209 protein-coding genes and 9 pseudogenes (1 of these 218 cut by a window edge) are annotated in these 230,686 nt (G+C 42.0%); 108 read left to right on the forward strand and 110 right to left on the reverse strand.

Annotated features, from left to right (window positions below; all coding sequences use genetic code 11):
- Positions 1-91: 91 nt before the first annotated feature.
- The 4 genes from C6H66_RS08925 (at position 92) to C6H66_RS08940 (ending at position 4,421) form a co-directional block, all read left to right on the forward strand.
- A complete protein-coding gene (locus C6H66_RS08925) occupies positions 92-823 on the forward strand; it encodes a hypothetical protein (RefSeq protein WP_105395389.1) in 732 nt (243 codons plus the stop codon).
- A 97-nt stretch (positions 824-920) separates the two neighbouring features.
- Positions 921-2,900 (forward strand): type VI secretion system Vgr family protein, encoded by a 1,980-nt coding sequence (locus C6H66_RS08930; RefSeq protein WP_105395390.1) that lies wholly within the window; start codon positions 921-923, stop codon positions 2,898-2,900.
- Positions 2,897-3,676, forward strand: coding sequence for a DUF4123 domain-containing protein (locus C6H66_RS08935; protein ID WP_105395391.1), 780 nt, complete (start codon positions 2,897-2,899; stop codon positions 3,674-3,676). The genes C6H66_RS08930 and C6H66_RS08935 overlap by 4 nt, the downstream gene beginning before the upstream one ends.
- A 181-nt stretch (positions 3,677-3,857) precedes the next feature.
- A complete protein-coding gene (locus C6H66_RS08940; RefSeq protein WP_105395392.1) occupies positions 3,858-4,421 on the forward strand; it encodes a VOC family protein in 564 nt (187 codons plus the stop codon).
- A 15-nt stretch (positions 4,422-4,436) separates the two neighbouring features.
- Here C6H66_RS08940 and C6H66_RS08945 read toward each other — a convergent pair whose 3' ends face one another.
- Positions 4,437-4,751, reverse strand: a complete 315-nt coding sequence (locus C6H66_RS08945) for a helix-turn-helix domain-containing protein (protein WP_105395393.1) — start codon at positions 4,749-4,751, stop codon at positions 4,437-4,439.
- Positions 4,752-5,087: a toxin gene (locus C6H66_RS08950; RefSeq protein ID WP_105395394.1), complete on the reverse strand. Its 336-nt coding sequence runs from the start codon at positions 5,085-5,087 to the stop codon at positions 4,752-4,754. It abuts the gene before it with no gap.
- A gap of 76 nt (positions 5,088-5,163) precedes the next feature.
- Here C6H66_RS08950 and C6H66_RS08955 point away from each other — a divergent pair.
- Both C6H66_RS08955 and cutC read left to right on the forward strand, forming a co-directional pair.
- Positions 5,164-5,268, forward strand: a pseudogene (locus C6H66_RS08955) (VOC family protein); the annotation flags it as partial.
- A 167-nt stretch (positions 5,269-5,435) separates the two neighbouring features.
- Complete coding sequence (gene cutC / locus C6H66_RS08960; RefSeq protein WP_046395062.1) at positions 5,436-6,182, forward strand: copper homeostasis protein CutC; 747 nt, start codon at positions 5,436-5,438, stop codon at positions 6,180-6,182.
- A 40-nt stretch (positions 6,183-6,222) separates the two neighbouring features.
- Here cutC and cmoB read toward each other — a convergent pair whose 3' ends face one another.
- A complete protein-coding gene (cmoB, locus tag C6H66_RS08965; protein WP_105395395.1) occupies positions 6,223-7,194 on the reverse strand; it encodes a tRNA 5-methoxyuridine(34)/uridine 5-oxyacetic acid(34) synthase CmoB in 972 nt (323 codons plus the stop codon).
- Positions 7,191-7,949, reverse strand: a complete 759-nt coding sequence (cmoA, locus tag C6H66_RS08970) for a carboxy-S-adenosyl-L-methionine synthase CmoA (protein WP_036775710.1) — start codon at positions 7,947-7,949, stop codon at positions 7,191-7,193. Before cmoA ends, cmoB begins: the two co-directional genes overlap by 4 nt.
- Before the next feature lie 278 nt (positions 7,950-8,227).
- Here cmoA and C6H66_RS08975 point away from each other — a divergent pair.
- A pseudogene (locus C6H66_RS08975) lies at positions 8,228-8,352 on the forward strand (plasmid stabilization protein); the annotation flags it as partial.
- A 78-nt stretch (positions 8,353-8,430) separates the two neighbouring features.
- Here C6H66_RS08975 and C6H66_RS08980 read toward each other — a convergent pair.
- The gene (locus C6H66_RS08980; RefSeq protein WP_036775538.1) at positions 8,431-8,826 is read right to left on the reverse strand and encodes an MAPEG family protein; all 396 of its coding nucleotides are present in this window, start codon (positions 8,824-8,826) and stop codon (positions 8,431-8,433) included.
- 231 nt (positions 8,827-9,057) lie between these two features.
- Here C6H66_RS08980 and aspS point away from each other — a divergent pair, with 231 nt between their 5' ends.
- From aspS to ruvB, 6 genes are all read left to right on the forward strand, one after another.
- Positions 9,058-10,830: an aspartate--tRNA ligase gene (aspS, locus tag C6H66_RS08985; protein WP_105395396.1), complete on the forward strand. Its 1,773-nt coding sequence runs from the start codon at positions 9,058-9,060 to the stop codon at positions 10,828-10,830.
- A complete protein-coding gene (nudB, locus tag C6H66_RS08990) occupies positions 10,830-11,267 on the forward strand; it encodes a dihydroneopterin triphosphate diphosphatase (protein ID WP_036806429.1) in 438 nt (145 codons plus the stop codon). The genes aspS and nudB overlap by 1 nt, the downstream gene beginning before the upstream one ends.
- Before the next feature lie 29 nt (positions 11,268-11,296).
- Positions 11,297-12,040, forward strand: coding sequence for a YebC/PmpR family DNA-binding transcriptional regulator (locus C6H66_RS08995; RefSeq protein WP_036806426.1), 744 nt, complete (start codon positions 11,297-11,299; stop codon positions 12,038-12,040).
- A 111-nt stretch (positions 12,041-12,151) separates the two neighbouring features.
- On the forward strand, positions 12,152-12,673 hold the full coding sequence (gene ruvC, locus C6H66_RS09000; protein WP_036806423.1) for a crossover junction endodeoxyribonuclease RuvC: 522 nt from the start codon (positions 12,152-12,154) through the stop codon (positions 12,671-12,673).
- Between the two features lie 79 nt (positions 12,674-12,752).
- Entirely contained in the window at positions 12,753-13,370 is a 618-nt protein-coding gene (gene ruvA / locus C6H66_RS09005; protein ID WP_036806420.1) for a Holliday junction branch migration protein RuvA, read from the forward strand.
- 16 nt (positions 13,371-13,386) lie between these two features.
- Entirely contained in the window at positions 13,387-14,394 is a 1,008-nt protein-coding gene (gene ruvB, locus C6H66_RS09010) for a Holliday junction branch migration DNA helicase RuvB (protein ID WP_036806417.1), read from the forward strand.
- Positions 14,395-14,484: 90 nt separating this feature from the next.
- On the opposite strand, the gene znuB is transcribed toward ruvB, so the two are convergent.
- Entirely contained in the window at positions 14,485-15,270 is a 786-nt protein-coding gene (gene znuB / locus C6H66_RS09015) for a zinc ABC transporter permease subunit ZnuB (protein WP_046396356.1), read from the reverse strand.
- Positions 15,267-16,025 (reverse strand): zinc ABC transporter ATP-binding protein ZnuC, encoded by a 759-nt coding sequence (gene znuC / locus C6H66_RS09020; RefSeq protein ID WP_046396357.1) that lies wholly within the window; start codon positions 16,023-16,025, stop codon positions 15,267-15,269. Before znuC ends, znuB begins: the two co-directional genes overlap by 4 nt.
- A 76-nt stretch (positions 16,026-16,101) precedes the next feature.
- Between znuC and znuA the strand changes: the two genes are divergently transcribed.
- The 3 genes from znuA to lpxM all read left to right on the forward strand — a co-directional run bounded on the left by znuA (position 16,102) and on the right by lpxM (position 19,509).
- Positions 16,102-17,049: a zinc ABC transporter substrate-binding protein ZnuA gene (gene znuA, locus C6H66_RS09025; protein WP_046396358.1), complete on the forward strand. Its 948-nt coding sequence runs from the start codon at positions 16,102-16,104 to the stop codon at positions 17,047-17,049.
- Positions 17,050-17,069: 20 nt separating this feature from the next.
- Positions 17,070-18,383: a murein DD-endopeptidase MepM gene (mepM, locus tag C6H66_RS09030; RefSeq protein WP_046396359.1), complete on the forward strand. Its 1,314-nt coding sequence runs from the start codon at positions 17,070-17,072 to the stop codon at positions 18,381-18,383.
- A gap of 157 nt (positions 18,384-18,540) precedes the next feature.
- A complete protein-coding gene (gene lpxM / locus C6H66_RS09035) occupies positions 18,541-19,509 on the forward strand; it encodes a lauroyl-Kdo(2)-lipid IV(A) myristoyltransferase (protein WP_046396360.1) in 969 nt (322 codons plus the stop codon).
- A 261-nt stretch (positions 19,510-19,770) separates the two neighbouring features.
- Here the strand turns inward: lpxM and pyk are convergent, their stop codons facing one another.
- From pyk to C6H66_RS09055, 4 genes and pseudogenes are all read right to left on the reverse strand, one after another.
- Positions 19,771-21,213 carry a pyruvate kinase gene (pyk, locus tag C6H66_RS09040; RefSeq protein WP_040150507.1) on the reverse strand — a complete coding sequence of 481 codons (1,443 nt, stop codon included), beginning with the start codon at positions 21,211-21,213 and terminating at the stop codon, positions 19,771-19,773.
- Positions 21,214-21,764: 551 nt separating this feature from the next.
- Positions 21,765-22,781, reverse strand: a complete 1,017-nt coding sequence (locus tag C6H66_RS09045; protein WP_046396362.1) for a tail fiber protein — start codon at positions 22,779-22,781, stop codon at positions 21,765-21,767.
- A 268-nt stretch (positions 22,782-23,049) separates the two neighbouring features.
- Positions 23,050-23,952 (reverse strand): tail fiber protein, encoded by a 903-nt coding sequence (locus tag C6H66_RS09050; RefSeq protein ID WP_105395397.1) that lies wholly within the window; start codon positions 23,950-23,952, stop codon positions 23,050-23,052.
- 600 nt (positions 23,953-24,552) lie between these two features.
- Positions 24,553-25,414: pseudogene (locus C6H66_RS09055) on the reverse strand (MurR/RpiR family transcriptional regulator).
- Positions 25,415-25,757: 343 nt separating this feature from the next.
- Here C6H66_RS09055 and zwf point away from each other — a divergent pair.
- The 3 genes and pseudogenes from zwf to mdtI all read left to right on the forward strand — a co-directional run bounded on the left by zwf (position 25,758) and on the right by mdtI (position 28,455).
- Positions 25,758-27,231 (forward strand): annotated as a pseudogene (gene zwf / locus C6H66_RS09060) (glucose-6-phosphate dehydrogenase).
- Positions 27,232-27,704: 473 nt separating this feature from the next.
- Entirely contained in the window at positions 27,705-28,121 is a 417-nt protein-coding gene (gene mdtJ, locus C6H66_RS09065; protein ID WP_105395398.1) for a multidrug/spermidine efflux SMR transporter subunit MdtJ, read from the forward strand.
- Position 28,122: 1 nt separating this feature from the next.
- On the forward strand, positions 28,123-28,455 hold the full coding sequence (gene mdtI, locus C6H66_RS09070) for a multidrug/spermidine efflux SMR transporter subunit MdtI (protein WP_036775564.1): 333 nt from the start codon (positions 28,123-28,125) through the stop codon (positions 28,453-28,455).
- Between the two features lie 227 nt (positions 28,456-28,682).
- Here mdtI and C6H66_RS09075 read toward each other — a convergent pair whose 3' ends face one another.
- The 4 genes from C6H66_RS09075 to C6H66_RS09090 form a co-directional block, all read right to left on the reverse strand.
- A complete protein-coding gene (locus C6H66_RS09075) occupies positions 28,683-28,919 on the reverse strand; it encodes a hypothetical protein (RefSeq protein ID WP_046394562.1) in 237 nt (78 codons plus the stop codon).
- A 357-nt stretch (positions 28,920-29,276) separates the two neighbouring features.
- On the reverse strand, positions 29,277-29,645 hold the full coding sequence (locus C6H66_RS09080; RefSeq protein WP_046394563.1) for a HipA domain-containing protein: 369 nt from the start codon (positions 29,643-29,645) through the stop codon (positions 29,277-29,279).
- A gap of 31 nt (positions 29,646-29,676) precedes the next feature.
- Positions 29,677-30,009: a helix-turn-helix transcriptional regulator gene (locus C6H66_RS09085; RefSeq protein ID WP_105395399.1), complete on the reverse strand. Its 333-nt coding sequence runs from the start codon at positions 30,007-30,009 to the stop codon at positions 29,677-29,679.
- A 363-nt stretch (positions 30,010-30,372) separates the two neighbouring features.
- Complete coding sequence (locus C6H66_RS09090; RefSeq protein WP_040150513.1) at positions 30,373-30,717, reverse strand: RidA family protein; 345 nt, start codon at positions 30,715-30,717, stop codon at positions 30,373-30,375.
- A gap of 100 nt (positions 30,718-30,817) precedes the next feature.
- Between C6H66_RS09090 and yoaA the strand changes: the two genes are divergently transcribed.
- The 4 genes from yoaA (at position 30,818) to C6H66_RS09110 (ending at position 34,681) form a co-directional block, all read left to right on the forward strand.
- The gene (yoaA, locus tag C6H66_RS09095) at positions 30,818-32,731 is read left to right on the forward strand and encodes a DNA repair helicase YoaA (protein WP_105395400.1); all 1,914 of its coding nucleotides are present in this window, start codon (positions 30,818-30,820) and stop codon (positions 32,729-32,731) included.
- 29 nt (positions 32,732-32,760) lie between these two features.
- A complete protein-coding gene (locus C6H66_RS09100) occupies positions 32,761-33,078 on the forward strand; it encodes a helix-turn-helix domain-containing protein (RefSeq protein ID WP_105395401.1) in 318 nt (105 codons plus the stop codon).
- A 230-nt stretch (positions 33,079-33,308) separates the two neighbouring features.
- The gene (gene tsaB, locus C6H66_RS09105) at positions 33,309-34,004 is read left to right on the forward strand and encodes a tRNA (adenosine(37)-N6)-threonylcarbamoyltransferase complex dimerization subunit type 1 TsaB (RefSeq protein WP_046394567.1); all 696 of its coding nucleotides are present in this window, start codon (positions 33,309-33,311) and stop codon (positions 34,002-34,004) included.
- Between the two features lie 95 nt (positions 34,005-34,099).
- Entirely contained in the window at positions 34,100-34,681 is a 582-nt protein-coding gene (locus tag C6H66_RS09110) for a Slp family lipoprotein (RefSeq protein WP_105395402.1), read from the forward strand.
- Between the two features lie 97 nt (positions 34,682-34,778).
- Here C6H66_RS09110 and C6H66_RS09115 read toward each other — a convergent pair whose 3' ends face one another.
- A complete protein-coding gene (locus C6H66_RS09115; protein ID WP_046394569.1) occupies positions 34,779-35,312 on the reverse strand; it encodes a GNAT family N-acetyltransferase in 534 nt (177 codons plus the stop codon).
- Positions 35,313-35,665: 353 nt separating this feature from the next.
- Between C6H66_RS09115 and fadD the strand changes: the two genes are divergently transcribed.
- On the forward strand, positions 35,666-37,354 hold the full coding sequence (fadD, locus tag C6H66_RS09120; RefSeq protein ID WP_036775576.1) for a long-chain-fatty-acid--CoA ligase FadD: 1,689 nt from the start codon (positions 35,666-35,668) through the stop codon (positions 37,352-37,354).
- A gap of 90 nt (positions 37,355-37,444) precedes the next feature.
- Positions 37,445-38,572, forward strand: coding sequence for a ribonuclease D (gene rnd / locus C6H66_RS09125; RefSeq protein ID WP_046394570.1), 1,128 nt, complete (start codon positions 37,445-37,447; stop codon positions 38,570-38,572).
- A 143-nt stretch (positions 38,573-38,715) separates the two neighbouring features.
- On the opposite strand, the gene minE is transcribed toward rnd, so the two are convergent.
- The 3 genes from minE to minC are packed head-to-tail and all read right to left on the reverse strand — an operon-like array spanning position 38,716 to position 40,508.
- Positions 38,716-38,985, reverse strand: a complete 270-nt coding sequence (gene minE / locus C6H66_RS09130; protein ID WP_036775580.1) for a cell division topological specificity factor MinE — start codon at positions 38,983-38,985, stop codon at positions 38,716-38,718.
- A gap of 3 nt (positions 38,986-38,988) precedes the next feature.
- Positions 38,989-39,801 carry a septum site-determining protein MinD gene (minD, locus tag C6H66_RS09135; RefSeq protein WP_036806371.1) on the reverse strand — a complete coding sequence of 271 codons (813 nt, stop codon included), beginning with the start codon at positions 39,799-39,801 and terminating at the stop codon, positions 38,989-38,991.
- 23 nt (positions 39,802-39,824) lie between these two features.
- On the reverse strand, positions 39,825-40,508 hold the full coding sequence (minC, locus tag C6H66_RS09140) for a septum site-determining protein MinC (RefSeq protein WP_105395403.1): 684 nt from the start codon (positions 40,506-40,508) through the stop codon (positions 39,825-39,827).
- Between the two features lie 140 nt (positions 40,509-40,648).
- Between minC and C6H66_RS09145 the strand changes: the two genes are divergently transcribed.
- From C6H66_RS09145 to C6H66_RS09160, 4 genes are all read left to right on the forward strand, one after another.
- Positions 40,649-40,921, forward strand: coding sequence for a YcgL domain-containing protein (locus C6H66_RS09145; protein ID WP_036775587.1), 273 nt, complete (start codon positions 40,649-40,651; stop codon positions 40,919-40,921).
- A 264-nt stretch (positions 40,922-41,185) separates the two neighbouring features.
- Entirely contained in the window at positions 41,186-41,842 is a 657-nt protein-coding gene (locus C6H66_RS09150; RefSeq protein ID WP_046394571.1) for a fumarylacetoacetate hydrolase family protein, read from the forward strand.
- A 24-nt stretch (positions 41,843-41,866) separates the two neighbouring features.
- Positions 41,867-42,298 carry a YcgN family cysteine cluster protein gene (locus tag C6H66_RS09155; RefSeq protein WP_046394572.1) on the forward strand — a complete coding sequence of 144 codons (432 nt, stop codon included), beginning with the start codon at positions 41,867-41,869 and terminating at the stop codon, positions 42,296-42,298.
- 188 nt (positions 42,299-42,486) lie between these two features.
- On the forward strand, positions 42,487-43,128 hold the full coding sequence (locus C6H66_RS09160) for a hypothetical protein (RefSeq protein WP_046394573.1): 642 nt from the start codon (positions 42,487-42,489) through the stop codon (positions 43,126-43,128).
- A gap of 68 nt (positions 43,129-43,196) precedes the next feature.
- Here the strand turns inward: C6H66_RS09160 and C6H66_RS09165 are convergent, their stop codons facing one another.
- The 3 genes from C6H66_RS09165 to C6H66_RS09175 all read right to left on the reverse strand — a co-directional run bounded on the left by C6H66_RS09165 (position 43,197) and on the right by C6H66_RS09175 (position 45,586).
- On the reverse strand, positions 43,197-43,817 hold the full coding sequence (locus C6H66_RS09165) for a hypothetical protein (RefSeq protein WP_046394574.1): 621 nt from the start codon (positions 43,815-43,817) through the stop codon (positions 43,197-43,199).
- Positions 43,818-44,143: 326 nt separating this feature from the next.
- Positions 44,144-44,560 carry a heat shock protein HslJ gene (hslJ, locus tag C6H66_RS09170; RefSeq protein ID WP_036775598.1) on the reverse strand — a complete coding sequence of 139 codons (417 nt, stop codon included), beginning with the start codon at positions 44,558-44,560 and terminating at the stop codon, positions 44,144-44,146.
- Between the two features lie 21 nt (positions 44,561-44,581).
- The gene (locus C6H66_RS09175) at positions 44,582-45,586 is read right to left on the reverse strand and encodes a 2-hydroxyacid dehydrogenase (protein WP_036806359.1); all 1,005 of its coding nucleotides are present in this window, start codon (positions 45,584-45,586) and stop codon (positions 44,582-44,584) included.
- 241 nt (positions 45,587-45,827) lie between these two features.
- Here C6H66_RS09175 and C6H66_RS09180 point away from each other — a divergent pair, with 241 nt between their 5' ends.
- The 4 genes from C6H66_RS09180 to C6H66_RS09190 are packed head-to-tail and all read left to right on the forward strand — an operon-like array spanning position 45,828 to position 48,990.
- Positions 45,828-47,720: an intermembrane phospholipid transport protein YdbH family protein gene (locus tag C6H66_RS09180; RefSeq protein WP_248000638.1), complete on the forward strand. Its 1,893-nt coding sequence runs from the start codon at positions 45,828-45,830 to the stop codon at positions 47,718-47,720.
- Entirely contained in the window at positions 47,710-48,456 is a 747-nt protein-coding gene (locus tag C6H66_RS26720) for an intermembrane phospholipid transport protein YdbH family protein (RefSeq protein WP_248000639.1), read from the forward strand. The genes C6H66_RS09180 and C6H66_RS26720 overlap by 11 nt, the downstream gene beginning before the upstream one ends.
- A complete protein-coding gene (locus tag C6H66_RS09185) occupies positions 48,453-48,650 on the forward strand; it encodes a YnbE family lipoprotein (protein ID WP_036775603.1) in 198 nt (65 codons plus the stop codon). Before C6H66_RS26720 ends, C6H66_RS09185 begins: the two co-directional genes overlap by 4 nt.
- Before the next feature lie 13 nt (positions 48,651-48,663).
- A complete protein-coding gene (locus C6H66_RS09190; protein WP_036806356.1) occupies positions 48,664-48,990 on the forward strand; it encodes a YdbL family probable chaperone protein in 327 nt (108 codons plus the stop codon).
- A 76-nt stretch (positions 48,991-49,066) separates the two neighbouring features.
- Here the strand turns inward: C6H66_RS09190 and C6H66_RS09195 are convergent, their stop codons facing one another.
- A complete protein-coding gene (locus C6H66_RS09195) occupies positions 49,067-49,669 on the reverse strand; it encodes an FMN-dependent NADH-azoreductase (RefSeq protein WP_105395404.1) in 603 nt (200 codons plus the stop codon).
- A 285-nt stretch (positions 49,670-49,954) separates the two neighbouring features.
- Between C6H66_RS09195 and hrpA the strand changes: the two are divergent.
- Positions 49,955-53,701, forward strand: a pseudogene (gene hrpA / locus C6H66_RS09200) (ATP-dependent RNA helicase HrpA); the annotation flags it as partial.
- 140 nt (positions 53,702-53,841) lie between these two features.
- On the opposite strand, the gene C6H66_RS25885 reads toward hrpA, so the two are convergent.
- Genes C6H66_RS25885 through C6H66_RS25890 form a run of 3 tightly spaced genes read right to left on the reverse strand, consistent with a single transcriptional unit; the run spans position 53,842 to position 54,462 of the window.
- Entirely contained in the window at positions 53,842-53,979 is a 138-nt protein-coding gene (locus C6H66_RS25885) for a hypothetical protein (protein WP_181150170.1), read from the reverse strand.
- Positions 53,980-54,006: 27 nt separating this feature from the next.
- Positions 54,007-54,300, reverse strand: coding sequence for a hypothetical protein (locus C6H66_RS09205; RefSeq protein WP_046394578.1), 294 nt, complete (start codon positions 54,298-54,300; stop codon positions 54,007-54,009).
- A 12-nt stretch (positions 54,301-54,312) separates the two neighbouring features.
- Entirely contained in the window at positions 54,313-54,462 is a 150-nt protein-coding gene (locus C6H66_RS25890) for a hypothetical protein (protein WP_181150171.1), read from the reverse strand.
- A 625-nt stretch (positions 54,463-55,087) separates the two neighbouring features.
- Between C6H66_RS25890 and C6H66_RS09210 the strand changes: the two genes are divergently transcribed.
- Both C6H66_RS09210 and C6H66_RS09215 read left to right on the forward strand, forming a co-directional pair.
- The gene (locus tag C6H66_RS09210) at positions 55,088-55,438 is read left to right on the forward strand and encodes a hypothetical protein (protein ID WP_036775611.1); all 351 of its coding nucleotides are present in this window, start codon (positions 55,088-55,090) and stop codon (positions 55,436-55,438) included.
- An 11-nt stretch (positions 55,439-55,449) separates the two neighbouring features.
- Positions 55,450-56,172: a hypothetical protein gene (locus C6H66_RS09215; protein WP_036775613.1), complete on the forward strand. Its 723-nt coding sequence runs from the start codon at positions 55,450-55,452 to the stop codon at positions 56,170-56,172.
- 237 nt (positions 56,173-56,409) lie between these two features.
- On the opposite strand, the gene tssD is transcribed toward C6H66_RS09215, so the two are convergent.
- The 7 genes from tssD to C6H66_RS09250 all read right to left on the reverse strand — a co-directional run bounded on the left by tssD (position 56,410) and on the right by C6H66_RS09250 (position 63,061).
- The gene (tssD, locus tag C6H66_RS09220) at positions 56,410-56,895 is read right to left on the reverse strand and encodes a type VI secretion system tube protein TssD (protein ID WP_105395406.1); all 486 of its coding nucleotides are present in this window, start codon (positions 56,893-56,895) and stop codon (positions 56,410-56,412) included.
- Positions 56,896-56,897: 2 nt separating this feature from the next.
- Entirely contained in the window at positions 56,898-57,425 is a 528-nt protein-coding gene (locus C6H66_RS09225) for a hypothetical protein (RefSeq protein WP_046394580.1), read from the reverse strand.
- The gene (locus tag C6H66_RS09230) at positions 57,422-57,784 is read right to left on the reverse strand and encodes a tlde1 domain-containing protein (RefSeq protein WP_046394581.1); all 363 of its coding nucleotides are present in this window, start codon (positions 57,782-57,784) and stop codon (positions 57,422-57,424) included. The genes C6H66_RS09225 and C6H66_RS09230 overlap by 4 nt, the downstream gene beginning before the upstream one ends.
- A gap of 367 nt (positions 57,785-58,151) precedes the next feature.
- Positions 58,152-59,144: a fimbrial protein gene (locus C6H66_RS09235; protein WP_105395407.1), complete on the reverse strand. Its 993-nt coding sequence runs from the start codon at positions 59,142-59,144 to the stop codon at positions 58,152-58,154.
- A 19-nt stretch (positions 59,145-59,163) separates the two neighbouring features.
- A complete protein-coding gene (locus C6H66_RS09240) occupies positions 59,164-61,704 on the reverse strand; it encodes a fimbria/pilus outer membrane usher protein (protein ID WP_105395521.1) in 2,541 nt (846 codons plus the stop codon).
- Positions 61,705-61,738: 34 nt separating this feature from the next.
- Positions 61,739-62,416 carry a fimbrial biogenesis chaperone gene (locus tag C6H66_RS09245; protein ID WP_046394583.1) on the reverse strand — a complete coding sequence of 226 codons (678 nt, stop codon included), beginning with the start codon at positions 62,414-62,416 and terminating at the stop codon, positions 61,739-61,741.
- Positions 62,417-62,530: 114 nt separating this feature from the next.
- Positions 62,531-63,061: a fimbrial protein gene (locus C6H66_RS09250; protein WP_046394584.1), complete on the reverse strand. Its 531-nt coding sequence runs from the start codon at positions 63,059-63,061 to the stop codon at positions 62,531-62,533.
- Positions 63,062-63,654: 593 nt separating this feature from the next.
- On the opposite strand from C6H66_RS09250, the gene C6H66_RS09255 reads away from it, so the two are divergent.
- Entirely contained in the window at positions 63,655-64,497 is an 843-nt protein-coding gene (locus C6H66_RS09255; protein ID WP_105395408.1) for an alpha/beta fold hydrolase, read from the forward strand.
- Between the two features lie 376 nt (positions 64,498-64,873).
- Here the strand turns inward: C6H66_RS09255 and C6H66_RS09260 are convergent, their stop codons facing one another.
- A complete protein-coding gene (locus C6H66_RS09260; protein ID WP_105395409.1) occupies positions 64,874-66,265 on the reverse strand; it encodes an amino acid permease in 1,392 nt (463 codons plus the stop codon).
- A gap of 121 nt (positions 66,266-66,386) precedes the next feature.
- Between C6H66_RS09260 and C6H66_RS27255 the strand changes: the two genes are divergently transcribed.
- From C6H66_RS27255 to stlE, 4 genes are all read left to right on the forward strand, one after another.
- Entirely contained in the window at positions 66,387-66,509 is a 123-nt protein-coding gene (locus C6H66_RS27255; protein WP_258151878.1) for a hypothetical protein, read from the forward strand.
- Positions 66,510-67,187: 678 nt separating this feature from the next.
- On the forward strand, positions 67,188-68,135 hold the full coding sequence (gene stlC, locus C6H66_RS09265) for a stilbene biosynthesis aromatase StlC (RefSeq protein WP_046394587.1): 948 nt from the start codon (positions 67,188-67,190) through the stop codon (positions 68,133-68,135).
- Positions 68,136-69,284, forward strand: coding sequence for a beta-ketosynthase StlD (gene stlD, locus C6H66_RS09270; protein WP_046394588.1), 1,149 nt, complete (start codon positions 68,136-68,138; stop codon positions 69,282-69,284).
- 79 nt (positions 69,285-69,363) lie between these two features.
- Positions 69,364-69,606 carry a stilbene biosynthesis acyl carrier protein StlE gene (gene stlE / locus C6H66_RS09275; RefSeq protein ID WP_036775642.1) on the forward strand — a complete coding sequence of 81 codons (243 nt, stop codon included), beginning with the start codon at positions 69,364-69,366 and terminating at the stop codon, positions 69,604-69,606.
- Between the two features lie 84 nt (positions 69,607-69,690).
- Here stlE and ydgH read toward each other — a convergent pair whose 3' ends face one another.
- On the reverse strand, positions 69,691-70,644 hold the full coding sequence (gene ydgH, locus C6H66_RS09280) for a DUF1471 family protein YdgH (RefSeq protein WP_036775644.1): 954 nt from the start codon (positions 70,642-70,644) through the stop codon (positions 69,691-69,693).
- Positions 70,645-71,061: 417 nt separating this feature from the next.
- On the opposite strand from ydgH, the gene pntA reads away from it, so the two are divergent.
- Both pntA and pntB read left to right on the forward strand, forming a co-directional pair.
- On the forward strand, positions 71,062-72,591 hold the full coding sequence (gene pntA, locus C6H66_RS09285; protein WP_105395410.1) for a Re/Si-specific NAD(P)(+) transhydrogenase subunit alpha: 1,530 nt from the start codon (positions 71,062-71,064) through the stop codon (positions 72,589-72,591).
- Positions 72,592-72,601: 10 nt separating this feature from the next.
- Positions 72,602-73,990 carry a Re/Si-specific NAD(P)(+) transhydrogenase subunit beta gene (gene pntB / locus C6H66_RS09290; RefSeq protein ID WP_105395411.1) on the forward strand — a complete coding sequence of 463 codons (1,389 nt, stop codon included), beginning with the start codon at positions 72,602-72,604 and terminating at the stop codon, positions 73,988-73,990.
- 127 nt (positions 73,991-74,117) lie between these two features.
- Here the strand turns inward: pntB and C6H66_RS09295 are convergent, their stop codons facing one another.
- The 3 genes from C6H66_RS09295 to C6H66_RS09305 form a co-directional block, all read right to left on the reverse strand.
- Positions 74,118-74,414: a type II toxin-antitoxin system RelE/ParE family toxin gene (locus C6H66_RS09295; RefSeq protein WP_011146423.1), complete on the reverse strand. Its 297-nt coding sequence runs from the start codon at positions 74,412-74,414 to the stop codon at positions 74,118-74,120.
- On the reverse strand, positions 74,402-74,692 hold the full coding sequence (locus tag C6H66_RS09300) for a CopG family ribbon-helix-helix protein (protein ID WP_036806311.1): 291 nt from the start codon (positions 74,690-74,692) through the stop codon (positions 74,402-74,404). The genes C6H66_RS09295 and C6H66_RS09300 overlap by 13 nt, the downstream gene beginning before the upstream one ends.
- Positions 74,693-74,805: 113 nt before the next feature.
- Complete coding sequence (locus tag C6H66_RS09305; RefSeq protein ID WP_105395412.1) at positions 74,806-75,831, reverse strand: HoxN/HupN/NixA family nickel/cobalt transporter; 1,026 nt, start codon at positions 75,829-75,831, stop codon at positions 74,806-74,808.
- Positions 75,832-76,222: 391 nt separating this feature from the next.
- On the opposite strand from C6H66_RS09305, the gene C6H66_RS09310 reads away from it, so the two are divergent.
- The 7 genes from C6H66_RS09310 (at position 76,223) to C6H66_RS09340 (ending at position 81,793) form a co-directional block, all read left to right on the forward strand.
- The gene (locus C6H66_RS09310; RefSeq protein ID WP_011146425.1) at positions 76,223-76,525 is read left to right on the forward strand and encodes an urease subunit gamma; all 303 of its coding nucleotides are present in this window, start codon (positions 76,223-76,225) and stop codon (positions 76,523-76,525) included.
- A 91-nt stretch (positions 76,526-76,616) separates the two neighbouring features.
- Positions 76,617-77,006 (forward strand): urease subunit beta, encoded by a 390-nt coding sequence (locus C6H66_RS09315; protein ID WP_036775652.1) that lies wholly within the window; start codon positions 76,617-76,619, stop codon positions 77,004-77,006.
- Between the two features lie 67 nt (positions 77,007-77,073).
- Positions 77,074-78,789 (forward strand): urease subunit alpha, encoded by a 1,716-nt coding sequence (locus C6H66_RS09320; RefSeq protein ID WP_105395413.1) that lies wholly within the window; start codon positions 77,074-77,076, stop codon positions 78,787-78,789.
- 74 nt (positions 78,790-78,863) lie between these two features.
- On the forward strand, positions 78,864-79,460 hold the full coding sequence (locus tag C6H66_RS09325; protein WP_046394593.1) for an urease accessory protein UreE: 597 nt from the start codon (positions 78,864-78,866) through the stop codon (positions 79,458-79,460).
- Positions 79,457-80,143: an urease accessory protein UreF gene (locus C6H66_RS09330; protein WP_105395414.1), complete on the forward strand. Its 687-nt coding sequence runs from the start codon at positions 79,457-79,459 to the stop codon at positions 80,141-80,143. Before C6H66_RS09325 ends, C6H66_RS09330 begins: the two co-directional genes overlap by 4 nt.
- Positions 80,144-80,195: 52 nt before the next feature.
- Complete coding sequence (ureG, locus tag C6H66_RS09335; RefSeq protein WP_011146430.1) at positions 80,196-80,831, forward strand: urease accessory protein UreG; 636 nt, start codon at positions 80,196-80,198, stop codon at positions 80,829-80,831.
- Positions 80,828-81,793 carry an urease accessory protein UreD gene (locus C6H66_RS09340; RefSeq protein ID WP_046394595.1) on the forward strand — a complete coding sequence of 322 codons (966 nt, stop codon included), beginning with the start codon at positions 80,828-80,830 and terminating at the stop codon, positions 81,791-81,793. Before ureG ends, C6H66_RS09340 begins: the two co-directional genes overlap by 4 nt.
- A 63-nt stretch (positions 81,794-81,856) precedes the next feature.
- Here the strand turns inward: C6H66_RS09340 and uspE are convergent, their stop codons facing one another.
- Both uspE and fnr read right to left on the reverse strand, forming a co-directional pair.
- Positions 81,857-82,801 carry a universal stress protein UspE gene (gene uspE / locus C6H66_RS09345; RefSeq protein ID WP_105395415.1) on the reverse strand — a complete coding sequence of 315 codons (945 nt, stop codon included), beginning with the start codon at positions 82,799-82,801 and terminating at the stop codon, positions 81,857-81,859.
- A gap of 135 nt (positions 82,802-82,936) precedes the next feature.
- Positions 82,937-83,692, reverse strand: a complete 756-nt coding sequence (gene fnr, locus C6H66_RS09350; protein WP_036775662.1) for a fumarate/nitrate reduction transcriptional regulator Fnr — start codon at positions 83,690-83,692, stop codon at positions 82,937-82,939.
- A gap of 600 nt (positions 83,693-84,292) precedes the next feature.
- Here fnr and upp point away from each other — a divergent pair.
- Together upp and C6H66_RS09360 are read left to right on the forward strand one after the other, a co-directional pair.
- On the forward strand, positions 84,293-84,949 hold the full coding sequence (gene upp / locus C6H66_RS09355) for a uracil phosphoribosyltransferase (RefSeq protein ID WP_046394597.1): 657 nt from the start codon (positions 84,293-84,295) through the stop codon (positions 84,947-84,949).
- Between the two features lie 51 nt (positions 84,950-85,000).
- Positions 85,001-85,219, forward strand: a pseudogene (locus tag C6H66_RS09360) (transposase); the annotation flags it as partial.
- 316 nt (positions 85,220-85,535) lie between these two features.
- On the opposite strand, the gene C6H66_RS09365 reads toward C6H66_RS09360, so the two are convergent.
- From C6H66_RS09365 to C6H66_RS26725, 4 genes are all read right to left on the reverse strand, one after another.
- Positions 85,536-86,318: a fumarylacetoacetate hydrolase family protein gene (locus C6H66_RS09365; RefSeq protein ID WP_105395416.1), complete on the reverse strand. Its 783-nt coding sequence runs from the start codon at positions 86,316-86,318 to the stop codon at positions 85,536-85,538.
- Positions 86,319-86,387: 69 nt separating this feature from the next.
- Positions 86,388-87,290, reverse strand: a complete 903-nt coding sequence (locus C6H66_RS09370) for an alpha/beta fold hydrolase (RefSeq protein ID WP_236548170.1) — start codon at positions 87,288-87,290, stop codon at positions 86,388-86,390.
- Between the two features lie 119 nt (positions 87,291-87,409).
- Complete coding sequence (locus tag C6H66_RS09375) at positions 87,410-88,048, reverse strand: LysR substrate-binding domain-containing protein (RefSeq protein ID WP_248000640.1); 639 nt, start codon at positions 88,046-88,048, stop codon at positions 87,410-87,412.
- Positions 87,981-88,289, reverse strand: coding sequence for a LysR family transcriptional regulator (locus tag C6H66_RS26725; protein WP_248000641.1), 309 nt, complete (start codon positions 88,287-88,289; stop codon positions 87,981-87,983). Before C6H66_RS26725 ends, C6H66_RS09375 begins: the two co-directional genes overlap by 68 nt.
- A 136-nt stretch (positions 88,290-88,425) precedes the next feature.
- Between C6H66_RS26725 and hcaE the strand changes: the two genes are divergently transcribed.
- The 9 genes from hcaE to C6H66_RS09420 all read left to right on the forward strand — a co-directional run bounded on the left by hcaE (position 88,426) and on the right by C6H66_RS09420 (position 96,232).
- A complete protein-coding gene (gene hcaE, locus C6H66_RS09380; protein WP_105395417.1) occupies positions 88,426-89,787 on the forward strand; it encodes a 3-phenylpropionate/cinnamic acid dioxygenase subunit alpha in 1,362 nt (453 codons plus the stop codon).
- Complete coding sequence (hcaF, locus tag C6H66_RS09385) at positions 89,784-90,326, forward strand: 3-phenylpropionate/cinnamic acid dioxygenase subunit beta (RefSeq protein ID WP_046394601.1); 543 nt, start codon at positions 89,784-89,786, stop codon at positions 90,324-90,326. Before hcaE ends, hcaF begins: the two co-directional genes overlap by 4 nt.
- Positions 90,326-90,643 (forward strand): 3-phenylpropionate/cinnamic acid dioxygenase ferredoxin subunit, encoded by a 318-nt coding sequence (hcaC, locus tag C6H66_RS09390; RefSeq protein WP_046394602.1) that lies wholly within the window; start codon positions 90,326-90,328, stop codon positions 90,641-90,643. The genes hcaF and hcaC overlap by 1 nt, the downstream gene beginning before the upstream one ends.
- The gene (gene hcaB, locus C6H66_RS09395) at positions 90,643-91,485 is read left to right on the forward strand and encodes a 3-phenylpropionate-dihydrodiol/cinnamic acid-dihydrodiol dehydrogenase (protein ID WP_105395418.1); all 843 of its coding nucleotides are present in this window, start codon (positions 90,643-90,645) and stop codon (positions 91,483-91,485) included. Before hcaC ends, hcaB begins: the two co-directional genes overlap by 1 nt.
- Positions 91,475-91,654, forward strand: a complete 180-nt coding sequence (locus tag C6H66_RS27260; RefSeq protein WP_282183117.1) for a DODA-type extradiol aromatic ring-opening family dioxygenase — start codon at positions 91,475-91,477, stop codon at positions 91,652-91,654. The genes hcaB and C6H66_RS27260 overlap by 11 nt, the downstream gene beginning before the upstream one ends.
- A 4-nt stretch (positions 91,655-91,658) precedes the next feature.
- Positions 91,659-92,429, forward strand: a complete 771-nt coding sequence (locus C6H66_RS09400) for a 3-carboxyethylcatechol 2,3-dioxygenase (RefSeq protein WP_282183118.1) — start codon at positions 91,659-91,661, stop codon at positions 92,427-92,429.
- 1 nt (position 92,430) lies between these two features.
- Positions 92,431-93,600: a phenylpropionate dioxygenase ferredoxin reductase subunit gene (hcaD, locus tag C6H66_RS09405; RefSeq protein WP_046394604.1), complete on the forward strand. Its 1,170-nt coding sequence runs from the start codon at positions 92,431-92,433 to the stop codon at positions 93,598-93,600.
- Positions 93,601-94,503: 903 nt separating this feature from the next.
- Positions 94,504-95,379, forward strand: a complete 876-nt coding sequence (locus C6H66_RS09410; RefSeq protein ID WP_105395419.1) for a hypothetical protein — start codon at positions 94,504-94,506, stop codon at positions 95,377-95,379.
- A gap of 523 nt (positions 95,380-95,902) precedes the next feature.
- Positions 95,903-96,232, forward strand: coding sequence for a hypothetical protein (locus C6H66_RS09420; protein ID WP_040150573.1), 330 nt, complete (start codon positions 95,903-95,905; stop codon positions 96,230-96,232).
- 103 nt (positions 96,233-96,335) lie between these two features.
- Here the strand turns inward: C6H66_RS09420 and C6H66_RS09425 are convergent, their stop codons facing one another.
- Positions 96,336-97,946, reverse strand: coding sequence for an ABC transporter substrate-binding protein (locus C6H66_RS09425; RefSeq protein ID WP_105395421.1), 1,611 nt, complete (start codon positions 97,944-97,946; stop codon positions 96,336-96,338).
- 481 nt (positions 97,947-98,427) lie between these two features.
- On the opposite strand from C6H66_RS09425, the gene C6H66_RS09430 reads away from it, so the two are divergent.
- Positions 98,428-98,586 carry a ribbon-helix-helix domain-containing protein gene (locus tag C6H66_RS09430; protein WP_072165116.1) on the forward strand — a complete coding sequence of 53 codons (159 nt, stop codon included), beginning with the start codon at positions 98,428-98,430 and terminating at the stop codon, positions 98,584-98,586.
- Between the two features lie 108 nt (positions 98,587-98,694).
- A complete protein-coding gene (locus C6H66_RS09435; RefSeq protein WP_248000642.1) occupies positions 98,695-99,384 on the forward strand; it encodes a hypothetical protein in 690 nt (229 codons plus the stop codon).
- 57 nt (positions 99,385-99,441) lie between these two features.
- Here the strand turns inward: C6H66_RS09435 and C6H66_RS09440 are convergent, their stop codons facing one another.
- Positions 99,442-100,068 (reverse strand): RES family NAD+ phosphorylase, encoded by a 627-nt coding sequence (locus C6H66_RS09440; protein WP_105395423.1) that lies wholly within the window; start codon positions 100,066-100,068, stop codon positions 99,442-99,444.
- A gap of 684 nt (positions 100,069-100,752) precedes the next feature.
- Here C6H66_RS09440 and C6H66_RS09445 point away from each other — a divergent pair.
- From C6H66_RS09445 to C6H66_RS09470, 6 genes are all read left to right on the forward strand, one after another.
- The gene (locus C6H66_RS09445) at positions 100,753-102,006 is read left to right on the forward strand and encodes a beta-ketoacyl-[acyl-carrier-protein] synthase family protein (protein ID WP_248000643.1); all 1,254 of its coding nucleotides are present in this window, start codon (positions 100,753-100,755) and stop codon (positions 102,004-102,006) included.
- A gap of 5 nt (positions 102,007-102,011) precedes the next feature.
- A complete protein-coding gene (locus C6H66_RS09450) occupies positions 102,012-102,788 on the forward strand; it encodes a hypothetical protein (RefSeq protein WP_105395425.1) in 777 nt (258 codons plus the stop codon).
- Between the two features lie 12 nt (positions 102,789-102,800).
- Positions 102,801-103,046: an acyl carrier protein gene (locus C6H66_RS09455; RefSeq protein WP_046394610.1), complete on the forward strand. Its 246-nt coding sequence runs from the start codon at positions 102,801-102,803 to the stop codon at positions 103,044-103,046.
- A gap of 92 nt (positions 103,047-103,138) precedes the next feature.
- Positions 103,139-103,699: a hypothetical protein gene (locus C6H66_RS09460; RefSeq protein ID WP_105395426.1), complete on the forward strand. Its 561-nt coding sequence runs from the start codon at positions 103,139-103,141 to the stop codon at positions 103,697-103,699.
- A 21-nt stretch (positions 103,700-103,720) separates the two neighbouring features.
- Complete coding sequence (locus C6H66_RS09465) at positions 103,721-104,728, forward strand: hypothetical protein (RefSeq protein ID WP_105395427.1); 1,008 nt, start codon at positions 103,721-103,723, stop codon at positions 104,726-104,728.
- A gap of 142 nt (positions 104,729-104,870) precedes the next feature.
- Positions 104,871-109,748: an RHS repeat domain-containing protein gene (locus C6H66_RS09470; protein ID WP_105395428.1), complete on the forward strand. Its 4,878-nt coding sequence runs from the start codon at positions 104,871-104,873 to the stop codon at positions 109,746-109,748.
- Between the two features lie 117 nt (positions 109,749-109,865).
- Here the strand turns inward: C6H66_RS09470 and C6H66_RS09475 are convergent, their stop codons facing one another.
- Positions 109,866-110,192, reverse strand: a complete 327-nt coding sequence (locus C6H66_RS09475; RefSeq protein WP_046394614.1) for a type II toxin-antitoxin system PemK/MazF family toxin — start codon at positions 110,190-110,192, stop codon at positions 109,866-109,868.
- Complete coding sequence (locus C6H66_RS09480) at positions 110,189-110,407, reverse strand: antitoxin MazE family protein (RefSeq protein WP_105395429.1); 219 nt, start codon at positions 110,405-110,407, stop codon at positions 110,189-110,191. The genes C6H66_RS09475 and C6H66_RS09480 overlap by 4 nt, the downstream gene beginning before the upstream one ends.
- Positions 110,408-110,869: 462 nt before the next feature.
- On the opposite strand from C6H66_RS09480, the gene C6H66_RS09485 reads away from it, so the two are divergent.
- Positions 110,870-111,406, forward strand: coding sequence for a hypothetical protein (locus tag C6H66_RS09485; protein ID WP_105395430.1), 537 nt, complete (start codon positions 110,870-110,872; stop codon positions 111,404-111,406).
- A gap of 122 nt (positions 111,407-111,528) precedes the next feature.
- On the opposite strand, the gene C6H66_RS09490 is transcribed toward C6H66_RS09485, so the two are convergent.
- Positions 111,529-112,770 (reverse strand): MFS transporter, encoded by a 1,242-nt coding sequence (locus C6H66_RS09490; RefSeq protein ID WP_248000653.1) that lies wholly within the window; start codon positions 112,768-112,770, stop codon positions 111,529-111,531.
- 144 nt (positions 112,771-112,914) lie between these two features.
- Between C6H66_RS09490 and C6H66_RS09495 the strand changes: the two genes are divergently transcribed.
- The 3 genes from C6H66_RS09495 (at position 112,915) to bioD (ending at position 116,053) form a co-directional block, all read left to right on the forward strand.
- Positions 112,915-113,829, forward strand: a complete 915-nt coding sequence (locus C6H66_RS09495; RefSeq protein ID WP_105395432.1) for a LysR family transcriptional regulator — start codon at positions 112,915-112,917, stop codon at positions 113,827-113,829.
- Positions 113,830-113,959: 130 nt separating this feature from the next.
- Positions 113,960-115,171, forward strand: coding sequence for a sugar metabolism global transcriptional regulator Mlc (gene mlc, locus C6H66_RS09500; protein ID WP_105395433.1), 1,212 nt, complete (start codon positions 113,960-113,962; stop codon positions 115,169-115,171).
- 174 nt (positions 115,172-115,345) lie between these two features.
- Positions 115,346-116,053 carry a dethiobiotin synthase gene (bioD, locus tag C6H66_RS09505; protein ID WP_105395434.1) on the forward strand — a complete coding sequence of 236 codons (708 nt, stop codon included), beginning with the start codon at positions 115,346-115,348 and terminating at the stop codon, positions 116,051-116,053.
- Between the two features lie 496 nt (positions 116,054-116,549).
- Here the strand turns inward: bioD and C6H66_RS09510 are convergent, their stop codons facing one another.
- Positions 116,550-116,942: a hypothetical protein gene (locus C6H66_RS09510; RefSeq protein WP_040150683.1), complete on the reverse strand. Its 393-nt coding sequence runs from the start codon at positions 116,940-116,942 to the stop codon at positions 116,550-116,552.
- A 372-nt stretch (positions 116,943-117,314) separates the two neighbouring features.
- Here C6H66_RS09510 and C6H66_RS09515 point away from each other — a divergent pair.
- Positions 117,315-117,611, forward strand: a pseudogene (locus C6H66_RS09515) (transposase); the annotation flags it as partial.
- A gap of 106 nt (positions 117,612-117,717) precedes the next feature.
- Here the strand turns inward: C6H66_RS09515 and C6H66_RS09520 are convergent.
- The 5 genes from C6H66_RS09520 to stlA all read right to left on the reverse strand — a co-directional run bounded on the left by C6H66_RS09520 (position 117,718) and on the right by stlA (position 122,686).
- Complete coding sequence (locus C6H66_RS09520; protein ID WP_105395435.1) at positions 117,718-119,115, reverse strand: metallophosphoesterase; 1,398 nt, start codon at positions 119,113-119,115, stop codon at positions 117,718-117,720.
- 342 nt (positions 119,116-119,457) lie between these two features.
- On the reverse strand, positions 119,458-119,730 hold the full coding sequence (locus tag C6H66_RS09525) for a DUF1161 domain-containing protein (protein ID WP_036775719.1): 273 nt from the start codon (positions 119,728-119,730) through the stop codon (positions 119,458-119,460).
- 22 nt (positions 119,731-119,752) lie between these two features.
- Positions 119,753-120,115, reverse strand: a complete 363-nt coding sequence (locus C6H66_RS09530) for a DUF1283 family protein (protein ID WP_036775704.1) — start codon at positions 120,113-120,115, stop codon at positions 119,753-119,755.
- A gap of 124 nt (positions 120,116-120,239) precedes the next feature.
- Positions 120,240-120,989, reverse strand: a complete 750-nt coding sequence (ydfG, locus tag C6H66_RS09535) for a bifunctional NADP-dependent 3-hydroxy acid dehydrogenase/3-hydroxypropionate dehydrogenase YdfG (RefSeq protein ID WP_105395436.1) — start codon at positions 120,987-120,989, stop codon at positions 120,240-120,242.
- A 98-nt stretch (positions 120,990-121,087) separates the two neighbouring features.
- Positions 121,088-122,686, reverse strand: a complete 1,599-nt coding sequence (stlA, locus tag C6H66_RS09540) for a phenylalanine ammonia-lyase StlA (RefSeq protein WP_046394406.1) — start codon at positions 122,684-122,686, stop codon at positions 121,088-121,090.
- 402 nt (positions 122,687-123,088) lie between these two features.
- Between stlA and C6H66_RS09545 the strand changes: the two genes are divergently transcribed.
- Positions 123,089-124,783 carry a glycoside hydrolase family 18 protein gene (locus C6H66_RS09545; RefSeq protein ID WP_105395437.1) on the forward strand — a complete coding sequence of 565 codons (1,695 nt, stop codon included), beginning with the start codon at positions 123,089-123,091 and terminating at the stop codon, positions 124,781-124,783.
- A 137-nt stretch (positions 124,784-124,920) separates the two neighbouring features.
- Here C6H66_RS09545 and C6H66_RS09550 read toward each other — a convergent pair whose 3' ends face one another.
- On the reverse strand, positions 124,921-126,159 hold the full coding sequence (locus tag C6H66_RS09550) for a stiblene epoxidase (RefSeq protein ID WP_105395438.1): 1,239 nt from the start codon (positions 126,157-126,159) through the stop codon (positions 124,921-124,923).
- 630 nt (positions 126,160-126,789) lie between these two features.
- On the opposite strand from C6H66_RS09550, the gene C6H66_RS09555 reads away from it, so the two are divergent.
- Positions 126,790-127,761, forward strand: coding sequence for a class I SAM-dependent methyltransferase (locus tag C6H66_RS09555; RefSeq protein WP_248000644.1), 972 nt, complete (start codon positions 126,790-126,792; stop codon positions 127,759-127,761).
- A 114-nt stretch (positions 127,762-127,875) separates the two neighbouring features.
- Here the strand turns inward: C6H66_RS09555 and attM are convergent, their stop codons facing one another.
- The 7 genes from attM to C6H66_RS09590 all read right to left on the reverse strand — a co-directional run bounded on the left by attM (position 127,876) and on the right by C6H66_RS09590 (position 134,596).
- On the reverse strand, positions 127,876-128,667 hold the full coding sequence (gene attM / locus C6H66_RS09560) for an AttM family quorum-quenching N-acyl homoserine lactonase (protein ID WP_181150172.1): 792 nt from the start codon (positions 128,665-128,667) through the stop codon (positions 127,876-127,878).
- Positions 128,668-128,925: 258 nt separating this feature from the next.
- Positions 128,926-129,327, reverse strand: a complete 402-nt coding sequence (locus C6H66_RS09565) for a hypothetical protein (protein WP_105395439.1) — start codon at positions 129,325-129,327, stop codon at positions 128,926-128,928.
- Positions 129,328-129,868: 541 nt separating this feature from the next.
- Positions 129,869-130,840, reverse strand: a complete 972-nt coding sequence (locus tag C6H66_RS09570) for a P1 family peptidase (protein ID WP_105395440.1) — start codon at positions 130,838-130,840, stop codon at positions 129,869-129,871.
- A gap of 96 nt (positions 130,841-130,936) precedes the next feature.
- Entirely contained in the window at positions 130,937-132,268 is a 1,332-nt protein-coding gene (locus C6H66_RS09575; protein ID WP_105395441.1) for an FAD-dependent oxidoreductase, read from the reverse strand.
- 2 nt (positions 132,269-132,270) lie between these two features.
- Entirely contained in the window at positions 132,271-132,525 is a 255-nt protein-coding gene (locus tag C6H66_RS09580) for a (2Fe-2S)-binding protein (protein WP_105395442.1), read from the reverse strand.
- The gene (locus C6H66_RS09585; RefSeq protein WP_105395443.1) at positions 132,522-133,649 is read right to left on the reverse strand and encodes an NAD(P)/FAD-dependent oxidoreductase; all 1,128 of its coding nucleotides are present in this window, start codon (positions 133,647-133,649) and stop codon (positions 132,522-132,524) included. Before C6H66_RS09585 ends, C6H66_RS09580 begins: the two co-directional genes overlap by 4 nt.
- A complete protein-coding gene (locus tag C6H66_RS09590) occupies positions 133,646-134,596 on the reverse strand; it encodes a 4-hydroxyproline epimerase (protein WP_105395444.1) in 951 nt (316 codons plus the stop codon). The genes C6H66_RS09585 and C6H66_RS09590 overlap by 4 nt, the downstream gene beginning before the upstream one ends.
- A gap of 404 nt (positions 134,597-135,000) precedes the next feature.
- Here C6H66_RS09590 and C6H66_RS09595 point away from each other — a divergent pair, with 404 nt between their 5' ends.
- The 4 genes from C6H66_RS09595 to C6H66_RS09610 all read left to right on the forward strand — a co-directional run bounded on the left by C6H66_RS09595 (position 135,001) and on the right by C6H66_RS09610 (position 140,294).
- Positions 135,001-135,837, forward strand: a complete 837-nt coding sequence (locus C6H66_RS09595; RefSeq protein WP_082300784.1) for an AraC family transcriptional regulator — start codon at positions 135,001-135,003, stop codon at positions 135,835-135,837.
- 249 nt (positions 135,838-136,086) lie between these two features.
- Positions 136,087-137,007: a dihydrodipicolinate synthase family protein gene (locus C6H66_RS09600; protein WP_046394415.1), complete on the forward strand. Its 921-nt coding sequence runs from the start codon at positions 136,087-136,089 to the stop codon at positions 137,005-137,007.
- Positions 137,008-137,048: 41 nt separating this feature from the next.
- Entirely contained in the window at positions 137,049-138,632 is a 1,584-nt protein-coding gene (locus tag C6H66_RS09605) for an aldehyde dehydrogenase (NADP(+)) (protein ID WP_046394416.1), read from the forward strand.
- A gap of 60 nt (positions 138,633-138,692) precedes the next feature.
- On the forward strand, positions 138,693-140,294 hold the full coding sequence (locus tag C6H66_RS09610; protein ID WP_105395445.1) for an APC family permease: 1,602 nt from the start codon (positions 138,693-138,695) through the stop codon (positions 140,292-140,294).
- A gap of 125 nt (positions 140,295-140,419) precedes the next feature.
- On the opposite strand, the gene C6H66_RS09615 is transcribed toward C6H66_RS09610, so the two are convergent.
- The 3 genes from C6H66_RS09615 to C6H66_RS09625 all read right to left on the reverse strand — a co-directional run bounded on the left by C6H66_RS09615 (position 140,420) and on the right by C6H66_RS09625 (position 143,495).
- Positions 140,420-141,493, reverse strand: coding sequence for a nitrilase-related carbon-nitrogen hydrolase (locus C6H66_RS09615; RefSeq protein ID WP_105395446.1), 1,074 nt, complete (start codon positions 141,491-141,493; stop codon positions 140,420-140,422).
- Positions 141,494-141,581: 88 nt separating this feature from the next.
- Positions 141,582-142,784, reverse strand: coding sequence for an IS256 family transposase (locus C6H66_RS09620; RefSeq protein ID WP_105395447.1), 1,203 nt, complete (start codon positions 142,782-142,784; stop codon positions 141,582-141,584).
- 129 nt (positions 142,785-142,913) lie between these two features.
- A complete protein-coding gene (locus C6H66_RS09625) occupies positions 142,914-143,495 on the reverse strand; it encodes a beta-class carbonic anhydrase (protein WP_046394418.1) in 582 nt (193 codons plus the stop codon).
- 339 nt (positions 143,496-143,834) lie between these two features.
- Here C6H66_RS09625 and C6H66_RS09630 point away from each other — a divergent pair, with 339 nt between their 5' ends.
- The 6 genes from C6H66_RS09630 (at position 143,835) to C6H66_RS09655 (ending at position 146,789) form a co-directional block, all read left to right on the forward strand.
- Entirely contained in the window at positions 143,835-144,266 is a 432-nt protein-coding gene (locus C6H66_RS09630; RefSeq protein WP_105395448.1) for a cupin domain-containing protein, read from the forward strand.
- A gap of 293 nt (positions 144,267-144,559) precedes the next feature.
- A complete protein-coding gene (locus C6H66_RS09635) occupies positions 144,560-144,802 on the forward strand; it encodes a type II toxin-antitoxin system ParD family antitoxin (protein ID WP_011146500.1) in 243 nt (80 codons plus the stop codon).
- On the forward strand, positions 144,795-145,088 hold the full coding sequence (locus C6H66_RS09640) for a type II toxin-antitoxin system RelE/ParE family toxin (RefSeq protein ID WP_105395449.1): 294 nt from the start codon (positions 144,795-144,797) through the stop codon (positions 145,086-145,088). Before C6H66_RS09635 ends, C6H66_RS09640 begins: the two co-directional genes overlap by 8 nt.
- A 564-nt stretch (positions 145,089-145,652) precedes the next feature.
- A complete protein-coding gene (locus C6H66_RS09645; RefSeq protein WP_065391865.1) occupies positions 145,653-145,835 on the forward strand; it encodes a type II toxin-antitoxin system HicA family toxin in 183 nt (60 codons plus the stop codon).
- Positions 145,836-145,886: 51 nt separating this feature from the next.
- Positions 145,887-146,294: a type II toxin-antitoxin system HicB family antitoxin gene (locus tag C6H66_RS09650; protein WP_046394422.1), complete on the forward strand. Its 408-nt coding sequence runs from the start codon at positions 145,887-145,889 to the stop codon at positions 146,292-146,294.
- Between the two features lie 273 nt (positions 146,295-146,567).
- Positions 146,568-146,789, forward strand: a complete 222-nt coding sequence (locus C6H66_RS09655) for a type II toxin-antitoxin system Phd/YefM family antitoxin (protein ID WP_036780625.1) — start codon at positions 146,568-146,570, stop codon at positions 146,787-146,789.
- A 226-nt stretch (positions 146,790-147,015) separates the two neighbouring features.
- On the opposite strand, the gene C6H66_RS09660 is transcribed toward C6H66_RS09655, so the two are convergent.
- Positions 147,016-147,438, reverse strand: a complete 423-nt coding sequence (locus tag C6H66_RS09660) for a MarR family winged helix-turn-helix transcriptional regulator (RefSeq protein WP_036806164.1) — start codon at positions 147,436-147,438, stop codon at positions 147,016-147,018.
- A gap of 160 nt (positions 147,439-147,598) precedes the next feature.
- Between C6H66_RS09660 and C6H66_RS09665 the strand changes: the two genes are divergently transcribed.
- From C6H66_RS09665 to C6H66_RS09680, 4 genes and pseudogenes are all read left to right on the forward strand, one after another.
- Complete coding sequence (locus C6H66_RS09665; RefSeq protein WP_046394423.1) at positions 147,599-148,618, forward strand: alpha/beta hydrolase; 1,020 nt, start codon at positions 147,599-147,601, stop codon at positions 148,616-148,618.
- 507 nt (positions 148,619-149,125) lie between these two features.
- A pseudogene (locus C6H66_RS09670) lies at positions 149,126-149,938 on the forward strand (PTS transporter subunit EIIC); the annotation flags it as partial.
- 267 nt (positions 149,939-150,205) lie between these two features.
- A complete protein-coding gene (locus C6H66_RS09675) occupies positions 150,206-150,748 on the forward strand; it encodes an MltR family transcriptional regulator (protein WP_046394426.1) in 543 nt (180 codons plus the stop codon).
- 850 nt (positions 150,749-151,598) lie between these two features.
- Positions 151,599-151,868: an LCI fold-containing protein gene (locus C6H66_RS09680; RefSeq protein WP_105395450.1), complete on the forward strand. Its 270-nt coding sequence runs from the start codon at positions 151,599-151,601 to the stop codon at positions 151,866-151,868.
- A 47-nt stretch (positions 151,869-151,915) separates the two neighbouring features.
- Here the strand turns inward: C6H66_RS09680 and C6H66_RS09685 are convergent, their stop codons facing one another.
- The 8 genes from C6H66_RS09685 to C6H66_RS25895 form a co-directional block, all read right to left on the reverse strand.
- Positions 151,916-152,695 (reverse strand): DUF4184 family protein, encoded by a 780-nt coding sequence (locus C6H66_RS09685; protein WP_105395451.1) that lies wholly within the window; start codon positions 152,693-152,695, stop codon positions 151,916-151,918.
- Positions 152,696-152,881: 186 nt separating this feature from the next.
- Entirely contained in the window at positions 152,882-154,075 is a 1,194-nt protein-coding gene (locus tag C6H66_RS09690) for a DmpA family aminopeptidase (protein WP_046394429.1), read from the reverse strand.
- Positions 154,076-154,196: 121 nt separating this feature from the next.
- Positions 154,197-154,649, reverse strand: coding sequence for a cytidine deaminase (locus C6H66_RS09695; RefSeq protein WP_105395452.1), 453 nt, complete (start codon positions 154,647-154,649; stop codon positions 154,197-154,199).
- Between the two features lie 189 nt (positions 154,650-154,838).
- Positions 154,839-156,170 (reverse strand): omega-aminotransferase AptA, encoded by a 1,332-nt coding sequence (gene aptA / locus C6H66_RS09700; protein WP_105395453.1) that lies wholly within the window; start codon positions 156,168-156,170, stop codon positions 154,839-154,841.
- Between the two features lie 233 nt (positions 156,171-156,403).
- Positions 156,404-157,516 (reverse strand): hypothetical protein, encoded by a 1,113-nt coding sequence (locus tag C6H66_RS09705; RefSeq protein WP_046394432.1) that lies wholly within the window; start codon positions 157,514-157,516, stop codon positions 156,404-156,406.
- A gap of 649 nt (positions 157,517-158,165) precedes the next feature.
- Entirely contained in the window at positions 158,166-161,612 is a 3,447-nt protein-coding gene (locus C6H66_RS09710) for a molybdopterin-dependent oxidoreductase (RefSeq protein ID WP_105395454.1), read from the reverse strand.
- A 191-nt stretch (positions 161,613-161,803) separates the two neighbouring features.
- On the reverse strand, positions 161,804-162,715 hold the full coding sequence (locus tag C6H66_RS09715) for a glycoside hydrolase family 18 protein (protein ID WP_181150173.1): 912 nt from the start codon (positions 162,713-162,715) through the stop codon (positions 161,804-161,806).
- 234 nt (positions 162,716-162,949) lie between these two features.
- Positions 162,950-163,123 carry a hypothetical protein gene (locus C6H66_RS25895; RefSeq protein WP_181150174.1) on the reverse strand — a complete coding sequence of 58 codons (174 nt, stop codon included), beginning with the start codon at positions 163,121-163,123 and terminating at the stop codon, positions 162,950-162,952.
- Positions 163,124-163,289: 166 nt separating this feature from the next.
- Between C6H66_RS25895 and C6H66_RS09720 the strand changes: the two genes are divergently transcribed.
- Both C6H66_RS09720 and nemA read left to right on the forward strand, forming a co-directional pair.
- Entirely contained in the window at positions 163,290-164,138 is an 849-nt protein-coding gene (locus C6H66_RS09720; RefSeq protein ID WP_248000645.1) for an alpha/beta hydrolase, read from the forward strand.
- A gap of 540 nt (positions 164,139-164,678) precedes the next feature.
- The gene (nemA, locus tag C6H66_RS09725; protein ID WP_105395524.1) at positions 164,679-165,791 is read left to right on the forward strand and encodes an alkene reductase; all 1,113 of its coding nucleotides are present in this window, start codon (positions 164,679-164,681) and stop codon (positions 165,789-165,791) included.
- Between the two features lie 57 nt (positions 165,792-165,848).
- Here the strand turns inward: nemA and C6H66_RS09730 are convergent, their stop codons facing one another.
- From C6H66_RS09730 to C6H66_RS09745, 4 genes are all read right to left on the reverse strand, one after another.
- Positions 165,849-166,757 carry a LysR family transcriptional regulator gene (locus C6H66_RS09730; protein ID WP_046394435.1) on the reverse strand — a complete coding sequence of 303 codons (909 nt, stop codon included), beginning with the start codon at positions 166,755-166,757 and terminating at the stop codon, positions 165,849-165,851.
- 234 nt (positions 166,758-166,991) lie between these two features.
- Positions 166,992-167,204 carry a type II toxin-antitoxin system RelE/ParE family toxin gene (locus tag C6H66_RS27415; protein ID WP_422615602.1) on the reverse strand — a complete coding sequence of 71 codons (213 nt, stop codon included), beginning with the start codon at positions 167,202-167,204 and terminating at the stop codon, positions 166,992-166,994.
- Complete coding sequence (locus C6H66_RS09740; protein ID WP_105395457.1) at positions 167,201-167,479, reverse strand: antitoxin of toxin-antitoxin stability system; 279 nt, start codon at positions 167,477-167,479, stop codon at positions 167,201-167,203. The genes C6H66_RS27415 and C6H66_RS09740 overlap by 4 nt, the downstream gene beginning before the upstream one ends.
- 186 nt (positions 167,480-167,665) lie before the next feature.
- Positions 167,666-168,589 (reverse strand): PhzF family phenazine biosynthesis protein, encoded by a 924-nt coding sequence (locus C6H66_RS09745; RefSeq protein ID WP_105395458.1) that lies wholly within the window; start codon positions 168,587-168,589, stop codon positions 167,666-167,668.
- Between the two features lie 288 nt (positions 168,590-168,877).
- On the opposite strand from C6H66_RS09745, the gene C6H66_RS09750 reads away from it, so the two are divergent.
- Both C6H66_RS09750 and C6H66_RS09755 read left to right on the forward strand, forming a co-directional pair.
- Positions 168,878-170,191, forward strand: a complete 1,314-nt coding sequence (locus C6H66_RS09750) for a glycoside hydrolase family 30 protein (RefSeq protein WP_105395459.1) — start codon at positions 168,878-168,880, stop codon at positions 170,189-170,191.
- Between the two features lie 26 nt (positions 170,192-170,217).
- Positions 170,218-171,660 carry a 6-phospho-beta-glucosidase gene (locus tag C6H66_RS09755; RefSeq protein WP_105395460.1) on the forward strand — a complete coding sequence of 481 codons (1,443 nt, stop codon included), beginning with the start codon at positions 170,218-170,220 and terminating at the stop codon, positions 171,658-171,660.
- 54 nt (positions 171,661-171,714) lie between these two features.
- Here the strand turns inward: C6H66_RS09755 and C6H66_RS09760 are convergent, their stop codons facing one another.
- Positions 171,715-172,899, reverse strand: coding sequence for a XylR family transcriptional regulator (locus tag C6H66_RS09760; protein WP_105395461.1), 1,185 nt, complete (start codon positions 172,897-172,899; stop codon positions 171,715-171,717).
- A gap of 321 nt (positions 172,900-173,220) precedes the next feature.
- Between C6H66_RS09760 and xylA the strand changes: the two genes are divergently transcribed.
- The 3 genes from xylA to C6H66_RS09775 all read left to right on the forward strand — a co-directional run bounded on the left by xylA (position 173,221) and on the right by C6H66_RS09775 (position 176,040).
- Positions 173,221-174,540: a xylose isomerase gene (gene xylA, locus C6H66_RS09765; protein ID WP_105395462.1), complete on the forward strand. Its 1,320-nt coding sequence runs from the start codon at positions 173,221-173,223 to the stop codon at positions 174,538-174,540.
- Positions 174,541-174,763: 223 nt separating this feature from the next.
- Positions 174,764-175,333 (forward strand): hypothetical protein, encoded by a 570-nt coding sequence (locus C6H66_RS09770; RefSeq protein ID WP_046395415.1) that lies wholly within the window; start codon positions 174,764-174,766, stop codon positions 175,331-175,333.
- A gap of 335 nt (positions 175,334-175,668) precedes the next feature.
- Positions 175,669-176,040 carry a VOC family protein gene (locus C6H66_RS09775; RefSeq protein ID WP_046395414.1) on the forward strand — a complete coding sequence of 124 codons (372 nt, stop codon included), beginning with the start codon at positions 175,669-175,671 and terminating at the stop codon, positions 176,038-176,040.
- A 168-nt stretch (positions 176,041-176,208) separates the two neighbouring features.
- Here C6H66_RS09775 and C6H66_RS09780 read toward each other — a convergent pair whose 3' ends face one another.
- From C6H66_RS09780 to C6H66_RS09800, 5 genes are all read right to left on the reverse strand, one after another.
- The gene (locus C6H66_RS09780; protein ID WP_105395463.1) at positions 176,209-176,586 is read right to left on the reverse strand and encodes a type II toxin-antitoxin system VapC family toxin; all 378 of its coding nucleotides are present in this window, start codon (positions 176,584-176,586) and stop codon (positions 176,209-176,211) included.
- Positions 176,586-176,789, reverse strand: coding sequence for a type II toxin-antitoxin system VapB family antitoxin (locus tag C6H66_RS09785; RefSeq protein ID WP_046395412.1), 204 nt, complete (start codon positions 176,787-176,789; stop codon positions 176,586-176,588). Before C6H66_RS09785 ends, C6H66_RS09780 begins: the two co-directional genes overlap by 1 nt.
- 70 nt (positions 176,790-176,859) lie before the next feature.
- On the reverse strand, positions 176,860-177,069 hold the full coding sequence (locus tag C6H66_RS09790) for a hypothetical protein (protein ID WP_105395464.1): 210 nt from the start codon (positions 177,067-177,069) through the stop codon (positions 176,860-176,862).
- A 159-nt stretch (positions 177,070-177,228) separates the two neighbouring features.
- Positions 177,229-177,486 carry a type II toxin-antitoxin system Phd/YefM family antitoxin gene (locus tag C6H66_RS27420; protein ID WP_046395410.1) on the reverse strand — a complete coding sequence of 86 codons (258 nt, stop codon included), beginning with the start codon at positions 177,484-177,486 and terminating at the stop codon, positions 177,229-177,231.
- Complete coding sequence (locus C6H66_RS09800) at positions 177,443-177,856, reverse strand: Exc2 family lipoprotein (RefSeq protein WP_052105690.1); 414 nt, start codon at positions 177,854-177,856, stop codon at positions 177,443-177,445. The genes C6H66_RS27420 and C6H66_RS09800 overlap by 44 nt, the downstream gene beginning before the upstream one ends.
- A 247-nt stretch (positions 177,857-178,103) precedes the next feature.
- Here C6H66_RS09800 and C6H66_RS09805 point away from each other — a divergent pair, with 247 nt between their 5' ends.
- Complete coding sequence (locus C6H66_RS09805; protein WP_040150771.1) at positions 178,104-178,343, forward strand: type II toxin-antitoxin system CcdA family antitoxin; 240 nt, start codon at positions 178,104-178,106, stop codon at positions 178,341-178,343.
- Position 178,344: 1 nt separating this feature from the next.
- A complete protein-coding gene (locus tag C6H66_RS09810; protein WP_046395409.1) occupies positions 178,345-178,650 on the forward strand; it encodes a CcdB family protein in 306 nt (101 codons plus the stop codon).
- A gap of 152 nt (positions 178,651-178,802) precedes the next feature.
- Here C6H66_RS09810 and C6H66_RS09815 read toward each other — a convergent pair whose 3' ends face one another.
- From C6H66_RS09815 to C6H66_RS09930, 23 genes and pseudogenes are all read right to left on the reverse strand, one after another.
- Entirely contained in the window at positions 178,803-182,414 is a 3,612-nt protein-coding gene (locus C6H66_RS09815; protein WP_105395465.1) for a transporter substrate-binding domain-containing protein, read from the reverse strand.
- 3 nt (positions 182,415-182,417) lie between these two features.
- A complete protein-coding gene (locus tag C6H66_RS09820; protein WP_046395407.1) occupies positions 182,418-183,044 on the reverse strand; it encodes a response regulator in 627 nt (208 codons plus the stop codon).
- Positions 183,045-183,060: 16 nt separating this feature from the next.
- Entirely contained in the window at positions 183,061-184,308 is a 1,248-nt protein-coding gene (locus C6H66_RS09825; protein ID WP_248000647.1) for a diguanylate cyclase family protein, read from the reverse strand.
- Between the two features lie 71 nt (positions 184,309-184,379).
- Positions 184,380-186,962, reverse strand: a complete 2,583-nt coding sequence (tssH, locus tag C6H66_RS09830) for a type VI secretion system ATPase TssH (protein WP_105395467.1) — start codon at positions 186,960-186,962, stop codon at positions 184,380-184,382.
- Entirely contained in the window at positions 186,955-190,464 is a 3,510-nt protein-coding gene (locus C6H66_RS09835; RefSeq protein WP_105395468.1) for a type VI secretion protein IcmF/TssM N-terminal domain-containing protein, read from the reverse strand. Before C6H66_RS09835 ends, tssH begins: the two co-directional genes overlap by 8 nt.
- Positions 190,465-190,479: 15 nt before the next feature.
- Positions 190,480-191,103, reverse strand: a complete 624-nt coding sequence (locus C6H66_RS09840) for a DotU family type IV/VI secretion system protein (RefSeq protein ID WP_052739416.1) — start codon at positions 191,101-191,103, stop codon at positions 190,480-190,482.
- Complete coding sequence (tssK, locus tag C6H66_RS09845) at positions 191,100-192,497, reverse strand: type VI secretion system baseplate subunit TssK (protein ID WP_105395469.1); 1,398 nt, start codon at positions 192,495-192,497, stop codon at positions 191,100-191,102. The genes C6H66_RS09840 and tssK overlap by 4 nt, the downstream gene beginning before the upstream one ends.
- Before the next feature lie 3 nt (positions 192,498-192,500).
- Complete coding sequence (locus tag C6H66_RS09850) at positions 192,501-193,178, reverse strand: type VI secretion lipoprotein TssJ (protein ID WP_105395470.1); 678 nt, start codon at positions 193,176-193,178, stop codon at positions 192,501-192,503.
- Positions 193,179-193,194: 16 nt separating this feature from the next.
- Positions 193,195-194,274: a type VI secretion system protein TssA gene (gene tssA / locus C6H66_RS09855; RefSeq protein WP_105395525.1), complete on the reverse strand. Its 1,080-nt coding sequence runs from the start codon at positions 194,272-194,274 to the stop codon at positions 193,195-193,197.
- A gap of 16 nt (positions 194,275-194,290) precedes the next feature.
- Entirely contained in the window at positions 194,291-194,590 is a 300-nt protein-coding gene (locus C6H66_RS09860; protein ID WP_173362525.1) for a PAAR domain-containing protein, read from the reverse strand.
- Positions 194,590-195,186: a DUF6931 family protein gene (locus C6H66_RS09865; protein ID WP_105395471.1), complete on the reverse strand. Its 597-nt coding sequence runs from the start codon at positions 195,184-195,186 to the stop codon at positions 194,590-194,592. Before C6H66_RS09865 ends, C6H66_RS09860 begins: the two co-directional genes overlap by 1 nt.
- A gap of 34 nt (positions 195,187-195,220) precedes the next feature.
- Entirely contained in the window at positions 195,221-197,227 is a 2,007-nt protein-coding gene (locus tag C6H66_RS09870; protein WP_105395472.1) for a type VI secretion system Vgr family protein, read from the reverse strand.
- Between the two features lie 24 nt (positions 197,228-197,251).
- A complete protein-coding gene (gene tssG / locus C6H66_RS09875; RefSeq protein ID WP_105395473.1) occupies positions 197,252-198,226 on the reverse strand; it encodes a type VI secretion system baseplate subunit TssG in 975 nt (324 codons plus the stop codon).
- Positions 198,217-200,028 carry a type VI secretion system baseplate subunit TssF gene (gene tssF, locus C6H66_RS09880; RefSeq protein WP_105395474.1) on the reverse strand — a complete coding sequence of 604 codons (1,812 nt, stop codon included), beginning with the start codon at positions 200,026-200,028 and terminating at the stop codon, positions 198,217-198,219. Before tssF ends, tssG begins: the two co-directional genes overlap by 10 nt.
- Positions 200,029-200,036: 8 nt before the next feature.
- Positions 200,037-200,477, reverse strand: coding sequence for a type VI secretion system baseplate subunit TssE (gene tssE / locus C6H66_RS09885; protein WP_248000648.1), 441 nt, complete (start codon positions 200,475-200,477; stop codon positions 200,037-200,039).
- Positions 200,478-200,528: 51 nt separating this feature from the next.
- Positions 200,529-201,023, reverse strand: coding sequence for an Hcp family type VI secretion system effector (locus C6H66_RS09890; RefSeq protein ID WP_046395395.1), 495 nt, complete (start codon positions 201,021-201,023; stop codon positions 200,529-200,531).
- A gap of 56 nt (positions 201,024-201,079) precedes the next feature.
- A complete protein-coding gene (gene tssC, locus C6H66_RS09895) occupies positions 201,080-202,561 on the reverse strand; it encodes a type VI secretion system contractile sheath large subunit (protein ID WP_046395417.1) in 1,482 nt (493 codons plus the stop codon).
- A gap of 7 nt (positions 202,562-202,568) precedes the next feature.
- The gene (tssB, locus tag C6H66_RS09900) at positions 202,569-203,093 is read right to left on the reverse strand and encodes a type VI secretion system contractile sheath small subunit (RefSeq protein ID WP_046395394.1); all 525 of its coding nucleotides are present in this window, start codon (positions 203,091-203,093) and stop codon (positions 202,569-202,571) included.
- A gap of 578 nt (positions 203,094-203,671) precedes the next feature.
- Positions 203,672-204,661 carry a tail fiber protein gene (locus tag C6H66_RS09905; protein WP_105395475.1) on the reverse strand — a complete coding sequence of 330 codons (990 nt, stop codon included), beginning with the start codon at positions 204,659-204,661 and terminating at the stop codon, positions 203,672-203,674.
- A 431-nt stretch (positions 204,662-205,092) separates the two neighbouring features.
- Positions 205,093-207,378, reverse strand: coding sequence for an amidase (locus C6H66_RS09910; RefSeq protein ID WP_219847612.1), 2,286 nt, complete (start codon positions 207,376-207,378; stop codon positions 205,093-205,095).
- 169 nt (positions 207,379-207,547) lie between these two features.
- Positions 207,548-208,613, reverse strand: a pseudogene (locus C6H66_RS26735) (tail fiber protein).
- Positions 208,614-208,937: 324 nt separating this feature from the next.
- Complete coding sequence (locus C6H66_RS09925; protein WP_105395527.1) at positions 208,938-209,354, reverse strand: type II toxin-antitoxin system VapC family toxin; 417 nt, start codon at positions 209,352-209,354, stop codon at positions 208,938-208,940.
- Positions 209,354-209,608: a type II toxin-antitoxin system prevent-host-death family antitoxin gene (locus C6H66_RS09930; protein WP_105395478.1), complete on the reverse strand. Its 255-nt coding sequence runs from the start codon at positions 209,606-209,608 to the stop codon at positions 209,354-209,356. The genes C6H66_RS09925 and C6H66_RS09930 overlap by 1 nt, the downstream gene beginning before the upstream one ends.
- Positions 209,609-209,892: 284 nt before the next feature.
- Between C6H66_RS09930 and C6H66_RS09935 the strand changes: the two genes are divergently transcribed.
- Positions 209,893-210,165: a CopG family ribbon-helix-helix protein gene (locus C6H66_RS09935; RefSeq protein ID WP_046396417.1), complete on the forward strand. Its 273-nt coding sequence runs from the start codon at positions 209,893-209,895 to the stop codon at positions 210,163-210,165.
- Positions 210,153-210,443 (forward strand): type II toxin-antitoxin system RelE/ParE family toxin, encoded by a 291-nt coding sequence (locus C6H66_RS09940; RefSeq protein ID WP_046396418.1) that lies wholly within the window; start codon positions 210,153-210,155, stop codon positions 210,441-210,443. Before C6H66_RS09935 ends, C6H66_RS09940 begins: the two co-directional genes overlap by 13 nt.
- Positions 210,444-210,592: 149 nt before the next feature.
- On the opposite strand, the gene bla is transcribed toward C6H66_RS09940, so the two are convergent.
- Positions 210,593-211,477 carry a class A beta-lactamase gene (gene bla / locus C6H66_RS09945; RefSeq protein ID WP_105395479.1) on the reverse strand — a complete coding sequence of 295 codons (885 nt, stop codon included), beginning with the start codon at positions 211,475-211,477 and terminating at the stop codon, positions 210,593-210,595.
- 1,012 nt (positions 211,478-212,489) lie between these two features.
- Here bla and C6H66_RS09950 point away from each other — a divergent pair.
- Complete coding sequence (locus tag C6H66_RS09950) at positions 212,490-214,343, forward strand: polyurethane esterase (RefSeq protein WP_105395480.1); 1,854 nt, start codon at positions 212,490-212,492, stop codon at positions 214,341-214,343.
- 71 nt (positions 214,344-214,414) lie between these two features.
- Here the strand turns inward: C6H66_RS09950 and C6H66_RS09955 are convergent, their stop codons facing one another.
- A complete protein-coding gene (locus tag C6H66_RS09955; RefSeq protein WP_046396421.1) occupies positions 214,415-215,392 on the reverse strand; it encodes a helix-turn-helix transcriptional regulator in 978 nt (325 codons plus the stop codon).
- Positions 215,393-215,689: 297 nt separating this feature from the next.
- Between C6H66_RS09955 and C6H66_RS09960 the strand changes: the two genes are divergently transcribed.
- The 6 genes in view from C6H66_RS09960 to C6H66_RS09985 are tightly spaced (at most 42 nt apart) and all read left to right on the forward strand, a layout consistent with a single transcriptional unit that may run on beyond the window.
- Complete coding sequence (locus C6H66_RS09960) at positions 215,690-217,696, forward strand: TonB-dependent receptor (RefSeq protein WP_105395481.1); 2,007 nt, start codon at positions 215,690-215,692, stop codon at positions 217,694-217,696.
- Entirely contained in the window at positions 217,693-218,940 is a 1,248-nt protein-coding gene (locus C6H66_RS09965; protein ID WP_046396422.1) for an MFS transporter, read from the forward strand. Before C6H66_RS09960 ends, C6H66_RS09965 begins: the two co-directional genes overlap by 4 nt.
- The gene (locus C6H66_RS09970; RefSeq protein WP_248000649.1) at positions 218,933-220,732 is read left to right on the forward strand and encodes an ABC transporter ATP-binding protein; all 1,800 of its coding nucleotides are present in this window, start codon (positions 218,933-218,935) and stop codon (positions 220,730-220,732) included. Before C6H66_RS09965 ends, C6H66_RS09970 begins: the two co-directional genes overlap by 8 nt.
- A complete protein-coding gene (locus tag C6H66_RS09975; protein WP_248000650.1) occupies positions 220,632-222,479 on the forward strand; it encodes an ABC transporter ATP-binding protein in 1,848 nt (615 codons plus the stop codon). The genes C6H66_RS09970 and C6H66_RS09975 overlap by 101 nt, the downstream gene beginning before the upstream one ends.
- A 42-nt stretch (positions 222,480-222,521) precedes the next feature.
- Positions 222,522-228,635: a non-ribosomal peptide synthetase gene (locus C6H66_RS09980; protein ID WP_105395483.1), complete on the forward strand. Its 6,114-nt coding sequence runs from the start codon at positions 222,522-222,524 to the stop codon at positions 228,633-228,635.
- A protein-coding gene (locus C6H66_RS09985) for a hybrid non-ribosomal peptide synthetase/type I polyketide synthase (RefSeq protein ID WP_105395484.1) crosses the window boundary here: on the forward strand, positions 228,635-230,686 show its beginning. 9,663 nt of this gene lie beyond the right edge of the window; 2,052 of the gene's 11,715 nt are visible here — the first part of the coding sequence; its start codon is at positions 228,635-228,637; its stop codon lies off the right edge, out of view. The genes C6H66_RS09980 and C6H66_RS09985 overlap by 1 nt, the downstream gene beginning before the upstream one ends.

A 230,686-nucleotide genomic window follows, 5' to 3' on the forward strand; every position in this document is an offset into this window, starting at 1 on the left:
GCGAAGCAAATCGCCATTTTGGCATTCATAAAGTGCAGTTASYGGAAGATAAAATAATATCTACCTTTGTAGGAATTGAGGAACAATTACCATGATAAATATCAAGCAATACTTATCGATCTTATCAGTGATTTTAATATCAGGCTGTGCTGATCCAAATGAGCCGCTTTCTCCTCCTAAAGAGAATCAATGGCTCACCGTAGAAGGGGTAGCGCCAAAATATACCAAACCTCATGTGTCCGCGGAATATATTTCGAAAAATTGCCTTAAATATCGTCTGGATTCCAATATGTCGCCTTTTAAAGTACCGACTTATAACGGATTACGTTTGGAGGATATAAAGGCTGATCCGCAAACTGGTTACTTTCAGGCGAAATTACCTTTTAATGGTGGAGGCCGATGTAAGTGGAAGATTGATCGAGCCTTTGTGTCGGTCAGTTATACCGATGTCCACCATCTGGTGAAAGATGCGGTGCCCTATGGGGGAACAGGTTTGATCGCATTTATCAATGATGCAGTTCAGACGAATATTAGCGAAATTCCCGCATCGGATACGATTAATTTTAGCCCGGTTATTTACCCCGTTTTAGAAATGGCTGAAGGATTTCCGAAAAGCGTATCCTTGCAAGGTGAAGTTAGTATGTATCCCTTTAGGTTGAAGTTAACACCGGACGCTAAATGGAAAATCACCTATAAACCTAAACTAGATGAAACCAAAATGCCAAAAATTACGGTAACTAATGGGAGAGGCGAATGGGTTGAATATCCCAATGGAAGAATTGACCTCCATCGCCAAACGATAGACTACTGGAAGATAAAATAATATCTACCTCTGTAGGAATTGAGGAAAATTTACCATGATAAATATCAAGCAATTTACTAACTTACTTAAACACCAAAATCAAAAATAAGGAGTCCATATGAACGATGGATTACACTTTCTTTGTCATATTACCGATTTGCCGGAGAAAACTTTTGCGGTAGCTGAATTTTCTTTACAGGAGGAGTTATCTGAATTATTTACCCTATCCTTAACGCTGGTCAGTAAACGGGCCGATATTGATCTGGAATCACTGTTATTACAGTCTGTGAAATTCCGGGTGGTTTTCAACGATATTGAGCAACGTCAGGTTAGCGGCATTATCTCACAGGCTATACGGGGGGATACGCATGCGCATCGTACCATTTATCACCTCACCGTCCAGCCCGCGCTCTGGCGGATGAATTTGAATCAGGACAGCCGGGTTTATCATCGGCAAAGCGTGCCGGAGATCCTCAAGAGTTTGCTGAAAAAACATGGCATCCTGTTCGATTGCCAACTGGATGAATTTCATTACACACGGGAATATGTGACGCAGAAACGGGAGTCCGATTACGCCTTTTTTGCCCGGTTAGTTGCCGAAGAGGGGCTGAATTTCTGGTTTGAAGACGACAAGCTGTTTTTCAGCGACAGCCATTTAGGGATGACGGCCAATTTACCGCTGGTCTACAACCCGCAGATAGAGACGGCCACGGAAATGAATGTGGTTAATCAGGTGCGTCTGGGGGTCTCCATGACCCCGAATCGGGTCATTTATAAGGACTATAATCCCCAGAATCCCGCTTACCGCCTGACGCATCGGGCCAATATCGATCCCCGTGTCGAGGGGCAGAAAACCTTGTTTGAGCTTTTTGAAAGCTACGGCCGCTTTCAGAAAGACGCGCAGGCGAAACCGTTTGTCCAGCGCCGTCAGCAGGCTGTCGAAAATCAACGTCAGGCCGGCTGCGGGCAAAGCAACTGTTTTAAACTGATGCCCGGTAAAATCTTTGAGCTTAACGAACACCCGGTTGACGCCATGAACACCCGTTGGCAAATCGTCACTATCCATCATCACGGCAAATGTCCGCAGGCATTGCAAGAACAGAGCGGAGAATCAGGCACTTATTTGCACAACGAATTCAGTTTTATTTCGGGTTATCGAGACTGGCGAGCGCTATACCGTTACAAACCGCTGGCGGACGGTGATGAAGTGGCCACCGTGGTCGGCCCGGAAGGCGAAGAGATTTATGTCAATGAAGAGGGGTGTATCCGCATCCATTTTCACTGGGATCGTTATGATAAAGCCGATGAAAACGCCACCTGCTGGGTACGATTCGCGCAAGGCTGGAATGGCAGCGGTTACGGTTTTATGGCGGTTCCCCGTATCGGTCAGGAGGTGATTGTTTCTTATCTGAACGGCGATATTGATCGCCCGATTGTCACCGGTTGCACCTACAACGGTTCAAACCGGCCGCCGTTAAATTTACCCGCGGAAAAGACCCGCACGACATTTAAAACCCAAACCCACAAAGGGGAAGGTTTTAATGAATTGCGCTTTGAAGATGAGAAAGACCGGGAGGAGATTTACCTGCGCGGGCAGAAAGATCTGACCGCCCATATTCAGCACGACGCTTACTGGCATATTAAACATGACCATAAACAGCGCATCGATAATAACCGCTATAGCGAAATTTCAGTGGATGATCATCAGCATGTCAAAGGCTCGGGGAAGTACAGCACCGATGGCGATGTTTCACACCGTATCTCAGGCAGTCAGCATTTACAGACCGGGGAGGCGTTGGTGGCGGAAAGTGGTCAGGAAACGCACCTAAAAAGCGGCGGTAAGATGGTGTTGGAGGCGGCGTCAGAGATTACCTTAAAAGTCGGCGGCCATTTTATCCGGTTAACTCCCGGCGGTATTCTGACTTCCCCCAATTTGTTGGTCGGGCAAGGTTCAGCCGGTACCGGGCGTGGTTTATCTTTACAACTGCCAGAGAGTGTAGAACCTCTGCCTGATGTGAAATCTCCAGTTAAACGGATTTGTGCTTTGCAAGCTCAGAGAGAAGTTAATCTAACTATTAATAACCAGGAGGATGAATGAACATTTCCATAAACTGGCAACAATGGCTGACTACGCCTAATAAGCCGCCTGTTTTCTTTATGCTGAATTCACTGGCGGAACCTAACCCGGTGGCGCTCTTTTATCGCAACGACTGGGTAGAGCAGGCTTTTCCTTTGTATAGCGGTACACCGATGGACCACATATTGGCGCAAGGTCCCTGGCTGGTTCAGCCCAAGTCAGGTTGCCTGTCAGTAATCGGTCATCTGCTTGATAGCCAAACTCTGAGCGATAACAGTTGGGGATGGGCTTATCGCAGTGAGGATTTATGGACGCAACAGCTTAATCATTGGCGTTCACGCCAGCAAGTGATATTGCGGGAGAGGCAAGTGATTTTGCGCAGTATGGACCCGCGTATTCTCGGTCAGTTATTACCCGCAATGATCGTCAGCGATTGGTCGGCATTTTTGACACCGGTGAGTGAGTTGATGATCGATATACCCGAACCACAGATTTATTATCGGCCTGAAAATTGTGGTCAAGGTGGCAGTGAATTACCCTTTATTTTGGGCGATCATTTATCGCATGCCTGGCATCATTCCGACTACGCCTTGAAAGGGAAAGCATTTGTGATCAGTAGTGATATGTGGGAAAACCACGGTGAATTAGCTGAAAAACTAAATGAGCCAGAAGGGAAATTACAGGAACGGATTATTGATTGGCTGAAATCGCGTTTAGAAAGTGGAGATGATATTAGTCACCTGACCAGTGCAGATTATTTACAGACGCTCGATGAACAATATACGGCCGCTGGATAGTGTATGATGGATAATAACATCTTGCGAATTTATGGAGATTATTGAAAGAGTGGTTGTGTTGGCGCCATCAAATTTCATTTTGTTACAAATCGAGGGTATTATTTGAGGCTTGGAACGGTGGCAAGCCTTTAAAACTCTTGGGCTGTTTGGCGCCAATTTATAGCATCTTAACTGGGATAATATGACACATTTTTCTTCTATTGTTGCATTACAGGATTTAGTGGCTGATCTGGCAATATTTGAGCAAAAATTGGCACGGTTCAAACAGCGGCTTAATTTGAATGTTGAGCAATATCAAGCAGATCATATCTCCTTACGTTGCCACGATATCTCTGTAGCCGAGCGTTGGCGTAAAGGTTTTTTGCAATGTGGTAGTTTGATGTCAGAAAGTATCATTAATGGACGTCCAATCTGCTTGTTTGATTTAGAACACCCCATCGCGGTGCTTAATTGGCAAATCGATTGTGTTGAATTGCCCTATCCTGGCAAGAAAACTTACTTGCATCAGGGATGGGAGCATGTGGAGCTGGTGCTGCCAGTGGCGCCTGTGATTTTATCAACAGCGGCAAAAGCATTATTACCGCAACCTTTGCCGACAGGTTTTTCTGTCAAAGAGAGTCAACCCAAAGGGGAACAAGAGCGGTTGCCTAATCCTACTTTAGCTGTCACTGATGGTGAGATCACCGTCAAATTTCACCCATTTACATTGCGTGAAGTTGTTAAAAGTGAATGCCTGGCTACATAAGTTAAAGTGATATCGCTATGTGAGGCCGGCAAGAAACTCTAGTGCCTGCGGGTGGCGTGCCACCATTTTAATCAGTAATACAGCTTGTTTATTCGGTTTAGCCCGCCCTTGTTCCCAGTTCTGGTATGTCGTTTCACCGGTGTGCAGGTACTGGGCAAAAACAGCTTGAGAAATATTCAGTTTACTCCGTATGGATTTCAACTCATCTGGATTGATGGAGATATCGTTTTTTAACCTCCTCTTATGCGTTTTCAATGTGAGTTTGCTTTCATTAGCCTCTTCCCAAGCTTTCATTCCTTCATTGAGTTCTGCAAATAGATCACGGTTCATTTATGCTCCTTTTTTTCTCATTTCTAACATCTTACGCAAGGATTCGCATTGTTCTTTAGTTAAGTCTGACATCTCATCTTTATCGTAGATAGTGAAAAGCATGAATTGCGATTTAGATGTCCACCAATAGTAAATCACCCGAATACCGCTCCGTTTTCCCTTTTTTCTTCGGGAATCTGTAAAACGCACTTTACGTAATCCGCCGGTATGTTGGATGACGTCCCCTGCTGTTGGATTTTTCAGCAGTATATTTTGGAAGGATCGAAACTCCTCATCACTCAGGTAGTTATGGCGGTAGCGTTCAAAAGGTGGTAGTTCAATAAAAACAGCTTCCATCACTTATCCATCTGTCCCCAACTTGAGTATAATATACACCCAAGTTGGGGATAGTTAAACAGAGTTAACCCGAAGGGAAAAAAAGCGGTTGTTTAACCCGACCTTGGCTATCATTGATGGTGAGATCACCGTCAAGTTTCACCCATTTACATTGCGTGAAATTGTTAAAAATGAGCACTAGTCGGCAAAATTAACTTTTTCATCCTTGTGATCCAGATAAAAGTTCTGACCTTGTGATTTCCTACAAATCATCGGCAATAATTAGATGTCATAGTTAGTGAATTGAATTACTGAATCGCTTAGATTCATTGATTGCTCGTTAATGACTAGGTGTCCAAGGAACTTCTGATGACAAAGTTAGAAATTTGTTGTTTTAGCGTAGGTTGCGCATTAATCGCACAACAGGCTGGTGCTGACCGGATAGAGTTATGCGCCAGTCCGGCGGAAGGGGGATTAACACCGAGTCTTGGTACGTTGAAGCAGGCTATTGAGCAATTAACTATTCCTGTACATCCCATTGTACGTCCAAGAGGTGGTGATTTTTGCTACAGTCACTCAGATTTTGAGGTGATGAAAAATGATGTTGCTCAGATCCGTGATATGGGATTTATGGGCGTGGTTTTTGGTGTGTTAGATGAAGAAGGGCATATCGATTTGCCCCGCATGCAACAATTGATGGCGCTGTCTGGCGATATGGCCGTCACTTTTCACCGTGCATTTGATATGTGTTTTAATCCTTATGTGGCACTGGATCAACTCACTCAGCTTGGTGTTAAGCGAATATTGACTTCCGGTCAGCAACAGAATGCCGAATTGGGATTACCTTTGTTGAAAGAACTGCATCAAGCCAGTCGGGGGCCAATTATTATGGCAGGTGCGGGTGTTCGTATGAGTAATATTCATAAATTTATTGATATCGGGTTAACGGAAGTTCACAGTTCGGCAAGCCGGATTATGCCTTCTACCATGACTTACCGCAAAGCGGGGGTGACGATGAGCGCCGACAATGAGGTGGATGAGTTTTCACATTATTGTGTTGATGGTGGTGTGGTGGAGGTGATGAAAGGGATGCTGAGTTTGACTTTATTTGAATAGCCTATTATGAACTGGCCCAATTTTGGGCCAGTTCGCAAAATCAGGGCTTACGGGCGATCAGTACCGCTCGCAGAGGGGCGGGATAACCCTCAATGGTTTTACTGCTATCAGTAGGATCAAGAAAATCAGATAACGATTCAGTTCTCATCCAGGTTGTACGACGTTGCTCTTCTGTGGTTGTTACCGCTTGATCGGCAATTTTCACATCGACAAAACCGCACTTCTCCAACCAGATTTTCAACATTTTTGCCGAAGGAATGAAATAGACGTTGCGCATTTGAGCATAACGTTCACCAGGGATTAAACAGGTATGTTCATCTCCTTCAACAACCAGGCTTTCTAATACCAGTTCACCATCGGCCACCAATTGGTTTTTCAATTGCCAGAGATGGTCAAGAGGAGAGCGGCGGTGATAGAGAACGCCCATTGAAAAGACGGTATCGAAAGCAGCTAGTGCCGGTAATTGTTCAATGCCCAGAGGTAAGAGATGGGCGCGTTGATCATTGCCAAGTAATTTTCTGACAGCTTCAAACTGGCAGAGGAAGAGCTGAGTTGGATCGATACCAACGGCAAGTTCAGCCCCTTCACCCACCATCCTCCACAGGTGATAGCCGCTGCCGCAACCAACATCAAGAATTGTCCGGCCGGTTAGTGGAGAAATATGAGGCAGTACCCGATCCCATTTCCAGTCTGAACGCCATTCAGTGTCAATATTTACACCGTAAAGAGAGAATGGACCTTTGCGCCACGGCATGAATACTCGCAATATATTGGTGAGGCAAATTTCTTCACCTTCGGATAGGGGAGGATCACGTTCTGCGATTACGCCATTTTTCAAATCTAATTGGGTCGGTGAAATTGCGGGTAGGTTTTCCAGGGTTTTTACCCATGATTTAAAACTGCCGTGCAGGGCCGCTTTTTGCCATTCTTGCAGTTGAGCAGGAAGGCAATTAAGCCAATGCTGGAGGTTATTCTTGGCAATAATTTGATAAAAACTACCGAAATCGATCATTTATCGGCCCCTTTTATCGCCAGCAGTGATCCAAAGTTGAAACACTGAAACCAGACTTCAACATGGTTAAAACCGGATTGATGGAGACGGGATTTGTGGGTTTCTACAGAGTCGGTCAGCATTACATTTTCAAGCATGCTGCGTTTCTGGCTGATTTCCAGCTCGCTATATCCGTTAGCACGCTTGAAATCGTGGTGCATATCAAACAGCAACTCACCGATTTGTTGATCTTCAAGGCTGAATTTCTCTGATAAAACTAAAACACCACCGGGACGTAATCCCTGATAAATCCGGTTAAGTAAACCTTGTCGATCTTGCGGGTTGAGGAATTGTAAAGTGAAATTCAACACGACCATCGAAGCATTTTGAATATCAATATCAAGAATATCGGCCTCAATGACTTCAACCGGTGTTTGTGCTCGGAAAGCGTCGATATGACGACGACAGCGTTTCACCATTGCCGGGGAATTATCAACGGCGATAATTTTGCAGTTTTCAGCGGCAATATTGCGGCGCATTGCCAGGGTTGATGCGCCTAAGGAACAACCCAGGTCGTAAATTTGACTGTTTGATGTCACAAAACGACCGGCCAGCATACCAATCATGGAAACAATATTTGAATAACCTGGCACGGAGCGTTGGATCATATCAGGGAAAACTTCGGCTACCCGTTCATCGAAACGCCAGTCTCCCAGATTGGCGATGGGAGCGGCAAACAGGCTATCCCTTTGATGGTAAGGATCTTGATTTGACATAACAGCATTAATTATCAGAAAAAATAGAGGGTGGCATTCTAACAGATGTACAGCTTGACCTTGAACCAATTTTCTCTGTGCTTAAAAGTAGTGAATAATGGAAATATTTGAGGAATTTAAGTGTGGTATAAAAATCATATCATGGCGTGATCAATCCTTGATTTCATGAGTCAGTCAGCATTAGGGGAGCTTTGGGTTTTATATAAAAAAGTAAAGATGCATTGAAAAGCACCTTTAAATGACCTATTGCTTGTTTACGTAAAAGAGTGAGGTGGTGTATGGCATATCAAATCTTAACAAACTTAGCGGCAAGTATTACCGATTTGAAACGTAACCCAATGGGGACATATTTGCAGGGGAAGGTGAAGCGGTCGCAATCCTGAATCGGAATGAACCTGCATTCATAGGGAACCACTATGGTTAGAATAACAGGCAGCCGAGTTTGCTGCCTGCTATTTTAGTGCCAGTACTATTCGTTTCGTTAGTAGAGAGAAAATATTTGTTCCCAAGGCAAGTAGTAAATATTCGTCATCACCATTAATACGATGGAAAGATAAGTTGCTACCATGCCTGAACGCCGCCAATAGAATTCACGGTGGTGCAGGCCATAATAATGCAAGACTCTGCCGGTGAGCAGAATCAAACCACAGACATGTATCATCCAGACATTTGAGCCGTTCATCTCCATCATGACCAGCAATAACATAGAGATGGGGATATATTCCACCGCATTACCGTGGATGCGGATCGCTGTTTGTAGTTCGTAAAAACCACCATCTCCATATGAGACACGATATTGTGTTCTTAACTTAACCACATCAAAAGACAGCTTAATCAATAATAGTGCGCCCAACACAACATAAAGCGAGCTAACCATTTTTAACTCCATTGCCTAACCGAAATTGGCCAATTAAGTTATGATAAACCCCAAAAATAAAACTGTCGCTATAAATAGATGGGAATTGAAAATAAATTGCCTGATTATCAGACATCAAGCAATGGTATTGCATCGGGATATTGCCTGCCCTTATCTCTGAGTAGAATTTCTATTATAATGGCGGCCTTTTTTCCGCAGCAACAGCACAACAGCCGAGTAAAAGGATATTGTATGCGTACTGATTATTGTGGGCAGTTGAATCTGACCCATGAAGGCCAGAAGGTGACTCTTTGTGGTTGGGTAAACCGCCGCCGTGATCTGGGTGGCTTGATTTTTATTGATATGCGTGATCGTGAAGGGATCGTTCAGGTATTTTTTGACCCGGATCAGCAAGCCGCATTTTCTCAGGCTGCTGAACTGCGTAATGAATTCTGCATTCAAATCACCGGTACTGTACGCGCTCGTCCTGACAGTCAAATCAACAAAGATATGGCTACCGGTGAAATAGAGGTTTTTGCGGAAAGTTTAAATATCATCAACCGTTCCGAACCTCTGCCTTTGGATAGCAATCAGACGAACAGCGAAGAGCAACGCCTGAAATATCGCTATATTGATCTGCGTCGGCCTGAAATGGCAAATCGCCTGAAAACACGCGCTAAAATCACCAGTTTTGTTCGTCGTTTCATGGATAATCAGGGTTTCCTGGATATTGAAACGCCAATGTTGACTAAAGCAACCCCCGAAGGCGCCCGTGATTATTTGGTGCCAAGTCGTGTTCATAAAGGCAAATTTTATGCCTTGCCTCAATCCCCGCAGTTATTTAAACAATTGCTGATGATGTCCGGTTTTGACCGTTATTATCAAATTGTTAAATGCTTCCGTGATGAAGACTTGCGAGCGGATCGCCAGCCAGAATTCACCCAGATCGACGTGGAAACTTCCTTTATGACTGCTGAGCAAGTAAGGGAAATGATGGAAATGATGATCCGCGAATTGTGGCTTGAAATTGAAGGTGTTGATCTGGGGCATTTCCCGGTGATGACGTTTGCGGAAGTGATGCGTCGTTTCGGTTCTGATAAACCTGATCTGCGTAACCCATTAGAGTTGGTTGATGTTGCTGATCTGGTTAAAGAGGTAGAATTCAGTGTTTTTGCTGAACCGGCGAATGACAGTAAAGGCCGCGTAGCTGTGATTCGGGTACCAGGTGGTGCTGAACTGAGCCGTAAGCAGATTGATGAATATGGCAAATTCGTTGGGATTTACGGCGCAAAAGGGCTGGCGTGGATAAAAGTCAATGTACGTGCCGCCGGTTTGGATGGGGTTCAAAGTCCGATAGCCAAGTTCCTGAATGCAGAGGTGATTGAAGGTCTGCTTTCCCGTACTGATGCACAAGATGGCGATATTTTGTTCTTCGGCGCCGGTAGTGTGAAAGTGGTCACTGATGCCTTGGGAGCGTTGCGTCTGAAATTAGGGCGCGATCTGAACCTGACAAAATTGGATAGCTGGCGGCCATTGTGGGTTATCGACTTCCCAATGTTCGAAGATGATGGGGAGGGTGGTCTGACCGCTATGCATCATCCGTTTACTTCACCGTGTAATATGTCAGCGGAGGAGTTAGAGCGAGATCCGGTTTCGGCCATTGCCAATGCTTACGATATGGTGATTAACGGCTACGAAGTCGGTGGCGGCTCGGTGCGTATTCACCGTAATGAAATGCAACAGGCGGTGTTCCGTATTCTGGGTATTAATGAGCAGGAACAGCAGGAGAAGTTTGGCTTCTTGCTGGATGCGTTGAAATTTGGTACGCCTCCCCATGCAGGTTTGGCATTTGGTCTTGACCGTTTGGTGATGTTGCTGACAGGAACGGATAATATTCGTGATGTTATCGCATTCCCTAAAACCACCGCCGCTGCTTGTTTAATGACGGAAGCGCCAAGTTATGCTAATTCGGCGGCACTCGAAGAGTTATCAATCTCTGTTGTTGCCAGAAAAGAGAGTGAGTAATGGTTTATAAGCGCCCTGAGTCTGTGCTGGTGGTTATTTATTCTTTTTCCAGCCGACGGGTGCTGATGTTACAGCGGCGGGACGATCCTGGCTTTTGGCAGTCTGTGACTGGCAGCCTTGATGGAGACGAAACGCCGTGGGAGACAGCGTTGCGCGAAGTGCGAGAAGAAATCGGTATTGATATCATAGGTGAAAATCTTGAATTGATAGATTGCCGACGTTCTCTCTATTTTGAGATTTTTACCCACTTGCGTCATCGCTATGCTCCAGGAGTCACCCGTAATAAAGAGTACTGGTTCTGTCTGGCATTGCCGGAAGAGCGAGAATGCCTGTTGACTGAACATCAGGCTTACCAGTGGCTGGATGCGGATAAAGCAGTAAAGCTCACTAAGTCGTGGAGCAATCGGCAGGCGATTGAAGAGTTTGTGATTGAATAAGTTTATTAGACGTTTTATCGGAGAACCTTATGGCAGGTCATAGTAAATGGGCCAACACCAAGCACCGCAAAGCTGCACAGGATGCGAAACGCGGTAAGATTTTCACCAAAATTATCCGGGAGTTGGTAACGGCAGCCCGTCTGGGTGGTGGAGATCCGGCATCTAACCCACGTCTGCGTGCCGCGATTGATAAAGCACTGTCCAACAATATGACCCGCGATACTTTGAACCGTGCTATCGCCCGTGGTGTTGGCAACGATGACGCGGATAACATGGAAACCATCATTTATGAAGGTTATGGCCCGGGGGGAACCGCGGTGATGGTTGAGTGCTTGAGTGATAACCGCAACCGTACCGTTTCTGACGTTCGTCATGCTTTCACTAAAACTGGTGGTAATCTGGGCACTGATGGCTCGGTTGCTTATTTGTTCACCAAGAAAGGGGTGATTTCTTACGCGCCGGGACTGGATGAAGATGCGGTGATGGAAGCGGCGTTGGAAGCCGGCGCTGATGATGTAGAAACCTATGATGATGGCGCGATTGATGTTTACACTACGCCAGAAACGTTTGGTGACGTGAAAGATGCGTTGGATGCAGCGGGTTTTGTGGCTGAATCAGCAGAAGTTTCGATGATCCCTTCCACTAAAGCGGAATTGGATGCGGAAACCGCACCTAAGTTATTGCGCTTGATTGATATGTTGGAAGATTCAGACGACGTACAAGAGGTTTACCATAACGGTGAAATCTCTGATGAAGTTGCTGCTTTGCTGTAATTTCGATTGGGTTGTATAGCGTAGAGAAAGTGTGCTGTGGTACAGGACACTTTCTCTAACGTTTTTATCTCCTTATATTAAAGGTGATAATTAAAGGCGAATAAACAGAATATGGCGATTATCTTAGGTATCGACCCAGGTTCCCGCGTCACTGGCTATGGCGTGATCCGTCAGCAGGGGCGTCATTTGAGCTACCTTGGCAGTGGTTGTATCCGAACAAAAGTTGATGATCTGCCTAGCCGGTTACAGCGTATTTATGCGGGTATCCTTGAAATTATTACGCAATTTCAACCGGATGCTTTTGCCATCGAGCAGGTTTTTATGGCAAAAAACGCCGATTCAGCGCTGAAATTAGGACAAGCGCGGGGAGTTGCGATTCTTGCCGCCGTTAATCAATCTGTACCGGTTTTTGAATATGCGGCTCGGCAAGTGAAGCAAACGGTTGTCGGAACCGGGGCGGCTGAAAAAAGTCAGGTTCAGCATATGGTGCGCTCTGTGCTGAAATTGTCTGCTAACCCGCAATCCGATGCGGCAGATGCATTGGCCATTGCGATAACCCATTGTCACTTTAATCAGAATCTTTTGCGGGTTGGCGATCCCAGATTAATCTTGGCGCGTGGGCGTTTAAGATAACGGCTGGATATGCATCCAGCTTTTTTTATGTTATAACCATAAGTAGAACAATCAGTTTTATTTTTTAGGGGGTAAACGAGTGATAGGGCGTCTCAGAGGAATTGTGCTGGAAAAACAACCACCCTTGGTTTTACTGGAAACGAATGGCGTTGGTTATGAAGTCCATATGCCAATGACCTGTTTTTATGAATTGCCTGATGCCGGACAGGAAGCCGTTCTGTTTACTCACTTTGTTGTACGTGAAGACGCGCAATTACTTTATGGTTTTAATGATAAGCAGGAGCGGGCGCTATTCCGTGAATTAATTAAAGTGAATGGCGTAGGGCCTAAATTGGCGTTGGCTATTCTTTCGGGCATGTCTGCGCAGCAATTTGTTTCTGCCATTGAACAAGAGGCGATTGCTTCTTTGGTTAAACTGCCGGGTGTGGGCAAGAAAACTGCTGAACGGCTGGTGGTTGAAATGAAAGATCGCTTTAAAGGGCTTAATGGCGATCTCTTCAATCAGAGCAGTGATATTAATTTGCCGGCAACGGCCGAACAGACAAATTCTGATGCGGATAGCGAAGCAGAAGCCGCGGCGGCATTAGTCTCTCTGGGTTACAAGCCACAAGAGGCCAGCCGCATGATAAGTAAAGTCGCTAAATCGGGCGCTGATTGTGAAACACTTATCCGCGAAGCACTTCGCGCCGCTCTTTAAGTTACAGGAGTAAGCCATGATTGAAGCTGACCGTCTGGTTTCCGCGGAAGTTTTACAAGACGATGAAGCCATTGATCGCGCAATCAGACCTAAATTGTTGTCTGAATATGTTGGGCAGCCGCAAGTCTGTGAGCAGATGGAGATTTTTATTCAGGCTGCCAGATTGCGTGGTGATGCCCTTGACCACCTGCTGATTTTTGGTCCGCCGGGGTTGGGGAAAACAACGCTGGCGAATATTGTTGCCAATGAGATGGGGGTTAATCTCCGTACAACTTCTGGCCCAGTTTTAGAAAAGGCGGGCGATCTGGCGGCAATGTTGACCAATCTTGAACCTCATGATGTGTTGTTTATCGATGAAATTCACCGTTTGTCGCCGGTGGTGGAAGAAATTCTCTATCCGGCAATGGAAGATTATCAACTGGATATTATGATTGGCGAGGGACCGGCAGCCCGTTCGATCAAAATTGATTTGCCTCCTTTTACCCTGATTGGGGCTACCACTCGCGCAGGTTCCTTGACTTCGCCACTGCGTGATCGGTTCGGTATCGTGCAGCGCCTTGAATTCTATAATGTGGACGATTTGCAAAGTATCGTTTCTCGCAGTGCTCGTTTTATGGGGGTCGAGATCACTGACGATGGCGCCCGGCAGATTGCCATGCGTTCTCGTGGGACGCCGCGGATTACAAATCGTTTACTGCGCCGGGTGCGTGATTTTGCTCAAGTGAAAGGGAATGGCGCGATTGATGGCAATATTGCCGCCAGAGCGCTGGATATGTTGAGCGTAGATGCTGCCGGTTTTGATTATCTGGATCGTAAGTTACTGGTTGCCATCATTGATAAATTTATGGGCGGTCCGGTTGGGGTAGATAACCTTGCCGCTGCCATTGGTGAAGAGCGGGAAACGATTGAGGATGTGTTGGAACCCTTTCTGATCCAACAGGGTTTTATTCAACGTACTTCCCGTGGACGAATTGCCACCGAACATGCTTATCGCCATTTTGGCGTGGTCAGAGATCAGGAATGAGTTGTTTAATTACCTGAAAAATCGGGATGGGTACTCCTGCAAGGGAAACCTATCCCGCTCTCCATGACTGGGTTGTACCCACTCAGTGGATCAATTTTTTGCTTTACTGATCAGGCTGATAATAAACATTACCGCAGCGCATAGCACGACAGATGGCCCTGCTGGTGTGTCGTAAACGGCGGAGAACGCTAATCCGCCGGTGACAGCAAGCATACCAACCGCAATGGCAATACCGGCCATTTGCTCCGGTGTACGGGCAAAACGGCGAGCAGTTGCTGCCGGGATAATGAGCAAGGAGGTGATAATCAGCGCGCCGACAAACTTCATTGCCAGGCCGATTGTCAATGCTGTTACCAGCATTAACAGTACTCTTAACCGCTGTATTTTAATACCATCCACAAAAGCCATTTCCTGACTGACGGTGACAGAGAGCAGAGCGTTCCATTGCCAGAACAGAAGTGTGGCGACAATGGTGACGCCGATGACAATCAACCAAATGTCTTCATAGGTGACTGACAACAAATCACCAAACAGATAAGCCATCAAATCAACTCGCACATTAGACATCAAACTGACAACGACCAGCCCTAATGATAGTGCGCTGTGAGCCATAATCCCCAACAAAGTATCGATTGCCAGTTGAGGGCGTTTCTCCAACCAAACCAGCATCATTGCCAGTATCAAAGTGACAGCGATAATCGCGTAAAAAGGGCTAATATTTAGCAATAATCCGAAGGCAACGCCCAGTAATGAAGCATGAGCCAGAGTATCGCCAAAATAGGACATTCTGCGCCAGACAACAAATGAACCTAATGGTCCGGCAGCAATAGACAATAATACGCCGGCCAACCAACCGGGGAATAGTAATTCAATCATGAGTGGCATTCCCTGTTATTTTCCAAGATAATTTTCCCTTTCAAATCATGGTGGTGATTATGTTGGTGGCGATATACTGCCAATTGTTCAGCACCATGATGACCAAACATAGCGATAAATTCAGGATGAGTTGAAACAACTTCAGGTGTGCCGGAACAGCAAATATGTTGATTAAGGCATAAAACTTCGTCTGTTTTCGCCATAACCAGATGTAAATCATGGGATACCATCAATACAGCACAATGCAATTCGGTTCTAATTTGATTGATTAGATCATAAAGTGCCAACTGACCATTAACATCGACCCCTTGTGTTGGTTCGTCAAGGACTAATAATTGCGGATGATTTAATAGCGCTCTGGCTAATAAGACCCGTTGGTTTTCCCCGCCGGATAATTTTTGCATGGGTTGCTGCAATAGATGAGCAGCGTTCACCCGCTCTAGTGCTGGCAATATATCGACAGATTTTACGCCGGGTTTTAGCATCATAAAGCGTTTGACTGTTAATGGCAGAGTGGGATCAAGATGTAACTTTTGTGGAACGTAGCCGATTTTCAACCCAGCGGTATGTTCAATTGTGCCGGATGATGGTTCGACAAGCCCCAAAACAACACGAACTAAAGTTGATTTACCGGCACCATTGGGACCTAGCAAAGTCAGAATATTCCCTCGTTGTAAACTAAGAGAGATATTGTTTAATACCTGACGGTTGTCGAAGGTAACAGCAACGTTTTTTAAAGTGATGAGTGTTGGCATGCTAAATATATCTTGCGTGAACATTGAGATGTTATAATATAACAATTCTTGCTTCTGTCCACGAGATATTTACATTATGTTACACAAATCATATAAACTAGCGCACAAGTTTCTCTGTAAGGCCGCGATTACTGCTGTTTTCATGTCAGGGACGATACAATCGGCTAATGCTGATGTTGTGACATCAATTCGTCCGTTAGGTTTTATTGCTGCGGCAATAACTGATGGTGTAACTGATACGCAGGTACTGTTGCCTGATGGGGCATCACCGCATGATTATGCATTGAAACCGTCTGATCTTAAGAGAATTAACCAGGCAGATTTAGTTGTGTGGGTTGGACCTGAGATGGAAATCTTTTTGTCTAAACCGTTAGCCAAAGTGCCACAAAATAAACAGTTAGCTTTAGCACAATTGCCAACGATTAAACCATTATTGCTGAAAAATAATGAAGATTTACCCGAGCCGGATCAGCATCAACATGAAGAAGGTCATGAGCATCATTCTCATGGTGAATATAATATGCACATCTGGCTATCACCAGAAATAGCAAAACAGGTTGCACAGGGGATTCATGACCAATTACAAGTGCGTTTTCCGCAGAAAAAAGCAGCGCTGGACGTAAACCTACGTAAATTCAATGCTCAGCTTGCGCAAACTGACAAAAATATTGCTAATATTCTTAAGCTGGTGCGTGGTAAGGGGTATTTTGTTTTTCACGATGCTTACGGCTATTTCGAGCGGCATTATGGTTTGACTCCATTAGGACATTTTACGATTAATCCTGAAATACAACCTGGCGCACAAAAATTACATCATATACGAACACAATTGGTTGAGCAGAAAGCAATTTGTATTTTTGCTGAGCCACAATTCAGGCCGACCGTTATTAATGCTGTGGCGAAGGATACGGGAGTGCGTATGGGCACCTTGGACCCGTTAGGAAGCCGCATCGTATTGGATAAAGACAGCTATATGAAATTTATAACTCAGTTGTCGGAACAGTACATGAGTTGCCTGAATTAAAGTAATAAGGAATTCAATGAGTGCAACAGATAGTTAAAACTATCGTTCTGGTGTATAAGGAGTTACCGCGACCACATAAAATTATGTTGGGTTCGCTGACTGTAGCAACATTGGTTGTCACTATGTGGCAACCTATTGCTTATCATCATGAACAAGAACAAGAAGAAACCACAGTCGGCAGCATTGCCATTAATCCTTCCGTAGATAGCGATGAGATTATTGCAGATAGCAGTGAACAGCTACCGGACGAAGGTATTCCTGATGAAGAGACGAACTCAGAGGTCACGGCTCAAACTCCGCATGAATATATTGTCTCCGACGGTGATACCCTCAGTAATATTCTGACCCAATTTGGTATCGACTCTTCTGATGTCGCGTTACTCGCGAGTCAGCATAAAGTGTTACGGGGGCTGAACATTGGCCAGCCGTTGTCATGGACAGTCAATGAAGCGGGTGATTTGCAAACTCTGACTTGGGGTGTTTCCCGCCGTGAAACGCGCATTTATACCCGTGAAGGCGATCTGTTTAAAGAAACCAAAGAGTTTCAGAAAGGGGAGTGGAAAAACAGCGTCGTTGTTGGCGTTGTTGATAGTAACTTTACCAGCAGTGCTTTAAATGCCGGCTTAACCAGCAGTGAAGCTCGTGAAGTCACCAAGGCGCTGCAATGGCAAATTGATTTGCGTAAATTACATGAAGGTGATCGCTTTTCTGTATTGCTGTCCCGTGAAATATTGGATGGTCACAGTGAACAGAGCCAATTACTTGGTGTTCGCCTAAACAGTGGTGGTAAAGATTATTATGCTATCCGGGCGGAAGATGGGCGTTTTTATGATCGTCAAGGTTCCGGTCTGGAGCGCGGATTTTTGCGTTTTCCAACTACTAAGCAATTTCGGGTATCTTCCCAATTTAATCCTCGGCGTGTGAATCCAGTCACTGGTCGGGTTGCGCCACACAAAGGGGTGGATTTTGCTATGCCAGTGGGAACGCCTATTTTGGCGGTGGGTGACGGTGAGGTGATTGTTTCTAAATATAATGGAGCCGCAGGTAACTTTGTTGCCATTCGTCATGGACGCCAATATACCACGCGTTATATGCACCTGAGAAAGCTGTTGGTGAAACCAGGGCAAAAGGTAAAACGGGGTGATCGTATTGCGTTGTCCGGTAGCACCGGTCGTTCTACGGGTCCGCATTTGCATTATGAATTCTGGATCAATCAGCAGGCGGTAAATCCATTAACGGCGAAATTGCCGCGCTCTGGTGGTTTGAGTGGTAAAGAACGCTCAGAATTCCTGGCAACGGTAAAAGAGGTCACGCCTCAGCTTCTGTTAGATTGAGTTTAATTGTTCATTAGTAACAGACTTTAAAGCGGATGATTGCTATCATCCGCTGTCGTTTTATTTATGTTCAGAAAAAGGTGTGTTGATATCGTTGATATAGCCCCCTGTACATGTGAAATGAACAATGATCTTTTTGTTTTAAAAGAGTTAGCTCATGTATAAAGAAACAGATACAGACAGTAAAGTTGGTTATGTGCCGACATTTCATAAATCTTACCTGCATCCTCGTTACTGGGGGTTATGGCTGGGCATTGGTGCGTTGGCCGGGCTGGCTTACCTGCCGGTTAAAGTGCGTGATCCTCTGCTGGCTAAAATAGGCTGGTTGGCGGGTAAGTTAGCGAAAGGGGCACGTCGTAGAGCAAGAATAAATCTGTGTTACTGTATGCCGGAACTGACGGAGCAACAGCGTGAGGCATTGATTGATGAGATGTTTTCTACCGCACCTCAACCTTTTGTTATGTTGGCTGAACTTTGTCTGCGTGGTACAAAATCAGCTTTAAGTCGGACTCATTGGCATGGTGAAGAGATTATTCTTCAACTGAAAGAGCGGGGGAAAAATATTATTTTCATGGTCCCGCATGGTTGGGCTGTGGATATTCCGGCGATATTACTGACAGCCAATGGACAGAAAGCAGCGGCGATGTTTCATCATCAGAAGAACCCTGTAGCCGATTATCTGTGGAATAAAGTGCGGAGTCGCTTTGGTGGCCGTTTACATTCCCGTGACGCGGGCATTAAACCTTTTATTGCTACTGTTCGCCAGGGTTACTGGGGATATTACCTTCCTGATCAAGATCATGGTGAGGAACACAGTGAGTTTGTCGATTTCTTCGCGACATATAAAGCGACATTACCGGCCATTGGGCGGTTGATGAAGATTTGCCGTGCGGCTATTGTGCCGCTGTTTCCGGTTTATAATTACCGTACCCATCAACTTGATATTTATATTCGTCCACCGATGGATGATATTGATGGCAAAGATGACGCTTTTATTGCTCGCCGGATGAATGAAGAATTGGAGCAACTGGTACGACCAAACCCTGAACAATATACCTGGATACTTAAATTACTTAAGACCCGGAAAAAGGGGGATATTGAGCCGTATAACAGAGAAGACCTGTGATTTTCGTTACAAAGATGTAGAGGCTTGAAAGTTTGTATTGTCCCCCTAATATTGGACGTGGCATCCAATGATTAGGGGGGGTTGTGACGAGGCATTTATTACTATGATGCATTACTATAAGCAATTAGGATTACACGAAATGTTATAAAAGACGGTAAAAGTCTGTTTTACCGTCGAGTTACTGTTGGATTAAATGGGATGCGCCACTTTTCTCTATCTAACCAAATCCCCCGAAAACTTTGCGCAAAATGTTGTAGCGCTTTATTCCACTTCAAGAATACGACAGGTGTTAGTGCTGCCAATTGTCCCCATCTGATCACCCTGAGTAACCAGAACAAGGTCGCCGGAAACCAGATAACCTTTATCGCGCAGACGATTAACCGCTTCATTGGCCGCTGTAATGCCGTCAGTATGACTGCTGCAATAAACCGGTGTAACGCCACGGTAAAGTGCTGTTTGGTTTAAGGTTTTCTCATGACGGGACATAGAGAATATAGGGAGACCAGAACTGATGCGAGACATGATACGAGTGGTGCGGCCTGATTCAGTCATGGCGATAATGGCTTTAACCCCATTTAGGTGGTTTGCCGCATACATGGTAGACATCGCAATGGCTTCTTCGATACTGTCAAAAGTTGTGTCTAGCCGATGTTTTGATACATTAAGGCCGGGCATTTTTTCTGCTCCGAGACAGACTCGCGCCATTGCGGCGACCGTTTCGGCAGGGTATTGGCCCGCTGCGGTTTCAGCGGAGAGCATTACGGCGTCAGTACCGTCGAGAACGGCGTTTGCCACATCCATCACTTCTGCACGAGTAGGCATTGGGTTGGTGATCATAGATTCCATCATCTGAGTCGCGGTAATCACTACACGATTTAGCTGACGGGCACGGCGAATTAATTTTTTCTGAACGCCAACCAACTCTGGATCACCGATTTCTACACCAAGGTCACCACGAGCAACCATGACGACATCAGAAGCCAGAATGATTTCATCAATGGTTTTATCACTGCTAACGGCTTCTGCGCGTTCAACTTTCGCCACGATCTGCGTTTCACAGCCCGCGTCTCGCGCCAGACGGCGAGCATAGTTAAGATCTTCTCCGGTGCGAGGGAAAGAGACAGCAAGGTAATCAACGCCGATTCTGGCCGCCGTAATAATATCTTCTTTGTCTTTTTCAGTTAGGGCTTCCGCAGATAATCCACCGCCCAGTTTATTAATGCCCTTATTGTTAGATAGCGGGCCACCTACAGTGACTTCCGTGAAGACTTTCATGCCCTGAACTTCTAATACTTTGAGTTGAACACGTCCATCATCCAGCAACAAAATATCACCCGGTACAACATCCGTGGGCAATCCTTTGTAATCAATACCGACTTTCTCCTTATCGCCTTCGCCTTTACCAAGATTGGCATCAAGCAGAAATTTATCTCCGACATTCAGGAAAATTTTGCCCTCTTTAAACGTTGATACGCGGATTTTAGGCCCTTGAAGATCGCCAAGAATAGCGACATGGCACCCCAAGCGGGCTGCGATCTCGCGGACTTTGCTGGCTCGCTGGAGATGATCTTCGGCGGTACCGTGGGAAAAGTTGAGGCGGACTACATTTGCACCTGCAGCAATAATCTTTTCAAGATTATTATCGCGGTCGGTAGCCGGACCAAGTGTAGTAACAATCTTAGTTCTTCTGAGCCGTCTGGACATGTGTTACTCCGTTGACCTGTGAGTACTGGTATTGGTTATATAAAAATAATCAATAATCTATTAATTATCCTATAAAACGAGTAAAAAAACTCTTCGGCAATCCAACTATCAAGGCTGTTTATAGATTACTTTTGTGACCCGTATCAACTTATCATGATACTTTTCGCTGTAGTGCCCATTGACCGTTGTCAACTATAGGGGAACGACAGGGGGAACGTTTTACACAATCGCTATGCCCTAGCGAATCAGTTAACCATTTTTAACGGATATTTATTGCCGCATTTCTATCCTATCACGATTTGTTGCCGATTTATCAATAATCTAATAGCTCTAGAGGTTTTGATAATGAAAGTGGTAGTGATTAGGTTTACTGGAATCTGGCAATACTTGGGGTTGGAAGAGGTGAAACGTCCAGGATAGGTATGCTGTGAAGTATGTAAATGTTAAGCCCTCCTTGAGGAGGATGAGTTGGTACTGTCTCTTAAGTCACGCTTATGATCAAGAGACAGTTATTTACGTGAGATTTGTCAGTGGCTTGAGGATGTAGAGCCTTATGTTTTCCGATACCATCCCATCAACTTAATATATGAATTGGTAATTGTAATCGCTGCATTGCCGCCAGAATCTCCGGTATTACCTGAAATGGTATGGTTGTGTGATCCTATTGATACCGCATGAGAGTGAGCGCCATCAGTGCTGGTGTTGTATTTGTAGTTGTCATTATCTGGCACTTGTGATGACCCTATATTGTTTCTAGAATTGTCGTAATAGCCGTAACGCCCACCCCAAGCTTCACCCCAACCGCTATCATGATGGTGATCTCCAGTGACATTAGTGGTTTTAGTGCCATAATCAAATGTGCTCGTTGTCCCAGAAAATGTATGATTATGCGCTGGCATTTGTGCCTCTGTCAGACTTATCAAATCGTTGCCGCCGGTTGATAAAATATCGGAACCATTGGCGCTAGCTAATCGAACTGTTTTATTTTCACCAATATATTCCCAGGTAGTGCCCGGAAATAGCACATTTGGGTTTTTATTTTGAGCGAACCAAACCACAATTCCTACAGGATATTGGGCGTTAATAATGGTTTCGATTAAGCCAAGATTTTTCACAAATGCATTTTTATCAGGAATGTCTGCGCCGTTTTGGTCTTTTGCCAGCCGGTTATTTGCATTCTGGTTGACATCAGAAACAAGCTTCTGAGTTGCCGCAAGGGTATTACTGTTGCCTGTTTTGTCTGTGAGTTGAATAACACCTTGTTGTGTCAATGAGGCGCTTGGTACTTTTGTTGTGATTTTTTGCTCTAATGCTCTATTTAATTGGGTAGTGAGTTTAGCTATATCTCCATCATCTAAAACATCATTGCCAGATTGTGTCGCAATAAAATCAGCGATAACAGAGGATATGGCTGATGACTGACGTAATACCTTGTTTAGTAAATGAGTAGCAATATTTTCTGGTGGAAATCCAGTCTTCAAACTCTGATCTTGTTCATATCTTTCTTGGCTAATTACATTAGCATTATTACTAATGGAAAAGGCTTTAAAATCATTTTTGGCACTCATACATTATCCTTAAATTAAATAATATTATTTTATAATCAATGTATTAAATTATTGTAAAAATAATTTCCTGAAACCTATTTTAATGATAGTTTAGCTCGGAAAAATTATGATAAAGTGTCCTTGTAACTTAGGAGGTTAATTGTTTTTGTATAATGGATAGAAATAAAAATCCGAAATTATATGAGCAGATAAATATCTAAGCCATTTATATTCAACATCTGAAAATATGCTAATAACCATATTATTTTTTTCAATGCGGTTTTATTAATTAAACCATCCTTATAATGTAATTAAATGCTACATTTCTTGGACGTGTTTCATTATCACCATTCATCCCAATAGATTTATATTCCCCTAAGCCGCCTCGATCATTAGGATCGCCATGCATACCGCCACGCACGGGGTCTGGATATTGAAGAGAGGTTTGATCGCTGTTAGTGGTAGAAATACTATGATTATGCCTTTTGAACGCATCATATTGAAAACTCAATATACTACGTCCGTTGTCAATACCACGCCAACTATCCCAACCACGAATAAATTCACCACGTAAATCGGGTAATACTCCATTAGGATAGGCTTGCGCTAATTTCGGATATTTTGTTTTATCAAAAGAAGCGCCGTTACATTGTGCCCATCCTTCTGGTGGGGTGGCAGTCGGCCAGGGGAGTGGTACCCCTACCGGGATCAGTTTTTCAAACAAACTGAGGTTTCTCACAAAAGCATCTTTATCAGGAATGTCTGCGCCGTTTTGGTCTTTTGCCAGTCGGTTATTCGCATTCTGATTGATATCAGAAACAAGCTTCTGCGTTGCCGCAAGGGTATTACTGTTGCCTGTATTGTCTGTGAGTTGAATAACGCCTTGTTGTGTTAATGAGGCGCTTGGCACTGTTGTTGTAATTTTTTGTTCCAACGCTCTATTTAATTGAGCAATCAGTTTAACTATATCACCATCATCTAAAATATCATTGCCAGATTGGGTCGCGATAAAATTAGCGACGACAGAGGATATGGTTGATGCTTGACGTAATACCTTGTTTAGCACATGAATAGTAATATTGTCTGGGGGAAACCCAGTTTTCAAACTTCGGCTTTCTTCATAGGCTTCTTGACTGACTACATTAGCATTGTTACCAATAGAAAAAGCTTTAAAATCACTCTTGGGATTCATATATTTTCCTCAGATTAAATAATAGCGTTTATAAGTAGCATGTTGAATTATTGAAAAACTCATCTTCACCAGTATATGTCAATAATAGTTTAGCTCGTAAAAAGCATAATAAATTATTCTTATAACTTAAGGGGGTAATAGTTTTTATATAATAGGTGGCAATAAAAAATACGAAACTGTTGATCGGGTAAATATCTAAATGATTTACATTCAACATTTGAAAGTTATTTTTATCTTCCTGCTTTTCATATATTTTCGGTAATTTTTTATAATGATACTCTCTAGTTTAGTCTTTACACTTTAAACCGTCATTATTTTATTGAATTAACTAAGTAATATAGGATTTTTTTGCCATAATTCTGTAAACTCCTGTTTATCTCGGCTAGTGTAAATTATTTACTGGTGCTCAATGAGCCATAAACGATCACTGACTACGCAATTGTTGCGAGTCAGCCTAATATACCCGTTATCTTTCAAGTTGCCTCTTTGTTGGCTGCGCTCACTCACCCCGGTCACATAGTTACCTATGCTCCCGGGGATTCGCTCCCTTGCCGTCGCGATGCATCTTGAAATCCATAGGGTATAGCGAGAGGATTATTTTCAGGTCGGGGGAAAGTCAATTTTATCAAAGCGTGAATTTCGTAGCGCTTCTTTGACTCTTTTCAAGTTATCTCTGAATTTTGAACCACGGCGTAGGGTAAAACCCGTAGCTAAAACATCAATAACGGTTAATTGAGCGATTCTTGAGACCATTGGCATATAAATATCCGTATCTTCCGGGACGTCCAGAAGAATAGCAAGCGTTGCTTCGTGGGCGAGGGGAGAATCTTGGGAGGTAATTGCGATAACGGTCGCATCATTTTCTCGTGCCAGTTGTGCTGCTTCCACCAGGCTTTTAGTTCTGCCGGTATGGGAAATGAGTACGACGACATCACCTTCGGCACTGTTAATACAGCTCATCCGTTGCATCACAATGTCATCAAAATAGATAACGGGAATGTTGAAGCGGAAAAATTTATTCATTGCATCATGTGCGACGGCCGCAGAAGCCCCTAGGCCAAAAAATGAGATTTTTCGGGCTTGAGTCAGTAAATCGACAGCTCGGTTAATGGCTGTGATATCCAAATTGTTTTTGACGGTATCCAGAGTTGCCATTACCGATTCAAATATTTTATTGGTGTAGGCACTAACTGTATCGCTCTCTTCAACATTGCGATTTACGTAAGGCGTGCCATTGGCAAGACTTTGGGCTAGATGGAGTTTGAAATCGGGAAAACCTTTGGTATCCAGACGGCGGCAAAAACGATTAACTGTGGGTTCACTGACTTCCGCCATTTTTGCCAGCGTTGCAATACTGGCATGAATCGCAGTTTGTGGTGAAGCCAGGATTATCTGCGCCACTTTTTTTTTCTGATTTACTCAAGAATTCGATACTATTTTGGACTCGTTCCAGTGTATTCATAAAACGCAGTTACCTGTGGTTTTGACGATTTCATTCAGAGGAGAAATCTATATAAATTTTTATGAAAATATACTATTAGCAAATTGAAGCTGGCAGTAGGAAGTCACAATAATTTAATGTTTTTCATAAAAGTATGACAAGTGTCTAACTTTCACATTGGTAATTATCTTTCATAAACGTTGTAAAGTTACATAAAGCTATCACATTTTTATCATTGATAAAACATATTGTTAACAGAGGGACGTGGTTATTCGTTATCGCTGTTTACGCGCCATAGTCAAAAGAGTACATTATTGGTTAATGCTGTAACAAAATTACAATATCCCGCAATGAGGAGATACATATGGCGGTTACTTCTACAGCTCAGGCTTGTGATTTAGTCATTTTTGGCGCTAAAGGGGATTTGGCTCGCCGGAAATTATTGCCTTCCCTTTACCAGCTTGAGAAAGCGGGTTATATCCACCCAAAAACCCGAATTATCGGTGTTGGCCGGGCTGATTGGGATAAAAAGGCGTATACCAAGGTTGTTGAAGAAGCTTTAAATACGTTCTTGCCGGAAAAATTAGATCCAAAGTTATGGAAGACATTGAGTGAACGTTTGGCGTTCTGCAATCTGGATGTTAATCAAAAGGAAGATTTTGCCAAACTGAAAGCGATTCTTAATCAAGGGCACCAGCCAGCAATTCACTATTTTGCCATGCCGCCAAGCACTTTTGGTTCGGTTTGTCACGGATTGGGCCTTGCCGGGTTAAATAAAGAGCCAAACCGGGTTGTGATGGAAAAACCTTTAGGGACTGATCTTGAATCATCTAAAGCCATTAATGATGAAGTAGCAAAATATTTCAATGAGCGTCAGGTTTATCGTATCGATCATTATCTGGGTAAAGAAACCGTATTGAATCTATTAGCACTGCGGTTTGCCAATTCCCTATTTGTGAATAACTGGGATCACCGGACAATTGATCATGTACAAATTACGGTAGCTGAAGAGGTCGGTATTGAAGGCCGTTGGGGTTATTTTGACCAAGCTGGGCAAATGCGCGATATGATTCAGAATCACCTGCTGCAAATATTGACCATGATTGCTATGTCTCCTCCGGCAGATCTGACGACAGACCGTATCCGTGATGAAAAAGTAAAAGTATTGCGTTCTCTGCGTCGTATTGATCACACGAATGTGCGGGAGAAAACAGTACGCGGTCAATACACTGCCGGTTTTGTTCAAGGGCACAAGGTACCGGGGTATCTGGAGGAAGAGGGGGCGAACAAGTCCAGCCGGACGGAAACTTTTGTTTCTATCCGTGTCGATATTGATGACTGGCGTTGGGCCGGGGTGCCTTTCTATCTGAGAACGGGTAAACGTCTGCCAACGAAATGTTCTGAGGTGGTGGTTTACTTCAAAAAACCCGCGCTGAATTTGTTCTCTGAATCTTATCAGCAACTACCGCAGAACAAACTGACGATTCGTCTGCAACCGGATGAAGGTATTGATATCGAAGTTCTGAACCAAAGCCCGGGCTGGAGCACAAGCATCGTTTGCAACCACTAAGCTGGATCTGAGTTTCTCTGAAACGTTTAACCATATTCCATTGGCAGATGCTTATGAGAGATTGTTGCTGGAAGCTATGCGGGGTATTCAGGCGCTATTCGTTCGTCGTGATGAGGTGGAAGAAGCTTGGAAATGGGTTGATTCTATTATGAATGCATGGGCGGCGGATAATGATGCGCCTAAGCCTTATCAGGCGGGAACATGGGGGCCGGTTGCTTCTGTTGCTATGATCACTCGCGATGGTCGTTCGTGGAATGAGTTTGAGTAATTGATAAACCTTTCTGTTGAAGCTCAAGCCGCGCTGTAAGCGGCTTGGGTTGTTATCAACAAGGGCTTATGTTGATATCAACTCTGTTTATCAGATAAAAAATGAGCAAAATTGAGTGGTTGCTTTCTATTATTTCGTATGGTAGAAGTAATAGGAACACTAACACTATTTATGAGGATTCTTCGTATATCGCGCGGAATATCAGTGCGATGAAAGAATGAGATATCATGAACAGCGCCAAAAGCGTCAAGTTTCAAAGTTCCACCCACGTGCTTTTCCTTTCTGCCATTTTATCCAGTGAGCATTACTGGTGTGGTGCATTATAGCGTCTGACTCCTGTTAACCGGTTCTCAACCGGTATTTCTATTTCGTCAAAACGTCAGGTTATTATTTCTCATCTCATGCATAGATGGGTTAGATCATTTATTAGCTTGCGTCTTGACGTGCGTATTTACGTGGTCAGGAGAAAGAAAATGATTTATTGGTTATTCCTTGCAATGGCAATTGTTACCGAAGTTATCGGTACCTTATCGATGAAACATGCCAGCGTTTCCGGTGGTGTAGTTGGCATGGCTGTTATGTACATCATGATCGCCACATCCTATATCTTGCTGGCAATGGCGGTGAAAAAAGTGGCATTAGGCGTTGCGTACGCTTTGTGGGAAGGGGTTGGCATTTTATTTATTACTGTTTTTAGTGTCATGTGGTTTGGTGAATCACTGTCATTGATGAAAGTAGGTGGTTTGGCTCTGCTGATAACAGGAATTATGTTGATTAAATCCGGCACTAGAAAAGCGGCAGTTAAAAAATCGGCAGAGGTAATGAAACAGATGGCAAATAAGGCTGTCAGTGTCGCAACAACCAAAAACAGTAAAATAAAGGAGGCATAACATGTTGCAACAATTTGAATGGTGGCATGCGGCGTTCTTATTCCTTGCTGTCGCGTTGGATATTTTAGCGAATATTTTACTGAAACTTTCTAATGGTTTTAGACGTCCTTGGATGGGTGTTCTCTCGCTTATTGCTGTCCTTGGGGCGTTTAGTGCGCTTGCTCAGGCAGTGAAGGGAATTGAGCTTTCTATTGCTTATGCCTTATGGGGCGCTTTCGGTATTATTGCGACGGTTGCTGCTGGCTGGATTATGTTTAATCAGCGTTTGAATTGTAAAGGTTGGGGTGGAATTGCCTTGTTGCTGTTGGGCATGGTGATGATCAAGATGGCTTAAGTCGTGGAGTAACCCAATCTGGGGGGAGTATGATTCACAGAGATTGTTTTAATTTTGTCGCTCCTGATGCGCTTATAACTATTTTTTTCTCTGCTCAGGTATTTTGATTAAATACTGTATAACTCCTCCCGCTTTAGTTTTTAATAACCAATTTTATTGTTTATTTCTTATATTATCTGCTGGTATGTAACTATTTTGCATACCAGCAGATATGAATAAAACGACTTTTAGCAGGTAAAACATATATCTGGTTTATTTCCATCTTTCAAACGGCAACCAGGACACCAAGATTGGACGATATGGCGACCATCACCCATATCCCTCATGCCAAAGTCTTCATAGCGATAAAAAACGTGTTGACCCATTGAGGCGGAACAACATGGGCAACTTTTGTAGATCTTGCCTTTTACTTCCGCAACAACTGAATCATGAAGGGAATCATTACAACCTGAACAGACATCCATAGAATGCTCCATACCAAGTGATAAGAGTTATTGAAGATTAGACCTTGTTTATATTCACTAAACAGTGGCTCGACACTGACTTGCTTATTAGAAAGTATGGACGACACATAAGTATAATTCAACCTTGAAAAGGTAAATAATAGAAAATCCATTTGGTGAGTTAACTCTGCCAGATGAAATTAACGCTATTTGTGATAAGCAATATTGGAAATTATTTTATTTACATTGATCACCAGAATATTGTCAGAAACTCAAACATAATATATATTTCAAAAATGAATCATTAAGGGCTATTGCTAAAATAAAGTAGGTATTTTGGCCCGTTATAATGAATTTATGTACAGGTTCCTAAGGTTCTCAAAAAGCTATAGAAAATGGATTTAAAAATTGTCTATGCCAGAGCAACTTTTTATCTATTTCACTTAATTCAGCTTCTTCACAGATATTTTTCCAATTATCTTGGATTATTGATATTTGTCTATTAAAGATTTCTTTTGCTTTTTTCTCTGAAATGTTAAAGTTATGAGCAGTTTCCAAACAAGTTTGTAATTGACTTAGATTTTTATTTCCGACTATTAACATTGCTTGAGATGCTTCATTACCCGATCTACCTTGAGGGCATATATCGTAAGCAGGGGTTAATCGTGAAAATAATTCTTCTGATGTTTTCTGAGGATTAGTGAAACGATATCGTATAATCTCGGCAAATTTTTCATAACTAGCCATCAAATGTTGGGACTAAACAATTTCTTTGTTGTTAAAAATCATCGTATACTTCTCTCCTTTCTTCCTGAATACGCCGTGGTAATAAAACTAATTTACCTCTTGTTTGTTCTATACGTGTTGAGATAGGAAATTTATCATTGTCAAACAAGTTGATACCTACAAGGTTGGCCAGCTCAAATGCTAATCCTATGGAGCAACCCATATCCCCATTTTCAATTTTTTGTAGCGTGGTTCTGGATATACCAGCACGTTCTGCCAAATTCTTTTCTGACCAATGGCGTTGTTTTCTACCTAACTTGATTTGTTCTCCGAGTAACATAACTGCCTCTTGGGAGAATTTTGAATAGGCTCTATGTTTTAACATACTTCCTCCTATTGACCATTATAGTGGTCATTGATGGCCTTAATGAACACTATAATGGTCATCATCATGGTTTGTCAAAATGAGAATGTCAATATTAGATGAGCATTATAATGGTCACATCTTATAGTTCAAGGCATAAGAGGAAGGTTAGAGTTGTTGAGTTTATAACATTCCATTTAAAACAATGAATAATATAGTTAATGAAAATGTCGATTAATATTTTATTTTAAAATGTTATTGTAACTAAATTAATGGAGAAAGTTATATTTTATTTACATTAGTAACATCTATTGGGATATTCTGAATAACCTCCATATAATTAAAATATAAATGGAGGCGATAGGGAATATCCCAAAATTAATATTAAATACCTGCGATAATTTTTATTTCGACTTTATATTTGGGGTTCATTAGTTTAGCTTCAACGGTGCAGCGTACTGGTGCATTTCCTGCTACAACCCATGCATCCCAGGCAGCATTCATGCCAGCAAACTCTTTTCCATCAGCTAGAAAAATAGTGGCGTCGATAATTTTGCTTTTATCAGAACCGAGACGCTGTAACATGATATCAATAGCGGCTAACGTATTTGCTGTTTGCTCAGTAATATCACCATCCAGATTTTCCGGTACGGCGGTGTAGTAAATAGTTTTATTGTAAACTACTGCTTCAGACCAGCGATCCTGTGGATCAATGCGTTCAATTGTCATGGATACTCCTTTCTGTGAATGACTATCTGCCTGATTTTGGGTGGTGATCAGAACATACTATTGGCATAATCTCCATCCATTCTATTGAAAGAGACGATTTGTGTCAGACGATTTTGCGAAAAATGGCGCCCTTGCTAAAGCAATAACAGGCTTTAAACCTCGTGATGCTCAAAGAGAAATGGCAGTGGCTATTGAGTGTGCGATTAAAAACCATCAACAATTGGTCGTAGAAGCAGGTACGGGAACTGGTAAGACATTTGCCTATTTAGCACCCGCGTTGCGTTCTGGGCAGAAAGTTATCATTTCCACAGGTTCTAAGGCATTACAGGATCAGCTCTATAATCGTGATTTACCGACCGTCGCTGAAGCGATTAATTTCACCGGTAAATTGGCGTTGTTGAAAGGCCGTGCAAATTATCTGTGCTTGGAACGGTTGGAACAGCACTCTTTTGGGGGCGGGCAATTGGAAGCAGAAATTCTGGCAGATATTGTTCGGCTAAGAGGCTGGTCTTCACAAACTGAAGAGGGTGATATCAGTACTTGTCACCAAGTGGCGGAAGATAGCCAGGTTTGGCCGTTGGTCACCAGTACGAACGATAACTGCCTGGGTAGTGATTGTCCGCGTTATCAGGAATGCTTTGTTCTCAAAGCTCGCCGCCGGGCACTGGAGGCGGATGTTATTGTTGTTAACCATCATCTATTTATGGCGGATATGGTGGTGAAAGAAACGGGATTTGGCGAGTTGATCCCGCAAGCAGAAGTCAAAATATTTGATGAGGCACATCAAATCCCTGATATCGCCAGTCAATATTTTGGTCAGCAATTAAGTAGCCGCCAACTGATGGATCTCTCCAGAGACATCATTATGGCGTATCGCACGGAAGTTCGGGATCAAGTTCAATTACAAAAGAGCGCAGATCGTCTGAGTCAGAGCACTCAAGGTTTCCGGCTGGCGTTAGGAGAGAACGGTTATCGGGGTAATTTGCGGGAACTATTGCAAAATCCGCAAGTCCAGCGAGCATTAGTATTGCTTGATGATGCGCTTGAGCTTTGTTATGACGTGATGAAATTATCTTTAGGGCGTTCAGTCATGTTGGATGCGGCATTTGAAAGGGCAACAATTTATCGTAATCGTCTTAAACGCTTGAAAGAGGTGACTATCCCCGGTTATAGCTATTGGTTTGAAAGTTATGGTCGCCATTTTCTTTTAGCACTCACACCGCTGTCTGTTGCCGACAAATTTAGTGAAATAATTAATGAGCAATCAGGTTGTTGGGTGTTCACCTCAGCTACACTCTCTGTTAATGAGCAACTTTCCCACTTCACTGAACGGCTAGGTTTAAAAGAGGCGAAAACGTTATTACTGCCAAGTCCATTTGATTATCAAAGTCAGACACTACTTTGCGTTCCCCGTCATCTACCATCACCAAATCAGCCTGGTAGTGCAAAATGGTTGGCAGAGATGCTCAAACCACTCATTGAAATCAATAAAGGCCGATGTTTCTTTTTATGTACTTCACACCAGATGATGCGCGGTCTGGCCGAAGAGTTCCGTGCCAATATGACATTGCCGGTTTTGGTTCAAGGTGAAACCAGCAAAGGTCAGCTACTTTCGCAATTTATTGCCGCCGGCAACGCTTTATTGGTGGCAACCAGCAGTTTTTGGGAAGGTGTCGATGTGCGCGGCGAGGCGCTTTCCTGTGTCATTATCGATAAATTGCCCTTTACGGCACCGGATGATCCACTGCTAAAAGCCCGTATTGAAGATTGCCAACTTAGAGGTGGCGATGCATTTAACGAAGTTCAGTTGCCGGATGCGGTTATTAGCCTGAAACAAGGAGTCGGGCGGCTTATTCGTGATATTGATGATTATGGCGTTGTTGTCATTTGTGATAATCGTTTAGTGATGCGTCCATATGGTGAAGTGTTTTTGAATAGTTTGCCACCTTCACCACGAACCCGAGATTTAACGAAAGCGGTCGCTTTCCTGCAAGCCCGGCAATCTCCTAATTAAAAAAGGTCATTTTTCGGAGGTGACTAAATATGGTTAAAAAATATCGTAGTGATGCGTTTGCTGCAATTCACGAAACGATGGAGGCACTAAGCGAAATAGGGGCTGTCAATAAGCAAACCATGCGTGAGTTTGATGCTGCCTGTTTGACTCCCATAGAATCGCTCTCTCCAGAGGAAATACGTTCTCTTCGTGAGCGGGAGCATTTGTCACAGCCTGTTTTTGCCCGATATTTGAATGTGAGCAAAAATCTTATATCAGACTGGGAGCGTGGAACAAAAAAAACCGGAGGTCCAGCCCTGAGGTTGCTTACGATAGTTAAGAAGAACGGAATTCAGGCTATCGCGTGACATGATTAAGAATCGCTCCATATTGTAATAGCAAATCACGTTAGGAAGCGATGGAGTACAGGTAAACTGAATTTCTTTTCTATCTGATAATTCATAAAGACACAATTACCCTGTGTACATATGGCAAAGGGTAATGGCCTTCATATGGCTGCCAACTGGGTAAAATCGACAGGGTTATGATAAAATAGCGCCTTATTTTGGATTATATTTCTTGCCGAGGTGCTTAAGGCATGCCTGTACGAATTCTGGCTATTGATACTGCAACGGAAGCCTGTTCTGTTGCTCTTTGGAATGACGGTGCCGTTTTGGCACAGTTTGAAATTTCTCCACGTGAACACACGCAACGTATTTTACCTATGGTTCAATCTGTTCTGGCAGAAGCCGGGATGAGTTTACAGCAGCTTGATGCTTTAGCTTTTGGCCGTGGGCCGGGTAGTTTTACCGGTGTACGTATTGGTGTCGGTATTGCTCAGGGCTTGGCTCTTGGAGCTGAACTGCCGGTGATTGGTGTGTCAACGCTCAATGCAATGGCTCAAGGTGTTTTTCGTCTGCTAGGTGCAACTCAGGTATTAACCGCCATTGATGCTCGGATGGGGGAAGTTTACTGGGGGCAACATATCCGTAATCAGCAAGGTGAATGGCAAGGAAGTGAAACAGAAGCCGTGTTGAAGCCGGAACAGGTACAGGCATTCATGGCTTCGTTGAGTGGCGATTGGGTAGTTGCTGGTACTGGCTGGCAGGCTTATCCTCAGTTGATGGCAAGTCATTTAGCGCTAACTGATAGCAGAATCACATTACCTCATGCTGAAGATATGTTGCCTCTGGCGATACAGATGTGGCAAAACGGTGAGGTAACGGCCGTTGAACATGCTGAACCGGTATACTTGCGTAATGAAGTTACTTGGAAAAAATTACCAGGCCGTTAAGTATCGATTTATGAAACTTGTAGTAAAAGAGAGTATCGAATAGACAGAGTTATTTTAAACTTAATGATTGGGACAATTTTCAGGAGAAGGTGGTTATGTTAAGAGTAATAAACTACCGGACGAGTATTAAGGCGCTAATTTTGTTAGGTGCTGTAATGCTTACAGGCTGTATTACCGTTCCTGATTCAGTAAAAGGAACGTCACCAACACCTGTTCAAGATCTACTTTCTGTTAAGAGTACGCCTGAGCTGTTTATCGGTCAGGAAGGACGATTCGGCGGCAAGGTACTTAGTGTAGTGAATGAAAATCACCGTACTCGTCTGGAAATATCATCATTGCCATTAGCATCGGATGCTAGTCCAGAGCTAGATGAGCCTTCCCTTGGCCGTATCTATGTTTATATTAATGATTTCCTTGATCCTGACGATTTTAAAGGAAATTACGTCACTATCGTAGGTCCGATAATGGGATTAAAAAAGGGAAAAATTGGTTGTGCGGATTATGATTATGTTGTGATTAATGCGATGGGCTATCAACGCTGGAAAGTTGTTCAGCGAGTATTGATGCCTTATGGCCCGGGGCCTTGGAATTATTATGGCTATCCATATTATTCAGGTTGGGGATGGAATTGGTATTACCCCGACCCCGCACCTGTTGAGACTATTTTGACCAGATAGAGTTATCTTAATCGGGATTGTCGATATAGACTTTGTGACATTGTAACTTTATTTCCAATTTGAGCCGCCGCAATAATATGTGGCGGTAATTTATCTATTATTTCCTATCTATCTTTGGGTTGATCGTTAATTTCATTGCAATTCTTGCCCCCAAACCCGCAGCTATCTCTTCTGCCAGAATTTTCCGTAGTTCATTAGGAATATCATCCGATTGCAGTATGACAAAACCAAATTTGTCATATAATTTGCGGCTTGGCATAAAATCACGAAAAGTTGTGAGATAAAGAGCGGTTTCCCTGTTCCGTTCTAATTGCTCAATGATTAAGCTAAGTAGGGTACTGGCAATACCTTGCCCGTTATATTTTGGCAACACATCAATCTCAGCTAGCAGCATCAATTGATTTAAACGTCGGATTAGCGCAAATCCAACCAGCTTTTTATCACTTTCAGCAACCCAAAGTTGCTGTTCCTGAATACCTGATTCAATTTCATACGTGGATAGGGTTTGGTCACCGAGTGCTTTTGGTAAGAGTTTTTCTGGAAAAAGAGAAGCTGCTTGGCGCTCTATATTGCTGATAGTTGCACTATCTTCATAGGTTGCCCTTCTGACTGTAATGTTATTTATAATCATTTTTTATTACCATTATATTTCTAATAGCGTATTGGAATAGACGAAAGCAATAAATGCTATTTCAAAAATGCTATCTTAAGCAAAAAATAAGTAGGTCAATGTATAACCAATAGCTACTAAGTTAAATATTAACTAGAGCAATAATATACTGATAATTAAAAATAATTCACAGACGACACCATTCTCTTTGTTTTTATGTATAAGGATTAACATGAAATTAGTGATGTGTATCTCAACCTGAACAATGTTTCTTTTTTAAACTGGTACGCTGAGTTAATAATTTGTTAAATCAAGGCGTGCGTTATTTATTAGGCGAGTGATAACATAGCAATTAAAATTTCAGGAGTACTACCTTGGAGAAAGTCTGGCTAAAACACTATCCGGCGGATGTTCCTGCGGAAATTGACCCGGATCGTTATGCATCATTGGTTGAGATGTTTGAAAATGCCGTAGCGCACTATGCAGATCAACCTGCATTTATCAATATGGGTGAGATTATGACCTTCCGTAAGTTGGAAGAGCGTAGTCGGGCATTTGCAGCATATTTGCAAAATGGTTTGGGATTAAGTAAAGGAGATCGCGTTGCTCTGATGATGCCAAACCTGCTGCAATATCCCGTTGCACTGTTTGGTGTTCTGCGTGCAGGTATGATTGTTGTAAATGTAAACCCGCTGTATACGCCGCGTGAGCTTGAACATCAGCTTAATGATAGCGGCACTTCCGCTATTGTGATCGTCTCCAATTTTGCCCATACATTGGAAAAGATCGTTTTTAATACTAAAGTTAAGCATGTTATTTTGACGCGTATGGGCGACCAACTATCTCGTCCTAAAGGTACGTTGGTCGATTTTGCGGTGAAATACATTAAGCGGTTGGTGCCGAAGTATAATTTGCCTGATGCCATTTCATTCCGTTGTGCGATACAGAGGGGCTATCGCATGCAATATGTAAAACCGGAGATTAACGGTAATGATTTGGCCTTTCTGCAATATACCGGCGGCACTACCGGCGTAGCTAAGGGAGCTATGCTGACTCACCGTAATATATTGGCAAATCTTGAACAGGCAAAAGCGGTTTATTCTCCATTATTACGTGCAGGCCAAGAGCTGATTGTTACGGCGTTGCCTCTTTATCACATATTTGCGTTAATGGTGAATTGCTTGTTACTTATTTACTTGGGTGGGTGTAATCTTCTGATCACTAACCCGCGTGATATTACGGGTACGGCTAAAGAATTAGGTCGTTATCCGTTCACTTCTGTCACCGGGGTAAATACGTTGTTTAACGCCTGGTTGAATAATGAAGAATTTAAGAAGCTTGATTTTTCTACGCTGCGTCTGGTTGTTGGTGGTGGTATGCCGGTACAGAAAGCGGTTGCTGAGAAATGGGCAAAAGTGACAGGCACCAATCTGCTTGAAGGTTATGGTCTGACAGAATGTTCACCTTTGGTTTCCTGTAATCCTTATAACTCGAAACATTATACTGGCAGTATTGGTTTCCCGGTCTCTTCAACGGAAATCAAACTTGTGGATGATGATGGTAATGAGGTAGAGATGGGCCAGCAGGGAGAATTGTGGATACGTGGACCACAGGTGATGGTTGGTTATTGGAATCGCCCTGATGCAACAGAAGAAGTGTTGAAAGATGGTTGGGTAGCAACGGGTGATATTGCGAATGTTAATGAACAGGGTTCCATTCATATCGTAGATCGTAAAAAAGATATGATTTTGGTTTCTGGTTTCAATGTGTATCCTAATGAAGTTGAAGATGTTGTATCAGCTCACCCTAAAGTGCTAGAGTCAGCAGCTATAGGTGTATCAAGCGAAAGTTCCGGTGAAACTGTCAAAGTGTTTGTGGTTCGGATAGATCCTAGTTTGACCGAGGATGAGCTTAGAACCCATTGCCGTCGTTATCTAACAGGGTATAAAGTACCGAAGATCATTGAGTTCCGGGATGAATTGCCTAAGTCTAATGTAGGTAAAATTCTTCGCAGGGAACTGCGTGATGAAGAGGAAAAGGTCAGGAATGTAGCTATAGCCTGAGATCCTCTTCATAATATTGATAAGCACGACAACGCCGGTATCAGCCGGCGTTGTCGTGCTTATTCCATGAATGGCTAAGAGAACTATGTTTTGAATTATCAGTTGATCACCACAGATGCTCAGTTGCAGCAAGTTTGCGAAAGGGCAAAAAAATACTCAAAAGTAGCATTGGATACTGAATTTGTACGCACACGGACGTATTACCCACAATTAGGTTTGATACAACTGTATGATGGCGAACAACTTTCTCTGATTGATCCACTTAATATCACCAACTGGCAACCTTTCCGTGAGTTAATTACTCATCCTCAAATATTGAAGCTGTTGCATGCTGGTAGTGAAGATTTGGAAGTTTTTCTGAACGCTTTTCAATGTTTGCCTGAACCGATGGTTGATACTCAGGTTCTGGCGGCTTTTATTGGACACCCGCTTTCATGTGGTTTTGCCGCGCTGGTGGCTGAATATATTCATGTCGAGCTGGATAAAAGCGAATCTCGAACTGATTGGCTTGCTCGCCCGTTAAGTGAAAAACAGTGTGAATATGCGGCAGCGGATGTTTATTATCTGTTGCCTTTGGCGGATATCCTGATGACTGCAACAGCGCAGGCCGGATATATGGAGGCTGCGACCGGTGAGTGTCAGCTTATCAGCCGACGCCGTAAAGAGATATTAGAACCAGAATGTGCTTATAAGCAGATAGGCAATATCTGTCAATTACGTCCTCAACAGCTTGCGTGTTTGAAAAAACTGGCCGCATGGCGTTTGAATCAGGCCAGAGAACGTGATTTAGCCGTGAACTTCGTCATTCGTGAAGAAAACCTGTGGCAGGTAGCACGTTATATGCCAACTTCTTTGGCAGAGTTGGATGCGTTAGGGTTAAGTGGGCAGGAGATTCGTTGTCATGGTCGTCGTCTATTGGCAATGGTTGCTGAAAGTGGAAATATTCCAGAAAGCGAATGCCCGCCGCCAGTGACGAACCTGATTGATCAACCTGGTTATCGTAAAGCGTTTAAGGATATTAAGGCACTGATCCATCAGGTAAGTGAGCAGCACAGATTTAATTCTGAATTATTGGCATCTCGTCGTCAGATTAATCAATTACTCAGTGCCCATTGGAAATTGAAACAATTAAATGGCAAGCCTGAGCTGCTTAGTGGATGGCGGGGAGAGTTGCTGGCTAAACCTGTTGCAGAGATTCTGGCGAACTATCCTGATTAATCCATATCAGAGCATTAGCTTGATGCTAGGCTAAAGCGCGAGAAAGGGGTTCCCGTTAGGGTTACCCCACCTCAGACTGCCATATAATATAATGAGCTTGGTTACTTTGATGGCGGTAGTGATAAAACAGCTGCCTTTCTGTGTTATTTTTGAGCTTCTTCTGTCTCAGGTAATGTTATATTAAGTTCCAGCACGGAAATATCATCACCTTTCTGTTCAAATTGCACAGAGAGCATATCTGGATCTACCTGTATGTACTTACAGATTACCGCCAAGATATCTCGTTTCATATCAGGCAGATAAGCAGGCTCAGAATCACCACGGCGGCGCTCTGCCACGATAATTTGCAACCGCTCTTTAGCGATATTTGCTGTCGTCTTTTTTCTCGACAGAAAGAAATCTAGCAAGGCCATGTTTTACCCCCCAAATAGGCGTTTTAAGAAGCCTTTTTTCTCTTCTTCAATGAAACGGAAAGGACGTTCTTCTCCTAATAAACGTTCAACAGTATCTGTATACGCTTTTCCTGCGTCGGATTCTGTATCCAGAATAACTGGCTCCCCTTGGTTAGATGAACGCAGTACAGATTGATCTTCTGGAATAACACCGATTAAAGGAATGCATAAAATTTCCAGAACATCTTCCATACTTAGCATATCACCACGACTCACCCGGCCTGGGTTATAGCGAGTTAATAGCAGATGCTCTTTAATGGGATCTTCACCCCGTTCAGCTCGTCGAGATTTAGAAGCCAGAATACCCAGGATACGGTCCGAATCACGTACGGAAGAGACCTCAGGATTTGTTGTGATGATCGCTTCGTCAGCAAAATAGAGTGCTATCAACGCGCCACTTTCAATCCCTGCCGGGGAGTCGCAGATAATAAAATCGAAACCTTGTTTGTCCAGATCAACTAAAACCTTCTCAACGCCCTCAGGGGTGAGAGCGTCTTTATCGCGGGTTTGTGATGCAGGCAAGATATAAAGGTTCTCGGTACGTTTGTCTTTAATTAATGCCTGATTAAGCGAGACGTCACCTTGGATAACGTTCACGAAGTCATAAACTACGCGGCGTTCACATCCCATAATCAGATCGAGGTTACGCAGGCCGATATCAAAATCGATAACGACGGTCTTTTTACCTCTTTGAGCAAGGCCGGTAGCAATGGCCGCGCTTGAAGTGGTTTTGCCAACGCCACCTTTACCTGATGTAACAACAATAATGCGTGCCATGAAGTGATTCCTTATTAAAAGGGCTAGATTAAAGGTTCAATAGTTAATTCATTATTTACCAGGCTAAGTTTTGCGGCTTTTCCTGCTAATTCAGTCGGGATTTTATCGCCGAGCCAATATTGCCCTGCGATAGAGATAAGTTCTGCATTTAAATGGGTGCAAAAAACCAGACACTCCTGATCACCGGATGCACCGGCTAACGCTCGACCGCGCATCATGCCGTAGATGTGAATATTGCCGTCGGCAATCAACTCGGCGCCGGCGCTTACATTGCTGGTGACAATAAGATCACTGCCTTGGGCATAAATCCTTTGACCTGAGCGAACGGGTAAATTAATTACGCGAGTTTTTTTAATCTCAGGTTCTGCCGGTTTATTTTCCTTTGCTGAGGCTTTTTGTTTTTTGCCTTCGCTTAGTAGTGGTAAGGATGCTTGTATTACCGCTCTGCGTTGTTGCTCATCACGACAACCACTTATTCCGACAATACGGAATCCAGCTGAATCAATAGCGTGATGCAGCGCTTTCAAATCAGCGTCTGCCGGCAGAGCGGAGATGTTAATAACAACAGGCGCGTTTTTCAGGAAATCCGGTGCTTGTTCCACTTTTTCCTGTAGGGCCTGTAGAATGATTTCTGGTTGGTCACTGTGTAAATGAACAACCGAAAGCGTAAAATTACTGCCTTTTAGCTCAATTGGCGACTGTGACATCTATCCTGACTCAGATTCAGCAAATTTGAGATCACCCCAGAACAACCTCTGGGATACGATATTTTGAAATACAATAAACATGTTATAATTACTGAATTATTCAAGCAAGTTGTGACCTGAATTTAAAAGAGTTTATTATAATGATTTGTGTGATCTACAGAAGCCCGAAAAGAGAGCAAACATACCTTTATGTTGAAAAAAGAGATAATTTCTCTCGCGTCCCCGAAGAGCTACTGAAAAGTTTTGGTCAGCCTCAATATACAATGATGATCTCTCTGGCAGACAGAAAGAAACTGGCAGGCGCTGATATAGAAAAGGTAAAAATATCGTTAATTGAGCAAGGTTTTTACCTGCAAATCCCACCTCCGGTTGAAAACTTAATGAATGCACATCTGAATCAGATGGAAAAATAAGAAGAATCCAAGAGCTTGATGAGCAAAGTTAATCGTCATCGCGGTTTTATTAACCACCACAATATTCACAGTGAGCCGTGCTTTTAAAGGACAACAATCAGGTTTGTATTTTAGAGGAAAAATTTCCTTTGAATAGCGGTAACCTCTTTCCGTTTCCTGTGCTCCTTATTTTGCGATGAGTCTTGGCATGGTGGCCGATGAGATATGGCAATAAGTGCTATAATTATGGGTGTGTTGCCTAATAAACCAGAGTGAGGAACGAATATGTATCAACACAGAGACTGGCAGGGGGCATTACTGGATCTTCCTGTCAATAAAGTAGTTTGCGTTGGTAGTAATTACGCTAAACATATTAAAGAGATGGGAACTCAGCCAGCGGAAGAGCCAGTCGTTTTTATTAAGCCAGAAACTGCGCTGTGTGATATACATCAGCCAATTGCAATTCCAAAGGATTTTGGCGCCGTTCACCATGAAGTTGAACTGGCTGTGCTGATTGGTACACCGTTGAAACAGGCAAATGAAGAGAGAGTTAGCGCCGCGATCGCTGGTTTTGCTGTTGCGTTGGATCTCACCTTGCGTGATTTGCAATCTAAGTTCAAGAAAGCAGGTCAACCGTGGGAAAAAAGTAAGGCGTTTGATGGCTCTTGCCCGATATCTGGGTTTATTCGAATAAGCCATTTTGGTGATCCACAGAATGTCCAGTTTTCACTGACAGTCAATGATGAGCTACGGCAGAACGGCGATAGCAGTGATATGCTGACACCAATCGTTCCCCTGATCAGCCATATGTCGCACTTTTTCACTTTGCGGCCGGGGGATGTGATTCTCACTGGCACACCGGAAGGTGTTGGAGCACTGAGAGCCGGTGATGTGTTAAAGGTTACTCTGAATGATAATTCACTCACTACTAGGGTGATTTGAATAATATAAGGAATAGTAGAAGTTATGTCTCAGCCTTTCTGGCAGGTAAAAGCTCTAGATCAGATGACGGATGAAGAATGGGAATCATTATGTGATGGTTGTGGGCAGTGTTGCCTACATAAATTGATGGATGATGATACCGATGAAATTTATTTTACTAATGTTGCTTGCAATCAGCTCAATATAAAAACGTGCCAATGCAAAAATTACGAAGAGCGTTTCAGATATGAGCCGGATTGTATCAAGCTAACCCGTTATAATTTGCCGACTTTCGAATGGTTGCCGAAGACTTGTGCATATCGTTTGCTTGAAGAAGGGAAGTCATTGTTACCGTGGCATCCTCTGATTAAAGGTTCCAAATCAGCAATGCATAGCGAAAGAATTTCAGTTAGGCATATCGCTGTACGGGAAATTGATGTTGTAGAGTGGGAAGATCATATCATTAATAAACCTTAACAATTTTCTAACTAACTATAATTTAACAAATTATTTTCTGTGTTTCCCTCGTTGGGGCTTACTCCAGAGTTAAGCTATCCAATGGGTGTATCCGCCAAGAATAAACTAAAGGTTGATTGTATATAATTGCGTCTATACTATTACCATTAGGTAATTGAACCTGTGGTCTATTATAGGAGGCATAAAGTATGCCAATACATGTGGGAAACATAGAAAAGATTACCAATGATTTCATCCAATTGAGTGAGTTAGAGTTCAATCGTGTTTTGTATGATGCTCTTGATTCCTCTGGTACAAATATTGTGCATGATGTGGATGAACTCATTTTTCCTCCAGGTTACCGGTTGATCAGGGTTGATAACCGGTTAGATTTGGATGATATAGATGAACCTTACTTTGAATTAGCGTTACTTAGTGATGAAACAAAAGAAGTGGTTTATTACAATAAAGTGATTGTAATAAGTGACCTGGTGCTTAATTGTCGTCCCGCTTCGCAGATACTTGTGTGGCGAACGAGGAAACCGCAGCATAAAGCAGCATTAAGTGATTTGGCCACTAAAATTTTTTTCCACTATCTGATTAAAACCTATGATGTTGTTGCTTCAAATATAAGTCAAATAATAGAAGGCACCTCTTTTTGGCAAGCCAGAATGTATGAGGCGTTACAGTTTGGGCTTTATGTTTACGGTTATGATGTTATGACCTGTGAGTTAAGAAGTATTTTAGCTGAAGATGATGTCAGTAAAGAGCAGAGTTGGTTATGGGGTAATGCGGAATATTATATGGATAGACTGGCGATTATTTCCAGAATCAAGTTGCCTAATAAGTAATTAATTTTTCCAGGTTGTATCTGAGGTGAATATAATGGTTCGAGCTAATTCGAACCATTATTAGTTAATTACAAAGCACCGGAAACCCAAGCATTAATTTTATCATAGAACGATTTAATTGATTCCCATGCTCTGCTTATCCATTCAGAGAGTTGCCTGGCTGCATCAAGTATAAAATTTGAAAGCCTGCCAAACAAACTGGAGAAAAATGCATTAGTTTTTTCCATAAAACTTTGGATTGCTGCTCTGGCGTTAGGAAATTGTAACCCAAATTGAATGGCTTTATCGTAACTTGTGTCAATTTGTCTGTTGTTCTCATCTTTGGTTCTTTGACGAGATTTATTCATGTTATCGATCCAGTCTTGGTCTGCGTTGTCTGGATCAGCGGCAATTGCTTCCTGATATTTCTGTGTGCTATCAGTTACACTTGCCTTGGAAACGTTTGTTGTTGAATTAGCACCAGATTTCACTGAATCTTTCAATTGATTAATAATACCGTCTATTTCCTTATTTTCGGTAATATCTACACTTTCATATTGTTCCCCAAGTATCTTTGCATATGCCTGGAGTTCAGGTGTCGATGGCACAAATTGTTCAGTTTTAGAGTCATTTAACATATGCTTTGCGTGTTGACGCATTTCGTTCATGAGGTCGATAAATTGAATATCTGTCGATGTAATATTAGACATAAATTATTTCCTTTTATTTAGTTAGTAAACTATCTATTAAATTTAAAAGCGTATAACTCTTTATTTAAATTGGAAGGAATAAGTTAAAAGTAAATTACATTATCTATTTTTGTCGATTTTTTCTCCTATAATATTTAAAAGATCAATGTCAGTGATAAATTTATTCTTAGATATTATATCTAGAGGTGCCGAAAAGTATTTTTCGGCACCTAAATAAAACATAAAACACTTGGACAAACAGAGTTTAATCCTGAGTCCATTCAAGGAATTTCACTCTGTTAAATGTCTAATGCTAACTTTATAAATGAGTTTTTTAATTACTGAACTTAATCTTTCAGTTTATAAACCAATGTATTATCGGAGTGAGATAGTGTCAGTTTTTGACCTTTCAACTTCACTTTAACGCCATCGGCTAATACTTTACCAATCAGGTAATCCCATTGATTTAATTTATCATCAGAACAAAGCATCTGAGTGCTGGCTAAGTTTTTAACGGTCAGTACACCATTTTTCAGTTTGCCTTGACCCATAAAGAGATTACACATGGAACCAGAAATATGCATTTTTTCACCGAACTCAATAGTTGGTACGCGACCATCTTGATTTTGCGCGCCTTCTCCGTTAACGCTCACCAGGACAAATTTGTGATGTTGTAAATCATTAACTGACACGTTTTCTGTCGCTGAAGCTTGGAATGTGGCTAACAATAAAGTTGCTGTTGCCAAAGGTAATATTTTTTTCATGTTTATCTCCTATATATTATTTTAAGGGTACTTACTAACAATATTCGGGCAATTTTTCCCGTTGAGTAATTGCTGGATATTTCCCAGCGTAATTTCACTGATACTGGTTAAGGCTTCTTCTGTCAGAAATGCCTGATGACCGGTAAACAGCACGTTATGACATGAAGACAAGCGACGAAAAATATCGTCCTGAATTACGTCATTAGATTTGTCTTCAAAGAAGAGATCGCGTTCATTCTCGTAAACATCCATACCCAGAGCGCCAATCTTTTGTTGTTTTAATGCATTAATGGCTGCCGCGGAATCAATCAGAGCCCCTCGGCTGGTATTGATGATCATTACGCCGTTTTTCATTTTGCTGAAAGCAACTTCATTCAGCAGATGATGGTTTTCTGGTGTTAACGGGCAATGAAGGGATATGACATCGGATTGTGCATACAGCGTATCCAGATCGACATATTTAGCACCGAGCTCTAAAACAGTTTGATTGGGGTAGGGATCATGAGCTAATAGACGCATACCAAATCCGTTAAGAATACGTAAGGTAGCAATACCAATCTTCCCGGTTCCGATAATTCCTACTGTACGGTTGTGCATATTGAAACCAATTAAGCCTTCAAGAGAGAAATTGGCGTCACGGGTACGTTGATAAGCTCGGTGAATACGGCGGTTTAAGCACAACATTAATCCGACGGCATGTTCAGCAACAGCTTCAGGAGAATAGGCTGGAACCCGTACAACCTGAATACCCAATTCTTCAGCCGCATCCAGATCAACATTATTAAAACCTGCACAACGTAATGCGAGGATTTTTATATTCATTTCAGCCAATTCTTCAAGCACTTCACGGTCAGCATTATCGTTGACGAAAATACAAACAGCATCTGCGCCAATAGCGTTTTTGGCAGTTTTTGAACTGAGAGGGAAGTCGAAAAACTCGAAATCATAACCAAATCCGAGCTTTTTATTGACCTGCTCCAGATGTTTATAGTCATACTGTTTGGTACTGTAAACGACTAATTTCATGGGATTATCTCCGCTATAATTTAAGTAGCTAATAAATTGTTTTGGGCTTAAATTATTGCTGACGTAAAGGGTTAAATAAACCAATAAATTAATTAACTCTATAAGTGTATTGCTTGTTGTTCCCCTATATGTTCAACACAATTTGCTTAATAATCAATATCTTAGTTTAAGGTTTGTCTGCTAAATTATGGAATAACAATAGAAGTAACCGATCTAAGACTTAATAAGGAGAGGAAAGAACTTGATAACCAAAGGGTTAAAGATATTCATTACCATACTGATGTTGCTGGTATTGCTGATGGCGGCGGGATGGTTTTCTATTCCTCATTGGCTGCCTAAAGTCACCAGTCATTGGTTACCTCCAGGTATGACGGTTTCATTGAAACAACCAGAATGGAAAAATGGGGCTTTGCAACTGGCTGATATTTCATTGCAGATGAAAGATTGCAGGCTCATTCGTGTATCGCGATTATCTGTTAGTTACCCATATTCAGAGATAGATAACAGTTATCATTGGCAATTAAATGCCGCAGATATTAATGGAGATATCCATTGCCTAAATCAGTTGCCCGAATCTACTCAGGGCCTTGCTCCATTGTCTGTTGCTGATATTTTAGCTCTTATTCCACAAGGAAGTTTGTCTGTGGATAATCTTTCTTTTCATCCCTGGCAAGATTTTGCCGGAAAGCTAAAATTCAATTCCTCTCCTCAGGGGCAAAAACTGAGTTATCAGGGAAAGAATGTTAAATTGTCAGCGCATATTTATGGTAAGGAATCGTTATTTATTGACCAACTGGCAATTAAATTACCAGAACAGGAAATCAGCCTTAATGGTGAAGTGACTTTACCACTTAATGTGGACAAACTACCTCCTCATGGTGAAGTAAAAGGTAAAATTATTGCCAGTCAATATACGCACCCGCTAAATATCAAGTTAGGTTGGCAAGGGAAATCCGGCAAACTTATTATCAGAGAAGAGGGGACGGTAGTACCTTTGGCTGAATTACCTTGGCAGTTTAACCAAGACCAGTTTGATATTACTGATGGTAAATGGCGATGGACGAGTGCGGGACAACCTCTTGCGGGTGGAGTGAATATTAAGATTGCTCATTGGCAACAAGGATTGGATAACCTGCTGATTAGTGGCCGTATAAATTTGGTCACGCAGGGGAAACGTGGTAAAGCGAATATAGTGTTAACCATAAAACCGGGCCGGATAAACTCGTTAAATATGCAACTTCCTTTTCAATTAACAGGTCAGATTAATGTGCAGGATATGATTATGGCTATGTCATTGCCTGCGGTAATTAGTGGTCCGCTGGTTAATCCGAGAATGACTTTCCAGTCAGGTTCGTTGTTTCGGACTTGGGGGCGTTTGTCCGATAAGTTTATTGTTAAAGATGCTCGATCACCGTTAGCGGGAACTTATCTGACACGTGAAGGTTTTACTGGCCGGTTACAGGCGATTGTTAATGCACAACACCGTGATTGGGGAAAATTCCGTTTGCATCTTGATGGTCATGCCGAGAATTTTATGCCGGATAAAGGCTATTGGCGTTGGAACTATTGGGGAGATGGCGATTTGCCGTCACTACAGGCTAAATGGGATATCGCTGGAAAAGGTCGCTGGCGTGACACATTGATTAGCGTCAACGAAATGGTTACCGGCTTTAATGTTATTAAACACGGCATGATTCAGGTAGATACGCCGCGTCTACAGTTAACAAAGCCATTGGAATGGCAACGTTCAGAGAAATCTCCCACCTTTAAGGGTGAGTTACGACTGGCAACGAAGAAAATATCGTTTCGGTCCGGTGGCTTTCTGCCCCCCACTGAACTGACAGCAAAATTGACAGGGAAAAGCCCGAACAACTTTATTGTTAATGGTGATCTTTCATCAAGAAATATTGGCCCGATCCCTTTTTACAGTCGTTGGGATGGAACAAGATTGCGTGGTGAAGCGCGTTGGCCTACTCAATCCTTACTTGCATTTCAGCCGTTGGTACCTAAAGATTTAGGGATAAACTTGCGCTCAGGTGATCTTTATGCACAAGCCGCTTTTTCTGCCACACAAGGGCAAGGTTTTGTCGCGGGAGGGCACTGGGTGGTAAAAAAATGGCAGCATGTGGCTTAAAGATGGTGAAATCAGTGGCCTTAATTTTGTCTTACCGTGGCGGCTGAAAGATAGTATCTGGCAATTTGGTGTTAAATCGCCGGTTCAGCTACGAGTGAAAACAATTAATAATCTGTTTGAAATGCATAATTTAACGGCGGATTTACAGGGATTTTATCCGCCATCGGAACAAAAGCCGCTGGAATTGACTAATGTGAATGTAGGTATGTTGGATGGGCGTATTAACCTAGATAAATTAAGATTTCCTCAGCATCATCCGGCTATTTTGACGCTTGATAAATTGGAGCTAAGTCGCCTTTTTACTGTGTTGAAAGTTAAACAATTTGCGATGTCCGGCAAAATCAGCGGAAAATTGCCGTTGTTTATTAACAATGAACGCTGGATAGTTCAGCAAGGTCGGATTACCAATATCGACCATATGACCTTACGTCTGGATAAAGATACGGTAGATTCCATTAACAAAGATAATATTTCCGCCGGTGCCGCTATGGATTGGTTACGCTATTTAGAAATCAGTCGCTTACGGGCGCAAGTCAGTCTTAATAATTTAGGGGGTTTGACACTTAATGCTGAAATTCAAGGTGTTAATTCATTAAGGGATAAAAAACGGCAAGTCAAGCTGAATTACCATCATGAAGAGAATATCTTTCATTTATGGCGTAGCTTACGGTTTGGCAACAATCTTGAAGATTGGTTACAGCAGAATATATCTGTATTAAATGGGAGTGATAAATGACAAAACGAACCAGAACAAAGCTGTTCTTACTATCAATGGGATCTTTAATATTGTCAGGTTGTATACGCCTTGAAGTGGCAACACCTGAGAAGCCCATTAATATTAATATGAATGTCAAAATTGAGCATGAAATTCAGATAAAAGTAGACAGGCAAGTTGAAGAGATGCTCAAGAATAACACGGGTTTATTCTAGGGGGATTAGCATTATGAAGATAACAGGTACGGGAATATTGTTATTGGCAAGTGTATTGTTCAGCCCTTTTGTGGGAGGAATGACCCTGAATGAAGCAAAGCAGGAAGGGCTGGTGGGTGAAACGTTCAGTGGTTATCTGGCTATAGTAAAAGCAGATAGTCAGGCACAGGCTTTAGTGGCAGAGATTAATCGGGCCCGTAAGGAAAAATACGCAGAAATTGCGGCTGGCAATAATATTTCTACAGAACAAGTGGCTAAACTTACTGGCGAAAAACTGGTGAACAGAGCTGAACCTGGTGAATATGTGCTTGGTATTAATGGTAAATGGTTGAAGAAATAAAAGCGCGTCGAATGACGCGCAAAAAACAGCAATATAAATATAGATAATGTATGAATTATGAACAAAAACGTGGCTGTCAGGAAGCTATTGCTGCTAAAACTTCACGGGCAGTTTGTTGCGCTTGATTTGCTGCATCAAGACTTAACCCTATACCTTCGGCAAAAACAAACTCTACATCAGTGAGACCAATGAAATTCAGGAACAGACGCAAATAAGGCACTAACAGATCACTGGGGCCGTCTTTATGGATGCCGCCACGGCTGGTCAAGATAATTACCCGTTTGTCTTTTAACAGACCTTCAGGGCCATTTTCGGTATAACGGAAAGTCACGCCAGCACGGGCTATCAGGTCAAAATAGTTTTTCAGTTGGGTTGGAATGTGGAAGTTGTACATCGGCGCAGTGATAACAATAATGTCATTATCCTGCAATTCCGCAATCAGTTCGTCAGATAATGCTAATACCTCTTGTTGGCGAGTAGTCATTTCACTGCCACTTGGACGTAATGCATGAACCAGTTCATTATCCAGAACAGGAATGGGTTGTGCGGCCAGATCACGTATCCTAATGGTGTCATCAGCATGATTGGTTTGCCACTTTTCAATGAAGAAATCTGCCATTTGGTTAGTATGTGAATGCTGCGCCATAATGCTGGATTTAAGAACCAGAACTTTACTCATTTTTATTCCTTAAATTAACTTTTGGTAATTCACTTGTTAATCACGATATAGTGATTCTATGAGTTATTATCTTCTGGTAATAGAGCAATATTTAGAGCTTAGCATTCAAATTTATTGAAAAACTTTTACCCACGTTGATATAGCGTGATGGGGAAATATCCGCCGAAATTATTGCCAATAGATAAGATGTGCTACTATGTCGTCAATAAGAACCGCATCATCAATAAAAGCTGGCTAATCAGTAAAGTTAAGAAGTTACAAGGATCAATATAAGTGAAAGAGTCTCAGAAAATCATTAACCGTCAGGCTGCTTGTCCAACGATCAAATATCCAGAAAACTTGCCCGTCAGCCAGAAGAAAGATGATATCTACAAAGCTATTCGTGACCATCAAGTTGTCATTATTGCGGGTGAAACCGGTTCGGGTAAAACAACCCAAATCCCGAAAATTTGTCTTGAACTAGGTCGGGGAATAAAAGGTCTGATCGGCCATACTCAACCCCGTCGATTGGCTGCTCGCGCGGTTGCCAATCGTCTGGCGGAAGAATTGGAAACCTCGGTGGGTTCTGCTGTCGGTTATAAAGTCCGGTTTAGTGATCATGTGGGCGATAACACGTTGGTTAAGCTGATGACCGATGGTATTTTGCTGGCGGAATTGCAAAATGACAGGTTGCTTAAACAATATGACACGCTCATTATCGATGAGGCGCATGAGCGTAGTCTGAATATTGATTTTATTCTGGGTTATTTGCGTCAGTTGCTGCCAAAACGTCCTGATTTGAAAGTGATTATTACCTCGGCGACTATCGATCCTGAGCGTTTTTCCCGTCATTTTAATCATGCGCCAATTATTGAAGTTTCTGGTCGAACCTATCCGGTAGAAGTGCGGTATCGTCCGGTGATGGGGGAAGATAATGATGGCGAGCGGGATCAGCTTGAGGCAATTATTGATGCTGTTGATGAACTCAACCGGGAAGGGCCTGGGGATATCCTGATCTTTATGAGTGGTGAGAGGGAGATTCGTGATACAGCCGATGCGCTGAATAAACTGAATCTGCGTCATACCGAAGTACTGCCGCTATTTGCGCGTCTTTCTAACAGTGATCAGAACCGGATTTTCCAGTCACATATCGGGCGGAGAATTGTGCTGGCAACTAACGTGGCAGAAACTTCGTTGACTGTACCGGGAATTAAATATGTGATTGATACCGGATATGCACGTATCAGCCGTTACAGTTATCGGACGAAAGTACAGAGATTGCCGATTGAGCCAATATCACAGGCGTCGGCTAATCAGCGGAAAGGGCGTTGCGGACGTGTATCCGATGGGATCTGTATCCGGCTGTATTCAGAAGATGATTTCCTTTCTCGGCCGGAGTTTACTGATCCAGAAATCCTGCGTACTAACCTGGCATCGGTCATTCTACAAATGACGGCAATTGGTCTTGGGGATGTCAGCGCATTTCCATTTGTGCAACCGCCTGATAAACGTAATATTCAGGATGGCGTTCGGCTTCTGGAAGAGCTTGGAGCTATTGATCAGAGCACCATTAATCAAGGCGCAATGGCTAAGAGTAATTACCGTCTTACATTAATCGGACGACAGCTTGCTCAACTCCCGGTTGATCCCCGGTTGGCGCGTATGGTATTGGAGGCTCGTCATCATGGTTGTGTGCGTGAAGTGATGGTCATCACTTCTGCGCTGTCTATTCAGGACCCAAGGGAGCGGCCGCTAGAGAAACAACAGGCTTCTGATGAGAAACACCGTCGATTTGCTGATAAAGACTCCGATTTTATTGCATTTCTGAAATTATGGGATTTTTTGAAAGAACAGCAAAAGGAACTTTCTTCTTCGCAATTTCGCAAGCTTTGCCGTCAAGATTATCTTAACTACCTGAGGGTCAGAGAGTGGCAGGATATATACGCTCAGTTACGACAAGTTGTGAAAGAAATTGGTTTGTCGATAAATAGCCAGGATGCAGATTACCGCAGTATTCATACTGCGTTACTTTCTGGGCTGTTATCCCATATTGGCCAAAAAGATACAGACAAACAGGAATATACCGGTGCGCGTAATGCTCGTTTTGCTATTTTTCCTGGTTCTGGTTTATTCAAGAAACCGCCTAAATGGTCAATGGCGGCGGAATTGGTTGAAACTAGCCGCTTGTGGGGGCGTATTGCTGCGCGGATAGAACCTGAATGGGTTGAACCATTAGCCGCACATCTGGTGAAGTATCATTATAGCGAACCGCACTGGCAAAAATCTCAGGGCGCGGTAATGGCTAAGGAAAAAGTCACTTTATATGGTTTGCCAATTGTGGCTAGTCGTCAGGTTAATTACAGCAAAATTGATCCAATGCTCTGCCGTGAGTTGTTTATCCGCCATGCGCTGGTGGAAGGCGACTGGCAAACTCGACATGCATTTTTCCGAGCGAATCTGAAATTACGCGAGGAAATTGAGGAGTTGGAACATAAATCCCGTCGTCGTGACATTTTGGTGGATGATGAAACTCTATTTAGCTTCTATGATCAACGGATACCTCAGAATGTAGTTTCTGCCCGCCATTTTGATCGCTGGTGGATGAAAACAGGTAAAGAGCAACCGGACTTGCTCAACTTTGAAAAAAATATGTTGATCAAAGGTGATGCCGATAAAATCAGTGCGTTGGATTACCCTAATTACTGGTGTCAGGATGCACTGAAATTACGGCTTAGTTACCAGTTTGAACCAGGTACGCAAGCCGATGGTGTGACCGTTCATATTCCGCTGCCGGTGCTGAATCAGGTTAAGGATGAAGGATTTGATTGGCAGATCCCAGGTATTCGCTATGATTTAGTGGTTGCGCTGATTAAATCACTGCCAAAGCCGGTTCGTCGTAATTTTGTCCCTGCGCCAAACTATGCTCAGGCATTTATGGAGCGAGTATCTCAACCTCAATCCACTTTGTTAGATAGTCTTGAAAGGGAGTTACGGCGGATAACTGGCGTTACGGTGTCACGTGATGATTGGCAGTTAGAGCAAGTACCCGATCATCTCAAAATGACATTTAGAGTGGCAGGAGAAAAGAATCGGACTATCGCTGAGGGTAAAGATTTATTGGCACTGAAATTACGCTTGAAAGAGAAAGTTCAGGAGACACTTTCCTCTGTTGCTGATGATGGGATTGAACAGAGTGGGCTGCATATTTGGAGTTTTGGTGAATTACCGGGACGATATGAGCAAAAACGCGGTGGTTACTCTGTTAAAGCATTTCCCGCGCTGGTGGATGAAAAAGAGAGTATCGGTATCAAATTGTTTGAAACTGAATTGGAACAACAGATTGCCATGTGGGAAGGTACTCGTCGTCTGTTGTTGCTCAATATTCCTTCGCCAATTAAATACTTACATGAGAAATTGCCGAATAAATCCAAATTGGGGCTCTATTTTAATCCCTATGGCAAGGTACTGGATTTGATTGATGATTGTATCTCCTGTGGTGTGGATAAATTAATGGCAGTGAATGGTGGACCAGCTTGGAATGAGCAGGATTTTATTCAGCTACAGGACAAAGTTCGGGCTGAATTGAACGATACTGTCGTGGAAATAGCTAAACAGGTAGAACAGATACTCACCACTATTTTTGCTATTAACAAACGCCTTAAGGGGAGAATTGATATTTCACTAGCCCTGGCGTTATCGGATATCAAAGAGCAGCTTTCTGGTCTGGTTTTCAAAGGATTTGTCACCGTTAATGGTTGGAAACGTTTGCCGGATGTCCTGCGTTATCTACAAGGTATTGAGCGCCGTCTTGAAAAATTAGCGATTGATCCGCACAGAGATAGAGCACAAATGGGGCGTGTCGAAAATGTCCAGCAACAGTGGCAGCAATGGCTGGCAAAATTATCACTGCAACAAAAGCAGTTGCCTGAGGTACAAGAGATTCGTTGGATGATTGAAGAACTGCGGATCAGCTTGTTTGCTCAGCAACTGGGTACGCCATATCCGGTCTCGGATAAGAGAATTTTGCAAACAATGGAGCAAATTGCTTCCTGATCAAAGAAGAAGGTCATATTCTAAACTGCGTCCCAAGTTTTACATTTGCGATGCAGTTTTTATAGGTCAGTTAAATCGTCAAACTGAGAGCCACCTATTCTAGAGGTGGCTTTTTACTTAGACTGAAACGAATGAGCTGGTTAGCAGGGACTTTCCGTATGTTTGGCTTTGTTAGCCTCAATGAAAGCATTAACCATAGCGGTTTTATTTTTGCGGTTACGAGCGTAGTCAGTTTGAGTTGCCTTCTTCTTGGTTGCTGTAGCACGTTTTAACAACATAATCGCCTCCTCCTAAATCTTCATGCTCTAAATTAATCTTGATTGTACCTTTTGTAAAAGTCTTTCATAGGTTCTTTTATGAGAATCACTATAACCACTAAAGTACAAGTAATGAACTTTAGATTCTTCAATATAATCCAGAATGTATGATATTAAAACATTAAAAAGGTAGTTATTTTCATTTCTATTGTAATGAACAGCTTTATCTATTTTATCAAATGGAGTCCTACCATTTAATTCGTCCGTAGGGATTAATTCATAAGCTTGATCGAAAAAGATAATAGACACAGCAAATAAAATTTTGGGATTAATATCGTACACTTTAGCAATTCTTTAGGCTCCGACAATATCGTCAGTTAATGGAAAGAATACCAACCGAAAGGTTTGTGGTTTTTTGCCGTTAAAAGTGAATTCAATGTCATAACTGCTAATCTTACCGATTCCACCAATGGTTTTATTCTTGAGACTATGATACTTGGTCATTCTTTAACACTGTTGCTGTTTGAGTAGTGGTTTATTATACCAATATTACTTTTTCACTATTCTTTCTAATTGCCTAATATGAGAGTGGGTTCCAAATTTTATGTAATTGCGTCATCCAGCTAATTGGGTTTCCACGTCTGGTCACAAATTTATCTGTGACGTATTTGACTTACCCGAACCTAAACCTTCACGTTAATTTTGGATAATTATAGTATTCATAAAAGCCGGAGGACCAGTGATTGGCTGGCCTGTCATCCTAAATTTAACCTATTTTAAGTTCGTTCCAGGCACTTCCGTTAGATTCGGTGACCAATATGGATGTATCTTTCTTTATTGATCGGGGCTTTCTGTTAACTGTCATAAAAGCAACTTAGGTCTCTGAAATTGGATGAGATCATGACTACGATTGGGGCACTGCCGTACAGACATTTTAGAAATCAAAATTCCTAACTACCTGCTCTAACCTCAAGTTAGGGATGGCTTCTGGTTGTTAAATTTGTTGAACTAGGGGGGCAATCCAACTATTATCACGTTATGTGATATAAATTTATATCATGTTAAGTGGCATAAATTTGATAACGGCTAATCATCTATTCACTTGAATTTCATAATGTTAGGAGGCTATATGAGGACTGAACACACCAGATCTATACAGACTATTAGCCACTCAACAGAAGTTATCAATTCTTTTTTTGATGAACCATCACAAAGGATGTTCTCTGTTAGACGCTTAAGCTGTAGGGTTGATATTAAGCGTCAACTGTTTATCGTTACTGTTGAAAATGCAGACAATTCAAGCAAGTTCCGAGTGATCCCATATGCTGAACTTACAGTGTGTAAAGACAAAGTAAGATACCTTGTAAATCCGGTATATCAATATCCTGAACTGAAAGATAGATTGCCTTCAATAAATACCAGTATTGAAAAAACTGTTTGTGATTTTATTCAGAAATATAGTCCTGTTGCTAATGTGTAGCTGAGATAAAGATGGCCCCTGACCTGAACGATTCATACACCAAAGATTTAAGTAGAAAACCTGACTGTATAAAAGAAGAGATTGTAGGAAAGTTTTACCACTTATCAAAAGGTGGTGATTTATTAGAGGTGACTGAGTACCTCTTGAGTGGTAGTGAGTATCATTACTACATAGGGATCATTCGATTAGGATGTTTCACTGATGATTATTATAGGTCTCAGTCTCTTGAGATGCTTGATTCCGGCTACAGCGAAGGTGAAATCATCCAGCATCTAATAGATCTTGATATGCACAATCCTGATGAGGATGAGTTAATAGGTCGCATTGCATACAATGATTTTATTTTCTATGACTGTGGTATAAAAAAGACGGGTAAGCAGATAAAGGGGGCGTTTATTTCGTCAGATTATCAGGCAGCAGGTCTGGGACGCTCAATATATAGAAGATTAGTTTTAAAGCACGATTATATTATTTGCGATAACATTCAAAGTGTTGCTGGCGGTACTTTGTGGGCGAGTGGAATAATAACATTAGCTGATGTTAGGGTATATGACACCATACGACATGAATTTGTCGATGTGCTAACAGAAGGTGGAATTGGGATTAATGGTGTTAAACCTTGGAGCGCCACGCATCTATCTATGAGTGAGCTTTCTCGATGGGAACCGAACTCGATATCTCATGATTGCTGCCACCATATAGTTAACATCATTAGTAAAGATCCTCATTTATAAACTTGCCTCTCGCATTTTTTATATCTGGCCGTTTAAGACTGAAATGAACCCTGAAAATTGAATGTTTAACAATTAGAGGTTCACTTCATCGTCTATTATGTTTTCTTAAATATTCCATAATTAGAGGGCAATAGAGGAAATAGGTATTATCTTACCAATAGTGATAGGATAGTACATAATCATTAAATTGTCGTCATTAATAGAATAATATGGAAAGATCATATTCTATAGTCTTATTTAGATTCTTTCATTCCAGCTATCATAATGGATTATATTTCCATCATTGTGCTTCCAGGTGATTTTTTCATAGCGAAGTTCAACGATTTCCATATGATTGAATTTATCTTTTGATGAATTTTTTATATCTAACATAACAGGAACAATATTAACCACCTTTACATTTTCCATGAAAGTATTGAAATACTCTTTCTCTTGCCCATGCTCATTTATTTTATACCATTTAAGCTCTGCTGATTTTAATGTTTGTCCTGTGGTTAATGCTTTATAAAGGTATGGGGATGACGAATCAATTTCTTTCTCAATCATAAATGGAATATGTTTCCTCGTTCCAGTTAATTTTCCTGTATTATCATCAGTGGCGATACTGACGCTATGATGAAGACCTAAAATCTCAATACTGCCTTCTCTACCATAGACATCAGCGGAACCTTTAATATCTGCTCCGCCGTCGTCTTTTATGTACATATATAGAGGAATAGCCATGATTAATCTCCTTCAGAAAACGATTTTGAATTACCTGTGGTAGAAATAAGCTTTTGTAAGCATTTTTCACCACTTTTACTTTTATACAGTGCACGAATACTATCAACGACATACTGATTTAATTCTGCTTCTTTTCCTTGATAAAAAGGTAGAGAACAGACAGAATCAGTGCTAATTGAAATATTGGAATCATCAAGAATAGATAATACTCCGTTTACGTTTTTCGGTAATGCAGTTGCTAATGCTGTTGATAGCGTTTCCGATGAATGGGCATCACTTCCTTTTGCAAGCAAAGGTGCTACTTTGAGCCACGCTATATCTCCACTTGCAATATGATCTGTTATATAATCCCATTCTCCGTTGTCTCCTTCTGGCATATTTGCAATTACTGCTCTTGCACCTTGCTGTTTTATTTGTAGGATTAGTTGCTCTGGTGTTAAATTTGGATATGGATTTTTAGCTGTAATATGACGATCCACGGCCAGTGAGCTAGATGATGTCAGTATTAAAAGTAAAACTAGTTTTTTCATTCGACCACCAGAATTGTATCGCTAGAGTTGGCTATCTCTTTTCTGAGATTAGAGCCATTTATAATGATGCAACCATGTGATGCCTGCCGATATGTGCCATCCCGTCTGTCACCATGTATTCTGAAGAGAGAGCGTCCAAACGTGTTAGTTCCCATAATAGGGTCTAATATCACGGTAACCTTGGTTATTGAGTTAGAGTAACCGTTGATTCTGTAATAACCACGGGGAATTGGTCCTTTGCCTTCAACCTGTTCCATAGATGGGTTGTTTATTCCGGTTCCATGACCGCTATAGCCTTTTGCAATAAAAGAGCCATTATGTGTAAGCACACCAGTGCTTTGTGAATATTTCCACGTCATATTTGTTTCCATTAGTAAATATTAAGGAATTTAACTTTAAACTTAATAAACATTTTTAAAAGCATAATTTTGTAAAAAAAAAGAAATTTTTTGTAAATTAATTTATGAATTTAATAAATTTTGACCTTATTATCTGGTTATTCAGCATGATTATTTTGAAAGTTTATCAACAAGATTAAATGTTCCACTGAATTCAACAGGAGAAATGGAACTAACTCGTAAACGATGCGACTATATTAACGCATAACATGTTAATTAGTGGGAGTAATCTGCTGAGTTTTCCCAAAAACTTTTCAGATAAAAATAATTAAATAACAGGGCATCAGTCAAGAAAATAAATTTCCTGTAACTGATGAAAATAAATTTATTACTGATAAGTTAATGTCATTGTTGCGGTTACATTTGCCTGCCCGGGGGTAATATTGCGATCGGTTTGAAAATATCGGGCGTGTAAAGGGATAGATAACTTCCCGCCTGAATAGCTATTACCAATATTTATTTGTGAATGGATAATGACAGGTTGGTTATTGTAAAGAATTTGCATTCCCACACCGGAAGCAGTTGTGCGATTATTATTTTGATCAAGCGCCCATACATGATATAAGTTATTTTTTGCTCTCTTTCCATCAAGCATTAATTGAATTTGGACATCATCATCACAATCTAAAATAACCTCAAAATCTTTCCCCCCTGCGGTACTGTTAATACCAGAAAAATCGATTTTCTTAATATCACCCATAGGAACAGTAATATTGCTATCTTTCAATGAGCAGCTTTTAGTAATAATTCGGGTATTTCCCAAACGGTAAGTATGCACGATGTGGTTATTTACTCGTGCTTGAATTAATTGTTCGTTTCTGACAAAACCAGAACCTGTTGTTGGTGCTATTTTTATTAGTTGAATTGTCAGATAACCCCATGTCTGACCACAATACCAACGACCAGAACTGTCACAGCTTACAGGATTATTGGCGATACGGGGTAGCCAGTCGATACCATAGCCGGGACCCCAGGTATTTATTCTGATGCCAACACCGGGAACACCAGATTCATAAATAGCATCTTTGTTATAATCCGCGCTTTTATAGGATGTATATCCCCATGATGTATTAACGTTTGTATTGCAATAGAAAATATTGTTTTTATTGGCTAATTCATCTGCACGATATTCGTAAATCGTTGTGCCAATAGGTTGATCTCTTGGGACATATAAGGTCCCAAAAGAGAGATGAGTGATTTCTGGTTTAAATCCTTTCTCAAATTGGCAGTTAGCAGCAAAACTATAAGAATTAACGATTAAACCAATTAATAAGTTGATGATAATGAACAAGTATCTAAGTTTATTGTAAATATTAAACATAGCATTTTCCTGTAGGTTGTTATTTACAGTGCTCTTCTATTATATAAATACCGGATAAAGGGCTTTTTTCTGGTAATTTGTAATTAACGACACATTCCTGAATATCTTTATAACCCCATTTAACTAATAATCGCCCACTATCGGGTAAACCAGTGAGGTAAACTTGCCCTTCGTGACTGACAATCGCGCTATTTATTTCATCAATATCATGGAGTTTTTTTAATGTGACAACTGCTCCAAAAGGAATAGGATTTTCTTGATAATATAGATTGATTAGAGCTCTATGACCTATCCGGGTTTTAAAATCCGCCAGGACTAACGCTCCCCGAGTAGGAATAACAGTTTGGGCATTAACGTCAATATCGACATTATCTGCTAATGAATGAGTATCCAATGCAATTCGATTTTTCCGGTAACTGCTGACATAAGGAATAATCGCATAACCATTCCAATCGGTGGCAATACCAGCATTATTTTGGATCTTTATTCCTTGAGCGCCATCAGCCCGGATTAATGCTAATGTGTCTCCCAAATGTTGTGAAAGCGTAATGCCGTATGGGTGAGCAACAATTCCTCCTTGAAGGCCATAATTCAGTTGGTGAGAGTGGCGATCATAGCTATAACCGGTACTAAGTTGACCATAAGCTCCTTTATATTCCGCATGGATATGACCGCCAGCGCCAGTGCCGTGATTTGTGTAACTCTGCTGTAAACTATAGATTAAATTATTGTCTTCCAGCGCGGTACCACTTAAACCGACTTGGTGGGAAATATCTTTGTTTTTATTGGTATTGAAATTGTAACTGGTCCAGCTATTCTTTAGCCAACGATCTAATGGAATCTGTATGCTAAATGAAAAAAGTTGTTCATTTTTATTCGTATCTGGAAGTTGGCTATAGGTATAATTTAGACTGTAATTAATATTATTATAATTGGTGCTATAACCTGCGTTGATATTACGTTCATAGCCAGGTTGTTGCCAGTAATTTTGTTGAAGAGCGGACAAATATAAACTACCAAAATCTCCCAATGATTGATTAATATGCAGTTGTAATTTACTTCTCTTGTTGGTGCGGTAACGCCAGTCACTTTTATTATAGTCATCTATATCATTGGCTTCTTTAAAATCGTAAAAACCACGTGTTGAATAGCGATAACCTGCCAGAGTAAAATTAGTTCCTGTTAATGAAAGATCTTTTGCATATTGAAAACGGTAGGATTGTCCTTTGGTACTTATATTGGATGGTAAATCGGTGTTAGCATGAGTGATGTCAAAAGAGAGAGAACCTAATATACCAAGGTTATAACCTGATCCTAAAGCAATAGATTGATAATCTTTTGAAAAAATCGTACCGCCATAGGCAGTGATGTTATTCGAGGAACCATAGACTAATGCACCTTGGGCAAAGTTGGGTTCTTGCCCACGATTATTTGATGATTGATATTGGCCCAGTGTTATCGAATATTGGAGTCCTCCTTCTCGTAACATAATCGGTATAGTTGAAAAGGATTGAGTAGATCGGTATTCCTGACCATCGGCTTCCTTAATAATAACTTCTAAATCTCCACTTGTTGTGGTTGGGAAAAGGTCATTAATGACAAATGGACCCGGTGAAACATAAGTTTGATAAATGATATAGCCGTTTTGTTTGATCGTAACTTGAGCGTTACTTTGGGCAATTCCTCGAACACTGGGGGCGAAGCCTTGTAAACTGTCTGGTAACATATTGTCATCAGAAGCTAATTGTAAGCCGCGGAATTGGACACCTTCAAAAATATAGGAGGGGGTAAAGCTATCACCTAGGGTTAATTGTCCTTTTAGTGCGTGAATATCCCGTTGTAAATAGGTGTTAATACTTTTCCAACTCTTGTCACGACTGGTGTAGGTAGAATAATTGCGTAGACGCCATGCTTGCCAATTAGCGCCTGTTCGAAGATTTAGATAATGGGTCTGCGTAGAGCCAGATGGGTCATCTTGCCAGGTATTTGAGCCACTATAATTATAGTTAATTAATAATGAAGTTAATCCTTGCTGCCATAATTCAGGTGAAACATAACCTCTTGCTTGATTGTTTAACATTGCTTGTGGAATATTGATCTCCAGTCTTTGTTGACTAAAATTGAAGACAGTACTTGCTGATGGAATATATTGACTTAAATCAGACAACTCTGTTTCTGGAGGTAAACTGATCAGCTCTGGAAATGTATCAATTTTTACTCCCATATCTTGTAATTGCTGAATTGTCAGCTTGGGCAGCAATTTGTTATTTATCGTGACAAAGGTTACGTTCCTAGTATCTATTTTATCTCTATTAAGGTAAATATCTACCCAGTAAATACCGGGTGGATAGTCACCTTGTGTGAAAATAGAGAGATCAATATCTTCAGGTGAACCAGAATCAGTACCTATCTCTAGTGCATGAATGTTGAAATAATCTTCAGAATAAGTTTTAGCAGGGTAAAAAAATACGCCAACAGCTATAAATGGCAATAATAAGAACCATAAATGTTCAATATCATATGGTTGCTTGTTAATTTTATGCTGTGAGCACTTTCCCATAATTAACTTTCTGGTATAAAGTAATGTAACGGTTTTATTGAATGGTTGTTTTTTCCTCGGCAGTAACGCCACCAAAATCATTAATTGCTTTCCAATTTACCTGCTTTATGTTCTTTGCCGACAGAGGCCAGCTTAGTTGACTAAAGGGTTTAATCATGCCCGCAGGTTTTATTTCATGTTGATCTGCTTTAAGGTAAGAGAATGAAATGAAGTAAGGGGTAGGATTTTCTGCGATCAATGAGTTGTTTTCCGTACGGAATTTGAGCTCTTTGTATGCGGTACTTGATTTTTCTGCCAAATTTGTAGGGCGATAAAACAACTTAAACTTTGACTTAACTGTTATTTGTAATTGATTCTGATCTGATTTTACAGAGGTAGGAATAGACTTTACATTTAACCAAAAAAGTGATTCCCGATCTTGAGGCAGGTTACTTGCTGTTTTTACAATACGCAGGATATTTTCATGGCCTGCTGCAAGTTTAAAGATAGGAGGAGTAACGATAAAAGGGGTCTTCATATTGTCATTTTCATCTTGTATCCAAGATTGAATCAGGTAAGGGGCATCTTTTTCCGGGTTATTTATAGAAATAGACGCTTCTTTTTTGTCACTCATGTAAATAACACGAGTTCCACCAATGACGACACCGGCGATAGCGAAATTTACACTGATAATATATAGAAAAATTATTGTGAATAGGCGTTGATACTGCACGGTAATATCTCCGTTTTATCGTGTTTTTATGCGTTATTTTGTGGGCATCCATGCCCTGTACTGCTTTATTAGAAGCAAAACGTGAATAAAGTTCTGTTCTAAATTTAGCTTGTCTTAGTTATAAACGATCGTAAAATTGGCGACTGCATCACCCGAACCTGGGCTAATGGTTTGAGCTGTAGCAACATATTTTGCCATGAACTTCAACTCTGCTGTTTTTTGGTCAGTAAAAGCCTGAGCTTTGGAAGCTCTTGCCAAAGGAATCAGCGTTGAGTTGTCTTCTTCATAGATACCAATAGCAACACCATCGGCGGCTTCCTGGCCTTTATCATTGGATAAGGCCAGAAGATTGTTATTTCTACTGTCTATCTGTCCGTCAAATTTAACTTGTGCATGAGTATATTCTGGTGGGCAATCACTCATCTTAATGCTAAAGGGTGTTGCTGCTGCGGTACTATCTACACCACTAAATGCATTTGAGCTAATTGTTCCCATGTTTACATTTTGATTTGCAGAGTCAGTATCGATTTTACAGGCATTTGCGATGATATTACCTGTAAAGTTGATTTTTCCGTCGGCTGCATTTGCTACAGAAATAAATACAGAAGATGCAAGTAAGGATGAAATAATCAGTTTAGCTTTCATTTTAAATAGATCCTAACCCTGCCGAGCATGGCGTCAGGGAAATAGAAATACTGATTTAATGGGAACTGTATAAACATCAATACAGCGTGTAAATATTTATGGCTTTTACCCAATAACAACAACGATAACTCAAACTGTATCTTTTTTGGGATAAACCTGGGTGATCATAGCGATTAATTAGGAAAAATCCAAAGAATGACTGGGTAATGTGTTATGTTTAAGATTTTTATCTGTTTTTGTTTCTTAAACAGGATTATTTTTTAATATTAATGTGATTTATTGTAAGTAATAAATCATTATGCTAATTAATGAGAATATCTTTTAGTTAATAATTGGTTATAAAATTAATTGTGATATAAATCACAATTAATTTATCACGCTTAAGAATTTATTTTTTTGTTCTATTATTTTCATGTTATTACCTCTCGCTGTCATTTTCTGTTTGAGCATGTTTATTCTGATAGAGATAAGTAATCCGGAAAAAATTATTCTATAGTTTTCTCATGTGATCTTTCTATTTTATTGTTTGTGGTAATACCTATTTCAGTTGAGGTTATGAACCCTCAACGCAATTAACACTGTAAGGAAGGAAAATGAAACAGTTCGTCTTTGTATTGGGCCTTTTGTCCATCGTTCTTGCATTCGCGCGTCCTGCTTCGGCTATGCAAATAGAGCAAAAAATCGCCACAAATGGTGTGGCATCAATCGAATATTCGGTACGTGGGGAAGGGCCATTGCTCATGATTCTTGCTTCAACCGGGCGAGGAACGGCGGAGTTCGCTCCACTCGCGGATCGACTGGCGATGCGTGGCTATCGCGTTGCCTTGCCGGAACCTCGCGGAATCTCAAGGTCAACTGGTCCGATGGAAAACGTGACCTTCCACGACTTTGCTGATGATTTTGCTGCCGTGGTTGTGGCGGAAGGAGGTAAGGCAATCATAGTGGGGCACGCTTATGGCCACTGGATCGCTAAAACGATTGCCGCGGATTATCCTAAGATGACGCGTGGCATAGTGCTTTTGGCAGGGGCAGCGAAATCTTGGCCCTCGGAGCTCTCGGATGCGATCACGGTGATTAGTAATCCGAAATCTACCCGGGAGGAGCGGTTGGCGAAACTTAGACTTGCCTTCTTCGCGGAAGGCAATGACCCGACGTCTTGGCTTGATGGTTGGCATTCTGATGTCATAAAAAGTCAGTCCTCGGCGCGTAAGCTGACCAATCGCAAGGATTGGTGGGCGGGCGGGACGGCGCCGATCCTCGATTTGCAGGCGAGTTCCGATCCATTTAGACCTGAAACGTCTCGGATGGAAGCGAAAAACGAGTTCGGGAACCGCGTTACTGTCTCAGTGATTGAAGGGGCCAGCCATGCACTACCTGCGGAGAAGCCGCTTGAAGCAGCAAATGCAATTGCAGATTGGGCCGACAAACTGAAATAATTTAAGGACAATATCTGGTCCTTATCAGGGCATTCGTACCGAATTTGTTGCGGTGTGAATGCCCCAATCAGGGATGATGCCAATAGGCAAAATAGACATCCTGCCTCAAGTTTTACACCTTATGCCGGTGATGAGCTGGAATACTCCACCAACATCGGTGCTTTGAAAATCATCTTGGCTTTGTTCTTCAACACTTTGTGTCGACAAAATTGATTAAAAAACCATACTAATCAAGTTGTATTAACAATATTAGTTACAACATACTTTTAAATATAACACCAACAAAAATATGAAAGAACAACGAAAAACCAAGCAAACTGCTATATGAAAATCCAGAAAGCCATCACAGGAGAGTAATGGCCTGAATCTGACGAGATTACTTGAGCAGTAACCCAGTGGCAGGGATTGCTGTTATCAGCAATACGGCAATAGTGAGCTTTTCAGCCAAATGTAAGCTATTTTTCTGCGGGTTTTGATGGCGTACATACAGAAAAACTATAAGACCTGGTGCATAGAGAACAACAGACAATAACAAATTCATTAAACCGGATGCATAAAGTAGCCATATGCCATAAATACAAGCTCCAACGGCAATGAGTAATAATCCTTTATTGCTACGATTAAAAGCGACTTTTAAAAGAAATGCTCCCACAAGGAAATAGGGCACTAAAATCATCTCTGATGCAATTGCCAGTAATGAATTGTAATTGCTTCCACTTAACCAGATCAAAACGAGAGAGAATTGTACCGCGCCATTAGTGAACCACAATGAAGATGACGGTGCATTATTGCGGTTTTGCTGGCTAAATACTTTTGGAAAAGAGCCGTATTGGGAAGCGATAAATGGCACTTCTGCTGCCATGATCGTCCAACTCAGATAAGCACCACAGACGGAGATAATCAATCCGGCGGCAATAATGATTTCGCCTGCGGAACCAACGAGTCCCACCATCAGGTTTGCCATTGATGGGTTGCGTATTTCTGCTAACTCAGATCGTGGTACTAATCCAAGGGAGAGTAGGGTGACCAAGATATATATTGCTAATGCTGCAACGACAGCCAGCATGGTTGCAATACCCACGTCTGTCCGTTTTTTCGCCCTGGCTGAAACGACAACAGCACCTTCAATACCAATAAAGACCCAAAGAGTAATCAACATGGTGTCTTTTACTTGTTGCCAGACAGGAACGCCTAGATCAATGCCTTTAAAGTCAAGGTTAAAGATATCCATTTTGAAGGCTATGGCGGCAAGTATGATAAAAGCACCTAAAGGCAGCAATTTTGCCATTGTCGCCAATTTGTTGATTCCGGCTGCGGTTTGAACGCCGCGGAGTACCAACCAATGGACGAACCAGAGTAGGATAGATTCTCCCAATAGGGACTGCCAAGTATTGCCATCACCAAAGATGACGATGCCCTCTTTGTCAGTAAAGAAACTTAGGGCGGCAAAAACGATAACCAGATAAGAAACATTGGCAACGACTGCGCATAACCAATATCCCCAGGCAGAGCAGAAGCCTATTAGTTCACCGAAGCCCTCTTTGGCATAAGTGAAAATCCCTCCATCAAGATCCGGACGGAGACGAGAGAGCAATAACAGTGCGGTAGCCAGGAACAGGATGCCGACACCTGTTATTCCCCAACCAATCATTAACGCTGCCGGGCTGGCGATTTCAGCCATATTCTGCGGTAAGCTGAAAACACCAGCACCAACCATAGAGCTGAGTACCAGAGCAGTAAGAGCTGTGAGACCTAGTTTCTTTTCCAAAGATATGTTCCTAATGTGACATAAACTGCATTATTAGCCAGTTCATTACCCGATCATAAAGATGAACTGGGTATCCGGTTTTCGTCGCTTCCAAGCTGTATAGAACGGAAAGATAGACAGATTGAACCTAGAAATAGAGGGGGGATTCTACGAAGGGTATGAGCTGGATGCAATGGTTTTCTATGCAAATAACTATAAAATTTATGCATTGTTTGATGGTGAGTTTGGTGATGATGAAGTGTAGTGAGACGCAATTTATTTTTATAATACTGTTTGTTGTATTGAGGTAAATAGGTGATAAATATGAAGTACTATGGTGTTATTACTAATTAAGTAATTTTTATTTTAATTTTTTCGATCGATCTCAAAATTTAATAAAATGATTGTGTAAAATTTCATCTATAATTTTTATTTTGTCATGCAATATTATTGCTAAGTAATAATCATCTTTTGTTTTCATGTCAATTTGTTAAATTAATATATTGAGTATGTAATTTCATAATGTTATAAATATTTCATTAAATTAAAACATTTAGAGTGTTTTTTAATTTATTGATTTAATTTAAGTATTTATTGTAATTTAATTGATTTTGTTAATTTTATATTCAGGTTAATATATTTTTCATTAACTTTTTTATCAGTAACTAATTAACTTCCCACAATGTGATATAAAACTAATCTTATATAAAAATAAAAAAAATCATGTTGACAACGACTGCTTTGATTTATATTGTTTGTGAAAATATTACTCTGCCATTTATTAACTTATTTTCTTGTATATGTTTTTAATTTTCAGGAATGATTATATGTACATATGTCAAAAAATATTCTCAGATGGTTAGAGGACAGCTGTCATTCAAATTCTTATCTTTTAGGTGCCGATGAATGGCTCAGTATTAAATATTCATAAAGGTTAGAACATATGAAACGTGTTCTTGTAGTGTCATATTCTCAAAGTGGTCAATTGACCGAGGTGGTAAAAAGCTTAATCTCTCCCCTGCAAGAGTCTGACGAGATATACATCCGTGAAGTTGTTCTGAAACCGGTTCCGGAATTTGCGTTTCCCTGGAAATTTTCCAAATTTGTTGATGTTTTCCCAGAAACAGTGCAGTTACATCCGCCTGAGCTAGCACCTTTGAATCTGGAAGACGAAGAACCTTTTGATTTGGTCATATTAGGCTACCAGGTTTGGTATTTATCGCCGGCTCCTCCGATAACAGCATTTCTTAAGAGTAAAGAAGGAAAGCGTGTACTTAATGGCCGACCGGTGGTGACAGTTATTGCTTGCCGAAATATGTGGTTGATAGCTCAGGAAACTGTCAAAAGATTGTTGCATGAAAGTGGAGCGTATTTGCGCGATAACGTGGTCTTTGTTGATAAAGCAAACTTTTTTGCAACAGTATTCACAACCCCGATATGGCTAATGACAGGAAAAAGACAGCCATTTCCTAGCTTACCGCGGGCGGGCGTATCGGAGGAAGACGTTAAAGATGCCACACGTTTTGGTGATGCATTATTGGCTGCGCTTAAAACGGATAAAGAGAAAGTTGATGCTCCAATGTTGAAAGGTATGGGAGCGGCGGTTGTCGACCAAGCTTTTATTTTCGGTGAACGTGCGGCGCATCGAGGGTTTAGATTTTGGTCCGGGCTGATTTGCCGTGTAGGCAAACGAGGGATATGGGTAAGACGCTCTTTATTAGCGTTGTTTGTAACCTATTTGATATTGATGGTACTAGTTGTTTTTCCTATTTCAGTGGTTGTGCGCCGTTTGCTTGCCCCATTACTAAAAGAACGTCTTAATGAATTACAGAAATACTATGAACAACCTTCAGGTTCTGCCCGCTATGATGATAAGGAGATAAATAAGTAAATGAGTAACAACGTTTATATCACTAAAGTTTCTGCGTTTATGCCGGGAAACCCGATAGATAATAATACAATGGAATCTGTTCTTGGTTTTGTTGGCGGTCGTCCATCAAGATCTCGTCATATAGTCCTTCGCAATAATGGTATCAAATATCGCCATTATGCACTGGATCCGGAGACAGGTGAGGCAACTTATACATCTGCTCAACTAGCGGCTGAAGCAGTAAAAGGTTTGGTTGATGAACACTTCTCTTTAGACGATATGCAAATTCTGGCAGCAAGCAGTGGTACTCCTGATCAAATTATACCGGGTCATGGTCTCATGGTTCATGGAGAGCTCAAAAATAAACCATGTGAAGTTATCTCAACTTCCAGTGCTTGTGCTGCGGGTATCACAGCGATGAAATATGCTTATTTGTCCGTTCTTTCGGGAGCGACAAGTAATGCGGTTTCAACAACGTCGGAAGTACCTTCCACTGTATTACATGCCCGCAATTTCCAGAGTGAAAACGAAACTCGGGTTGCAGAACTGGAACGACGCCCTGAAATCGCTTTTGAAAAAGATTTTCTACGTTGGATGCTTTCTGATGGCGCTGGCGCTGCTTTACTTGAAAACAAACCTCGACCTGATGGTGTTTCATTACGAATTGATTGGATAGATATTTACTCTTTTGCTAATGAGCAAGAGACATGTATGTACTCAGGTGGAGAAAAGTTAGCAGATGGCAGTTTGAAAGGTTGGGCTCAAATGAGTCAGGCTGATTGGCTTGCCTATTCTGTTTTCTGCATCAAACAAGATGTCAGATATTTAAATGAGAGGGTCGTTAAATACACACTTACCGAACCATTGAGACGGATAGTTGCTGATCGTAATTTATCGGCAGAATCTATTGATTGGTTCTTGCCTCATTACTCATCTGAATATTTCCGCATGAAATTTGCCAAGGGTCTTGAAGATATTAATTTTGGTATTGAACAAGAGCGTTGGTTTACTAACTTAACAATGAAAGGAAATACCGGATCGGCTTCTATTTATATCATGTTGGATGAGCTTATGAAGTCGGGTAAATTGAAGAAAGATCAGCGTCTGTTATGTTTTATCCCTGAAAGTGCCAGATTCACAGGGGCATTCATGCACCTGACTGTTGTGTAAATATTTAATCTTAGTGTTAATGAAGAATGGGGAAACAACCTGTTTCCCCTCGTAATTGGTACATCTAGGAAAATACAGCGTGGAAAATTTAGAGAATCGTGTCAAAAGTGTTGTTGCAGAACAACTTGGAATACCTGAAACCCAGATTCTTAATACACAAACATTCGAGGAATTAGGTGCCGACTCGTTAGATAATGTTGAACTAATTATGGCTCTGGAAGAACACTTCGGAATAACTATTGATGATGAAGAAGCGGAAAAAATAGTGACGATACAGAATGCTATTGATTGTATCGATTCGAAGTTGGAATCCGCTAACTAATTTGAAGAACTTTATTATCTTTATGAATAAAAAAAGCACATATGATTATCATATGTGCCTTTTTTTGTTTTTGGTTCAATAGGGTTATTTGAACAGATCTGCGCTGATCGTGGAGGTTCCACCACTGGATTGCCATTCACGGGTAATATGGTAGTACTTAGCGCCTTTAGCCGCGGCGCGTTTAGCGACTTCATAGGAAACATCAGGCATGCTGTTGTAATAGCCTGAGAAGGTGATGGAATCAAAAGGTACCATCTGAGCAGCGCTGATTTTATTTAATTCTTGAATTTTCGTACCGTTAGGAAGGGTGACAGTGTAACGCTCACCTTTAGAATACTGGGTTTCAAAGAAGCGACCAACAGAATTACTGGTCGAAGTTGAAGAGGCTAAACCAGGAATTTCTACTTTCTTAGCCGATTCGCCACCAGCAGCCAATGCAGTGCGTCCAGAATCGGAATCTGCCGGGATAACCGCTTCATCAGCCTGAATTTGGCGTTTTGGCGCATCATCTTTATAAACATAAGCGGTAACCGTCTGATTACCGCCATCATTGATTGAAACCTGACGAACAATAAAGAAAGCCGCTGCGCCTTTTTTCTTGGCTTCTTTTGCAATGGTTTCCTTCAAATCAGGTTCAGTGTCATAAAAGCCGCTAATAGTGACCGTATCGAATGGCTCCAGCGTTACAGCTTCTGTTTTGGGTAATTCTTTGATGCCGCGAAACTCACGATATTTAGGTGAATTATCAATTTTCTCTGCATCTTTGTGATACAGATCAGCTACAACGCGCAGGTTGCCACTATTATTCAGATCATCAAGGCTTTGGATATAAAACCCATCAGCACCCATTTTGTCCGCACGACGGGAAACCGCATCGGCAGCTTCATAAATAGCATTAAAAGGGCCTGTAACCGTAATACGTTTAAACGGTTTCAGCTCTGCTGCTTTCTCCGGGGATAACTCCTGAGCTGCTTGAGCAGTGGTAATACCCGTTAATGAGAATACCGCTGCTGCAATCATCGTTGTTTTCAGCTTCATAAAAAATCCTTCCACCTTGCGCATTAAATAATAGTTGTAACTTGCTGAACATGGTTGTGTATCACATAGCCGATAATTATTACATGTAATAATAGCTAATGTCCCACGAATTTATGCTATCAGTATGAATGAATGCAAGTTTATAGAATAGGGCACCATAAGTTTTTAGCAACATAGGGAGTGAGCCAGTTAAAAGTGCGATTTGCACCGGTAATACTATTTATAGTACTACTTATTATAATACTACTTAGTTATTTTTTACCCATTAGCGATCGATCACCGATAATATTTTCAGTTGGTTATTAAAATATTTGTTGATAGATTTTACTGATGGCAGTAATCAAGTTAATTTAGTCGCTAAGTTAACTGTAGCAAGCAATAATCATCATTAATCTTAGGCTTTAGGAAGGGAACATTATGCGTATTGGTGTACCGAAGGAGCGACTTGTCAATGAAGCACGTGTTGCAGCCACACCGAACACTGTGGAACACCTGCTGAAATTGGGATTTAATGTCGTTGTTGAGAGTGGAGCTGGGCGTTTAGCCAGTTTTGAAGATAGTGCTTACCAACAAGTAGGTGCTGAAATTACTGATCGTCATAATATTTGGCGTTCAGATATTATTTTAAAGGTTAATGCTCCTGAGGATGACGAAATTGCATTAATGAAGGAAGAGAGTACGTTGGTTAGTTTTATCTGGCCAGCGCAAAACCCTGAGTTAATGCAGAAGCTATCAGACCGTAAAGTCACGGTGTTGGCGATGGATTCAGTACCGCGTATTTCCAGAGCACAATCGTTGGATGCATTGAGCTCTATGGCAAATATTGCCGGTTATCGTGCAATAGTCGAAGCCGCTCACGAATTTGGCCGTTTTTTTACTGGTCAGATTACTGCGGCAGGAAAAGTCCCGCCAGCCAAAGTGATGATTATTGGCGCCGGTGTTGCTGGTTTGGCTGCTGTCGGGGCAGCGGGCAGTCTGGGCGCGATTGTTCGTGCATTTGATACTCGCCCTGAAGTTAAAGAACAAATTCAGAGCATGGGGGCGGAGTTTCTTGAGCTGAATTTTGAAGAAGAGGCCGGTAGTGGTGACGGATATGCAAAAGTGATGTCCGAAGCCTTCATTAAAGCGGAGATGGCGCTTTTTGCTGAACAGGCAAAAGAAGTTGATATCATTGTAACAACCGCGTTAATTCCAGGGAAACCCGCTCCACGTCTTATCACCAAAGAGATGGTTGAATCCATGAAGCCGGGTAGTGTGATTGTTGATCTGGCGGCTCAGACAGGCGGCAACTGCGAATTAACGCAAGCAGATAAATTGGTTGTTACTGCAAATGGTGTGAAAATTATTGGTTACACAGATTTGCCCAGCCGTTTGCCAACACAATCTTCTCAGCTCTACGGTACTAACTTGGTTAATCTGCTCAAGTTGTTGTGTAAAGAAAAAAATGGCGAAATCAATATTGATTTTGACGATGTTGTTATTCGTGGCGTGACAGTCGTCAAAGAGGGAGAAATTACCTGGCCTGCGCCACCGATTCAAGTTTCAGCTCAGCCGCAGGCAAAACCAGCCTCGATTAAAGCAGAAAAGCCAGCGGCGAAACCCGTTTCACCTTGGTTGAAATATGGTTTATTGGCATTGGCTGTTATCTTATTCAGTTGGTTAGCCAATGCTGCGCCAAAAGAATTCTTATCCCACTTTACTGTTTTCGCGTTAGCTTGTGTGGTGGGTTATTACGTGGTTTGGAATGTCAGCCATGCTTTGCACACACCGTTAATGTCGGTAACTAATGCCATTTCGGGGATTATTGTCGTTGGGGCGTTATTACAAATTGGTGATGGTGGATGGGTAAGTTTCTTCTCATTTATTGCTGTTCTTATTGCCAGCATTAATATCTTCGGTGGCTTCACTGTCACTCAACGTATGCTGAAAATGTTTCGTAAGGACTAAGGGGTAACTAATGTCGAGTGGAGTCGTTACAGCAGCATATATTGTTGCCGCCGTTTTATTTATTTTCAGCCTGGCTGGTTTATCTCGTCATGAGAGTTCTAAACGCGGAAATATTTTTGGTATCACCGGAATGGCAATCGCATTGATTGCGACGATTTTCGGGCCTGATACCGGAAGTGTTGTCTGGATTATTCTGGCGATGGTGATCGGTGCGGTTATTGGTATTCGTCTGGCAAATAAAGTTGAAATGACTGAAATGCCGGAATTGGTTGCTATTCTGCACAGTTTTGTTGGGTTGGCCGCCGTGCTGGTCGGTTTTAATAGCTTTATTGCTCACGATAGTTTTGTAGAACCCGTGATGGAGAATATCCATCTAACAGAAGTTTTCTTAGGGGTTTTCATTGGTGCGGTTACTTTCACCGGTTCTGTTGTGGCATTTGGTAAATTATGTGGAAAAATTTCCTCTAAGCCGTTGATGTTGCCAAATCGTCATAAATTAAACCTTGCAGCGCTTGTGCTCTCCTTTGTGCTGTTGATTACCTTTGTGAAAACGGAAAGTACGGGCCTGCAAGTGTTCACGTTATTGCTCATGACAGCAATCGCATTGGCGTTTGGTTGGCATTTGGTCGCTTCCATCGGTGGCGCGGATATGCCAGTGGTGGTTTCAATGCTGAACTCCTATTCGGGTTGGGCCGCAGCAGCAGCGGGTTTCATGTTGAGCAATGATTTGTTGATTGTAACGGGTGCACTGGTTGGTTCTTCGGGGGCGATTCTCTCATACATCATGTGTAAGGCCATGAACCGCTCTTTTATCAGTGTGATTGCCGGCGGGTTTGGTACTGATGGTTCTTCAACCGGTGATGAGCAGGAGATGGGCGAGTACCGCGAAACCACAGCGGAAGAAGTGGCTGAACTATTGAAAAACTCAACTTCTGTTATCATCACGCCGGGATACGGTATGGCGGTTGCACAGGCGCAGTATCCGGTACATGACATCACCGCTAAATTGCGAGAGAAGGGAGTTAATGTCCGCTTTGGTATTCATCCCGTTGCGGGACGTCTACCTGGGCATATGAACGTGCTGTTGGCAGAAGCAAAAGTGCCTTACGACGTTGTTCTGGAAATGGATGAAATCAATGATGATTTCTCTGATACCGATACCGTACTGGTTATTGGCGCCAACGACACCGTTAACCCTGCGGCACAGGAAGATCCCAACAGCCCGATTGCGGGTATGCCCGTTCTGGAGGTTTGGAAAGCACAAAATGTTGTTGTGTTCAAACGTTCTATGAACACAGGTTACGCCGGTGTGCAAAATCCGTTGTTCTTTAAAGACAATAGCCAGATGTTGTTCGGTGATGCGAAGGCGAGCGTAGAGGCAATCCTGCGTGCACTGTGATTTTCTATTGTTTTAACTTACAGCTATGATGGATTTACTGTCTCTTAGTCAGATTTCTTGATTAAGAGACAGAAATTACATTCGTTGTTTTACTTTATTTGCGATTCACTAGTTATTAATGCTTAAGTTAGTGCTTATAGTTGATTTCTCGCTGGTGACGGATAGCCAAAATGTAACGCGTATTACTTCCGGGAAGTTCTCTGTATAACAATATATAGCCTGTACCACCAAAAGGGATAATTAACTCAAAGAGTGGATAAATTTCTGTTGGCCGTCCAGATAAGACGTTAGATTCCAGTGCTTGGATGTGTTTGCTAATGATACTAAGTGCCGACTTCGCAGCAACTGTATCGCGTTGATATAAGAAATCAATAAGACGATTTATATCTCTTGTTGCTGCGGGAGTGACTATTACAGATGGCATTCAGGTGGCTCCTTATCCTCGCCACGTACAATCGCATCCAGCCAATTACAAAGTTCACTGCCAGTTAAATGTAAACCGGTGGCTTCATATTCTAACCAAGCGTTTTCGGCATCACGTAAAAATTGTTGTCTGGCCTCCAAAGTATCAATTTCACTTTCGATTGAACGTACCATAAGCGAATGGGCAGAAATACCTTGCGTGTCAGCCAACGCTTTAATGCGTGTTTTTAACCCTTCATCTAAGCGAAGGGTTATTGTCTGTTTCGTTTGTTTATGCATAACCTTTCTCACAATGATATCACTAGTAACACAAATGCTATCATTAGATAGCGAGCATAACAACATTTCAGGATGTAATACATCGCACGGTTATGTGAAGAGTTCTGCGTTTGTTATTTAATTTCCAGCGTATCGTACCCCCGCCAGCGATAATTCATCACTGATAAAGTCCAGAACAGAATAAAAATCCCGACAACCCAAAAACCAACATTGCCCATATTGTCATTTAATGCCCCGATAGTGTTCCAGAAAACGCCATGCAAATCCCACTGTTCAGCGATAAGCCCAAGCGCTTCCAGCCCACCGATGAACAGTGCTACAGCAACGGAAGCGGCAGTAATGGTCATGTTGTAATAGAGTTTGCGTGTCGGTTGGGAAAACGCCCAACCATAGGCACCCACCATCACAAAATTATCCAGTGAGTCGATGAGTGCCATACCGCTGGTAAATAGCGCCGGGAATACCATCAACGACCATAGAGGAAGCCCACTGAGAGAACCGGCGGCAGATATACTTAATAGCCCAACTTCGGTAGCGGTGTCGAACCCCAATCCAAACAGAAAGCCGACCAAATACATATGCCAGCTTTTGCTTACCAACCGAAAGACTGAGTGAAACAGGCGCGTCATGATCCCTCCCGGCGTCGTTTCTAGTACAGTCAAATCACTTTTAGCCAGATTTCTGCCACGTTTGATCTCCTGAAACTTCTGATAAACGCTTTTTAATATCAGCAAATTAATTAGTGCTATTGCTAGCAGAAAGCAGGCCGAAACTAAGGTACCGGCAATGCCGCCATAGTCATGAATCCAGCCCATTTGATCTTTAAACGCCATAGAGGTTAGGACGATGGCGAAGCAGGCCAGAATAACAATGGTGGAATGCCCAAGAGAAAAGAATGCGCCGACAGCAATAGGTGATTTACCCTGTTGCATCAATTTACGGGTGACGTTATCAATGGCTGCGATGTGATCAGCGTCGACCGCATGGCGCAGTCCATAGCCGTAAGCCAGCAGGGCTGCCCCCATCATAACCGCATGATGACGGAAAGCGATAAATGCCCAAACCCAAGCCAATATGTTGGCGGCAATCAAAACAACAAGAAGAGATACAGCACGTTTTTTATCCGTTAAATTATTCATATGTGGAATACCTGTAAATCTGTAAATGTAAAACCCGTCTTACGGGTGATTGCTAGAAGTCCAAAAAAACAGTAAGTATTTTCTGACTTCATGACCTATAATTTTTTTACCAAGTGGGCATACTAATCAGCTTGTAATATTACCTTGGATAAATTTAAATAAGAGGTAAGAGGACTAACCTGTGTTGAAAAGAATGATCTTAATTGACATATTATGGTCTTTGTGTCAAAGCTTTTTTGCTAAAAGATTATCTAAATCAATATTCGGATAGGGACAGCAGCTTTTGAATAAAGTCTGTTGGAAAAATTGTATTAAGTTATATATTGACATATAAGTTATATATTGACATAGCAGTGTGGCCGTATGGAATAACCAATGATTAGGGGGCTTTATGCAATTAACACCAAGGGAAATCGAAAAACTCATGGTATATACACTGGCTGATGTCGCATTAAAGCGTAAGTCTCGCGGTTTAAAACTCAATTATCCTGAAGCCGTTGCGATTATTACTGCGGCTGCATTGGAAGGCGCCAGAGAGGGGAAAACATTGGAAGAAGTGATGGATGATTCCAGGCATGTTCTGACTAAAGAGGATGTGATGGATGGCGTCGCTGATCTTATTCCGCATGTACAGGTTGAAGCAATATTTACTGATGGTAGTCGTTTGGTCACTGTGCATGATCCCATTCAATGATTGCTGAAACAAATTGTAAATAGCAGGAAAAATTATCTAGACAAAATATTAACTTATGTCTTGACTCACGTCTTAACGTGGAGATTTTCCGATGGAAAAAAATAATAAAGAAGATGTTACTCCGTTGGGGGGGTATATTCTGGCTAAAGACCCGATCTCCTTTAATGAAGATCGTCCGGTTATTCAATTAAAAGTTCGTAATTCAGGTGATCGCCCTATTCAGGTGGGATCTCATTTCCATTTTTTTGAAGTAAATAAAGCTTTGCAATTTAATCGTGCGGCTGCGTTTGGTAAACGACTTAATATCACAGCGACAACCGCTATCCGTTTTGAACCCGGTGATGAAATCGAGGTGTCATTAATCCCGATTGGCGGGAAACAAAACGTTTATGGATTTAATAATTTAGTCGATGGTTGGGCGGGTAAAAGTCAGGTTGTTATTGATGAGCCTGTGGAGAAAACCTGGTTACATGCCGGATAGTAGAATCGAATGAATTCAAGGTAGAGTTGACGAACGTCGGAAAATCTTTCGAACAAAGGAATAAACTATGCCAACCATTTCCCGACAGGAATATGTAGGTCTTTTTGGTCCAACGACCGGCGATAAGATCCGCTTGGGTGATACCAATCTATTTATTGAAATTGAGAAAGATCTGCGTGGCTATGGTGATGAATCGGTCTATGGCGGAGGTAAATCGCTGCGTGATGGTATGGGGGCGGATAACCGTATGACCAGCGAAAACGTATTAGATTTGGTCATCACCAGCGTTACTATTTTAGATGCCCGACAAGGCGTCATTAAAGCAGATGTCGGCATAAAAGGGGGACGCATTGTCGGGATAGGTAAAAGTGGTAATCCTAACATGATGAATGGCGTTACCCCCGGTATGGTGGTTGGTGTTAGTACTGATGCTATCTCTGGTGAGCATCTCATCCTCACGGCTGCTGGTATTGATACCCATATTCACTTTATTTCGCCTCAACAGGCTGAACATGCTTTATCCAATGGGGTGACGACTTTCTTTGGCGGTGGTGTTGGCCCCACTGATGGGACTAATGGCACCACTGTCACCGCTGGTCCGTGGCATATCCATCGCATGTTGCGTGCTTTTGAAAGTTTACCGGTTAACGTAGGTATTTTGGGAAAAGGCCATGCTGCGGTGGCTATGCCGCTGGTTGAACAGATCAAAGCGGGCGTTTCCGGCTTGAAAGTGCACGAAGACTGGGGCGCAACGAATTCCGCGTTGCGTAATGCTTTACGTGTAGCGGATGAAATGGATATCCAAGTCGCAGTGCATACTGATAGCCTGAATGAAGGCGGTTATGTTGAAGATACCATCGATGCTTTTGAAGGTCGTACCATTCATACTTTCCACACCGAAGGCGCCGGTGGCGGACATGCACCGGATATCATTAAAGTTGCCAGCCAGATGAATGTGTTGCCTAGCTCGACTAATCCCACACTGCCTTACGGTATCAATAGCCAGGCAGAACTGTTTGATATGATTATGGTTTGCCATAACCTTAATCCTAAAGTACCGGCTGATGTGGCATTTTCGGAAAGCCGTGTGCGTCCAGAAACTATTGCTGCGGAGAATGTTTTGCACGATATGGGCGTACTGTCGATGTTTTCCAGTGATTCTCAAGCAATGGGGCGAGTGGGAGAAAACTGGCTACGCGTGATGCAGACTGCCCATGCCATGAAAGCGGCACGTGGCAAGTTGCCGGAAGATGCAGCACATAACGACAACTTCCGTGTATTACGTTACGTCGCCAAAATTACGATTAACCCGGCCATTGCTCAGGGCATAAGTCATGTGCTCGGTTCGGTTGAAGTGGGAAAAATGGCGGATCTTGTGCTGTGGGAGCCACGTTTTTTTGGCGTAAAACCTAAGTTGGTCATTAAAGGCGGTATGATTAATTGGGCGGTGATGGGGGACCCAAATGCTTCATTGCCGACGCCGCAGCCGACATTTTATCGTCCGATGTTTGGCGCATTGGGCAAAACCCTTCAGGAAACTTGTGTTACTTTTGTATCCCAGGCGGCGATGGAACTGGGGGTAAAAGAGAGCCTCGGTTTGGAACGTCAGGTTATGGCGGTGCGCAACTGCCGGGCTATCTCTAAGAAAGATATGGTGCGTAATGCTGAAACGCCCGCAATTGAAGTGGATGCAGAAACCTTTGCTGTCAAGGTGAATGGTGAATATGCCACCGTAAAACCGGTCAGGACAGTCGCGCTCAATCAGCGCTATTTCTTTAGTTAATCTATTTTTTGCTGCCGGTCAGAGAATATGTTTCTGGCCGGATTAACCGATCCATGCGTTCAGAGGATTATATTATGATTGTTATTGAACAGATTCTTGGTAATGCCAAAAAGGATGTTTTCTGGCGAGATCGCTTGCAAGGGATCTCGCCGGATATCTTGGTGCTTTCGCAATGGGAAGCGCAAAAAAGCCGTTGTCGTAAATCTACCCTTAATGGATTGGATTTAGGTATTTCCCTTGATCGTCATCAGGTATTGTCTGATGGCGATGTTTTATTGTGGGACGAAGCTAAAGGATTGGCGGTTATTGTTCAAATGAGCTTGCGTGATGTGATGGTTATTCATCTGAAATCATTACTGTCATTAGATTTAGAAACGGTAATGAAAACCAGCTTCGAACTTGGTCACGCTTTAGGTAATCAGCATTGGAAGTCAGTGATTAAAAATAACCAGATTTATATTCCGCTGACAGTATCAACTAAAGTCATGGATTCAGTCATGAAAACCCACGGTTTTCATGCGTTGCCTTACTCCTTTGTTAAAGGTGAAGAGATATTGCCTTCCCTTAACAACTCAGAGGCTCGCTTATTATTCGGTGGTGCAGAGGATTCCGCGACACATGTTCATGTCGAGAACACATTTCTGAACCAGCATGTGATTAAACTAAAATGAACGCTCTCCGCTTAATCAGAATCATGCAGTTTGCTGATTCAGTACTGCCTGTTGGCGCGTTTTCTTTCTCAAACGGTCTGGAATCGGCCATTCAGAGCAAAATCGTGTATGACGTGGCAACGTTAAGCGAGTTTACGCGCACAGCATTGTTACAGGCGGTGAGTAGTGATGGCCGCGCTGTTGTGGCTGCGTGTCAGGCGTTGAATAGTGGGCAACATGATGCCGCTATCACCCATGATTGGGCGGTACTTAACCGCAAATTAAATGAAGAAAGTCGCACAATGGTCACGCGGATGGGGAAAAAATTAGCGGAAATGGCAGTTGAAGTCACCGGTGAATCGTTAATTGCGTGGTGGTTAGCGCAAATAAAGAACGATATTGCCGCCGGTACCTATCCGATTACTTTGGCGGTTGTCATGAGTGCATTGGGTGCGGCTCCACGTGAAGTGATCGTCATGCATCAATATGGCGTTGCAATGACGATACTCAGTGCGGCTATACGCCTGATGCGTGTTACCCATATTGAAATTCAACGTATCTTGTTTTCATTGAATCAAGATATTGAACTGTTTTGTGATGAGGCGGAAAAGGGAGGGATTGAACAGATGACATCTTATGCACCTATGACCGATGTTCTGGCAGCGCTGCACGTTAGCGCGTTTACCCGGCTGTTCAGTAATTAACTTGATCCTGATATCGCTTTTAACCACCTCTTAATCGTGTGAGGAAATCCCTGTGAAAAAAATTACCCGAATTGGTATTGGCGGTCCGGTGGGTTCGGGCAAGACGGCCGTTATTGAAGTGATCACGCCTATCTTGATCCAGCGTGGAATAAAACCTCTGATTATCACCAATGATATTGTTACCACTGAGGATGCTAAACAGGTTAAACGTACTTTGAAGGGCATTTTAGATGAAGAAAAGATACTTGGCGTGGAAACCGGTGCTTGCCCTCATACCGCGGTGCGCGAAGATCCCAGTATGAATATTGCTGCGGTAGAGGAGATGGAAGCGCGTTTTCCTGACAGCGACGTTGTGTTAATTGAAAGTGGTGGTGATAACCTGACACTCACTTTTAGTCCGGCTTTGGCAGATTTTTATATTTATGTGATTGATGTCGCTGAAGGGGAGAAAATCCCGCGCAAGAACGGACCGGGTTTGGTACAGGCTGATATTCTGGTGATCAACAAAATTGATTTAGCGCCTTATGTTGGCGCCAGCTTGGCGGTGATGGAGCATGACACTCAAGTTGTACGTGGTCAGCGCCCTTATATCCTTACCAATTGCAAAACCGGAGAGGGTGTTGAAACGTTGGTAAATATGATCATGCGTGATTTCCTGTTTACCCATTCATTACAGGCGACGCAATGACTTCCACCAGCTCACCGCAAAATATCGGAGATGCATGTCAATGGGCGAATAATCTTGGTGTCAACGCGCCGGAACTTGCACGATTTCAGGATGAACCGCCCCAGATGGCAAGCGGTGATGTCGGTAAAAGTGGTTATCTGCGGTTGGGATTTGCCCGGCGTGGTGATCGTAGTATTTTGGCGCAAATGAAACGCCGGGTGCCTTATTTAGTGCAGCGGGCGCTGTATTGGGATGAGGCATTACCGCAGATGCCGTGTGTATTTATGATCTCCACGTCGGGATGTATCTTGCAAGGGGATAGATTGGCGCTGGACATTCATGTCGCTCCAGAGGCGTTTGGTCATGTCACGACCCAATCGGCGACTAAAATTCATTCGATGGAGAATAACTACGCAGCGCAAGTACAAACTATCCAGATAGAGCAGGGAGGCTATCTGGAAATGATGCCCGATCCGGTAATACCCCATAGTGGTTCTCGGTTTATTACCGACACTCAGATAACCATTCATCCGACTGCCACATTGATTTATTCTGAAATTATTATGTCCGGTCGCAAATACCACCCTGCTGATCAGGGGTTTAAATTTGATGTTTATTCATCACGCATTACGGCAACTGATTTTGATGGCAAGGTATTGTTTACAGAGCGTTATGTACTGGAGCCTAAAAAACAACCGTTGAACAGCGTAGGGGTGATGGGGCCGTTCCATGTGTTCGGCAATGTGATCTTGCTGACACCTCAGGTTCACCATGATCGTATTCTGGCGCGCATGACTCCTCAGTACGATGCTGAAACCGGTATAGCGAGTGGTACCAGTCGCTTACCTAATCAGTGTGGTCTAATCTTTAAGGTATTGGGAAAAGAAACTTATCAAGTTAAAGCGGGTATTCGTCTTTTTTGGCGTATAGCTCGTGAGGAGATCCTTGGTGTTACGCTACCTGAGCCGTTTATCTGGCGATAAAACTTGGGATGAAAATCTGTTTCGGGTTTTATCGCCAAATGGATAATTATCATGCTATTACTATCACTCTTTAGCGGCTTTAACTGGGCATTCAAAACCATCAGGTTTTATCGCCAAAAGGTCACATTTAAGCTGGTCGATCACATGCTCTGCGGTATTTCCCAGAAAAGCGGCGGATAGCCCAGTTCTGCCAAGGATACCAAAAACAATAATGCCCGCGTTCATCTCATCACACATTTTGGGAATAACACTCTCCGGTAATCCTTCATGGATATGAGTATATTTTTCATCAATGCAGAATTTTTGGCGCAATTCTTTCATGGCAATAAGATGCTGGCCACGTAGAGCATGGTTATAAACACTTGGGTCGAAATCGGGTAATTCAATGGCGATATTCAGTGGTGCGACAGGATAAGCGCTGACCAAATGAATTTCTGGGTTTTTCATGACTTGATTCGACAGCTCCTGAGTTTCCTTAACCAGTTTCAGGTTCAGCTCATGATGATATGACTCTTCATTAGACAAATTGACCGCGACTACAACGGAGCCTTGGTCTGGCCATATTTGATCTTTTACCATCCATACTGGACATGGGCATTTGCGGAGTAACTGCCAGTCAAGTGGGGTAACAATCAAGGAGCCTAGCTTGTCATGTTTATGCGTCATTTTCAGAAGTAAATCGTGATTACCTGTAATGACCTCCTGGATAATCGCTTCATAAGGTCGATTATGCCATACCACTTTTATTTCAATATCAATACCGGCTTCCAGATAGTAGTACGCTTGTTGTTTAAGCCAGGCAGTGCGTTGGCTGGTAACCCCTTTACGCATAGCACTAGCTTCTTCTGGGGAGAGTAAGGTGGTCATTTCATAAGAAAGGTCATAAATGGGCAAGAAAGCTTTAATCCGGCCACCGTTGCGTTGCACTATATAAACTGCGCGTCTTAATGCCGGTTGATCGTCCTGACTTGGGTCAATTACAACTAAAAGGTTTTGATAGTTTGCCATAATGGTATCCTCACAGAGGCTAGACAAAACACGCTTCAATACTCACGTTTCAATACTAAAGATAAACCAATATAAGCAAACCGAACAGGTCAGAGGAGAACCAGATCAACAAAATAAGATGATCTGGTTTTAAGATCAGGTAATTGAAACAGATTTTTTTCCGACTAACTCAGACAACTTATCCATGTCTTCAATCGTGATGTATTTACCTTTTACACCGAGAGTATTATTTTTCTGGAAACGCCCAAGCAGACGACTAATAGTTTCAACAGTTAAACCGAGGTAATTACCAATATCACTGCGGGTCATGGTTAAACGGAATTCTCTTGGTGAGAAACCACGCTGAGCGAAACGACGAGAGAGATTATAAATGAATGCAGCTAACCGTTCTTCGGCGTTTTTCTTAGACAACAGCAATATCATCTCTTGGTCGCCCTTAATTTCCCCACTCATTAGACGCATCATCTGCTGGCGAAGATTAGGCATTTTTCCAGACAGGTCATCCAATGTTTCAAATGGAATTTCACAGACCATTGATGTTTCCAGAGCCTGAGCGAAACTTGGATGTTTAGTGTTAAGGATAGCGTCAAAACCGACTAAATCCCCTGCGAGGTGGAAACCTGTAATTTGCTCATCACCTTCTTCAGTGATAGTGTAGCTTTTAATTGTGCCAGAACGGATAGCATAAAGAGATTTCAACTCATCGCCTGCTTTAAATAATGTTTGCCCTTTCTGGATAGGTTTCTTACGCTCAATGATATTATCAAGCTGGTCAAGCTCGTGCTCATTCAGGGTAAAAGGAATGCATAGCTGGTTAATGCTGCAATCCTGGCAGTGGATCGCACAACCACCAGACTGGATTCGACGAATAACACGTTTTTCCTGGATCATATGGCATGCTCATTTGAAATATTCATATCCTTCAACTTTAGCATTTCTTGATGATTCTGGTAAGAGCTATAATGGTTTTCTGCAATTTATTCGAGAAAATGTACTACCTTAATATATTAACTATAAGAAATTGTTACATTACCGTAAAATTAATGTTCGATCATTGCCATAGCAAGATTATATTCAATATCAGCGTCTTGAATTTGGTAAAGAGTTTCTCCTTTATCCACCTATGGCAAGCCCTATTTTTACGTTCTCCATAGCAATTATCTTTTAAAATCTATCTGTTTTTTATTTTTCTGACAAGTCAGATTATGGCTCCATATAAAGGTTTATAGAGAAATAAGACAAGTCTGAAAACATGGCTTGAATTTAAGAGCCTATTTTTGATTTTATTCCTAAATACAACTAGTCAAATAATAATGTAATAGTATATAAAATATTCTGTAGATTCGGCCTATTGCATTAAGAGAATGGATATGAGAGTTTATATTTTAATCGATATGTGATCATCTAAATAGACACGTTGATTGTCACGGGTTTATTTGAGACCGAGCACAGCTGAATAACATTTATCTATAAATATTAGTTGGAGTTATAATGGGTAATTATAAAAACGTGCATGTTTTGCCGAAAAGTCAGTATTTGACTTCTTTGCATACAAAAGCGCGTAATCGTAAAGCCGAACAATCGGAGTTTGTATTTTATTCTGATCGCATCATTCGTTTATTATTAGAGGCGGCGTCTGAGTTGCTACCCTATACCTCTCATAATATTCAAACCCCAATTGGGGATATTTATAATGGAGCGATTTTAAATACTAAGCTTTGTGGTGTTTCGGTAATACGTGCGGGAGAAAGTATAGAGGGTGAGTATCGAAGAATGTATCCTGATTCCCCAATGGGAAAAATTCTTATTCAAAGAGATAAATTGACAAAACTTCCTCGCTATTATTATTCGAATTTACCTGATGATATTGCGGAGAGAACTATTTTACTTTTTGAGCCTATGTTGGCTACGGGAGGCTCATTAGCTAAGGCTATAGATTTACTAAAAGAAAGAGAAGTACCTGAAGATAATATTATTGTTGTTAATTTTCTTTCTTCTCCTATTGGTCTTAATAGAATCATGGCCTTATACCCTAAAATTCAACTGATTACTTCTTCAATTGAGAATGGGCTTAATAAAGATGCTTTTATGAAACCTGGCATAGGTGATTTTGGTGATCGATATTTTGGAACGTATAAACCATCGTGAATGCGATATAATAAAAGTAGATTAATTATCTTTTAGATCTGAAAGGATGACATATTTTACACCACGAATGCCATTGAATCGTTGAACAGTGTGATTCGCCATGCCATTAAGAAACGTAAAATCTTTCCCACTGAGGACGCCGTTCGAAAAGTCGTTTATTTAGCCCTCGAATCTGCTTCTAGAAAGTGGAGTATGCCAATCCGCAATTGGAAACAGGAAATGAGTCGTTTTATTATTGAGTTCAGTGATCGTTTAAACGACCACCTTTAATTAAAGGGCAAATACACAGAATTATTTACAGGGTCGCCCATGCTTTTTATAAAAATAGAGGTTGGTCTTAATCATTATTTTCATCATCTGGGTGTGCTGGTTATCATATTTATCGATTTTCTAATGTGTTAACTTTTCCAAATGCTGGTAAAAATCTCATTCAGTGCTGAGGGTGTAGAATCAGCGGTAAATGGCGTGCAGGAGCGCCAATATACCGTTGATATCTTAGCCGGTTGATAATAAGGAAATTAATCGCTGTTTTTGGCATTACGCTTTCTCAGGTACATTATTTAAAACGGTTTCTCGATCCATCTTTTCAGGCGAAACTGACCTTGGCAGATCCCACGCCAAGTAAGTTAATTTTCAACTGATCACCAGGATTAACTGGCGCCATTGTGGTGAGGGAGCCAGAGAGAATGATTTCTCCATGAAGCAATGCCATATTCAGTGTTCCTAGCATATTCGCTAGCCAGGCAACTGCGTTAGCGGGATGCTCTAGTGCAGCGGCGCCGATGCCGGTGTCAACCAGTTTACCGTTTTTCTCCAGCGTTATTGTAACAGCGGCTAAATCAATTTCTGATGGCAGACGGGTACCATTGCCAATGACAAATAACCCTGATGAAGCATTATCAGCAACAGTATCTGTGATTTTTATTTTCCAGTCACGGATACGGGAATCGACAATTTCGATACAGGGCACGACATAATCTGTTGCTCTGAGTACATCTCCCGCCGTAATACCTGGTCCACTCAGATTGTGTTTCAGGATAAAACCAATTTCACCTTCAGCTTTCGGTGCGATTAATTGATCAATGGGTACAGTGGCGTTGTTTTTGTAATGCATATCTGAGGTGAGAATGCCAAAATCGGGTTGATCGACGCCCAATATATCCATAACTACCTGGCTGGTAATACCGATTTTTTTACCGACAATTTGTGCTCCGGTTGCTTCTAACCGGCGAACAATAACTTTTTGCTGGATGAGATAGGCATCGTGTAATGTGAGTTCTGGATATTCATCAGAGATAGGATCGATAGCTTGACGATTCTGCCATGATTGGAATAGTTTTTCACCAAGATGGTTTATGATGTTATTCATCTGTTGTTGCTCCTAATCAAACCAAAGAAGTGACATTCCAACTGGAATATCACTCGTCTGAAAGAGACATTATTTGTTGCCGTTGAGTAAAAAATCGATATGGAGCCGGTTGAATGTATCCGGGTCTTCATATTGAGGCCAGTGACCGCATTTTTCCATCACGACAAAACGGCTATTTTTAATAAGCCCGGCAAGGCGCTGACCTACTGAAACCGCAGCAGTCGGATCGTGTGTGGTCCATAGCACTAGGGTTTCAGCCTGGATCTTTGCCAGCTCATCTTCGGTCAAGAGGTTACGTAAGCGGGTCTCCATATCTTGCAGACACATAATGTTTTCCATAGCGGACAACATACCCGGTTGACGATAAATGGCAAAACGGGCTTCAACCAGGTCTTCTGCCACCATCGCAGGGTCTTCCATCAGGAATTCAAGACGCTTGCGGGTAGCTTCCCGATCCGGGTTTTTCACGGCATTCAAGCTCAGTGTGCGCAGGCGTTCCATCACATTTGGATCAGCAATCATGCCACCAGCGGTGTTCAACACCAGACGGTGAATATATTGCGGATATTTTGCCGCAAACCGGGCTGCGACCCATCCACCTAATGACTCGCCAGAAAGGTGAATTTTTTTCAGATTTAATGTCTCAATAAGATCCCGCAGGTGTTCCACATAATCGATAATCTCATAGGAACGGACAGGTTTATCCGTGAAGCCATGCCCTAGCATATCGATCGCCAGTACACGAAAATGGGCAGCATGGGGCAATATGTTGCGCATATAAGCTTCTAAATGACCTGCAATACCATGTAAGAAAATGAGAATAGGCCCATTACCTGCTTCAAGAACACGGGTTTTTATTCCTTTTACATCGAGATGATGTAGATGGATTTCACCGCTGGCAATGGCTGACCAAAGCGAACGTAATTCAGGTTGTATAGGTTTATGTTGAGGATTTGCTGATGTTGACATCATGATATCTCCCTTATTTATTTTAAGTTAACACGTTATTAATATAACGACCACGGGTAATATTCACTAATACTTAATATGTCTAGTCTGAAAGGTAAAAACAATGATGCTTATTTTTATTCTCACAGGTATTTATTTTCAACAACATCTATTAAGTGCAATAATAATTCTGAGGTGTTGTCTTTTCGCCATGCCATTATTAACTCTATTGTCGGGGAATAGCCTGATAATGGCCGACAAATAACCGCATCTGTCATGATGCTGGTAATATAGAATGGTACTATTGCACATCCTAAATTTAGACTAACCATGTTTAAGATTAATAACATATTATTAGCTGTCTGAATAATATTAGGAACGACATTATGTTCAGTAAAATAATTTTCTATAATCTGTTGTAATACGCCTGATTGTGTTGGATCGGGCGTAATAAAATTTTCTCCGTGTAGGTCGTTGACTGAAATTTTCTCACAATATCTTAGCCTGTGATTGGCAGGCATCAGAACTACCAGTGGTTCATTAAGAATGACTTTAAAATCAATATAATCGCTCTTTATCGGCGAACGCATGAAAGCGACATCAATGTCACCTTGTAATAATTTCTCTTCTTGTCCTGGATTAAATAAACTAATAAGTTCTACTTTTGCTCCAGGATGAGCCAGGCGAAATATTGGGATGACTTCAGGTAATACTTTAACTTCTGCTGATGGCACAAATCCAATAGTTAGCACAATTTGTTCTTGTGCCGCTCTGCGGGCCATTTTTTTTTGCTTTCTCTGCATTATCAAGAATAAGCCGGGCTTGTTGGAAAAAAACTTCTCCCGCTTTGGTTAGAGAGACTCTACGTTTATTTCTCTCTAATAGTGTGGAACCAATATAATCTTCTAAATCTTTTATTTGTTGACTTAATGAAGGTTGTGCGGTATGCAACTTTTTTGCGGCTTTAGTAAAGTTTAATTCTTCTGCCACCGCAATAAAATAGCGTAAGTGTCTTAATTCCATTGCCGTTTCCTCACATATCGAAAAAAAGTCTCAATTTAAACAAACAATGTATTTCACAAAATATTAATCTATTAATAGCATTCATTTTGCATGTTGGCAAAAAGTCAACCTTTCTTTTACTTGAGGATAAAATAATATGACATTGAGCAAAAATTCAGATATTTACCGCCTGATTGATGCCCGAGCCGGTCGTGTAACTCCTCAGATTTATATCGATCCCGAGCTCTATCAGTTAGAACTCGAAAGAATATTTGGCCGTTGTTGGTTGTTTCTAGCTCATCAAAGCCAAATCCCCAATCCTGGGGATTTTTTTAATACTTATATGGGAGAAGACAGCGTTGTTGTTGTCCGCCAGAAAGATGGTTCCGTTAAAGCTTTCCTTAACCAGTGTCGCCATCGTTCTATGCGGGTTTGTTACGCGGATAGCGGTAATACCCGTGCGTTTACTTGCCCTTATCACGGTTGGTCATATGGTGTGGATGGGCGATTAGTTGACGTTCCGTTGGAAGCGTGCGCCTATCCACATGGGCTTTGCAAAGAGCAATGGGGACTTCAGGAAGTGCCATGTGTGGAAAATTATAAGGGATTGATTTTTGGCAACTGGGATATGACGGCGCCCTCCCTAATTGATTATCTCGGTGATATGGCTTGGTATCTTGATGGTGTGCTTGATCGCCGTGAAGGAGGAACTGAGGTTATTGGCGGTGTGCAAAAGTGGGTGATCAATTGTAACTGGAAATTACCCGCTGAACAGTTTGCCGGTGATCAATACCATGCTTTATTCAGTCATGCCTCTGCTGTACAGGTTTTAAGTGTAAAAGAGGGCGACAGTCATAAAGCATTAGGTGCTGATCAGACTTCCCGGCCAGTTTGGGAAACGGCAAAAGATGCCGTGCAATTTGCCCAGAATGGTCACGGTTGTGGATTTTTCTTGACCGAAAAACCCGATGCCAATGTTTGGGTTGATGGCGCCGTTGCCCGTTACTACCGTGAAACTTATGCTGAGGCAGAGCAGCGACTGGGAAAAGTCAGAGCACTGCGTCTTGCCGGTCACAACAATATTTTCCCGACGCTTTCCTGGCTTAACGGTACCGCAACTATGCGGGTGTGGCATCCGCGTGGACCTGATCAGGTAGAAGTTTGGGCGTTCTGCATCGCAGATAAAGCCGCTTCTCCAGAAGTAAAAGCCGCTTTTGAGAACAGTACTGCCCGTGCATTTGGTCCGGCAGGTTTTCTCGAACAGGATGATTCAGAAAATTGGGTAGAAATCCAGAAGGTACTTAGAGGTTACAAAGCCCGTAACAGCACATTGTGTATGGAAATGAGATTAGGACAAGAAAGAGTGCGGGATGATGGGATTCCGGGTGTGACCAATTATGTTTTTTCCGAAACCGTTGCCCGTGGCATGTATCAGCGTTGGGCTGACTTACTCACCAGCGAAACCTGGGATGAAGTAGAGGAAAAAAGCCGGGTTTATCAGCAGGAGTTGGTCAAATGAAAGAGTTAATTGTCAATCAGGAAAAAAGGGTATCGCCGGAACTGCACTATGAAATAAGCCAGTTCTTGTATTACGAAATTGCATTACTGGATGAGTGGAAATTTCGTGACTGGCTTGAGCTGTTATCAGAAGATCTCAGCTATACCATGCGTACCATTGTTAATGCTCAAACCCGAGATCGCCGTAAGAGTATCCAGCCGCCAACCACTTGGTTGTTCAATGATAATAAATTTCAACTTGAACGCCGGATAGCCCGGTTGGAAACCGGTATGGCATGGGCGGAAGAACCCCCATCTCGTACACGCCATTTACTGACAAACTTAGTGATTACTGAAACGGATTCGCCTGACCAATTTCATGTTCAGTCCAATTATTTGCTGTACCGTTCACAAAAAGAGCGAGATGAAGCTTTTTATGTTGGTAAACGGCTGGATTGTGTTCGCCGTAATCCGAAAACGGATAGCTGGCTGATTTGCAAACGTGAAATTACTTTGGATCAGGCAGTCTTAACTTTCCATAACTTGAGTGTCTTATTCTGATGAGCCAATTATTCGTATGTACTGTTGGAGAATTGCCCGACGGAGAAGCGCGTAAGGTTGAATACACACCGGATATTGCGCTGTTTCACTATGATGGCGAATTCTTTGCTGTTGATGACCGGTGCAGTCATGGTAATGCCTCGATATCCGAAGGGTATTTGGAAGACAATGCGACAGTTGAGTGTCCACTGCATACGGCCAGTTTTTGTCTTAGAACCGGGAGGGCGCTTTGCCTTCCTGCAACAGATCCATTGAAGACCTATCCTGTTGTTGTTAAAGACGGAAACATTTATATCACTGTATCGGAGGTGCAATAATGAGTTGGATCAAAGATCAAGTCATTTTATTAACAGGCGGTGGCTCCGGTTTAGGTTTAGCTTTAGTAGAACGTTTTATTGCTGAAGGCGCTAAAGTGGGCGTTTTGGAGCTATCGGCAGAAAAAGCGACAGCTTTAGCGCACTGTTTTGGTAACGATATCTGTGTTGTTCACGGTGATGTCGCCTCTTTTGAGGACAATGAACAAGCAGTGGCTGAAACTGTTCGGCGCTTTGGCAAACTAGACTGCTTTGTTGGTAATGCCGGGATATGGGATCACAAAATCAGCTTGCTTGACGCCTCGCCAGAGCAGATTGATAAAGGATTTGATGAGCTGATGGGTGTGAACCTGAAAGGGTATATTTTAGGGGCTAAAGCCGTGTTACCGGCGTTAACCGCATCAGAAGGCAGCATGATTTTTACATTGTCAAACTCGTCATGGTTTTCTGGTGGTGGAGGGGTGTTGTATACCGCCAGCAAGCACGGCGCGGTCGGCATGATCCGTCAGTTAGCTTATGAATTAGCGCCAGTTATCAGGGTTAATGGTGTTGCGCCTTGTGGTATGCCAAGCGATCTTCGTGGGGCTGCTTCACTATCTCAGCAAGATAGATGTATTACAGATAACCTGTCATTAGAAAGTCTCGGTGCGATTTTGCCTTTGCAATTCATACCTCAGCCAGAAGATTTCACCGGTCCGTATGTCATGTTGGCTTCCCGCGCCAATAACCGCACTTTAACGGGGGTGATGATAACGGCTGATGCCGGGTTAAGTATCCGTGGCATTCGCCAAGCTACAGCGGGAGTGATGTCTCCGAACAAAAAGGAGAGTTCAAATGACCGTTAAATTGATTTGTACTTCACACACGCCTTTGATGGACTTTGGTTCTCCACCTGAAACGACAGAAAAGCATGTTCGGCTGGTTTTTCAGCAACTGGCTGAACAGATAAAAGCCTACGACCCACAATTGATAGTCATTTTCGCTCCTGACCATTTTAATGGTTTTTTTTTATGACCTCATGCCGGCATTTTGCGTTGGAGTCAGGGCGAATGCAGTGGGGGATTGGGATATTGGTAAAGGTCCACTCAATGTTCCTGAGAACACAGCGCAGGATTTAATTTCTGCCTTATATAACGCCGATATTGATGTTGCCCAGTCTTGGCGTATGCAGGCTGATCACGGTTTTACTCAACCATTGATGCTGCTTTGTCAAGATTTACAGCGCTATCCAACTATCCCAATATTTATTAACTGTGCAGCTAAACCGTTGCCGACATGTCGCCGCGCTGTTGCGCTAGGTCGTGCGGTTGGTCAATTCCTATTCACAACAGATCAGCGGGTATTGCTGCTAGGTTCTGGCGGCTTATCACATGATCCACCGATACCACAGATGGGACAGGTGCCGCCGGAAGTTGAAGAACGGCTAATTGCCGGAAGAGATCCGACAAAAGAAGCGCGTCAGAAACGGCAAAACCGAGTCATTGAGGTTGGAAAATCGTTGGCTCGTGGCGAAAATATCGTTACCCCGTTGAATCCGCAGTGGGATGACGAGTTATTGCGTATTTTTTGTAGTGGCGATCTTCAGCGTCTTGCTTCATTAACTGAGGAAGGGATTACTATTCAGGGTGGTAAGGGTGGACAGGAAATTCGTTGTTGGATTGCGGCTTTTGCAGCGCTTTCTGTTTATGGCGAATATAAAGCGCAGCGACATTATTACCAACCTATTAAGGAGTGGCTGGCAGGGATGGCAATGGTCAGTGCTCAACCTGTAACTCAGATAGGAGCGTAATATGCGGAATCAGACTTTTGTTATCGTTGGAGCAGGACAAGCGGGGGCGATGGCCGCCGCAACCTTAAGGCAGCAGCAGTTTGATGGCGATATTATTTTAATTGGTAAGGAATATCATGCGCCTTACGAACGGCCAATTTTATCGAAAGAGTATTTAATCAACCCAGAGGAAGCGCCGAAATATCTGTTCTCCGAAGATTTTTATCTGAAAAACCAGATAGATCTACGCATAGGCCAATCGGTCAGCCGGATTGTGCCATCAAAACATTGTGTTGTTTTAGAAAATGGCGGCGAGCTTAGGTATGACAAACTCCTGCTTGCTGTGGGGGCAAGAGCCAGACGATTTCCGCTCCTCGATCAACTGGGTGAAAATGTTTATACCCTGAGGACGTTGGATGATGCGCAACGTTTACGCCAGGCGGTGAAAAAAGACAAACGGATTTTGATTGTTGGTGGTGGTGTGATTGGCTTGGAACTGGCGGCAACCTCCTGTGAATTGGGAGCGAATGTTACGGTTATCGAACAGGCGGATAACATCATGGGGCGTTGTGCTCCACCGTTATTGCAAGATTATCTTCTGAATCGTCATCAGGAAAACGGGGTGCAATTCTTCCTTGATACCAATATTGTTTCCGCACAAAAGCAAGGGAGTGAATTAGTACTTATATTGAACACCGGAGAAAAGGTGATCGGAGATATTATTATTTATGGCATCGGCGCCGAATTTAGGGATCAGCTTGCCGCTGATGCTGGTTTGGTGACTAATGGCGGTATCGTCATTGACAGCCGTTGTCAGACTTCTGAACCGGATATTTTTGCTGCCGGGGATGTTTGCCTCCAGAGAGAACCACTAACAGGTGATCTCCAACGCCGTGAAACCTGGGAAAATGCTAACCGTCAGGCGACTATCGCCGCATATGCCATGATGGGGTTGGAGCCCCCGCAGCCAGGCGCTCCGTGGTTCTGGACCGATCAGTGGGGCATTAACATCCAGATGGTTGGCAACATGCAGGCTGAAGAGTGGCATGTTCAGGGTGATTTGCAATCAGATAAGGCCATTTTATTTGGTACAGAAAATGAAGTTTTAGTCGGTGCTGTCGCGATTAATCAGGGAAGAGAAATGCGCAATTTACGGAAATTACTTGCTAATTCAACAGTTGTTTCGGTGTAGTATTTGAATAGCTAGGTTTATAGTTATAAAGCATGACGGTATTTTATTAGCAATGAGTGATTTTATTATTGCGTTCGGTGACCATTTAATACGGTCACCGATAGTGGTTATGTTGAAACATTTAAATCTTACTATACTCAGTCAAAGCAACGCACTGAATCAGCTTACAAGTAAGGTTCTGATCACACATCCATTTTCTACTACTTTATTTTCTCAATAATCTTAGCATCAGGTAAAATGAAATATGAAGATGTGATTCCTAGTCTTCTGACTGACATTATATAACCGCACGAGTCCTCAACAAACCAATTAGCCCTGAAAAAAATAATCGTCGGACACTCTGTGAATCGGGCATAATCAGTACTCCAGTAGTTAATCGCAACCTCAATCGTGTCGCATTTCAGATTGTTGGTAACGTGAATAATACCCGTATTACAACTCCCTCACTATTTTAATCTGGTTTTATTAAGATTTAATTTACCAGGATGTTGATACGTACTAATAATATTCAGTATAGATGATAAGCCGCTATTTTGTCTGATGCTTTATCCGTTTTGAAGAATAGATTGTCAAATTAGTTGTTCAAAGTATTCATTAGATAGTGGAACTTAGAGATAAATAACATTTTTAAATAGTGCTACACCTTGTATAACGTATAACCCTATGTGTAGTAAGGATCGAAAACCATGTGTGTATCAGAATTATGAAATCTTATTTATGTATTATGAGTGTAATTTATCACCATTCATAAAATATTTAATTAAGAAAAGGGAATAAGAATTTACTCCGATTGTTTACTTAGTGATTACGTGTTTTTATACGGTATCTAGGGTAATAGCAACACTGAAATTTCATTGCTAATGAATTCTTAGAAAAATCACCTTAATTAAGGAGTTCTTAATTATGATAACACATAAATTAGCTATATTTATACTGTGTTTATCTCCTGTTGTATGCTTTTCACAGCCGGATGAATTACCACCGGGTTCATATAAGTTAAATATTAATACTGAGTTCAGACCTTCGGTACCTTATCCATCGATTCAGAATTATAATCAAGACTTAACACGGCAAGGTACGGGGCGTGAATTTACTGTTGGTGTGTCCCGACATCACATAATCCCATTTAATCGATTAAGGAGTTTCTATAATCGTGTTGTTGAAAATAACCGGCTACGTAATATAAATAGTTTTTTCACGGTATACTCAAATAATTTAGCATCTTATGCTAGTAGTGGTGGTGTTGACTGTAATCGATTAGGTAACGATCTTATTGATGCATCAAATTTAGCTTTGGCTCAAGGTAGTGGATGGATAAGAGGAGGTGGTGATAGATTTACTTCAGGTTTTGATACATTCGAGCAATTTTATGCGTGGTTACCGGGCAACCTTTTCATTGGGCCAAATGGAACGAGTCGCTCAGATGATCCAGATGAAGAATTTGAGAGTAACGCAGCAGTTGTTGTTGGTAATGAAAATTTCGAATTGCTTTCTAGGTTGAACAGAAATATGAGGAGATATGTAGAGGAAGATGATGGAAGTGTATTAAATGGAATTTCAGCAGATTTATCAAGACTAGCTCAAAGAAGGAGTGTTTACCCATTACAGGCACAAGATTGGGAATATGTGAATGGTAAATATAGATTAAAGAGAGGGGGTAAAGAAAGCCTCATAGGTGTAGATAATAGTTATGATGATTATCTGGAATCAGCGTGTGATGATTTACGTCCCACGTTCGATAAAATTAAAAGAAAGTACACCGTTGTAATAAGTAATTAAAGATAAGAGTTAACCAAATTTTGTAACTACCAAAAGGCCAATATTTAATAGGATAAAAAATGAAACGAATAAATCTACTTGTTATTACTTCTGCTATATCACTTTTACTATGTGCAAAATCTTTTGCTTCGGACGATCTAGAGTGTGGTACATATAGTTGGGATTATTTAAATAGTGGAACACTTACAGGGACACTTGTTAAGTTGATAGATAAAAAGGATTGGACAACTACAAATTATATAATACAAGTTGATAGCGGGAATCGATCCGGGAGTAGATATTGTGTCCGAGTTGGAGATGAAAAAGATGTAATACGAAATACAATTCTTTCTAGTGCATTTTTCCTAGGGTCAAGAGTAACTATATCACTTACTAAGGATCATACTATATCGGGGGTGGCAGTTCATAATTAGGAATAGTTAATATAAATTAAGGAGGGGGATTAAAGAAAGCTTCATAGGTACAATCTAAGAGTTAACCAAATTTTACAACTATCAAAAGCTAGTGCTTAATGGGATAAAAAATGAAACCAATAAATCTATTTGTTATTATTTCTGCTATATCACTTTTACTATGTTCAAAATCTTTTGCTTCGGACGATCTAGAATGTGGAAAAGTGTCTGTAGATAGCGGAACCCTTACAGGGAAATTAGTTAAGTTAATAAATAAAGATGGTTGGACAACTGTAAATTATACATTACAAACTGACAACGGAGAAGGGTATTGTATCCGCGATGAGACTCTAGATAATCCGATACGAAATAAAATTGTCTCTAATGCATTTTTTTTAGGATCAAGAGTAACTGTATCACTTGCTAAGTACCATACTATAACTGGGATAGCTATCCATTGATAGGTTAGATTGGTCCATATTTACCCTTAAGGATATCATTGCCTCTGAAAAAGATTACGGTTTTCAACCGTAATCTTTATTTTAATATTACAACGATGATTTATTAGTGTTTAATAACATAAAGATCTTTCGATGACATAAGCCCAAGTGGGCTGATATAATATCCACCAATATAAGGTTTTATTAATCTGGCGCTAACGTAGTAATAAATAGGAATTGACGGGACATCTCTTGTAAGAATATCTTGTGCTTGCTGGAAATATTCTATGTTGTTTGTTGCTTTGGCTTTACTTATCAGATCATCATAAATATCGTTATGATATAATGATGTATTATTAGAACTATTGGTGACATAATTATTTAAAAACGAAGCAGGATTATCGTAATCAGCTATCCATGCGTGTCTTACCAAATCAAAGTTACCTTGATGCATGGTGTCTAACATGGTTTTCCATTCTTGATTTTGTAAAACAGCATCCACGCCCAGATTTTTCTTCCACATTGAGGTGGCTGCAATAGCAATCCTTTTATGATCTTCTGATGTATTATAAAGAAGATTAAGTTTCAATGGGTTGTTTCTATTATAACCCGCTTCATTCAATAACTGCCGGGCTTTTTCAATTCTTTTTGCCAGAGTCCATGATGCATAATCCGGCTGTTTTAAGTTCATTCCTCCTGCGTTTGGTGGAGTATTATTATAGGCCGGCTTTTGGCCTTGCCCCAAGACTTTATTGGTTATGATGTTTTTATCTAAAGCCAGATTTAATGCCTGTCTGACTCTAATATCATTAAAAGGGGCTTTTTGGGTGTTAAATTCGTAATAGTAAACACCTAATTTAGGAGAAATATGGACCTGGCTGCCTAACTTAGTTTTTAAAGAGTTAAATAAAACCGATGGGATATTTTTTGTGATATCTATCTCTCCGGCCAAATAACGGTTTACCACCGCTGTTTCTGATGTGACGTTAAGATAGGTGACTTTATTAATCACGGTATGTTCATTGTCCCAATATTGTGGATTCCTGACGCCAATTATTTTCTCATTGACGATCCATTCAGAGAGTTTGAATGGACCACTACTGACAAACACATTCGGTTGGGTCCATTTTTCACCATATTTCTCAACCGCTTTTTGGCTGATAGGAACCATAACTGGATGTGCCAGCATATTTAAAAAATAGGATAGCGGTTGCTCTAATGTTACTTCTACCGTTAAATTATCCAATGCTTTTACACCTAATTCATCGGTTTTTTTCTTACCGGCAAGAATATCTTTGGCATTTACTATATACATGTTTTCAATATAACTGCCATACGGGGACGCCATTTGGGGATCAATTAAACGTCTCCAGCTAAAAACCACATCGTGAGCGGTAATAGGTGAACCATCAGACCATTTTATTCCTTCTCTTAGATGAAACACCCAAGTTTTATTATCGTTAGTTTCCCAACGGATAGCTAAATTAGGATTAAACTTACCATCATTTCCTATACTGATTAATCCACTGAAAAAGTCGTTTATAATATCAAACTCAACATCACTTTCAACTTTATGCACGTCAAGAGAAGCAGGTTCTGAGCCATTATGACGAACAATATTCTGGTTGGTTGCCAGTTGTGTACCGGGTGGAATAATTGCTGCATGAGCTAATGTCAAGCTTCCAAGCATAACTCCTGTGAATAAGGATATGTTTTTTATTGTTTTTTTCATCATGATTTCTCCAGTAATAACGCGTTTTTTCGGGTTAATGTTGCAAGTTGTAACGCCTGAAATCGAATCTAGGATAAATAATTAGGCTGAATGTGGAGCCAAAAGTAATTATAGCTAAATATGTATTATTTCATTCCAGATATCGGTGATTGATAATTTTATTTTTCTAATTACCCTGTTTAAAGAGTGATAAAAATAACCTGAATGACTTATTTTTATAAGAATTTATCTGAACATTGTTATTTTTTTATTAAAAAAATTTATTTAATAACAGTATTATTTGTTTCAGATATTAGTTGGTTTTTAACTTTGAAAATCGTGTTTTGTGAATTAACTCGCAATTTCTCAAAAGTGTGATTTCCTGCTACTGTCGGGTATCAACGAAGATTTATGTAGTGTAAGAGGTGAGTATGAATGTTGTAGATTAGCGGGTGTGTAAGATTTTGCGTTTCATGTATAAACACATAAACAAGGAAAATATATTATGAATAGTGCTCGTTGGAACGTTGCTGTCTCTGAGGCAGTACGGTCACACATTTTAGAACTGGCAGCAGAACAAATTAAAGTGGCTAACACTGATGTTAGTGAAATCGAGCTTGCTTCAATAGTTGATGAGGCTCTGGATTGGGCGCGTAAGCGCTGATGGCGGTTGTTCTTGATAATAGCACGCAGTACAGATGGGTAAGATTTGCATTGGTTAACGATTGTATGTATATTCTTTATACCATCAATCGTTAACTCGAGGTGCATTATGCAAACTGTGTATAGGAAAACCAAAGTCAATAATAACGCGACGGCACCTCATCATGAGTACGATGACGCTGATGTAGCGGCTGATCGCCTTGTGAATATCATTAAGGAACTGGCTGATGGTATTCGTAGTAAAGGTAAGGCTAATATCAAGCATCAGCTAGCGTTGCCGGATAATCAGTTTCTGATGAATATGTTGTTTTTGGCGATACCAGCACGAGCGCTTGCCGAACTGACGCCGGAAAAGAAGAGGTTACTCAATCGTGTGCGCAGCCGTGCGCGCTTTTTTGACAACGTGCGTGAAAACGGTGGTGTGTTAAATTCTGCCGAGGTAGCGAGTTTGCTAGGTGTCAGTAAAGTAACAGTTAAAAAGAAAAAGGATACCGGTAAATTACTGGCCTTGGAATACGATGGTGAGTTTATTTATCCGGCTTTTCAGTTCACCGATGATGAAAGTAAAGGCGAAAAAGGTGTGCTCAGGGGGGTGACGGAGATCTTGTTTCATCTTAATCACGTTAGCGGTGTGATGCAGTACGGATTTTTCGTGCAGAAACGTAATGTACTGGATCACCGTTTACCAGAAGGTCAAGAGTTCACGGTTATTGATTTGCTGAGAGAGGGTGTTTCGGATGATAAGCTTCAACAGATAATCCGTTTAGCCAAGTTGTTTGGCACTCAAGATGCTGCATAGAAATATAGAAGCATGGTAAAAAGAGAGGGAACGGGCACATACCGGCTCCCCCTTTTGTCATATTACGGGGATATCCAGGTCGTTCACCAAGATATCCTCGGCAATTTCTCCTTCATACGCAAATTCCCTAAGCACTTTGAGTTCCTCGGTGCGTATCGTGCCTTTACCCGAAGGATCGTCATGCCAGAGCACGATGCATGGCTCAAGCGTAACGTTGGACATGTAGGCAAGTCCATCCGCGTGCGGCGACAGCTTCGCCGCGAGTTGCTGCGTGATCCGGTAGTCTGTGCCGGTTAGCTGATGGGCGGTAATGTGCATTTTCGGCGCAAGCCGGGTAATGTCTACAATACGTAACTCTTTCTCTGTCACTAATGTCGCCATATGGTACCCATCCAGTTCCCGGTCTGTAATGGCTGGCAGACGTTGAAACACCTCCTTCATCGATGTTCTTGGCGAGTTGGCAAGATATAAATTACCAATTGTGCCGTTCGTTAACCCGTACCGGGTATGTCCTCCATCGCGGTTAAAGAATACGCCGCTGCCTCCGTGTTCACCCTCTTGTAGTCGGTAAAAAATTGTGCCGACTGAGATGATAATGATACTTTGCGTAATTTTATCGATGGTGAGGGTGGCTAACTGTTGCTTTGTCACTGAGTCAGGGCTTGCCTCTGATTTTGTTACCACTGAACACTCCTGTATTCTTGCCTGTTTCAGCCATATGTTGCCTCCGGTTTTATTACATTAACTGGACAGTAAAGATGCCCAATGCTGTGTATTCGTCCAGTTGTGTCAGTATATTACAAACCACAGGGCAGGGTATATGTTTTGATACAGAAAATGATTGAAAAATGTACCTCATTGTATGCTGTCAGTTAGCCGTGAGAATATGCGGTAGGACAATATTAATGTATTCATTATTGATGTGCTTATTCACGAGAATAATATGAAATATTTATTATATTATTTAATTTAATTGTACTTCTGGATTATTAATATAATAATTGAATTCATATGCTATGAAATGAAGATTGCGCAATAATTAAAGCTATTATTTTTATTTTATCTTTATACAATGATATGCTTTATTAAATAGAATAATAAGTTAATGATAAATAAACCCTCGGGGTTTATCATGATATTACAGCCGAATGTGATGTGAATAATTATTTTCTCATGGATATTTATCATCGGTTTTATTACCTGGGTAAAATAATCCATCAATTAGTTTTACATAATTCACAAATGGCGATTCAAATAAGCAGAAATATTGAAAATACTTATTTATGATTATGGTGATATATCTTCATTAGCCTACTTTTATAACTAGGAAAATTGACATTTTCAATCCATGTATGAATGGTAACCAATATGCAGAAAGCTCAAAGAGTTGTTATTACAGGTATGGGAGCGGTAACACCGATTGGTGAAGATGTTGAATCATGTTGGCAAAGTATTATTGAGAAACAACATCGATTTCACAGAATTGAATTTCCCGATTCATTCATTAATTCGCGTTTCTTTTCCTTCCTTGCACCAAACCCATCCCGTTATCAGTTATTACCAAAAAAGTTGACTCATACGCTTTCAGATTGCGGAAAAGCAGCATTGAAAGCAACTTATCAAGCTCTTACGCAAGCATTTGGTGTGAACATATCACCTGTTGAATATTACGATAAATACGAATGTGGAGTCATCCTTGGCAGTGGTTGGGGAGCTATCGATAATGCTGGAGATTATGCCTATCAATATAAGAAAGCTAAATTAGCTCATCCTATGAGTAATCTCATCACCATGCCAAGCGCCATGACGGCGGCATGTTCAATTATGTATGGGCTGCGTGGTTATCAGAATACTATGGCGGCCGCCTGCGCAACGGGCACAATGGCAATAGGTGATGCCTTTGAAATTATTCGCTCAGGACGTGCAAAATGTATGATTGCTGGAGCCTCTGAATCACTTACTCGGGAATGTAATATTTGGAGTATTGATGTACTGAATGCATTATCAAAAGAGCAAACGGACCCAAATCTCGCATGTTGTCCATTTAGCCTTGATCGCTCAGGGTTTGTATTGGCCGAAGGAGCGGCGGTGGTTTGTCTGGAAGATTATGATTCGGCCGTCGAGCGTGGTGCGACGATTCTGGCGGAAATTAAAGGTTACGCTCAATATTCAGATGCCACTAATTTAACTCGGCCAATAGAAGATATTGAACCTAAAATATTAGCGATAACCAAAGCCATTGAACAGGCACAGATTTCGCCGGAAGATATTGACTATATTAATGCTCATGGCACTTCTACACCGTTAAATGATCTTTATGAAACCCAGTCAATTAAAGCAGCGCTGGGGCAGCATGCTTATCAAGTCCCCATATCAAGTACAAAATCTTATACCGGTCATCTTATTGCTGCGGCCGGCAGCTTCGAAACTATTGTATGTGTAAAGGCATTAACTGAAAATTGCTTGCCGGCGACATTGAATTTGCATCGGGCCGATCCAGATTGTGACCTTAATTATTTACCTAATCAACATTGCTATACCGCTCAACCAGAAGTGGCGCTCAATATTAGTTCAGGTTTTGGGGGGCATAACGCTGCGTTGGTTATCTCTAAGGTAGGGTAACTGATATGTTGATTTTTGAAATAGAAGATATTGAACATTGGTCGAATTTCTCTGGGGATTTTAATCCTATCCATTATCCGGCGAAAAGCCAGTCTTTACACAATATGCAGCAGCATCCGGTTCAGGGGATGTTGAGTCTGCTATATGTGCGGCAACAGTTCTCTCAATTAACTTCAGCTTTTACAACGGGAATATTGAACATTGATGCGTCGTTCCGTCAACATGTTTATACCGCATTACCACATCAATTGAGAATTGATACTAAAAACAAAACGTTTAAATTGGAAAACCCTGGCAAAGAAAGCACGTTATTTGGCAATACCAGCGTAGAAAATACAGTGGAATCAATTGAAGATTGGATCGTTCAGGATAACTGTCAAAGGTTAACAATAACAGGGGAAGAAGTTTGTGAAAAGTATGCTGCCTTTAGATGCTATTTCCCAAGTGTTACTTCTGTTGGCTGGTTCCTGGATGGGCTTGCTTTTCATCTTGTCATTAATTCGACAAGATTTCTTAATTTTGAGCACTACCATTTTAATCAGTTACAGGATTACCTAAATCAATCTTATACTTTGCATACTGGGCAAGGGATTAAAATAAAGAAAATGGTTGTTAATAGTACACTATTATCATCTTCACCGGATATCTGTATTGAATTAAATCCACCATTAATAATTAAGAATGGCCCTAAAGACTATATTCGTATTTTTCATTATCGATGTTTATATGATAAAGAACCTATTTTCGTGTCAAAGGTTTCAATTGTCTCTAAAATGAAATAAAAGGAAAGCGAAATGCCAACACAAAATGATATTTTTACTAAGATAAAGAATAGAATATTAGTGATGAAGGATATCGAAGAGGAGGAAATAACACCAGAATCTTCTTTTGTTTCGCTTAAATTTGATAGCCTTGACTATGTGGAAATTCAGGTTTTTGTATTGGAGGTGTATGGCATTAGTATTAAAGCTGAGCTTTTTTCAAATCATTCTATTTTAACATTAAATGAACTTACGAATTATATAGAATCTAATTTATAAACTGAGATTTTAATTTTCATCATTATACCACCTCGTCGAGAGGTGGTCGTTTACTCTAACCCTATTTTTACTATTAACATTTAGAGGTTATAATGAACATTCTAGAAAAAGGTAAAATTGCTGCTTTATATTCAGCCTATACAGAGACAGAAGGTTCTTCGTGGGTTGGAAACCTATGCTGTTTCTCAATTGATCGAGAGCATTTGCCTATTGTCGTGAATGGGCGTCGTTTCTTGATTGAATTTGTTATTCCAGACCATTTACTTGATAAAACGGTTAAACCCAGAATATTCGATTTGGATATCAATAAACAATTTATACTGCGTCGTGACTATCGTGAGATAAATATTTACCTTTTAGGTAAAGGAAATTTTATGGATAGAACGACGACAGACAGAAAATTGTTCGAATTAAATGAAGATGGAACACTGTTTATTAAGACATTGCGCCATGCTCTTGGTAAATATGTTTCTATTAATCCTTCGACCACACAATTTATCTTTTTTGCACAAGGAAAATACAGTGAGTTTATCATGAATGCCTTGAGGGACTTTGAAGATGAATTGTCAAAACGCTATCGCGTCAGAATTATTCCTGAGTTGCAAGGGCCATATTATGGCTTTGAACTTGATATTATTTCTATTACAGCTTAATTCACAAGATTGGAGGATATTATGGCAAAGAAAATCACAACATTTACTATTGAGAAAACTGATAACCGTTTTTATGCTAATGGACGTCATCAATCTATGGTGAAGATTTCTGTACTCAAACAGGAATATAAGAACAATAATTGGGTAAAGGTAGCGCTGAGTGATGCTGAAAAAAGATCGATTCAGGTGGCGGCATTAAGTGATAGTCTGAGCTATGATCAATTAAGAATGCCGTCAGGATGGAAAACAACAGATGTTCGAGATAAATATGACTTCGGATTATTGAATAGTACTTATAATGCTGTCTTTGATGAACCGATTACAAGTTATGCTGGAGATTGCGGTACAAGCGAAAATCATCAACAGAGTTTGGATGTTAAGAGTGTGCCTGAAATTATCTATCGTTATGTAAGTAGCAGTAAAACAGGAATAGAACAGTTGATGGCAAAAATGACATTCGAAGATACAGTGGGGAAACGCACACTAACAACTAATATGTCAGTTGGTGATGATGTTTTTGACAGTAAGATTTCATTAGAAGCTATTGCACCTTATGAAATTAATGCCAATCAGTTGCATGAGGAGATAGATATATTATTCGATGAGGAAGAAAATCCTACAAAATCGGATACCCATCACCAGACAATTAATCTTTACAAATGGACGCTACCCTATCGTTTGAGGGTTTTTGACGGTAATGACAGGACTGTTAATAGAGTATATGAGCTTGGTAAAGACTCATCAGATAATAGGTTTCTGACAAGAGGAAGGGTATTTAAACGAGGAAGTTCAAGGGTAAATGCTCGTGATAATATGCAGGGTGGATGTATTATGAACTATGATTATACTGTGACTGTTCCAGACACTCAGCTTGCGGCTGAAGTACTCCATGTTACAGGATGTTCATGGACAAGTGACTATTTTAATGGACACCATGATATCACTATTATTGATAATTACGGTTGTCAACATAAATTTAGGATATCACCTAATGATGAAGGACGTGAACTGAGAATAACGCGAATATAAGTTAAATTCCTTCCTTTACCTACTATTGCTGGTAATCAATTATACGTTTACCAGCAATTTGATAAATATTATTGAAATATATCTCTTATTGCATGAGAATGAGTTGATAATAATATTTAACCTAAAATAATGGAAATTTAAAATGAAAGTTAACGATATATATTCCAATGCTTTTAATTTTGGATCTTATATTAATACCGGTGTCGATCCCAGAACGGGTCAGTATAGCGCAAATATCAATATTATCACGTTAAGACCAAATAATGTCGGTAATGTTGAGCAGGTTCTTAATCTATCATTCTCGCCATTAACAACGTTAAATAATGGGTTTGGGATTGGATGGCGATTTTCATTAACAACATTGGATGTAAAAACACTCACATTTAGCCGGGCAAATGGAGAGCAATTTAAATGTAAACCATTGCCACCTAATAATAATGATATTAGCTTTAAAGATAAAAAATTAAAAGATTTACGTGTATATAAACTCGATAGCAATACCTTCTATGTTTATAACAAAAATGGCATTATAGAAACACTGAAACGAATTGGATCGAGTGACATTGCAAAAACGGTGGCACTTGAATTTCCTGATGGTGAAGCATTTGATTTAATTTATAATTCAAGATTTGCATTATCCGAAATAAAATACCGTGTGACGGGTAAAACTTATCTTAAACTCAATTACTCTGGAAATAATTGTACATCAGTCGAATACCCTGATGATAATAATATTTCTGCGAAAATCTCATTCGATTATCGCAATGATTACCTCATTACAGTGACTGTACCTTATGATGCTTCTGGTCCTATTGATTCTGCCAGATTTAAGATGACCTATCAGACATTAAAAGGAATATTTCCGGTTATTAGTGCTTTTCGTACACCAACAGGTTATGTTGAACTGGTGAGTTATAAAGAGAATGGGCATAAAGTAACGGACTCGGAGTCTATTCCTTATGCTGCTGCATTGATTATTCAACCGGGTAATGGGCAACCCGCGATCAGCAAATCCTATGAATATAGTTCAGTACATAATTTCTTGGGCTATTCTTCTGGTCGGACAAGCTTTGATTCTAGCCAGGATAATTTGTATCTGGTCACAGGGAAATATACCTATTCATCCATTGAACGGGTTTTAGATGGTCAAAATGTCATTTCAGTAACAGAAAGAGTGTTTAATAAATTCCATTTAATGACCAAAGAAGCGAGAACACAAGATAATAAGAGAATTACAACAGAAATTACTTATAATGAAGATCCGTCAAAAAGTTTCTCCGAGCAACCAGAAAATTTACAACAACCATCTCGGGTATTAACGCGTTATACAGACTTACAGACCAATACTTCACGAGAAGAGACCGTTAATATTAAAAGCGATGATTGGGGAAATACGCTACTTATTACTGAGACCAGTGGGATACAGAAAGAATACGTTTATTATCCGGTGAATGGTGAAGGGAATAATTGTCCTGCCGATCCATTAGGTTTTTCCCGATTTTTGAAATCAGCTACGCAAAAAGGATCGCCTGATGCTGCTCAAAGTGTCGCGAATAGGGTGACTAATTACACATATCAGAAATTGCCTACGTTTACAGGTGCTTATATAAAGGAATATGTCAGCAAAGCTTCAGAAACCACAGATAATAAAATAGTGAGAACCTTTAGCTATGTTAATTCACCGACAAACAAATCTCATGGATCGTTAGCGAAAATAGCGTCGGTAATGAATAACCAACAAACGGTCACAACATTTAAATATGAATATTCAGACAGTGAGATGACCACGAACTCTACAGTGACGGGGTTTGATGGTGCGCATATGGAATCGAAAAATGTGACCTCTATTTATACACATCGGCAGCTTCGTAAAGTTGATGTGAACCGTGTGATTACAGATCAGTCTTATGATCTTTTGGGTCGAATTACAGGTCAAATTATTGACCCTGGCACGACAAAAGAAATTAAACGCAGTTATGTTTATCAATATCCCGGTGGTGACGAAAATGATTTTTGGCCGGTGATGATAGAAATTGATTCCCAAGGTATCAGGCGTAAAACCCATTACGATGGACTGGGGCGTATTTGTTCGATTGAAGAACAAGATGATGATGGTACTTGGGGAACATCGGGAATTTATCAAGGCACATATCGCAAAGTGCTTGCCAGACAATATGATGTTTTGGGGCAATTGATTAAAGAAATTTCAAATGATTGGTTATGGGATTTATCTGCTAATCCTTTGACTCGTCTGACGACTCCTTTGGTTACAACGAAAACCTATCAATATGATGGTTGGGGAAATCGTTACAGCACTGAATACAGCGATGGTCGGATAGAACTGGAAATCCATGACCCGATTACGAGGACAATTATTCAAGGGGTCAAAGGGTTGGGGATGTTAAATATTCAGCAAAATAGCTTTGAGCAACCTGCTTCAATTAAAGTTGTGTATCCTGATGGCGCGATATATAGCACTCGTACTTATCGTTATGATGGATTTGGTCGTACGGTGACTGAAACAGATGCAGAAGGTTACGTTACCCAAATTGAGTACGATGTATTTGATCGCATAGTGAAAAAAACGTTGCCAGACAGAACAATATTAGAATCCGCTTATGCAAGCTTTAGCCATGAAGAATTAATTTCCGCACTGAATGTGAATGGAACACAATTAGGCTCGTTAGTTTATGATGGTCTTGGGCGAGTCACCAACGATACGGTGGGTGGTCGCAAAACGGAATATTTATATGGGCCTCAAGGTGATAAACCTATTCAGTCTGTCACTCCTGCGCATAATAAACAAAACATCGATTATCTTTATTCTCTCGGTAGTGTGATGTCCAAATTTACCACAGAGACAAGCCAGCAAAACTTTCGTTATTATCCCAAAACGGGGGCGTTATTATCTGCGTCAGAGGGAGTATCCCAGAGTAATTACAGTTATTTCCCATCGGGTGTATTACAGCACGAATCGTTTTCTCGGGATAATAAACCCGTTTCATCGGGCGATTACCGTTATACGATGTCCGGCTTGATTCAGCGTCATAGAGATAGTTTTGCTCATGATCATGTTTATAGTTATGACGGACAAGGAAAATTAGTTAAAACAGAACAGGGTTCACAATACGCTACATTTGAATATGACAATGTTGGACGGTTGATAACAACGACGACAAAAGACGCAACATCATTATCCCAATTAGTTACAAAAATCGAATACGATGTTTTTGATCGAGAAATAAAACGCTCGCTAATTAGCGACTTCTCAATACAAGTAATGACTTTAAGCTACACAAAGAATAATCAAATCAGTCAACGCATCACCTCCGTCGATGGGGTGGTTATGAAAAATGAACGTTATCAATATGATAGTAATCAACGCTTAAGCCAGTATCAATGCGAAGGGGAACAATCTCCGGTTGATCATACCGGGCGTGTGTTAAATCAACAGATTTATCATTATGACCAATGGGGAAATATTAAACGGATTGATAATACATATCGAGATGGTAAGGAAACAGTGGACTATCATTTCAGTCAAACTGATCCAACTCAACTTATTCGTATTACCAGCGACAAACAGCAAATAGAGTTAAGTTATGATGCCAACGGTAATCTGACGCGCGACGAAAAAGGGCAGACGCTTATTTACGATCAAAATAATCGCTTGGTACAGGTCAAAGACAGTAAGGGTAATCTGGTATGCCAATATCAGTATGATGCGTTGAACAAATTAACCGCCCAAGTTTTAACAAATGGTACGATTAATCGTCAGCATTATGCATCAGGTAAAGTGACGAATGTTCAATTGGGTAATGAAACTATTACCTGGTTGAACAGTGATAAGCAACGGCTTGGTCATCAGAGTACCAAGAACGGCCAGTCCGTCTACTATCAATATGGCACTGACCATAATAGTACGGTTGTAGCCAGCCAAAACGAAAACGAGTTGATGGCTTTGTCCTACACCCCTTATGGTTTTAGGAGTTTAATTTCTTCATTACCGGGTTTGAATGGCGCGCAGATCGATCCAGTGACAGGATGGTATTTCTTAGGTAACGGATATCGTGTTTTCAACCCAGTTCTCATGAGGTTTCATAGCCCGGATAGCTGGAGTCCTTTTGGCCGGGGAGGGGTTAATCCCTACACTTATTGCCAAGGTGATCCTATAAACCGGATTGATCTGAATGGTCATCTTAGTGCCGGCGGGATATTAGGCATTGTGCTAGGGGCAATTGGTATCATTGTGGGCATTGTGTCATTGGGGGCTGGCGCGGCAATTAGTGCAGGTTTAATTGCCGCAGGGGGCGCTCTGGGGGCGATTGCTTCTACCAGTACACTTGCAGTTACTGCGACCGTCATTGGATTGGCGGCTGATTCGATAGGGATTGCGTCAGCGGCATTATCGGAAAAAGATCCGAAAACAGCCGGAATATTAAATTGGGTTAGTGCGGGGTTGGGGATTTTAAGCTTTGGCATCAGCGCAATAACCTTTACCTCTTCGCTGGTAAAATCGGCAAGGAGTGGTTCCCAAGCGGTCAGCACGGGTGTTATCGGGTCAGTACCGATTGAATTTGGTGAAATTGCCAGTCGTTCTAGCAGACGCTGGGATATTGCTTTATCCACGGTGTCATTGAGTGCGAATGCTGTGGCGCTCTCTACCGGAATAGCAGCTTCCGCTGTGGCGGATAGTAATGCGAATGCGGCGAATATCTTGGGATGGGTCTCTGTGGGTTTTGGCGCTGTGTCAACAACCTCGGGGCTAATCAACCTTGCACGTACTGCTTATGCAGTGAATCATCATACTTGGGAACTCAGTTCGTCGGCAGGCACTTCTGAAGGAAGCGAAGCCTATACTTTATCTCGTTTTACGCAATTGGAGCCGGAAGCGGTAAATGTTCACCCATCTATTCGAGCCGTTGAAGTGAATCAAGCATTTCGAAATAGTACCGGAAATCTATTTAGCCAATCGTCTGTTGAAACCCGTAATGTGTTGCGAGGCCGTTTGACCATATAAAGATTCTGCGGGCTGAACGAAATAATAACCAAGGGGCGACATGGATGTCGCCTTTTATGAGAAGTCGAAAATTGAATTTAAAACTATTTTGCAAGAAGTTATATGATGATGATTTTTTTATTTTGCGATACCTAAAAACAAAGCTAAACATCGATCCACTTGTTGCATCGTCGCGTAATCGAGTTTACCAAATACTGCGCCAGCTTTTTCTTTAGGGAGAGTCATGGTTTTATCAATCATGACCTGTGACGGTTTTTCAAGATTTGTTTCAGGAAGAGGCTCGATCATCACCCGGAAAAGTGGTGCATCAATTAATGTTGAGGTCACGGGCAAAATAGTAACACTGGGATGTTCATCAAAGTTGTCAGATTGGATAACCAGTGCAGGGCGGGGCTTACCATAAGCCCCTTGTAGAGCAACTGTTATCAAGTCTCCCCGTTTCACTCCCAGTCTCCTGAATCAGCTAGTTCATTTATCGCATTTTCTAATAGTGTATCCGTTTCTTTGTCCTGTGCTGTCATAGCTAGACGGCTTTGACGCCGACACTCCTCTCTAAAATGAGGAAGGCGTGTATCAGGCACCCATATTTGAACGGGCCTTAATCCTGACATCCTGAGCTGTTGTCTGTGTTTTCTGACACGATCTGCAACCTTATTCATACTTCACCCTCGTGACATGTAACGATGTCTATAATATAACCAAAAAAACGTTACATGCAACACGTTAGTAAAAATTGTTGTAAATTTTCTCTCAATGTAGGCAGAGATATCGAGTTAAAATCCCAAAAAGTTTTTAAGGTATTAATCCGGTGTATTCTCGTTTCTCGATTTCCTGTTTATTCCCACATGGGGATAATCTTCTTGTATATTATTTTAATATGGATATCAGTGTTGACAATAATTTTTCAATAGGTGAATATTTTGCACTTACCCTAAATAAATTTCGATATTTTACTATTTTCTTAATCATCTTGTTATTTTCTTAGCAATGTGATGAATATGAAGTGATTTTAACCGTGGAATATTAGCGGTAATCAGATTATGGCATTATACTGTGAAAAAGAGATAATAAACAAGGTTGGGGCGATTGAGCCAAGTAAATCAATTAAAAAATGAGGCACAATGATGACTAATATTTATGTAAACAAATATGCTCCAAATGGTATCGTGATGAAATTCCCATTGGCACCCGATAGAAAGATAGAGAAGTGGAAAGCGGAGAATTTGAATTTTCGCATTGGTACTCCAGGATTTATATGGTTGAATGGCCAGAATATTTCAGAATTTCGCAACTTATTTTGTTATCCAAATATTTCAAATCTTTATCTTGCATTTACGTTTAAAGCACAGTTTTTCGCTCCACGAAATTTTACCGCAGAAATGTCTAGGGAGAAGCCAACTCAAGATTGGTTCTTCAATAATGGGGAATACGTTGAGAACGGTTTTGATAATTTTGGCATATATTCCGATGATACTGGTGCCGGAGAGTACAGCATAAATTTAATTGAACCCTGTTGTTATATTATAAAACAGGGTGAATTGAGTTATAGTGGTAAAGGTTCTATCTTTCCAAATCTATCTTTTTTTGTGAAAAACAAAGTGAGTTCAAATTTTTTAGCAAATTTAATTTCTACAGATTTTCAAGTCATTATTAATTAGTGAGTGGTTTGGTTATATATACCCAATGGATTTCAAGATGCGTCGCGACGGCAAGGGAGTGAATCCCCGGGAGCATAGAGAACTATGTGACCGGGGTGAGTGCAGCTCATTCTCTCTTTCTATTATCTTGCCTCTGGAAGTTTGGCGAGTTTAAACCCTAAAAGTAGGGCCAAAAAGAGAAGAATAGCAATAAATAAAACAACGCCATTCCAACCTGATTGGAGCCAAAATATACCGCCAAAAGTACCAACCACACTTGAACCAAAATAATAACAAAACAGATAAAGGGAAGATGCTTGTGCTTTGGCCCGTCGCGCCCGACGTCCGACCCAACTGCTGGCAACAGCATGTGCGGCAAAGAAACCGAAAGTAAGGACTATCATGCCAATGATAATTGTCACCACAGATGAGAATAAGGTAATAAGCGTACCGATTAACATCATACTTATCGTCGCGATCAGCACTTTTCCAAGTCCATATTGATGGGTTAATGTGCCCACTTTAGATGCGCCATATGTCCCTGCCAAATAAACAATAGACAACATACCGACAATTGACTGATTAAAATGATAGGGTGAATCCAATAAACGATAACTTATGTAATTAAATAGAGTAACAAAGCCGCCCATGAGTAAAAAGGCTTCAAAAAACAGTAACGGCAATCCTTTATCACGAAAATGTAATCTCAGATTGACTAATAAAGATTTAGGCTTGAGAGAGCTTGGCCTAAAATGGCGCGATTCAGGCAACATACGCCAAAACATCATTGCCGCAATTAATGCTAATAAACCTAGTACGATGACAGAAACCCGCCATGAGAAATAATCAGTGATAACACCTGATATTAATCGCCCACTCATGCCGCCAATAGAATTACCACTAACATAAAGTCCCATTGATAAAGCAACAAAATTAGGGTGGATTTCCTCACTAAGATAAGTCATTGCAACGGCGGCTACGCCACTGAGGGATAAACCAACCAGAGCGCGTACAATTAGAATTCCATGCCAACTGGTTATATATGCACTGAGTAAAGTGAAAAGTGCAGCGGCAAATAGTGCTGTTACCATCACATTTTTACGGCCAATAGCATCAGACAGAGGGCCAGTGATTAATAAGCCCAATGCCAGCATGCCAGTTGAAAGGGATAAAGATAAACTACTGGTAGCGGGAGAAACGCCAAAATCATCCGACAACATGGGTAAGATTGGTTGAATGAAATAGAGTAGGGCAAATGCAGCTAACCCTACGATAAAGAGTGACAATGTAACTTTAACATATAGAGGATCGTCTTTCTGGATATAACTTTTCTTGTTTTGAACATGTTGGACAAGATGATTATCAGGAGTCGGATTTTCACTGATACTATGGCTGGTACTCACATAATTTCCTTACTTAACTCATTAGCTAGCTGGTATTTTTATGGAGATCAAGCATATGAATTGCAAAATATTTTGTCTAATATATTAATCATTAATAATAATATGTATTAGATCTCAAAGGTGATTATGGCTATCGAATTACGGCATTTACGTTACTTTATTGCAGTGGCAGAGGAATTACATTTTGGTCGTGCGGCAGAACGGCTTAATATTTCACAGCCTCCGTTAAGCCAACAGATTCAATCACTTGAGAATAGTATAAATGCGCGGTTGTTAGAGCGTGATAACCGGAATGTGAGTTTGACGCCGGCAGGTAATATGTTTCTGAAAGAAGCTTATCAGATCCTGGCTCAGGTTGATGCTGCTGCAACTAAAGCAGCAAGAATGCAAAAAGGAGAGTTAGGTGAAATGTCTATCGGTTTCACTTCTACGACGCCTTTTATGCATAAAGTTACTCTGAGTTTACGGCAGTTTCGGGAACGTTACCCGGAAGTCGCTATTCATATGCATCAGATGAATACTAAGCAGCAGATTGCGCCATTACTGACTGGACGGATCGATGTTGGCATCATGCGTAATACTCAATTGCCGGATAATCTTGAGTATCGGCTATTATTTCGAGAACCTTTTATGCTTGCTGTTTATGATGGACATCCTTTGCTGGAATATGCTCCGCAAGGAATAAAACTGGAAATGTTGGCAGGTTATCCGATGGTGTTTTTTGAGCGTGAAGTAGGGACTGCTTTATATGATGAAATCATCACATTACTTGCTCAAGCAGGCGTGACACCAATGATTTCACAGGAAGCAGGCGAAGCAATGACCATTCTTGGGCTGGTTTCTGCGGGATTAGGCGTCAGTGTTGTGACTGAATCTTTTACTCGCATGAAAGTGGATGGTGTCCAGTATATTCCATTAGTTGATAACCATCCTTGCTCTGAGGTCTGGTTGGTAAATCATAAGAATCGGCCAATATCGGCCGCAGCAGACAAGCTGATAAACCTACTCATATCTAATATATTAAATGGAAAAAATAAGTAGAAATCAGCTAAATTTTGTGCTGAATATCACATATTTACTGAAAGAATCATACTTTTTGCCTAAAACCTCGACATAATCAGCCAACAATTATTTTGAAACATGAATTAATTAGAGCGTAAAAGGGTAAATAATGGATGGACAACCAGGGCATATTGATCAGATAAAACAGATTAATATTGGTACTGTTTATCGGTTAATTGATCAATATGGTCCAATTTCCCGTATTGAGCTATCTAAAAAAGCTCAACTTGCTCCAGCCAGTATTACTAAGATTGTCCGCGAATTGGTCGATGCGCACTTAGTCATGGAAACGGAATTTCTGGATTTAGGATTCAGAGGGCGTCCAGCGACCGGATTGAAGCTTGATTCTGAAAGTTGGCATTTCCTGTGTGTCAGCATTAACTTGGGAAGTTTAATATTGGGACTGCGTGATTTAAGCAGCAAGTTAATTGTTGAAGATGTATTGCCATTACCGGTCAACAAGGCAAAATCCTTTTTAGATAGTATTATTGATGAGATTGATGCATTTTTCGGCCGATATCAATCTCGTCTTGAGCGTCTGACGGCAATTAGCATGACTATAAATGCCATTGTTGATCCGACCAAGGGTTTAATCCACAGTTTCCCTTATTACCAGATTCAGGAATTACCAATAGGCGAATATCTGCATCGTCGTACGGGATTACCGGTATTTCTTCAACATGAAACAACCGCCTGGACAATAGCTGAATCATTATATGGCGCGGCAAAAAATTGTCAGAATATTATCCAAATGGTCATTGATGAACATGTTGGCATTGGTGTGATTATTGAGGGGCAGACATTACATGCTAGCAACCGCGGTGTAATGGAGATAGGACATATTCAGGCTAAACCTGATGGTAAACGCTGCTATTGTGGGAATTTGGGGTGTTTGGAAACGGTTGCGGGTATCAGCCATATTTTATCCAGAGCAAAACAGCAGTTGACAGTGGTACCTGATTCTTTACTAAACGGTGAACCACTGACTATTGAATCATTCTGTCAGGCGGCTAATAACGGTGATACTTTAGCAATGGATATTCTTCGCGATATCGGGGTGAAAATTGGTCATATTGTCGCAATTATGGTTAATTTATTTAACCCAGAAAAAATTTTGATAGGTTCTCCTCTTAATGCTTCACAACAAGTTTTGTATCCGATGATTAATGAATGTATTCAACGACACTCTTTACCTGCTTATAGCAAACAAATTGAGTTAATTGCGACAAAATTCAATAATTCAGGTACATTATCTGCGGTAGCATCAGTTAAAAAGGCTTTATATGATGGTTCATTATTGATCAATTTAATGAAAGGATAATATGTTTGATAGTGGTTCTCTGGTTGTAATATTAACTTTATATGGATTTTTTAGCTAAATTGACGTAGCAATTAAACAAAACATTGAGCTAACGCAATCTCCCTTATCGTTGTATCCTCTAGACTTAAGCGCTCATTAACCGGATTTTATCTGTCATTATGGAAAACAGAATTTATGTTAACGCGCCTATTTGTTACGGGGACAGATACCAACATAGGTAAAACAGTTGTTACCCGTGCATTATTACAAGTTTTTAATCGTGACGGAGCAACGGCTGTAGGGTATAAACCTATAGCCACAGAAGGGTATGAAACAGAAGAAGGTATGCGTAATCGAGATGGCGTAATTCTACAAAACTCTTCTCCCGTTCCGCTTAAATATGAAGAAATTAACCCAGTTATCTGGAAAAGTAGGTATTGTGAAGGAAATCAGGTTGATTTCGAACAGATGAAAGAAGGATTGAATAATCTTAGTAATAAAGCAGATCGTGTTATTATTGAAGGTAACGGTGGTTGGCGTGTATTACTGGATGATGAAACTTTTTATTTTGATTGGGTGATTCGGGAAAAAATCCCGGTCATTTTAGTTGTTGGTATTCAGCCTGGTTGCGTAAATCATTCAATTTTAACCGCGCAGGCAATAATAAATGATGGATTACAATTAGTCGGGTGGGTAGCTAACAGAATTAATCCTGGTTTACCGCACTATACTAAAGTGATGGGTAGGTTACGCCGTCACATTAATGCGCCACAATTAGGTGAAATTCCTTATATTTTACGCCCCGAAGAGAAAGATTTATCCTGCTACTTGGATGTCGCCACTATATTTAAACAAGTTGGGGGAAGTGAGAGTGAAGTTGGTATAGAGAGCCAATATACATAAATATACCCGTAATCATTGAAGATGCTTGATTTTATCCGAAATGGAGATCATTACCTTCCTCCATTTTGGATATATATCATTTAATAACTCATTGATCTACATAAAATATTACTATAATGAGTTATAATTTTATATTAATTAGAATTTAGTTAATTTTCTGTCTAATTATTTTGTGTTTTTTATAAACCGTGATCTTGGTTTTTTTCTGATAAAAGCGATAATTTTTGAATTCACTTATATAAATCACACAAGGATGTGATATATACATAAAAAAATGTGCATATATGCTGTGACAGTCTATCTTATAAATACCATTCGTAATTATGGTCTGATTGGGAAGGAGGTTGTTATGACGATAAGGCAAGGTTGGGCACCGCCATTAACATGGGGACCGTGGGTTGACATTAGGATCATTTACAACGCTTAAAGTTGAGCCTATGGTTTGCTTTTTTTGATGGATAAATGAAACACAAGAGTAGCAACCATAGGCTTTTCATTAATTCAAGGATCTAAGAATTCCATCTGACAATGATTTCGATTCTATTGCTTGATGGAAGCCTTCTTCTGGATGAATCATAGAAACAAGTCTGGTTTTTATGACTGGCTTACCGTCAAAGTAAATAAACAACTCTTTCCCTAAGTTTCTTGCTAAAAAAAGTTTGAACCGGTCACTACAATTCAGTCCTTTTTTAACCTTAATAAAAATGTTATTAGCATTCACAGCTAAATCATCACCGACTTCTCCTACAGGAAGAGCTTGTTCTATACAAGGTTTGGATAAATGAAATGTTTCATTACCTGCGATGTAATCAAGAGAAAGTGGTTGTTTCTGCGAAACACACCCTGTAAGACCAAGGATAATAGACAGCGTAAGGATGAATTTAGTCATTCAGTTTGCCCTCATTGTTGACATTAGTATTCTCAATTATAGCTACCAAAATAAGTTATTTTATGCAAGTTATTTTTTTCTTTGTCGGTTTTATTAATTAAGAGCGGGTAAATTTATTAAAGAGTTCGGTTTTCTAATCAAGTACATTGTTTCCTGTGATCTTTTATCAGCAATGTTATCAGGGGAGCATCCTATGCTACTCCCTAATAATAAGATTATTTGCTTTTTTTATTTCTTCTTTTATTGCCGGCAGCAATATGAGCTTGTATCTCCTCTTGAGATAATGGTGTTTTAGCGGGTGATATTTGTGACGTAATATCAAAAATATTCCTATCATCGAATTCAGGATGGTTAATAAATGGCAAATATTAAAAAATTCATCTTATTGTGGATGGTGCGGGTGACAACAAAGCTCGTCTTGTGGAGGAGTAGGCTTATGTTAGCAACATTGAGTGACATTACCTTCCTTCATATAGCCCAAATTTAAACCCGATAGAACGATTATGGAAGGTTATGAATGAACCTGTTCGAAATAACCGTTATTTCGCTGATAAACATGAATTTCGAGACAAAGTATTCAAATTTTTTACCACAACGCTACCTGATATAGCGGACTCGCTGATGTCTGGAATTAACGACCATTTTCAGGTGTTAAAAACTGCATCTTGAAATCCATTGGGTATATAAGAAATCAATAAGAAAACCTCACTTGCGAGAAAGTGAGGTTTATCATCAGACTAAAATTTCAGTACGATATAATAAATAGGTTTGAGCTCTATTTACCACAAACACTTGTCATTTTTTTAACAAATCTGGGAGTACCATCTATTCCATTATATGCAGATATTACCATGCATTTTTTGTTAACATTAATGATAAAGAAATCACCTTTAAATAGTGCTCCGCTGTCATAGACTATTGCATTTCCAAATATGGGGGCGTTGTATTCTTTAAGAACATGTGAATGTCCGACGAAAACAGCCATAACGTTGTATTTTTTAATCAGTGACTTAAATTTTTCTTTTTCAACATAACTGCTGTTGGTAATAAAATGGTCATATCCATCATGAAAATTTAAAACCACAGCCTTTCCTCTTGTTTGAGCAGATTTAAGATCGCTTTCCAACCAATCAAGGGATTTTGTAATGTAAACGGTTGGGCTGATGTAGTGGTTCAAATTGACGCTATAGGTAGGATAATTTTGCAATTGAACGTAATGAATATCACCAAAATCCCATGAATAAGATAAACTTCCTTTCCATGCTTCATTATCATAATCATAGGAGAAATTATTCAGTTCTTTACTATAATCACTTATTCTCTCTGACATATCAAATACAGCGGATCTGGCACAGGCATTACGACTGAAATCAAGATTTTCTGGTGAAGTACAATCATCAACATTATTTGCATAATCATGATTTCCTAATCCCATAAATAGTGGGAATTTGATTTTTGATGTATATATCTTATCAAGGCTTCTTCTGGTACTAGCACGTCCAAACTCGGTAAGATCACCATTAACGATGCCAAAAGCAAGATAATTGCTTTCATAAATACTATTGATACTGTTTGCTACTTTTTTATTTAATTCTTCCCACGGTTCTTTGTCGGCATTAGGATCACCTCTTTCAGGATCTAAACGCCACGGCTGAGGATCTGACATCACGGCAATTTTATAATTGCTATCTATATTTTGTTCAGTGAGATAAATATCAATCTTTATGCCCGAAGAAGATGAACTTTTAACTGTTTTCTCAAGTTTATAATTAGCGGGTACTTCGGAGAGATAGATACTGTGGTTCTGAGCACCCCAATATGAAAAACTCCAGTGAATGTTTAACTTACCCTCACCATTGGATAAACGATAAATAACTTCTCCCTCAGTGCCACTAAGAATCTTACCTTTTGAGGCAAATGAATCGCGACTATATGCGGATATTGATGACAATGGGCTTTCAATCCAACTTCCCCAAAGCAAGTCTATTTTTTCCGCCATTAATAAATGTGATGTATTATTATGCAAATAAATTTTTACATATTGCTCACTGCCGCTACCATTAAAAGTCTCGGTTTCTGTCTGATTTCCTGCGACAGCGTTACATCCTGATATAGCTAATGCTATTAAAAACACCATGATAGAGAGAATTTTCTTAGCGATAAGATCACTCATAACGGTCTCCTATTTTAAAATTTTAATATGATTTTTTGAGCAAATAAGATATTTAACTCACCATAATTATTCGGCAAATATTTATGTTTCAAAACGTTATGATATTAGAGTTGATTATTTGGATTGTCAGTTTTAAAAAAACTAATGGTTTACATATGAAACTATATTAGGGTTATCATGCAGGAACAACTTGTTATGGAAAACGCCACTAATGTTCTGTTCACCGAGAGATAATATGAAGGCCGAAGCGCATAGCCTCGACCTCTACTCATCAATGGTAAAATATTGGTGTAATATTTTCTCTGAACTGTATGTGTTTTCCTTCAGAAAGATGATGTGGGTCTATTTGGCGGTCGGATGAGGTTGAGATTGGTTTCCTTGCCGGGTATACACAATCTTTTTGGCATTATTTTCACAATGCCCAACGATTTTACTACCGGCTTGTTCAACGTGGTCATTAGCAACAATTTCCAATTTAAAGCCAGATTCCGGCACACCATTATTGATAATCTTCTGCGCAATTTGTTCTTTCACGCTTTCGCATGAAGCTTGTGCAGCAAGGGCAAATGGGGGTAGGGTAAAGAGCAATGCACTGCATAAAAGTGCTTTTTTCATCTTCATTATTATTACCTTTATATTACGGTCTGATAGGCATACCTGTATTGCTATCTAAACAACGTTCGGTATTGGGTTCCCAGTAAGCATTGATATTGGTACTTTTCATACATGCATCACGAGCATCAATGGCTTTATCGATCTTGTCGAACTCTTTCTCGGCACGTTTATTAACCTTAGTGCGAAGATTTTTGGTTTCATCCCATTGTTCTTTGCTTTGACGGGCGGCTTCTTTATCGAGCACAGAATCTCCGCTGCCATTCACGGTGACACAGGTACTTCCGGCAGTACAAGTTGCCGCCAATGCCGGCGTTTGCCATAACAAGGGTATTGCCAGAGCGATAGCTGGCATAGCTTTTAATATCAAAGAATTACAAATATTCATCTTTTATCCTCTTGGAACTCTTGAAAGAGATGGAGCCAATTTAGATGGCACAATAAGAAACTATCAGATAGATAAATTATAAGATAGCAGCAAGATGTTCAACAAATTATCAAGAAGAATGTGATTATTCATTTCGATGCACACTAAGTCCAGCAAATGATTGGCAAACCGGCATCATTTCTAGTGTATTAATGTTGACATGAGCAGGTAAATTGGCGACCCAAAAAACAGCCTCGGCGACATCTTCAGCGGTTAATGCCTGGATGCCATCGTAGGTTTTATTTACTTTATCATTGTCGCCTTTAAAACGGATTAAAGAAAACTCAGTTCCACCCACTAAACCGGGTTCTATATCAGTAACACGGATATTTTTTCCCTGTAAATCGGCTCGTAAGCCTAAACTAAACTGTTTGACGAAGGCTTTAGTTGCGCCGTAAACATTTCCACCGGAATATGGCCAACTTGCAGCGGTAGAACCGATATTAATAATATGCCCATGATTTCTTTCTACCATTCCAGGCAGCAGAGCATGGGTCATATTGACAAGCCCTTTGACATTGGTGTCAATCATTATTTCCCAGTCATCCAGGTTAGCCAGGTGAGCAGGTTCTAATCCAAGCGCCAAACCTGCATTATTGACTAAAATGTCGATAGGACGGAGTGATTCTGGTAATTGTTCTACAACCTGGTTGATAGCTGCCCGATCAGTGACATCAAGTTGAACAAAGTAAAAGTTATCACCTAGTTCAGCTTTTAATTTTTCTAACCGTTCTTTACGTCGTCCAGTCGCAATAACTTTAAAACCGTTTTGAATGAATCTTCTGGCAATTGATTCACCAAAACCTGAAGTTGCTCCTGTCACAAAAACGATCATACAAAACCCCTTGTTTACTCGTACTGTTTCTCCCGCAGTAAATGGGGTTCTGTATTTTTAGTCAAGAGATGATTGAAAAAATTTCAATGATTTTCTTTTTATTCTTCCAGCATGATTTCTGGCAGAGGAAGTTGATCATTAATAATTGCATCCGCAATGCGGGTTATATCTTCATCCAAGGCCCGATCAGTGATTAAAGGAGAGCTGATTTCGCGTACTGCATGGTAAAATTTAGCGGTTTCAGGCGCAATTTCACTAATATTGCCACGCAAATGAATGGCCTGACAAACTACCAGAATTGTCATTGCAACAATATTGCGTAATTTCTGCTCCATCTCTAAAACATCTTGAGCGGCATGCAGACCTAAACTGACAATATCTTGATTGTATTGTTCTGTGGCGAGGGTATGAATGCCTGATGCAGCACAATCATGGCGAATTGCAGCAACTAAAGCGGTTTGAGAAAGTTGGACGCCTTTAAAACCTTGATACATGCCGGGCGTCGGACTAAGTGAATTAGGTAATCCACGTGAGAAGCGGTTATCCATCATAAGCGCCACAATGGCATGAAGATGATTGGCAATTAAAGCAATGTCCAGTTTTAATGCATCCATTGTCCGGGCGACATATTGTCCCATAAAATTCCCACCGTGTAGAACATCGCCATTTTCTGGATCTATCAATGGGTTATCATTAGCTGAGATAACTTCCCGTTCCAATATTTTCCGTGCGGTAGCTAAAGATTCTGGCACTATACCTAATATCTGTGGTGCGCAACGAATTGAATAAACTTCCTGCAAGGTATCATTTAGCCGGGTAACTTCTTGATGACGGCAAGCTTTATTGGCTTGTTCTTTAATTCCGGTTAATAAATTAATCTGAGTTGAACCTGCCAATAAATTACGCAATGCACTTGCCACCGCTTTTTGACCAGGATGATTTTTGACTTGTTGAATTCGGGCATCATAATGTTCATGAGATGCAAGTAATGCTTCAACAGCAAGGGCGATAGCAGAAATTGAGGCTTTAAATAGTTTTTCCAGTTTAATGACGGTAATTGCACTGATACCTGACATTACCCGTGTGCCGTTAATCAGAGCAAGCCCTTCTTTTGCTTCTAACGATAATGGCGTCAACCCTGCGCGTTTAATTGCTTCAGCAGCATCAATTTCTGCGCCCATATAATAAACTTTGCCGATACCACATAATGCACGTGCAATATAAGATAAAGGAATTAAATCACCACTTGCACCCACTGAGCCATAGCGAGGAACCAGAGGAACAATATCATGGTTAATATGATCAACAATTGCTTGAGCGACAATTGATCTGGTTGCAGACCAACCTTTGCAAACAGAAAGTAACATAGTAAATTGTGACGCTTTAATACAAGGTTTGGACATATAGTCCCCGGTACCAGCAGAAAGAAAAGTGAGCAGATTTTGCTGATGCTCTGAGATCTTCTCAAATGGTACAACTAAATTGGCATTCCCCCCAAATCCTGTATTGATGCCATATATAACTTCTCCCGCATTTAATTTTTCCTCCAATTTTTCACGACCATGCGTCAAAAGTTCAGTGATCTCCGCTGATATCTCTACTTTTTTTTGTTTTATCGCAATGTCATAGATATCTTCCAAAGAGATAAGGCCATTTTTATTAATAATAATGGTTGGCTGAACATCTTTAGCTTTCATTTTAATCTCCATATATAAGTATGGTAATAATATTTCAAAGAAACGAACACCCCTAAGGATACAAATCAGTATAGATATAAAATATAAAAAATAGTCAATTAAAAATAAAATTAAAATAGATGGCTCGTAAAAATTAATTTACAAAATTAATTGAATTAAATAATTGTAATAATGACGGTTAATATATTTACAATTTGCAATTATTTGTTTTTGCTATCTGATAATAAATGGTAGGTAATATAAATTCCGTTGACATAAATTTGGGTTTACCATTAACAATAAAACAAATAGCAATTATTTGTTTTCCTAAGAATACAAACTAGAATGTAATTATGTTACCACGCAAGTAAAGTAATTGGAGTGTTCATCGAAAAATAAATTGATATCTAGTCGAGGTGAATTATGTCAAAAATAATCCAGACAGATTCTCTTAGTGAACAGTCTTATAAGATAGATAATTTCAATCCATCAACTGAAACAATAAATTTCAGTTACACATCGGGAAGAACCGCATTACCAGTCTACAATAAATATGACACACGAAATAAACCTAAAGTTTTTGGTTATTATACAGATTGGTCGCAATATGACGGTAGATTACAAGGAAATCAAGATCCTATTCGTCGAGGTAGAGGAATAGATTTACAGCACCTTTTAGATAATCCTTTTGCTTATGATAAACTAGTTATTGGTTTTTGTGGAATATTGGGTGATGAGGGTGAAAAGAAGCAGCAAATTAAAGAGCAAGCACCGTTATTTGCCCGCACCAATAATGGAGAAGTAACATTCACAGATGCTTGGGGAGATTGCCAATCTTATCAGAATTGTACTTATTCTGGTTGGCAAGATATCCAAATGCCAAGGGATTTTGATCAATCTAAAAGTATGGGCGTATTAGGTGGATTGGCTAAAGTTCAACAAGCTGCAAAAGCTCAAGGCCATGACCTTATTATGTCATTTAGTGTCGGTGGTTGGACCATGAGTAATGGCTTTTATAATATGGTCAGAGACGAAACACTAAAATCCTATTTCTGTTCGAGTCTAGTTGATATATTTCAGCGTTTCCCTATGTTTACCGAAATTGATATTGATTGGGAGTATCCCGGCGTTGCTGGAAATGAAGGTAACATGTATGCGCCAGATGATGGCGATTATTATGTTAGTTTAATTAAAGATTTAACTGCTGCTTTTAAAGAAGCAGGGCGTTCAGATATAAAAATAAGTATCGCTTGTTCGGCGGTGCCAGAGAAAATGGAAAAATCAAAAATACCTGAATTACTGCAAGTTGGGTTATATGGTATTAACGTTATGACCTATGATTTCTTTGGTACTCCGTGGGCCGAAAGGTTGTTACATCACACTAATCTCCGTGATTATCCTGGAGGTGATAATAGTGTAGAAAAAGCGGTTGAGTATTTATTGGGTCTTGGTGTGCCAGCATCTGCAATCAATATTGGTTACACCGGCTATTCGCGCAATGGCAGAAATACGGTTATTGATAGCTATTCTCCATTATCTGGCAGTTATGATCCTGGTTATGTCCCGAAAAAAGATCCGAAGATCACAACAACCGGTTCATTTGAATCAGGGGCAACAGAATGGTACGACACGATATATAATTATTTAGATTTGGAAGAAAAAAGAGGGAGAAATAATTTTGACTTGTATACCGATGAAATAGCAGATGCTGATTATCTCTATAATAAGGAGAGCAAGTTGTTTATTTCTCTTGATACCCCTCGCTCTGTTAAGGCTAAAGCACAATATGCATTGGAAAAGAATCTGGGGGGAATATTTACATGGACCGCAGACCAAGATCGTGGTTTATTGGTCAATGCGGCCAGAGAAGGTCTTGGTTGTGAATTAATCACGAAAAAAATAGATATGACACCATTCTATTTCAAGGGTATTAATGTTGAACCGGTTAATCCAGATATAGGGAGCGATTACCCTGTCTGGGATGCAAATAAGGCATATAAGGCTGGCGATAGAGTGAGTTGGAACAATCAAAACTGGGAAGCTAAATGGTGGAATAGAGGTACCGTGCCAGACGGCGCAGAAACATCTGATGCTTATCCTTGGGTAAAAATTGCATAATTAATTAAACCAAGCCACCAGTATGATATATACTGGTGGCGGATCTTTTTTATCTTCACCTCATTCTTATTGTTGTAATCAGTATATCTAGCGTAATGGTATGGAATTAGCTCAGGTATGACAATTTACCCGGAATATTAATGCCGGTGTTGATAACCTTGAGATGTATTTTTTCTTCTTATGCTCAAATGCCGTTGTTTTAATGGCGGTATTGAAAAATGTACTACAGCGTTCTGAGCGCTGCGCAGTGAAATTCCAACGATTTCATTAGCATATGCACGCATTTGTTGCTCATAATCTGAAATTGCCTTGACTAACTCTTCTTGACCGGACGCTACACTGGCAAGTTTCTGCGTGAGTAAAAGAGCGTCTCGCAGCGCTGTGTTCGCTCCTGCGCCTGTCATTGGCGTCATGTTATGAATAGCATCCCCAAGTAGTGTGACAGCGCTTGATTTCCAGGGTAGAAGATGGGGCATGCTGCGTAAATGTAGCGGAGATATGTTTTCCATATCACTTTGTTTAATCAGAGCATGTAGGTTTGGGTCCCATGAAATCATACGCGATTGGACCAGATCGCAAAGAGCTTCAGCGGAAAAATCAGTGATATTGTCAGGAAAACTATCTGTTGCTGCTACGTAAACCCATACTATAAAGTTATCGATTTCTGCTAAAGCGGCCTCTACATGGATATTAACTGGGGCGCGCCACATAGAGATGAACAACCAGTCGGGGCTTTTAGGTACGATACTGTTGGGCGCACCATCCAGGAAATTTTGGGGTAGCAAAGCTGTGAGTGTTGGGCTAAGGCGTGCACGACCAATGACCATACTAACACCAACATCGAATCTTTCGATAAAAGGAAGATACTGTTTACGCACTTTTGAATTGCTGCCGTCTGCACCGACAAGGACATCGATATTTTCGTGACTGCCATCGGCAAAGAAAATTTTAATACCACCATTTTCAATATGTTCATAACGGACGAATGTTTTATTCCATTGAATTATGTTTAAAAGTCCTTTGTTTAGTATTTCTTTCAGTTCAGTTCTGCTGATTGACAGACGTTGCTCGGAAATAATCTTTCCCGCCATTGGAGAAATACCGCCCTGAACAGCGAGAAGACGCATACGTTCATTATAAAACCGTGATTGTCCGCCAATATATCTTGATGCCTCCTTAAAGGCTAGCCAGTTTGCATCCGGGAGGCATTCTTGCAGTGCCTGTTTGCCGAATGTATTAATATGAATTCCATAACCGGGAAGTTCGGATGACAAAGCAGGATTTCGTTCATAGATTGTCACTTTGATTCCATTTTTACGTAATCCATGTGCTAAACATGCTCCACCAACTCCTGCCCCAATAATACCAACGTGCATAATATTTTCTCCAGTTGTAGGTACGAGAGATTCTGGCTAGATCAGGTGAGACTATATCTATCTGATATTATCTAATCATAGCCATGATTTTTGTTGTAGTATTTAAAATAAAAATATACCTTATCTAGAAATAGAGCAAGGTGATCTGTGTTTTTCATAAAAATAGCTGATAAAAAATCTATATTGTTTTTTTCTAAAAATTTTTAATTAAATGATTAAGTTACAGAAGTGAGTTTGTGGTTTTGTGTTTACAGTTTCTTTTTTGACCCAAAATTAATATTAAATCGTGATGTGAGTATGAATTTGGTTTAGAATTTTTTTTGCATATAAATACAACATGTAGAATGATGAATATTTAAATTGATTAATGTTCATCTTGTTTTGATTGTTACGAACTTCAACTATTCAAAGGGTTTATTAATAAAAATAATAGATGTGTTATTTTAATAAGAATATTATGATTAATATGAAATTATTTCCATTTTAATTGAGTTTAAGATATTTTTTTCCATTGTGAGATGTTTTAATTACTCGTTGCCATGAATTTGATGAGGGTGACCATTATACTAATGATTATTGATCATCATGATATAGTACCACTGATTTGTCATTTTATTCGGAGAAATAGATATGAGTAATCAGGACGTCAAAGCGATGTATAGCCGATACCCATATCCTAGTTCTGCCATTGGGGATAATCTTATTTATGATATGGCAACGGTTGTAGGGTTTATATTTAAGCCGGGTTATTTGACGGGAAAGTATGTGCTCGATTTAGGGTGTGGAACGGGGCATCGTTTGGTAGGGCTGGCAAGTATGTATCCCGATACCCAATTTGTTGGCGTTGATATGACGGATAAAGTGTTAGAGGTAGCAGATAAGCTGATATCTTATCATCGATTGGATAACGTCACGTTAGAAAATAATACAATTGAGAAGCTAACACGAGATAATCAATTCGATGTTGTTGTTTCTACCGGCGTTATCCATCATATGGAGTGTCCACAAGAGGGTTTTTTAGCAGCTTCACGTTCATTAAATGAAGAAGGTATCGCACTTATTTGGCTATACAATGCCATAGGAGAATATGAACGATTGAGGCAGCGAGAGCTTTTGCAGATTTTTGCAAAACAAATCTATGTAGAAGAATATTTTTTACATACTGATTTAATGAATAAACTATGCAAAAACTTAAGTCGGAATCAATATGGCGATAGTACAGCTAATCATTTAGATGATAGTGTTGATCAGATTGCTGTTAATGTGGATGCGTTTTTGAATCCTATTGTCAACGCATATAGATATGATGAGATATGCGATTTTTATTATGAATCTGGCTTTAAGCATGTGAGATGTTGTGGGTTAAATCGTGAAAACAGCAGTAAGCTCTTTGCTGGATGTTGCGATCAATTCAATGATGAATGTTTTCTTCAATATCGAGATTTGTTTTTAGATGAACAGTTAAGTCAACTGTTTAATACCCTTGATTATAACCAGAAAGTGCGTGTTATCGAGCTTTTGTGGAAGCCAACTGGCATATCTTCAATTGGGTTCAAATCTGAAAATGCCCACTCTTTTGTCAATGATTGGCTAAGAGGGTAAGGGGAGGAATAGCGGTCATTCTCGGACGGTAAATTAAACTTTCGTAAAATGAGAACCAAGCCAGAAACGTCTACTTTCTAGTTTCTGGCTATATTTTGCATTGATGAATTCGAGTTAATCGTAATATTCCGGCGCCTTACGGAATGTTGGCCAGGCATCCGGATCGTGCCCTGTTACTACAATTGCATTCGTGCGTTTGGCTAGATGCCGCAGTTTTTGTACCGAACGTACGGTTTCAGTGGTAGAGGTGAGAAACCCCGGTAATGCACGTTCTTCCCAGTGATCGAGGGTATAAGCGGCATCAATCGTCAGCAGCAAGCTGCCACTGTTCGGCAGGGTGACTAGTAGTGATTGATGTCCTGGCGAATGCCCCGGAGTAAATACTGTTTTTAACGTGCCATCACCATAGACATCAAACATGTCATTGCGTTCCCCATCGAGAAACTCCCATTTCAAACCAGGACGATCAAAATCCTTGCGGATATAGCCGCCAGCGGAAAACCAATCCGGTGTGTAGGCATATTCATATTCACGTCGCTGTACGATATGTGTCGCGTTAGGGAAACGTCCTATTGCGCCAGTGTGATCGAGATGAAGATGGGATTGCACCACATAGCGGATATCTGCGGGATCAATACCCAACTTTTTCACTTGAGCGACACAACCTTCATCTTCACGCATCACCGGCCAGTAGGCTTTGGTGATATTTCCCCAGTAGCCTTTGGGGTCAGTTGCGGCTTCAACCGCATTGCCGCCGTCAATTAGCGTATGACCGTCAGGATGAGTGAGTAAGAAAAATGGAATCGGAATTTCATAATCGGCGCCGTTGCCTTGATTCATCTTGATGTAGTGAACCTTACATTTGATGGTTCCGGTTTGCAGCATATACAGGCGAATGTCTGACATAATGTTAACCTTTTGATTGGATTATTCATGTAGGTAAGGCCGGATCGTGGATGCTAACAAGTGAATGTTAACATATGTCCCCAGTTGATTTTATCGACATCAAGTTCTATATGGGGAGGTCTGTGGCGTTAATCTTTGGGGGGATTAGAAAAAATTACCTTAGTAGGTTAAGAGTGATCAGAATAGTCCATCAGAGATCGTAATCACCCTTTTAACTCATTCGTGAAAAGGGTGATAAGACGGTATAGATTATGAATTTCATCGTGCTTCAATGTTGTTTTCAAGGGGTTTTAAGCTGGAATAATCGAATGTTCTAATTTCCTCGTTAAAGCCGGTCACTTGTTCAGAAATAAGCTTTGTAATTGAAGAAGGCCCTTGTCCCATCGCTTTTTTCATTAAGATCCTATAGGGGAGAAGGCTTGCTCTATCGGCAGAAGAGGGATTTTTACATTTGTAAATCACTTGCTTCCCATGTTTTTCACGCTTATACCCAAAATTGAGAAGACCTAATATCTCTCTCGCGGTAACGATATGGTAGCCCTGTTCATGATTCCATAAATTAGACGGGGCTTCGGCCGACATTAGATGAAAATCTGCATGTCTATGGATACCACCAAGTACCCAACAATCATTTATCACATTGGTCCATTTATCTACCATTAAAATATTCCCCTGGGCGTTTGGGTTCCATGAATTCTCACTTTTTTTCTCGGCCGAGTCCGAGTGGTTTAAGCAATCTTTCCAGCTGAACATCGCTAACTCGACCAATTAGCATCGGCCCACTTGCTGAAAGGGCTTTACGATAAACTAACCAGCAATACTCGGTTAGATCATTAAGATAATTCTTACGTCTTTGGTTGCCAGGGAACTGACTGGAAAGATTTTCATGAACAACATCCTCATCTTGTTCCCATAAGAATGGGTTGACCTTTTTTTTTGTAATCTAGCGACTCTAGATCTCGCCGTAATGTCAACATTGCGTATGTCATATCTTATACCCCAACCATTTATACCCGTCATAATAAAAAAGTTATATCAAACAGCCCTAATTTTTATAGCAGCAGTTTATAAATTAGTCCAATTTGGTGATAATAACGTCAATTTACTGATTGAGGTATCGTTCGCTTCCATTAGCGCCGGTGGCATTTGGCGCGTCACTGGAGCCAGGTTAATTTCTAATGTAACCATAGCCCCGTGTTTTTTAATCTGCTAAATCGGCATAACCTCTAACACCAAATTTTGATTTAGCTGATTTTACGGCATCTAGAACCGCAGCAGCCATGACCTCAGCCGCGAGAATACCAACCGTATTTACCGATGAGTCCACCCCACCTGTTGCCGCTGCAAAAATAGTATCCCCGTCACTCATGGTATGAACAGGGTATATCGTTCTCGCCAAACCATCATGAGCCATCTGGGCAGCTTTTTTCATCTGGCTTTTATTCATATTGGCATTACAACAAATTATGCCAATAGTCGTATTTGCTCCCTGAATAAAATTATTATCTTTATTATTTTTTATAATGTATGGCATGAGATCGATAAGATGACCATTTTTATCACATGCACCTGCAATGGTTTTGCCATTTTTAGGGTCTCTGATTTCCCCGACAGCATTCACAACAACCATTGCGCCAATTGTCAGCCCGCAAGGTAATTTAACCGATGCAGTCCCGAGGCCGCCTTTCATGGCTTTGTCAAAACCGGCCATTTTACCTATAGTGGCCCCGGCGCCTGCGCCAATATTTCCCGATGGAAAAGGGGTTACAGAAGCGTTTTGTGCGGCAAGATAGCCCATTTTAGCGTCAGGGCGCACAGCCGGATCGCCAAAGTTTAGATCAAAAATTATTGCGGCAGGAACGATAGGTACGACAGTGACACCGACATCAAAACCTTGTTTTCTTTCTTCAAGATAGCGCATTACGCCAGAGGCGGAGTCTAATCCAAAAGCACTACCTCCACTTAGCACTACCGCGTTGGCTTTCTGAACAGTATTAATGGGATCTAAAAGCTCGGTTTCCCTTGTCCCCGGGGCAGAGCCTCTGACATCAACGCCACAAACAGCTCCGTTGTCAAAAATAATGATGCTACAACCAGTTTGTTGCAACTCATCTTCAGCATGCCCAACCTTAACACCCGGTACATCCAAAATGGTTCCATTTGTCTTATGCATAAATGTTCACACCTTAAATCTCTAAAATAACTCATTAAAGGTTTTAATGATTTTCGATGTGAATCATAGCAAAGGAGACCAAACAAGCTGTGATTTTTAGTGGGAATTGTCTTCCCTGTCTCTTGCAATGTGTCCTTCTTGAAGGGAGATCTCGGCTGCCAGCGTTTCAAGACTAACAGGTGATAGTGGAATGCGAGGGGATGGTATTGCCCAATGTTTGATATCGTGGAGAATGGCAGAACAGATTTTTCCCTGACAAGCTCCCATGCCGCACCGCGTCGCCATTTTTGCACTGTTCCAATCCTGAAATGGTTCAAGTTCGTTTAAACTTACATCTTCACAACGACAGATCAAGGTATCGGGGGGAAGCGTTTGTGTTATCTCTTTGTTTAATTTAAACGTTTGTGCTACCGCAGTGGCAAAATGTTGCCATTTTATTCGTTTCCGCTGCCATTTTGCAGCCAGTGCGTATTTACCACTCGCTGCGAACCCGGCAATAAATCCTTCACAAAGTGCAAGTTCACTGCCGCCAATACCTGTGCATTCTCCTGCTGCATATACACCAGGTATAGTCGTCTGTTGCCACGCATCTACTTGGATATTTCCTTGTTCATCCAGCAAACAACCAAGCAATTGTGCCAATTCTGTATTTGGTCTTAAACCAAAACCGCAAGCTAAACGCGTACAGGATAATTTCCGTTTTTGCCCTTTATTGCTGATATACACGCCTGTCAATCTGCCTTCTGCCGAGGTTTCCACTCCTAACACCATACTGTTTTGGTAATAATTTTTAAGTGGCATGAGAGAGATGGCTTGATACAACTTGTCTGGCCAGCGCAGCAGTCGCAAGCTGAATGAAAATAGGCGGTGCAAAGGCGCTTGTTCAATGATGCCAACCACGTCCCCTCCCGCTTTTTTTACTGTCTCCGCAACTGCGAGCAACAGGGGGCCGCTGCCGGCAATAACGACACGTTCACCCGTTATGGGGAGACCACTTTTTATCAGCGCCTGTAATCCGCCCGCACCGGTGACGCCCGGTAATGTCCATCCAGGGAAGGGAAGTAATTTTTCTTTGGCGCCGGTACAAAGAGTGATGTGTTGGTAGTGAATCATTCGGTGTCTACCCGCCATTTCAACAATCACACATTGGCTGTCTAGTGCGACCACTTTACAATCCGATAAATAGATTAATGCATCTTCTGATAGTACCGATAAATAATGTTTCGCCATCGGTGGTAATGTATGAAACGGCCCTTGACGCCAAATTTGTCCGCCTGCTCTGGGATTGTCATCAATCAGGATAACGGATTGTTGCCCTTGTATCGCAGCTTGTGCGGTAGCCAATCCCGCCGGCCCTGCGCCAACAATCAGCACATCACAGTGCCATACCGCAGAACGCAATACCGTAGAAGAAGATGGTGTTGCCATGTTCAGCTCCTCTCGACTTTCATGCCCATCTCACAAACTGTCTGACACGCTACACGACGGCGACCATTAATCATTAAACGGCATTCCTGGCAGATCCCCATACCACAAAAAGGCACTCTCAGTTGATGTGATACAGATGTACGACAATGTTCATCGCCGGTATAAGCTAGCGCCGCCGCAACAGTAATCCCCGCAGGAACCGTGATCAGTTCGCCATCAATAAACAAAGCAGTAAATGGTGGTTTTTTGAGTGTCATGGCAACCTCTGGCGAGTCATGGTAGTAAAGCGTGTAGGTTGGTAAGGCAATGGATCAATCTCCGTTTTTCTATTCAGCATCAATGCAGAGATGATTTTGGCGCTGCCCGGTGCGGTGGTCACACCTAATCCTTCATGGCCTACAGCTAGCCATAGCCATTCGTAATCAGGATGTTGTCCCAATAGCGGCAAGCCATCTGGAGTCGCGGCACGAAAGCCAGACCAACAACGTAAAATATTCATCTGACCAAGCTGAGGTAAAAAATGAAGTGCACGCTGGAGCATAGAACGGAGTAGGGCGAGATCAATAGTGTGTTGTTCGTTATGGAACTGACGTGAAGAGCCGATTAGAAGCTGACCAGTGGGGCGGGCCTGAATGTTGAAAGCGATTGACGTATCATTGGAGGTATGTGTACTGGCGCTATACCCTAATTCCACCAGTTGATGTGTGATGCTGGTGGGGTAACGATCTGTAATCGCCAATTGCCCTTTTTTAGGAACAATCGGTAATTCAGGTAACAGATGTGTACTCCACAGCCCATTTGCTAGCAATATCCTCGGCGCACAATATTTCTTTCCATCACTTAGCACAACGGTTTGAGGCTCTAAGGTATGTACCTGTCCTTTAATAGACCAAATCTTTTCATTACAGCTAGCAAGAAACCAGTGTACGACATTCGGTGCATAGACAATTCCATCCCCAGGAACACACAAACCACCGGCAATCCCACTCCTCACCATCGGTTCCACTTGATGAATTTGTGTCGCTGTCATTGGCGTATTCTCAATTCCATAGGAGGTAAGGCGTGCGCTTTTTTCCTCTGCCAGTTCCATTTCGTGCTCTGCATCCGCCAGCCAAAGTGTGCCGCATCTACGCCATGCACAATTTTCTGGCATATGTGGGGTGAATGTTCGCCATATATCTAATGAGTAACTACTCAGCGCCAGTTCCGCAGGATTATCGTCCATACACACGAGATGCCCCATCCCTGCCTGTGTTGCCCCTTTACCACCATCATCAATTACAGCAACTCTCAAACCATCTTGTACCAACTGATAAGCACACGCGGCTCCAATGATGCCAGCACCAACGATAATGACATCCGATCTTTGGGAGGGGGTCATACATTGATTCCCCAGACAAAAGGATCGCTCTTGGCAATGATTAACTTGTTATCACCGTAAACATGCGCTGTTCCCCGGATCACCGGGGCAATTTTCTGACCAAACCACTGATATTGGGCTTCAAAAACACTACCAATAATGCTGGATTGACGCCAAATTTCACCCGGCTGTAATTTTCCATCCGCCGCCAGGCAGGCTAATTTAGCACTTGTTCCAGTGCCGCACGGTGAACGGTCATAGGCTTTCCCCGGACATAACACAAAATTACGACTATCTGTATCGTTATCAGGAGCGAACAATTCAATATGGTCGATACACTCACCATTTTCACCGGTGATTCCTGCTTGTTCCAGTGCCTGCCTAACGGCCCAACTGTATTGCGTGAGTTCATCGATATGGTGGGGGGTTAGAAGCAGGTCATGCTGACTGATCATAAAAAACCAATTTCCTCCCCAAGCAATATCTCCATTAACATCACCTACACCAGGCACGTTCACGGTGACATTTTGCTGATAACGATAAGAGGGGACATTATAAACAGACACTGTTCCATCCTTATGGAGCACTGCCTCTACAATCCCAACAGGGGTCTCAATTTTATACTTGCTAGGGTTCAACCAGCCCAGATGATAGAGCGAAGCAATAAGGCCCATAGTGCCGTGGCCGCACATGCCTAAATATCCCGCGTTATTAAAGAAGATCACCCCCATATCGGCGTCAGGTACAGTAGACGGACATAAAAGTGCGCCTACCAACATATCATTCCCTTTTGGTTCAAGAATGAGGGCTTTGCGCCAGTGATCAAATTCGGCTTCAAAGCGTTGACGCTGTTTGGCAACGCTTCCTTTGCCAAGGGATGGAAATCCCTCGATTACCGTGCGGGTAGGTTCTCCTCCGGTGTGTGAATCAATGACGCGAACAATCTGATAATCATGTTTATCTGCCATAAAGCCACCCAATTAACGTATTTTTAATCAATGGTGGCGTACTATTTCGTTTGCCGCTTGATGAATTTCATATTGCAATATGCTGAAATCAGCACAATGAAAGAATCACTGAATTATCAGTGAGACATTCCAATAAAATAAAGATAATGAAATGAAAAATTATAAATAAACCTGATGAGTGTTATTTTTGTTTTTACCAGAGAAATTTATAAATTAATCTATAAAATCAAATAGGTAAATAATGGTGGTTGGAATAACTTTCTGTGACAATTATCACATGAATATAAAATAGTTCTTTTGAATATTGCTAATACTTTGAATCTGATATTTATCTTTTTAATCAAGGTAAATAACTAAACATGAGTCAAAAATCCCATTTTAATGGTCATAGACTGGAGATATCGATGATGAATATATACCAGAATAATGAAAAAAACGGTATTGGCACAAATGGTCATGATGTTTGCAATGTTGAGTTTTTATCGGCGCTTTGTAGTGGATTAGTTAATCACAAACCCAATAACCTGCAAGATATTCTCAATGCGGTTGCCTTAATTACACCGTTGTTAAATGCGATTCCCAGTGTGGTTTTCTTTATCAAAGATATCAAAGCGCGTTATCTAATTGCGAACCTTACGCTAGCTACACGCTGTGGATTTAAGTCGATCTCTTCGCTACTCGGTAAAACCTCTTCCGAAATCTTTCCTGCTCAGATGGGCAGTTGTTACACCGAACAGGATTTACGTGTGTTGCATCAAGGGGTAATTATCCAAAACCAACTGGAGCTTCACTTCTATCATGGACGCAAAGCAGGTTGGTGCATGACATATAAATTGCCATTGTATAATCAACATAATCAAGTTATTGGTATGGCAGGAATTTCTCATGATTTGATGGAAGTTAAGGAAAATCACCCTGTGTACCAAAAGTTGGCTATCGTTGATGATTATATTCGTGAAAATTTTGATCGAACAATTCGTCTCGAAGAGCTAACTCATTTAACACGTCTCTCGGTTGCTCAATTGGAACGTTACTGTAAACGCATCTTTCACCTGACACCTCGGCAAATGATCCACAAAATTAGAATTGAAAAAGCTTCGGAATTGTTGGCTACAGAATTACCTATCACAGATGTTGCCTTGCAATGTGGTTATACGGATCACAGCGCCTTTACCCGGCAATTTAAAGCGTCAACTGGACTCACTCCCAGTGATTTTCGGCAGTCAATAGGGCTGGTGTAATTTGCCATTTTACTAATACTTCTGTTCTTTAGGAATTATCGACTCTATCAAAGTCTCTCAGCTTTAAAGTTTGCCATTCCTATTATGCTGATTTCGTCATTGTTCACTGCGAAAAGTGACAAGCTTCTCTGATACGAAATAGCCATCATTCCATCAAAACCAATGAGTCACATTTTGTTAACAAAATAAAAACAAGTTGCATTTTAAATATCAAGTAAATCAATGACGATCAAAGGATAGGGTAGGGCTATGAGGAAGAGAAAGGTTAGTTGGCATGGTGTTTTTCCGGCAGTGACGACACAATTTAACCCCGATTTTTCCATTAATTTGGACGCCACACAGAAGGTAATGATGAACCTGATTAAAGATGGGGTTTCCGGTTTAGTCGTCAATGGTTCTGTGGGGGAAAACACGTCTCTGTCTATGAAGGAGAAGCGAGCTATCGTTGAACTTGCAGTAGATGTTGCTGGTGGGAAAGTTCCCGTTCTTTCGGGTATCGCAGAATTGACAACCGATAATGCGTGCAAAATGGTTTCTGAATGCCGCCAGGCAGAGGCTAATGGGGTGATGATCATGCCACCTCTGGTTTATACCCCAACACCGAAAGAAAACAGGGCGTATTTCCGTACAATTGCTGCCTCTACCGATTTACCCGTCATGCTATATAACAACCCTCTGCTGTATAAAAATGAGATTACGCCGAAAATGCTGATGTCTCTGGCCGATTGCGAAAATATCGTTGCATTTAAAGATTCATCAGGCAATACCCGGCCTTTTAGTGATATTCCCAATGAAACAGGTGATCGCTTTATTCTTTTTGCCGGTTTGGATGACGTCGTTTTAGAGTCAGTCGCAGTCGGTGCGGAAGGCTGGATTTCAGGTATGTCGAATGCCTTTCCTCGGGAAGGAGAGACTCTATTCCGTCTGGCTGAACAGAAACGTTATGAAGAAGCTCGGGAATTATATCGCTGGTTTATGCCTCTGTTGCATTTGGACTTCCGCCCTGATTTGGTGCAATGCATCAAGTTGTGTGAAGAAATGGTTGGCCGTGGTAGCGCCATTACCCGCCCACCACGTTTACCTCTCGAAGGGGAAACATTGGCAGAAGTACGCACTATTGTAGAAAAAGCCCTCGCTAATCGTCCTTCACTGCCCGATGTAGGTCTCTGAATTGGGCTGTAACTGTTTCTGATACCCTTGGAGGAATCACTATGTTGGTAACACATTCAGGTAGGCAGTTTATTGGTGGTCGCAGGCAAGCAGAGGGAGAACGCTGTTTGCACAGTCGGCGTGCGGTGGATAACTCACCAATGGGGTATGCGTTTTATCAGGCTACACGACATGAGGTCGAACTCGCCGCTCAAGCGGCAGCCGATGCATTTACACGTTATAGTCAAACATCGTTAGAAGAACGTGCTGTTTTTTTAGCTAGAATTGCCGATGAAATTGATGCTCTCGGTGATGATTTCATTGCTCTTGTATCAGAAGAAACGGCTTTGCCTCCCGCCCGACTTCAAGGTGAACGGTCGAGAACGAGCGGGCAAATGAGGCTGTTTGCCACGTTGTTACGCCGTGGTGATATTCATGCCGCCCGTATTGATACTGCGCAACCTGAGAGAAAACCGCTCCCCAGAGTTGATATTCGCCAGTGCCATATTCCTCTAGGCCCTGTTGCGGTTTTCGGCGCCAGTAATTTCCCTTTGGCTTTTTCAACTGCGGGTGGTGACACGGCGTCAGCATTAGCTGCGGGTTGTACCGTTGTTTTCAAAGCCCATAGCGGCCATATGGCTACCGCCGAAATCATCGCAGAAGCTATTGAACGCGCTATTATCGCCACACAAATGCCCGCAGGTGTATTCAATATGATTTATGGCAATAGCGTGGGGGCAGATCTAGTCAAACATCCCATTATTCAGGCTGTTGGTTTTACCGGTTCACTCGCTGGTGGACGTGCACTGTTCGATCTGGCTATGCAGCGACCACAACCGATTCCGGTTTTTGCTGAAATGTCGAGTATTAACCCGGTCATTGTGCTGCCAAACGCCTTAGCGCAGCGGGGAAAACAGATTGCCCAAGCACTGGTAAATTCATTCACATTAAGTAGCGGTCAGTTTTGTACCAAGCCAGGAATAATCTTGGGTATTCGTTCACCGGAATTTGATCAATTTATTACTCACTTGACGCAGGAAATCACGCTTCGTCCGGCACAGTCAATGCTAAACCAAGGCACGTTGCTCAACTATCAAAAAGGTATTCATCAACTGGATGATGAACCCTTAATGACACGGTTAGCCATTGGCGAACATCATGAAAATCAGGCAAGTGCAATGCTGTATCGCGCAGATATTGCTTTGTTGTTGAATAAAAATTCCCTGTTACAAGAGGAGGTTTTTGGTCCTGTTGCTATTGTGGTCGAAGTCGAAAGCCAATATCAGCTTTTACACGCAATTGATTGTTTGCAGGGGCAACTTACCGCTACCTTGATTGGTGAGTACGATGAATTAGCGAATGCACATGAGCTTAGTCGACGATTACAGAGCATCGCGGGCAGGGTGGTTGTCAATGGCTATCCAACGGGCGTTGAAGTATGTGATGCTGTGGTTCATGGTGGGCCTTACCCAGCGACTTCAGATGCAAGAGGGACCTCAGTTGGCACACTGGCCATCTGGCGTTTTCTGCGCCCGGTATGTTTCCAAAACTATCCCAAATCCTTACTTCCGCCTGCACTGCAAGACCATAATCCGTTAAATATTTCTCGATTAATCAATGGGGTGATGAGCCGGGAAGTATTGTAAAACGCGCAGTTACCCCACGTTAACGTATATCAAATAAGAAACAGAAAAGGGCGAATAATTATGGCGCTATACGAAGCTTCTTCGCTGCCAAAATCCGATTCAGGGCAGGGTAAATTTAAGAAGCAGTTAACACTCACGGATTTAACCTTTATTGGATTAGGGGCTATTTTTGGCTCTGGCTGGTTATTTGCAGCCAGTCATGTGTCTGTTATTGCGGGACCAGCAGGGATTTTTTCTTGGGTAATTGGCGGTATCGCCGTGCTCTTACTTGGTATTGTTTATTGCGAACTGGGGGCGGCTCTGCCTAAATCAGGTGGCATTATCCGTTACCCGGTATTTTCTCATGGTGAACTCATGGGGTATTTAATGGGTTCCATCACCTTAATTGCATTTTCCAGCTTAATAGCCATCGAAGTTGTCGCTGCTCGACAATATGCGGCAGCATGGTTTCCATTTCTCAGTCAGCCCGGTTCTGGTGATCCGACTCTGGCAGGCTGGCTGGTTCAATTTATTTTATTAGCATTTTTCTTTTATCTTAATTATAACAGCGTGAAAACCTTTGCGAAATCTAACAATATTATTAGTATTTTCAAGTTTATCGTTCCGCTGCTCGTCATTATTATCCTGTTTAATTATTTCAACCCGAGTAATCTGCAAGTTCACGGATTTTCTCCTTTTGGGGTATCGGGTGTTGAAGCTGCGGTTTCAACCGGTGGTATTATCTTTGCTTATCTTGGCCTAACGCCCATTATTTCTGTCGCCGGTGAAGTGGAAAGACCGCAAAAAACAATTCCTATTGCTCTTATTCTGTCTATTTCACTGTCTACGGTTATTTATGTTTTATTACAGTTAGCTTTCCTTGGCGGGATACCCTCTGATCTACTCCTTGGCGGCTGGAATAACATTGGGCAATATTTTTCACTGCCGTTTCGTGATATCGCCTTAATCCTCGGTGTGGGGTGGCTCGCTTTTTTGGTGGTATGTGATGCAGTGATCTCTCCAAGCGGTACTGGGAATATTTATATGAATGCCACTCCCCGTGTAGTTTATGGTTGGGCAAAAAGTGGAACGTTATTTAATGTGTTTACCCATGTTGATAAAAAATCGGGGATACCACGTCCTGCACTTTGGTTGACGTTTATTCTTTCTGTTTTCTGGACATTGCCTTTTCCTTCATGGGAAAAACTCATCAGTGTTGTTTCTGCGGCGTTAATTCTGAGCTACGCATTAGCCCCAGTAACCGCTTCTGCCTTACGCCGTAATGCTAAACAGATAAAACGCCCTTTTTATGTTAAATGGTTTGCGATCATTGGCCCGCTTTCTTTTATCATTTCTGCTTTCATTGTTTACTGGTCTGGTTGGAAAACCGTTTCCTGGTTGCTCGGATTACAGATTGTCTTGTTTTTTATCTACTTGTTATTTAAAAATAAAGTTCCTATAGGCAAAGTGAGCCTGCGCCAACAGATAACTTCCTCCTTGTGGCTGATCGGTTTTTACAGTGCCATGATCATTCTATCTTATTTAGGCACATTTGGCGGTAAAGGCATTATTCCGGCACCCTGGGATATCGTTGCAGTGGCAGTGATCTCTTTAATTGCCTTTTATTGGGGAACTTTTAGTGCTTTACCCAATGCTATTTTACCAACCGAGGATGAAGATTAGTGCTGATGGATAAAGGGCAGAGAAGGGAGTTAACGTTTAAGGTTGGCTCTGGAACTGATAGATGGTTCTATTAAAGCTCACTGAGTCGTTAAAAACAGTGAGCTAATTTTTTGTATTTGCCAGTTTTATTGGATTTTGGTGTAGTCAGGTGCGCTTAGTGTTTCAACAGCTTCTTTCGGTTCATGAGGACCCGGGTAATGTTTTCTCAGGAGACTGAGAGTATTGTAGGATATCGGATCACTTTTCCCATCTGTACTTTTGAAGCCAGAGCGATCGATTTCAGCAATGACGAAATTGCTGTTGGTATTATCAGCTTGGGCAATGATGAAGCCGTTGTTGTCGAAAATGGTTGCTCTTCCGATAGAAGGCATGATGGTCCATGCGTTCGAGTTCGATGCGTAAGAGGCAGTGTTAACCATATGAAGCCAGTATTGCTCCCGCCAAAGTTTATCTCTAGCGGTTAAATTGTAGGGCCATGCGGCGATATGAATGTTTTCATGTTGAGCCATCATATTGTAGGTCATAAGAACTTTGAAATGTTCACCGCAAGAAAGTTGGCCAATTCTACCCAGAGGGGTATTAACGACTTTCAAGTTATCAGCCATAGGTGCATCCGAGAAGAAATCCCGCTCTCCGCGTGAAGGATTGATTTTACTTCTTTTGTCAATCACAACGCCATCCGAGCTGACAAGTACTTGAGTCATGTACAGATTTTTGGTCTTGGTGTTTTTCTCCGAGATCCCCATAGACAAATAGACATGGTTATCAGACGCAATTTTCAGGAGCTCTTTCCACTCTTTGCTGCCGACTTCGATGGAGTTATCAACGTATTTTGAAAAAGGCTTAGGAGGCATCCCCATTGCGTATTGCGGGTCTCCATTGATAAATCCAGGGAGCCAGAGTTCAGGGAATGCTACAAGTACGGCGCCTTGAGCTTTGGCTTCTTTCACAAGTTTGTCTGCTTTTTTTAAGCTAGCTTCCACATCAAAGCGTACAGGGGCGGCATTGATCGCAGCAACCTTAATTGGACTGGTATCTGTGAGGAGCTCATTTTGGATGGTTTCATCAGCAAACGATGAACTTATGTTGATGGATAACAGAACAACCAGAGAAGCTTTGAAAAATCGCGACGGGAGTTTAGGAGGGATTTTATTTATAGTGCTTATTTTTGATGAACTAAACAGATGGCGAAATTTCATAAGTTTTCCTTATTCCCAAAATTATTTAATATAAAGCTATGACATCCTTGGAGGGCGTTCAGAATTCTGTGTCACGTTAATTGAGCGGTTATAACGTTATCACATTATCCAAACGTCCTTCAAAGTAAATATAGAGTTGCGACAGCGTTAGATTCCAGCTCTGTATTGGCATTGTCCATTTTTCCTGTGCATTGAGAAGCCCCAGATAAAGCAGTTTCATCAGACTGTTTTCGTTCGGGAACGCCCCTTTAGTTTTTGTCAGTTTCCTGAACTGACGGTGGACTGACTCGATGGCATTGGTTGTGTAAATCACCTTGCGGATGCCCGCCGGATAGCGGAAATAACCCGACAGGTTACCCCACTTACGACGCCAGCTCTGGATGACTACCGGATACTGTTGACTCCATTTCGCCTCCAGTTCGTCCAGTGCGCTTTCTGCGGCGTCTTTTGAGACCGCACGATACACGGGTTTCAGATCAGCCATGAAGGCTTTGTGGTGCTTTGAAGCCACGTATTTGATGGAGTTACGGATCTGGTGAATGACGCACAGCTGCACCTCCGTTTGCGGGTATATGCTGTTGATGGCTTCCGGGAAGCCCGTCAGACCATCAACACAGGCAATGAGGATATCTTTCAGTCCGCGGTTTTGCAGGTCTGTCAGCACGGATAGCCAGAAGTTTGCGCCTTCGCTTTCAGACAGATACAACCCAAGGATTTCCTTTTTTCCCTCAAGATTGAGCGCCAATACGGTATAGACAGCCTTGCTGACGTAACGACCCTCCTCCCGGATTTTGTAGTGGATGGCGTCCAACCAGATAAAGGGATAAATGGCTTCCAGCGGGCGCTGCTGCCACTGTTTTAGCTCGGGGAGCACCTTGTCCGTGACGGCGCTGAGGGTGGCGCTGGAAACGCTAAAGGCGTATAGGTCTTCGATTTCCCGGCTGATATCGGTGTAGCTCATCCCGAGGGCAAACAGGCGGATAATCTTCCGCTCTATCTCGTCTGATAACGTGGTCTGGTGCTTCTTAACCAGTTGGGGCTCAAAAGTCCCATTACGATCCCGTGGTGTAGCCAGTTCAAAGTTGCCGGTCGGGGCTTTGAGGGTCTTTTTGGTAGAACCATTCTTCCGGTTGGCCTCAAGGTCATTAGCCAGATAGGAGTCAAGTTCGGCAGCCAGAGCGGCTTCAGTAAGCTGCTTAATCAATGGGGTCAGGATGCCATTCTTACCGGTCAGTGCCTGACCCTCCTGAAGTGCTTTCAGGGCTTTGTCGAAATCGAAAGATTGAGTCATTTGTCATTCCTTTTTGAGATATATTACTGGAATGACACAGAATTTCTAACACTCCCCATCCTTGTCCACATTGATGCCGATAGATTTAAACAAGCTCATCATAAATTAAGATCAATATTTCCTGAAAAATCAATTATCTTCTGCAATGCTTGTTGCTTCAGGAACCTCAATTAATTTTCCTGACTTCACATCATATATGTACCCATATATGGAGATATTTGCGGGGACAAGAGGGTGGGTACGAATACGATGAATATCTTCAACTACGCTATCAACTTGATTGCTAATGGTAAGCCATTTGATATATTTTCCCTCGGATGATCCTGTACCGTTGCCGACATCTTTAAATCCCTCTTCCGTCATTATCGCGCTTTCCAGGCTGCTTTCTAGTAGATCGCCCATGATATTGTCTGTAAAAAGCTCCATCCCACAATTAGTATGGTGAATTACAAACCACTCTTTTGTTCCAAAAAGTTTATAGGAAATGATAAGTGAACGAATGGCATCATCACTGGCTCTTCCACCTGCATTACGAATAACATGAGCGTCACCTTCAGATAAACCTGCAAATTTTGCTGGATCCAACCTTGCGTCCATACAAGTCAATATGGCAAATCGTCTGACAGCAGGTAAACCAAGGTTTTTTTTATCACCAAAAGTTGCTGCATATGCAATATTAGCGTCACTTATTTCTCTGATAACACTGCTCATCCTTCCTCCCTTCATATAGAAAATCAACTTTTTAATAAAGCTAGGGTACCCATCTAGATAAATGAATATGAGGCTGAAAATACAGATATATAAAAAAAATTTATGAAAAATATATACTCGTATCCTTTGTACTGGTCAAGTAAATCCTAAGTGTTTCAACACACATTGTGATGTAATGATGTTTTCGGAGTTTTCGGTGGAGAGAGTTATACTTTAAAAAAATTTTAAGGTAATCATGGTGCGCATAGGGTTATGGTATGATTCCGAATTATGGTGGAGGGAGTATGGTTCTCCACAGGTTTACCTACCTAATTTATGCACTATACGCAAGGATACCATATGCAGCTATCTATATCAGTCTTTACATCTTTTGCTTTCCTCATTGCTCCGTTTTTCACTCAAGCACATAGTAGCAATGCTGCTGGTATTAGCGTTGAAAAATTGCTTGAGACTGAAAAGTCTTGGGATGGCGTATATTATCAGGGATACCCTAAAGGCACTCCTCAGCTTTCAGTTCTCAAAATTACTATTGCTCCAAATACCAGCCTTGTTTGGCATGAGCACCCGATACCTAATGTAGCTTACGTGCTGGACGGGGTGTTAACGGCAGAGAAAAAATCCAGTGGCGAAAAACGTTTTATAAAGGCGGGAGAGGTGGTACCGGAGATGGTTGACAGCACTCATCGCGGTTACACAGGCAAAGAAGGTGCTACTCTCGTGGTCTTCTACGCAGGGCAAAAAGGAATCCTTCTTTCTAAACCCGTTGAGTGAAAATCACTCTCAGGCACGCAGAGAGTACACTTGAGACGACCTTTAACAACCTGGGAGCTGTTGGCGCAGATAAGTGGGGTAGGGAAGTGTGGCTCCATTCAGGCTTGCCTCCTTTTTCCCATCAGGATAGTGCCAGAGATCGATATACTTTCAGATTGCCTTGCGGCTGTACTCGCTGTCTTCAATCAATCATCCGTATCTAGCGGGTGGTGTACAAACATAGTCCGCTGGTGATCATTGTTATGCCTTGCTATAATTGTATTACTCAGTAATACAATGAAGAGACGAATTTTATGGCACGAGTAACTAGTGTTACCCTTGGTGAGCACTTCAACGGGTTCGTTGGTGATATGATCCAATCTGGTCGTTATGGCAACACATCCGAAGTTGTCCGCGATGCTTTGCGCCTGATGGAGGCTCGCGAGCAGCGTATTCAGAATGTTCGTGAAATGGTGTTGGCTGGCCTGAATTCCCCCGTCAGCAAAAACAGCATGGATGATATTTTTGTAATGGCAGCGAAGGACTTAAATGTATAAGTTTTCCGAGTTGGCTGATGAAGACATATTTCATATTGCCCGTTATACGATACAGCAGTTTGGTCAAAATCAGGCGAGGCGTTATCACGATGAACTGAAAAGAACTTTTGAGCTACTAGCCACATCTCCCTGGATTGGCAGGGAATGTGATTGGGTATGCGCAGGAATGCGCCGCTTCGAGTTCAAGAAGCATTCCATCTATTACATGTTGCAGGATGGCGACATCTTCATTTCACGCATCATTCACCAGTCGATGGATGTTGATATACTCGACTTCCCAGAGTAAGTTGTTATTCCAAGTTTAAAATGTCACTCCATTTCCATATCAGTTGCACGTAGCGAAAACCTGTTGCCAAACTAAAAATGCTGGTAACAGGTTTATATCAAAGCCTTGCTGTTTAACAAAATTATATGCAGCCATTTTTTAAAACCTCCAATTGAAATTAACAATTATATACTAGATCATAAAAAACTTTTTCATATTCTTATTTTTATAAATAACGTTTCATAATTCTGCCACACATGATATTATGCAACCAATTGTTATACATAGAATTATTGGTGGTATAAGATGTGGCGCTATTTTGGAATCTTATTTATATTCCTCAATAATAACTATAATATTTCGACACGTTTGTAAAATTTCTATAAATAGGGGAAATATAGATGCACAGCGTGGTTTCATTTCAATGAAATTATTTTTTCTGGTATTTTCCCCTCAATAAAAAAGACTGTGCCGACCATTAAGGAAATATATTACTGTATTTCTCATACCCACCATAGGTATTGGTGTTGATGGTGGGTATGAGAGGTGTTATTATTCTCTTGGTTTTGATTAAAGAGAGGGATAATGTCTAGCGATGAACTAATAAAGCAAATCAAAGCGGTTGGCTGGAATTTTGTGCGAGCCAATGGTTCGCACCATGTTTTCGAGAAATCAGGGGAACCCGGCCCGATAGTAATTCCGCATCCGCGCAAAGATTTGGCGGTTGGGACGTTCAATAAAATACTTAAACAAGCAGGACTGAAATAACTTAATTAAGCGGTTGAAAGGCCGCTCTTTAATCAAAGAGAAGGTGTAAGCATGAGATATCCTATTTATTTACATCAGGCTGACGACGGATCGTTTTCCGGTTTTGTGCCAGACGTGATCGGATGTTACTTTGCTGGCGATACCATTGACGATGCTATTAGCGATGCTCAAAACGCATTAGATACTTATTTTGAATACATGAGCGAAAAGGGAGAGGCTCCAGTACAAGCCAGAACTGTCGCTGACCATCTAAGCAATGAAGATTGCACCGGCGGCGGTTGGGCTTATGTTGACATGGATTTAACTAAATACGATGGAAAAGCCGTCAAGCTAAACATTACTATGCCCCAACTTTTGTTGGGTAGAATTGATGAATACGTGAACTCACATCGTGAGTATCATAGCCGCAGCGGATTCTTGGCTGAATTGGCTCGGCGTGAGCTGTCGAAACACTCGTAAGATAATCCCTCTATCAAAACCATGAAAAGCCCGCTAATAGTGGGCTTTTTCTTTCAGAATACCAAAGTGACATGACTATATTGGTGCTACAACCAGAGTGCGCCTAATGTATATTATGTTAAATAGCCTTAGACGATGAACAACTTCACATAGAACTAGGTGGTTTTGGTACCCTTTCCTGTTCTAGTGTTACGATAATTACGATAGGTTGAATGATGTACTTTTTATATGTACATTGCATGTGTACACCTACTTCTACCTAAGGAGATAACCATGCAAACCTATACCTCAACTCAGGCCAGAGCCAATATTTCTGTGGTGCTGGATACCGCAGTCAATGGTGAACCTGTTGAAATCACCCGTCGGGACGGCAGCGCTGCCGTAGTGATCAGTAAAGCGGAATTCGAGGTGTATCAGAATGCAAAGCTGGATGCCGAGTTTGATGCCATGATGCAACGTCATGGTCATACAGTGGCAGCGTTGACTGACCGATGATTTGGGTGAGTGCTCAAGAAGTTATTGCCTTCCACTAGTCGGCGCTGAGCCTTCTTTCATTAGCTTCACGGCTTATAGTCAGGTTATTGATATCTAATTCAGCTCCCTTTCCTAATGAAAACTCACCTTACGATCAAATGCTAAGGCTCAATGAAATACTATTGCCCTCCTCTCCTTTTCAGGCCATCCAGAACTGAGGGTAGTCAGCGGGGGCAGTTCATGGCCCCTATAAGTCTTCCAGTAAATTTCTGGCAAGTTGCCTGAGCATTTCTAGTTCCTCATCTTTCATCCGCATGATGCAGCGGATCTGATTAGGAAGAGCTGTTATCAACTCTTTCTGCGCCATAGCCTTTTCAGTCAGTACAACTTTCTTCATCCGCTCATCACCGGCAACCGAAACCCGGTTTAAAAACCTCTTGGCTTCCAGTTTTTGTACAAGTGGAGTCAGTGTTCCTGAATCAAACAACGTTTTCTCGCTCAGTTCCCTGAGAAGAATATTGTCCTGGTCATACAGGGCAAGTAGCACGATGAACTGCGGATAAGTCAGATCAATTTCTTTGAGGAGAGGCCTGTACTGGCGGATCAGGGCATTTGTGACCGAATACAGGGTGAAACACAATTGTCCGCCTAATATGCTGTTTTTGCTCATTTTAATGTTCTCTTTCAGGGAATCAGTATAAAAAATTATAAATAATATTTGAATAAAAGTATATTGCGCACAAGTATTATTCGTGCAATATTAATTTTGAGTATGGGATGTAAGCCTTCCCTGAAGAACACAACAACCACACAATTTACCGAGGATTATTATGAAACCAGTATCTGCTCTCCTGACCTCTGCCTTATTTGCCTCCATGACTTCTACCGCCGCAGCACAACCCGTCAATTCCCCGGCACCGACGACTGGTGTACAGGCATTTCTTGATGTTCTGAATTCCGGTCACGGCAGACCGATAGAACAGATGACCCCGCAGGAAGCCCGCCAGGTGCTGTCGGATGTACAAAAAGGCGCAAAACTGTCTGCCGCACAGCTATCTGAAAAAACGATAACCGTTAACGGTCAGGACATTAAGCTGAAAATCGTGAAACCGGAGAACGCAATCGGAATGCTGCCTGTGTTCATGTTCTTTCATGGCGGTGGATGGGTGCTGGGTGATTTCCCGACTCACGAACGTTTAATCCGTGATCTGGTCAGGGCATCCGGCACCGTAGCCGTGTATGTGGATTACACTGCGTCTCCAGAAGCCCATTTTCCTGTGGCCATCAGTCAGGCTTATGAAGCCACTAAATGGGTGGCAGCGAACGGTAAGGAAATTGGTGTTGACGGAAGCCGTCTGGGCCTGGTTGGCAACAGTGTCGGAGGTAATATGGTAGCCTCCGTTGCCTTGCAGGCGAAACAGTATGGTGGACCAGAAATACGCTATAACGTAATGCTGTGGCCTGTTACGAATGCAGACTTCAATACTGTGTCCTATAACCAGTATGAAAATGGCTATTTTCTCACGAGAAATATGATGCAATGGTTCTGGGACAATTACACAACCAGCGCCGCAGATCGTAACAATATTCTTGCTTCTCCGCTGCGAGCCAGCACCGGCCAGTTGAAAGGATTTCCGCAGACACTGATTCAGACAGCTGAACTAGACGTACTGCGTGACGAGGGCGAGGCATTCGGTCGTAAGCTGGATGCAGCAGGTGTACCAGTGACGGTTACCCGCTATAACGGCATGATCCATGATTTTGGTCTGCTTAATCCGCTGAGTAAAGAGCCAACAGTCAGAACGGCAATAGAACAGGCTGGCGCAGCACTACAGAAACACCTGAAATAACCGCACCTTTCTGAGTTGGCATATAGCTTACAGGGTGCAGTCCCGCTTGCAAAAGTTTTTAGAACATAGCGCCCTTGCTGGGCGTTATGTTCATGATCAGGAAGTTTCCAGTGGTCGATTGAAAATCCTAAGATCGAGACTCATCAAATCCCTTAACGTGAGTTTTCGTTCCACTGAGCGTCATATCCCGTTTTGGATAAAGATATTTTGTGATCTAATTCTCTATTTAAGAAAAATGCCCATTAAATAAAAGGTGATTTAGTTCACGTTATTTTTGTTTATAGATTAATATTTAAGCGATTTAATTTTTCTGCATGAGTAAAATGTGATCTGAGCGATATAAATAAGGGGCGAAGAAGAGGAACTTGGTGATATTAATCACAAAAAAACCTCGCGGTACGCATCTGAAAAAAGGCGTGATAAAGTGAAGGTGTTCAACAATCAACAGGCGTTATTTGGCGATAACGTCTACCAAACCTTATCTTTCTCGTACCACGAGGTTTTGTCATGGTAACATCAAATATCAAATTAAAGGTACAGAATTTTGGGCGCTTTCTCAGTAATATGGTCATGCCCAACCTAAGTGCTTTTATTGCGTGGGGCCTTATCTCCGCCCTATTCATCCCGACTGGCTGGTTCCCGAATGAAACGCTGGCGCGACTTGTCGACCCTATGATCACCTATCTGCTCCCTCTGCTGATAGGCTATACAGGAGGCCGTCTGGTCGGTGGCGAGCGCGGTGGTATCGTTGGCGCTATCACAACCATTGGGGTCATTGCCGGCGTAGAGATTCCCATGTTTATGGGAGCTATGATCGCAGGCCCATTAGGAGGTTTTGCCATCCGTCATTTTGACCGCCGGGTGGAAGGTAAAGTTAAAAGCGGTTTTGAAATGCTGCTGAATAACTTTTCATCAGGCATTATCGGGATGCTCCTTGCAATACTTGCTTATCTGGCAATTGGTCCTCTAATCGCTGAGATATCAAAAGTTCTGGCTGCCGGTGTGAACGTGATAGTCACATATAATCTGCTGCCGCTGACGTCTATCGTTGTCGAACCGGCAAAAATCTTGTTCCTCAACAATGCAATCAACCACGGTATTTTCTCTCCCCTGGGGATTCATCAGGCAGCTGAAATGGGAGCCTCTATCTTCTTCCTGATTGAAGCAAATCCAGGGCCGGGGTTAGGTGTTTTGCTGGCTTACATGTTCTTTGGCAGAGGAAATGCCCAACATACTGCTTCCGGGGCGGCCATCATTCATTTTCTTGGTGGTATTCATGAAATCTACTATTTGGCGAACGATAACCTGATTACAGGTATTGCTGCGGCTTTGCATTTCAGGAGTGATTCTGATCCGCAGGCTGTAGAAATGAGAAGGATAATTAACGAGGAAGGTATAAAACAGGCAGTTCTCCATATTTGCCGACTGGATGTTCAGTTTCCTATTATTGAGCGTATATGCAGTGAATATCAGCGCTTAGGGGCACTTATGCGGTGAACACGGTAATCAATTTCTACATTTAATAAAACTGTTAAAATTCACTTCATAGCTACAGGGAACAACGTCGTTGTGAAGTGAAAAATCATCATGGAAAATAGACAAAAAACAGAAAACCAGCTCCTCGAACGGCTCAATAAGCGAACCGAGGTCAAGCCATTTATTCAGGAAGTGATCCACCTGATAACGGGAGCTATTGACCAGTTGATGTTAAAAGTTTTCCGTAAAGATGATTATGCTGTGAAATATGCTGTTGAACCGCTCCTCCAGGGAGATGGCCCGCTGGGCGAACTGGCAGTCAGACTTAAATTGGTTTATGCGCTTGGGGCTATTTCCCGTGAAATCTATGAAGATATCGAACTTTTTCTGGCTTTAAATGAAATGTTACAGCAAGAACAGCAGCGTTATGAATTTACGGATGATGAAATCATCGGCCCAGTCAGGATGTTGCACTGTATGGGGGTTTTACCTGAAATGATGCGCTTTGACCAGCCAGAGGATGTGATTGATCAGCAATTGATTGATTTACAAAAGTACCGATATAAACAAATGGTGCGTTCTTCTTTAGTGCTGGCAGTGACGGTATTAGTTACCGAAATTTTGGATACGGGGGAGATTGGAATAGGGATATAAAGCCCGACTCGCCAAAGTGGACAGCATCGCAGTATTACAGAAGGATAGATGCTCCGTCTCAATAATATGTTGTTACCCTCCTCTCCCATTTTTCTGGATAAACACATTGGTATTTTTTGAGGCTCATGTTTGGTTATGTTTGACGATTAACCTTTAAATTAAATTCATTTTTTACATGAAAATATAAAAAGTGAATTTATTATGAAAATAAAAATAATGTTTTTGGGGAATCATGAATGTTTTTATTTGGTAGCCACATAATTACGATGAGAGTACTTATTCGGAAGTATTATAGTTAATAGATATAGCATTTGAAGGAAATAATTATAAAAGGAATTTTTTACCATAATTATTCTGAAAAATATGAAGTAAAATGTTTGCTGTTAATCACATTAAGAACATCCAGAGTCAGGATAGTTGACATTATTACCAGAAAATCCATTCGGCGTGAGTGGTTAAAATATAATCTATCTCAATTATCAGCGCCGACTTACCCTTATTTAAAACACCACTATATTGTTACCTTTCCAGATTAAATATGTGAGATAAATCATAAATTACAGGGAGGTTAAATACACTGATATTAAAGATGGTTTCATGGAAAATTATAGGAAAATAAATTGTCATTATATATTAGATTTGCCCTTTTTGATTTCTGCTACTATTATGGTAAATGGAATTTAGGTTTCTAACCTAATTCCACCTAGGATGGAAAATATAAGCAGTTTTTGAATTTTAAAATTGTAACATCATCGATGTGGTGATTTGTATTTATCACGCATTATTACATATGATTTTGTAAATAATATGTTTAAATATGTAAATTCTGAAACTATTTAAGGAGAGTTTTATGCTCAAGAAATTATTAACAGTTGGGGCATTAGCAACAGCATTAATCGGAGGAATTGGGACTGCATCGGCGGCACTCGACAAATGCCCATCTCAGGCGACACAAAATAATGGCCGAGTATATTTAAGATATGTTGTTAATCCTCATAATGCGTTTGCTAATCAATTTACAAGAGATGGGATTAAATGGTATTTTCAAGGGCCTGCTTTCCAATGTTCATATAATGGAACTGCTGCTTGGGCTGCTCAATATAAAGGTACCAAAATTTAAAAATCTACTGAAAATCCCCGTTATCTTTAACGGGGATCTTGCTTTTATTATGTTCTGAATTGAACCTGTTCAACAGGTTTATTCTTCGCAGAGTAATACCTTATCCATAACGCAATAAATACCAAAATAATAGAAAAAACCGATACAGACAGAGTGAGTTCCTTAAAAATAAACCTGCTTATATTTATCCCCGATACCTCCCAGGATAAAAATAATGCGACAGGGCATGTCAAAAAACCTGAGATAAACCCAATAACAATCAGATGGTAAAGTTTTCTTTTGTTCTTTTTTTGAATAACAGGAGCTAATGTTTTCTGATATCGCCAGTACTTTATGGTGAGGTACAATAACCCTAACAATGAACTGAGATGCTGTAGAATTTTATATATACTTATCCCCTGCCCGTTGGTAATGGAATGGAAAGTGCGGAATTGTAGTAGAGGAATTAGCTCGACAAAGAAACCTTTATCGTGTGTGAATGCATCCCAGACAATATGGGTTACAGCTCCTAGAAATAACGACAGCACAAAAACAACTCCGTCCTTATAACCCTGTCTTTCATAACGAGTAAAAGGTATTGGGAAAAGGACGGATAAAGGATATGACAAAAGACGTACAATTAAAAATATCAATAGACATAAAGGAAATGCGGTATAAAACCATCCGGGTAAATGATGCGCAGTGGTTGCTATATCATATAATCCAACAGAGTAAAAGAAATCAGGAGACAAACTACCCATAATTAGCGCCGGCAAATTCAATAACCTTCCCCCCGGAAGACTTTTCAAAGGAAAAACGGCTGCTGGATGTGAAAATGTCCACGGCATTGCGAAAAATCCTGAAATAAATGTTAAAGTCTGCGATAGGAAATTTTACCATTGGCCGTTCTTCTGAACAATTACCGCAGATGAATTTAGAGATTTCCAATACTACATCGTATTGTTGAAGCATGGTAGTTACCGATTTCGATTTCAGATTTAGAACCTTTAATCAAAGTCGGTAACTCGTTTCTTTTAAATTGAAGTGTCAGATTGAGTCTGAGCTAAGACATTATGTTTTTTTAATATCTCTTGAACTCTATCTTTAGGAATAGAAAACGAAGTATTGCCATTTCTCCCAACCATTTTTTTGGCGGCGATCATCGCATTAATTATTGCTTCTTCTGTTGCATTTATTGTGGCTTCATACAAAGGATCTAGTTTGTCATTTGACAGTATTTTTATTGTTCTTATATCTTTTCTAGAGAATGCATCACTATTTGCGGTTGAAAATGCAATAAATATCTCACCGCTGGTATTTCTGGCCACCCCACCGACCTTTGCCAATCCAAGAGATACCCGTTTAGCTATTTTATCTAATTGGTGAGGAGCTAATGGTGCATCTGTAGCTACCACTGCGATTATAGAACCGGCATCCTTTATTTCTTTCTTGTTTCCATGATATATCGGCTTGAGATCCTGTATTTCTTTACCAACTGGAATCCCTGCAATAATCAAATCGTCCCTATCGCCAAAGTTGCCTTGAACAAGAACGCCAACAGTATATCCGCCATCTTTTTTATCTAGAATTCTTGATGAAGTTCCTGTGCCTCCCTTAAACTTAAAAAGGTTCATTCCCGTTCCGCCGCCGACATTACCCTCTTCTATCGCTCCTGATTTTGCACTATTCAACGCATGATATACATGTTCTTTCTTTACATGCATACCGTTTATATCATTTAATATTCCATCCCACGTTTCTGCAACCACAGGTAATAACCAAAATAAATCATCTTTTAGTGGTGACGTTAGATTATTATCAAACATCCAGCTAATTGTTGAATCTCTAACAACACCAACACTATGAGTATTGGTTATTAATATTGGCGTTTCCAGGAAACCACTTTCTTTGACCCATTGATTGCCGGTCATATCTCCATTTCCATTTAAAGAGAATGTACTAGAAAATACCGGGCTAAATTTCTTTCCTCTTGGCAATATAGCTGTAACGCCTGTTCTTATTGGGCCTTTGCCAACCTCTAGCTTTCCATCGCCTTCTATTATGGTTGAATAGCCAACTTCTACACCACTAACATCTGTAATCGCATTATATTTCCCGGTTACTCCAGAGAAAGGAATGCCTAAATCCCTTGCTCTAATCTCATTGGCTAAAGCGTTAGAAGCTATCACTGTCGATATAGATAAAATTATAATGTTTAATATTTTCATAACTACTCCTTGTTATACCAAATTAACTCGAAGGTTTAAGATTCAGAACACGAAGATCTAATACGAAAAGGATTCGTTTTTGACCAGTCGATATAGTCTTTTGCACAATTACGTGATTATATTATTCAGGTTCATAATTTATTGTGATATTCCGCTGATATTTAGCAGGGAGTAAGTCCATGATTGGGCGCTTCACGCAATTGAGTTCCTCATCTTGAATAAGCACCATCGCTTGTGGCGCATAGTCAGAAATCAGTTCTCGGCACATACCACATGGGGACACGATATTAATCTCTCCGTCACGAGAGTGATAAACAGCCACTACTGTGTCGATGTCGGCAGAGCCGTATTCCGTCACAGCGCGTCCAAGCGCAATGGCTTCTGCGCAAACTGCGATACGACCAACATTTGCTTCAAGATGCACGCCCGTTACAATTTCGCCAGAGCGCAGACGCAGCGCGGCACCCACAACATGCCAATCCGGTTTGTATCGAGATATGATCGCCGCTCTTGCAGCTTCAATTAGGGAAACATCTTCTTCTTTAAGAACGACGTTTTCGTTGTTCGAGACCATGCCTATTCTCTCATTACCTCTAATTGTTGTTTTAAAGTTGAAGATTCTTATTTCTTTTTGTCACTATCAATAACGCTCACCGATCAAGTGAGCGTTAAATTCTGTATCAGTTATAAAAGCCACTTTTTTGTTTTGTCACACAGACTTTCTATAATGGCATATTGATACCCTTTATGTTCATCCCTCTCCTTAGTTGATGTAATGCAATACTTCTCCAACAGCGTCAAAAAGACGATCCAAATCAGCTCGTTCAGCATTGAACATAGGCCCGAATTGCAGCGTATCACCGCTAAAGCGTACGTAAAAACCCGCTTTCCAAAGTATCATACTGGCATCAAAAGGACGTACAGCGGCATCACCGTCACGGGCAGCCAATTCAATTGCCCCCACCAAGCCACAGTTGCGAATGTCGGTCACATTTGGGCAGTTTGTGAGAGAGTGAAGGGCCATTTCGAAATGAGGGGCAAGTTCAGCAGAGCGCTGGATAAGGTGGTCTTTATCCAGCAGATCCAAGGTTGCCAACCCTGCGGCACAAGCTACCGGGTGTGCCGAATAAGTATAACCATGATTAAACTCCACAAGGTGTTCCGGCAGTGGTTGAGACATAAATGCCTCATAAATTTCACTGCTTGCCACTACGCCCCCCAGAGGAATGGCACCATTGGTAATTTGTTTGGCAAAATTAAGAATATCTGGCGTCACACCAAAATATTCAGCGCCGGTCCAGCGCCCCATACGACCAAAGCCAGTAATAACTTCATCAAAAATCAACAAAATATTATGTTGATCACAAATTTCACGCAGGCGTTGTAGATACCCTTTGGGCGGAATAATTGCGCCAGCGGAACCGGCCACAGGCTCGACAATGACCGCCGCGATATTGGAGGCGTCATGCAGTTCGATCAACTTGAGCATCTCATTGGCCAACTCTACGCCGCCGGTTTCTGCCATACCTGGCGTAAATGCCATATTGGCCTGTAGCGTATGGGGTAAGTGATCTACGTCCATCAACTGTCCGAACATTTTGCGGTTGCCGCCAATCCCTCCCAAACTGGTACCCGCAATATTGACACCATGATAACCACGTGCACGGCCAATCAGTTTGGTTTTCGTGGGTTGGCCTTTCACACGCCAGTAGGCTTGTGCCATTTTGACTGAGGTGTCTAAAGTCTCAGAACCTGAGCTGGTGAAAAAGACGTGATTGAGATCACTGGGTGTTAAATTGGCAATTTTTTCTGCCAGTTGAAACGATAAGGGATGACCGAATTGAAAGCCTGGTGAGTAATCAAGGGTACTCAATTGGGCAGCGACAGCTTTTTGAATTTCTGTCCGGGTGTGGCCCGCTCCACAGGTCCAAAGACCGGACAGACTGTCATAAATCTGGCGTCCTTTATCGTCTTTTAGCCATTTTCCCTCGGCAGCAACGATAAGGCGTGGATCGCGTTGGAAATTTCGGTTGGCACTGAATGGCATCCAGTGAGATTTTAAGTTTAATGGTTCAGAATAGTGGGTTTTAGACATGGATAACTCCTTCCAAAAGAATGAAATTTGAGTTTAGTTCAACCTCCTATTTTTTCCAATAATGACGCATATTATTAGATCGCAAATAATATTGGACGCAATTAAATATTTAAGTTCTTTATATTTAATCTTTAACCTATTTACAGTTGTAAAGTAGAATAGAGAAAAATATAGGGCGGAGATGCCGCCCTATAAGAAATTATAATAAGATGAATAAACTTATTTTATAATTTTTAATCTGTAATCTTATAGCTTTGAATAAGATGTTCTCCCTTTTCATAGTCCAAAGCCTTCTTGGTTATATCTAACAGGTGTTCATTATTTTTATTACCTCTTAAAATGCCCCCCTCTTTTAATGAATATGTAAATTCAATACCAGACTCAACAATCTTTATCTCTTTCAATTCAAAGTCATTTCCATACAAATAACTTACTATTTTTTGCTTTAAGATTGGCACTAACATTTTGTAAGTAACACCGGCAACAAGGGTAATAACTGCACTTATGTACCAAAGAGTAGTTTCTTCAATATCGGATACTCTTTTTTCTTGCCTGGAGTTATTTTCACTATAGTTCTTTTCGACCAATTCAACTAACGCAGAATGGGATGCAGTTAAATTGATATGGGCAGAAACCAAACTTTCCACTAATGAATTATCATGGAGTAGCTGTGAAGGTTTACCAGGTTTAACTTTCCACTCCCCGGTAGTCGTATAAATAACTGTACATTCCTTTCTTTTATCAAAGTTTTCTTCTGTAATAAATGCAGAATCGCTAGACACGTCACTCATTTTGATAAGCTGATTCTCAATATACTCTCCAGTTTTAACATAAAATTTTATCTTAGGCTGAATGTGATATGTGTCGCTAGGTGATGGGAGCCAGGAATAGCCAATAAAACCTGCTCCTGATTTAATACCAAATGTAAGACAGCTATACCACTGATTAATTTCTTGCTCTGTCAAATCGAAACCATTTATTTTAATTCCGACTTGGTTTGGTTCAGTTTCTTCACTCAACTTACTTAAAGATGGGTTTATATGTTCGTCGCTAGAATCAAATTCTGCCTTCCATATGCTACCTAATTCTATATCTTTTAGGGAATGAGTAGATATTTTTGAGCTCATACCTACTACCTTATTGTGTGAACTAGCCTTCAATTTAAATTCAAGCGGAATAGTAAAAGCGTTTTCATCTCCTATTTCATACTTAGATAATGTCATATAAGTTGATGAGTTAGCAAACACCTTATCACTTACTTCTGATTGTGGTTCACTAAGAAAGCACCAAAACTTTTTCTTTTTATCTTGCTGGTTAATGATATAAATCTTGTATTCTGCTGACATAATTTCACCTATAAATCCTATAAATCCTATAAATAGAATATTAGAGTTATGTGATTAGCTCATTGGCTTACATAACAGGTATAGCAGGTCATATAAATAACATAGTCAGGTTATTTATGTTTGCCGTGATAATCATATAGATCTGTAGCAGCAATTAATTATATTGCAAAGGCAGAGGCGGTTTATATAAATCAAAAGCTGCTATAGAAAAGAATAGTACAGGGAATTTAAAAATCCAATTTAACTTAATTAATATAAATTAATTATGTCGTTATTTATTTTATTACAGACTGACATATTTTGTTATTAAAAGATATGAGGCTGGTGTTTATATGGGATATTAGGTTATCAAATATATGATTACGTTTAAGATTGTACCTGATATTTTAGCCTGTAATTTAAATAGTTCTGAATGCTGAATTGACTATTTTGGGTATGATAAAAACTCACTAAAATCAAGCTTAAATTTATTTTCAATAAATTCAATTAAATATATGCAGGTTATTTTATGGACTTAATTTTCACTAGATACAAACTCTAAGTCCCCTATCCTTTTGACGGCATCAGTGACCTCGACAATGAGTGAGGGAGAAATGTCACCATCGTACATTTCTCCCTGAACGCCTCTGCGAGTTACCTTAGTATTTTTTTAGGCATCAATGGAAATATCAGTGATAGGTATACATTGACAAGTAAGGCACATCCCTTGCTCTGAAGGTTCTACGTCATTCAAGTGTTGCACTTCTCCGCTTTTTAATTTCACAGCACAACTTTCACACTGTCCAACCCGGCATCCACTTGCCATCTTAATACCCATTTTTTCGCTAAAATTAAGGAGTGTCCCTTTGTCAGGAGACCATTCAAGAAGTACGCCGGATTTTTCGAATTTAACTGCAAAACTCTTCCCATCTTTAATTTTTACCGGAGTTAGCGATCGGAATATTTCTTTATAGATATCAAAAGGCGGAACGCCTCGAGTGAGTAAACCTTCTTCGAAGGTTTTCATCATAGGAACCGGGCCACACATGTAAAAACGAGCTTGCTGTTTAATCAGCGTTTCAGGAACCGCATCCGCAGTAATATATCCATGATGCTGGTAATTAATACCCTCAATATCCACTGGCAGCGGATTACTGTAACAGTTGATTACCTTCAACTGCTTAATTTTTGATTCAAGCTCTTTTAGCCTTTTAGAAAAGGCATGTGTATTGCTATTTTGATTAGCATACAGCAATAAGAGTTCAGGCTTTTCACCGTTAGCTGGAAGAGATTCAAGATAACTTATAAATGGCGTAATACCGATTCCTCCTGCCAACATAACAACAGGTTGCTTAGCATTAAGCGGAATAATAAAGTTTCCTCCCGGAGGCGTCAGATTCACCTCGGCTCCTGCGACCAATGCCCTATTAATGTATGAAGACATGATGCCTTCAAAATTCTCTCCGCCAGACATTGTGCCTTTTTGGTGCCTTACGGAGATACTGTAAGTTTTTCTATTGTTGAGTGTTGCCGCTCCTGTCAAAGAATAGGCCCTGATAACAGGGTCATCTTGTCCTGGTATAGCAGCTTGTACGGTGATGTGCTGACCGGGTTCATAATCAGGCAACATGCTTCCATCTTTTGACTCAAGAATAACCGTTTTAACACCTTTGGCTTCGGGTTTTGTTTCTACAACACGAAACGTTTTACGGCCCTGCCACGGTCTTCTCCCCGGGTTGACATCTTCTGCGAGTTTAATATCACAGCGGAATGAACGGAGCGGAGAAGCGCCGCTGATAGGATCGCAAGAGTTGTCAGAAATAAGTGCGTTATAGTTACTGCTGTTTTTTCCTATAACGGGAAAACCCTCTTTCCCATAATCGGGACACGCTTGCCACCAACCAAACTCGGCAATTATCGTATCGTAAGAAATATTATTATCTAACGATGCTTTAAAACGTGCCTTGCCGTTGCGGGTAATGACTTCTACCCAATCTTCATTTTTAATACCTTTCTCTTCGGCCAATCGACTGTTTATCTCAAGTTTCGGATAAGGTGATTTTTTACGTAGACTGGCTAAACTTCTCTGTTGGCTATGACAATAGAAGCCATTTTTTACCGAGGTCAGTCGATAAGGGAAATGTGACTCAGAGTTTAAATTCTCTTTGGGTTCAGCATATATCGGTAGTGGTGGATAACCATGCCGCCACAATTTCTCAGAATAGATTTCAACCATTCCTGTTTCGGTATCAAAACCTTTAACTGTGTTCTTTACAGGATCGATGCTTGCGTATTTCCGATCATGCTGAATTAATGGAATTGAAATACCTGCCGGCTTTTTTCTTAACGTCTCTACGGTCAAGCCAATAGGCTCAAGAATATAATTCCATCCCGCTTCAACGCTGCCATTAAAAAATATCTCATTCATGCCTAAGCGACAGGCCAAGTCGAAGACAATTTCATTATCTGACCGGCTTTCTCCCCGAGGTGAAATCATTCTTTGTCTTAACTGAACCAGCTCCTCTGCCTCGGCTGAAATCTCAAATCCTACACGTAGTCCCTCCCTCTCCCAAGGCGTATTCACGGGAAGTAAGATGTCAGCATAATGTGCTGTGGGCGTTTCAAAGAGATCACAATGAACATGAAATTCAAGCTGTTTTAGCGCCTCTATCCCAATTTTGGTGTCAGCATGAGATGACAACATATTCGTACCAAATGCCATCATAGCTCTAATAGGGTAAGGCCGCTTGTGCAAGATTGCTTGATATAGATCTTGTGATGTTATCCAACCATCTAGTGGTGGCCCCAACGGTTTTTCCTTAAAGCCAAGTGCTTTTTCTTGCTGTTCCTTCGGCATAAGCCTGCGGGCATTCACAAGATTTACTGGAAGCTTATTGTACACTCTGTTGCTTCCCTGCGTGTCAAAACACCCCGTTAAGGCGTACAGCACGGCAATTGCTCGTTCAGTTTGGGTTGCATTGGTATGCTGAGCCACACCAGTCCAGGAATGATAAGCAATGCGTTTGGAAGACATGATTAAATCTGCTGCATATAGGAGTTTTTCTTTAGTTATACCTGTGATTTTTTCTACATATTCAGGTGTATATTGTTGACACTCATCTATAAGTAGCTGGAATGCAGATTTACATTGTATTTTTTTATTTACATCTTCTGCGGAGTTAATTGAAAATTCGCCGAATAAAGCATAATTATCATTTTCATCACATGGCACATTTTCGTGAATATCATACACTAGCGGAGACTGAGTTATGTTATTCCAGACAACATACCTGTTTTTCTTAGCTGAAATGTTTATATCTTTTTCTCTTAAAAAAAGACCATTATCATTTCGTACTAACAATGAGGCGTTCGTCCACCGTGCTACAAACGCCTGATCATATCCTCTTCGGTTTATGATGATATTTATTAGCCCTAGGGCTAATGCGGCATCCGTCCCAGGATTGATGTTGAGCCAGTTATCAGATTCTTTAGCAAGAGCCGTATATCTGGGATCTACAACGATAAGTTTGGCGCCTGCATTTCTTCCCGCCCCAATAGCTTCTGCTTGCGCAAGCCATGTATTTGTTGGATTGTGCCCCCATAAAATGATCAGCTCGGCATTTCTGTAATCAGCCACAGGAATACTGCACCCAAAGGTAAACTTATGTGCCTCGTCTTTATGCCAGTTACACACCTCTGTACCATTGCAGACGTTAGGGCTGCCGAAATTTCGAACGAAGCGATCTATCCATTCAAGGCTGTCACTAAGAGGTGTTCCACTTGGTGAGGTGATTGAGAAAGCAACCGATTCTGCACCAGACTCAGCCTTATAGAAAGCTAGTTTCTCAGCAACATACTTCAAAGCTTCATCCCAGGTGATTTTTTCCCAGCCTGGATCTGCATCTCCTTTGGGATTTGTCCTACGAAGAGGATAAAGAATCCGGTTAGGACTGTGAGCCAATTCTGGTGCAGCTTTACCCTTCATGCACATGGCATTGCCGGTCGGGTGATTCGGGTTCGGCTTGATTTTTATCAGTGTATCGTTACAAACTTCGTTGACAGTGCCACATCTTGATCTACAGAGAGTACAAAATCCTTCTTTAAACTCACTCTTCATAAGATAACCTCATATAGCTTCACACAATGTTTACTTTGTGGTTTTTTCGGATGATTGATACCAGTACGTATTACTGGTTCCTTCTTAATTAACCAAATGATTAATTTCATTGTAATAGAGAATTAAGTGAATGATTTCACGGATAGAAAGTTTTTGAATTTTCTATCCGTTTAAACTAATGCATATTAATGTTATTGACTGGATTGCATTGCCTTTGCTGTATCCGGGACATAGATAACTTCTTCATTTATTCCTTCTTCTGCTTTGATGATTTGGGTGTAATATTGAGATGCTTGGTCAATTGTAAATATTGTATTAGGTGACCAGACCATCATCCCACTATATCCATTATTGATGACCGAGCGGGTAATATTCTGTACTGTGGATACCGAATTCTTTTCGGGGGAGACACCCAATAACAAATTTTCCTTCTTCATCCCGAAGTTAACGTACGGAGCCAGCTTACTGACACTGGCGTTGGTGTAAGTCATCTCGTAACCTGCATCCAGTAAGTTTGCTATGTTGGTCGGTTCCTTGAAGTAGATATAATCTGACCATAGGGCTTTGGTCAGTACCTTATTGGCAAATTTTGGATGGCTTTTGATCGCATCCGCTACCCAATAGAAGGATTGACGGTTACCGGAGCATGTTGAATATTCATCATCGATGTTGATTCCATCCAGCTCGTATTTAGCGACATCATTTACCATTTCATCGGCAAGTTTCGTTGCCGTTGCTTGACTCATATTACATGACCAACCTGCATTTTGATGATTGCCTAGATAGGATAGTTGAACTCTGATGCCCTTTTTTTGCAAATTGCGTACTAGGGAAATATTTTCTTTGAGTATCGAACTTATTTCATTGTTGTAAAACAGCACAGGGTTATTAGAGGTGCTGCTATTAATGTTGGCTGCGAATAATATAACATCGGAAAAAAATGGTTTTTCAGTCCGTTTCACAACAAAATTACCAATATCCTTGACATGTTGCGGTGAAGGATTGTTTAGGAATGCAACATTATTATTTGCTGCAAAAGATTGATTCGTTGCAAAGGCAACGATAAGTGCAATTTTCAACAAATTGATATTTTTTAAGATCATGAATAAACCTCTTATCTTGGAATGAGTACACCATAAAATTCGCTGGCATCTTTGGAGCATTTCGAAATCTCCTTTCTCATCATGATTTCGTCAGTCTGCCAATTGCCTGCGAAACGGGCATATTATCTTTCTTTAGTTAAGTTAAGGTTTATCTGTTGTTATCAAACCAGTAATGGGGAGATGATGCCCCCCCAGATTGAGGTAATTCAGGTGTCACAGGACATTTAAAGTAGGTTAATTATCTAGATCTACATCAACCAATGCCTGTTCTCTACGCTCATTTACCAGTCGAATAAGCTCTTGATCGTCCAAAGCATCAAGCTTCTGTTCATAGAGTTCCGCAGGGATAGGGTTCTTTTTAAGCTCACTCACGCTTGTGCTAATATCTGACAGAATTATGTTAATCACAGAAACACTCCAAAAGGCTTGCTATTTTGTTACTGAATAATGCCCCGAACAATTTTGCCACTGGCAATCACCTTTTTACAGAGGAATCATTATTATGCCGCTTGATAAAAATGTTGAAAAATGGCTTGCTTCTACACCTGAGATTGCAATAGGAGAAAATTCCTCCTTGGAACAACTTCGAATCGTTCTCGAACATGCTCTTATCCAACAGCAGGGTGAATGGAACGATGCGACATATAATAGTAGCTTTACTGTCCCCGCAGAGGATGGTTTCCCCATTCCTGTTCGCATGTATGTACCCAGTGGAAAAGAAAAGATGAGTGATAAATCCGCGCTGGTTTATGCTCATGGCGGTGGGTGGTGCGTAGGAAGTCTTGATGCTTGGGATCGCCCTTGCCGTAAGCTGGCTGAATCAACAGGTTGCGTTATCTTTTCCGTAGACTATCGGCTTGCCCCCGAAAATCCTTTTCCGGTACCACTAACGGATTTCTATACAGCTCTATGCTATATCACTGATCATGCAGAAGAATTTGGCATCAATACACAACAAATCGCGGTCGGTGGTGATAGCGCAGGTGGTAATCTCGCCGTTGCAGCTTGTTTGATGTCGCGAAACCAAAAAGGGCCTGCTATTTGTCATCAACTGCTATTTTATCCAGCATTAGATGCATCAATGGAAACGGATTCATACGATAAATATGGTGAAGGCTATGTATTGACAAAACAGAAGATGACATTCTTTTGGCAGTCATACATCAATGAGTACAACAACAGAACAAATCCACTTATCTCTCCTTCTAATTTAACGCATTTTGAAGGATTGCCAGATGCAACTATTTTGCTTTGCGAATATGATCCGTTAAGAAGTGAAGGAGAATCTTATGCACAGCAGTTAAGAGATGCAGGTGTGTCTGTGCAGCTTGAAACTATTGAGGGAATGGTACATGGTGCAATACATATGACTGCGGTGACGCCATCCGTTGAAATATTCTACAAAAAGTCGCGCTTTTGTTGAAAAGCATCATCTGTTATCGGGTCAATTTGATAAAAATTGGCCCGATGGCGCTCTGGAATCATCAGGATAAGGGCAATTGGTAATCGCCTCTACAATAATATCAATATGAATGATGGCCGCTTTTGCTTCCCAGGACTTGATTAATGGCATTTCGAAAATACTAGCAAATTAGATTTTTCATAATAAACAGCCTTTGACTTTATCTCAATATATCTACTCTTAATTCCCCTTCCCTTCATTATTCAGTTAAATCAAATGAATTTCATATTAAGTTCTTCCGATGTTACTTAATGCCATTGAGCCAATGCTGAGGTTTGATTATTGGTAACTTGGGGAATATCGCTCCCATATTAAGGTACATACTCTCCCTAATTGAAATTAAAATTAATTAAAACAATGCATTATGAATTCACCGAATTGGTGCGTCAAATTAAAACTATTGAACCTAACTTTCCTACCAATTACCCTTCTTCTCACCAAAAAAATAATGCAATTACGTTTTCTTATTTGGATCTCGTAGTTTCATATAAAGGAGGATTTATGAAATTTCCCCATCTGTTCAATCCACTAAAAATAGGTGCTATTACTACGCCCAATCGTATTTTTATGGCGCCACTTACTCGCTTACGAAATACTGAGCCCGGCGATATTCCCACGCCAATGATGGCTGAATATTATCGTCAACGTGCTAGCGCCGGATTGATCATCACTGAGGCGACGCAGGTTTCATTTCAGGCGAAAGGTTATTCAGGCGCGCCCGGTTTGCATACTCCTGAACAGATAAGCGCTTGGAAGAAAATCAATGAAGGAATTCATCAGGCTGGTGGTCTTAGCAACGTGCAACTATGGCATACGGGGCGAATGTCTCACACTTCTCTCCAGCCGAAGCAACTAGCCCCTGTGGCACCTTCTGCGATATCGGCTAACGCGCGGACTTCGGTGCGAGACGCTAAAGGCAATGTGATTCGAATTGACACCTCTAAGCCGCGTGCTCTGGAGAAAGATGAAATTCACCAAATTGTCAATGACTTCCGTCAGGCAGCCATCAATGCACAAGAAGCTAACTTTGACATGATGGAAATCCATGCTGCACATGGTTACCTTATTCATCAGTTTTTGTCTCCTTCTGCTAATCAACGTGATGATGAATATGGTGGCAGTATTGAAAATCGTGCGCGTTTCGCACTGGAGGTGGTGGATGCGGCTATTGAAAGTTGGAGTTCTGATCGGATTGGCATCCGTATCTATCCGTTAGGGCCATACAATGGTCTGGATCACTACGAAGATGAGGAGAAAGCAGCTATTTATCTGATCCGGGAGTTGGCAAAGCGTAATCTGGCTTATCTGCATATTTCCGAGCCTGATTGGGCTGGAGGAGAACCTTTCAGCGAAGCATTTCGTCGAACTATTCGCGAGGCTTACCCCGGTGTTATTGTTGCGGCAGGCGCTTATACTGCCGAGAAAGCGGAGAAACTGATTGAGAAAGGATTAATTGATGCAGTGGCATTCGGGCGAAACTTTATCGCCAATCCTGACTTAGTTGAGCGCCTGCGAATTGATGCACCCTTGAATGAGCTACGTCCAGAATTCTTCTATGCTAATGGCCCTGAAGGGTACATCGATTATCCTACCTTAAAGCAGTTAAGCGCGTAATCATACTGTGCGCTTTAATGACGGTGATGATCACCGCCATTAAAGCGCTTTCACCTGCTACTCCCAAGGCATACCATCTTCCCAGTTCTCTACTAGTAGGTCGATAAATCCCCGGATACGGGGGGAAAGATGTTTTTTACTTGGATAAATGATTCGAATGGGTTCAGGTTCAACATGATAATTTTCCAACAAGGGGACAAGCTTACCGTTATTAAGATCCCGACCAACAACATAGCTAGGCAGATGAATGATACCGAACCCTGCCAGCGCCGATTCGAGCATGGCTTCCGCGCTATCTATGTTTAGGCGTCCCGGCCCTTCGAAAACGTAGGTTCCTTCCGCAGTCTCAAAACGCCAAGTACGGCGTTTATCCGCACTCAGGAAGAAAATAGTGTCATGTTCATGTAGCGCCTGTGGTGTTTCAGGTACGCCTCGTCGGGCCAAATAATCCGGTGACGCACAAGTAATCATCCACTGAGTAGCGATAGTACGTGTAAGAATACGAGAATCATCTTTTGGTTTACCAATGCGGATGGCGATATCGAACCCTTCCTCGATCAAATCAACATAACGATCAGTAAAGGCAATATCTGCCCGTAGATCAGGCCAGCGTTTCAGGAAAGTTTCCAGCAAGGAAAGAATATGGCGCTTTCCTAAGGAGATCGGTGCGGTTAATTTCAGCGTCCCGGTTGGGTTTACCCTGCGCATCGCCATCGTGTTATCCACCTCTTCGAGGTCTTCAAGAATCTGACGACAGCGTTCGAACATAATACGTCCTTCATCTGTCAGGCTAAGCCGGCGCGTTGTTCGGTTCAGCAATCTTACGCCTAAGCGAGTCTCCAGGCGCACAATGCTCTTACCAATAGCGGATCGAGTAAGCCCCAAAGACCCCGCCGCTTGCGTATAACTTCCTGCCCGTACCGCAGCAACAAAAGCCGCAATATCACCGATTCGGTTTAATTCCATTTATGCTCCTAAGACACTCTGAAGATGGATCGCCTGCTCGTTATATAACTTTATTTTTTGAATATGCGCTACAGTCTGGCTCTCCTACTCTGTCTTTTATCAGTGATAGTCATTGATAAGTAAAGTTCAGCGTTTATCGTCAATGATTGCCGCTATTACTTCACTTTGTGCATAGGTGGCCATTGTCTGGCTGTATGGATAAGCGTCAATATCCATATTATTTCTCCGTTGATCTCATATACCAGGCGATAATTCTCGTTTGGAAACAGCTCGCGAGTGCCTGGCATTTTCCCTGGCCGGCGCAAGCATGGGATGTCGTGCAAGATTGGATGCTGCATCACTAAACTGTTCATCCATTCTGACCGCCGCGTATGGGTTATCGGCTGCGATGTAGTCCCACACGTCAGAGCGGTCTTGCTTCGCTTCGGGTGTCCAAATAACTTTCACGCTTGGTCCATCACATTGGCACGCCGTGCGGCAAACTCGGCTTCGACTTCATCATTAGATTGGCCCAAACCAGCACGCATTGAGGCTCGCCCGGCTTCTACCTTGTGACATAGGAATTTATCGTATTCTCGTTCCTCACGTTGGCGTTGAATAAACTCGCGCATAAGTTCGCGTAGCACCTGTGAGGCTGGGCGGTGAGCAGCTTCGGCTTCAGCCATAAATTCGGCACGTAGTTCAGGTTCTAATTTCATCGTAAAAACAGCTTGTTTCGTCATGAGCTAACCCCCTAACATTATTATTCTGTACTAATAAAGTATGTATAATCTCATTACTTTGCGCGATTTTCTAGCATAATTAGAGAGAATTGAAATCAATATCGCTTGTCGGAAAACTTCTGTTTTCCGACAAAACAAATGCCCTTTCTGAACTACATATTAGGATATTAGGGCTGATAACTTTTTTCAGATTGTAATGGCGCCATTAATACAAGTCACAGCACCACCGCCGACAAAAATCTTACCGTCGGAATGGCTGAGCCATACGCTTCCCTGACGGCCAAGTTTTTTGCCTTGTGATGAATGAACGATTTTATCGTCAATCATCGCTACTTTGTGGTAGTGCATGAATGCGGCAACACTGCCGTTTCCACTACCGCAAACTGGATCTTCATTGACACCGCATGATGGGGCGAAAGAGCGTACTTCGATATCAGCTTCCGCCCCCTCACAATAGGCGCCATACAGACAAACTCCGGTGACGTTCATTTGCGTGTCATGCTCGCACAATTTGGCATAATCAGGTTCCGCTGCCAGCACGGCTTCTGCTCCCGCAGTATGACCGACAATAGTATGACCGACAATAGTATGACCGACAATAGTATGAGCGACAATCCAGCGAGCTCCCACGTCAATAAGTGCCGGTGTTAACGCGCGATCTAACGGGCAACCCAGAATGCTTTCAAGGCGATCTATCTGTTCGGTGCTAAGCAATGTGATAGTCGGTTCTGGCAGTTCAAAGGTAATTAATTGTTGACCGGGTTGCATTTCGGTAACGTTTAACGTAATTAGCCCTGCTCCACATTCTTGCACAATACGCCCTTCTCTCGCCTGAATTAATCCGGCTTCAAGCAGAGCATGTGCGGTACCGATCGTGGGATGACCGGCAAAAGGAAGTTCACTGCCGGGAGTGAAAATCCGTACACGGTAATCTGCCAGAGGGTTTTCTACGGGAAGAACAAAAGTAGTTTCGGAAAGATTGGTCCAGTTAGCAATAGCTTGCATTTGTATCGGTGTCAGTCCCTTGGCATCCATAACAACGGCAACGGGATTTCCTTTAAAAGGCTGGTGAGTGAATACATCAACCTGCTTAAATGGTACGAGAGACATAAAATTTCCTTTTTATGATGTAAAGGTGGTTTAGCAGTGTATCTGGAAAAATATATCAGGACTATCATGGTTTCTCAAAAGCAGCTTTTACCCTATCCTTTAATTTAAACATCTATATTATTAATACGGCAATTTATAATAAAAGAATAATTTCGATAAAATATATGTGATTAAACTCAAAGAAACGAATTAAGTTAAATTCTTTGTAAAATAACTTAATATCAATATTAAGATAACTGTGCTTAATTAATTTCAATAAATTCATACTTTTACGGGAAATAATAAGACATGGTTAGATTTATTTATACAAATAATAAAGAACAATGGAAAGAAGGATTGTCGATCATAAAGACAGATGAAAAAGCCAATTTAATTATTACTAATAAACGAGGTCGAAAATTAGATGGTTTTGGTGGTTGTTTCAATGAGCTTGGGATGAAAGCTTTATTAGATCTGGATAAAGAAAATAGAAAATTAGTGCTAGACAAATTATTTTCTCCGGATGGAGAGTGTAAATTAACATTAGCCAGGATGCCTATTGGCGCCAGTGATTATGCGGTTTCTTGGTATAGTTTAAACGATATTGAAGATGATTATGGTATGGCTAATTTCTCCATTAAAAGGGATAAACGCTTACTCATTCCCTATATAAAAGAGGCTTTAGAAAGGCAACCGAATTTAAAAATATCTGCTTCACCGTGGAGCCCTCCGGTATGGCTTAAAACTCATCAAGTCTGTAATTTTGGCAGATTAAAGCGTGATGCTCAAAGCCAGAATGCATATGCTTTATATTTTGAAAAATTTATCGAAGAGTATCAGAAAGAAGGTATTCCAATTAACCAAATTCATATTCAGAATGAGGTTGCTGCGGATCAAAAATTCCCCTCTTGTGTATGGAGCGGTGAGCAATTAAGAGATTTTATAAAAAATCATCTCGGACCAAAATTCGAACAAAATAATGTAAAAACTGAGATTTGGCTAGGTACTATTAATGCTCCTGAATTCTCTAAAGAGATTGGACAGGATTATGATGATTATGCAAATTGTGTATTACGTGATATGGGTGCTTATAAATATATAAAAGGCGTTGGTTATCAATGGCAAGGGAAAAATGCCATTCAAAGAACGGTACAAAGTTATCCAGAATTAAAATATTATCAAACTGAAAATGAATGTGGTGATGGTCATAATAGTTGGGAATATGCTCATTATGTATTTACGCTTTTCAGACATTATTTAACTAATGGTGCTAATGGTTATTTTTACTGGAATATGGTGCTGAATTCAGGGGGAGAAAGTAGTTGGGGTTGGAAACAGAATAGTATGATAAGTATTCCAACAGGAATAAATAAAGTGATATATAATCCAGAGTATTATGTCATGCGCCATTTTTCGGGTTTAATTTTACCTGATGCGCAACATATTGAGTTAGAAGGGAATATGTCAGGAAATGCTGTTGCTTTCGAGAATAAATCGGGTTCCTTGGTGGTGAATATAAACAATTCTTATAAAGAAAAGCAGAAATTAAATATTGGTTATAACAATGATATTTTTTCTATTTATTTGGAACCTAATTCGATTAATTCTATTATATTTAACTAAGAGAACATGACAATCTGGAGTTATCTATGAAGAATAAATTCCCTACCGGTTTTTTATGGGGCGGCGCGGTTGCCGCTAACCAAGTTGAAGGTTATTGGAATCAGGATGGCAAAGGGGTGAGTATTGCTGATGTTATGACAAAAGGAGAGCACGGTGTTGATCGTGTCATAACTAATGGTATTGAGGAAAATAAAATCTATCCTAATCATCAAGGTGTGAAATTTTATTCCCAGTATAAAGATGACATTGCACTATTTGCAGAAATGGGATTCAAATGTTTTAGGACATCAATTGCCTGGGCGAGAATTTTTCCTCTAGGTGATGAATTACAACCTAACGAGGCAGGCTTAAAATTCTACGATGATCTTATTGATGAATTATTGAAATATAATATTGAACCTATTATTACATTATCCCACTTTGAAATTCCTTATCATTTGGTTAAAAAATATGGCGGTTGGTATAACCGAAAATTAATAGACTTTTTCATGAATTTTAGCTTGACGGTTATGGAAAGATATAAAAACAAAGTCAAATACTGGATTACATTTAATGAAATTAATAACCAAATAAATTGGCAATATCCACTATTTGGTTATTGTAATTCAGGCGTGATTTATCAGGATCACGACAATCCAGAGCAAGTCATGTATCAAACTATTCATCATCAATTTGTTGCTAGTGCAAAAGTTGTCAAATTAGGCCATGAAATAAATCCTAATTTTAAAATTGGCTGCATGATCCATATGTCGCCATTATATCCAGAGAGCTGTAAGCCAGAAGATGTTCTATATGCACAACAAGCCATGCGCCAGAAATATATTTTTAGTGATGTTCATCTTCGTGGATATTATCCATCTTATCTTATTAAAGAATGGGAAAGAAAAAACATAGAACTTCATATTGAAGATGGTGATTTAATTTGGTTACGGGAAGGTTGCGCTGATTATTTGGCAATAAGCTATTATATGAGCAATATTGTTGCTTCATCCACAGAAATGTTAGAAAAAAATAGCCAATCCCTCTCCTTCTTTGAGAAAGGAAAGCTCAATCCCTATTTAGAATCTTCTGAATGGGAGTGGCAAATTGATCCTATAGGGATTCGATACAGCTTATCTGAATTATATGAACGTTATCAAAAACCGATTTTTATTGTTGAAAATGGGTTGGGTTCCGTTGATAAATTACCTCAAGATGGTGTTATCAATGATGATTATCGTATCGAATATTTAGCATCGCATCTATCTGAAATTAAGAAATCTATTTTATTCGATGGTGTTGATATTCTCGGTTATACTGCATGGGGATGTATCGATTGTGTCTCTTTCTCAACCGGTGAATATCGTAAGCGATATGGGTTTATCTATGTCAATGTTGATGATAATGGCAATGGAGACTTTGCCCGTTATAAGAAAAAAAGTTTTTATTGGTATAAAGAAGTTATAGAAACAAACGGTGAAGATATTTAATTAAATTAAAAGCTATCCTATTTGGTTTGAGGATGGCTTATTAATTTGAAATAGCTAAGTTTTTTTAGTGATTTGATATTTGTCTCGATACTCTTTAGGTGTCATATTATAGTTTCGTTTAAACATAGAGTAAAAATAATGTAAAGAAGAGTAGCCACAAACAGTAACAATTTCACTGATTGAAATAGAGGTGTGGATTAAAAGATTTTTTACTTTATCTAATTTCTCATTATGAATAATAGTATGAATTGTTTGACCAAATTCATTTTTAAAACGGTTTTCAAGATTAGAACGAGACATACTAACAGCATCAATAACTTGTTCAACTCTTATCCCTTTACAGGCGTTATGACGAATATAATGCATTGCTTGAATAACTGCGGGATCGTTTACTGCCCGAAAATCTGTCGATTGCCTTGCAATAACCTTTAAAGGTGGAATTAATTGGCGGTGGTATTTTTTAGGAACGTAACCTTTAAGAAGTTGATGAAGTAATTTTGCTGCCTGGTAGCCCATTTGTTGTGTACCTTGTACAACGGAAGAAAGCTCGGTACGCGAAAGAAAACGGGCTATTTCTTCATTATCTATGCCTATAACACAGATTTTATCGGGAATAGGAATATTGAGATGTTCACATGCGGCTAAAATATGTCTAGCTCTGGCATCCGTTACCGCGATAATGCCGGTATTTGGCGGTAAAGTTTGGAGCCAATCTTTTAATCTATTTTGTGCGTAAAACCAGTTTTCTGGCGTCGTCTCTATTCCTTGATACACCACACCTTGATATTTTTCTTTTTCAACTAATTGTCGGAATGCGTATTCACGCTCTATTGCCCATCGTTTACCACTTGTCTGAGGTAAACCATAAAATGCAAAACGTTTAATACCTTTATCTTTTAAATGATTAAAGGCACTTTCTATTAAAGCAAAGTTATTTGTCGCAATATAATGTGCCGCGGGATAGTGATTTTCTTGATGATAAGAACCGCCGACACCAATAACAGGAATGTCTAACTGACTGAAAATACGCTGGATTTCCATATCATCAAAATCAGCAATAATTCCATCACTCTGCAAAGTTTTCAAACTATTTAATTTCGTGGTGAAATCTTCTTCAATGAAGATATCCCAATTACATTGGCATGCTTGTAAATATTCACCTATCCCTTCTATCACCTGACGATCATAAGCTTTATTGGCATTAAATAATAGTGTTATATGGTATCGTCTGTTCATCATTGATGTCCTTATTGATTTATACAATATTAATCATAATTATTTTTCTATTTTCAGGATTGAATTAATACCAAATTATGAGGTAAATCACACAATTAACAATAATCTTAGTGAAGAAATAAAATAACATAATTGAAAATAGAGACATTGATGAATAAAATTTTATACACACACGTATGTCTATACCCTATAGATTTCAAGATGGATCGCGACGGCAAGGGAGAGAATCCCCGGGAGCATAGATAACTATGTGGCCGGGGTGAGCGAGTGCAGCCAACAAAGAGACAACTTGAAAGATAACGGGTATATTAGATAGAGGTTGATATGCATCGATACTTTGAGAGAGTAAATAGAATCAGTTACGAAGGTAGGCAAAGTAATAATCCATTAGCTTTCCGTCACTACAATCCCGAAGAGATTATTCTAGGCAAAAAGATGAAAGATCATCTGCGTTTTGCCGTCTGCTATTGGCACAATTTCTGTTGGAATGGTACTGATATGTTTGGTGCCGGAGCATTTGAACGTTTTTGGCAAAAAGGCAATGATGCTTTAGAACTGGCTAAGCTCAAAGCTGATGTTGCTTTTGAGTTTTTCTACAAGCTAAATATTCCTTTTTATTGTTTCCATGATATTGATGTCGCTCCCGAAGGTTGTTCCTTAAAAGAATATATTTATAATTTGGGAGTTATGTCCGATATGCTTGCCGATAAACAAGCAGAGACTGGCGTTAAGTTGTTATGGGGAACGGCAAACTGTTTTACACATCCTCGCTATGCTGCCGGTGCGTCAACTAACCCAGATCTCAATATTTTCGCTTATGCATCAGCACAAGTATGTCAAGTTATGCAAATGACCAAAAAACTGGGTGGTGAAAATTATGTACTGTGGGGCGGACGTGAAGGCTATGAAAGTTTGCTCAATACAGATTTACGTCAAGAAAGAGAACAAATCGGCCGTTTTATGCAAATGGTTGTGGATTACAAATACAAAATTGGCTTTCAGGGAACATTATTAATTGAACCTAAACCTCAGGAACCGACTAAACACCAATATGATTATGATGTAGCTACCGTTTATGGTTTCCTAAAGCAGTTTGGTTTAGAAAATGAAATTAAGGTGAATATTGAAGCTAACCATGCCACATTAGCTGGACACTCATTTCAACATGAAGTTGCCACAGCGATTGCATTGGGAATATTTGGTTCTATTGATGCGAATCGCGGGGATGCTCAACTTGGCTGGGATACCGATCAATTTCCAAATAGTGTCGAGGAGAATTCTCTGATAATGTATGAAATCTTAAAAGCCGGTGGTTTTACTACGGGTGGTTTAAATTTCGATGCAAAAGTTCGCCGCCAAAGTATTGATATTGATGATCTGTTTTATGGGCATATCGGCGCCATAGATACTATGGCTTTATCGTTAAAGAGTGCGGTGAAAATATTAGTAGACGGTAAATTAGATGAGTATGTCGCTCAGCGTTATTCTGGTTGGAATAGTGAACTAGGTAGAAATATTCTTGAAGGAAAAATGGCACTTGATGAAGTGGCTCATTATGCAGAAACTTTGGTTCAAGAACCTAAACATCGAAGTGGACAACAGGAATTACTGGAAAATCTTATTAATCGCTATATTTATGATTAAATTAATTATTGGATAACAGTCGATCTATCATGATATTTTGTTTAACCAGGGAATTTTTATATTTATAAGAGACATCTGGGAATGAAAAGTTATCCACTTTTTGTAAATCTTTATATTTTCTGATTTGTCAGAAAATTAATATTTTGTCTCTATATAAATAACAATCTGTTTTATTGTTGATATGTGAATACGTATTTCTCAACAATTAAATAGGTATGATAAGATGGTTGAAATAAAATTAAAGAATGGTAAAGTTATTGCTCTTGATGGAGCAGAGAGAGTACGTTCTCGTGAGGCTAAGGGCGGATATCTGTATATGCTTAATAATATAGTTTATAAGCCAATGAATCTGGGCAGTTCTGTTGAACATTGTTTTAGAAATGCTGATACTAATTATGGATTGCCAAACGTATACTTAGATGTTTTTAATGCTACATTTTCATTTCAAGATGCTAATGGTGTGACGCGTAGTGAGGAAGCCACTTTTATTAAAATGAAACGAATTGATATGAGTAATAGTAATAATCGTTTCTTTCAAATTTCTCATGGTGGGGAAGCGAATCTTAAGAACTTTATTAATGTAGAGAGTGATAAAGAAAGGCTAAAAAGAATTCTACGAGCTTTATGTGCAGCCCGGGAATCAAAATTAAGAGATCCTCAAGGTTTTTATTTGTCAAGAGGCTCTGATCCGATATTGTTCTGTGATATTCATTGTGGTTCAACACCTCCCCAAGAAATTGAAGAATTGATTAAACATACCGAGAGTAGGATGAAAGAGCTTTTTGGTAATTGACTTGTATTCGTCACAATCCAATCTGACAAAACACCTTGAAAGGTTGAGAGTTACCCGTTTTGATATGGATGTCGAACCCTTATACAAAAACACAAAAGGTAACTCTCATGTCTCCATACTTAACAATTTCATCTGATACAAATTATCTCTACAAGATTCTTAGGCACATCTTCATCGTCTAGAATTTTCACATCGCTTTACATATGTATGTATATACATATTATTAACATCACTATAGAATGATAAATGCAACTCAATAACAAATGTTACTTGTTGAGTTATATAACAATTTGTTTTTACTCTTATTTGAATCTGATTTACATGAGAATGACATAATGACAGTATCCCGCAAACCTAACCTTCAACTTGTTTATGTATCTGATATCGAACGTTCGACAGCCTTTTACAAGACACTTTTTAATTCTGAGCCGGTGTTTTCGAGTCCTCGTTATGTGGCATTTGCCGCCGATGGTGAAGCACTATTTGCTATTTGGTCAGGCGGAACAACGCCGGATGCCTCTACTCCACGGTTCTCTGAGATCGGTATTATGTTGCCATCCGGTGAAGATGTAGATCGTTTATTTGAAGAATGGCGAAAGAAACCCGATATTAAGATTGTGAAGGAACCCCATACTGAGGTCTTTGGTCGTACTTTCCTCGTTGAAGACCCCGATGGTCATATTATTCGGGTATGCCCTTTGGATTAGAGAGATATTTTCTCTTTACGCTTTATGGCGTAGGGCGTGAGCGGCAATGGGAGTATTTGATTTATTGCATAGTCGTCATCACGATTTCTTAAAATAACGACTAGAGGACTTTGTTTGTGGGGTCCTCAACCCCCAAATCCCGCTGAAAAAATAATTATAAGTTTCCGGTCAATGAATCGGCTGATAACTCACATTAAGACGTTTAGCCAATCTCTCAAGTCGCTTATCCAATGTCCAAAGTCTTGTTCCTGGCGTTATTAAGGTTGATGCCAGCAACGTAATATCAATAAAACCACATCCAAGCCCGTACAGTTTTTCGTTTTCAATAAATGCCATCACTTCGGCAATACTGGCCTGATGGCTCGGTGGTAAGAGACCTAGATCACCAAGTGTTCGCAGTCTTGGTGCCGGAGGGGTACCACATGCTATCTCTGCCAATACCATTGGATGAATCAGAACCAGATCCCGACTCAACAACTGAATCAACCCGTCATTCCGGTTTTTGAAATGGTCAACCCAGACGGATGTATCAACCAAAATAGTCATTATAAGGATGAATCCTCGCGGCGGCGGGGAATCATCTGCATTTCAGGCGATGTACCGCCGAGCGAAGCGAGCCGCTTTGCCGCCTGCACCTGAACAAACGTTTTCATCGCTTCCCGGAAAATATCAGCTTTGTCCATGCTAGGATCGGCCATTTCCAGCGCTTGTGCATACAGCACATCATCAATCGTGACAGTAGTTCGCATTTGATTACCTCATTGATTCAGATATTGATGCAATATTGCATCAATATCTGAATCAATGCAAGAGCATAAATCATTGGGGTAATTTCGTTAACCTGTCACCATTTGAAGATTTTGGTTCTGTTTCTCCCTTGAGCCGCCCCACTTCCACGGCCTGTGTTGTCTCAGTTCTTCTGGATACCTCCAAAGCTGCCGCCAATTCGTCATCTTTACGAGCGTGGGCTGTAGCCATTGCCAGAGCAATATCCACATCATGCAACTTTTCTCGCAACTCTGCGATCATGCTGGACTGCTCTGTCTCTACTCTTTCCAAACGTACAATTTCGGCTTGTGCTTCATGTAGATCAATCTGCGCTGCGTAAATCGCTTTATCTGCGTTTTCCTGTACCTGATTTATCTTCTGTCAGTTGGCAAAGGAATTCAGGCTGAGCGAAGCGACAATTTACCGTGTTTTGAACACATTTAAGTGCCCTGACAATTCGTAGCATTCACAAAGTTTACCGATCTGGGGGTTCTTCCACAGGACCCGCATTAAGTAGGCTGTTTCTTCGTAGGTTTGAAAATCTTCCAAACTTAGGGTGATCGCTGGCTTGCCATTCTGATGAGTAATCAAAATTGGCTTGTGATCGTCGTTCACTTTATCATAGTTAATTTTCTTACTTTCCATAGTAACCGGCCTCGTAAGAGTTGATGATTCCATCAATTAATGCTTTTTTCTTCTTATTTGAAATCTGACTATTGTTGACTTTTTCTGTATGTACTTTTGGTGAAATAAATATTTCTGACATATTGATTTCTTGAATTAAACTATCACTTTTAAAATAATTAATTTTTTGATCAATTTCATGTGAACTGATATTGTTCATTTTATCCTTAACTCCCTCTCTATAAAATTGTTCAAAGAATGGAGTCATTAACTTAATAGAGTTATTTACATGTGTTTGGAAATTGGGATCAAAATCATTGTTAGAACGATAAACATAATGTCGGGCTTCCCGTTCATAGGGTGGTAGATTTGTTGAACAAGAGGATAAAAATAAAAAAATAGGTAAAAGATATAAAGTGCGCATACAAAATCCTTAGCAATTTTGTTCTAATCGGCAGTTGGATATTCCATTGAGCGAGAGAGCGTACCCTAAAGATGTTTTCATATCAATAATAGATGCTGGCATGCCTTGAGCTGCCTGATTTACAACTAGGTTGCTGGGATACGAACGCCCAAATTGCCTCTTTAGCTTGCTTCTCTGCTGTTCTTATATATAAAAAAGCCTGCTATAATTACAAGTGTAAAATAACGTGTTTCATACAGGGGTTAACATGCCATCAGCACAAATCAGATTAAAGAAAACAGTGAGTGTGACCGTTGCACCCGAACTGTATCAACAAGCAAGACAGGTAGGGCTTAACTTATCGGCAGTATTGACTAGGGCACTAACTTCGGAATTGAAAGCCATTGAATCTGAACGTTGGAAGCGTGAGAATAAAGCAGGAATGGAGGAACTTAATCGTATCACTAACGAACACGGTTTATTGTCAGATAAGTACAAGGTGTTCTGAGATGCAGTATGTTGTTTATCGTAATATTGGCAATTCTGATTACCCATATCTTCTTGACGTACAGAGTGACATTATCGATGTGCTGGATACAAGATTAATGATCCCCCTGTTTCTGAAAGGAAATTTTAAAGGCAACGTTCCTATAAGATTGTGTCCAATATTGACAATTGAGGAAAGTGACTACATTGTGATGACTCATGAAATGGCAAGTATCAGAGTATCTATGATTGGTGATGAGGTTATTGATGTTACATCCCACCGGAAAAAAATTAGAGATGCTCTAGATTTTCTCATTGATGGATTCTGACCAGTCGAAAAAACAACTTAAAATATGGTTAGATGCTCTGACCATGCCAGACTGCTGACAAACCTCGTTGAAAATAACGAGGTTTGTTTTTTTATGATGGTATAAATTGCACTCATCTCTTCACGGTTTTTCTGGATAGTTTCACCCGGTTTTTAACCCTGTAATTCTCCCAATTTCTGCGCAATCTGCTGTTGAAAATATTCCGCACGAGTTAATAAAACGGCTAGTGTTTTCACATCACAATGTTCACTCTTTTCAATCCGCAGGCAGACACGTATTCCTTGCTGATATTGCGTCAGCGCAAAAGCGCCTTTCATACGATGGGCGTGATGCACAACTTTCTCATGACATTGCTGGTTTTCCTGTTGTTGCAATTCTGCAATATCTTCCGACATCCCTTGTTGTATGGCACTGAGTAATTGACGTTCTACCGCCACATCTTGTTGAGCTAATGCTTGAATCTCATCGAATTTTAACGTTGCTTTGTCATTGACTTGCCGGTAGTAACGGGTAATTTCTGCCAGCAATTTGCTTTGCACCAGTGGTTTGGTTAATACACCATTCATTCCGGCTTCCAAACAACGAGCCTGTTCGGTAGAAAACGCGTTCGCAGTGCATCCCAGAATAATAAATGGTGGTAGTTGCCATGATCGTTCATGCTTTCTCAGCACCTGAGCCAGTTGGTAACCGTTCATCATCGGCATCTGGCAATCTGTCAGCACGATATCGAAATAGCCCTCTTCTACCAGATTCATGGCCTGTTCGCCGCTTTCAGCAAGTGCAATACGATGGCCCGATGACGCTAACTGTAATGACAGTACTTGTAAATTGGCAGGTAGATCATCAACTACTAAGATATTCAAAGATTCATTAAGTTCCACCCCAATATTTTCGGCTTTTTCACTTATCGCTTCCTTTTCAATAACACTGCGCGTAAGCGGTAACACCACGGTAACTTGTGCGCCACCACTGGGCGCACCCGTGATTTTTAAGCTGCCACCCATTAATTCAACTAACTGTACAGAGATAGGTAGTCCCAACCCTGTTCCGGTTTTACCACCATTATGTTGCGTCACCTGTACATAGGGCAGCAAAACGGCTTCATACATGGTTTCCGGGATGCCGCAACCGGTATCGGCAACCACCAGCGTAATTTCATCTTGGTGACTTTCTGGAATAGGCTGATAGCTAGCGCTGATTTGCACACTGCCCTGTTCGGTAAATTTAATGGCATTGCCCAACAGGTTATTGATGATTTGGGTTACGCGTGTTGCGTCCAGTAGATGATAATGTTCAGGCGGCAAATCAAACTGATAGGTGAAACACAGTTCTTTTTCCTTTGCTCGATGGTTAAACGTTGCCACACAATTTTCCAGAATCGCTTGCAGTGATTCCGGCTTGAGATTCAGCACCATTCGCCCGGATTCTATCTTGGAGAAATCCAGCACATCACCGATGATTCCTTGCAAAGATATTGCTGCCTGCCAGGCGATATGTAATGGCGTGGATGGTTGAGTTTGCTTTTTTACCTCTAGATCAAGAATGCCGATAATGGCTTGCAGCGGGGTACGAATCTCATGGCTCATGTGGGCCAGAAAGTCGGATTTCTCCAGGCTGGCGAGTTCCGCCTTATCACGCTCCTGACGTAGTTCTTGCGCCAGCAATTTACGTTCGGTCACATCAAACCAACCACCAATGATTCCCTGAACAACGCCTTCGGTATTGCTATAACTTTCGAGCCACAAATAAACGTCTTTATCCTGCCCTTGAATAAAAATGTTGCGATCAGAGAAATGCACCGGAGCCCCCTCCAGACAGCGCAGAAAAATTAGACTGATCTCTTGCTCATCGGCCGGTTTTAAAAAACAGAGAGAAAAAAGACTGCGGCCAATCACCTCAGATCCGACAGCGCCCATTTCATGCCGGAAATAAAGGTTAGCCGCCGTGATGCACATGGTAGGATCGCAGACAAACATTGGCGTAGGCATGTTATTAAAGAGTGTTTCCCAGTACGCCAGCAAATCTTGTAAGTTGCTTTCCGCGGTTTTACGTCGTCTGATTTGATGTGCAAGATAACTGCCCCAAAAGATTGAACTTAACGCAATCACAAGTAACGCCCCTCCCCACAGCTTCACCCAAGGAGAGATTTTATTGTCATCATAAGGCGTGACGTTCGCCATAGATAACCACTTCAACCGCAATACTCGCAGTTCATTTGGAGGCAGTGCGTCAATGCTTTTATTTAATATATCAACCAGTTGAGGATAGGCCGGTATGATGGCGTATTGCTCCGGTTGCAATGAGCCTTTAAAGAACTGAATAGAAATGTTGGTACCGTAGCGGCTTGCTTGTAGGTAATCAGCACTGATCAGGCTATCAAAAGTTGCATCTGCCGCTCCGGCCAGCACCATATCAATACCTTGTGTCACGCTGTCAACTTCGATGATGAAAATCTCTGGATACGGTTTTAATAGTGATAAAAGTGCGTTACCGCGTTGAATCGCCACCCGATGGTGTTTAAGTTGTTCAAACTCATAAGGCGCATTACGCTCATTGCGCGTGATCATCACCCATTCCACAGTACCATAGGGATGACTGAAAGAGAGCCAACGGCTACGTTCTGGCGTGTTGAGCATGGAGGTCATTTGCGCTTCGCCATTTTCTAACAGCTTTTTAATGCCTACTGCGCCATCTGTTGGGATAAAATTAAAGGTGATGCCGCTTTTTTCTCCCAGTAAACGTAAAATGTCCACATCCAGTCCGGTGATCTGGCTGTTTTTATCCAGAAAGGAATAAGGCGGTGCATTGCGATTCAGCGCCACATTGACGACGGGATTTTTTTTAATCCAAGTTTTTTCCTGAGCGGAAAAGATTGCGGCGTCGTTATTGTTGCCTAACGCCAGTCCAGAAATCCAACGTTCGTAAACTTTATTTCTGATGGCATGAGGAATGGATGTCAGAATCAGATTTACCGCTTCAACTATGCCATCACTGTTGTGACCGAGAAAGTCATACCGCTCTCCGAGTGAAATATCCCGGCGGTAAGTCAATCCGGTAAACGGACGAAAAGCCAGCAAATAGGCAATCTGGCTTTGTCCATCCAGATAGGCATCCATTTTACCATCCACAACGGCCTGTATTCCCTCTTGCTGATTTTTCGCCACTGAAATAGTGCGGTAATGTTTACGTAATTGCTTAATGACACCCGGATCACTGCCAGGCGCCGCCATAATATTCATTTTGGCAAATGGCATATTCACTTGTTCTTTGCGCATAATCAGGGCGAGTGGTTGTACCAGAATCGGGTAAGTGTCATTTACTCCATTTCCTGATTGTGATGAGGCGGAATTCGATAACAGTTGAATATCTCCACGTTGCAATGCTTTATAAGCTGATTCCCAACTGTTAAACAGCCGTACCTCCACTGGCCTTTTCAGCACGGTTTCAATCAAGCGTAGATAATCCGCATAGATCCCTTCCAACTTGCCGTCCCAACGATGGATCACCAATGGCGCGCCGATACAGCAGAGAATGCCGACTTTTAATGTTGGAAAGCGTGGAGGAAAAATTCCATGTTCTTTGATAGGAAAAGGCAGAAATTCCTGTGATTCTTGCGTGATATTTGAATAAAACTCCACCGGTAGTCCATTGGCGGGCAGCTCTTGCGCGTTGCGATATTCAAACAGGTTGAGACTCCAGCCAGATAGCGGTAACAGCAATACCAATAGGGCAAACCATCGCCATTCTTTGCGCCGGCACTTCATCGCTTACAGCCCCAGTCCAATCTGATGCAAATAATTATAAAGTGCTGCTTCACTGTCTAATCCGAGCTTTTTCATCGCGCTGATTTTTTGTGCGCTGATAGTCTGCTTAGTACGGTATAAACGTGCAGCGATATCATTCACACTCAATCCTTGCCCCAACAATTTAATCACTTCCAATTCTTTGCTGGTTAGCGTTTTTACAACCTCTTCGTCCGGTGATTCGAGAAATTGTTCACTTAAATAGGGTTTATCACGCCCGGTTGTACTGTATAACCCTTTGACCAGCTCATGGGATAAGCTGTTTTTGTTCAAAATCGCTTTTACTCTGTAATCAATCAATGAAGCAATGATTTTCCGGTCGCTGATCATGGTGATGACCACAATAGGCAGATTTGGATACTGTTCCCGTATCCGGTTAATCATCCTCAGACCGTCGATCTGGTTATGACCCGGCATAATGAAATCCGTAATCAGCATATCCGCTTCTTTTTCCTCCAGTAGAGAGAAGAGCGCGGCGACATCATGGGCTTCCCCCACAATTTGGTAATTCTCCGGCAATGTTGCCAGTATCGTGCGTAGTCCTAATAAAAATACCGGATGATCATCGGCAATAATGACTCGTCTGGGCATGAGTTATTTCTCCAGATTATTTACTTTTTATATTTACTATTTCACGTATCGTTCCTTCAATAAAACCGGCATCTTCTCCCACATGGACGATTAAGGCGATAATGACTAGGTTAAATTCACCTTTGCCATCGGCAATCCGAACTTTTAGTGTCTGCGGTATTTGCGAGACGGAATTTTTAAGCTGTTCGATTTTATGTCTATCTTCCTGATGTACCCAAGCCATCAATTGCGACCAGGAGGCAGGCGCTTTTCCGCACCGCATCCAGGCAGAACCATTATGATGCCAGTACAGATGCCCGTTGGCGTTTAACCGAAAGCAATTAACCTGTTCTTGATCCAGCATGGCTCTCATTAACAGAAGACGCGCTTTGCGCTGATGTAATGCATTGATTATATTAGATAAATAACTACAGTATAACAACGCAGGCAAGGTTAATGCTGTGCTGTACCAAGCAGCTATCTGCACATTTTGTTGGAGATTGGTTAACGGGGATGAGAATGGCCCAAGACCAAAAATGGTGGCACTGACGATCCCCACTGTACACAGGGATAAAAAGCTGCTTAATACCAGCAGATTACCGCTTAGTGCTAGCAGCATCGGTAAGCTAAAAGAAAACAGCAGTGCGATCCCTTGCCAGTGTATTTTCCCGGTTTCCGGTGGCGGACTGATGAACAAGGCTGTCATGGCAAATAGGGCCACCAGCCATAAACCGTAGATTTTCCAGTTCTCAACCCTATTTTTCTCATAGGTGATACAGGAGATAACAAACAGCGTAAATGGCAGATAACTCAACACTGAGCCTACGACAATCGGTAATGAAACCGATATGTCGGTAGGATAACCAGAGAGATGAAGTATCCACTTTGCGGTAAATCGCTCAATGATGCCACTTAACGAACAGAGTACGGTCAGGCTAATGATCTCCCTTGCCCGTTTCGGGGCCCGCATGACACCGTAAAAAAACTGCCAGATCAGCGCTGTTACCACCAGCATCATCACATTGATACAGGAAAAGATCAGCGATACGTTTACCGGTCTTCCATACCACTGACTGGCGGTCAGTGCAATCAAGGCGCCCGTTATTAACCAGACAGGCCAATACCGTGGCGCCCTGGCGCAAAATATGCCTTGTAACAAGCCTGCCGGAAACCACACCAGTGATGACAGACTCCATACATCCCGTACCTGTAGGCTTAACAGTGCCAGCGCGAAATTGACCAATGTAAAAATAAACCAGAAGATCACTATCTTTTTCATTTTCATCGGGATCTTATTCCGTAACACTGATGTTACATTCGTAAGATAATAATAGCAGAGATAAGCGTTTACTACCCTTAGTTGATAATATTTGATTGTGATAGTTTCTTTTTGTCTGATCGTAACTGTATCTGACCTTCGGCAACATTCATCCAGACATCTTCATTGACTGGCGTATCACCGAGCAACAATTGATCTGATAACAGCGGCAGGACGAACTGAGTTAACAGATTATCAATTTCACGGGCGCCGCTCTCCGCTATCCGGCATCCTTCGGCGATAAAATCCACCAGCGTATCGCTATAGTGCAATTCACATTGAGTTGATTGACGATAGCGCACGACAACTTTATTCAGTTTATGGCGCACAATGGCATGCAGAATTTCGCCATGTACCGGCAGATAAGGGATAACCTGCAAACGACCTAAAAATGCTGGCGTAAAAATACGTTGCAGTTCTGGTCGGATAATTTCCTGAATGTCTTCCAGGTTAGCCGGGCGATTCTCTCCCTGCTCTTTTACCCCATGCATTGCTGCACGCATCACCAAATCTGATGCCGCATTGGTAGTCAAGATGATCAGCGTATTGCGAAAGTTAATCTGTTGCCCCTCGGCATCTTCCATCATGCCTTTATCGAATACTTGAAAGAACAACTCCAGCACATCGGGGTGAGCCTTCTCCACTTCATCAAGTAGCACTACGCTGTAAGGTTGACGCCGAACTGCTTCGGTCAATACACCACCTTGTCCATAACCGACGTAGCCCGGAGGAGAACCTTTCAAGCCGGAAACCGAATGGGCTTCCTGATATTCCGACATGTTAATCGTGATCAGATGATGTTCACCGCCATACAATTCATGGGCCAGCGCTAAAGCGGTCTCGGTTTTCCCCACACCGGAAGGACCTGCGAGCATAAATACTCCGGTAGGTTTAACCGGATCGGCCAGTTGTGCTTTAGCGATCCGAATTTGACGCGCTATCTGGCTGAGCGCATGATCTTGCCCCATGACCCGTTGACCGAGGCGGGTTTCTAACTGACGCAACACATCACGCTCATTTTCTACCATTCGGCCAAGGGGTATCCCTGTCCAGCCGGCAACAATATCTGCTACACAGGCGGCATCAACACAGTCAAAGACATAAGCGTGCTGATGGTGGCGTTGATGCAGTTCTGCCCGTAGCACAGGCAACCGTTCGTCATGTTCTTCACAAGCGAGGATGTCATTGACCAACTGACGTTGAGCGTGATATTCCGGCAAAATTTCTTCTAGTGATGCCTGCAATTCAGCCTGACGCTGCGCCAATTTTTGTAGCTGGGCTTCATGACCACCTTCACGCAGTAATGCTTCCTGTTCGGTAGCAATGTTTGCCAGCATGGCACGCAGATCTTCGATAGGTGCCGGTTCATCCGTCTGTGAAACTGCAACGCGGGCGCAGGCGCTATCTAACAAGCTAACCGATTTATCCGGTAACTGACGTCCAGTGATATAACGGTTGGCTAATGTAACCGCTTCTGTGACCGACTCTGCAAGTACTTTGACGCCATGATGTTTTTCCATTGCCGGTGTCATGGCGCGTAACATGGCGACTGCCAGCTCTAACGAAGGTTCTTCAACTTTGATCACTTGGAAGCGACGTGCTAGCGCTGCGTCTTTTTCAAAGTACTTCTTATATTCAGACCAGGTGGTTGCCGCAATCGCCCGTAATTCACCACGCGCCAGCGCAGGCTTCAACAGATTAGCCGCATCGTTTTGTCCGGCTTGGCCGCCTGCGCCGATCAACATATGCGCTTCATCGATAAACAGAATCACCGGTGTGGGATATCCTTTCACCTCATCTAATAATTTTTGCAAACGGCTTTCAAACTCACCTTTTACGCTGGCGCCCGCTTGTAACAGCCCCATATCCAGCGTAAATAATTCAGCCTGTGCCAAAACTTTCGGCACACGCCCTTCAACGATTCGTTGGGCAAGCCCTTCAATCAGCGCAGTTTTGCCGACGCCCGCTTCACCGGTTAACAACGGGTTGTTTTGGCGACGACGTAACAGAACATCAATTAATTGACGGATCTCCCGCTCACGTCCTAAAACCGGGTCTAGTTTGTTATCACGCGCTGCCTGTGTTAGGTGATGCGTGTATTGTGCCAGTGCGGATTGAGTATTATCCCCGACAGGCGTCGTAATTTGTTGTGGTTCCGTATGTGTCTGCGTACGCAACCACTGTTCTATCCCTTCTCTGTTACCCTGTAACGCTTGCTGTAGTTCTGAGGTAAGCAAATGGTGCAGTGACGGATTCATGATCAGTGTCACAATCAGTGCCTGAGCGGTAATCTGTGATGCACCCCAGTGAGTACTGGTATACATCCAGGTCTGTTCTATCCACTCAGTTAGGTTGGTAGCCAGTACCGGCGGACGATGATTACCACTACGTAATAGCGTTAGTGACCGTTGGCAGGCATTGAGCAACGTCATGGCATCAATACCACCGTGGCGACACACTTGTTCCATCGTCGGAAGCTGTTTTTCAAACAAAGCCAATAATAGATGTTCAATTTCCACTTCATGATGGGTGCGCCGTACCGCCAGATTCGCGGCTTCATCAAGGCACTGACGCGCTTCTGCCGTTAATTTACTGACGATCTGTTTAAGATAATTACTCACTTTTAGGTTTCCTTAATTCGTTCCAATGGGTGGTGATCTGTGATGGCAAAGTAGAGAGAGTTCCTTTTGCCACTGTTGGCTCACTTAGATTTAACAACTGGCTATCCAGTCGGCTACGTTGTTCCAATAACGCGGTTTGTTGTTGCTGATGTTGCTGCCACTGTTGATACAGTGTTGAAACAGCTTTGCTTCCGCTGACTTGATAGCGCACAGTAATGTTATTGATACCCAGTGCATTTAATTCATCGCGTCGCTGTGGGAACGCTTGTGCTGCCAGTGTTAGTTCACCGCGGGAAAAAGCGTGCATAAATTGCAGTAAACCATCGGGGCCTACGTAACTTTTGCTTAATGTAAAGCGGGGAAAATAGACATCAACTTGTACTTTACCGCATGTGCCGGGGCTCCAATGCAGCGTCAGGCTGTCATTGAAATTCATACTTTTAAGCTGCTGTACGCCATCATCACAACTCAACGTCACTGAACTGCCCACTGGCAATACTTTTGCCCCTTGGTTAGCGGTCGCTGGCTGACTGACAATCGTGACTTCCGCCGATGGCTTCTGTTCTTGCTTCGGTTCCTGTTGTGCCGTCGCCAGTTGTTGCTCGCTTTCCAGTAAGGCGAGTTTCTCTTGCAGGCGACGACGAATATCTGATGTCGCTGAAAGTAGGTCATTCGGTTGGATTAGGTTATTAATATAGAAAATGAAATCATCGTTAAACGGAAAGAGCACATCTTCCATTTCCTGACGCTTAATCCCTTCGGGGCGAATATCCAGCGCATACTCTGCGGTATCCCGTACAAATGCGTTGCTGTATTCATACAAACGCGCATTCAATTCCCGGCCATCAAACAGTTCCTGTCTGCTCAATTTTTCCATCGGCCAAATCACTTTACTTTCCCACTGGGTTTGCAAACGACTGGCGGCACTTAAGAAGGCGTAACGCAGTACCAGATGAGCATCACCCTGATAGAGTCGCCATAGGGTTTCATTTACCCCGGCATTCTGTTTGCTTTCAGCCTCATGGCGCCACAAGGTGAAGCGGCTGAACAATGCACGCAGGCCGCTATCGTCCAGTTCCCCTTTCTCGTTGTTTAACGCATTTTTAACCAACACTTCGGTTTCCATATCACTGAGCAACTCGCGTTGGCTATTTAACTGTACTGCTTGCCGGTAGACGCGATAGCGTGTCAGTACGTTGTCATCCAGCCGTACAGAGATCTGCGGTGAAATACCAAACCACGACATGATGCGCTGGCGTAAAGAGAGGTTTCCTAACGAGACCCGTTGCATCACGTTACTTTTTTGCACGTAACCATGCAGTTGCCATAAACGATGTTGCGTCTGTAACCAAGGTTGCTGCTCCGTCGACTCTACCGTGGATAAATCACGTTCTAACTGTGTCAGAAAGGTGATATAGGGACTGTTATATTGACCCGTTGCTAATATCAGCGTTTGCCAGTTTTTCTTGCCTCGTACTAACGTTTCTGCTTGAGGCATAGCCTGAGCGAATGCTAACCACTCTGATTGGCGCTGATTTTGATACTGTTGATAAAACGAACGCTGTAAAGGAGCAAAGAATTCCGATCTGTTAAGAGCTTGTGCCAGTTCGCCCAAGGTTGCCTGAATATCTTGCTCACCGGCTTGAGTATAAACACCACGGATACGAGCGTTAATTGTGGCGGCATCCTCGCTGGTCAATGGCCAGAAATCAGCCAGCGTCAGTGAATGGGTTCCTGTCGGTTGTTCGTCGGCTAACAGCCACTGCCAATTACCGCCATCTGCCAGTAGTGCCTGTAATGTGTCCTGCCATTGATCAAATTCTTGTTGTGCGTTGCCTTGGCGATATTGCGCCAGACGGAGTGCCACCCGTTGTTCTGTGGATAAAGGATCGTTTTCACCACTTAACAGTGAAGCTGAATAAGCAGGCATATGCTGTAAAGTTTCCAGCGTAGCGCCATGTGCCATTGCTTGTTCGATGTTAATAAAACGTGCCCAATGTAAAGCAAACAGTCTTTTTTGTGGTGCTTCCGCATTACGGAAACGCGTTAGCAAGTGTGTTGCTACCGATGCCGGGTTGAAGGCATTAACAGGCGCTTGTTGCTGGTATTGCCGCGCCATCCGTTGTTCCATCGTATGGGTGACCGGATAGAAAAGCAGAGATGGCAAGGTTTCTTGCAACCAGTACTCAGCTTTTTGATAACGCAAGTAACTCTGTTCAAGCGGGTCTGCCTCATGAATGCTCTCAAGCTGCGTAACACCACGCCAGGTAGTCATCAATGCATTGCCTGCGCCGTACACCAGCATCAAACTTAGTAGGCTAACGAATACGCGTTTGGTCAATGTCCGCCAACCTGTCAGCAATACGCTATCACTACGTTGATCTTGACTATGTTGAACTTGGGCTGGCAGATATTCTCCCAACAATCGGTGGCTGAAAATGCCCGTGGTTTGATGCTCCGCGGTAAAAAACATGCCACGCAACAGGCCATGCTCCAGATAATGGTCTTGGTCGAACAAGGCGTTCAGGTAGCAACCTAGCGCTGGTTGCAGTTGAGCGACGGTTTCTGGTAACGCTAAGACTGCTGCGTTGGGTTGCTGACGTTGCTGATTGAGCAACTTAAGACGCATCATTTTCAACGTATTAACAATGGTGCTCATACTCTTATCCAGCACGTCGGCGACGTTACCCACCGTGTGACGCTCAATAAAATCGCCTAGCAATTCAGCACGTTGTTCTACTGACAGTTGGGTGCACCAATGGTCAAACCCCGGCAATGTTTCACTGTGGGTAAGGATCAACCAGATTGGCAAGCGACGTTCCAGACGTATCTGTAATGGCTCCAACTGCGCTCGTACCTGACGTGCGGCGATATAGAGCGCTCTATTGTCGCTGTTTAGCAACTGTTCCACTGACAAGCAAACGAGTACACCAGCCGGTTTACGTCCCTGCGCTATCCAGCGTATCAGACGTAACCAGGCTTGCCGGTACAGGGATTGACCTTCGGTATAACGGCCGGAAACGACCATGTACATTGCCTGACGGAAGAACCACCAGCGACAGGTAAAGGTCTTTTCCGTCAGCGACGGCAGATTTTTCCCCGTCATGGGCGCTACATTGCAGCGTGTTAACAGCTTCTGTTTACCATTGCCCCGTTCTCCTACCACCAGAAACCACGGTGGAACAGGACCGTTACGGTGTAACGGTGAACGGAATCGACGCCAACTTTGTAAATGTCCTCCCTGCCACCAGTGCTGGTATAGTAAATATTCCAGACGGTTATCTCCTTTCCGCCAGAATTTATTTATCCAGCGCAGTTTATTCATTATTTGCGGTATGAATGCAATTGCCCCACGTAGCAGTAATAACAACAGAAATAGGCAAAGAAATAGTAACAGGCCACCTATTGTCGGCCACGAAAATACCACAGCAATAGTTAAACTGAGTAATAACAGGATAACCATCACGCTAAGCCAGCCAATGGCATAAAATAATTTTTTCATGTTTAATTTCCGAGTTTACCGGCCAATACTTAATAAATAGATGGTAATAAAAATATAAATTAATGTAAGAGATGACATTAATAATATTAATTTTCTGCGCCACTTATTATTGGAGTGCTTATTTTCTAATTTATTATCGCATCTATTCATTAATCGGTGATTTTCTAAAGCGAGATAACCACGCAAAGTATCAGGAAGATTATCTAATTCCTGCTGGATAATATTGTGTAATTCCAGATTATCACGTTTGCCATAACGACCATAAAATCCAGCAAGCAGGCAAAAAACATAGACCAATCGAACCTGATAATTATCCGGTACTAACGCGGCAAGGCGATCAAAAAACGTATTTCCACCCAATTCGGCATCATAAAGCTCTGCCTGTAACGATGATTGGCGCCAAATACTCAGTTCTTTCTGACCTGCACACAGAATGGCTTCATCTGCCCAAACCACCACGGCGAAATTTGCCTCTTCGATATCTTGCGCCCCGTAACCTTGCAAACGCGCCCTATTCTGCGCTTGAGTCAACTCAGATAATAAGGTTTGTCGCAGTGTTTCCGCTTGATTCACCTGCTGCTGGATCATGCGTAATACGCAGGTGAATACCGGAATATAACAATCCAACAACTGCATCATGATGCTCTCACTATAACGATTTCTATTTGTAAATCGTCTGGCGCATCTGCCCAGTGCACCGCCACACGTTCACTATCTTCTACCTGCCGCCATAACGCGCCACGGTTTTCTACCCGGAAATAGCGGGTATTTGTCCGGTTAGGTAAACCATGTGGCGCAATTTCCTGGTAGTACAGGCGCACACCGGGCAAAGCACGGTTAATAATGTTGTCGATCTGTTCCGCCGCTGCCAGTTTAATCAGGCGATCGTCAGGAATTTCACGCTCACGCTGGCTAAAGCTGTCAGAACGCAGCACCAAATAGAGCCGTTGTTGTTCATTGATGCTGGTTCTATTGAAGGCGGCATGATAATAACCGTAGCTTTCTTGTTGCAGAGGGATCACGGTGTTTGGTTCCAGCACCAGTGCATTAAGCAAATCGGCAATTGTTCGTTCACAACTATCAAGAGTTAGCGCCAGATCCAGATGCTGATATTTTTCCAGTACTGTTTCCTGCCCGTTCCACCCGCCTAAAAAGGAGCAACGGTCGGTAAAACAGGCAAGTTCGCTGATCAGTTGGCGCAATAACCCAAAAATCTGTAAGGGATGAACATCTCTCGCTTCCTGAAAATGGTGTAATTGCACGACATAACGCGCCAGAGTCCGTAGTGTCAGCAATAATGTGCTTTTTTCTTGGGTATAAATTTCCCCTTCCAGCGTTTGCGGGCGTTTCAACTCTTCCAATTGATGGACACGACCGGTTAACTCCTGACACAGTTGATCAATGCGCTGGCCCAGTTGCGGCACAGCATAGAGCGTTAAACATGGCGGTAGATAACGGTTATCCAGCACAATACCGTCACTGGTGCAATGCAGTTGGCCCACCGGTAATAATGTATAACCCGCTGCCTGAGCAATCTCATCGTGCAAGAAGAAACGTAAGTTATAGGTCAGTTGTTGCACTTCCGCTTCCGGGCCCTCGCCAAAGGCATCCCGCATACGCTGTTCTTGCGGCCATGTTACCCAACGGCTGGTGGTATTACCGACACTGTTGGCATCCGTGATACCGGTGACGTTACTCTGATTGTGGCTGAACATACGCAAGCCAACATAAATGCGCTGCGGTTTATCGCGTACTAACCAGCAATCCCGCAATGATCGGGCACTGAGCACGCCGTTGACATCACAATCCACGTAGCAACCATCGGGAAAAATGAACGCGGCGTGATGAACACTTAGCACTTCATCACTTAGTGCGGCCAGATTGAATGCAAGTTTCACCACACCAAAAGCATAAGGCTGAGTCAGTAATTGATAGCGCCCTTGCCAGTATTGTTGTTGCAATTCATGAGCCTGAAAGTGTTGCGGCTGTAAATACAAGCCTGAATACCAATACATCGGTTTATGTTCAAACATGGGTTACTTCCTCAACACATTTTCGTCACTGCCGGATTCTGCCGTTTGCCCGGGAAAAACTGTTTGTCCGGGGAAAACCACCTCATCTCCAGTGTTACCTGCTGAGAAATCACTGCGGGTAATGGCGTAACGTCCTAGCGTCAGATTAATGCGCACGGGAACAAATTCAGCGTTCCAGGAACTATTCCACCAACCGTGTTGCTCAAGGCGCAGCGGCAGTGATAATACTCGCGTATGAGTACTATCCGGCGCCGGGTAGTAACCGGCAATTAATGCGATATAACGCGCCTGTTCCGCTCTATCGATATGTAAAGATACGGATTGTCCCGGTATCATCACGTAATTATCCAACTGTAATATTTGCTCTGTTGCACCGGTGCCAGCAAATAAATTGCGTAATAACACCGGATTAGCCAGTAATTTATCTAATTGTTCACGTTTCTCTGCTTGAGCAATTAATATTGTGCAACTGTTCGGCGTATTATTAAAAACATTCAGTTGCGGAACCGCAGTTATTTTTAATTGAATGGCATTGCTGGCATAAACCGGCTTGGCTTGTTCAATTGCCTGCAAGCGTTTTTCATCGTTGGAGATAGAATGACTGCAACCACTTATTAAAATAATTGCTGTCAATATTAAAAAATGGCGTTTAATGACGCTATAAAAATTTATGTTATTCATTTGGCTCTCTGTTTATTTATGGTCCTTTCATCACGCGCATAATTTCCTGTAGCGCGGAAGAGTTTTCTGACATCATTTCTTCCAGCCATTCGGCCATACCCATATTTGCCCAACGCGCTGCACGTTCAATTAAATAGGGCACCGGACTGGTAGGTTCATTTTGACGAAAGTAATTGGCGATATTGATCATTTGTCCTATGGCGATAGTACGCATTTCATGATGCGCCCGATCTTCCGTTAAAAAAGTCGTATTCATGCCATTTGGCGCATCTCCCCCTGCCGCTACTGCTTCATTGCTATTGCTGGATTCCTGGCTTGAGCCTGGCGCCACCATTTCACGAAGTCGTTCGATTAAGGCCACCAGATCTTGCAATCGCTGAGTACTGGCACTCATGCTGTTACCGGCGTCTGGCAACAGGCTCGCCATGATCTGTTGCAGTTCTGCCAACGTCTTACTGACCTGTCCAGTTTGCACCAACAGTTGGTTAAATTGTTCGACTGGCGTAGTGCGAATACTGCCGTCACATTCAGCGATACCGAAATAACCATCACTGATCAAAGCGCTGCGTAATTCACTATTAACGGCAGCCCGTTGTTCAAAATATTGCACTCGTTGCCAGACGCTCAGACTCAATTTGCTATCATCGGTCAATGTCAGATTGTCCAATTGTTTCACCAATTGTTTATCCAACCAGCTCAATCGTCCAAGACGGGCATCTGCACTGTTTGCCTCTGTATCATCCAGCGGCGGATAAAGTACCGGCCAAAAAGTTTCCAGTAGACGAGAAAGTAATGTGATACCTCCACTAATACCTTCCAGACCATACAGTTCCCCTTGTGCCTGGGTTAACCAGCAGGCTATCTGCAAGTCTTTACTCTGTTTTTCCAGTACTTCCTGGCACAACGCTGAAACCTTCATCCAATCAGCCTGACGGGTTTCATAACCCCATGCATCGTCCTGGAGAAAATCGTCGTCAGTTTCCCGCGCGGCGTTTATTTGCTCAAAAATAGGTTCGTATTCGATATCGCATCCCGCTGGTTTGTCAGCCGTAATGGGCTGTAAAAAACGCGCGATATCTGTCTGGGCTAAGTTCACGGTGACGACTTCCATTTCAAGCAATAATCACTAATGGATAACCGGTAGTAATTGTGCCGCCATGTGCACACAGATCGCCGAGTCTGGCCGCAGGCCGTCCGCCAATCAATACCGTTGGACTGCCCATGACCACTGTATCCGGCGGCCCGACGCACACCAACATTGAACCCATTGTCGCCGCGGGTAATCCACCAATCAGCACTGTCGGTACACCTGGCGGCATAATCGGTCCGCCTACATGTGGCACCGGCGGTACCGCCGGTGAAACCATTGGACAAATATGCATATCACCCACACGGGCGGCTGGCATTGGCATCATTGCTCTCCTGATAATGTGGCTTCATGGTACAGATAGTTTTTGCGTCCCTGATCTTGTGACGGGGATAATTGCCTCAGTTGTTCGTGCGCTAGTTGAAAAAATTGCTCAACGTACCGCATTTGTTGTTCCGGCTGTTCACTATAAAGGTGCAATATCAGGCACAACGTATCGGCTAATACCGTCGGTGACTGCCACGGTTGTGGATAGACCGCTTCCAGATCCGGCGTGGTCATGCTGCCTTCACTCCAAAAGACGGAAAGCACCAGACATGAGATTGGGTTATCGAACCCGACTGTTTGCGCCTGTTCGAACAGCTGATGACGCAAAGGATCGCCACCATCAACCCACCAGCGCCGCACCTGCTGCAATAACGACCGTTGTCCTTGTATGAGATCGCGTTCGTAAACGCAGGAGATAAATGTCAGTACCAGCTCCAGCGCCTGCGTGTAAGGCAACATAAAAATGGTGTAGTACACCGCGTCTTGCCACAACATTTGCTGATTAAGCGCCGATAGATTCTGTTCATGTGCTGCGTGTTGTTGTAGTGCCAATTCCGCCTGTGGCGAAAGCTGGCAGTGTCGTAATTTAACCATGACTGCAAACTCTTATTGTTCGTTGATCCTGTTATTAACCAATCTTGGTCAGAGTGCCTTTCACCATAGCAATGCCGGTCGCATCCACCTGAACAATGCCGCCTTTTAATTGTGCCATCGCACTGCCTTCTACTTTTACTGTGGTGCCGGTTAGCTCCGCCATGCCGCCGCTCTTCAACGCCAGTTTTCCTGATCCTTCTACTGTGACGGATGGCGCTTTGATGGTAATCCCGGATGGGGTAATCGATAATTTGCTGGCGCCGACTTTCAGTTCAATGCCCTGATTTGCCGTAATTGTGCATTGTTGACCTACATTGATTTTGGCGTTACCTCTGGATACCTCCAGCTCATAACTGCCTGCGCTGACGGTGGTGGTGAAATTGCCGCGATCCAAGGTCTGTTTCTTGTCGCCTTTTTTCACCTCAGTTAAGGCATTGCCTTCGCTCAGAATTAACGTGTCATTGCCCTTTTTAACTTGGGTATCGCGCTTTTCTTGGATTTCCCATAACACGTTGCGATCAATCTGCGCCGAAAAATCATTTTTCACTTTCAGGCGCATATCTTTTTGTGAGTGAAGCAAAATAAACTCTTCACCTTTCTTATCTTCGAAACAAAACTGATGTCCTTGCTCCACCGTGCCTTTTGCACTACTGCGCGTAGCGATACCACTTTGGGTTTTTTGTCCCGGTAGCGCGAATGGCGGCATTTTTACCCCGTTATAAACCGTTCCGGTTACTAGCGGGCTATCCGGGTCGCCATCAATAAAACTCACCAATACTTCGCTGCCCACACGTGGTACAAATTGCGCGCCAAACTTTGCGCCATTCCAGAACTGACTGACGCGTATCCAGCAGGAGCTGTCATCATCTTTTTTATGTTCTTTATCCCAGTGAAACTGGATTTTGATGCGCCCTTGTTGATCAGTGTGGATCTCTTCTGACTTCGGCCCCACCACCAGCGCGGACAATACGCCGGAAATGTAGGGCCGAGTAACAGAAGAAAGCGGGCGAAATGCTTTATTCGCCGGGAATAAGGTCACTTGAGACGAAAACAGTAATTCGCCTTCCTCCAGATTGTTCTCCGCTTTTAATCGCTGGTGGCCCACGGCATAACGGCCATCGGCACTGGTGTGACCTTTCAGGGTGAACTGATGCCCCACTTGTAAACCGGGATAACTGTTAGCGGCACGTGCATAATAAGACTGTGATTCCCATTGTTCCATGCACAGTGTTGCCTGTGCTTCCAGTTGATTACGCTCCTCCTGACGTCGATCATCATAGATAGAAAGCTTGGGATTGGTGGAATAGCCGCTGTTCGCTTTGGCGCTGGCACTGATTGCCGCAGCACTTTTAACGTTATAACCATTCATTTCCGCGGTACCTGGAATCATTGTGCGATGAATATGCCAGGCGCGTAGTCCATAGCCTTGTTGATCACCTATCTTCGATTGATATGGCAATACCGCTAAGGACGCGTTAATAAACGTTGAAGGATGATCCGCCAATACCAGTACATGACGCCCCTCTTCATGGCGAAAGAAATAGAAAATCCCTGCTTGTTCCAGTTGACGTGTTACAAAGTCAAAATCTGATTCCTTGTATTGCATACAATATTCAAGTTTCGGATAACGGCTTTTTAACGCCACTTCAACGTCGTTAAACCCACGTTTACGAAAGATATCACATACCATATCCGGCACACTGATGCGCTGATAGACGCGCAAATTATGGGTTAATGTCAGCATTTTTAGCCAGGGTTCAATACGTGCCTGATAACAAAACTGGCCGTCGCTGAAACCTTGTTGCTGCAATTCAGTCAATATGCCATGCACAATGCGATGATTCGGCGCTTCACCAAGACGAAATGCCAAAGGCTTACCGATATGAGACTCCAGCTTATCCCAGTCTGCGTTGGAATAGAGTTGAGCAGAAAATGAATAAGGCTGCGACAGGTGCTCTTCCCCCTCTATTTTGCTCAGTGCCACAATGTCTGACAGGCTACCGATAACCTGTAGAAAACGATTCTTTTGCCCTAACAGCATATTTTTATTACCTGCGTTTTTTGTTTAACTTGCGTAAGGACCGGTACATTCAGCCAAATAGATACGCTGAATATTGTTCTCGCCGGTATTGCCCAAACAGCCATCCCATCCCAATTGGCGGCTGCCATTTAATACATTGCCTTGCCCACTATGCTGTACCAACAATTCCAGTGAAAAGGAGAGCATCGGCCCGGCAAATTGCCACACCCATTGTGTCAATTTGCGATATTGTTCATTTCCCGGCATAAAGGCGGTGCTCTGCCGAGCGGCAAACGGTCCTAACTGAACATGAAATCCTGATTGAATATCCCAATAAGCATGTCCCAACATCGGGTTATCGCCTAACAAACTACGACCTAAACAGCAACGATGAGCCTGTTCAGCATATTGCCAGCGCCCTTTAAAAGGCTGGATGTTGACCGCCATACCAAATTCTCGTTGCAATAGGTGTTGTAAATTCACCATTGAGCGGACCGGTGTTGCTAATAATCCGACACAGGCGGGATGAGAACGTTGTGTTGTGTCCGCCATTAACTGGCCGGCAACCGCTGAAATAACTGCCGGTAAAGCTCGATAGTTTTGCAACTCCGCATGGGTTTGTAACTCTGTATTGATATACAACCGGTATTTCTGCCATGCCTGAAAACGCAGACTAAGCAAACGATGAGTAAAAATATCAATAAATGCCTGAGCTGATTCGTCGCCATAGCGGTAACGCCTATCAATCAGCCATTCGGTATAGCGCAACGGTAATGCGCCAAGGGTTCCTAATAGACCAAAGTGATATACCGCCATGCGATACTGCTCGTACCCCTCTTGCGGTGGCAATAGAGACTCGACTTCCCTTTCCGGCGCATCCAATGTGAGTACAGAGCTAAATTGCACCACATCATCAGGAGTGATTGCTGTTTCTTCACGTTGGCGACAACGTTTAAGCAAACGGCGTACATTTTGATAAAAACGGCCGCCAGCTAAACGTAGCTTATTTTCTAAAGCCATGTCAGTCTCCCACTGCGACGCGGCCAACGACGGGTACTGTTATTAACCGTCTCTAGCTGCGTTACGGTCTGCGTGAAGCTATTAATCGGCGCATACATGGCGATAAAACGTTCTAACAGGTTGCAAAACAGATAAAAATCCACAAATTCCCCCGCTTGTGCCTGAAATGTCAATGTCACTTCCAGCCCACGCGCTAGGGAATAGGGATCGGCGGGATTCAGGCGTGCACTCACCGGCGCAATAGCAACCTGCTGTAATTGTGCAATCAACCGCGATATGGCCGGATCACCAAGCAAATTGTAGAGTTCTAGCGTCTCTTTTAAGCACTGAACTCCCTGCGGACCACTCAGTAGCATTTGGTTCAAATTGAGTTGCGATACCAACCGCCAGTTCAAGGCACTATTGGATTGTGGACGCACCGGCAAGCGAGGACGGATCAGTCCCAGAATTTTTACGCCCGGAAGTGCGCTTTCTGATTCGAAATCCCCATCAGGATGACCGTTGTTCAACTGCCGCGGTATATCACGGTTAGTACAGGTCAGACTCAAAATCACCACATCGGTTTCAGGTTTCAGATGTTCGCCGCTGCTATCAGAAAAACCGATGAACATATTCATCCCCAGATCGTTATGCCTGAGTGAGGGGCGCGGAGTTGCCTGCCAAAATAACGGGAACTGTTCATCAGACTGTGTATGTTCAATACCAAATAATGACGGTACTGGTTTGGACCTTAATTGTTCCTGCTGACGGCTGACAATCTCGACCTGATCGATGGTATAGATTTCCATACTTTGTGGGCGACGCGCATCCGGTTGAACCAGATATTCGTGCTCTGTTTCCAGTGGAATAATGGGTTCCGCCTGATGAGGAAACAGGTTAATTATCGGTACGCAATTCAGCCGGAAGGTTTCGTTGCTGACTTTATCGCTCATACGTTCAATTCGGCGCAATGCGACACAATCCTTAAGCCGGAAACGGTATTGCAGCTCACCTAATGAACTGGTAATCACACCGGCGTCCGGTAGCGGAATATCCAGGAATAAGAATTTTTCCGGGAAACTAAAATAATCACGAAACAAGTGATGAACCGGATTTATCAATGAATCATCGGCGCATAAGTTATCTTGCGGATCGAAGCCCACTACCTGAACATCTCGGTTATTCAGGTTGAATGCGCGCGCACCCAACCGACATTCTAGTTGTTTAACTTGCGCCGACAACAATTCATACAAACAATGGGTCAGCACCGGTGCGCCATGTAAATACAACCGGATATGTCGTGCCTGAAAGCTGGCGCCCGGCCACAGGGTAAAATTTAGCGTTAAGATAAAGTCCCGATCATAAGGGTCTGGTATTAGTTCTGCATGTGTTAAATCTAATGGCAACATCTCCAGCGGATATACCGTGCGGAAACGACAGGCTACATCACCTACCGGTTGAGAAATCAACGGGGTATGCCGCGCCACTGTCATCATTCCGGTCACACCGGATGTTAATGGGTCTTGTTGAAACTGCACCAACGATACCGAGGGTACCTGACGTAGAAACTGTGGCGCCAGTACCTCCAACATAGCGTTACTCAGCTCCGGCATATCTTCATCAATCCGCTGATGGATTTTTGCTGTCAGAAACGCGAAAGATTCCACTAGACGTTCTACATGCGGATCTTCTGAAACGCCTTCTGCGAACCCAAGACGTTTGGCAATTTTAGGAAAACGCTGAGAGAAAGCGGCGCCATATTGTCTTAAATAACTCAATTCCCGGTTGTAATAAGTCAGTATTTTTTGTGGTAATAACATCATTTTGTTATTTATCCCATGAAATTGAATAGGTATACGCGGTACTGTTCCATGAGATAGAAAACACCACTTGTTCGTTGAAGAAAATTCCACTCACCCAGAAAGTTATACTTTCTGGCGTATTTTTTTTGTAATGTAATAACGACGCTTTTCAAGCGCGGTTCGAACCAGGAAATAGCCTGGTAAATATTATTGCTAAGTGCGTCAATACGTTCATCATCGGAAATATCTACATTAATGACATCGGAAACACCATAATTTAAAACTGATTTCGGTAACTCACCAAATAAAGGGGAAATTTCAGAAATCGGTCTTGATGAAAATAACATATTCAAATCAGAAATTAGGCTTTGTACAACTTCCTGACGCGACCAGACAAGTGCGACACCCCGTTTTTCATCTTGTGGATAATCATCTTTCAGGCGATGGAGAAATGAAGGCTGAATCATCATATTTTTCCGGGTAGAAACTGCCAGCCTTTGGCCGGCAGTAAACAGTCGAAATTACTGTTTCTTGTTCTCGATAAGATCCCAACCTTCCGGCCCCACCTTATCTCCTTTAGTTCCATCTTCTTTGAGCGGTGTAAATGTCCACTTAATTTTGGAATAGGCGATAGAAAGCTGTTCTTGTGGGAATTCACCACCACGTGAACACGTTTCATGAACGTCAGAGATAATACATTCGTCCATTTCCACTTCCGCATAAGGGTGCATTTCGCCTTTGAAAAGCGTGCAAATTTCCAATTTCACTTTCTTAATTGCGGTACCTTGCGCCACAGCGGACAGCAAACCAATTGAACTGGAATCCAGCACTTTCACACAGTCAATGGTACGGAAATCCGATGCACCAACGGTAATTTTACGTTTACCGCTGTCTGCGATACGTGCATGGTTGAACGCGCCAAAATTGACATGACTCAGCTCAATCCACTGTTTATGTTTGCTGTCGGTACTCTCACCTGTAATACCATCAATTTGTAAAAAAATTGAAGAACTCATAATTAACTACTCCAGTTAGTTGTAATAAATAGGATAAATATTAATAAATATAAAAATCAGGCAGCCGATGACGGTGGTAAATCGGCAACCAACCGTAAAGACATACTTAATCCTTCTAATTGGAAATGCGGTCTTAAATAGGCCACAGCCCGATATGTTCCCGGTGAGCCGGGGACTTCAACGACATCAACTCTCGCCTCACGTAATGGGTGACTCGCTTTAATTTCTGCGCCAACGGTATCAGAGCCAACAATATATTGGTTGATCCAATTTTGCAGATAAGACTGACATTCCTCACGGGACATAAAACTACCCACTTTGTCACGCACAATCATTTTCAGATAATGTGCAAAACGAGAAGTTGTCATAATGTATTGCAATTGGGTTGATAATTTTGCGTTAGCGTTTGCCAGGTCAGAGTTATATTTCCTTGGTTTATTCGGTGACTGTACCGAGAAAAATGCGGCGTAGTCAGTCCCTTTATAATAAACCAGAGGAATGAACCCTAATTCTGCTAACTCTTTTTCACGGCGATCAGAGATAGCCACCTCAGTCGGGCATTGCAGCACATTTTCACCGGACACAGAGACATAATGATACGCAGGCAATGCTTCTACCAATCCTCCCCCTTCTACACCACGGATCGCCGCACACCAACCATACTGTTCAAATGCCGCCACCATGCGACCTGCCAGTGCATAGGCAGCGTTAATCCACAGATAACTGCCGCTATCTCCTTCCTTCACCTGCTCTTCGAAGCAGAATTGCTCAACCGGGATGGTTTTTGCCCCGTAAGGCAAACGGCCAATTACTCGTGGTAAAGTCAGACCGACATAACGGGAGTCATCAGATTCCCGGAAGCGTTTCCAACGCAGATAATCGGATGTTGCAAGCAGTTTGGATAAATCACGTGGACGTGGTAGTTCACCAAAATCATTCAGCCCCAACATGCCCGCGTTGACTGAACTGATAAACGGCGCATGGGCTGCGGCGGCCACATGAGAAATCTGTTCTAGCAAATAGAGATCTTCCGGGCTGTTATCAAAGTCAAAATCACCGACAAATGCTGAATAAGGTTCACCACCAAAGGTACCGTATTCATATTCATACACATTTTTAAACAGCATTGACTGATCGAAATCCGATGCCGATTTAAAATCTTTAATTAAATCGGTTTTCGTCGCGTTCAACATGCGGATTTGGGTATTATCCGTTTCGCTTTGGTCAAGTAATCCTTTAAGTCCCACCCAAGAGGATTCCAGACGCTGAAATTTCGGGTGGTGTAATACCAGACTCAGTTGAGCGGACATCAGCGCATCAATCGCTGCGATACGTTCGTCAATGCTGTTTACCAAATCGCCGGAAACCACCAGTGAACCGGAGGTGACTTCGGCCAGAAACTGGTCGAGCTGGCTTTTTACCCGATCACGATCTGCTTCTCGACGAATGGCTTGCGTGTTATCAATAATCTGATCAAGAAAATCACCATTTGTTTCCGTCGTTTTCAATTCTTGTTGTTCAACAACGCTCTGTTCCATACTGCCCTCACTGTGCATTGTTATTTTCCGGGATATTGCTATTTTCCGGGGTGACGTCATCTGCTTCTTCATTTACCTGCGGTAATTTATCCGCATGTTCAGCCAGAATTTCCGCCAGACGGTCACGCAATTTTTCATTGCTCAATGCACGGCCTTTCAAATCACTGAGTTTGCCGCGTACCTCTAATAAATGACGAAGCGGTTCTATCTGTTTCGCCAAATTCTCTGGGGTAAAGTCAGACATTGATTTAAATTGCAAATCGACATTAATAAATCCGCTCTGACCCGGCAGCGCGCTTTCAACCTGTAATTCCAATGAGGGTGATAAACCTTCCATCACCGCGTTAAAATTATCTTTATCAACATGCATGAAACGACGTTCACGCATCGGAATAGATTGCTCCGCGAATTGCCCAACAACACCAATAACCAAAGGCAATTCTTTTTTCTCGACCGCGCCACCTAATTCAACATCATAAGTAATCTGAACTCGGGGCGGTCTGACTTTATCAAGCTTACGTTGAGTATTCATGGCACCTTTTACCTTTATATATGACAGGAAGTGCAAATTTATATTAGACCGCACCAAACCTGATTAAATAGCCGAATAAGATGAGAGATAGATGAAGAGATCAATTAACACTATTGATAGCAAGTTAATATGCTGTGACACATTTAATGATATTCAAAACCCACCGTATTTCGGCGGTGAATAAGTTCTCATGGATATTAATTTAATGCAATAGTCTCAAGGTGAAATATAATATCTGTAATTTAACATTATTTTGTAATTGATTGTATTTACTGTGAAAAATAGATAAAGCACATTGTGGTGAAAATGCATTTTCATACTTGTCTTATTTTTCATATCGCTGTTTTTAATCACGAAAGTCTGACGAGTCAGAAAAATAGAAATATAGATGGAATTAGAGTTTAATTTAACCTGTGATGAATTTTTGAATGGAAATGGAATATTTTTCGAGTTTTTATTGCATCAAAGCGCTGATTAAGAAACAGCGCTTTATTAATATTTGATTTGGTGTCTTTTTAGGCTAATTAAGTTTAGCGCTAATGAAATATCAATCCGACTTTATTTTTGTGTCATCATTATTATTCCGCCTTTACGATGTAGTTAAATGCAATATTTCGAGGGCGGGTTTCATGGCTCGTTCTGGCTACTCGTGACGCGTCAAATAAGGTTTTATAACTGTCGTAATCATTCGGAGATCCATACATACCGTTTACTGTTCCTCCGTTAGCAAAAACACCTTCAGTGGAGATTGCTATTCCATTATCTCCCACAAATGACCCCCTTAAATCTTGTAAAGCGTCACTCTGGTTTGTCAGAAGTGCTCTATCCTTGTCCACTCCTCGGCCATCATCCCAGCCCCGAATAAATTCCCCTCTTAGGTCGGGTAATCTACCGTTAGGATAAGCTTCTGCTAACTTCGGGTATTGTAATTTATTAAAAGCGGAACCATTACAAGTGAAATAGCCGATAGGTGGATGCGCTAACGGCCAGGGAATAGGAGCGCCAACAGGAATTTCATTGGCTGTTTTAATCAGTTTATCTACTTCTGCTCGGGTGTATACTTCTGTTCGGGTATATGCTCCCACATCACTCGCATTCAGATTAATATCCTCAGTCAACGCTTTACCATTTATTTTTCGGCTATTGGAGACTTTGCCATCAATATTTCCACGCAATGAGTTGATGATTTCCTGAACTAGCTTTTGTGTCACTGCCAATGTCTCATTATTGCCAATTTCATTGGTCAGTTGAACAACACCTTTTTGTGTCAATGAGGCATTGGGAATTTCTGCTGTGACTTTTTGTTTTAACGCTTGATTTAATTTGGCAGTGAGTTTAGCGATATCACCATCATCTAGAATGTCGTCACCAGATTGTGACGCAATAAAATTAGCGATAACGGAAGCTATTGTTGACGATTGGCGTAATGCCTTATTTAATACGTGAGTAGAAATATTATCTGGTGGAAATCCTACCTGTAAACTCTGATTCTCTTCATATTTTTCTTGGCTTACCACATTAGCATTATTACTAATAGAAAAAGCTTTAAAATCATTTTTTTGGCTCATATATTTACCATGAATTTTATAATTAATACATTAAATTATTAGAAATAATTCCACATAATTTATACCAATCATTCATAACATAGCGATAAGCTCGTTTTTATACAAGATTTTATTAAGACAAAGTGCGGATTAAAAAATAGTCTTGTATCAATATTTAAAGACAATAAAACTTTAATGCTATTATCTATTATTCTTGCGGTTTTTCAGGCCAGTTAATATCTGGTTTCTAATGAAATATCAACCCGGTTTAATAATTACATCAATATGAGCAAGATATTTGTGATGATCTACTATACCCGTTATCTTTCAAGTTGCCTCTTTGTTGGCTGCGCTCGCTCACCCCGGTCACATAGTTATCTATGCTCCCGGGGATTCACTCCCTTGCCGTCGCGATCCATCTTGAAATCCATAGGGTATAGGTGTCCGCTTGTTTAACCAATATGTTGTGGAGCGCCGCCAGGTATACACGCAGGTATGACTATTGGCGGACGTACAGATGATGGCGTAGTCTCGTTGTCGATCTGTACTGTCGCTTTACTCTCGCTTACCGGCAATTTGATACTTTTGGTTGCCGCGGACGTATTACCATATTCGTCTTTAGAAATAACAACCACGAAAAGTGCTTCTGCGGCTAACGCTGTGATGTTGTAGTATTTTTTGGTGTCAACTTTCGCCTGCCAGTTAACCAAGTCGCCATCAAATGGTATCTTTATCCCATTGACATAAATATGCGTTGTCGCAATTTTACTTGTGTCCTTCGCCGTACCAAAAATTGTAAGCGTAGTACCGGCAAGAGATGCATTCAATACTAACACCGGGGGCAGCTTATCTGTGCGTTGCACCGGTGGTACTGTTTTCCCGTCTGAGTAGTCCAGTATTTCGTCGGCCAATGGGGGAACCCGGGTTGCTATGGTTCTGTTATTGGTGGCGAATTCATAAGCGTATGCGTACCGAAGCAGATCGTTGTCGCTGTAAGCTGGGCCAATGAATGTTAAGTTAACAGGAATACCCGTGTCCTTCATGGTCCCCATGCTCACTGAAACACTTGGGATGCCCAGGTGACGGAGAACATAGTTGGTGTTTGAGTACAGGTTACCGTTCTGCAATGCTTCTTCGTATGAGACATTATTGACATCTACGTTAGCCTTACCGATGTTGCCGTTTGCGGGAAAAACAATGAGATCAAGTTCCTCCGCTTTCATCCAGTTCTCAAGGTCTATCTTTCGCGTTTCTTCGAGGCCGCGGAGCATAGCCGCAAAACCCGGTAGTTTCTCGATGGGTTGGACCCCAGCTTTGATTGTGTCGATGAGCAATTTATAATCTGAATTTCGATTAAATCCGCGACACGCATCGACGGATGCTGGCGGGGTTGGAAATACTGTCGCCGGGTTAATATTAGTCCAAGAAGGAAAATTCGGGTCTCCTACGCTCTTGAGGAACTCTTCGGCCGCATAGGAATTTATGTAGTTAAACTCCAATTCCATCCAGTTGAGCGGAATAAGTCCGCGTTCTTCCATCGTTCTAGTACCTACACGGTCCCCCTCATAATTATTCTGGAGTGGGAAATCGATTTCAATCACGTCAGCGCCAAGCGCACGAAGGTCAGCGGCAGCCTTATCCCAAAGTTCAATGATAGACGGCCTGACGCGAACGGGATCACTGCCGCCAAAATCTTTGCCAATGTACATCTTTGGAACGCCAACTCTTCGTCCTTTCAGCGAATTTGGGTCCCTGAGTTCAAGATAGGTTTTAGGGCGTACTGAAGTCACGGCAGGTAGTTTGACAACCTTCTGATGACGCCAGAGGTCTCCTTCTGTGATTGGATCATCAGCCACTACCACATCCAGGACTCGAAGCATATCCTCAACAGTACGTGTATGCGGGACAACCACATCACGTATAGGGTACAGAGGCCAATTGCCTCGGATTGAGATCAATCCACGTGAAGGAGTATAGGCCGCCAGAGCATTATTAGAAGCAGGTGAACGACCAGACGATATGGTTTCCTCCCCCATCCCGAAAGCCGCAAAATTTGCGGCCGTCGCAGTAGCCGAACCGTTCGATGAACCGGAAGACCATGCGGCCGTAAGATAGTCGGCGTTGTAGGGACTTTCCGCACGACCATAAACACCTCGCTGCATGCCGCCGGCAGCCATCGGAGGCATGTTGGTCTTTCCGATGAGAACCCCACCAGACTCCCGAATCTTTTTAACCGTGAAAGCATCATCTTTTGCCATCAGCTTTTTGAAAGCGGGCGAACCCGCAGCTACGGTGAGACCAGCAACCATATAGCTATCCTTAACAGTGTAAGGGATTCCGTGAAGTGGCCCGAGTATTATGCCCTCAGACCGCAGACGGTCTGTCTCCGCAGCCTCCTCAAGCGCTCTTGGATTTAAGACAGGAATGGAGTTCAGTTTTATGCCATTGAGATCGTAGGCATATACTCGGTTCAGGTACATTGTCGTCAATTCGACACTCGACAACGCACCAGCCTCCATCGCTTGCTGCATCTGTTTGATGGTTGCTTCTTGCAACGAAAAAATCCGTGTGTTGGATGCATCAGTCGTTGGCATAAATACCGCGCTCATGAATAATGAGCCCATCACTACTAGCACGCTGTTGGGTATGTTCCCGGTGAACTTCCTTAACCAGAACAACCATGCATTACATGTAATAGATCGACCTGACCGAATGGCGGTTATGCTTTCTAAGTCCATAATTAATCTCCAATAATGGGTGAACTGAATGTGGTTAAATTAGAACTTAAATATGAAGATAGATAAGTCATTACGCCATTCGGAAAAGCAAACTTGATAAAATTGGGGATTATTCCATTAGATCCCTAATACAGCGTTTTTGAATCTAAGATATTTTCTTGTGTCATTATTATTCCGCCTTTACGATGTAGTTAAATGCGATATTGCGTGGTCGTGTTTCTGTTGCTGCACGTGCGACAAGTGATGAATCGAAATTGACCACTCTTCCGTAGTCCCCCCCATCAAGTGTATTGCCTCTATGTGTACTATCGCCAAGTGAAAATGCTCCAGCGGCGTTAATAACAACAGCTCTGATCGTTGTAAATGTTCCCGTAATTTTTTGAATGGCATCCTCTTGAGATGTTAAAATTACACGCTTAGCATCCACACCGCGCCCATCATCCCAACCGCGAATAAATTCGCCTCTTAAATCGGGTAATCTGCCATCAGGATAAGCTTCTGCTAACTTTGGATACTGTAATTTATTAAAAGCGGAACCATTACAAGTGAAATAGCCGATAGGTGGATGGGGCAACGGCCAGGGAATAGGAGCACCAACAGGAATTTCATTAGTTGTTTTAATCAGTCTATCTACCTCTGCGCGTGTATATACTTCTGATCGGGTGTATACCTCTGTTCGACAGTCTATCTACCTCTGCGCGTGTATATACTTCTGATCGGGTGTATACCTCTGTTCGAGTATATGCCCCTACATCACTCGCATTCAGATTAATATCCTCAGTCAATGTTTTACCATTTATTTTCCGGCTATTGGAGACTTTACCATCAATATTCCCACGCAATGAGTTGATGATTTCCTGCACTAGTTTTTGTGTCACTGCCAATGTGTCATTATTGCCAATTTCATTGGTCAGTTGAACAACGCCTTTTTGTGTTAATGAGGCATTGGGAATTTCTGCTGTGACTTTTTGTTTTAACGCTTGATTTAATTTGGCGGTGAGTTTAGCTATATCACCATCATCCAGAACATCATCATCAGATTGTGTCGCAATAAAGTTAGCGATAACAGCGGCTATTGTTGATGATTGGCGTAATGCCTTATTCAATACGTGAGTAGATATATTGTCTGGTGGAAATCCCACTTGTAAGCTTTGATTTTCCTCATATTTTTCTTGACTCACTACATTAGCATTGTTACTAATAGAAAAAGCTTTAAAATCATTTTTCTTGCTCATATTCCCCTCTTGAATAAAATAATTTTATTACGTAATTAATATGTTATATTATCGTATAGATAACTCTATCTATTGACGACAATCATAGTCTAGTTCAAGAAAATAATAATGGGTTGTTTTTATAGCTTACAGGGTTAATTATTTTTGTATAAGTGGATAATAAATTGATTAATAAGTGGTGAATTATTCCCTTTATATTTTATTGAAAATTAATCTATAAAATATGAAAATGTTTTTATTTGATTTGATTTTTAATAAATACATTAATATGCATGTTTATTTTCTACTTAATATAAACATGCATATTTAAATATTTCATCATCCTTAAACCCAGGGATTTAATATTGGTACACCGGTCAATTCAAAATCAATCACATTTCGTGTGATGACAGTCATACCATGAACCAGCGCGGTGGCGGCGATTAGTGCATCACGCTCTGAGCATGGATCAGGGACATGCAACCGGGCACACCGCTGAGCTACAGCCGTATCTACTGGCAAGATCCGACCAGTAAATTCCGGTATTACATGGTGGTTGAACCATGAGCGCAATAATGCCCCTTGGGTTATGTCTCGTCGTTCAATCTGTAAGATGCCGGTTTCCAGCTCCATAATAGTAATGGCTGACAGGAAAAGCTCCGTTGCATCAACACTTTCAGCCCATGCAGCCACACCGGCATTAGCTTTACCCGTTCGAACTTTCCGAAGTTCAGAGACAATATTAGTATCAAGAATATACATCATGAAAAATTGGCTGGACGGCTATTGATAGCGACACGTGGTGGATTGAATTCAATATCTTCAACACCGGGCATTGCTAAAGCATCAGCGATGTTTCTACGCTGCTTGGTGATTCGTTGATATTCTTCAATGGTTAGCAGGACATGTGCCGGTTTGCCACGATCTGTGATGAACACTGGACCGCTTTTAGCTGCTTTTTTTGCCCCGCTGACATCCTGATTGAGCTGCCGACTCGATAAGGTTGTGATTGACATGGTGCACCTCGATATAATAGCTAATTTATGTAGGTACGTTACTACATATTGCTAAGGGGTGCAAATTTTAGTCATTCACCCTCTTAGCATCCCAGGAAAAATTAGGTTAAGTGTGCCATCACCAACCGCGTAGCCGCAGCAAGTACATCACGGTGTGATTCGGCATCTTGCTGAGGTTGCATCAAGCAAGTGAAAAACGAAGGTTTTCTTTACCTAGTAGCAAAGCGGAGATTTCATGATATAGTATTAAAAGGTATTACCTTCTAATATTTAGGTGGAAGAAAATGGCAACCTCAGTAAAACTTGATGATAATTTGAAAAGTCGCATCCAGTATTTAGCAGAAGTGCGACATCGTTCAGCCCATTGGATAATGCGTGAAGCTATACGTGATTATGTAGAGCGTGAAGAAAAACGTGAATCTTTCAAACAGGATGCATTGTGTGCCTGGGAAGCGTATCAAGAGAATGGACTACACCTGACACTTGAAGAAGCGGACGATTGGTTAGCTAAGCTCGAAGCAGGAGAAGATGCGGAGTTACCTGAATGCCACGTTTGATTTGGTCTCCACCTGCTCTTGCTGATATACAGCGGCTCTATGGTTTTCTTGCCAAAAAAGACAAAGACACTGCTCGTCGAGCCATTAAAACAATACGTGCTGGCGTGAAAATGCTGGCATGTCAGCCTGAAGCAGGACGCCCTGTTGACGAGATGGATCCGGCATTCCGGGAGTGGCTTATTGATTTTGGAAGTAGCGGCTATATCGCCATGTACCGGATTGAGGGTGAAACAGCCACAATTTTTGCTGTACGACATCAAAAAGAGGCCGGATATTAAAATAATGATCACCACTACCGGTTTTATCACCCACTACTCGATAAGGTTGTGATTGACATGGTGTACTCCGGTATTATGCAGGCACGTTACTACATAATGCTAAGGGGTGTAAACTTTAGTCATTCACCCTCTTAGCATCCCAAGAAAAATTAGGTTAAATGCGCCATCACCAACCGCGTAGCCGCAGCAAGTACATCACGGCGTGATTCGGCATCTTGCTGAGGTTGGGTAAAGTAAACTGCCAGAACCACAGGCGCCCCCTTTGGCGGCCAAAGTACCGCGACATCGTTAGTGGTGCCATAATCGCCACCTCCGGTTTTATCACCCACTACCCAGTCGGCTGGGGTACCAGCGCGAATACTGGCATCTCCGGTGGTATTTCCTTTAAGCCAAACGATTAATTGTTCACGTTGTGATGCTCCAAGTACCTCTCCAAGCACGATTTTCTTCACGCTGGCCGCCATTGCCGTGGGTGTTGTGGTATCTCTGAGGTCACCGGGAATGGCGCTGTTCAAATCGGGTTCCCTGCGATCGAGTCGAAATGCAGGATCACCTATACCTTGAGTAAAGCGATTTACTGCCTCTAATCCCCCCAATTCTTTAATCAATAGATTTGCTGCGGTGTTATCGCTGTATTGCACTGTTGCCGCACATAATTGTGCAACGCTCATCCCTTGATTTAAATTCTTGCGCGCAATAGGAGCATAAGAGAGTAAGTCAGACTCACGATAATGAATATGTTTCGCTAATAATTCTGGCTGGGACATGCTTTTGTGCAACACCGCCGCAGCAAGTATCAGCTTGAAAGTACTACAAAAAGGAAAACGTTCATCCCCTCGGTATTGAATTTCCTGGCCGTTGGCAGTATTAATCAGCGCCACGCCTAAACGGCCTTTTGTGCTGTTTTCTAGTTCGGTAAGTTGTTTATGCAGGGATGAGGGAATAGCGCCAGCCCATGCCGGAAAAGCAAAGTTGATCAATGGATATGTAATACCGGCTAATAATAACGAACGCCGCAACGGAGAGTGTTTCATATTTGGATCTCGTAATATGGATAATAAAAAAACGCATTATAGAGAGAAAAAAGTAATGTCGCACTATTTTTAATAATATTTTATTATGGCGATTTTTATCATGATAAGCATTGTGTTTAATCTGCGATATAATGTGAAATAATATTTCATTTAATGCCGTGGTAATTGTAATTAGAAGATTTAGAATTATCTTTGTTATTTTTAATTCATTTTATCCCTGTGTAAAAATTAAATTCAATAACTTATTATGAATGATTCAAATTACTTATGGCTGTGATTTTACGCTAATGAAATGGTAATATTTTGTTGATTTTTAAGTACTTTTAATTTAATTTGTTGTATGAATATAAAATTAAAATTTTATCAAAGAAAACTAATTTAAAATAGTAAGTGTTAAAAATATAAATACAGATTTATCATTACAATTTAATAAATATAATTATTAACATAATGCAATTATAATCTTATTTTAAAGTTTGTTTTTAAATAAAAAATCAATGTATTGTATTTGTGAATTGATTATTAAAGAAATTATATTGAAAGAGTAATAACAACTATTCTAATCAATAAGAAATGAATGTCAGTATTATGCATTAATTTGAATGGGTTTTAATTTTATTTTTCTAACCAATTAAGTGAGTCAGCGATAAATTTTTTCATTTAATTTAAATATCCATATTTATTTTATATGTATTAAATGGAATTAACCGATCTCCCTTTATAATATTGTGGACTATAACTATCTATTAATTTAGTTACTTTTAAAAACTATCAACAATGATATAGATATATTTAGTATGTTTATTCTCACCTGCGAGATCATTTAGCATATAAACTTAATTTATTCAATTAAAGATTTGTAAAAATATTAAATTTTCATTATGGCTCACTAATTTATAAATTTTTAGACAATTACTCTTTAAATGATCTACATCAATCTATACTTACCTAGCCGGTTAATATTTTTAGAACACTTTTTTAACCTTATTTTAACTTAACAAGGATATGCATCATGGGTGTTTTTCAGTACAAAGACTTTGATAGCACTACTTCCAAAGAGTTGTTTTCCGACGCAAAAATTATCTCTGGATATGCTTATCATAATCTGGGTAGCGGATTTGCCGAGGGGTATTACAATTATGGTTTTGGTTTAGGGATGCCATTAACGTTGCTGACCGCAATTCTCGGCAGCACGACATCGCAGGGCATCACGCCTAAATTGCCTTGGAATCCGGACGCAGAAAAACAGGCACAAGATAAACTCAATGAATCAGGGTGGTTTACTATCAGTGCTGATGAGTTAGGCTATCAGGGTAGAACTGATGCCCGCGGTACTTTTTTTGGCGAAAAAGCAAGTCATTCCACTGCTCAGGCAGAGGTAATGGGAAAATATGATGCTGATGGCAATTTGATTTCTATTGGCATTGCGTTTCGCGGTACGAGTGGTCCTCGAGAGTCAGTTATTACCGATACATTGGGCGACATTATGAATAATGTGCTGGTGGCTTTAGGTAAGAAAGAATATTCGAATGACTACGCGCCAAACGCTTTTGGCCGGCTGCTGGACCATGTAGCCAATTATGCCAAAGCTCACGGTTTGACGGGCAATGACGTTGTGGTCAGCGGCCATAGTTTGGGTGGGTTAGCTGTGAATAGTATGGCGGAGTCTAGCGATACGAAATGGGGGGGATTCTACTCCCAGTCGAACTATATCACTTTCGCTTCGCCATCACAGTATGAGAAAGGTAACAAGGTGCTGAATGTAGGATATGAAAATGATCCTGTGTTCCGCGTGCTCAACGGCACCAGTGTTGATGCGAACTCTGCGGGCGTTCACGATGTACCAAGAGATTCGGCTACAAATAATATTGTTAATTTTAACGATCACTATGCGTCAGACTGGTGGAATGTACTGCCCTTCTCTATTGCTAATCTGTCAACTTGGGTTTCACATGTGACGCCATTTTACCAGAGCGGCATGCAACGTATTATGGATTCAACGTTCTACGATCTAACACATAAAGATTCGACTATTGTTGTCAGCAACCTTTCCAATGTCACCCGTGAAAAGACTTGGGTACAGGATTTAAACCGGAATGCTGAAAAACACACTGGCAGTACTTTTATTATTGGTACCGACGGCAACGACCTGATTAAAGGTGGTAAAGGAAACGATTATCTGGAAGGGCGCGACGGTAATGATATATTCCGCGATGACGGTGGATTTAACATGATTGCCGGCGGGAAAGGCCATAATACTTTTGATTTACAGAAGTCACTAAAAAATGCAGAAATAGCCTATGACCAGGCGGGTACATTGTATGTGCGTGATGCACAAGGTGGTATTACCATTGCTACGGATATCTCGACTATAAGAAGTAAGGAAAGTACCTGGCTGTTTCTGACTAAACAGGTGGATTCTCAAGTCAGAGCCGATGGTTTGTATTCCAACAGCGGATTGAAGACGAAATACGCCAATTCAGTAACAGGCAATGATGGGAATGATACACTGACGTCTAAAACTTCCGGTAGTTGGCTGTTTGGTCTGGATGGTGATGATACGCTGATCGGCTTCGGTAACAATAATGTCTTCGTCGGTGGTGAAGGAAACGATGTCATGAAAAGTCAGGGGAATCACAATACCTTCCTGTTCAACGGTGATTTTGGACAAGATATCATCTATGGCTATAACAAAACCGATAAACTGGTGTTCATAGGAACCGAAGGTAGCAGTGATAAGAGTGATTATCTGGATCATGCCTCTGTGGTGAACAATGATTTAGTGTTTACCTTCGGCCAAAATTCAGTCACTCTGGTTGGCGTCAGCATGGATAGTTTATTGGCTGATAATATAATATTGGCGTAACATATAAATTATGCGATACCCCTATTCGTAAAGTGGCCATGTGACATGGCCATCTTGAGTCAATTGAATAGTTAGTTCCCGGCTACGATATTTTCTGTTAATAAGGTGTGACCAACGGCATATTTCGCCTGCCATGCTTTAGGATTGATCAAATAATGTTGCCGGAAGCGTTTAGAAAAGTGACTTGGGCTGGAATAACCTACTGCGGTAGAAACATCAATGACACTCATTCCTTTTTTTAGTAAATCTTCTGCGGTTGTCATACGGACATTCTCCAGATATTGATGGAAAGTGCGAAAAACAACCGCACGAAATCCCTCTTTTAATTTTCGTTCATTCAAGCCAACTGCTCTTGATAATGATTTTATCGTCCAAGGGGAATGATAATCACTGTTAATTATTTTTATTGCATTATAAACAGCACGGCGTTGCGACCCGCTGATCACATTATACTGGCAGTCATAAACCTGAGATACTACACAAGCGAGTATTTCTAACGCTTTTGCTTTTAAATAAACCTTTCTTACATTGCCACTTAATTGGCACTCTTCTATTTGATTCACTATCTGCATAAATGGTGGGTAAATGGGACATGCCATCATCAATGCATCACTGTAGCTGGCGTTCTTCTCAAAACCTGCCGCTAATTGGGTGAAAGGGGGTAATTCCTGAGCTTCAATTTCGTTCAATGAGAAACGAATATCGAGAATATGCCATGAGCCGCAACCAAAGAAGTTCATGCCACGCGTCATTTTAGGTGAATGGAAAAATATCATCATTCCCGAACTGATATCTAAAACATCACCATTTTCAATCGCCATTTTCCCTCTCCCGTTTAAAATAAACGCAATTGATACCGTTGGCGGCCCTTCACAATATTCTGTGACATCCTTGTCGAGCTCAAAGCGAATTCGGTTTATATGAATTCCGTCAGATAATTCCTCAATCAATAAGGGAGTATTTGTATTATTTTTCTCCGCATGCGAATGCATGCAATTGCAATGGTCAGCCGTGAAAACTCCTAATTTCTTGCTATAGATCGTCTTCATGAGATCCCCTGTAAAATTAGCATCGGATACCGGTTAAAAAGTGTTTTCTCACTTAAAACAGTGCGTTTTGCATATTAAAGACATTATATTTTTATTTTATATATATATGCATATTGTGAATGTCACTCACTTTATCATTAATGATAATCATTATCAATAGTGCGTAATGCGCTACTTTTGTCCCTATTCCGTTAGCCCTGATGGAATATTATCGATAGTCTCCCGTTATGTTTTTTGTTTTACCATGTTTAATTTTTGTAAAACATGATCTTAAACAGTGCATAACGAGTTATTTATATGAAAAAAAAATACGCTAAGGCGTCTGTTTTATGTTGTTTAATTTCGCCTGTTGTATGGGCAGAACATTCGCCTGGCGCGACAGAGGATTCTTTGATTGTAACGGCTAATAAACGAGAAGAAGCGTTAAATAAAGTGGATGGTAGCGTTTTGGTTAGAACGGGTGAAGAACTTATTCAAGCCGGTATCACTCAAGTGCAAGATCTTGAGCGTGCTTTTCCCGGCTTACAAATTCGTTCACGGGGGAACCGAACTTATTCAGCAACAACCATTCGAGGTATTAGTTCGCCGGATTTCTATTCTCCTTCTGTTCGAATTTATGTCGATGGCGTTCCTCAGGATCACCAGTTCTTAACACAAGAATTAATCAACGTGGAGCGTGTGGAATTATTACGCGGTCCGCAAGGGACTTTATATGGCGGAAATGCGCAAGCGGGTGTTATCAATATCGTCACCCGTTCGCCGCAAGAAGGCCCCTGGCTAAACCTTTCCGGTAATTACTCTAAGCTGAAACAAGGCGGTTCTTTCAGCGGATCGACTCCGCTTATTGAAGATATCCTTTATGGCAGTACCAGCTTGCGTTGGGTAAAAGAGCCTGGACAAATTGATGCGCCTAATAGCGGTAATAAAAATGTTGATTCCAGCAAAACTTGGCTCGGTCGAGGGCAGCTGACATTTGCGCCGGAAGATTCCTCGTTCAGTGCTGAACTTAGCTTCGCTCATGAAGATCTCGATTCCCATGAAGAACTCTATTTGAATGACGAACAATTCCGCCGGAAAGAATACGATGGCCCTATCCCGGATTTAACCCGGCGAGTTAACAGTTATGCATTCAAGGCTGAATATGATTTTGGCGACAGTGTGTTAACCAGTGTGACTTCTTATCAGGATCGCGATATTTACCGTGATTTCATCGGGGGTAAATGGAAAGAGAAACACCACGCCACCACGCAAGAGCTGCGTTTGAACTCCAATTTCTCAAATGGGATTACCAGCGTTCTCGGCGGCTGGTTTTCAGATGAAAAGAATAAACATCATACCAGTGGTTATCCCGGTTACTATGGCGATGCGGCTAACACAATAAAAGCAAAATCGCTGGCACTGTTTGGTGAGGTGAAATTGCCCTTTGCTTCTCAGTGGGATTTGACTTTGGGCGGTCGTTTGTCCCATGAAAAATCGCAGATAGATTATGCAGGCCGTTCTGGCATGATGGCGCTCGAAGCTTTTGATAACCAGGTTTCCAGCAATGAGTTCACACCTAAGGCTGCATTAGGCTGGCAATTGACGCCAGATACTCGTTTCTATATCTCCGCTACTAAAGGGTACAAACCCGGTGGATTCAATAACATTGTCTCCTCCGCCAATGATAGAAAACCCTACAATACTGAAACCTCAGATAATTATGAGCTTGGTTGGCATACCTCGTTCTTTGATAACGCAGTGACATTAGACAGCGCTGTTTACTACATTCGTTCGAAAGATAAACAAATTTATGTTGGTCCGATCGGCGCGCAGTTTATACGCAATGTGGGTAAAGCAGAGAGCAAAGGCATTGAGTTGAGCAGCCAAATTAAGCCAATGAAAGGGCTGAAATTTTCTCTTGGGGGAAGTGCGGGCAAATCAAACTTCACTGATGCGACCGATACAGAGAATGGCATAAGTTATGACAATAAACGTCTGCCTTATGCGCCAGATGTCATGCTTAATGCAAGTTTTGACTACTTGATTGATCAAACGTTGTTACCTGGTAACCTCTATTTAAATGCCGGCGCCCGTTACTATTCTAAAAGCTACTTTAATGAGGCGAATACCCTTGAACAGGGGGGATATACCCTCTATGACGCTTCATTCAGTTTAGAGATGGCGCATGGGGTTAGCGTAAAACTCTATGGCGAAAATCTGGGTGATAAAAAGTATCGCGTCTCCAGTTTCACCGTGGGGCCAAATACACTCAGTATGATCAATAAAGGCTTGAATGTTGGGCTGGATGTGAGTGTCTCGTTATGACGCATAATATCTCCCATCCCCGTCATATATCGTTACTACTGTTGACTTTGGCGGGGGTTTACACCCTCCAAAGTACTATCGGCATGTTAACGTTACAAAGTATGCCGGCGTTTTTACGCAGCCACGGTGTAACCCCAGATAAAATCGGCTTGCTCTACTTGCTAATGTTGCCTTGGGCGTTCAAATTCCTTTGGGCGCCTATTATAGAGCGCTATCGTAAATCTGGTTCGGGGGATACAAACCCCCGCCGTATCATGATCTGCGGTAATCTGCTAATTACATTGCTTTTTTGTTCAATGTCATTGGCAAGACCCGCCGAACATATGCCGCTGATTATTGTCGGTCTGTTTCTGATCACAATTTGCCTGACCGTGGTGGATACCACCACCGATGGTCACGCTATTGACCGGTTACCACCAAAGCACCGCCCTTGGTGTAATGTTATGCAAGTTGGCGGCGGTTATTTGGGCTCCATCATTGGCAGCGGTCTGTTTCTATACCTTGTTTCACTGTATGGTTGGCACATTGGCGCCGGAGTGTTAGCCATAGTGATTCTATTGATGTCATTGCCTGCCCTATTTTTACGGGAAACACAGGTAGAAAAAGCGCCGACGGTTTTAAAAGCCCCGGTTGCCGCTCCTTCTCTCAAAAATGCCCTCCGCCGGGCGCCGGTTAGACAAGCACTGGTTTTGATATTGTTGTGTATGATCGGTACGCGCCTTTCACTCGGTATGCTGTCGCCGTTTTTGATCGATCGCGGCGTGGATTTAACTCAACTCGGTATCATCGCGGCCAGTGGTGGTGCATTAGCTGGATTATCTGGTGTGCTGCTTGGTGGTGTCATCGTACGTAAATTCGGCGCTGTCCAGACATTACTGGCTATTATGCTGCTTGAATCTATCGTATTAGCCTGCATTTTCTGGCTTGCCAAGCAACCAGAAGCGCCGTTATCCCTGCTTTCAGCCGCATACGTCTTCATCACGTTGATCACTGCCGCCAAATTTGTTGCGCTGTATACCCAGATGATGTCGCTTGCGGCAGGTGCTCAGTCTGGTGTGGATTTTGCGTTGATGCAATCCACGGATATGGGCGTTGCAATTATCTGTTCCATGTTGGGGGGATTGATAGTGACTAAAGCAAGTTACGCTACCCTTTTCATGCTAGCACTTATTTTCACCTTCACTGCCCTGTTCTGGACATTGCATAAATTCCATGATTTCCAAAGGGAGAATGTGCATGCATAGCCATGATTCTTCTGTTCAGAACTCACCGGAGCAGCGTGCGGCTGATGCCGGCGTTATTAAAGAGTTATGGTATATGATGCGCCCATACCGTACGCTGAGTTACGTCGCTATCGCACTTGCTATTCTTTCCGCCGGTCTGCAAATGTTACCGGCGGCGGTTGCCGGGCTTATCACCCAGTCTATCTATGATGGGCAATATGACACGCTATTGAATTATGGCGTCATGTTATTGGGATTCACGTTTGCCGCTATGTTGACTTTTAGTGGTTCAACGTTTTTTGCTCATTTGATTGCCGCTGATGTACAGGCTGATGTTCGCCGCAATATCAGCAGCAAGTTGAAGTCTGTGCCTTTGGGTTTTTTCATGCTGACCGACAGCACTGAAATAAAAAAGATGATGCTAGATGACGTCGAGCAACTTGAAGATGGTATTGCCCATATCATTCCAGAGATGTCAGCTACTTTGTTTGGGCCATTGATCGCATTAAGCGTCATGCTGGCCATTGATTGGCGGTTAGCCTTGGCGGCATTCGCGCCAACTTTGGGCGCCTGCCTGTTATTCGTCTATATCCAGATGAAGGTGCAAACGACAACTCAGCGTTTTTATGCCGCCCAAAACCGTATTGCTTCAACAATGGGTGAAGTTATTAATGCGATTCCGGTGGTTAAAACCTATTCAGGCGGCAAAGTTGCGTTACAACGCGCGGAGGAGGCTTTCACCGCTCTGACACGCATTATTGATGTCTGGGTTGAGAAAGTGCAGGTCAAATCCAGCCGGTTTTTCGTTCTATCCAGTGCTAACCTGTTGTTTGTCCTCCCTTTGGCGGTCTGGTTGTTAAACCGACAAGAGATCACGTTATTCGAATTCACTTTCTTTATTTTGGCGGCAATGGCATTTGGCAATATTGCCTCATCCATGTTCGCTGTGATGACACGTTTGCAGCAGCAAGAAGCGTTAATCACACGCTATCGTTGGTTAATGAATCAACCTGAACTAATGCCTTGTACTCAGAGCCAAATACCTGCGGATCACAGCGTTGCTTTGCATAATGTCAGTTTCTCCTACCAAGATGAGCAGGAAAATGCATTAAATGACATTTCATTCTCTATACCTGCGGGAAGTTCATTAGCCCTGGTTGGCGCCAGTGGCTCGGGTAAATCGACTGTAGCGAGTCTTATCGCCCGTCTTTGGGACCCTCAACACGGTCAGGTGACGATTGGCGGTGTCGATATCCGTAATATGGATGAACCGACGCTGCGCAATAATGTCTCTTTTGTTTTCCAGCGTGTGTTCCTGTTCAACGATACAGTGGCTAATAACATACGGTTAGCCCGTCCTGATGCTTCACAGGCAGAAGTTGAAGCGGTTGCTATCGCAGCGCAAGCCCATCAATTTATTCAGCAATTACCACAAGGCTACGACACTGTACTGAACGGTGGCGTGAGCTTATCGGTAGGCGAGAAACAGCGTATTGCTGTTGCTGCCGCTATTCTGAAAAACGCACCAATTCTTGTATTGGATGAAGCTACAGCCTATGCCGATCCAAAATGTGAAAAAGAGATGCAACAGGCGCTCAATGCCTTATGCCGCAATAAGACAGTGATTGTCATTGCTCATCGCCTACCGACTATCCGTCATCTTGATCGAATACTGGTTTTAGATAAAGGACAGATTATCGAACAAGGCACCCATGAGGAGCTGGTCGCACAGCAAGGTGCATACGCCAGACAGTGGGCAGCTTGGCGGGGAGAAAAAACCGGGACAGGAGCAAATTATCATGGGGCTATTTAATCGTCTCCAGCAACATTTATCGCCAAAACTGCAAAGAGTTTGGTTCAAGGGGTTGTTATATAAACAGTTTGATACCGTTGCGATTATGGCTCAACTTGCTATTGCTGCCTGGGCCATCACCCATTTGGGGGAAAGCGACAACGCAATGCTGCCACTTATCACTTTGGGGTTACTGGTTATTCTGCTGTTGCTGCGATTTACTTTTATGGCTCGCGCATTACGTAAACTCACCATTGCCGCCTATGGTTTAGGCATAGAAATTCGTCGCTCTCTGCTACAACGCCTTGTCAGTATGTCTGTCGCCACGATTCGAGGGCTAAGTGCCGGAAAGATAGCGCTGACATTATCTGAAGATGTGCAATGGCAGGAAAATCAGTCAGCCTATACCACACCGCAAATCGCCTGTCAGGTGATGATGCTGACCCTTATCTACCTGGCTTTATTCTGGTTCGATTGGGTGGTTGGCGGCAGTGCATTATTGGTGCTGATGGTTGGGATGTTCATCCTAGGGGCTATCCGTAAAAAACTGAATGAAATATTGCGCTTGCGTGCCGCTATGATGGCTGATGTATCCGAAGCTATCGTTGAGTACGCCCAAGGTATGTCCTTTATTCGTGCCGCGGCGGCGACCACTACGGTAGAACAGCGTTTTGATCGCGAAATCGACCAATTGCGTGTCGCGTTCCGCCGTGGGGTGTTCAGAAGTATTCCTCTACTGAGCCTGTTTTACATCATCATTGATACCAGCGTGGTCGTTGGCATTCTGGCTGGCGCCCTGCGTTTTAATTCACCAGAAGCATTAACACTCTCGGAAATGCTTATCACGATTCTGCTGTTGTTTGCCACCATTACCCCTTTACGTGGGATTATCCCCCTACTCAATATCACGGCCTTAACGCAAGTAGGTGAAACCCATATTGCAGAGATAGAAGCTGTTGCCACGCAAGCTTCCGGGCCATTAACCGCGCCAACCAAATATGATGTTGAAGTGAATAACATTTCATTTAGTTATCCAGGTACGAATCAACCCGCTATTCAAAATGTGTCGTTTTATGCGCCGCAAGGCAGTATGACCGCCATTGTCGGGCCCAGTGGCAGTGGGAAATCCACACTGGCTTATCTATTGCTCTCTTTCTATCAACTGGATAAGGGGGAAATCCGTCTCGGTGGAAATGATATCCATCATTACCAAACTCAGGCACTGTATGACACCGTGACTATGGTATTTCAGGAAACCGCGCTATTTCAGGATACTGTTGCTAATAATCTCCGATTGGGTGATCCCAGTGCGACCCAGTTAGAACTGGAGCAAGCTGCTCGCCTTGCCAATATTCACGATACGATTATGGCATTACCACAAGGGTACGATACACCGCTAGGCGTGGATGGCGGTACGCTGTCTGGTGGCGAGCGTCAACGTCTTGCCATTGCCCGCGCCATCTTAAAGCAATCTCCGGTTTTATTCCTCGACGAAGCGACGGCTTCTCTCGATCCCGAAAATGAACGGTTGATACAACAGGCGTTTGATTCTCTTACCCAGAATAAAACAGTCTTTGTTATCGCTCATCGGCTAAGCACGATAACCCGCGCTGACCAAATATTGGTGATGGATCATGGAACCCTTTGTGATAGTGGAACTCACGATGAATTGTTAGGACGTTGTTCACTTTATCAATCTCTTTGGAAAAACCATCTCGGCTCAGAAGAGTATTGGCATCTACACCCAAATACGCCAAATAAGGTGTAACCCCCACCGTTTCGTAACCGTCATTATTTATAGGATATCTTCATGCACACGGATCTTGTCTCTCCAGATTCACTGCGTCAGATCATATCTGGCCTGTTTACTCAAAAAAATACATTGGTGGATGATAACGACGATTTAATTCGCAGAGGGCTGGACTCAATGCAAATGATGGCATTGTTAAATCAGTTGAGGCGTCAAGGATATCGCGTCACTTTGCGTGAACTTTATCAAAAACCCACACTGTATGCCTGGAGCCAACTTCTGCAACGTCATGTGCCTGTTACTCACACAGCTCTTAAGTCTGATGCGGCGCAACCACTGATTGCAGATGCGCGTCCGTTCCCACTGACCGCAGTACAACATGCTTATTTTGTTGGGCGTTCGCCGGAACAGACGTTGGGAGGAGTAGGTTGCCATTTATATCAAGAATTTGATGGTATCGGGCTGGAACCTGAACGACTGGAAGCGGCAATTCATGAGTTGATTCAGCGACATCCGATGTTACGAGTACGATTTTTGCCAGATGGTCGCCAGCAAGGTATGACCGACGCTTATTGGAAAAAATTAACGGTTCATGACTTGCACAGCTTGACAGTGGACGAACAGCAACAAGCGCTGAACAATGTACGTGAACAACTAAGCCATCGGGTATTACAGGTTGAACAAGGGGAAACGTTCGATATTCAGCTCAGTCTATTTGGTGAGAATCAGCACCGGTTGCACGCGAATATTGATTTGTTGATCATGGATGCCGCCAGTTTTAGCCTGTTCTTTACTGAACTGGCGGCATTAATTGTCAAACGTAACCTACCCGCTATCCCTTCTGATTACGATTTTTGCAGCTACTTGGCGCAATATCAGGCGCAATTTGCTCAGGCTCGACAAGAAGCAGAGGTATTTTGGCGTAACCGGTTAGATACCCTTCCCCCCGCCCCACAACTTCCGCTGGCTAAGGAACCTTTGCTAATAAAAAATGTCCGCATTCAGCGCAGATGTTTCCGTTTGGCTCCTGAACATTGGCAACGTTTTAAACAACTTGCTCAACAAAATGGTGTTACGCCAACGATGGCGTTGGCGACCGCATTTGCTGGTTTATTATGTCGCTGGAACCATGCGCCTCGTCTGTTGTTTAACCTGACGTTGTTTGATAGAGCGCCATTGCACGCCGCGGTTGATGGCCTGCTGGCCGACTTTACTAATATTCTGCTGTTAGATATTCCCGCTGATAATTTGCCATTCTGCCAACTGGCTCAAGACGCGCAGGCAACATTTGCCGAAGCCTACGAACACCGCCATTGGTCTGGTGTAGAAGTTTTACGTGAACTTAAAAAACGCGGCAGCCATCCACATGGTGCGCCAATTGTGTTTACCAGCAATTTAGGCCGACCTTTATATGGCGAAAATACCCGTGATGTTCTGGGAAAACCAAGTTGGGGAATATCACAAACCCCTCAGGTATGGTTGGATTTCGTTGCATTTGAACATGAAAACATGCTGAATATTCAGTGGGATAGTAACGACGAACTCTTCCCTGATGGGCTAATGGATACCTTGTTTACCGCTTATCAGGGGTTCATTGAGAACCTAACGGAAAACGCCACCCAGTGGAGTGAAGAATTACCGGATCTGATGCCTGAATCGCAATACCAGCTTCGGCATCAGATCAATGACACAACTGAACCTTTGCCGAACGCCCTTCTGCATGAGGGTGTGTTCTTACAGGCAGAACGTACACCAAATATTGTTGCTTTGGTGACTAATAATAAGGAAATTAGTTATGGTGAATTGAGTTTGGCCGCTCGCCGGTTGGCTGCCGTGTTGCAAAAAATGTCGGTTATGCCAGGAGATCGGGTTGCCATTAGCATGGAAAAAGGCGTCGGACAAATTGTCGCGGTATTGGCGATACTTTATGTCGGCGGCGTTTATGTACCGGTCCCGGTTGATCAGCCAGTAAACCGACGTCGTGCTATTTGCGAAAGTGCTGGAATTCGTGTCGTTATCATTGCTCCTGAGCAACAATATGATGACTGGTCGCAAGATGTACATTGTGTTTCCTGGCATCAGGATGAGCAATGGTTGCCTTTGGCAAATATGGCTAAGCGTGCGGTGACTGATCCGGCTTATATTATCTATACCTCTGGCTCAACCGGTATACCAAAAGGGGTGGTTATCAGCCACCAAAGCGCACTCAATACCTGTCTGGATATTAATCGTCGTCATCAGGTTCAAAGTAACGACCGATTATTGGCACTCTCTGCCCTACATTTCGACCTCTCCGTTTATGACATTTTCGGTATTCTCACGGCGGGAGGCGCGTTGGTATTAATTAATGAAGCACAGCGTCGTGATCCATCAACCTGGGAAATGTTGATCTCTCATTACAACGTAACGATATGGAACAGCGTACCGGCACTGTTCGACATGTTACTGACCTATTGTGAAGGGATGGAAGTGGATGCACCGAAAGTACTTCGTACCGTGATGTTGTCCGGGGACTGGATTGGTTTATCACTGCCTGAACGTTACCGGGCATTCAATCCTGGTGGTGTGTTGAGTGCAATGGGTGGTGCTACAGAAGCGGCTGTTTGGTCAAACGAATATATCGTCAGAGAAGTTGCAGCACAGTGGCGCTCTATTCCGTATGGCTATCCCTTGGCTAACCAGCGTTATCGTGTGGTAGGTGAAGATGGCCGTGATTGCCCTGATTGGGTTGTCGGTGAGCTTTGGATTGGTGGCGCAGGTGTTGCATTAGGTTACTTTAATGATGAAGAGCGTACTTCTGCGCAATTTGTTGTCGATCAAGGGGAACGTTGGTACCGCACCGGTGATCTGGGTTGTTACCATCCTGAAGGCTGGCTTGAATTTCTGGGACGTCGTGATAGTCAGGTAAAAATTGGTGGTTATCGAATTGAGTTGGGGGAAATTGATGCAGCCCTTAATCAAGTAACCGGAATCAGCAAAGGAGTGGCGCTCGCCAGTGGTGAAAAGGAGAAATCGCTGGTGGCGTTCCTTGAATTGGAAGGCGATTCTTTATGCCAACGGGTAAATCGTGCGCCGCAGTTACCCGTTGGCTATCGCGAGCTGTTCCCCGCAGTGCATGCAATAACTGCGGATAGCAGTGAACCTCAAGTTGCAATGTTCTTGTTGGAACACCTATCTCGTCACGGTATTACTTTTACTTCACCACAATCACTGACAGATTGCTTGAAACACTATCAGCTCCAACCGGAATACCATGATTGGTTTAGCCGTATGTTGGCATATCTTTGCCAATGTAAAGTACTGACTGAATCTACACCGCATGTATATCAGGCCGGATTATCATCCTCTATTAATAATGAAGCAGATATCCCTGAACGCTGGCATTCTATGCTACGTAGTATTCTTACCGGGCAACAGTCAGCGGTAACATTGCTTGATGATCCACAATTCGCACCGGAACAACAGTTGTTTGTGTTGCCAGAAACCCGGCAATGGTTGGTCGGATTGCAACAGGTAATCACTGCCCTCTCTCTGCGATTACAACGCCCTGTGACTTTGATGGAGTTTGATGCTCGCAGCGGTCGCTGTGCGCAGTGGTTGGCAGAGCATATTACTGATCAGCACCTCTGTTATCTCGGCTTTGAACGTTCTCAGGCACTGGTCAATCAGGCGCAAACACGGTTAAGCGGCTATGCTCACGCATCAGTACAAGGTTGGTCTAAACAAAGTTGGCCTGAACAAGTTCCTGAGTCGCTGCAACATCAGGCTGATATTATTCTGTTGAATAACGTACTACATCGGGAAGAAGATCCCGCACGTTGTGTCAAGGAATTGTTACCGCTTGCTCAACCTGGCGCGTTGATATTAGCAATGGAGTTGCAACAAGCATCGTCTCTCTCCCTGATTACGACTGAGTTGCTTTCACCTCAAGGTATTCAATTACGCTCTGCGTCACAGTGGTTATCGCTATTGCCACAATTATTACCACTACAGACCGAAACGCCAATTACCATCGGCAATCTTAGTGTGTTATTGATGCAATCAAGTTACAGTGTCACTATTCCCGATCGTGAAAAGATTAAATCGGTGCTGGCACAACATCTGCCGGGATATATGATCCCACAGCGTTTGCATATCATTCCTCGCCTGCCGCTGACACCTAACGGCAAAATTGATCGTAAAGCGTTATCGCAAGAACTACAGTCCGCGACAAAAACCGAGACCGCACCACGCCAGAATGAAATGGCTTTGTTGAATGCGGTGGAACAAACCGTTGCTGGAATTTGGCAACGTTTGCTCAATACCGAGCAACTGGGCCGTGACAGTGACTTTTTCCAACTTGGTGGAGACAGTCTTCTGGCTACACGTTTGGTTGGTGAACTGACACAACAAGGTTTCAAAGGTGAACTAGGTCATCTTTTCCGTAATCCACAATTGGCTGCGTTTGCGGCTACACTGGTTCCTTTGGCTGAAATTTCATCATCAGAGTGCGCTCTGCCGAAAGAGCAAAATGAATACCAACCTTTCCCACTCACGGAAGTTCAACAGGCTTATTTGGTCGGACGCCATCCGGGTTTCGCTTTAAGTGGTGTTGGGGCACATTTCTTTATTGAATACCGGATAGAACAGTTAGATGTTCAACGTTTAAATCGGGTACTAAATCGTCTGATCCAGCGTCATCCAATGCTCAGAACCGTGGTTGTCAATGGTCAGCAGCAGGTATTAGAAAATGTTTCGCCGTTCTCTGTCAAACAACATCAATTCACCGACATTACGCAGGCAGATACATTACGTGAACAGCTTTCACATCAGGTATTAGATGTCGGTAACTGGCCGGTGTTCGATTTCCAGCTTGCTCAAGACGATGGGATGGTCTCCCGGCTATTTGTCAGTCTGGATAATCTGCTATTAGACGGGTTGAGCATGCAGATATTGCTGGCTGAATTAGAACAGCTCTATCTTGATGAACAACACGAATTGCCGCCATTGAAAGTTACATTCCGGGATTGTGTACTACGTCAGCAACAGGCGCCAACACATCAGAGTTCGTTGCAATATTGGCAGGAGCAAGTGAAAACATTACCACTGGCGCCACAATTGCCACTGCGTATTGCCCCAGAAAATGTTCAATCGCCCCGTTTTGTGCGCTATAGCGATCGGTTATCTGCATATGAATGGAGTCAGTTAAAACAACATGCCGCTCCTTATCAGATAACCCCTTCCGCGTTATTAATTGCGGCTTATGCAGCGGTCCTGTCTGCGTTCAGTACTAAACCGGAGCTAACGCTCAACCTTACCCTTTTCGATCGTCCACACTGGCATGAAGATATTAATCACATTCTGGGTGATTTCACTTCGCTGTCATTACTGGCATGGCGCCCGGAGAAAAACTGGTTATCAAGCGCCCGTAGATTGCAACAACAGCTCTGGCAGGATCTTGATCACCGTCACATTTCAGCAATCAGAGTGATGCGTGAACTGGCGCAGAGTCGCGGCCCTGACGCTGCCATTATGCCGGTCGTTTTCACCAGTGCATTGGGAACACATCAAGGGCAATTCCTGTCGCATTCATCGTGGATGAAACCCGTTTGGGGTATTTCCCAAACGCCACAAATCTGGTTGGATCATCAGGTTTATGAATCTGACAATGAACTTTGTCTGAATTGGGATGCTGTTGAAGAATTATTTGAACCGCGTCAGTTGCAAAACATGTTCAATAGCTACATGACGCTACTACGCACCCTTGCGGCACAGCCAGAAAGTTGGCATGCAGTACTGGAACAACTGATGCCGCGCCGACAATCCGTGATGGTTGAAAATAGTTCTGTCGCTATTGCGCCATCACTGCGTTCAGAGGGATATGACCCACAAATATGCAGCGAAATTCAACATCTATTTTTGTCCATAACAAATCATCCTATTAACGTACAACAAAACTTTTTTGAGGCAGGAGCCAGCTCGCTACAACTCATTCAATTGCATAGCAGATTACAACATGCGGGTTTTCATCATCTTGCCGTGACTGATTTATTTGCTTATCCAACACCAGAGACGCTCAGTTTACGCTGCCGGAAGGATTCTCACGATGGAAATCGCTTGTCGATCACTCCTCGTCAGCGTCAACAACAAAAGCGTCTGCAACAACGGGAAAAACGTCATAAAGGAGCTGCATAATGACTGATTTAACGCCTCACTACGATAATTGCGATCCTATCGCAGTGATTGGCCTTGCCTGCCGCTTTCCGCAGGCGCCAGATAGCGATGCTTTCTGGTATAACCTGCAACACGGAGTTGAGTGTACTGTGCCACTCGCCCGTCAAACATTATTAGATGCAGATATTCCTCCTGAAGTCATTGAGAGTGAAAATTTTGTCAATCGGGCAGCGATATTAGAGAAGGCGGAACAATTTGACGCCTCGCTGTTTGGTTATTCACGTCAGGAAGCAGAGATGCTTGATCCTCAACAGCGTCTTTTTCTCCAGACCGCCTGGCATGCCCTTGAACATGCCGGTTATGCGCCACGTCATGTACCCCTGAAAACCGGTGTTTTTGGTAGTAGCCGGGTCAGTACTTGGCCTTCATGGTCACAATTTTCCATGACCGATGTCGGCAAAGTTAAAGGACTTCAAGCGTTAATCAGCAACGATAAAGATTATCTTGCGACACGCGCCGCTTATAAATTAAACCTGAAAGGCCCAGCACTGACGGTACAAACAGCGTGTTCAAGTTCACTGGTTGCCGTGCATATGGCTTGTGAAAATTTGCGTGCCGGTGAGTGTGATATGGCGTTAGCCGGTGGTGTGGCGGTTTCTTTCCCTCAAGAAAGTGGTTACTTGTATCAGCCGGGAATGATCTTCTCCCCTGATGGACATTGCCGCCCCTTTGATAGCCAGGCAAATGGCACTTATGGTGGCAACGGTGTTGGCGTGGTCACATTGAAACGCTTGAGTGACGCGCTGCGCGATGGCGATCCCATCATGGCTGTGCTGCGTGGCAGTGCAATTAATAATGATGGCAATGAGAAAGTTGGCTTTACTGCCCCTTCGGTTAACGGTCAGCGTAGTGTTATTACCGAAGCTCTCCAACTGGCTGATGTCAGCATTGATGATGTTGGCATGATTGAAGCACACGGTACAGGCACACCACTTGGCGATCCGATAGAAGTTGACGCGTTGCGTAGCATATTTTCTGACCGTAGTGTAGCGGTACCGCCTTGTTATCTTGGCTCAGTAAAAAGCAATATGGGCCATCTCGATACGGCCGCCGGTATTGCCAGCCTAATTAAAGCGGTCCTGTCTGTTTGGCATGGTTATATTCCACCGACGATCAATGTTCAGCAACCTAACCCGGCGTTACGGTTGGAACAAAGTCCGTTCAGGTTGGCAACGCAAGGAGAGAATTGGACACAAACATTACGAACCGCAGGCGTCTCTTCGTTCGGTATTGGCGGTACCAACTGTCATGTTGTAGTGCAATCATTGCCGGAAGAATTACGTCGTCATCGTACCTATCATGCGCAGACTTCGCCTTTATTGCTCTCTGCTGCTTCTGAATCTTCATTACGTCAATTGGCGCAACGTTATGCGACCGCCCTCAATGATGCGCCAGAGCATCATGCAGATCTGGCTTGGACCGCATTACAGGGGCGTGATCTCTCATTACCCTGGCGTTTAGCGTTGACGCTAACGCCACAAAGTGCTGAAAATTTATCCGCTTTTGCCAACAAAAATCCAACACAAGATATTTTCAGTGGCCAAGTCAATAGCGAAGGTAAGCAACTTTGGCAATTTAGTGGCCAAGGTTGTCAATGGTCTGGAATGGGGAAAGCCATGTATGCCAGCTCTCCTATTTTTTCCGCTATGTTGGATCATTGCTGTGCTGCCTGTACATCAGAGTTGGCACTGCCATTAAAAGCAGTCATGTTCGGAGAACATGATGCCGCATTAGCCACTACCGAATACGCACAACCGGCAATTGTGGCGCATCAAATTGCACTGGCGGCACATTGGCTGGCTCTTGGATTGAAGCCTAATTATGTTCTGGGGCACTCGGTTGGCGAGTTTGCCGCTGCCGTTGTTGCCGGGATTTTCACACCTGAACAGGTGATGCCGTTAGTAGCGGTACGAGGCAAACTGATGCAAAGTTGTTCCCAAGGGGGGGCAATGCTGGCGGTTTTTGCCAATGAAGAAGATGTGTTTCCGTTTGTTCATTCGCTGACATTAGAT

This window comes from Photorhabdus hindustanensis (genome assembly GCF_002968995.1).
GTDB classification, from domain to species: domain Bacteria; phylum Pseudomonadota; class Gammaproteobacteria; order Enterobacterales; family Enterobacteriaceae; genus Photorhabdus; species Photorhabdus akhurstii.

Bases quoted from the DNA above. Each gene is read 5' to 3' on its own strand.
- C6H66_RS08925 (WP_105395389.1), top strand. From the start codon at position 92: ATGATAAATATCAAGCAATACTTATCGATCTTATCAGTGATTTTAATA.
- C6H66_RS08930 (WP_105395390.1), top strand. From the start codon at position 921: ATGAACGATGGATTACACTTTCTTTGTCATATTACCGATTTGCCGGAG.
- C6H66_RS08935 (WP_105395391.1), top strand. From the start codon at position 2,897: ATGAACATTTCCATAAACTGGCAACAATGGCTGACTACGCCTAATAAG.
- C6H66_RS08940 (WP_105395392.1), top strand. From the start codon at position 3,858: ATGACACATTTTTCTTCTATTGTTGCATTACAGGATTTAGTGGCTGAT.
- C6H66_RS08945 (WP_105395393.1), bottom strand. From the start codon at position 4,751: ATGAACCGTGATCTATTTGCAGAACTCAATGAAGGAATGAAAGCTTGG.
- C6H66_RS08950 (WP_105395394.1), bottom strand. From the start codon at position 5,087: ATGGAAGCTGTTTTTATTGAACTACCACCTTTTGAACGCTACCGCCAT.
- cutC (WP_046395062.1), top strand. From the start codon at position 5,436: ATGACAAAGTTAGAAATTTGTTGTTTTAGCGTAGGTTGCGCATTAATC.
- cmoB (WP_105395395.1), bottom strand. From the start codon at position 7,194: ATGATCGATTTCGGTAGTTTTTATCAAATTATTGCCAAGAATAACCTC.
- cmoA (WP_036775710.1), bottom strand. From the start codon at position 7,949: ATGTCAAATCAAGATCCTTACCATCAAAGGGATAGCCTGTTTGCCGCT.
- C6H66_RS08980 (WP_036775538.1), bottom strand. From the start codon at position 8,826: ATGGTTAGCTCGCTTTATGTTGTGTTGGGCGCACTATTATTGATTAAG.
- aspS (WP_105395396.1), top strand. From the start codon at position 9,058: ATGCGTACTGATTATTGTGGGCAGTTGAATCTGACCCATGAAGGCCAG.
- nudB (WP_036806429.1), top strand. From the start codon at position 10,830: ATGGTTTATAAGCGCCCTGAGTCTGTGCTGGTGGTTATTTATTCTTTT.
- C6H66_RS08995 (WP_036806426.1), top strand. From the start codon at position 11,297: ATGGCAGGTCATAGTAAATGGGCCAACACCAAGCACCGCAAAGCTGCA.
- ruvC (WP_036806423.1), top strand. From the start codon at position 12,152: ATGGCGATTATCTTAGGTATCGACCCAGGTTCCCGCGTCACTGGCTAT.
- ruvB (WP_036806417.1), top strand. From the start codon at position 13,387: ATGATTGAAGCTGACCGTCTGGTTTCCGCGGAAGTTTTACAAGACGAT.
- znuB (WP_046396356.1), bottom strand. From the start codon at position 15,270: ATGATTGAATTACTATTCCCCGGTTGGTTGGCCGGCGTATTATTGTCT.
- znuC (WP_046396357.1), bottom strand. From the start codon at position 16,025: ATGCCAACACTCATCACTTTAAAAAACGTTGCTGTTACCTTCGACAAC.
- znuA (WP_046396358.1), top strand. From the start codon at position 16,102: ATGTTACACAAATCATATAAACTAGCGCACAAGTTTCTCTGTAAGGCC.
- lpxM (WP_046396360.1), top strand. From the start codon at position 18,541: ATGTATAAAGAAACAGATACAGACAGTAAAGTTGGTTATGTGCCGACA.
- pyk (WP_040150507.1), bottom strand. From the start codon at position 21,213: ATGTCCAGACGGCTCAGAAGAACTAAGATTGTTACTACACTTGGTCCG.
- C6H66_RS09045 (WP_046396362.1), bottom strand. From the start codon at position 22,781: ATGAGTGCCAAAAATGATTTTAAAGCCTTTTCCATTAGTAATAATGCT.
- C6H66_RS09050 (WP_105395397.1), bottom strand. From the start codon at position 23,952: ATGAATCCCAAGAGTGATTTTAAAGCTTTTTCTATTGGTAACAATGCT.
- mdtJ (WP_105395398.1), top strand. From the start codon at position 27,705: ATGATTTATTGGTTATTCCTTGCAATGGCAATTGTTACCGAAGTTATC.
- mdtI (WP_036775564.1), top strand. From the start codon at position 28,123: ATGTTGCAACAATTTGAATGGTGGCATGCGGCGTTCTTATTCCTTGCT.
- C6H66_RS09075 (WP_046394562.1), bottom strand. From the start codon at position 28,919: ATGGATGTCTGTTCAGGTTGTAATGATTCCCTTCATGATTCAGTTGTT.
- C6H66_RS09080 (WP_046394563.1), bottom strand. From the start codon at position 29,645: ATGGCTAGTTATGAAAAATTTGCCGAGATTATACGATATCGTTTCACT.
- C6H66_RS09085 (WP_105395399.1), bottom strand. From the start codon at position 30,009: ATGTTAAAACATAGAGCCTATTCAAAATTCTCCCAAGAGGCAGTTATG.
- C6H66_RS09090 (WP_040150513.1), bottom strand. From the start codon at position 30,717: ATGACAATTGAACGCATTGATCCACAGGATCGCTGGTCTGAAGCAGTA.
- C6H66_RS09100 (WP_105395401.1), top strand. From the start codon at position 32,761: ATGGTTAAAAAATATCGTAGTGATGCGTTTGCTGCAATTCACGAAACG.
- tsaB (WP_046394567.1), top strand. From the start codon at position 33,309: ATGCCTGTACGAATTCTGGCTATTGATACTGCAACGGAAGCCTGTTCT.
- C6H66_RS09110 (WP_105395402.1), top strand. From the start codon at position 34,100: ATGTTAAGAGTAATAAACTACCGGACGAGTATTAAGGCGCTAATTTTG.
- C6H66_RS09115 (WP_046394569.1), bottom strand. From the start codon at position 35,312: ATGATTATAAATAACATTACAGTCAGAAGGGCAACCTATGAAGATAGT.
- minE (WP_036775580.1), bottom strand. From the start codon at position 38,985: ATGGCCTTGCTAGATTTCTTTCTGTCGAGAAAAAAGACGACAGCAAAT.
- minD (WP_036806371.1), bottom strand. From the start codon at position 39,801: ATGGCACGCATTATTGTTGTTACATCAGGTAAAGGTGGCGTTGGCAAA.
- minC (WP_105395403.1), bottom strand. From the start codon at position 40,508: ATGTCACAGTCGCCAATTGAGCTAAAAGGCAGTAATTTTACGCTTTCG.
- C6H66_RS09145 (WP_036775587.1), top strand. From the start codon at position 40,649: ATGATTTGTGTGATCTACAGAAGCCCGAAAAGAGAGCAAACATACCTT.
- C6H66_RS09150 (WP_046394571.1), top strand. From the start codon at position 41,186: ATGTATCAACACAGAGACTGGCAGGGGGCATTACTGGATCTTCCTGTC.
- C6H66_RS09155 (WP_046394572.1), top strand. From the start codon at position 41,867: ATGTCTCAGCCTTTCTGGCAGGTAAAAGCTCTAGATCAGATGACGGAT.
- C6H66_RS09160 (WP_046394573.1), top strand. From the start codon at position 42,487: ATGCCAATACATGTGGGAAACATAGAAAAGATTACCAATGATTTCATC.
- C6H66_RS09165 (WP_046394574.1), bottom strand. From the start codon at position 43,817: ATGTCTAATATTACATCGACAGATATTCAATTTATCGACCTCATGAAC.
- hslJ (WP_036775598.1), bottom strand. From the start codon at position 44,560: ATGAAAAAAATATTACCTTTGGCAACAGCAACTTTATTGTTAGCCACA.
- C6H66_RS09175 (WP_036806359.1), bottom strand. From the start codon at position 45,586: ATGAAATTAGTCGTTTACAGTACCAAACAGTATGACTATAAACATCTG.
- C6H66_RS26720 (WP_248000639.1), top strand. From the start codon at position 47,710: ATGTGGCTTAAAGATGGTGAAATCAGTGGCCTTAATTTTGTCTTACCG.
- C6H66_RS09185 (WP_036775603.1), top strand. From the start codon at position 48,453: ATGACAAAACGAACCAGAACAAAGCTGTTCTTACTATCAATGGGATCT.
- C6H66_RS09190 (WP_036806356.1), top strand. From the start codon at position 48,664: ATGAAGATAACAGGTACGGGAATATTGTTATTGGCAAGTGTATTGTTC.
- C6H66_RS09195 (WP_105395404.1), bottom strand. From the start codon at position 49,669: ATGAGTAAAGTTCTGGTTCTTAAATCCAGCATTATGGCGCAGCATTCA.
- C6H66_RS25885 (WP_181150170.1), bottom strand. From the start codon at position 53,979: ATGTTGTTAAAACGTGCTACAGCAACCAAGAAGAAGGCAACTCAAACT.
- C6H66_RS25890 (WP_181150171.1), bottom strand. From the start codon at position 54,462: ATGACCAAGTATCATAGTCTCAAGAATAAAACCATTGGTGGAATCGGT.
- C6H66_RS09210 (WP_036775611.1), top strand. From the start codon at position 55,088: ATGAGGACTGAACACACCAGATCTATACAGACTATTAGCCACTCAACA.
- C6H66_RS09215 (WP_036775613.1), top strand. From the start codon at position 55,450: ATGGCCCCTGACCTGAACGATTCATACACCAAAGATTTAAGTAGAAAA.
- tssD (WP_105395406.1), bottom strand. From the start codon at position 56,895: ATGGCTATTCCTCTATATATGTACATAAAAGACGACGGCGGAGCAGAT.
- C6H66_RS09225 (WP_046394580.1), bottom strand. From the start codon at position 57,425: ATGAAAAAACTAGTTTTACTTTTAATACTGACATCATCTAGCTCACTG.
- C6H66_RS09230 (WP_046394581.1), bottom strand. From the start codon at position 57,784: ATGACGTGGAAATATTCACAAAGCACTGGTGTGCTTACACATAATGGC.
- C6H66_RS09235 (WP_105395407.1), bottom strand. From the start codon at position 59,144: ATGTTTAATATTTACAATAAACTTAGATACTTGTTCATTATCATCAAC.
- C6H66_RS09240 (WP_105395521.1), bottom strand. From the start codon at position 61,704: ATGGGAAAGTGCTCACAGCATAAAATTAACAAGCAACCATATGATATT.
- C6H66_RS09250 (WP_046394584.1), bottom strand. From the start codon at position 63,061: ATGAAAGCTAAACTGATTATTTCATCCTTACTTGCATCTTCTGTATTT.
- C6H66_RS09255 (WP_105395408.1), top strand. From the start codon at position 63,655: ATGAAACAGTTCGTCTTTGTATTGGGCCTTTTGTCCATCGTTCTTGCA.
- stlC (WP_046394587.1), top strand. From the start codon at position 67,188: ATGAAACGTGTTCTTGTAGTGTCATATTCTCAAAGTGGTCAATTGACC.
- stlD (WP_046394588.1), top strand. From the start codon at position 68,136: ATGAGTAACAACGTTTATATCACTAAAGTTTCTGCGTTTATGCCGGGA.
- ydgH (WP_036775644.1), bottom strand. From the start codon at position 70,644: ATGAAGCTGAAAACAACGATGATTGCAGCAGCGGTATTCTCATTAACG.
- pntA (WP_105395410.1), top strand. From the start codon at position 71,062: ATGCGTATTGGTGTACCGAAGGAGCGACTTGTCAATGAAGCACGTGTT.
- pntB (WP_105395411.1), top strand. From the start codon at position 72,602: ATGTCGAGTGGAGTCGTTACAGCAGCATATATTGTTGCCGCCGTTTTA.
- C6H66_RS09295 (WP_011146423.1), bottom strand. From the start codon at position 74,414: ATGCCATCTGTAATAGTCACTCCCGCAGCAACAAGAGATATAAATCGT.
- C6H66_RS09300 (WP_036806311.1), bottom strand. From the start codon at position 74,692: ATGCATAAACAAACGAAACAGACAATAACCCTTCGCTTAGATGAAGGG.
- C6H66_RS09305 (WP_105395412.1), bottom strand. From the start codon at position 75,831: ATGAATAATTTAACGGATAAAAAACGTGCTGTATCTCTTCTTGTTGTT.
- C6H66_RS09310 (WP_011146425.1), top strand. From the start codon at position 76,223: ATGCAATTAACACCAAGGGAAATCGAAAAACTCATGGTATATACACTG.
- C6H66_RS09315 (WP_036775652.1), top strand. From the start codon at position 76,617: ATGGAAAAAAATAATAAAGAAGATGTTACTCCGTTGGGGGGGTATATT.
- C6H66_RS09320 (WP_105395413.1), top strand. From the start codon at position 77,074: ATGCCAACCATTTCCCGACAGGAATATGTAGGTCTTTTTGGTCCAACG.
- C6H66_RS09325 (WP_046394593.1), top strand. From the start codon at position 78,864: ATGATTGTTATTGAACAGATTCTTGGTAATGCCAAAAAGGATGTTTTC.
- C6H66_RS09330 (WP_105395414.1), top strand. From the start codon at position 79,457: ATGAACGCTCTCCGCTTAATCAGAATCATGCAGTTTGCTGATTCAGTA.
- C6H66_RS09340 (WP_046394595.1), top strand. From the start codon at position 80,828: ATGACTTCCACCAGCTCACCGCAAAATATCGGAGATGCATGTCAATGG.
- uspE (WP_105395415.1), bottom strand. From the start codon at position 82,801: ATGGCAAACTATCAAAACCTTTTAGTTGTAATTGACCCAAGTCAGGAC.
- fnr (WP_036775662.1), bottom strand. From the start codon at position 83,692: ATGATCCAGGAAAAACGTGTTATTCGTCGAATCCAGTCTGGTGGTTGT.
- upp (WP_046394597.1), top strand. From the start codon at position 84,293: ATGGGTAATTATAAAAACGTGCATGTTTTGCCGAAAAGTCAGTATTTG.
- C6H66_RS09365 (WP_105395416.1), bottom strand. From the start codon at position 86,318: ATGAATAACATCATAAACCATCTTGGTGAAAAACTATTCCAATCATGG.
- C6H66_RS09370 (WP_236548170.1), bottom strand. From the start codon at position 87,290: ATGATGTCAACATCAGCAAATCCTCAACATAAACCTATACAACCTGAA.
- C6H66_RS09375 (WP_248000640.1), bottom strand. From the start codon at position 88,048: ATGGCCCGCAGAGCGGCACAAGAACAAATTGTGCTAACTATTGGATTT.
- C6H66_RS26725 (WP_248000641.1), bottom strand. From the start codon at position 88,289: ATGGAATTAAGACACTTACGCTATTTTATTGCGGTGGCAGAAGAATTA.
- hcaE (WP_105395417.1), top strand. From the start codon at position 88,426: ATGACATTGAGCAAAAATTCAGATATTTACCGCCTGATTGATGCCCGA.
- hcaF (WP_046394601.1), top strand. From the start codon at position 89,784: ATGAAAGAGTTAATTGTCAATCAGGAAAAAAGGGTATCGCCGGAACTG.
- hcaC (WP_046394602.1), top strand. From the start codon at position 90,326: ATGAGCCAATTATTCGTATGTACTGTTGGAGAATTGCCCGACGGAGAA.
- hcaB (WP_105395418.1), top strand. From the start codon at position 90,643: ATGAGTTGGATCAAAGATCAAGTCATTTTATTAACAGGCGGTGGCTCC.
- C6H66_RS27260 (WP_282183117.1), top strand. From the start codon at position 91,475: ATGACCGTTAAATTGATTTGTACTTCACACACGCCTTTGATGGACTTT.
- C6H66_RS09400 (WP_282183118.1), top strand. From the start codon at position 91,659: ATGCCGGCATTTTGCGTTGGAGTCAGGGCGAATGCAGTGGGGGATTGG.
- hcaD (WP_046394604.1), top strand. From the start codon at position 92,431: ATGCGGAATCAGACTTTTGTTATCGTTGGAGCAGGACAAGCGGGGGCG.
- C6H66_RS09410 (WP_105395419.1), top strand. From the start codon at position 94,504: ATGATAACACATAAATTAGCTATATTTATACTGTGTTTATCTCCTGTT.
- C6H66_RS09420 (WP_040150573.1), top strand. From the start codon at position 95,903: ATGAAACCAATAAATCTATTTGTTATTATTTCTGCTATATCACTTTTA.
- C6H66_RS09425 (WP_105395421.1), bottom strand. From the start codon at position 97,946: ATGATGAAAAAAACAATAAAAAACATATCCTTATTCACAGGAGTTATG.
- C6H66_RS09430 (WP_072165116.1), top strand. From the start codon at position 98,428: ATGAATAGTGCTCGTTGGAACGTTGCTGTCTCTGAGGCAGTACGGTCA.
- C6H66_RS09435 (WP_248000642.1), top strand. From the start codon at position 98,695: ATGCAAACTGTGTATAGGAAAACCAAAGTCAATAATAACGCGACGGCA.
- C6H66_RS09445 (WP_248000643.1), top strand. From the start codon at position 100,753: ATGCAGAAAGCTCAAAGAGTTGTTATTACAGGTATGGGAGCGGTAACA.
- C6H66_RS09450 (WP_105395425.1), top strand. From the start codon at position 102,012: ATGTTGATTTTTGAAATAGAAGATATTGAACATTGGTCGAATTTCTCT.
- C6H66_RS09455 (WP_046394610.1), top strand. From the start codon at position 102,801: ATGCCAACACAAAATGATATTTTTACTAAGATAAAGAATAGAATATTA.
- C6H66_RS09460 (WP_105395426.1), top strand. From the start codon at position 103,139: ATGAACATTCTAGAAAAAGGTAAAATTGCTGCTTTATATTCAGCCTAT.
- C6H66_RS09465 (WP_105395427.1), top strand. From the start codon at position 103,721: ATGGCAAAGAAAATCACAACATTTACTATTGAGAAAACTGATAACCGT.
- C6H66_RS09470 (WP_105395428.1), top strand. From the start codon at position 104,871: ATGAAAGTTAACGATATATATTCCAATGCTTTTAATTTTGGATCTTAT.
- C6H66_RS09480 (WP_105395429.1), bottom strand. From the start codon at position 110,407: ATGAATAAGGTTGCAGATCGTGTCAGAAAACACAGACAACAGCTCAGG.
- C6H66_RS09485 (WP_105395430.1), top strand. From the start codon at position 110,870: ATGATGACTAATATTTATGTAAACAAATATGCTCCAAATGGTATCGTG.
- C6H66_RS09495 (WP_105395432.1), top strand. From the start codon at position 112,915: ATGGCTATCGAATTACGGCATTTACGTTACTTTATTGCAGTGGCAGAG.
- mlc (WP_105395433.1), top strand. From the start codon at position 113,960: ATGGATGGACAACCAGGGCATATTGATCAGATAAAACAGATTAATATT.
- bioD (WP_105395434.1), top strand. From the start codon at position 115,346: ATGTTAACGCGCCTATTTGTTACGGGGACAGATACCAACATAGGTAAA.
- C6H66_RS09510 (WP_040150683.1), bottom strand. From the start codon at position 116,942: ATGACTAAATTCATCCTTACGCTGTCTATTATCCTTGGTCTTACAGGG.
- C6H66_RS09520 (WP_105395435.1), bottom strand. From the start codon at position 119,115: ATGAGTGATCTTATCGCTAAGAAAATTCTCTCTATCATGGTGTTTTTA.
- C6H66_RS09525 (WP_036775719.1), bottom strand. From the start codon at position 119,730: ATGAAAAAAGCACTTTTATGCAGTGCATTGCTCTTTACCCTACCCCCA.
- C6H66_RS09530 (WP_036775704.1), bottom strand. From the start codon at position 120,115: ATGAATATTTGTAATTCTTTGATATTAAAAGCTATGCCAGCTATCGCT.
- ydfG (WP_105395436.1), bottom strand. From the start codon at position 120,989: ATGATCGTTTTTGTGACAGGAGCAACTTCAGGTTTTGGTGAATCAATT.
- stlA (WP_046394406.1), bottom strand. From the start codon at position 122,686: ATGAAAGCTAAAGATGTTCAGCCAACCATTATTATTAATAAAAATGGC.
- C6H66_RS09545 (WP_105395437.1), top strand. From the start codon at position 123,089: ATGTCAAAAATAATCCAGACAGATTCTCTTAGTGAACAGTCTTATAAG.
- C6H66_RS09550 (WP_105395438.1), bottom strand. From the start codon at position 126,159: ATGCACGTTGGTATTATTGGGGCAGGAGTTGGTGGAGCATGTTTAGCA.
- C6H66_RS09555 (WP_248000644.1), top strand. From the start codon at position 126,790: ATGAGTAATCAGGACGTCAAAGCGATGTATAGCCGATACCCATATCCT.
- attM (WP_181150172.1), bottom strand. From the start codon at position 128,667: ATGTCAGACATTCGCCTGTATATGCTGCAAACCGGAACCATCAAATGT.
- C6H66_RS09565 (WP_105395439.1), bottom strand. From the start codon at position 129,327: ATGGTAGATAAATGGACCAATGTGATAAATGATTGTTGGGTACTTGGT.
- C6H66_RS09570 (WP_105395440.1), bottom strand. From the start codon at position 130,840: ATGCATAAGACAAATGGAACCATTTTGGATGTACCGGGTGTTAAGGTT.
- C6H66_RS09575 (WP_105395441.1), bottom strand. From the start codon at position 132,268: ATGGCAACACCATCTTCTTCTACGGTATTGCGTTCTGCGGTATGGCAC.
- C6H66_RS09580 (WP_105395442.1), bottom strand. From the start codon at position 132,525: ATGACACTCAAAAAACCACCATTTACTGCTTTGTTTATTGATGGCGAA.
- C6H66_RS09585 (WP_105395443.1), bottom strand. From the start codon at position 133,649: ATGACCCCCTCCCAAAGATCGGATGTCATTATCGTTGGTGCTGGCATC.
- C6H66_RS09590 (WP_105395444.1), bottom strand. From the start codon at position 134,596: ATGGCAGATAAACATGATTATCAGATTGTTCGCGTCATTGATTCACAC.
- C6H66_RS09595 (WP_082300784.1), top strand. From the start codon at position 135,001: ATGATGAATATATACCAGAATAATGAAAAAAACGGTATTGGCACAAAT.
- C6H66_RS09600 (WP_046394415.1), top strand. From the start codon at position 136,087: ATGAGGAAGAGAAAGGTTAGTTGGCATGGTGTTTTTCCGGCAGTGACG.
- C6H66_RS09605 (WP_046394416.1), top strand. From the start codon at position 137,049: ATGTTGGTAACACATTCAGGTAGGCAGTTTATTGGTGGTCGCAGGCAA.
- C6H66_RS09610 (WP_105395445.1), top strand. From the start codon at position 138,693: ATGGCGCTATACGAAGCTTCTTCGCTGCCAAAATCCGATTCAGGGCAG.
- C6H66_RS09615 (WP_105395446.1), bottom strand. From the start codon at position 141,493: ATGAAATTTCGCCATCTGTTTAGTTCATCAAAAATAAGCACTATAAAT.
- C6H66_RS09620 (WP_105395447.1), bottom strand. From the start codon at position 142,784: ATGACTCAATCTTTCGATTTCGACAAAGCCCTGAAAGCACTTCAGGAG.
- C6H66_RS09625 (WP_046394418.1), bottom strand. From the start codon at position 143,495: ATGAGCAGTGTTATCAGAGAAATAAGTGACGCTAATATTGCATATGCA.
- C6H66_RS09630 (WP_105395448.1), top strand. From the start codon at position 143,835: ATGCAGCTATCTATATCAGTCTTTACATCTTTTGCTTTCCTCATTGCT.
- C6H66_RS09635 (WP_011146500.1), top strand. From the start codon at position 144,560: ATGGCACGAGTAACTAGTGTTACCCTTGGTGAGCACTTCAACGGGTTC.
- C6H66_RS09640 (WP_105395449.1), top strand. From the start codon at position 144,795: ATGTATAAGTTTTCCGAGTTGGCTGATGAAGACATATTTCATATTGCC.
- C6H66_RS09645 (WP_065391865.1), top strand. From the start codon at position 145,653: ATGTCTAGCGATGAACTAATAAAGCAAATCAAAGCGGTTGGCTGGAAT.
- C6H66_RS09650 (WP_046394422.1), top strand. From the start codon at position 145,887: ATGAGATATCCTATTTATTTACATCAGGCTGACGACGGATCGTTTTCC.
- C6H66_RS09655 (WP_036780625.1), top strand. From the start codon at position 146,568: ATGCAAACCTATACCTCAACTCAGGCCAGAGCCAATATTTCTGTGGTG.
- C6H66_RS09660 (WP_036806164.1), bottom strand. From the start codon at position 147,438: ATGAGCAAAAACAGCATATTAGGCGGACAATTGTGTTTCACCCTGTAT.
- C6H66_RS09665 (WP_046394423.1), top strand. From the start codon at position 147,599: ATGAAACCAGTATCTGCTCTCCTGACCTCTGCCTTATTTGCCTCCATG.
- C6H66_RS09675 (WP_046394426.1), top strand. From the start codon at position 150,206: ATGGAAAATAGACAAAAAACAGAAAACCAGCTCCTCGAACGGCTCAAT.
- C6H66_RS09680 (WP_105395450.1), top strand. From the start codon at position 151,599: ATGCTCAAGAAATTATTAACAGTTGGGGCATTAGCAACAGCATTAATC.
- C6H66_RS09685 (WP_105395451.1), bottom strand. From the start codon at position 152,695: ATGCCGTGGACATTTTCACATCCAGCAGCCGTTTTTCCTTTGAAAAGT.
- C6H66_RS09690 (WP_046394429.1), bottom strand. From the start codon at position 154,075: ATGAAAATATTAAACATTATAATTTTATCTATATCGACAGTGATAGCT.
- C6H66_RS09695 (WP_105395452.1), bottom strand. From the start codon at position 154,649: ATGGTCTCGAACAACGAAAACGTCGTTCTTAAAGAAGAAGATGTTTCC.
- aptA (WP_105395453.1), bottom strand. From the start codon at position 156,170: ATGTCTAAAACCCACTATTCTGAACCATTAAACTTAAAATCTCACTGG.
- C6H66_RS09705 (WP_046394432.1), bottom strand. From the start codon at position 157,516: ATGTCAGCAGAATACAAGATTTATATCATTAACCAGCAAGATAAAAAG.
- C6H66_RS09710 (WP_105395454.1), bottom strand. From the start codon at position 161,612: ATGAAGAGTGAGTTTAAAGAAGGATTTTGTACTCTCTGTAGATCAAGA.
- C6H66_RS09715 (WP_181150173.1), bottom strand. From the start codon at position 162,715: ATGATCTTAAAAAATATCAATTTGTTGAAAATTGCACTTATCGTTGCC.
- nemA (WP_105395524.1), top strand. From the start codon at position 164,679: ATGAAATTTCCCCATCTGTTCAATCCACTAAAAATAGGTGCTATTACT.
- C6H66_RS09730 (WP_046394435.1), bottom strand. From the start codon at position 166,757: ATGGAATTAAACCGAATCGGTGATATTGCGGCTTTTGTTGCTGCGGTA.
- C6H66_RS09740 (WP_105395457.1), bottom strand. From the start codon at position 167,479: ATGACGAAACAAGCTGTTTTTACGATGAAATTAGAACCTGAACTACGT.
- C6H66_RS09745 (WP_105395458.1), bottom strand. From the start codon at position 168,589: ATGTCTCTCGTACCATTTAAGCAGGTTGATGTATTCACTCACCAGCCT.
- C6H66_RS09750 (WP_105395459.1), top strand. From the start codon at position 168,878: ATGGTTAGATTTATTTATACAAATAATAAAGAACAATGGAAAGAAGGA.
- C6H66_RS09755 (WP_105395460.1), top strand. From the start codon at position 170,218: ATGAAGAATAAATTCCCTACCGGTTTTTTATGGGGCGGCGCGGTTGCC.
- C6H66_RS09760 (WP_105395461.1), bottom strand. From the start codon at position 172,899: ATGATGAACAGACGATACCATATAACACTATTATTTAATGCCAATAAA.
- xylA (WP_105395462.1), top strand. From the start codon at position 173,221: ATGCATCGATACTTTGAGAGAGTAAATAGAATCAGTTACGAAGGTAGG.
- C6H66_RS09770 (WP_046395415.1), top strand. From the start codon at position 174,764: ATGGTTGAAATAAAATTAAAGAATGGTAAAGTTATTGCTCTTGATGGA.
- C6H66_RS09775 (WP_046395414.1), top strand. From the start codon at position 175,669: ATGACAGTATCCCGCAAACCTAACCTTCAACTTGTTTATGTATCTGAT.
- C6H66_RS09780 (WP_105395463.1), bottom strand. From the start codon at position 176,586: ATGACTATTTTGGTTGATACATCCGTCTGGGTTGACCATTTCAAAAAC.
- C6H66_RS09785 (WP_046395412.1), bottom strand. From the start codon at position 176,789: ATGCGAACTACTGTCACGATTGATGATGTGCTGTATGCACAAGCGCTG.
- C6H66_RS09790 (WP_105395464.1), bottom strand. From the start codon at position 177,069: ATGATCGCAGAGTTGCGAGAAAAGTTGCATGATGTGGATATTGCTCTG.
- C6H66_RS27420 (WP_046395410.1), bottom strand. From the start codon at position 177,486: ATGGAATCATCAACTCTTACGAGGCCGGTTACTATGGAAAGTAAGAAA.
- C6H66_RS09800 (WP_052105690.1), bottom strand. From the start codon at position 177,856: ATGCGCACTTTATATCTTTTACCTATTTTTTTATTTTTATCCTCTTGT.
- C6H66_RS09805 (WP_040150771.1), top strand. From the start codon at position 178,104: ATGCCATCAGCACAAATCAGATTAAAGAAAACAGTGAGTGTGACCGTT.
- C6H66_RS09810 (WP_046395409.1), top strand. From the start codon at position 178,345: ATGCAGTATGTTGTTTATCGTAATATTGGCAATTCTGATTACCCATAT.
- C6H66_RS09815 (WP_105395465.1), bottom strand. From the start codon at position 182,414: ATGAAGTGCCGGCGCAAAGAATGGCGATGGTTTGCCCTATTGGTATTG.
- C6H66_RS09820 (WP_046395407.1), bottom strand. From the start codon at position 183,044: ATGCCCAGACGAGTCATTATTGCCGATGATCATCCGGTATTTTTATTA.
- C6H66_RS09825 (WP_248000647.1), bottom strand. From the start codon at position 184,308: ATGAAAATGAAAAAGATAGTGATCTTCTGGTTTATTTTTACATTGGTC.
- C6H66_RS09835 (WP_105395468.1), bottom strand. From the start codon at position 190,464: ATGAAAAAATTATTTTATGCCATTGGCTGGCTTAGCGTGATGGTTATC.
- C6H66_RS09840 (WP_052739416.1), bottom strand. From the start codon at position 191,103: ATGATGCAGTTGTTGGATTGTTATATTCCGGTATTCACCTGCGTATTA.
- tssK (WP_105395469.1), bottom strand. From the start codon at position 192,497: ATGTTTGAACATAAACCGATGTATTGGTATTCAGGCTTGTATTTACAG.
- C6H66_RS09850 (WP_105395470.1), bottom strand. From the start codon at position 193,178: ATGAATAACATAAATTTTTATAGCGTCATTAAACGCCATTTTTTAATA.
- C6H66_RS09860 (WP_173362525.1), bottom strand. From the start codon at position 194,590: ATGCCAATGCCAGCCGCCCGTGTGGGTGATATGCATATTTGTCCAATG.
- C6H66_RS09865 (WP_105395471.1), bottom strand. From the start codon at position 195,186: ATGGTTAAATTACGACACTGCCAGCTTTCGCCACAGGCGGAATTGGCA.
- C6H66_RS09870 (WP_105395472.1), bottom strand. From the start codon at position 197,227: ATGCTGTTAGGGCAAAAGAATCGTTTTCTACAGGTTATCGGTAGCCTG.
- tssG (WP_105395473.1), bottom strand. From the start codon at position 198,226: ATGGCTTTAGAAAATAAGCTACGTTTAGCTGGCGGCCGTTTTTATCAA.
- tssF (WP_105395474.1), bottom strand. From the start codon at position 200,028: ATGATGTTATTACCACAAAAAATACTGACTTATTACAACCGGGAATTG.
- tssE (WP_248000648.1), bottom strand. From the start codon at position 200,477: ATGATGATTCAGCCTTCATTTCTCCATCGCCTGAAAGATGATTATCCA.
- C6H66_RS09890 (WP_046395395.1), bottom strand. From the start codon at position 201,023: ATGAGTTCTTCAATTTTTTTACAAATTGATGGTATTACAGGTGAGAGT.
- tssC (WP_046395417.1), bottom strand. From the start codon at position 202,561: ATGGAACAGAGCGTTGTTGAACAACAAGAATTGAAAACGACGGAAACA.
- tssB (WP_046395394.1), bottom strand. From the start codon at position 203,093: ATGAATACTCAACGTAAGCTTGATAAAGTCAGACCGCCCCGAGTTCAG.
- C6H66_RS09905 (WP_105395475.1), bottom strand. From the start codon at position 204,661: ATGAGCCAAAAAAATGATTTTAAAGCTTTTTCTATTAGTAATAATGCT.
- C6H66_RS09910 (WP_219847612.1), bottom strand. From the start codon at position 207,378: ATGGACTTAGAAAGCATAACCGCCATTCGGTCAGGTCGATCTATTACA.
- C6H66_RS09925 (WP_105395527.1), bottom strand. From the start codon at position 209,354: ATGTATATTCTTGATACTAATATTGTCTCTGAACTTCGGAAAGTTCGA.
- C6H66_RS09930 (WP_105395478.1), bottom strand. From the start codon at position 209,608: ATGTCAATCACAACCTTATCGAGTCGGCAGCTCAATCAGGATGTCAGC.
- C6H66_RS09935 (WP_046396417.1), top strand. From the start codon at position 209,893: ATGGCAACCTCAGTAAAACTTGATGATAATTTGAAAAGTCGCATCCAG.
- C6H66_RS09940 (WP_046396418.1), top strand. From the start codon at position 210,153: ATGCCACGTTTGATTTGGTCTCCACCTGCTCTTGCTGATATACAGCGG.
- bla (WP_105395479.1), bottom strand. From the start codon at position 211,477: ATGAAACACTCTCCGTTGCGGCGTTCGTTATTATTAGCCGGTATTACA.
- C6H66_RS09950 (WP_105395480.1), top strand. From the start codon at position 212,490: ATGGGTGTTTTTCAGTACAAAGACTTTGATAGCACTACTTCCAAAGAG.
- C6H66_RS09955 (WP_046396421.1), bottom strand. From the start codon at position 215,392: ATGAAGACGATCTATAGCAAGAAATTAGGAGTTTTCACGGCTGACCAT.
- C6H66_RS09960 (WP_105395481.1), top strand. From the start codon at position 215,690: ATGAAAAAAAAATACGCTAAGGCGTCTGTTTTATGTTGTTTAATTTCG.
- C6H66_RS09965 (WP_046396422.1), top strand. From the start codon at position 217,693: ATGACGCATAATATCTCCCATCCCCGTCATATATCGTTACTACTGTTG.
- C6H66_RS09970 (WP_248000649.1), top strand. From the start codon at position 218,933: ATGCATAGCCATGATTCTTCTGTTCAGAACTCACCGGAGCAGCGTGCG.
- C6H66_RS09975 (WP_248000650.1), top strand. From the start codon at position 220,632: ATGAGGAGCTGGTCGCACAGCAAGGTGCATACGCCAGACAGTGGGCAG.
- C6H66_RS09980 (WP_105395483.1), top strand. From the start codon at position 222,522: ATGCACACGGATCTTGTCTCTCCAGATTCACTGCGTCAGATCATATCT.